Below are 227,745 nucleotides of genomic sequence, written 5' to 3'. Positions count from 1 at the left end.
CTGTCTCGAATCGCCGAGCCAGACCTCACTCGGCTGCACCCCGAATTGAAGGACTGGTTGATGCTGCGGGCTCAGCTCCCATGACTCACATGGCGGTACAGTCAGCCCAATGCGGCTGACCTGACAAACACTCGCAACCAAGCCTATGGGCAACGTGTCGAGGTAGGGCATTTGTCCACTGCCCAGCCTGACTGTTGACCTGCGCGCGCGGGGTGCAGGAGGCTTGAGAGCGACGTCACGTGCGCCCATGGACAACACCCAAACTGGAAAATCTACCCCAATCTCCGACACCATCGGCTGCATCACCGTGCTGGCCTTGGTTCTGGGGATTGGCTACCTCGTCTTCATGGGGGCCAAATCAGCCTGGGTATCGCATATCGCCAAGGAAGGGCCCACTCCAGAGGAGATACAGGCGAAGAAAGACTTGGACCTGCTGCGAAGCCGGATCGATGCGCTTGAGGCGGCGAACACTCTAATGCAGGCCGAGATGAGATTCGCAGAGCGCGCCGCCGAGAGTGCGAAAACCGCGTCCTTCACTCCTGGCTCTGCTGGATATCAACTTGTCCAGTCGAAGACTGGCACATTCCTCGTTTGGCTCGACAAGGTCGCTCCGTACGCGAATGGGCAGCGCTTGACATTCCGCGTCGCCAACACACAAAGCGTAACATATAAGAACCCCACTATCACCGTGACGTGGTCGACCGCTGCTCCAGAAGTCACGGGGTCCGAAGACTATGCGAAGGCATACGAAACATGGACCGCATCTCGACGAACGAAGACCGAGACTGTCTTCTTAGACCTTCGGCCCGGATGGTGGTCGACATTCAACATCGTGGTTTCTCCTGCCACTGCGTCTGACGTGGCCAACATCGAATTGGCGCTGACTGCGACCCTCGTGTCGATTCCCATTCGCTAGTTTAGCGATTTGCGTTGAGCAACGCCTCAGCCAGCGCACGCCCCTGCTGCTCACCAACATGCGCTCGAAGACGCCCAACCCGCGCGCCGTCGACAACACCGCCGCCCAGCTCGACCTCGCCAAGGTGCAGATGTTCTACTTCACCCTCATCGCGGCGGTGAGCTACTTCGTCAGCCTCGCCACCCTCCTCTCCTCCAGCAAGCCCGGCAGCGTGTCGAGCCTGCCCGCGCTCTCCCAGGGCTTCATCGCCCTGCTCGCCATCAGCCACGGCGGCTACCTGGTCAGCAAGACCACCGACCACTCCAACTCCAAGCCCGGCTGACGCACCGCCCACCGTATGCTCGTGCCCGCTCGTGACGCCGCGCGCCCGAGCCCGGAGGAGCCGTGCCCAGACCCCTGGTCGATGTGGACTCGGCGCCCGCGTCCGCCTTCTGCCTCACCGACGCCCTGTCCCCCTCCACCTCCCCGTGGCACACCCACCGTCGCCACCAGCTCCTCTACGCCGCCAGCGGCGCCCTCCACCTCGAGGTCGCCGAGGCCCAGTGGCTCCTGCCTCCCCAACGCGCCGCCTGGCTCGCCGCCGGCACCCGCCACCGCGTCCGCACCACCCAGCCCGCCACCCTCTGCACCGTCTACCTGAAGCCCTCGCGCGTCCCCGCCGCCCCCTCCGGCGACTGCCGCGTCTTCGTCCTGCCACCCCTCGCGCGCGAGATGCTCCTCCACTCCACCCGCTGGGGACCCGAGCGCTCACCTCGCGACCCCGTCGCCGAGAGCTTCTTCTCCACCCTCGCGCACCTGCTGTCCGAATGGAGCGCGGAGCCTCGCGACTGGCGCCTGCCCCGCGCCCGCACACCCGAGCTGGAGCGCGCCATGGCCTACACCCTGGCCCACCTCCCAGGCCCCGTCACCCTCGCGGGCGCGGCGAAGGCCGCGGGACTCTCCCAGCGCACCCTCGCCCGCCGCTTCGATGACGAGGCCGGCACCTCCTGGCGCCGCTTCCTCCACGACGCCCGCATGCTGCGCGCCATGGAGCTGCTCGCCGAGGACGGCGCCCGCGTCACGCAGACCGCCTACGCCGTGGGCTTCGAGAGCCTCGCCGCCTTCACCCACGCCTTCACCGCCTTCACCGGCGAGCGCCCCCGCGACTTCCGCCAACGCATCGCCGAGGGCACCACCGCGCTCCCCTCCCCTACCCGCCGCAGGCGACGCGGTTGACCAGGCCGTACACGCCGTAGCCCACCAGGTACGGCAGCTTCAGCTCCGGGAACGCCGCCACCGCGCGCTGCTCCAACTGCCCGTAGTGCGCCGACGCCTGCTCACCGCACAGCTCCGGCTTGCGCTCGCCCAGCTCCGCCGCGTACCCCTCCACCAGCGTCACCATCCCATCCAAATAGCGCCGCTGCGCTTCAATCACATCCATCACCGGCGCGCTGTCCCCTCGCCCGCCATGCACCGTGGCCCGAGGCCACGCGGACAGCTCCCCCAGAGCCGCCTTCCATGACGCCACGTCCGGCACCACCTTGCCCTCGCGCACCCCGCCCTCCAGCCACGCGTGCGCGCCGTGGTGCACCAAATCCCCGACGATGAGCGCCTCGCTTCCCGGCACGTACGCCACCGTCTGCGTCACCGTCACACCCGCGTGCTTCAGCTCCGTCAGCTCCACCTTCGCGCCCCCTTCGAGCGGCAGCGAGTAGCTCCCCGTGAAGGTGACATCCACCGTGGCCTCGGCGGGATAGGTCTCCTCCGTGAAGGCCTTCGCCACGTTCACCCAATAGAACTTCTTGTACGCGTGCACGGCGGGAATCGCCTCGGCGGTGGCCTTGCTCGCCACCACCTTCGCCCCCACGCGCTGGAACACCGCCGCACCGTTGAACTTGTCCGGGTTCGGATGCGTGATGACCACGTAGCGGATGGGATGCGCGGTGCGCGCGCGGATGTGCTCCAGCACCTTGTTCGCCTCCCCTTCCGTGAACTGCGCGTCGAACACCACCACCTCCGCGCCCGTGTCGTAGAAGAACGAGTGCGTGTCGAACCCGCTCGCGTCACTCGTGTAGCGCTCCAGCCGCGCCTCCCCCAGCCCCGCCTTCGTCCCCGCGCAGCCCATCCCCAACAGCGCGCCCAACATCCACACCACCGACTTCATCTCGAACCCACGCATCGTCTTCCACCTCGTGTCGAAAGGCCGGACCCACCCAAAAGCCCGGCGAACGAGGCGGAAGATGCGCCAGCGGCTCCTGGCCTGCTTGCGCGCATCGGCCATCGATTTGCTCCCACCCGCCATCCGGCCCGACGCCCCCCGCGGGCCCGAGTCGTGCGGGCGCCAACACACCGCCCCGCCAACGGCATCCACACCGGCCGGGGACGTGGAGTAGGTTCCCCCCACATCCCCGGGAGGACCCACCTCATGCCGAAGACGAAGTACGTGCTGGCCCTGGACCAGGGCACCACTGGCACCCACGTCTCCATCCTCGACTCGAAGCTCAAGGTGGTGGGCAAGTCCTACAAGGAGTTCACCCAGCACTTCCCCAAGCCGTCCTGGGTGGAGCACGACCTGGATGAAATCTGGGCCACCAGCGAGTGGTGCATCGCCCGGGCGCTCAAGAGCGCGGGGCTCACCGGCCGGGACATCTCCGCGGTGGGCATCACCAACCAGCGCGAGACGACGGGCCTGTGGACACGCGACACCGGCAAGCCCCTGCACCGCGCCATCGTCTGGCAGGACCGGCGCACCGCGGACCTGTGCCGCAAGCTCAAGGAGCGCGGCGTGGAGCCCCGCGTGCGCGAGACGACGGGCCTGGTGGTGGACCCGTACTTCTCCGGCACCAAGCTCACCTGGCTCTTCGAGCACGTGAAGGGCGCGCGCGCCAAGGCCGAGCGCGGCGACGTGTGCTTCGGCACCATCGACACGTGGCTCGTCTACAAGCTCACCGGCGGCACCACCCACGTCACCGACGTGTCCAACGCCAGCCGCACCCTGCTGATGGACCTGCGCACCCTGCAGTGGAGCGACGAGATGCGCTCGCTGCTCGACGTGCCCGGCGCGTGCCTGCCGCAGATTCGCGGCTCGGCCGAGGTCTACGGCACCACGCGCGGCATGCGCAGCCTGCCCGACGGCGTGCCCGTGGCGGGCATGGCCGGCGACCAGCAGGCCGCCCTCTTCGGCCAGGCCTGCTTCGAGCCCGGCGAATCCAAGTGCACCTACGGCACCGGCGCGTTCCTCCTGATGAACACCGGCACGGAGCCGGTGCGCTCGTCGGCGGGCCTGCTCACCACCGTGGCGTGGCGGCTGGGCGGCACCGGCTCCACCACGTACGCGCTGGAGGGCTCCAGCTTCATCGCCGGCGCCGCCGTGCAGTGGATGCGCGACGGCCTCAAGGCCATCAAGCGCGCCCCCGACATCGAGGCGCTCGCCGCCAGCGTGAAGGACTCCGGCGACGTCGTCTTCGTCCCCGCGCTCGCCGGCCTGGGCGCGCCGCACTGGCGCCCCGAGGCGCGCGGCCTGTTCGCCGGCATGGACCGCTCCACCACCGTGGCCCACATGGCGCGCGCGGTGCTCGAGGGCATCGCCCTGCAGATTCACGACCTGGCCGAGGCGATGCGCCGTGACAGCGGCCGCACCATCCCCGTCTTCAAGGCGGACGGCGGCGCCGCGGCCAACAACCTGCTCATGCAGTACCAGGCGGACCTGCTCGGCGTGCCCGTGGTGCGTCCGAAGAACCTGGAGACCACCAGCCTGGGCGCGGCCTTCCTGGGCGGCCTGGGCGCGGGCGTCTGGGACAGCCCGGAGGCCATCAAGCGCGCGTGGAAGGCGGACAAGACCTTCAAGCCGAGGATGAAGCCGCCCGAGCGCGAGCGTCACCTCGCCAAGTGGAAGCGCGCGGTGGAGCGCGCATGAAGTCCCGGCGGCTCCTCCTGCTCGCCCTGGCCTTGCTCACGGGCTGCCCGGACGCCCTGCCTCCCGAGGAGTGTTTCCTCACCGGCGCGGCGGAGCCCCCCACGCTCATCATCGCGCAAGGGGAGACGGTGAGCGTGCGCGTCCCCGCCACCAGCCCCCAGGTCTGCGACACGCCGGAGGACGCCCACACGCCCGAGTCCGTCACCGTGGAGGTCCACGGCCCCGACAACCTGCCCGTGCCCGCCACGGTGGAGTTGCAGCCGGGCACCTGGTTCGCCACCGTGCGCTTCACGCCGAAGTCCACGGGCCGCCACCACGTCATCGTCGCCTTCGCGCCCGTGGGCAGCCTGCGTCAGTTCGACGTCCACGTGGCCCAGGACGAGCGCTCGCTCCCCCCGGTGGCGACGCTCGACGCGCGCCCCACCTGTCTCTTCGTGGACCGCACGCGCAGCGGGACCTGGCTGTGCGACCACCTGGCCCTGCGCGAGCCGGGGACCCTGCCCCAGCCCGTGGGCCGTGAGAGCCAGCCGGCCACCGCCGTGGCCGGAGACGTGGTGTGGGCGATGACGGAAACCGAGGTGCGCCGCTACGTCGACCCGGGCACGGGGCCCCTCGTCCTCACCGGCGCCGCGCCCCTCCCGCCCGGCTCGTACGACACGGACCGCACGCCCCACTCGCGGCTCGCCACCGAGGACGAGTACCTGGTGGCGGACGCGACGACGCTGCACCGCTTCATCTTCCGCGAGGGTGAAGGGGTGCTCGCCTTCTCCAACACCCCCTGGAGCTCGCTGACCACGCCGCAGCTCACCTTCGGCACCGACAGCACCCGCGCCATCCTGGTGCGCGGCGGGGACACCGTGTGGCTGGTGAGCTCCGCGCAGGACTCCGTCACCTTCACCCCGCGCACCCAGGCCTGTCCCTTCCAGGTGGACGCGCGGGGCTTCTATCGCCCCAGCACCACCCGCGCGTGTGCGGTGCTCGCCGGAGAGCCCGTGGGCCATGGCGAGGGCGTGGTGTGGACCCGTGACACGGTGCAGACCTCGACCGGCTTCATCCCCGTGCTGCACCGTCATGAAGTGAGCGCCGCGCACGGCCTCCAGGAGGCGGGCGCGCTCTCGCTGGACAGCAGCATCACCAGCTTCGTGCAGGAGCTGCGGCCCGGGCCCTCCCATCCGCTGCTCAAGTCCTCGAGCGGAGTCGGAACCCTCGCCACGCCCCGATGGAACGCGGAGCGAACCGCGCTCGTGCTCGCGTTGCTACCCGACCCCGGACACGCGAATCACATTACGCACATCTCGGACCATTTCACCTGGACGGTGAACCGTCTCGGCGCGTCGGGGGTGCGCGTGCATCCGTGGACGTCCTCCCCCTGACGGGTGCTTTCCTCGGGCGGCCAAGCGGATATGAAGGAGGGCACCATGTCCCAGAAAGCCCCCCTGCTCGCGCCCGAGGCCCTCCAGTCCTTCCTCGCCCAGCATCCCGAGTGGAAGCACGAAGGCGGGATGATTCGCCGCACCTATGAGGCCCCGTCCTTCCTCGCGGGCATCGCCTTCGTGGAGCGCGTGGCGCACGCGGCCGAGAAGGCGGACCACCACCCGGACATCGACATCCGCTGGCGCAAGGTGACGCTGGCGCTCGTCACACACGACTCCAACGGCCTGACGTCCAAGGACACCGACCTCGCCCATGAGGCGGACCGGCTCTTCGACGAGGTGGTGCCCCAGAAGTGAGCACCTCGGCTGTGAGTGGCTTCGTCGTGATGACCTCCAGGACCCTCGCGGGGCTGCGCGCGCTCGTCGGGTGCGCGGTGGTGATGCTGTCGTCCGCCGCGCTCGCGCAGGACGAGCAGCCCACGGAGCCGCGTCCGGAGCGGCTGTACTTCAACCCCGGCTCGCTGTTGGGCTCGGCGCGCGTCGTCGCGCTGGGGGGTGCCTACGTGGGCATCGCCGAGGGCGCGGCGGGCTTCCCCAGCAACCTGGCGGCGCTGGCCCACCGGGGCCCCGCGCTGGAGAAGGACTGGGACCTGGGCGTCACCCTGTCCTGGCTGGACCTGCCGTTCACCAGCGGACGCGCGCGCGACGTGGACAACGACGGCCGCGCGGACGAGTCCCAGGACCGGCGGCAGCTGCTGGGCGGCCTGCTGCTGCAATACAAGCGCTTCGGCATCGGCTTCGCGCTGCGCAACAGCGCCGTCACCTACTGCGCCACGGTGGCGTGCGCGACGGACAGCGAGCGCATCCGCGTGTCCATGACGCAGTCGGTGCTGGCGGGCGCGGTGTCCTTCGGCCAGGACGACTTCATCCTCGCGCTGGGCATCTACGCGGCGCAGGCCACCTTCCGGCTGTCCTCCGGCGGTGAGGACTGGCGCTACGGCGACACGGGCGTGGCCGTGGACATGCTGTACCGGCCGCATGGTCGCGCCTGGCGGCTGGGCGTGACGGTGCGGCCCGAGGTGGTGGCGGACTGGCGCCGCAAGGACGGCCAGGCGCCGGTGCTGGCGGACCGCACGCTGTTCAGCGCGGTGGTGTCGCCCGCGGTGCTGTCTTTGGGCGCGAGCTGGCGGCTGGGCGAAGGCTCGGAGCGCTACAACCGCCTGTCCCCCGCGGCGCGGCGGCAGCTGCTCGTGGACGGGGACGCGCTCCCGGTGCCGGAGGAGGAGCCCCGGGACGCGCCCGCGGGACGGTGGCTCATCAGCGCGCAGGTGGACCTCTTGTCCGGCGTGGACAACGCGGTGCCGCTGCGCACCTTCGCGTCCACGGCCCAGGAGCAGCTCGTGGGCCACACCTCCGAGTTCGCGCCCCGGCTGGGCGTGGAGCACGACACCGTGCCGGGGATGATTCGCCTGCGCGCGGGCGTGTACGCGGAGCCCTCGCCCTTCGATGGCCGGCCGCCGCGGCCGCACATCACCGGCGGCTTCGAGGTGTTCGTCCTGCGCTACTGGGAGGACTGGTCCATCAACGCCTCCTTCGACCTGGCGAGCCGCTACACCAACGTCGGTCTGTCCATCGGCTTCTGGCGCTGAAGGCGCGGCGCGCGCCCGCACGTGGGTAGCGCGCGGGCCTCCGTGGCGACACCGGGTGCGCGACCAGGGCGCGCGGCCACTCCTCGTGGGAAACCTGGCGCGCGCGTCGAAGCGGGCGAGCGAGCAGACATCGCACACGGTATTGCTGGCACCTACCAGCATGGAGACCCTCCGAGTGCGGAGGGGGCTTCATGCATCAAGGGCGGCGGTGGTTGCGGACTGTCGCGTGCGCGACAGCGCTGGGTTGGGCGGGCTGGCTGACGGGCTGTGAGGACTCGGACCCGGAGGAGCCAACCGATTGTGTGAGCGAACCACGACGAGGGGGCTGTCCCGAACCCGCGCAGGAGCTCCCTCCTCCCGAGGAGGACGCGGGCACTCCACCTCAGGAGGGGGACGCGGGGACACCCGACGCGGGTCCACCGCCCCTGGAGCCTCCGCCTCCGCCGCCACCGGCGACGACGGGGAGCACGCTGTGGATGGCGCGCGAGGGCACCGCGCAGGATGACCTGGCGCTCGGCGCCGCGGTCGACTCCAACGGCGACATCCTCACGGCGGCGCAGTACGAGCTGGACGACCTCCAGGAACGTCAGCCCACGGACGACACCGTGCGGCTGGTGCTCACCCGCCGCGCGGAGACGGGCGACGTGCGGTGGACACGCGCCTATCCGGTGCGCGTGGCCCAGACGCCGGAGTCCCTGCGCGCGGAGGTGAATGCACGCGTCGCGCCGGCGCCGGAGGGGGGACTCTTCGTGGCCGTGGATGCCCGGGGCCTGGTGGACTTCGAGCCCCAGGAGCTGGGGGACGGCGCGTTCCTGGCGCGGTTGGATTCGGCGGGCAACCTGGTCTGGACGGCGCGTGTCCCCGGGGGCGACGCGACGGTGGCGGACCTGCTGCTCGACGCCCAGGGCCGGCCGATGGTCGCGTTCAACACCTCCGGCTCCACCGACTTCGGCGAGGGCGTGGTCGGCTCCGGCGCGGTGGTGGTGACGTACTCGGTGGACGGCAAGCCCGAGCAGGCGCTGAACGTCGGACGCGCGGAGGGCGAGGGCGCGCGCGTCCTCATCACCACGATGGCCCTGGGGCCGGACGGGCACGTGGTGGTGGGCGGGCGCTACACGGGCGCGGTCCGCTTCGGGACGCAGCGCTCGGAGGGCGCCTCCGAGGGCAGCGCGTTCGTCGCCGTGTACCTGCCGACGGGTGCCCTGGTCTGGGCGCGGCCGCTCGCGCAGGCGAAGGGCACGGTGAGCGACGTGGGGGTGGATGCGCGGGGCACGGTGGTGGCGCTCGGCTCCTTCCTGGGCACGGTGTCCTGGGGGACGGCGAAGCTCCAGGGCCACGCGTACCGGGCGAGCCCCTTCCTCGTGTCCGCGGACGCGGCGGGCAAGGAGCGCTGGAGCCGCAACCTGGGCGATGGACTGCGGGCCGGAGCGCTCGGGGTGAAGCCCTCGGGCGAGCTGGTGGTGGGCGGCTTCACGTACTCGCTCATCGTGGACGGCGCGGCGGGGCCGGATGGACTGGGCTCGGCGCAGCCCGTGGCCCTGCGCTACGGCGCGGACGGCGCGTCGCTCGGGCTGAAGCTGTACATCTCCGACCCGCCCCAACCGCGAGGCGAGCTGTACGGCGTGGAGGACCTCCGCTTCGTGGGCATGCTCCCGGACGGCGATGTCCTGCTGTTCGGCCACACGGACCGCAACTCGGACTTCGGCACGGGCCGGCGCGCGCCGGCGCGCAGTGATTTGTTCCTGCTGCGCATGAAGCAATAGGCGGCGCGAGGGCCTCGAGCATGACTCGGGGCCCTTCGCCTCCGCTCGGATGACACGGGCTTCTTGGCTCACGCCGCGACGAGCGGCGTCGAGCCTCGTGTCGGGTCCACCCTCGTGTGATGGGTGCGCGGCGCCGGGGCGGCTGAGCCCACCGGGCCTCGAGACAGACACATCCGCGGCGCGCGCGTGGCCTTCGCGCCGGAAGTCCCCGGTCAGCCGCCGCTCGGAAGGCACCTGCATCCCGAGGCGGTCGGCTCACCGGAGCGTGGGGACAGGGCGCCTAGCGGCGCGTGGTGCGACGCGAGGTCTTCCGGGCCGCGCCCTTGCGAGCCGCCCCCTTGCGCGCGGTGGTGCGGCCACGGGCCGGGCTCTTGCGAGCGGTGCGACCCGCCGTTCCGGTCCGACGCGCGGTCGTCTTGCGAGCACCGCCCCGCTTGCTCCGGGCCGGGGTCTTCTTGCGAGCAGTCTTTCCGCGCGTGGTCGTGCGCTTCGCCGCGGCCTTGCGGCGCGAGGTGGTCTTCTTCGCGCGAGCACCGGTGCGGCCCGACGCCTTCTTCGTGGCGCGACGGCGCCGCGAGGATGACTTGCGCGTCGAGGACGTCGAGGGAGCCAGGGCCATCTCCGAGGGGGCCAGGCTGTCGGTGATCTGCGAATTGACGGTCTCGTGAGTCATTCCATCTCCTCCGGTGAACGAGAACAACAGGCGATGCGAAACGCAGCGTACGCCTGTGCGCGCGCGATGAGAGCCCTCCCCCTCGCGAAGATGAACGACAGCGGACGAATGGCGCGTCGGGCTTCGCCCATCAGGGTGCGTAGCCGAGTTCGCGCTCCGCCTTCTCCACCTGTCCGAGCGCTTCCTTCAGTCCTCGTGAGGAAGCCACCGCGCGCGCGCGCCGCAGGCGCTCCTCGACGCGCGCCTTCTCCCCGAGCAGCGCGTGGGCCCGGCCCAGCTCCAGCAACGCATCGACGGCGGACCACCAGTCCTCGTGGGACTCCGCGTTGGTGAGGGCCTGCTCCAGATGGGGCAGCGCGGCGGGGATATCGCCCCGGCGCAGGTGGAGCCGGCCGAGGGAGGTATGGGCCTCGCGCTGGCCGGCGGGGTCCTTCACCCGACGAGCCAGGGCGAGGGCCTTCTCCGAGAGCGCCAGGGCCTGGTCGTCCTTGGGGTCCTTGCGCGAGCGCACGTTGGCGAGGGCAACCAGGGCGAACATCTGGCCGGTGTTGAAGCCGACCTGCTCGCGCAGCCGCAGGGACTGTTCATACAGGGTGATGGCGGAGTCGAGCCGGCCCTGGTCCTCGTCGAGGGAGGCGAGGTGGCGAAGGTGGTAGGACTCCATCAGGACGTCGTTCGAGGCGCGGGCGAGGGACAGGCCATGCGCGTAGGTCGACCTCGCGGCCTCGGCCTGGCCCTGGAACTGTTGGGTGAGGCCCAGATGGAACAGGGCCTCGATGTGCCCTCGCGTGTCACCGGAGGACGCGGCGAGGTCCCGGGCCTGCTCGAAGAGGGCGACGACGGGGGCCCACTCGCCCTGGCCGGTGAGGAGCACGATGAAGTAGTGGAACATGCCCTCGGCGTCGAGCGCGGCGACGCGGGCGCGGGCGTCGCCCGAGGCGTCGGCGAGGCGGCGCGCGCGGCGCAGCACGTCGAGCACCTGGGTGGTGTCCATCCCCGGCTGGTGACGGAGCATGCGGGACATGACGCGGCCCTGCTCGGCGAGGATGCGGGCTTCCCCTCCCGGGTCCTTCAGGGTCCGAGCGCGCTCACTGGCGAACTGACCCAGCGACACGGCGTCATCGAAGCGGCTCTCCAGGTCGTAGGCCTGCATCACGGTGACGGCGGCCTCGCTGAAGGGGCGCCCCTGCTCCGCGGCGGTGCCGACACTGGAGGCCTGCGAGGACCGGCTGGTCGCGCAAGCGGTGATGAGTGATGCCAGTCCCACACAGATGACCTGCCGCATGTCCGAGTCCTCCGGGAGAGGCGTCGTGCCCCTCCATCGCGGAGACGAGGCTAGGGAGTGAGTCGCGCCGTGGGGCGCTGATGGGATGAGACGCGGATGGGAGGGACGAGCCGCGGACGGGGAAGGATGAGTGTCCCGCTGTCGGGGGTGCCTCGGATGGGGTTACCCTCTGCGACATCATGACGGCCGAGGAACGACAGAAGCTCGTGGAGCAAGCGCGGGCGCTCCTGTTGGAGCAGGTGGTCCGCTGGGAGTCCCCCACGCGCAGGGACGAGGACGACCGCATGGGCTACGGGAAGCTCGCGGTGGCGGCGCGTCAGGCGCTCGCGGGGGACACGGGCGCGATTGCGACGCTGCGCCGGGTGTTCGACGAGTCGTTCTTCGCCAGGACCAGCTCGCACAACGAATACGGGCTGGCCTCGCTGGGGCTCGCGCTGCTCGGGGACCGCGAGTCGATGGAGCGCATCCGCGCGGTGTCGCCCATCAACCTGAACCGGACGACGAAGCCGCTCGCCCTCGCGCTGCTCGAAGAGGACTGACGGCTCACTCAGGGAACCACCATCCTGCACTTCCCATATGAGATGGTGCCTCGACCGTTGTCCTCGACAAAGGTCAGGCCCGAGAAGATCTGCAGGTTGTACTGGGACCGAAAGACATAGAGCTTCTTAATGCCCTGCGCGACATCAACCTCGACTTTGTCCACGAGGTAGCGGTCACATGTGACCTTCCCTTCCGTGGAGGCATAGGAGCACCGCGAGACGAACGTCTGCGTCTTGGTCTCCTCGACACGAGCCGAGAACTGGCCCTGTTTCAATTGCTCGGCCGTGTACATGCGCTCGGAATCAAACTTCCGTTCGACCGTGCACTCATGGTCAGCGGCCATGGCCGACGAAGCACTCACACAGGTCGAGACAAGGAGACCTCCCAGCAGCCCCCTTCCCCAGAGCCATCGATTCATGGATTTCCTCTCACAGCATCTCTCCGTCACAGCGGATGGCCGAGCACCTGTTCCAGCCGGGTCCGGTACGTGCGGCTCAGCGTCAGCTCCTGGCCGTCCTTCAGCACCAGTCGATGGTCCCCGGACAGCGTGGGGGTCAGGGAGACAATCCGGTCCACGTTCACGAGCGCCGAGCGATGCACCCGCGCGAACCGCCGCGCTCGAAGCCGCCCCTCCAGCTCCGCCATCGTCTCGCGCAACAGATGTGTCTGGGTGCCGACATGCAGCGTGACGTAGTTCCCCGCGGACTCCACCCAGTCCAGGTCCTCTACCGGCACGAGCAGCGTCCGCGTCGCCGACTTCACCACGAGCCGCTCCGTGGGCTCCGGCTTCAGCTCCTGGAACATCCGCTGGAGCTGCTGCCTCAAGTCTCCCGGAGGCGCCGTCAGCCGCTCCCGCACCCGCGTCAACGTACGTCGGAAGCGCTCCACCGTGAATGGCTTGAGCAGGTAGTCCACCGCGGCGGCATCGAACGCACGCAAGGCATGCTGCGGCCACGCCGTGACGAAGACGACCACGGGAGGCGCGGCCTGCCCCAGCTCCGCCAGCACGCCGAACCCGTCCCGCTCCGGCATCTCCACATCCAGGAACACCAGCGCCGGCCGCTCGCGCGCCAGAAGCTCCAGCGCCTCCTGCCCGTCCCCGCACTCTACGACGGGATGCAGGTCCGTCTCCGATGCCAGCAACGTCCGCAGTCGCTCGCGCGCCAGCGGCTCGTCATCGACGATGAGCGTGCGCACCGTCATGCCCGCGTCCTCCGATAGGGCAGCGAGAGCGAGAGCAGGAACCCACTCGGCGCACGCACCTTCCACGTCACCGACTGCTCGACACCGTGCAGTCGCTCCAGTCGCGCCCGCGTGGCCCCCAGCCCGATTCCCTCCTCCAGCTCCGTGCGCCCCGCCGGCGGCCCCACCCCGTCGTCCTCCACCTCCACCGCCAGCCGCGCACCATCACGCCGGACCCGGACCCAGACCTTCCCGGGTCCCCTGCGCGGCGCGATGCCGTGTCGGATGGCGTTCTCCACCAGCGGCTGGAGCAACAACGACGGCACCAGCGCATCCCTCGCGTCCTCCGCGACATCGACGTCCACCTGGAGCCGGTCCGAGAAGCGCGTGCGCTCGATGTCCAGGTAGGGCGAGAGCAGCTCCAGCTCCTCCGAGAGCGGGACCTCGTGTCGCCCGTCGCGCTCCAGGCTCGCGCGCAGCAGCTCGCTCAACTGCCCCACCATCCGGTCCGCGGACTCCACATCCCGGTGCATCAGCGCGGAGATGGCGTGCAACGTATTGAACAGGAAGTGGGGCTGGAGCTGACTTCGCAAGAGCTGCAGCTGGGCCTGCGCGAGCTGCGCCTCCAGCTGGGACGCGCGCACCGCCTCCTCGCGCATCCGCCGCGCGTACGCCACCGCAGCCTCCATGCCCACCAGGGAGAAGTAGATGAGCAGGTCGAAGTCCGTCGTCTTCGAGGCGATGAACAGGAAGTAGGTCCACGCCGCGGACGCGCCGCCGCTGACCTCCACCACCAGCCACTCGCGCAGCACCGCGAACAGCCCCAGCGCCAGCACCGCGAAGCCCACGCCGGGCACCAGGTGCAGCAGCAGTTGCACGAACCACGGCCGGCCCGTCGCGCGAATCCGGCGCGCCACCGCCAGCACGAACGGCGTGAGCGCTGCCCAGGCGTACCAGACACACGCGCCCGTCAGCAGGGCCTCGCCCAGACGCGGCGGCTCCCCGTGCGAGGCGCGGTACACGAAGAGCTGCGCCCCATAGAGCAGCGCGAGCACCGTGTACCCGGCCAGAATCACCGCGGGCCAGAACCACCGGGACGACAGTCCCCACCGGGCCCCGGTGGACGAGGACTCAGCGGCGGACACGGGACTCCATGACACGGTCGGGCTCGTCGACATGATGGACGGCGTGGACTCTAGTCCGTCCACGCGTCCCTTGCCGAAGCCCGTCCCTTCAGCCCTTGAGGAACGCCGCCAGCTTCTCGTACGCCACCGCGAGCGGAGCAATGGGCGCGCTCTCGTTGGCCTGGTGCGCCTGCGCCGTCTCGCCGGGCCCGTAGTTGATGGCGTCCACGCCCCACTCACCGAACCGGGCCACGTCCGTCCACGCCTGCTTCGACGCGGCGGGCAGTCCGGTGATGGCGAGCAGCTTCTGGAACAGCGGGTTGCCCGCCACCACGGGGCCGCTGGGCGAGGCATCCGTGATGATGACCTCCGCGCGTCCCGCGACGAGCGCGTGCACGTCCGCCTTCGCCTGCTCGATGCTCTTTCCCGGCGCGAAGCGGTAGTTGAGGTTCAGCTCGAACGACTCGGGGATGACGTTGCGCGCGCGGCCGCCCTTGGCGAGCGTGGCGTTGATGACCTCGTAGAAGCGGAAGCCCTGCACATCCACCTCCACCCGCTGACGCGCCAGCAGCTCCGTGAGGAACGGGCCCGCCTTGTGGATGGCGTTCTCCCCCTGCCACGGCCGCGCCGAGTGCGCGCTGCGTCCGCCGAAGCGCACCGTCACCTGCATGGAGCCGACGCAGCCCACCTGCACCTCGCTGTCCGTGGGCTCCATCGCGATGCCGAACTTCACCTTCGCCAGGTCCGGGCGCGCCGCGAACAACGGGATGAGGCCGCTCTCCGCATACGCGCCCTCCTCGCGCTCGTAGAAGAGGAAGGCCAGGTTGACCGGCAGCGTGTCGCGACGGAGGTCCTCCGCCAGCGCCATCATCACCGCGAGCCCGCCCTTCATGTCCGAGGCGCCCAGGCCGAAGACGCGCTCTCCCTCGATGCGAGGCTCACGCCCCTGGTCGCTCGGGTGCGCGGGCACCGTGTCCAGGTGACCGATGAGCGCCACCGTGGGGCGAGGGTCCTCCAGACGACCGAGCAACAACGTGTGCCCCACGCGGAAGACCTCCCCGGGTGGGAAGTGCTGGAGCGCCCAGCGCTCGACGAAGTCCGCGATGGGGCCTTCCTGCGTGATGGGACTGGAGATGCGGCACAGCTCGAGCGTCGTGCGGGCGAGCCTCGTGGCGAGGTCTTGAGAGGACATGCGGACACCACCATAACCCCACCCCCTCCCCCTTCGCTGGCCTCCCCGCTCTCCGACAACGAACCGGTCTCCCCAGGACTCCGGAGCCTCCGGATTGACGCCCGGTGATTCCGTCGTCTCACTCGAAGGCGGGGCGTGACACTGATCGCACGTTCACCGAAGCTGCCGCCGCCCCCAATCCTCCGAGGATGAAATGTCGTCGAACAGCGAAGCGACCCAGGCCCTGCTCTCCCTCTGCGGCGACAAGCGCCGATGGAAGGCGGAGCTCACCGTGGACGCGGTGAGGAAGCTGCTCGCCGAGGGCGCGGACGTGAACGCTCGGGACGTCCATGGCCAGAGCGCCCTGCACCACGCCGTCCAGGGGCAGTACCAGAAGGGGGATCCGCTCCCGGACGTCGCGGTGGTGCGCGCGCTCATCGAGGCGGGCGCGGATGTGAATGCGCGGGACAACCACCAGCAGACGCCGCTGACCCGCGCCTTCCCCTCGGAGAAGACCCCGGAGAACGAGGCGCTGGCGCTGGAGCTCATCGCCCTCTTGAAGGCCGCTGGTGGGAAGGTGCCCTCGGACGTGGTGGACGGGAACGGCGCGGCGTTCCGCTGGACGACCGCCAGGCTCCTCAAGGAGGTGCTCGACGCGGGGGCTCGCCTCGACGCGCGCAACGAGCGGGGCGGGACGCCGCTCCACAGCGCCGTGGTCTCCGGAGACCCCAACGTCATCCAGCTGATGCTGGAGCGCGGCGCCGAGGTGAACGCCATCGACGGCCAGGGCCGCACGGCGCTGGGCATCGCGCTGCGCACCAAGGAGGAGGTCTGGGTCGCGCACAACAAGCGGACGGCCGGGTTCAACGCCGTCATCCAGGTACTCGAGGCCGCGGGCGGCAAGGCCAGCGTCTCCATTCCCCTGAGCGATGACGTCTTCGCCCCCTACCCCATCGACGAGGCGGCGTTCCGCGGGGCCCTGGCGGAGAAGAAGCAGAAGCTCTCCTTCAAGCACGCCATCGCCTCCGCGCAGGAGGCCATCACGGGACTGCACGGCCATGGAGACCCCGCCGAGGCCCTCGGCAAGCTGGAGACGCTGCGGGACACGCTCACCACGCCGCCCAGGAAGGTCCACATCCGGGAGTCGCTGAGCATCCGGAGCGCCTTCTTCCACCACGGCGACCTGGAGGTGGACGGCAACCTGGACATCGGCCGGCCGTTCGCGGTGACGGGGGACGTCATCGTGCACGGCGTGGTGTGGGACTCGGGCAACGACTCGCTGGTGAACATCCTGGGCAAGCTGACGTGCCACGGGCTCTACTCGAGCGGCGAGTTCAGCGTCGCCCAGGACATCGAGGCGCGCGACGTGGTGCTCGGCTACTACAACGACCACCTGCTCTCGGCGAACACCATCCGGGCCCGCGTCGTCATCGAGGATGACCACGCCTTCGATGCCCGCACCGAGGCGCAGCACCACTTCGACATCGACACCTACGCGCAGGGCTACGGCGACGGCGTGGCGGAGGAGCTGAAGGCCCTCTTCGTCGACGAGGTCTTCGAGACCGCCGAGGAGACGGACGAAGAGGAGGACGGCGAGCCGGCCCGCCTCGACAAGGGCGAGCTCTTCCACCGCATCAGCAAGGGCCTGCCCGTCTTCCGCGAGTAGCCCCGCAGTCGAGCCGCACGTGGTGTTGGGCTCCGGCGCGCGCAGGTTATCCGACGACCTCTCGCGCCCATACGTCCATCCAGTATTGGAAGCCCCGCCGCTCCCAACACCACGCTTCAATCACCAGTCAACACGCCGACAACACTCACCACGAGATACCGAGAAACACGTTCGAGTGAGGGGCACCATCGTGCTGCCTTTCTCCTGACACCTCGAGTGGCAGAGGGCTCGTCTGGGCAATCAGCCCAGGCGATAGCAGCGTTACGCAAGAAGGACGCCCCATGTTCAAGAAGCTCTTTGGATTGCTGGCCATGACGTCACTGCTCATTCCGTTCTGGGGTTGCGGAGCCCCCACCTCCCAAGAGATGGATGAGGCCGCCATTCAGGAGCACCTGAGCAAGCATGAGCATTCCGTCTCCGCCTCTTTCGCCGACGCGAGAGACACCGGCGTCTGCTACTGCTCCGTCTGCGCGAAGCACCACGCACCCGAGTGTCTGTGATTCAGAGAAGGCCGGGTCCCCGCCCTGCCTGCCTCAGAACGTCCGGATGAAGTCGAGCTCCACGCCGGGGTTCTTCCCGGCGTCGGAGTCCGTCATCGCGGAGGCCGGATTCTCGGGCACAGCCAGGCTGCCCGCTGCCTGCCACGCGGACACGTGACGGAAGGAGTTCGCGTCGAAGCCCGACAGCATCAGCACGTTGGGCACCCGCGACGGCAGCGGCGAGGCGTCATAGGCCGCCAGGTTCCACAGCACCACGTCCACTGGCCCCAGCGCGCGGTGCCACGCCTGGAGCGCGGCCTGGAGCGGCGGCACGCTCGCGTCGAACGCGATGCCTCGCTCGCGCAGCCACGCCGCCCTCTGCGGCGACAGCGTCTGAACCTCCGGCGGATGGAACTGCATGTCGGAGAAGAAGTAGAGCGTGCGCGGCCTCGGTCGGGACGGCGTCTCCAGCAACTGGGAGACCAGGTTCACCACTGAGTTCGCCACCTGCGTACCGCCCCAGCCCTTCCCCGCCCGCAGCTTCGTCGCCAGGTCGAACACCCCCTGCTTCGACTGACGCTGCTCCAAGAAGACGTCGTCGGAGAACGTCGCCGCGTACCCCAGCTCACGCGCCATCACCGCCGACAGCACCACCGCCACGTCTCCGACCTTCGCGGTGCTCTTCGCGCCGCCCAGCGCCGCGTCGAACATGGAGCCGGAGATGTCCGCGAGCCCCAGGCTCAACCCCTGCGGCAGCAATCCCTCGCACACCCGCTCCAGGATGACCTCGAACACCGGCGCGAGCGCGGGCACCGCCTCCGCGTGGAACTTGAACGTGTCGCCCGAGTAGTTCGCGCGGGCGCTGCCATTCATCGCCGCCAGCCACCCCATGTACACCTGATGCGGCCACAGGCCCGCGAAGCGCCGCCGCCGCGCCTCCGCCAGGAGCACCTCCACCGGGATGCCCGCCAGGTGCATGGCCCGCAGGTAGCCCTTGAAGGCCAGGTCCGGCAGCAGCCCCGGCACGTCCAGCACGCGCCGCCACGTCTCCTCCGTCGACCCCATGAAGGACAGCGCCTGCTCCGTCGTCAGGCGCCCGTTCACGAAGTGCTCCACGCTCGCGTCGCCGCCGAAGAACGCGCGCCGCGCCTCCAGCAGCTCGAGCCCCGCCGCCAACGCCCCGCGCTCCCGCGTGGGCGCATGCAGGTACCGGTAGAGCTTCAGCGTGCGCTCATCCAGGTGCGCCTTCGCCACGCCCATCGCGTCCACCAGCCGCAGGCTCGCGCGCTGACCGTTCTTCCGACGCCGCGCCACCGGGAACTGTCGACGGGCGTACTTGAGCAATTGATACACATCCATCCCCGCCAGCGCCCGGGCCATGCCCTTGCGCGCCGCGGGCGGCACCTCGCCCAACCCCAGGTTCTCGAAGTGGGTCAGGAACAGCGCCACGTCATCCGCGCGATGCCGCAGACACCGGAACGTGTACTCCTCCGTGAAGGGCCCGTCCGGGTCCGCCGCCGCGAGGATGGCCGGCGCCACGCTCCCCTGGATGCGGTTGCCCTTCCCCTTCACCGGGTCTCGCATGTACGCGCCGAACTTCCAGCCAAAGCCGCGCTCGTGCCGCTCCGCCGCCAGCAGCGCCGCCGCGTACGAGCGGATCTCCCCCACCTGCGTCCGGTAGAAGGACTCCTCCAGCAGCGCCGCGCCCTTCGTGAAGGTCAGGTGCAGCAGCGGGTCGGTCTTCGACAGGTCGAAGGCGGCGGCCCCCTCGTGCGTCAGTGAACCCACGACGTCACGCAGCACCCGAGGCATGTCCCCTCCGACCGGAGAAAAGTCGGCGCCCCATCCCCGTCGGCAAGCCAACGGAGATTCATGGACGAAGTAGGGGCGCCAGATGACTGAAAGCCTAACCGACCTCAGCCGGCCGGTGCGAGCGCTTCCTCGAACTCCGTCGCGCCCTCCAGCAGCGACGCGCAAAGACACGCGGGGCCCTGCAACGCGATGAAGCCATGCGCGCTGCCCTCCAGCTTGTCGAGCGTCTCACCAGGCCATACCTCGTGCCCGCCGTCCTCGCGCAGCCCGCCCTCCAGCACCAGGTTCCACTCGCGCCCCAGGTGCGTGTGACGCGGATAGTGCACGCCCGGGTTGAGCCGCAGCACCGCGGCCATCATCCCCTCGCGCGCGGGGCCCGTCTCCACCGGGAACAGCTCCGAGCCCTCCACCGGCCCCGGCATCCACAGCGACGCATCCTCCAGCGACTCGAGCAGCGCGCTCGCCCGCTCCCGCGTCACATCGAAGAAGGCCGCCAGCTTCTCCGTGAAGCGCTCCAGCCGGCCAGGCCCCTCCATCCGCGCCATCAACGCGGTCAGCACCCCGGCCGGCGGCTCCACCGGCGACTCCAGCGCCAGCAGGCCCTCACGCACCGAGGACAGGCGGTCGGCCTCGACCCGGCAGCGCTCGCACGCCGCCAGGTGTCGCTCCAGCGCCTCCCGCGAGGAGGCGTCCAGCGTCCCCAGTGCCCACTCGGCCAGGATGTCGTCGAGGTGCTCCGTCATCGCGTCCCATCCCGTCCCATCACACGGGCACTACGGAAGCCGCCGCCCTGGTGGATTTCCCTGGGGGCTACACCGCCACCGCGAAGTCGCGGAGGGCCGAGTTGAGGCTCGTCTTCTTGTCCGTGGACTGTGTCCGCTGCCCGATGATGAGCGCGCACGGCACCATGTACTTGCCCGCGGGGAACTGCTTCTCGCGCATGCCCGGAATCACCACGCTGCGCGCCGGGACGCGGCCCTTGTAGACGCGCTCCTCGGGGCCGGTGACGTCGATGATTTGAGTGGACGCGGTGAGCACCACGTTGGCGCCCAGCACCGCCTCCTCCTCCACCACCACGCCCTCCACCACGATGCAGCGGCTGCCCAGGAACGCGCGGTCCTCGATGATGACGGGAGACGCCGTGGGCGGCTCGAGCACCCCGCCCAGCCCCACGCCACCCGACAGGTGCACGTCGCTGCCCACCTGCGCGCAGCTGCCCACCGTGGCCCACGTGTCCACCATGGTGCCCGCGCCCACGCGCGCGCCGATGTTCACGTAGCCGGGCATCACCACCGCGCCCTTCTCCACGAAGGCCCCGTAGCGCACCGTGCCCGGCGGGACGACCCGCACGCCCGCCTTGTCCAGGTTCTTCTTCAGGGGGACCTTGTCGTGGAACTCGAAGGGCCCCACCTCCATCACCTTCATCTCCGACACGGCGAAGAACAGGAGGATGGCCTCCTTGACCCAGGCGTGGACCTTCCAGCCGTCCGGGCCCTTCTCCGCCACGCGCAGCTCGCCCGCGTCCAGGCGCGCCACCGTCTCGCGCACGGCGGACACGAAGTCCGCATCCTTGAGCTTCGTCCGGTCCGCGAACGCGGCCGAGACCTTCTGGGACAGTTCTTCGATGGGCAACATGGCGCCACCTTGAAGCACACTTCGGCGCGCCGCGCCGCACCAACCTGCCCGCCCTCAGGGGTGGGACGCGTCCGGCTCCGACGCCTGGCTCGCGTCCGGCTCAATCAGGCCCGCGGGCTCCGCCAGGGGCAGCGTCTGCGTGGTGATCTCCCCATGCAACGTCCGGGGCGCCACCTCCGTGTGCCCGCGTCCCTCCAGCTCCACCGCGCCCCGTGAAACATGTCTCACCCGCGCCATGGGCACCTCGCCCCAGGTCCGGCTGAAGGGCCAGCGACGCACGTAGAGGTGCGTGTCGCTCAACAGCGCCACGTATCCCAGCAGCGCGCCGCCCTCGTCGCGCACGCGCATCCCTCGGGTGATGGAGCGCCGCTCATAGGGCGACGCCGTCTCGGGCCAGGCCATGCGTTCCACCTCCTGCCCCCAAGGTGCACCTCCTCCTGCCCACAGAGGAGCACCCCTCGCGCGCCCGCTTCCTCGCCTGCTTGAGGCAACTTGAGTCCCAAGGGCTCCGATAACTCTCTGTTTTGCCGCGTTGAGCAGTGTCCACAACTGGTCAATCGACCCCTGGTCGTGCCAGCATCGGGTCATCCCTCACCCCCTGGAGGGCACATGAGCGCTACCCCCTCGCGCCCGTGGAGCCTCGCCGTGGCAGTGCTCGCGTCGTTCGTCGCCGGATGCCTCGGCGAGGCGGCGCTCGACATGCAAGGTCTGCCGGGCCCCGGCAACCCCAACCCCCAGCCCCCGCCGGTGCAGCAGGACGGCACGCTCGACTGTGACCTGGACCGGGTGCCGGCGGGCGTGACGCTCGCGAGCATCGCCTCCGACTTCGAGCGCGAGGTGCACCCGGCCCTGGTGCGCGAGGTGTCCGGCTGCATCTCCTGCCACGCGACGACGAGCGGCCGGCTCTTCAAGGTGGGCCTCAACGGCGTGGAGAACTTCTACGCCATCCGCGCCGCCGGCTACCTCACGCCCGCGTCGGGCTCCATGCTGTCGCGCCTCGTCACGACGGACGAGAGCGCGCGCATGCCGCGCGGCGAGCCGGCGTGGAACGCGCGCGAAATCGCCGCGGTGGCCGCGCTCACCTGTCAGCTCAAGGCGGTGGAGACGCGCCAGCCCTCGTCGCGTCCGGACGAGGAGTTCCCCCCGGCGCTCCTGGAGCCCTACCGGGGCCCCTCCGTCGCCACGTATGACAATCCCTTCCTGGGCTTCGAGCAGCTCAAGGGCAAGGTGAAGGCCGTCTTCGACGACGACTGGGTGCGCGGCGGGGTGGACCGCTTCGCGCAGAACGTGGGCCTGCTGGGCGGCGTGGACTACAAGGACCACTTCGTCGAGGCGCGCGTCGCCACCGCCGACTTCTTCCTGGGCCTGGATGACCTGTCGCGCGACGTGTGCCTCACGGCCGCCACCCATAAGACGGGCCCCTTCTCGGGCCTGGACCTGGCACAGCCGCTGACGGACATCCCCGCGCCCACCACCAAGACGTACGAGATGGAGGCCGCCGCGCGCGACGGCACCACCCTCCCCGCGGGCACGCAGATTCTCGCGAGCACCGGCGGCAAGTCCGGCAGCACGGGCTGGAACCTCTACACCACCGGCACCCTCACCACGCTGCAGCCCTACGTCTTCCCCGCGTCCGCCACCTACCGCTTCACGGTGAAGGCCAAGGGGGACCTGTGCGGCCCGGACCTGCCGAACATGCAGCTCAAGGTGGACGGCGTGCTGGTGAAGGAGTGGAGCGTCGCCAACAACACGGCCTACGCGGACTTCGTGCACACGCAGGCCGTCGCCGGCGGGGACCACCTCCTCACGGTGGGCTTCACCAACGACTACGGCGAGACGGGTGTCTGCGACCGCAACCTGCACGTGGACGCGCTCGTGGTGTACGGCCCCACGGAGGCCGCCACCGGCACCCAGCGCGCGGACGCGGCGAAGGCCAAGGTGGACACGCTCTACCGGCGGATGCTGTACCGGGCCTCCTCCCCCGAGGAGCGCGCCAACGGCTACGCGCTGGTGACGGACCTGCTGGGCATCGAGGCCAACGCCACCAAGGCCTGGAGCGGCCTGTGCGAGGGCCTGATGCGCGCGCCCGACTTCCTCTTCACGCTGCCGCCCTCGTACGAGCGCTTCACCGGCAAGGAGCGCGAGCGGCTGCTCTTGGTGAAGCTGGCCATGGACCTGCTGGGCAGGCCGCCGTCCGCGCAGGACTTCACCGCGCTGGAGGACGGGCAGAAGTCGTGGGAGGCGATGGTGGACGGATACCTGGCCTCGGCGGACTTCCGGGCGAACTACTTCAAGCGCATGCGCGTGCGCACCGAGAGCGAGGGCACGCCCGACACGGACGAGCCCGCGCGGCTGTGGACCTTCCTGGTCGAGCAGGAGCGGCCCTTCGGGGAGCTGCTCACCGGCGACTACTCGGTGGACGGAAGCTTCCAGCAGGTGACGCGCCCCCCGCAGCACGGCAAGACGGGCGTGCTCACGATGAAGGGCTTCATCAAGAACAAGCCGGGCCTGCCGCACTACAACTACGCGGCGCGCGTGATGACGGACTTCATGGGCACCCTGTACGAGGTCCCCGCCGAGGTCTTCGACATGCGCGGCGCGGCCACCGCGTCCTCCACCGTGGACCCCAGCAGCATCTGCTACTCCTGCCACCAGACGCTCACCCCGCTGGCGCACCAGCGCCTGCGCTGGGACGACGAGGGCAACTACCGCACCCAGGACGAGCAGGGCGTCACGCTGGACGACACGGACAGGAACCTCGCCGCCACCTATGCCTTCAAGGGCCAGGGCATGGAGGCCTTCGCCACGCAGGCGGTGAAGAAGGAGGCCTTCGTGCGCCGCACGCTCAACGCCCAGTTCGCCCTGCTGTTCGGCCGCGAGATGCGCCACGAGCAGGACGAGCGCGCCATCTACAAGCGCCTGTGGGACGTCAGCCACGAGCACGACGGCAACCTCAAGGCCGTGCTCAAGACCCTCGCCACCTCTCCCGAATACCTGCGCCAGTAGCGCCGCCCAAAGGACCGCCGCCATGAACCGCCGCCGATTCCTCGCGGGCGCCGCCGCGGGCGCCGCCATCAGCACCCTGGACTGGCTCCGCTTCTTCCGCGCCTTCGGAGTGCCCGGGACGAAGAAGGAGCTGGGCTTCGCCGAGGCCGCCGCCGCCGAGGCCGACAACCCCCGCTTCCTCATCTACTGGTTCCAGGAGGGAGGCTGGGACGGGTACTCGATGTTCAACCCCGTCCACACGCCCAATGACTCCATCCGCGTCATCCCCGCGGGCGAACTGCGCCCCACCCCGTCGTGGACGAACCACCGCTACCGGCCCAAGGGCTACGGCGCCACGCCGTCGGACCCGCCGAAGACGCAGGGCAACATCCAGTACGGCTACCTGGCGCAGGACGGCCTGGACCTGTTCCCCGACCTGGCGGTGGTGTCCAGCCACAACGGCAACACCTTCCACTCGGGCGGACGGTGGGAGTACCACTACGGCAAGTACAGCGCGTCGCTGTCGGGCAAGCGGGGCGCGGACGAGCGCACGGTGATGCAGGCGTTCTGCGAGGCGTACGGCACGGGCTTCCTCTTGCCCCACGTCTCGTGGCACCGGTGGCTGTCCGACGGTGAGCTGTCCATCCCGTCCTATCCCGAGGGCACCGGCTACTACGAGAAGCTGGGCCCGGTGCACGCGCACACGCTCTACGGCAAGACGCCCGCGGCGATGCGCGAGCGGCTCGCGTCGCTGGGCAACGTGGCGCAGGGCCAGCGCGACGCGCGCATCCGCCAGTTCACCGACAACCTGCAGGCGAGCTTCCTGGCGGAGAAGAACAGCGAGTCGGTGCGCGCCTTCAACTCCGCGCTCCAGATTCACCGGGCGCTGACGGCCGGCGGCAGCATCAACCTGGACCCTCGCACGCTGTTCACCCACACCACGCTGCGCGCCGAGTTCGGCATCACCGCGGCGGACGAGGCCACGGACTCGTCGTCCATCAACGGCAACCCCGCGCGCACCAAGGAGACGCCCAACACCAACGTGCAGGCGTTGATGACGTACGAGATGATGACGAAGGGGCTGTCCATCGGCTTCTTCATCGAGAACCGCGGCCTGCGCCAGTTCGACACGCACCGCGACCGCCGCTCCATCATGAACAACAAGGGCCAGACGGAGCAGCGCGACATGATGCGCAAGAACCTCTGGAACCCGCTCAGGACGCTGGTGGCGAAGCTCAAGTCCACGCCCTACGGCACCACGGGCAAGAGCTACTACGACTTCACCACCATCGTCCTCGCCTCGGAGATGGGCCGCACGATTCAGGGCGACGTGGAGGGCATCCTCGCCAAGGCGGGCGTGACGGACGCGCAGAAGTACGAGGAGATCATGCTCCAGGACTGCTGCCAGCACTGGCGCGTCAACAGCGTGGCCTTCCTGGGTGGCACCGTGCGCGGCAACACGCAGTATGGCCGCGTGGGCAGCGCGTCCCTGGACGGCATCCCGATGATGCCCAACGGCACGCTGGACCCGGCGTACGACCCGGACACGGGCCTGCTGGTGCCGGGGCGGACCAAGAACGCCACCAGCTTCGTGTCCGACGCCGGCCACGTGTACGCCACGGCGCTCCACCTGTCCGGGTTGGACCCGGCGGCGCTCAAGGCCGCGGGCAAGGGCAAGAACGACCGCCCGCCCATGACGTTCATCAAGCGCTGAAGCGCCCGCATGATGCGGGGCCGCCACCGTCCCTCCGGAGGCGGCCCCCAAGGCTCAGGCGACTTCAGGCGTCGAGGACGCGCGCCACCGCGTCCACCACCTCCTGGTCCGTGGGGAAGGCCAGCGACGCCTTCCGGATGACCACCTTGCCGTCGACGGCGACCTCGTAGCTGCCCGACGGCCCGGGCTTCAGCTCCGCCTCCACATCCAGCTCGTCCTTCAACGCGGCCGCCGCACGGGCGGCCCTGGGCTTGTAGCCTCAGGAGTTGCAGTACGTAATCGTGACCTTCTTGTCGGCCATGGCGTGTCTCCTCGCGCGGGGCTCGACCCCGTCCCCGAAGAGATAATGCGTTCGCGGCCCGCGAGCCAGCCCACGCCTGGCGCCGGGGACAGGACGCGCGCCGTCCGCGGCGCTAGGTTCTTCTCCGCCATGACGGACTTTCGTGAGCGCATCGCCGCCGCCTATGACGTCGAGTCCTTCCGCCGCGAGGGCCAGCGGCTGGTGGACACGCTGGCGGACTACCTGGCCCAGGCCGAGCGCGGAGAGGGCCTGCCGGTACTGCCCTGGGCCGCGCCCGCGGTGAGTGTGGACCGCTTCCCCGCCGCCTTCCCCGAGGAGCCCACGGGCGACTTCGCGGAGCTGGTGGCGCGCGTGCTCTCCGGCTCCAACCACCTGCACCACCCGCGCTACGTGGGCCACCAGGTGACGGCCCCCGTGCCGCTGGCCGCGCTGTGCGACGCCGTCTCCTCGCTGCTCAACAACGGCATGGCCGTGTACGAGATGGGCCCCGTCTCCACCGCCATGGAGCGCAACGTGCTGCGCTGGATGGCCGCGCGCCTGGGCCTGCCGGAGTCCGCGGACGGCGTGCTCACCTCCGGCGGCTCCCTGGGCAACCTCACCGCCCTGCTCGCCGCCCGCCAGGCGAAGGCCGGCTACGACGCCTGGAACGAGGGCGCCCACGCGGGCCCGCCGCTCGCGGTGCTGGTGCCCGCCACCGCCCACTACAGCCTGTCGCGCGCCCTCCGCGTCATGGGCTGGGGCCAGGGCGGCGCCATCCCCGTCGCCGTGGACGAGCGCTTCCGCCTGCGCCCCGACGCGCTCGGCCCCGCGCTGGAGTCCGCCACGCGGCAGGGCCGCAAGGTCATCGCCGTCGTCGCCAGCGCGGGCTCCACCGCCACCGGCGCGTTCGACCCGCTGGAGCCCGTGGCGGACTTCTGCGAGCACCACGGCCTGTGGTTCCATGTGGACGCGGCGCACGGCGCCTCCGCCGCGCTCAGCGCCGCCCATCGCCACCAGGTGCGCGGAATCGCCCGCGCGGACTCCGTCGTCTGGGACGCGCACAAGGGCCTGCTCATGCCCGCGCTGGTGACGGCGGTGCTCTTCCGCGACGGCGCGCGCTCCTTCGAGTCCTTCGCCCAGGAGGCCAGCTACCTCTTCGGCGACACCGAGCGCCCGTGGAGCGACGTGGCCCTGCGCACGATGGAGTGCACCAAGGAGATGATGGCGCTCAAGCTGTACGCCTGCCTGAGCGTGCTGGGCACCCGCCTGTTCGCCGACGCGGTGACGGAGTCCTACGCCCTCACCCGCCGCTTCGCCGAGCGGCTCTCCCAGGCCGGCGACTTCCAGGTCCCCGTCCCGCCCGACTGCAACATCCTCTGCTTCCGCCACACCCCCGGACACGTGCCGCCCGAGGCGTGGGACGCGCTGCAGGCGCGCCTGCGCGAGCGGCTGGTGACGCGCGGAGACTTCTACCTGGTGCAGACGAAGCTGCCCCAGGGCGTGTTCCTGCGCGTCACCGTCATCAACCCGCTCACCACCGACGCGGACCTGGACGCGCTGATGGAGGCGCTCAGGACGGCAGCTCGACGGTGAACTCGCTGCCGACGCCGGGCTCGGACGCCACCGAGACGACGCCGCCCAGCACCGACACCATCTCCCGCACCAGTGTCAGCCCCAGCCCCACGCCCGGCTTGGACTTGTGGTCCAGGGGCTCCAGGTGTGAGAAGGGCTCGAAGATGTGGGCCTGCTCGGCGCGGGGGATGCCAGGCCCGGTGTCGCGCACCCGCAGGCGCCAGCCCTGGGGCCGCGCCTCCACCGCCACCGACACCCCGCCCTGCTCGGTGTACTTCACCGCGTTGGACACCAGGTTGAGCAGCACCATCTGCACGATGCGCGGATCCGTGCGCGCCACTGCCTGCCCCCGGGGCCGGTCCCACTCCAGCGCCAGCCCCTTGCGCCGCGCCTCCAGCCGCGCCTCCTCCACCACCTCGTCCACCACCGCGCCCAGGTCCACCGTCTCGCGCCGCACCACCAGCCTGCCCTCTTCCAGTTGGTTGTACTGGAGCACCATCTCCACCATGTCGCGCAGCCGCAGCGTGGAGCGGTGCATCCGGTCGAACATGTCCAGCGCCCGGGGCGGCAGCCCTCCCAGCTCCCGCTGCAGCGCGTGCTGGGTGAGCTGCAACACCGACAGCGGCGTGCGCAGCTCGTGTGACACCAGTTGCAGCAGCGTGCTGCGCGACGCGCTGGCGCGCTCGGTGGTCTCCAGCGCCACCTCCAGCTGCCGCTTGCGCATGCCCAATTCGCGCGCCATCGCCTCCAGGTCCACCGAGCGCGCGGCGAGCAGCCCCTGGAGCACCTCGCGCGTGCGCTTCATCACGGCCAGGTTCGTCACCCGCGCCACCAGCTCCTCGGACACGAAGGGCTTCACCACGTAGTCCTGCGCGCCGCCGCGCAGCAGGTCCACCCTCAGCGCGTCATCCGCGCGCGCGGTGAGCAGCAGGATGGGCGTGGACTCCAGCCCCGGGCGCGTGCGCACCGCGCGCACCAGCTGGTCTCCGCCCATGCGCGGCATCATCAAGTCGCTCACGATGACGTCCGGCAGCATCCGCTCCGCCTTCGCCAGCCCCTCCAGGCCGTCCTCGGCGGTGGCCACCTGGAAGTCCTTCGCCAGCGTGTCCACCACGTAGCGGCGCATCTCCTGGGTGTCCTCCACCACCAGCACGCGCGGCCGGCTCGAGTCATCCGCCCGCGTGGCCACCGCCACCTCGCGCTCGGGCGGCCGCAGCACGTCCAGCTCCGCGCGCGCCGCCTCGACATCCACCTCGTGCGCCGGGGCGTCCGCGCGCGCCGCGAGCTTCACCCCCGTGGGCGCGAGCAGCGGCAGCTCCACCACGAAGCGCGCGCCGCCACCCGGGCGCTCCTCCGCCCAGATGCGCCCCTCGTGCAGCGCCACGAAGTCCCGGGCGATGGCCAGCCCCAGCCCCGTGCCCCCGGTGTCGCGCGTGGTGGCCGCGTCCCCCTGGCGGAAGCGCTCGAAGATGCTCTCGCGATGCTCGGCGGGCACGCCCGGCCCGCTGTCCTCCACCACCAGCCGCCCCTGCCCCGCCTCCGCGCTCACCGCCACGCGGATGTGCCCGCCCTCGGGCGTGAACTTGGCCGCGTTGGACAGGAGGTTGAGCACCACGCGCTCCACCTTCTCCGGGTCCACCTGCGCCGGCAGCATCGCGGGCAAGTCCAGCGCGAAGTCCAGCTTGCGCTCGGCCACCAGCCCCTCGAAGTTCTCCGCGGCCAGCCGCACCAGCCGCGCCAGGTCCACCTCCTCGTACGACAGCCGCATCTGCCCCGCGTCCAGCTTGGCCACGTCGAGCAGCGCGTTGACGTGCCGGAGCAGCACCCGCGCGTTGCGGCGCACCACCTCCAAATCGCGGTGCGCCGCGTCCGGCAGCGTGCCCTGCTGGAGCAGCCGGTCCACCGGCCCCAGGATGAGCGTCAGCGGCGTGCGCAGCTCATGGCTGACGTTGGCGAAGAAGCCGGTGCGCTGCGCCTCGGAGGCCTTCAGCTTCGCGTACAGCGTCTCCAGCTCCCGCGAGCTCTTCTCCAACTGCACCCGGCGCTCCTCGGACAGCCGCGCCGCCTCCGTCACCTCCACCACCCGCCCGCGCAGCGGCACCAGGTACATGCCCGTGGCCACCGACGCCACCGCCGTCACCACCTTGATGCCGCCCCCCAGGTAGTAGGCCGAATACCAGACGTTCCACACCTCCATCAGGTGCGTCAGCCCACACGCGCCGATGAAGACACCGAACGACAGAATCATCCCGCCGAAGGGCAGCCGCGCCCGCCGCACCAGCGCGTACAGCGTCAGCGAGATGAAGAAGTACGCCGAGCCGATGAGGATGTCCGACAGGACGTGCATCGCCACCAGGTCCTGTTTCCACAGGTAGCAGTGCCCGTGTGGCATGTTCCAGGCACCGTAGAAGAAGTCCCGCAGGCCCTCTGTGAGCTGGGAGAACCGCTCCAGGGAAACCGCGCCGCGCACCGCATGTCCGAGCTGGTCGTTCATGGCGTTCCCTTCCACTGTCACGCATGGCGGGGGCCCCCACGGCTGTTCCCCCCGGAGGAAGTATTCCATGCAAAACAGGTGACTCTTGCCACCCCCCATCTCACACCGGGGCGAGGCGAAAGGGCAGGAGACGTGGGTACACGCGCCGGGTGCTGGACAGTCGCCCCCCGGGTCGAAATGCGATAGAGCCCGAGCCGCCATGCTCGTCTCCCTGGTCATCCCCGTCTACAACGAGATTCCCACCCTGGCGGAGCTGCTGCGCCGCTGCATCGCGGTCGACTTCCCCAAGGAGCTTGTCCTCGTGGACGATTGCTCCCGGGACGGAAGCCGGGAGCTGTTGCAGCAGCTCGCCGAGCAGGGCGTGGGCCTGCTGGGGGGCACGCCGAAGAACCGCAACGAAATCCGGGTGCTGTTCCAGGAGCAGAACCAGGGCAAGGGCGCCGCGCTGCGCAGGGGCTTCGCCGAGGCCACCGGGGACATCATCCTCGTGCAGGACGCGGACCTGGAGTACGACCCGCGCGACATCCCCCGGGTGATTCAGCCCATCCTGGACGGTGAGGCCGACGTCGTCTTCGGCAGCCGCTTCACGGGGACGCCCCGCCGGGTGCTGTACTTCTGGCACACGGTGATCAACAACCTGTTGACCACGCTCTCCAACATGACGAGCGGGCTGAACCTCACCGACATGGAGACCTGCTACAAGGCCTTCCGCGCCGAGGTGCTGCGCTCCGTCGAGGTCGAGGAGGACCGCTTCGGCTTCGAGCCCGAAATCACCGCCAAGGTGGCCCGCGGCAACTGGCGCATCTACGAGGTGCCCATCAGCTACCACGGGCGCACGTACGAGGAGGGCAAGAAGATTGGCTGGAAGGACGGCGTGCGCGCCCTCTACGCCATCGGCAAGTACGCGCTGAAGCGCTAGTCACGCGCGTCGTCCGGGAAGACCCCGTCCCCTCGCGGGACACGGTGACCTCCCGGGTCGTCCGGCGCGGGCCTCGCGTGCACGAGGTCCGCCCGGACACACGCCCCTTCACGACTAGCGCCGGGTGCCGCTGTCGCTGGTGCCCGAGGGGCCCGCGTTGGTGCCCGTGGTGCCGCCGGAGCCGCTGTTGTCGAGCCCCGCGCCCGAGCCGCCGGTGCCGCCCGTGGTGTTCGGGTTGCCCGTGCTGGTGCCGCTCGCGCCCGTGCCGCCGGTGCCTCCCGGGCTGGTGCCGCTGGTGGCCGGGTCGTTCGTGCTGCTCGTGCCCGACGTATCCGTGGTGTCCGTCCCGCTCGCGCCGCTGCCGCCGGAGCCCGTGCCGTTGAGGTCGGAGCCGGTAGTGCCCTGGCTGCCGGTGCCGCTGCCACCCGCCCCCGTGCCGTTGAGGTCGGAGCCGGTGCCGCTCGAGCCCGAGCCGCTGACATCCGAGCCGGTGCTGCTGCCCCCCGCGCCCGTGCCGTAGACACCGGAGCCGGTGCTGCCCGGCTGTGCGCCCGAGCCCTGGACATCGGAGCTGCTGCCGCTGCCTCCGATGCCGTCGTCGCTCGAGCCCGCACCGCCGTGGTCCTGCGTGGCGCCACTCGGGACGGCGTCCTGCGAGCCCCCCGTCATCTCCGTCGTGCGACCCGAGCCCCCTGTGCCCTGCTCGTTGCGTGAATCCGCGGACTGCCGGGACTCACAGGCCCAGCCCAGCGCCATCGCCGGCACCAGCGCGCCAATCAACCACCCTCTTCGGAAATCTTTCATGGTCGTGCTCCCCACCACTGTGGACCTCTCAATGTGAAAACGAGGCGCACGAAGGACAGGGGCACGGCGGCGGGTGTCGGGCCGTCGCTCGGAGAGCAGGACGCCCAGACACATCGCCCCTTCCGTGGACTGTGAGGCAAGGGAGCGTGCTCGCACGGGCGCGGGGGGGCCGCGTCGCGCGACGGGGGCGGTGAGGCTCACCGCCCCCCAGGCGGACAGGCTACCCGTGGGCGCGCGTCTCCTCCGTGGGAGAGGGCTCGGGCGGCGGCACCGAGGGCGGCGCGCCCAGGAGCAGCGCCTTCGCCGCGTCCACCGCCTCGCTCGTCCCCGTCAGCGCGAGCACGTCGCCCACCCGCAGCACCTCCTGCGCGGTGGGCACCGACAGGCTCTGCTCGCCACGCTGGATGGCCAGCACCGTCGCGCCCGTGAGGCCGCGCAGGTTCACCTGGGCCAGCGTCTTGCCCGCGCCGGGGCTGGACTCCTCCAGCCGCACGGAGGCCGGCGCGCCCAGGCCCGGCAACAGCCCCTGCACGTGGTCCAGCGCGTGCTCCTCCGCGCCCGGCTCCTTCGAGTGCGACTGCGCCGCCAGCGCCGCCACCAGCACCTGCGCGCCGGCGCGCACGTGGCCGTGCAGGTTCGTCGCCCCGCGCCAGAACGCGACGCCCAGCGCGCCCACCAGCACCAGCAACACCAGGGGGCCCGCCACGCCCTTCAAGAAGGGCTGCGTCACCACCACCACGGGGATGGCCACCAGCAGGACGATGCCCACCTGCAGCGTGACGAGCAGCACCCGCCGAGGCGCCGCGGCCAGGTCCAGCTTGCCGTCCTTGCGCGCCGGCAGCGCCGCCTCCGACAGAATCGAGCCCAGCCGCCGCGCCATGCCGATGACGCCCAGGATGAACGGCACCGCCAGCAGCACCGCGCCGCCCAGGATGAGGTTCTTCGACAGGTCCTCGTCCACGCCCGTCTGGACCTCGACGAAGTGGGCCATGCGGTCCGCCATCAGCGCCGTGCCGATGACCAGGACCACCAGCAGCACCGCGTCCAGCACCAACAGCCGGATGAGGCGCCGCACGCCCGCGCCCAACGTCTCCCGACGCGGCGCCTGCCGCAGCCGCTCCACCCACGTACCGTACAGCGTGACGAAGGTCTGCAGGGGCTTGGGCAGCTTGCGGTCCACCCACGACGCCACCGGCCCCGAGGCCTTGATGAGCAGGGGCGTGGTGAGCGTGGTGATGGCCGACACGGCCACCGCCACCGGGTAGATGAACGAGCCGGTGGCCTTCAGCGACAGGCCCAGCGCGGCGATGATGAAGGAGAACTCGCCAATCTGCGCCAGGCTCAGGCCCGCCTGCACGGAGGTGCGCGTGCTGTTGCCCGTCAGGAACGCGCCCAGCGCCACGCTGACCAGCTTGCCGACGATGACCACCACGGTGAGCACCAGGATGGCCGCCCAGTGCTCCATGATGAGCGCGGGGCTGATGAGCATGCCCACCGACACGAAGAAGATGGCCGCGAACATGTCGCGCACCGGCTGCACCAGGTGCTCGACCAGCTTCTCCTCACCCGACTCCGCCACCAGCGAGCCCGCCAGGAACGCGCCTAGCGCCACCGAGTAGCCGAACGACTGGGCCAGCAGCGCCACCGCGAAGCAGATGCCCACGCTCGTCACGAGCGTCGTCTCCGGCCGGTTCAGCTTGATGACCGCGCGCATGGCCCGGGGGATGATGAACAGGCCCACCGCCACCAGGCCCACCAGGAACGCCACCAGCTTGCCCGTGGTCAGCGTCAGGTCCTTCACCGACAGGCCCGCGCCCGTGGAGATGGCCGTCAGCGTGGCCATCAGCAGCACCGCGATGAGGTCCTCGACGATGAGCACGCCCACCACCAGCTCCCGCAGCTTCCCGCGGATGCCCTGCTCGTCGAACACCTTGGCGATGATGGTGGTGCTGGACACGGCGATGATGGCGCCGGTGAAGATGCTCTCCAGCGTCGTCCAGCCGAAGGCGCGCCCCACCACGAAGCCCAGCCACACCATGATGCTGCACTGGATGACGGCCGTGAGCCCGGCGGTGAACCCCACCGAGAACAGCTTGCGCAGGCTGAACTCCAGCCCGAGCGAGAACATCAGCAGGATGACGCCCAGCTCCGACAGCGTCGTCACCACCTCCTGGTTGGCGACCAGCGGAATCGGCAGGTAGGGGCCCACCACGAGGCCCGCGAGGATGTAGCCGAGCACCACGGGCTGGCGCAGCTTCTGGAAGACCACCGTCGTCACCGCGGCGACGCACAGGACAATGGCAATGGCCTGGAGGACCTCGTGGGCTCCGTGCATCAGGTCACCTCAATCTGGAAGACTCGGACGGGACGCGCCCCGCTTTTTTCCGAGGACTCGGAAAGACAAGGGCCATCCCTCGGGGATGAAAGGAAAAGACGACGTCACGCCGGGCTTCTCGCCCGGACCACCGCGGGACTCCACGCGCGACCCCGGCCCGGCAGAGGGCCCGCGTCGCGCACGGGTCAGCCGAACTCGGGCGGTCCGCGCAGCGTCCGACTGGCGATGGAGGGACGGTCCGCGACTTCCCCGCTCGACGTGGGCGCCGCCGGGGCACGACGTTCGCGCAAGGTGACGCGCGTGAAGGCGTGGTGACGCTCGCGGCCCCAGCGGTACAGGGCCAGCAGGTCCGGCTCCAGCCCCGTGCGGGTCCGCACCGAGGAGGCCGCGAAGACGACGGGCCCCGCGCCCACATGGAGCCCCAGGTCCCAGCCGCCCAGGTCCGTGATGTGGAACTGCGCGCCCCAGCGCCGCGAGGACTTCTTGGAGGACCCGGCGCCCTGGAGCACCGACGTCACGCCGGAGTCGGCGTAGAAGCCGCGCTCGGGGGTGCTTCGGGTGGGGCACTCGGCGTCCCCGGCGCGCAGGACGGTCGCCAGGACCAGCGCCATGCCCAGGGCCAGCAGCCCGGCACGGAGCAGCTCACTCCCGGAACCGGGCATTCGCGATGTCGGGCCGGGGGAGCGCATCGGCCGTTCAGGTACTACGCCGGACATGGCCCCGTAAAGCGCGGGTTGTCCCCCGCCCGCCAGTCCGCTCAAGCCCCACCGCGCGGACGAGGTGGCGAGCGCGCGGAGCGGCGGCGCGGCCATGCGCCCGTGGCTCCACGCGCCCTGACGCGAGGGGACGACACCCCGTTCCAGGCGGGTGCGTCACCGGGCTGTAGGCCCATGTCCTCCTCTCCACGAATGAGTCGACCGGGACGGGGCGCGAAGGCGCGCGTGGACGATGACAACGTCCGCCCGTGCACAGCGATGGCAGGCGTCGATGCGGCGCGTGCATGGGCGTGCCGCCGAGGGGGAGCATCCCTAGGTTGAGGATGTGCTTTCACGATTCCTGCTCTACGGGTGCACGGGTTGGGTGCTGGAGGTCCTCTTCACGGGGGCGAACGCGGCCCTGCGCCGGGACAGGAGCGCCACGGCACAGACCTATCTCTGGATGCACCCCATCTACGGGGGGACGGCGCTGGCGCTGGAGGAGGTCTCCGCCAGGCTCAAGCCCCTGCCCCGGCCGGTGAGGGCGCTGGCCTACACGGCCCTCATCTTCGGGGCGGAGTACGCCACGGGGTGGCTCTTGAAGAAGGTGCTCGGCCGCTGCCCGTGGGACTACACGCCGCACCGCTGGAGCGTGCACGGGCTCATCCGCCTGGACTACGCGCCCGCCTGGTACCTCACCGCGCTGCTGTTCGAGCCGGTCCGCGACGGGCTGCTCCACGTCACCAGCGAGGCTTTGCGGCACACGCCCGAGTACCGGGAGGCCGAGGAGGCCGGGGTGGTGCCCGCCGGGTGCCTTCCCGAGGGCGAGGCGGAGCAGGCGGGTGTGGTGGCCACGCGCTTCGAGCGGGCCCAGGTGGTGGAAGTCTCCCCCTGAGGCGGGGGTTCGTGGGGGGTGGCCCTTCCCCCGCCCGAGTCCGCTGGTCGACTGCTCCCCAGGCGGTTGTGAAAGGGCTTCCGGCTTTTCTTCCTCCGTGCCGCGTCGCGTAGTACCTTCGCGGCCGCATTCCCCCACGCGCCAGCGGGAAATTCCGCCGACTCTCCGAAAGTTTCCGCCCTCGTATGTTCGACTGGCTTCACACCCTCTTTTCGCGCGACCTCGCCATCGACCTCGGCACGGCGAACACGCTCATCTACATCCGCGGTCAGGGCATCGTGTCCAACGAGCCCTCGGTGGTGGCCGTCCAGCAGGACGCGCGCGGGGGCAAGAAGGTCCTCGCGGTGGGCAAGGAAGCCAAGGAGATGTTGGGCCGCACGCCGGGCAACATCGTCGCCATCCGGCCGATGAAGGACGGCGTCATCGCCGACTTCGAAATCACGGCGGCGATGCTGCGCTACTTCATCCAGAGCGCGCACAACCGCAAGACGCTGGTGAACCCGCGCATCATCATCGGCATCCCCTCTGGAATCACGGAGGTGGAGCGCCGCGCGGTGCGTGAGGCGGCGGCGAACGCGGGCGCGCGCGAGGTCTACCTGATTGAGCAGCCGATGGCGGCGGCCATCGGCGCGGGCCTGCCGGTGACGGAGCCCAGCGGCAACATGATTGTGGACATCGGCGGTGGCACGTCCGACGTCGCGGTCATCAGCCTGGCGGGCATCGTGTTCGCCAAGAGCGTGCGCATCGGCGGCGACAAGCTGGACGAGGCGATCATCCAGTACGTGAAGCGCAAGTACAACCTGCTCATCGGCGAGCGCACGGCGGAGCTCATCAAGATGGGCATCGGCACGGCGTATCCGACGGACGAGGTCATGACCATGGAGATCAAGGGTCGCGACCTGGTGGCGGGTGTGCCGCGCACGCTGACGGTGTCGAGCGACGAGGTGCGTGACGCGCTCGCCGAGCCGGTGAACGGCATCGTCGAGGCGGTGAAGCTGACGCTGGAGCGCACGCCCCCGGAGCTGGCCGGTGACATCGCCGACAGGGGCATCGTGCTGGCCGGTGGTGGCGCGCTGCTGAAGAACCTGGACACGCTGTTGCGTGAGGAGACGGGCCTGCCGGTGTTCCTGGCCGAGGACCCACTTTCCGCCGTGGTGATTGGCGCGGGCAAGGCGCTGGAGTCGCTCGACATCCTCCGCCAGGTCTGCCAGCCGGGCTGAGCCTCGGCCCTGTCGTGAGCACCGCGGCGCCGTGCCTCCTGGAGGCCGGCGCCGTTCGTGTTTCCAGAGGTCAGACCTCGGTGAACCTCACGCCGGTGACTTGAGCGCGCTCCAGTGCGAGCTTGAGGTCCTCGGAGACGATGAGGCCCAGGTCCCAGCCCCAGGTGCGGAACACCTGGGCGTCACCGACCTTCGACTTGTCGATGCGCATGCCGATGACGGACTTGTAGTCACCCACCCGGTCGGGCTGGCCGTGTTCAGGCTTCCAGTATCGGACCTCGTCGGAGGCTTGGTCGTCGATGCAGCGGATGAGCCGGGTAACGACCACGAGGAGGTACTGGTCCGGCATCCCTTGGATTTCGATGGGGAGGAGCTGCACCGTGTCAGGTGCCAGCTCCGCGAAGAGCTCCGCGACCCGGACATGGACGACGGGCGCCATGCCGAGGGCCGTGGTGCTGAACTCCAGGCTTCGCCCGGGCTCTTCGATGGGGATGCTCAAACGTCCTTGCGGTGGAAGCGCTCGCCCGGCACGGAAGACAAATGGGTCCTCCACCTCCTGCCCCGTCTCATCCGCGGGGTCCCCCAGGGTCCAGTTCCCAGACTCCATCACCTGCGCGAGCTTGAAGTAGCGCTTGGGCATATCTGGCTCTCTATCTCACTTCCTCTTCGTCACCAGTTCGTGGAGCTCTGTCCCCTTCGTCCTGACTTCGATGGCCACGGACCGGAGTTCGGCGGTCAGCGCCTTGCGACAGGTCTCCACGGTACGACAGCTCCTTACCGAGTCGTTGAGCCGAGCATAGACGGCTTCGTGATACCGCTGCGGGTGAGGACCCCTGTGGCCCCTCACCTCCACGATATTCTCCGGGTCTTTCAGCTCCATTCCTGCTCTCCGGAACAGCTTCCGGAACAATGGGGTCCAGGGCCCACCCCGGACAGTGGAGATGCTGTTCTTGTCCGTGGCGATGTGATGGCGATGCGGCTTGCTCGCACCGTTTTCCCGACCCGCCATCGCCAGCGCATTGGGTGCGAGCGCGATGGTGAGTCCCTCGCCCGACACCGCGACCGAACGCACCGCCCCCATGGCCGCGAACTGGAAACCCGCCTGAGATTCGACCGCCAGCGCCGCCTGTGCGGAGCCCGGCAGTTGCGCTGACTTCGCCGCCAACCCCGCCGTGTTGCCGATAGCGGCGGTGGCCAACATCACGAAGACACGCGCTGCGTTCTCCCCCAGCACCGCTCCAAATGCGGAGCCCGCTTCGTCGAGCTGCTCGAAAGTGGTGGCACGGTCCACATCCCTGACGAGCGCGCACCATCCACCGATGATGCCCAACACCGTGTCGACGCCCAGGTAGGCGATGGCCGTCACTGTCAGCAACGTCGCCAGTCCCTTCGACACGGGCTCGGGCAGAGACCACAGGAGCATGTACATCGTCACCGAGGCCATCACTACCGAGAGGACTTGCTTGGGGTCGGTCATGTCCTCCAGCGCCTCGGCCGACTCATCCCAGACCGAGCCCATGGCGATGGCCATCGCCAGCACGTACTTGCCATCACTGCCGAGCAGCGGGCCTTCTTCCAGCAGACTCAGGCAATCACCCGGCGTGCCCTTGTTCCGACACCATCGGCCATAGGCCTGGGTCATCTCCTCGTCCGCATACGTCTCCAGCAAGTGAGGCCCCTCACCAGGAGGCTCGCCCCTGGCCGAGAGACGGTGCGTCCGGTGCTCGTAGAGGTACAGCCCGCTGCGGGAGGGGAACCCGAACAGTTCACGGGCCTGCCTCATCGGGTTGTTCGAGGGAACGACATCACGCGACAGGGACTTCATCGCATCCTCGAACTCGTCATCTTCGAGTCGGGCCTCGGCCAGCTCCGCACCCTCTTCCTCATGGGGCGCCAGGGTCAAGACCTCGCGCCCCGTGTCGAGACGAACGACCCGGGCCGAGGAGCACCCAACTCCCGTCAACAGCATGAGCAGCGCGACGCACCAACGTGGCGACATGGGCCCTCCGTGTCAGGAGCCCGAACCATGCCTCGCGGCCCTGACACGTCCCCTCACCCGGGCCAGAAAGGGAGCACGAGCGGGTTTGACACCCACACAGGCCCTGGATTGTGGTGCGCCCATGAGCACATCCACGGTTCGTCACACGTTGTCGAAGGTCCTCGCCGCCACGCTGCTCGTGTCCTCGCCCGCGCTCGCGGACTGGGTCGGTGACCTGCGCGTGAAGAGCGCGCCCCCGCCCGGCCAGAAGGCCGCCCCGGAGACCAAGGGCAAGATGTACGGCCGCACGGGCATGCTGCGCATGGACCTGTCCCCCGCCGAGGTCCCCGGCGGCATGTCCATCCTCTTCAACTGGGAGAAGCGCACCGGCTCCACCCTCTTCCACGAGCGCAAGGCCGCCACCACGCGAAACCTCGACGACATGTCCGTGAAGATTCCCGGCGCCTGCTCCGGGAAGAACCAGGACTTCGACGCGTGCTTCAAGGAGCAGGGCTTCAAGAAGGTCGGCACCCAGAAGGTCAACGGCCACCCCACCGTCATCTATGAAGGTGTCCCTCCCGGTGCCGAAGGCGCCGTCGAGCGTCAGAAGGTCTGGCGTCCCACCGACCTCCCCGAGGTCGCCTACGTGCGCAGCCAGACCTTCGACACCAAGGGCAAGCTCCAGGCCGAAATCGACGTCACCAACATCAAGGTCGGCGAACAGCCCGCCTCCCTCTTCACCATCCCCGCTGACTACGAGGAGCTCGACGCCCCCGGCCCCAACGACTCCGTCATGGGCTCCTTCAAGCCCGAGGACTTCAAGGGCAAGTCGCCCGAGCAGATCCAGGAGATGATTCGTCAGCGCATGGCCGCACCCCAGGGCGCGCCGCCCGCGCCCCCGCCCGCGAAGACGAAGTAGCCCGCCTCAGCTCGCGCGAGCTACCACACCGCCGTCCCCCAACAACGCGGGGCGGCGGTGCTTCGCATACAGCGAGTCCCGCCACGCGAGCAGGTCCGGGAACGCCGCGGCCAGCGACTCGTGATGCCACACCTCACGTGTCCCCGGCCCCACCGGCAACCACGCGTCATCCACGGGCCGCACGAACTGGAGCATCAGCCCCGCCGTGATGTCCGCGTACGTGAAGCCGTCCATCAGATAGGGGCGCCCCTTCAGCTCCGCGCGAAGCCGCTCCAACGCGGGGACGGCCTTCTCATGCAGCGCCCGCTCGGGGTCCGCTACCGCGTGATGTTTGCGCGAGATGAACCGCACCCCCAGCCGAGCCACCGGCGTGGACACCCCACGAAGAAACCCAGGGATGTACGCGGGCAGGCTCTCCCGCTGCGCACGCGGATTCTCGAGCATCCGGCGCAGCACGTTCGCCCGGGCGACCCCCAGCACCGCGTCGCTCACCAGCTCCCAGCGCTCGATGGTCTCCATCGCACTCGCGGGAAACAGCGGCGCACCGCGCCCCTGTGCCTCCGCCCTGCGTGCAATCGAGAACGAGCCCGTCGTCGCTCCCTCCGGCTCCACGAGCAACGGCACCGTGGGACGCGTGCCCTTCGGCGTGCGCCAGCGCAGCGCCAGCTCACCCGTCAGCGGCGTGTGCTCGCGGTAGCGGTAGTCGACACCGTGGTGGTCCAACGCCCAGAGGGCCTTCTCCGTCCAGCCCGAGTACCGCAACCCATACAGAGTGCGCATAGGCCCCGGAACCTACGCCGGACCTGGGCGGGATGTATAACCCGGACATGACGCCTCCCCTCCGACTGCACCTGCGTGACCTCAGCCACTCCCTGGTGGAGGCCTGGCGCCAGGAGTTCGCGGGCCTCGACGGCGTCACCATCTCCCGAGGTGACATCTTCTCCGAGCGAGAGGGACAGGTGTCCCCCAAGGACCCCATCGACATCCGCGCCGACGCCATCATCAGCCCCGCCAACAGCTTCGGGTTCATGGATGGCGGCATCGACGCCGTCTACACGTACCAGCTCGGCCAGCAGGTACAGGACCGCCTGCGCGAGCTGCTCGAGAAGGACTGGGGCGGCGAGCTGCCCGTGGGCAGCGCGGTGCTCGTCCCCACCGGCCGCGAGGAGATTCCCTGGTGCATCAGCGCGCCCACCATGCGCGTGCCCACGGATGTCAGCGAGACGGTGAACGCCTACCTCGCCATGCGCGCCTCGCTGCGCTGCGTGCTCGCGTACAACAAGACGGCGAAGACACCCATCCGCACCATCCTCACCCCAGGCCTGGGCACCGCCGTCGGCCGCATGCCCGCCCTCCGCTGCGCGCGACAGATGAAGGACGCGTGGCTGCGCACCGTGGTGGGACCGGACTTCATCCCCGGCACCCTCCGCGCAGCCGCGACGGATGACGCCCGGCTGAAGCCGTAGCACCGCGGACCCGTGCTACAAGCCGGGCCCATGAGCCCTGCCCGCGAGCCCCGCTCCTCGACGAAGCAGTCCTCCCGCCCCGCGTCGAAGCGCGGGAAGACCACCGCCCCCGTGAAGGCCGCCCGGAACGCCCTCGCCGCGAAGTCCGTGGCACCGCAGACGCCTCCTCGCGGCGCCAGGGGCGGCAAGTCCTCCGCCCCGAAGCCCTCGGCCAGCGCGGCGACCGGCAAGTCCTCGGCCACGAAGCCCACCGCCAGCACCGCGCCGCGCAAGGCCGGCGCTCGAAAGACGCTCGCCAGCGCCGTGACCCACAAGTCCCCGGCCGCGAAGCCCACCACCAGCGCCGCTCGAAACCCGCCCATGCCATCCAAGTCCGCGCCCGCAGCGACGAAGACACCGTCCGCCCCCGCCCCCACGGACGGCCTGCCCATCGTCTTCTTCGAGACCCCCGCCGCCTTCGACCGCTGGATGGAGAAGCACCACACCTCGCGCGGCGCGTGGCTCAAGTTCACGAAGAAGGGCCACAGCCCCACCTCGGTCACCTACCAGGAGGCGCTGGAGGTCGCGCTGATCTGGGGTTGGATCGACGGCCAGAAGGGCCGCTTCGACGAGACCGCGTACCTGCTGCGCTTCACCCCACGCGGCCCGCGCAGCATCTGGTCGAAGATCAACCGCGAGAAGGTGCTCGCCCTCATCGACGCCGGGAAGATGCGCCCCACGGGGCTGGCCGAAGTCGAGAACGCGAAGAAGAACGGCCGCTGGGACGCCGCCTACGACTCCGCGCGCACATCCACCGTGCCGGAGGACCTCGCCCAGGCCCTGGCCGCCAACCCGCGCGCCCAGGCGTTCTTCGCGACACTCAACTCCGTCAACCGCTACGCCATCCTGTTCCGCGTCCAGAACGTCAAGAAGGCGGAGACCCGCGCCCGCAAGATCGCCGAGTACGTCGACATGCTCGCCCGGAACGAGAAGATCCACACCTGATGCCCGCCTCCAGCTCCTCCCCCGTGCTCGCCGTGCGCGAGCTGTGCAAGACCTACGCGGGCACCGTCGCCGTCGACGGCATCTCCTTCGAGGTGGGCCGCAACGAAATCGTCGGGCTGCTCGGCCCCAACGGCGCCGGCAAGACCACGACCATCAACATGGTGCTCGGCGTGCTCGAGCCCACCTCCGGCTCCATCCACATCCAGGGCGTGGACCTGGCGAAGCACCGCTCCCAGGCCCTGGAGCGCACCAACTTCGCCGCCGTCTACGCGCCCCTGCCCGGCAACCTCACCGTCGAGCAGAACCTGCGCTACTTCGGGCTCATCTACGGCGTGAAGCACGTCTCCCAGCGCATCGAGACCCTGCTGAAGGAATTCGACCTCGTGCGCTTCCGCGACACCAAGAGCGGCGTGCTGTCCTCGGGCGAGCAGACCCGCGTGGCGCTCGCCAAGGCCATGCTCAACCAGCCACAGCTGCTCTTGCTCGACGAGCCCACCGCGTCCCTGGACCCGGCCACCGCGAAGGACATCCGCGCCCGCATCCGCGACTTCGCGGCCCAGGGCACCGGCGGCGTGCTGTGGACGTCCCACAACATGTACGAGGTCGAGGAGGTCTGCGACCGCGTCCTCTTCATGTCGCGCGGCAAGGTGCTGCTCCAGGGAGACCCTCGCAAGCTGCCGCGGGAGCACGGCAAGGCCACGCTCGAGGAGCTGTTCATCACCGTCGCCCGCGAGCCGCTCGCGCTGGGAAATCACTGAAGCCATGCGACTGTCCCGCGCCGCCGCCGTCGTCCTGCGCCAGTTCTACCTGCTCAAGGGCAGCCCCTCGCGCGTCTTCCCCCTCTTCGCGTGGGTGGCCATCGACATCGTCCTGTGGGGCTTCATCACCCGCTATCTGGGCACCATCACCCACGAGCCCGGCATGGACCTGGTGCCCGCGCTGCTGGGCGCCGTCCTCCTCTGGGACTTCCTCACCCGCGTCATGCAGGGCGTGACGATGGCCTTCTTCGAGGACGTCTGGTCGCGCAACTTCCTCAACGTCTTCGCCACGCCCATGTCCATCAGCGAGTACGTGCTGGGGCTGGTGCTCTCCAGCATCGCGACCAGCTCGGTGGGCCTCGTCGTCATGCTCGTCGTCGCGGGCACGGTGTTCGGCCTGTCGATGCTCGTCTATGGCGCCATGCTGGTGCCGTTCCTGCTCGTGCTGTTCCTCTTCGGCATCGCGCTGGGCATCATCGGCACGGCGGTGGTGCTGCGGCTGGGGCCGTCCGCGGAGTGGTTCATCTGGCCCATCCCCGCGCTCCTGTCCCCGTTCGTCGGCGTCTTCTACCCGCTGTCCACGCTGCCCTCGTGGATGCAGGGCATCAGCCGCATGCTGCCACCCTCGTACGTGTTCGAGGGCATGCGAGCCATCGTCGCCGGTGGCTCGGTGTCCTGGTCCACGGTGGCGCTGGGAGGCGGCCTCGCCATCCTCTACATCCTGCTGGCCGCCTTCTTCTTCACCCGCGTCTTCCGCCACGCCGTGCGCACGGGCCTCATCGCCCGCTACAGCGCGGAGAGCGTCAGCTAGGGCGCCGCGGCGTCCATCAGCTGCTGCGACAGGTACACGTGGTGCAGCGCCCACCGGCGCGCGTTCAGCATCGGGTCGGAGTCGTTGCTGTGCCCGCCGTCCGTGTTCTCGTAATACAGATACGGCAGCCCCATGGACTCCAGCTTCGCGGCGAACTTGCGCGCGTGTCCCGGGTGGACGCGGTCGTCCTTCGTGTTCGTGGTGATGTACGGCTTGGGGTAGCGCACGCCCGGCTTCAGGTTCTGGTAGGCCGAGTACTTCGAGATGAACGCCGCGTCCTCGGGCACCGCCGGGTCGCCGTACTCGCCCACCCAGGACGCGCCCGCGGGCAGCTTCGGGTAGCGCATCATGTCGATGAGCGGGCTCTCGATGACCGCCGCGTTGAGCAGCTCCGGCCGCTGCGTCATCACCACGCTGGTGAGCACGCCACCATTCGAGCGCCCATAGATGCCGATGTGCTTCGGCGACGTCACCTTGCGGCGCACCAGGTCCTCCAGCACCGCGGCGAAGTCATCGAACGCGCGCTGGCGCTTCTCGCGCAGGGCGGCCTGGTGCCAGCTCGGACCGAACTCACCGCCACCCCGGATGTTGGCGACGACGTACGCGCCGCCCCGCTCCAGCCACAGCTTGCCCATCTCCGGCAGGTAGACGGGCGGCTTGGACACCTGGAAGCCGCCGTAGCCGTACACCACCGTCGGCGTGACGCCGGCCACCTTCGGCTTCACCGGGCGCACCAGGAAGTACGGCACCTTCGTCCCGTCCTTCGACTTCACCCAGAACTGCTCCACGCGGTGCTTGGAGGCATCGAAGCGCGCCGGCAGGGACTTGATGCGCTTCACCTTCCCCGCCGCCGCGTCGCCGAACCACAGCGACCCAGGCTCCAGGAAGCCCTCCGCGCCCGCGAACACCTGGTCGTGCGAGGAGGACGTGTCGACGATCTCCACCGACGCGTTCTTCGGCATCGCCAGCCGCTTGCGCGTCCAGCGCTTCTTGCCCGGCGTGTAGACGTCCAGCGCGCCCTTCACGTCCTCGTACACGTTGACGAGCAGCAGGTTGCGCGTGGCCGCCACGCGCTCGATGCCCTGGCGAGGACCGGGCTGGAGGATGAGCGTGGGCTTCGCCTTCGCCGGGTCCGCCTTCAGCGCCGCCAGCGGATAGGCCAGCAGCGCGCCCTGCTTGAAGCCGCCCCAGTCCTCCTCGATGGTGAAGACCACCTGGCCCTGGAGGAAGGCATGGAAGGACACCTTCCTCGGGAACGGCAGCCGCACGGGCGCCGCGTCTCCCAGGAGGTACAGCTCCGACTCGTAGAACGTCACCCCGCGGTTGACGAACACCGCCTGGAGCACGCCCTCCTCGTCCCGCAGGATGATGGGCGACGCGGACACGTCCGTGCGCTCGCCACGAAACACCTCCGTCGCCTGCTCCACCGGCGTGCCGCGCTTCCAGCGCTTGAGCACGAACGGGTAACCGGACTCGGTGAGCGTGTCCCCGCCCCAGTCACGGCCCACGAGCAGCGTGTCCGTGTCCAGCCAGTCCACGGACTGCTTGCCCTCGGTGAGCTTGAAGCCGTTCTCGACGAACTGCTTCGTGCCCGCGTCGAACTCGCGCGCCTCCACCGCGTCCTTGCCGCCGTTGGACAGGCGCACGATGCAGCGCTGGTCCGCGGGAGGCAGGCACTCCTTGCCCTTCCATATCCAGTTGGCGCCCTCCGCCTTCGACAGCGCGTCCACGTCCAGCACCGTCTGCCAGGGGATGGTGGGGCTCGCGTAGCCCTCGGTGGTGGTGTGTCGCCACTGGCCGCGAGGGTTCGTCGCGTCCTGCCAGAAGGTGTCCACGCCGCCCGCGCGGAACGAGGGCCCGGGGATGCGGTCCGTGGCGGTGAAGATGCGCAGCGCCTCGGCCTGGAAGGGCGCGAAGCGCGGGTCCTTCTCCAGCACGGCCTCCGTCTTCGCGTTCTGCGCGCGCACCCACTCCAGCGCGCGCTGTCCCTGCACCTCCTCCAGCCACAGGAAGGGGTCCTCCTCCGCCATCGCCGCCGAAGCGGTCAACAGCCCGGTCAGCAGCGGCGCGACAAACAACCTGCCCATGGTCCTCGTCTCCTGGTGGGGATGCGGCGGGCCTCCAACACGGCTCGGCCGCGCCCATTCCAGGCCACGGCCCCGCTTCCTCCCACACGGCAGGCAGCTTCCCTTGAAGCGCGGGGTCCCCACCACCCACGCCCCGTCACCCCGTCGGCTCAGGGGCCCTGGAAGCCCTTGGCGCGGAAGGTGAGCACCAGGGTGTCGCGGTGTCCTGAGGCCCCCAGCGGCTGGATGGGCGTGCTCTCGTGGATGACGCGCTCGTCGTCGAGCAGCAGCGCCGACCAGGGCTCCGTCAGCGTGAAGCGGATGCCGTTGGGGCCAGCGGCCTCGAACACGCGCGTCTCGCCGCCCTTGATGCCGTCGCGTCCGACGAGCAACACCACGACGAAGTCCACGCCGTCGCGGTGCGCGCCCTCGGGCGTCGGCCGGCCGATGCCGTCCGTGGTGTCGATGCGGAACTGGTGCGCCTCCACGTACCAGGGCTGCGCGCCCTTGAGCGCCGAGCCGCAGGCCGCCAGGCGGCTGAGCAGCCGGGGCCACTCGGGGCGCTCGATGACGGTGGACGTCATCGGCTCGAACCAGCGCTCCAGGCCGCCGTGCAGGGCGTTGTACTCGACGGGCTGCCAGTGCGCGCGGTGGGGCACCGGGGTGACGGTGTCCCCCTCCACGACGAAGCACGAGTGGCGGCGCGTGCGATACCGGCCACCGTCCCGCAGGTAGCCGTCCGTCGGCAGCGCGTCCCAGGTGGGCCGCCATGAATCCAGCTCCGCGGCGGGGATGCCCACCAGCTCGGACAGGCCCGCGCGGTCCAGCACGGCGTAGCCCCTGTCTCTCAGGGCGTTGACGGTTTCGGAGGGAGCGCTGATGGGGGGCGAGAAGCTCATGCGTCTTGCCGGCCAGACATCGTCCTTCCGGACACCGCCGTCAACCCTCGCGTGCGCCCCGGGCTCGTCGGTCCCCCAACCGACCACGGACTGTTCCGGTGGCCCGTCGCCGCGACTGTGCACCCGTGCCCCGCTTCAACGAGGCACGGGCCCACACGTGGACTACTTCTTCCCGTACTCCAGCTTCACGCCCTTGCGCTGCGCGTAGATGTAGGCCTCCATCGCGCGCATCCGAGGGTCTCCGTCCGCGAGCGGCTTGCCGCGCACCGGGTTCTCGATGCACCAGTTGATCATGTCCCGCAGCAGCGCCACGCGGCCCAGCTGCACCTGGTACTTCGGATACGTCTCCGGGTGGGTGTTCGATGCATCCGGGTGACACATGTCACAGGATACCGCGATGGTGCCGCCCACGGCCGCGGCGTCGTGGAACACGCGGTGGCCCTCCTCCACGAACTGCTGCGTGGACGCGGCCCACACCGCCTCGTCGCGAGGCGTGAAGGCGCCGTAGGAGTGGCCATCCTGGATGTTCGCGCCGGCCTCCTTGCGCACCTCGCGGCCGCCGCTCTCCGCCGTGACGCCGCCCTCGCGCACCACGCCGCCCGTCGAGGGCTGGTTGGTGCCCATGGGCGGGTTGGGCTGCGGCTGCTTCTGCGGCGGGGCCTGCGCCACCACGCGCCGCACGGGCGGCGGGTCCCACGTCGCGTCCGGGTTCTTCTGGTGCCACGCGGCCATCAGCTCGTCGGACACGCGCTGGGCCTGCTCGCGCGTGAGCGACTCGCCCTCCTTGACGCCCTTGACCTCCAGGGACGTCTGGCCGTCGCACATGCCCACCACCAGGTTGCCGTCCTTCGACACGGGCACCTGGTGACGCGGCAGCGGCTCTGTCTTCAGCGAGGACGCCTTGGGGCGCTCGGCGGGGCTGGTGGCCAGGGCCACGCCTCCCGCGAAGGACAGCAGCGCTCCGGTTCCCACCCACAGCTTCATCCGGAAGTTCATCGTGTCGCCTCGCGCTCAGTAGCTCGGAAGCTTCGTCCGGGGCGGCGCGTCCTGCTTCCCACCCGAGCCCAGGTAGCTGGCCCGGACGGTGATGGGGTTGCGCTCCCAGAGGTTGTACAGCTTGTCCACCAGACCCGACTCCAGCACGTCCATGCGTCCGTCTCCGCACCCGTCGAACTGGCTGAACGGGTCCGGCCGGTTCATCTGCACCGTGAGCTGCGGCAGGCCCTCGGGCGCGTACGGCCACGGCCACGCGGTGGACAGCATCCCGTGGAACTGGATGTTGCCGATGCGGTTCGACAACAGCTGGTGCGTGTGCCCGTGGATGACGGTGACCTTGTCGAAGGGCTTGAGCAGCGCCTGGACCTCGTCCGCGTCGTCCGTCCAGAAGTTCCAGGGGCGGTAGTACTTGTAGAGCGGCGAGTGGCTGAAGACGATGACCGGGGTCTTCTTGTCCACCTTCGCCAGGTCCTGCTTCATCCAGGCGCGCTGCGGCTCGCCCACCTCGAAGCGGGACTGGATGCCGTTGTCCAGGCCCGCGACAATCTGCATCCGCTCCTTCGGCGTGAGCTTGCGCTCCGTCCAGAAGTCCTTCTCCAGGATGGAGTTGAGCACCACGAAGTGCACGCCCTTGTGGTCGAACGAGTAGTTCGGCGCGCCGAACAGGTCCTTCCACATGTCCCCCATGTCGAGGAACCAGTCGTGCTCGCCCACCATCATCTTCACGGGCGCCTTGACGCTCTTGAGAATCTGGGCGCCCAGCTTCAGCTCGCCCGGCGCGCCCAGCTGGGCGAGGTCCCCGCCGAAGAGGACGAAGTCCGGCTGCGGGTCCAGCCCGTTGACGTCGTCCACCGCCTTCAGGATGGAGCGCACGAAGCGGTCATTGAGCTTCTGCTCGTACAGGTGCGTGTCGGAGATGTACGCGAAGGTGAAGCGCGGCTTGGTGCCTTGCGCCTCGGCCACGTTGACCAGCTGGAAGCTCTGCGGCGTGCGCAGGCCCATGCCGGCGACGATACCGGCGGACATGCCCGCCACGCGCAGGAAGGCCCGGCGGTCCAGGCGCTTGAGGCCCTCGAAGAAGGCGTCGCGCTCCTCGTGGTGCTTCGTCTCGATGCTGCGGAACTTGTTCCCCATGGACGGCGCCTCCTCAGGGCTGCTTCGTCGAAGCGGGTTTGGGCAGCGTCTCGGTGCCATACGCGCCGATGTCCGCCGGGTTCTTCACCGCCAGGTCCGGATTGGGCGCCAGGTCTCCCAGGTTCCCCTTCTTCCCCATCGCCACCGCGGTGTCGCGCTCCGGGCGCTTGTTCTTGCGCGCGCGCTGCTTCGCCAGCTCCTGGCCATTGAGCTTCGTGAAGCGCTCGTCGGTGAGCGTGAAGAGGAAGGCCACCAGGTCGTCGATTTCGGGCTCCGTCAGCCCCAGCCGCTGCATCCCCCCATCGAGGAACGGGTTGGCCACGCCGCCCTTGTTGTAGTGGTCCATGACGTCCCACAGCGTCGCGAGCGTGCCGTCGTGCATGTACGGGGCGGTGATGCCCACGTTGCGCAGCGTGGGCGTCTTGAAGGCCCCCACGTCGTTCTCCTGCTTGGTCACCAAGAAGCGGCCCAGCTCGGAGAAGCGCGTCTGGAGCGCCAGCTCGTCGATCTGCTTCTCGTCGCCCAGGCGGACGATTTTCAGGCCCTCGCGGGCCAGCTGCGGGAAGTCCTGGTTGTGGGCGGAGACGCCGATGTTGTGGAACTTCTGGTCACTGAACAGCGGCGACACGGCGTTGCCCGCGTGGCACGAGTTGCAGCGCGCCTTGCCGTTGAACAGCGCCCAGCCCCGGCGCTCGGACTCGTTGAGCGCCTTCGTCTCGCCGTGGATGAAGCGGTCGAAGCGGGCGCTGCCGGAGAACTGCGTGCGCTCGAAGGCGGCGATGGCCGCGGCCAGGTCGTCGTAGTTGATGTCGCGCTTGAAGACCTGCTGGAAGGCGGTGACGTACTCGGGGATGCCCTTGAGCTTGGCCACCACGGCCTCGGGGGACGGCATGGCCATCTCCACCGGGTTGAGGATGGGCAGCTTCGCCTGGTCCTCCAGCGTCGCCGCGCGCCCGTCCCAGAACTGCGAGGCGTTGAAGAGCGCGTTGAGCACCGTGGGGCTGTTGCGCATGCCGAACTGGCCCTTCACGCCCGCCGACACCGGCAGGTGGTCCGTGAAGCCCTTGGCCGGGTCATGGCACGTGGCGCACGACACGCTGTCATCCAGGGACAGACGCTTCTCGTTGTAGAGCTTCTCTCCCAACGCCACCCGCTCCGGCGTGGGCGCCGCGCTCTCCGGCACCGACAGCTTCCACAGCACGGCCGACACCCCGGGCGGCAACGGCGAGGGTGGCGGAGCCGAGCGCGGGGCTTCGGGCGCGGCGTGGCTCTCGTGGACCCACAGCAACACGGCGAGCGACAGGGCAACGCCCCACGGCGTTCGCATGGTCACCCCTCCCAACCGGCGACGGACGGCGCCGCGAGAAAGTCGCGGCGCCCGAAGCCGGAACAGCTCTTTCCGGAAAACACCATTCTCCCTGCCTTCGGGTCCAGGCGACTTTCGGAGGAGTGTCGACCTGTGGAAACCCGCGAGGGCGGGATGTCCGCCAGGGAATGAGCGCGGCGCGTCAGCGCGCGGGCAGGCGGAAGTCGCGAGCGCGCACGAGCAGGCCGGAGGCGGTGGCGGGCGCGAGGATGGCGGCGGTGATGACCAGCCAGTCGACGGGGCCGCGCGCGCGGGGCGCGTTGTAGACGGCGGCCTGGACGAAGGTGAGGCACGCGTCCGCGGCGGTGAGGCACACCAGGGCGGTGGCCAGCCCGTTGCGCCAGCGGCGCACCAGCGAGAAGAGGCCCGCGGCCAGCGCCACGTCGAACAGCACCCAGCTCCACTGCACGCGCAGGGACGGGAACCAGCGCGTGGTGGTGGGCAGCGCGAGCAGCGCCGTCCAGGGCACGAGCAGCACAGCGAGGGCGTGCACCAGCAGGCGGGGGCGCCTGAGCAGCGTGGCGACGCCGAAGCGCACCAGGCTGCCGCGCGCGAAGGCTCGCAGTGCGTCGTAGACGGCGAGCACGCCGGCCCGTGGCTCGGGATACGAGAGGTGAAGCGGCACCCAGGAGTCGGGGCGGAACTTCGCCTTGAAGGTGCGCAGGCCCTCGAAGTCGAACAGGGGCCGGCCACAGGCGCGCGCCAGGCGCAGCCACGGGCGCACCGGGCCGGAGAGGGGCGCGAGGCCCAGCGTCACGTAGCGGCGGTCCTCGGCGGCGGCGGTGCGCATGGCCGCGTCCACCAGGGCCTCCGCGGTGCCATTGGGGGACTCCGGATCTCTCACCAGGTCCTGGAGGAACCAGCCGTCGCGCGCGTAGACGGGGGACACGAGCAGGAAGCCCATGAGCTCGCCCTTCGACTCGGCGACGAAGGCGCGTCGCTCGCGCGCGAAGGAGTCCGGGCGCAGCTGGACCAGGAAGCCCATGGGGGCCATGCGCCGCGACGCGAGCCACCGCTTCTTGAGCCGCTCCAGCGCCTGCCGCGAGGGGTGCTCCGCGTCCTCGAGCGCCTGCGAGGGCAGCTCGCGCACCGCGACGCCATGAGCGCGCGCGCGGCGCAGCTGCTCACGCAGGCTCTTGCTGCCGCGCACCACGGTGTCCCAGCGGGAGGGATCCCACACCGGCTGCTCGCCGATGGAGAGCGACTCCATGGGGACGGCCTCGGTGAAGCGCGGCTCGGTGGCGAAGAAGCACACGCGCCGACCCTCGCGCCTCGCGGCTGCACGGAAGCCCTCCGCCGCGCGGGCCAGGGACGCCTCCGAGGCGATGGGCGCTCCGGCGGCGACCCACGCGCCGCCCGTGTCCACGTACGCGACGAAGGCGTCACCCGCAGGGTCGAACCAGTAGCGGAAGCCCGGCATCAGCACCTGGAAGGACGTGGCGTTCCAGCCGAACCGGCGCAGCAGCTCCAGCGCGCGCTCCCGCTCCTCCCCTGCGTGCTCTTGCTCGACGTCCACGGCTTCGATGCTCCTCATTCCTCGCGAGGGTAGCCCACAGGCGACAGCGTGCCCATCTGACTAGACCTCCTCGAACTCCGCGCCCGTGACGTTCGCGCGCTCCAGCACCGCCTTGATGTCCTGGGAGACGATGAGCACGCCAGACCATCCCCAGGGACGGAACACCTTGGCGTCACCCACTTGAGCGGGGTCGATCCGCATCCCGAAGACGCTTCGATACATGCCGAGCTTGTCCGGGCGCTCATCCTCCGGCTTCCAGTACAGCACCTCTTCAGAGGCTTCATCGTCGATACATCGGACGAGGCGCGTCGCGACGAGGATGAGGTATTCATCGGGGCAGCCCTTGATGCTCACGGGGATCAACTGCACGTCGCTCGGGGCCATTTCCGCGAAGAGGGTGGCCACCCTGACGTGCACGATGGGGGTCGCTCCAGCACCCGCGGTGCTGAAATCCAATCGCCTCCCGGGCTCGTCGATGGGAACCGTCAGGCGGTCGGAGACGTGAGCGGGCCGTCCCGATGAGAATTCCCTGAAGTCCTCCAGCTCGTGTCCCTGCTTCGTGAGCGGATCGCCCAGGTACCAGTTCCCTGCCTGGACGTTCTCCATGAGCCTGAAGTATCGCGATGGATTCGGCATGGTGGATTGCTCGAGGGTCCTACTTACCCTGAGTCACAAGCCTGTTGAGGACCGTTCCCGGAGTCTGCGCTTCTGTGGCGAGGTTGCGCAGCTCCCGCGTGAGGGCCGTGCGGCAAGCCTCCACCGTCCGGCACGGGCCCAATGCATCCTGGAGCCGCAAGAAGACCGCGTCATGGTACTTCTTCGGGTGAGGCCCTTTGTGACCAGAGACCCTGACGATGTTTTCAGGATCCTTGAGCTCCATGCCAGCCCTCGCGAACAGCTTCCTGAATCGCGGCGACCAGGGTCCACCTCTCGTGGATGAGACATCGTTCTTGTTCGTGGCGATGTGGTGTCGCTCACCACCACTCATGCCCTGGTTCGCCATGGCCATGGCGGTGGGAGCGAGCGCCAGGGTGAAGCCCTCCGCCGTCACGGCGACGGTCCGCACGCCTCCGACAGCGACAAAACGAATGCCCGCCTGAGACTCCACGGCGAGAGCCGCCTGGGCGGACCCCGGCAGCCCCACGGCCTTCGACGCCAGACCCGCGGTGCTACCCACCGCGGCCGTCGCCAGCATCACGAAGACGCGCGCCGCGTTCTCCCCCAACACTTCTCCATACGCTTCACTCGCCGCATGGAGCTGTGCGTAGGTCGTCGCCCGCTCCACTTCGCGCACCAACGTCAGCCAGCCGTCCAGCAAACGCCAGACCGTATCCACGCCCAGGTAGGCGATAGCGAGGGCTGTGAAGGTCGCCGCGACACCTTTCGAGAGCGGCTCCGGTAGCGCCCAGAGCATGAGATACATCGTCGCGCCGGCGGTGATGGTGGACATGACCGCGACGGGGTCCACCATGTCCTCCAAGGCTTCGGCGGTCTCCTCCCACACCGAATCCATCGCGATGGCGAAGGCCCAGGTGAACTTGCCGTCGCTGGCCAGCAAGGGGCCTTCCTCCAACAGGCGCAGGCAGTCGCCAGGCCGGTCCTTGCGCTCGCACCACAGGCCATAGGCACGCGTCAGCTCTTCGTCGGCGTAGGCCTCCAGCAGGCGAAGGCCGTCCGCATCTTCTCGAGACTGGAGTGTCAGCCGAGGCGGGTGGTCCTCATAGCCATACACGCCACCTCGGGGCGGAACGCCGAAGAGGTCTCTCGCTTGCCGCATGGGGTTGCGCTGCGGGCGAACGTCCCGCGCAAGCACCGTGAGAGCCGCTTCGAACTCTTCGTCATCCAATTCGACGGACGCCAGTTCCGCGTCGGGCTCCTCCCTTGGAGTGACAACGAAAGAATCCTGCCCGGTCTCCAGCCGCACGGTGCGGGTCGTCGCGCAGCCCGTGATGCACATCAGCAGGAGCAGCGGCACTGCCCAGCGAATTCGCATGCAATGTCCCCGACAAGCGTCCCTTGGACGAGCATGGCATACCGGACCATGGGTGCTGGCCACCCGACATCCGGTGTCAGCACTGCCTCCCCCCTTCGCGTGACGCCGGCCGTCGGTGGTTGGCGAGCAGATGACCCCAGTGCGAGGATGACGCACGTGAGGCGCACGCCGGACCCGCGTCGCCCACTTCAGGAGCACCCCATTTGAAACACTCCAGACGTTCTCGCGTGCGAGCCATTGGCACCGGAACCGCCGCCCTGTGCAGTCTCCTCGTCGCCTGGCTGTCTCCCCTGCCCGCCTCCGCGGAGCCCTCGGTGGGCGTGCGCACCAACACCGCGCGTCTGATGGGCTCGGACGCGGCGGAGGTCATCGACGCGCCCGTGCTCGGGCTGCAGCGCTCCGCGTTGCCGTTGTTCGCGGGGCTCGCGCTGGACACCTCCGTCTACGCGGACCTGCTGCTCGCACCCAACCTGGGCCTGCGCTGGGCGCTCGCGTCCGGCCCGCACCGCTTCGTCCTGGGCGCGCGCTACACGCACTTCGTCGGCGCCTCCGTCTACTCGGGCATCGTCGAGTCCCGGACGACCGGCCTGCAACGCTTCGAGCCCGAGCTCCAGGGCCCCTCGTTCTACGCCGTCTACGGCCTGTCGCTCGGCCGGCTGCTGGTGCAGGGCGAGGCCCGCTACGCGCGCTACACCACCGACTACCTGTCCTTCACCGGCGGCGCGGCCTTCAACTTCGTCGGGCACTGGTCCGTGGTCGCGGAGGCCGGCGTGCGGGTGAAGGGTGGCGCGAAGCTGCGCGCCGCCGCGGGCATCCGCTACGGCGGCGAGGGCTTCGGCCTGGGCCTGGGCGCCACGTATGTCGACCTGAGCGACCCGGCCGTCCCCGGCGAGACGCTCCCCGTCCTTCCCGTCTTCGATGTCTCCTGGTCCTTCCGATGATGCGCGCCCTCTTCGCCTGCAGTGTCCTGATGTTGTCCGGCTGCTCGGCGCGCATCGACATCGCGACCGAGCCCTTCGACGTGCGCGTGCCCGTCACCTCCGTGCTCCAGCCCGTCTACGCCGAGGTGGCGCTCGACCTGCCCGAGGAGTCGGTCAACACCGAGGACCTGGACATCGTCGTGGAGGAGGTCTCCTCCACATTCACCATCGTCAACCCGTCCCCGTCGCTGACGCTGCGCACGTCCATGCGGCTGTCCTTCACCGGGCAGGCCACACCGGACGAGCCCCTCGTCTACTCGGACCTGAACCGGCCCGCGTACTACGCGCAGGCGGCGGAGATCCTCCCCACGCGGGACTTCGACCCGGAGACCCGCACCCCCATCCGATTGGACCATCCCGCGCTGAAGGACGCCGTGGGCAAGCGGCGCGTCTGGTTCATCGTCAGCAACACCGTCGTGCGCAGCGGGCTGGGCACGCCCCGGTTCCCCGTCGAGATTGTCCTCGAGGACATCGTGTTCCAGGCCGTGCTGACCAAGCCCTTCCCGGGGTTGGGTGGCGCGCTGGAAGCGGGCGGGCTGTAGCGCCCCACTCCGGGCCCCCGTCTTCTTCCTCGGAGGAAGCGCCTTGCCCCTCGCCTCGTCCCTCGGGATGAGGCGAGGGTCGGGCTGCGCACGTCCGCGCGCGGCACCCTCGATGCACAGCCGGCCTCCTCGCGAGCACGTGGCGTGGGGGGGACGATGCACGGAAGCAGGAAGCGGGGATGGCGAGAGGCGGGGGCGATGGCGGTCCTGGCGTTGCTGCCGCACTGTGGCGGCCTCACGTCACCCGAAGCGGTGACGCCCCTGGACCAGCAGGGCGACTTCGCGACCGGAGGCGGCACCTTCGTCGCCGTCGCGGATGCCCACGTCGACTCCGTCAGGCCCGACAAGAACTTCGGCGCCGCGTCACAGCTCTACGTGGACGACGCCCCCGTCGAGTACCGCTCCTTCCTGCGCTTCGAGGTGTCGGGGCTGAAGGGACCGGTGAAGCGCGCGGTGTTGCGACTGTTCGTGACGAACGGCTCGGGCCATGGGCCTGTCGTCCGGCTGGTGGACTCCGACTGGAAGGAGGACAGCGTCACGTTCGACCGGCAGCCCGCCGCGGTGGGCCCCGCGTTGTCTGACGCGAAGGAGGTGCGCGCCGGCCGCTGGGTGGAGCTGGATGTGACGTCCGCGGTGACGGGGAACGGCACGCGGGACTTCGGACTCTTCTCGACGGACATCGACGGCGCGGACTTCGCCTCGCGCGAGGACGTGGACCCGGCGATGCGGCCGCGCCTCGTGGTGGAGACACGGGAGCCGACGGCGCCTCCTCGGACACCCGCACCGGATTGGAGCTGGCATCGAGGTGGAGCAGGAGACGAGCGCGTCACGGCGATGGCGAGCGCGGAGGATGGGCTCGACTTCCTCGTCGCGGGCACCTTCAAGGACAGCGGTGACTTCGGCGGCGAAATCTTCCAGGGCGAGCGAGGACTCGTCGTGGCGCGCTACGGCGCGGATGGCTCGCACCAGTGGTCGCGAGCCTACGCGGTGGGCGAGCGCGTGGAGGCCACGGGGCTCGCGGTGGCGACCTCGGGTGAGGTCTGGGTCGTGGGCGCGTATCAGGGTGACCCAGACCTGGGCACGGGCGCGCTGACGTACATCGAGGAGGCGTCGGTGGCGTCCGGCATCTTCCTGCTCAAGCTGTCCCCGGAAGGGACACCGCTGTGGTCCCGAGGCTTCCGCGCGGAGATCTCGGACACGCGCTCGGGGCTCGCGAGGGCACAGGCGGTGACGCTCGACTCGCGAGGGAGCGTCATCATCACGGGCCACTTCACGGGTGAGATGGGCCTGGGGCGCGGGAGGCTCTACGCGGACCCGGGGAACCGGACGCGGGATGACTCCGTGCCCGCCCTCTTCCTCGCGAAGTTCCATGCGAGCGGGGCGCACGAGTGGTCGCTCGCGTTTCCTGGTGGGGACGAGGGCTCGAGCGCGGAGGCACTCGCCACGGATGGAGCGGGCTTCATCTACATCGGCGGGCACACGGACTCGTGGCTGCTGAACGCGACGGGCGGAGAGACGCCGTTCCTCGGCAAGCTCTCCGCGAACGGCACGCCGCAGTGGTTCCGCGCGTTCAACGGAGCCAAGGGCAGCATCCGTGCGCTCACGCCCATGGCACGTGGGGACGTGGCCTTCGTCGGTGACGTCAGCGGCCGGTTCTCCTTCGACGGGAAGGAGGTCGAGGCGAGCGAGGACGTGCTGCTCGGTACGCTGCACGAGACGGCGGCGGATGGCTGGGCGCGCGTCATGGGCGGCGCGGGAGCCGCGCGCGGCCAGTCCCTGGGCCGCAGCTCGAAGGGCGAGCTGGTCGTCGCCGGCTGGACGCGGGACGCGAAGCTGGACCTCGGAGGCGGCGCGCTCGGGAGCACGGCGCTCTCACGGGGTGAAGTCCTCCACTTCGTCGCGCGCTACGACAGCACGGGGAAGCACCTCGACGCCCGGGAGCTGGGGAGCACCGCGCCGGACAGCGTGGCCCTCCAAGTCACGTATGGTGGCCAGGCCCGGCTCTGCGTTCCCTTCACGAAAGCCCTGGCGCCCGGAGACGCGTCGTACACCTCGCGAGGCGCGGGAGACCTGCTGTTCCTCCAGCTCACGCACTGAACGCACGACCACCGCTCAGCGGAGGCCACGAGCCGCCTTGGAGGCTCGTGAAGCAGGCTCCACGGAGCGACGGCGCGAAGAGGCACGGGCATCAACCAGGCGCACGATGGCACCTGGCGCTTCGCGAGCCATCGCGCAGGTCACGCGTCGTCGTCCGCGCCTTCGTCTCCATCGTCGCTCTTCCCCGCGGGCGTGCGCCCCAACAACCGGTCGATGTCTGCACGCGCATCCGTGGCCTGCGCCTCGGAGATGCGCCCCACGGACTCCATCCGGTCCACAATCCAGTGCGCACGCCGCCACAGCGCGCGCGAGCCGGAGGACGGACCACGCTTGCGCGGCGCGGGCAGCATCGCGGCGAGGATGGCCCCCTGGGCCACGGAGACCTGTGACGCGGACACCCCGAAGTGCTCCCGCGCTCCGGCGTCGATGCCATAGACGCCGTTCCCCCACTCGACGACGTTGAGGTACAGCGTGAGGATGCGCTTCTTGGAGAGCGCGTCCTCCAATCGCCGAGCGAGCACCAGCTCCTTCGCCTTGCGGAACAAGCTGCGGTCCGTCGACAGCCAGAGGTTCTTCGCGAGCTGCTGGGTGATGGTCGACGCCCCGCGCCCCAGCTGCCCCTTCGCCCACGCTTCCCCCAGCGCCTTGCGCATCTCCGTCGTGTCCACACCCTCGTGCAGATAGAAGCTCGCGTCCTCGGAGATGAGCACCGAGTCCACCGCGTGCTTCGGCACCGACGCGAGCGGCACCCAGTGCTGGCGCCGACGGACCTTCTTCCCCTCGGCCCGAGCCTCCTCGGCGCGCTGGTCCATCAGCGCGGTCGACTTCGGGTTCTCCTTCTCGAGTGACGCGGCCTTGGGGAGCGTGACGTACTCGTACAGCCCGAAGCCGAGGAGCAGCGCCACGGCCCCGAGCACCAGCTTGAATCGCCACGTCCTACGGCGACGAGGCGCGGGGGCCTGCGAGGACACAGCCGCCACCGAAGGCGTCCGGGCCGTGGCCTCGGGACCCTCCGGCGAGCCTTCCGGTCGTCCATCCGTGGTCGACATCAGCGCCGTGCATAGCGCCTCACGACCCGGACGTCACCTCCCCCTCAGCGCTGCGTCCGCGATGCGGTGACGGGCGCCTGCCAGCTGTCGTCCACGGAGGCGAAGCCGGCCACCAGCTCGCCCGCCAGGTAGGCCCGCTGGCGCTTCTCGCGGCGGCGCAGCCAGTCATTCACGACGCGCCCCTTCTCGTCCTTGTGCACGTCCGGGCGCGCCTGGTTGAAGCGGCCGCGCTTCACCCCACCGCCCGCGCGATGCACGAAGGTGACGGTGCCGTCCTTCCCCACCTTCTCGACGATGCCGATGTGCGTGAGCCCGTCGTTGCGACGTCCATCCTTGTTGCGGTCCAGCGTCTCGCGGAAGAACACCAGGTCCCCCGGCTTCGGCGTCTGGCGAAGCGCGCCCAGCGAGCCCGCCTTCCGGTAGATGGCCTTCACGCCGTTCTCCCCGGGCAGGGTGAGCGACGGCATCAGGCTGAGCCCGGGGCGGCGGTAGGCCAGCTGCGTCAGGCCCGAACAGTCATCGTTGACCGAGCTGCTCACCGTCTTCAGCGAGCCCAGTCCCACCCAGCCCTTCGCGCGCCACACGGCCCGGTCCGACAGGGACACGGCCGCGGCCCGCTTCGGAGGGCTCCGCCTCGCGGCCTCGGCCGTTCCACCCCACAGCCACAACCCCACCAACGCCCCCAACCACACGCCACGATGCATACCCGCACGCCACAGCAATGGACGTGCCCTGTCCCTCGACGCCTCCGACGTCCGCTCGCGAACATCTCCCCACCCCACGCGCGCCCCTCCCTTGAGCAATCCCTTTCCCACCCTGCCCCGGTGAGTCGTCCTCCTGGCACCTCGACGCATCACGCCGCACGGCGGTCGCCTAGAGTGCGCGGCCGCCCCGTGCCCTTCGCCTACTACGAGAACCTCGACCCCGAGCAGCAGCGCAGCTACCGCATGAGCGACGGGGTGAAGTCCCTGCGGGTGAGGGCCCCCGGGGCGCTGGCGCCGCTCGTCGACGCCGTGCGTGAGACGCTGGCCACCGGAGCCCGGGCTCCCCTGGAGCGCGCGAGCCGGGCCCTGACGGATGCCCTGTGCGAGCGGCTGGACGTGGCCACCGTCCGGGTCCAGGTGCTGGAGGTGCGCCCGTCCTCCGAGGAGGGCGAGCTGCACGGCCTGTACACCTGGGAGGCCGGGCGCCTCCCCCGCCTCCAGGTCTGGATGCGCACCGCGAAGCAGGCGCGCGTCGTGGCCTTCCGCACGTACCTGCGCACGCTGCTGCACGAGCTGTGTCACCACCTGGACTTCCAGCTCCTGGAGCTGCCCTACTCCTTCCACACCGAGGGCTTCTTCGAGCGCGAATCCAGCCTCTTCCACCAGCTGGTGCCCAAGCCCGTCCCGCGCGGCCCGAAGGGGGCTCGGGGATAGGCCCGCGGGAAGGGTGTGGCGGACGACACCCCACCCGGCCGGCGACAGGTTTCTTGCACCGGCGTGACAGAAGTGGGAACGCGCGCCCTGAGCGAGGCTAGATTCCGCCTCCCTATGGCGCATCCGACCGAAGACAAGAACTTCCGCCTTCCCCTCACCGTTCGCCCCCAGCGCTACGCGGCCACGCTGACCCTGGACCTGGAGGCGAAGACCTTCTCCGGTCAGCAGACCGTGGACGTGACGCTGGCGGAGCCCACGCGCGAAATCATCCTCCACGCCATCTCCCTGAAGCTGGGGGACGTGACGTTCCGCGCGAAGGGTGGCGCGTCGCACAAGCCCGCCTCCATCCAGGTCAACGCCGTGAGCGAGACGGTGCGGCTGACCTTCGACGCGCCGCTGCCCCAGGGCGAGGCGCAGCTGGACGTCGCCTGGACGGGCCCCTTCACGGACGGCCTGCGCGGCCTGTACGCGGCAGGCAAGGTGGCGGCCACGCAGTTCGAGGCCGCGGACGCCCGCCGCGTCTTCCCCTCGTTCGACGAGCCGGCCTTCAAGGCGAAGTGGTCGCTGAGCGTCCGCGTGCCCCAGGGCCTCGCGGTGCTGGGCAACGGCCCGGTGGTGAAGGAGGAGCAGGACGGCGCGCTGACGAAGGTGACGTTCCAGGAGACGGAGGTGCTCAGCAGCTACCTCATCGCGCTCGTGGTGGGCCCGCTGGTGGGCACGCCCGTGGAGCACGTGGGCACGGTGCCCGTGCGCACCTGGGCGCTGGAGGAGAAGAAGCACCTGACGCGCTTCGGCCAGGACGTGGCGCTCGCGGTGCTGCCGCGACTCCAAGAATACTTCGACCTGCCGTATGCCTTCACCAAGGTGGACCAGGTGGGCATCCCGGACTTCGAGGCGGGCGCGATGGAGAACGCCGGCCTGATTACCTACCGCGAGGTGGCGCTGCTGCTCGACCCGGCCACCGCGCCGCTGTCCGTGCAGAAGCGCGTGGCGGAGGTGGTGACGCACGAGCTGGCGCACCAGTGGTTCGGCAACTGGGTCACCATGGTGTGGTGGGACGACCTGTGGCTCAACGAGGCGTTCGCCACGTGGATTGCCTTCAAGATTGTCGACCAGTGGCGCCCCGAGTGGCGGATGTGGCTGGACTTCGACTCGCACCGCACCAGCGCGCTGTTCCTGGACGCGCTCAAGTCCACGCACCCCATCCACGGCGAGGTGAACAACGCGGGTGAGGCCGGCGAGAGCTTCGACGCGATTACGTACGAGAAGGGCGGCGCGGTGCTGCGCATGATTGAAGGGTTCCTCGGCGAGGGCCCCTTCCGCGACGGCATCCGGCTGTACATGCGCCGGCACGCGCGCGCCAACGCGGTGAAGGAGGATTTGTGGAGCGCGCTGGGTGAGGCGGCGAAGCAGCCGGTGGAGGAGCTGGCCACGGCGTGGGTGGGCCAGAGCGGCTTCCCCCTGGTGACGGCGCGCGTGGAGGGCCGCGAGGTGTCGCTGTCGCAGGAGCGCTTCTACTCGGAGCCCGGCGTGGCGAGCGACGAGAAGTGGCCGGTGCCCATGGTGCTCCGGTACGAGGACGCCAGCGGCGTGAAGGAGCAGCGGGTGCTGCTGCGCGACAAGCAGGCCACGGTGAAGCTGGAGGCGGGCTCGGGCGCGGTGAAGTGGCTGTGCGCCAACGCGGGCTCCACGGGCTTCTACCGGGTGGCCTACGACAAGGCGACGCTCGCGGGCCTGTCGGCGAACCTGCACGTGCTGGCGCCGTCGGAGCGCATCTCCCTGCTGGCGGACCAGTGGGCGCTGGTGCGCTCGGGGCGGGCGACGGTGGGAGACATGCTGGACCTGGCCGCGCTGTTCGGGAACGAGGAGGATGACTCGGTCCTGGACGAGCTGGTGGGGCGGCTGGCGTACGTGGAGAGCCGACTGGTGGAGGGCGAGGACCAGGCGCGGGTGCGCGCGTGGGTGGCGCGCCTGTTGGGCCCGGGGCTGGAGAAGCTCGGGTGGCAGGCGCTGGCCGGGGAGACGGACCGGGTGAAGCTGCGGCGCGCGGCGCTGGTGCGCGCGCTGGGCGGTCTGGCGCGGGAGCCGAAGGTGCTCGAGGAGGCGCGGCGGCGGGTGACGTCGATGCTGAAGGGCGAGCGTGACGCGCTGGAGCCCAACCTGCTCGACGCGGCGGTGTCCATGGCGGCCCGCGCGGGGGACTCGGAGCTGTTCGACACCTTCCTGCAGCGGATGCCGAAGGAGCCGGACCCGGCCACGCAGCGTCGGTACCTGATGGCGCTGACGGCGTTCGAGGAGCCCGCGCTGGCCGAGCGTGCGCGCGCATTGTTCTTCTCGGACACGGTCAAGACGCAGGACGTGGCGAGCTTCGCCACGGGCCTGCTCGCCAACCGCACGGGCCGCGAGTCGTGGTGGGCGCAGATGCGCAAGCAGTGGAAGGACGTGGTCGCCCGCACGGGCGGCGCGCCGATGCTGGTGCGCCGCATCGTGGAGTCGCTGGGCATGCTGCTCACGCGCGAGCACCTGGACGCGGTGAGGACGCTGCTCAAGGAGCAGCCGGTGAACGACGCGCAGCAGGCCACGGCGCAGACGCTGGAGCGGCTGTCGCAGGACGTGGAGCTGCGGGAGCGCTGCGGTCCGGAGGTCAGCGCCTGGCTGAAGCGCCAGCCGTAGCGTGAGCCGCCGTTCGAGAGGCACTCGATGAAGACCACCCTGACACCCAACAGCCTCTCCAGCGTGCGTGAGTCCCTCCGGCGAGCCAACGCCGGGTTCTCACGCACGTACCCGGGGGACTCCCCCCGTCGCCAGCCGGTGCACGTCGTGTACGGCGGCGCGCACCTCTTCCGCGCGGAGGCGGCGCGGAAGCTGGGGGACCTGGCCCTCGGTGCGTTGAAGGACTATGCGCCGGACTCGGCCGAGCTGGCGCACGGGCTGGGGTTGCCCCAGCGAGGGAGGTTCGCCCAGCGCGTGTACGAGCGCGTGGTGGACAAGCTCCAGCGCGAGCCGGTGGAGGACTACCGCATCGACTTCGAGGACGGCTACGGCCACCGCTCCGACGCGGAGGAGGATGGCCACGCCGTGTCCGCCGCGAAGGAGCTGGCGCGGGGGCTCGAGCAGGGGACGTTGCCGCCGTTCATCGGAATCCGGGTGAAGTCGTTCAGCGAGGAGCTGTTCGAGCGGGCGTCGCGCACGTTGGACTTGTTCGTCACGACGTTGTTGGAGCAGAGCGGCGGGAAGGTGCCGCCGTCGTTCGTCGTCACGCTGCCCAAGGTCGCGTTGCCCGAGCAGGTGGCCGCGCTCGCGCGCATCCTGGAGGTGCTGGAGACGGAGCACGGCCTGGAGAAGGGGGCGCTGGGGCTGGAGCTGATGGTGGAGACGCCGCAGGCCCTGTTCGACCGGGAGGGGAAGCTGCACCTGTCGGCGCTGGTGGCCGCGGGGGCGGGGCGATGCTCCAGCGTGCACCTGGGGCTGTATGACTACACGGCGGCGCTCAGTGTGAGCGCGCATGTGCAGAGCATGCTGCACCCGGCCTGCGACTTCCTGCGGGATTTGGTGCAGGTGTCGCTCGCGGGCACGGGCATCCAGATGGCGGACGGCGCGACGAACGTCATGCCGGTGCCTCCGCATCGCAAGCAGGGGGACACGGCGCTCCTGCCCACGCAGTTGCGGGAGAACGCGGAGGCGGTGCAGCGGGTGTGGCAGATGTCGTATCGCCACATCCGGCACTCGTTGGAGCGCGGCTGGTATCAGGGGTGGGACTTGCATCCGGCCCAGCTCCCGGTGCGCTACGCGGCCGTGTATGCGTTCTTCCTCGAAGGGCTGGACGCGGCCACGCGGCGGCTCAAGGCCTTCATGGAGAAGGCGGCGCAGGCGACGCTGGTGGGCGACGTGTTCGACGACGCGGCCACGGGCCAGGGCCTGCTCAACTTCTTCCTGCGCGGCTCGAGCTGTGGCGCGCTCAGTCAGGAAGAAGTGCTCGCCACGGGGCTCACGCTGGACGAACTGCGCAGCCGCTCGTTCAAGGCCATCGTCGAGTCACGCCGCACGGGCAGGTGAGACCCACGGGCTCGCCATGACAGCGAGCCCGTGTCTCAGGCGCTCGTCGGGCCGGAGCTCGATGAGTCGCCGCTCCCGGGCGGAGGCTCCTCCCGCGCGTTCGCCGCGCGATGCGCCTGGTACAGCGCGAAGTCGATGGCCAATGCCCCCGCGAGGAAGACCAGCGGCCCCAGTCGCAGGGACAGGCCCAGCAGCCCCCACACGGTGATGGCGCCCGCCAGGATGTAGGGCGTCTGGGATGGAATCGCCTCACGGAGCCGGGGCACGGCGGCCAGCATGGCGAGCGACATCAGCGCCATGACGACCAGCGGCGCCCCGGGCCGAGCACGCCCGGACGTCGCGAACGAGGTGAACGTGTTGGTGATGCCCGGCTGCCACCCGTAACGGGTTTCGATGTACGAGTGCCCCGTGGAGCGACCGGTGCTGTCCACCTCGTGCACGAGGCTGTTGTCGTAGCCGTAGCCACCCAGCGACGTCCACGTCCGCATCCCCGAGCCCCACGTGAGCAGCAGCGACACCGCGCACACGGCCGCGCCGCCGAGCACCCAGCGCTTCAACCGCGCGGCCCCCGGCGCGGGCCGCAGCTCCGGCATCGCGGCGGCCGACGCCTGGAACACGCGCCACTGCACATACCCGAGCACCACCGCGGCCGCGACCCAGACCAGCGGCACCAACCCGAGCCCGAGCGAGAGGAACGCGAAGGTGATGACCAGCGACGTGTAGAGCAACAGGAACGTGGCGGACGCGGCCATCCGCGCGAGCTGCTCCAGGAGCGGAGGAACCGGCCGCCCCGCCGCGCTCCACTCCCGAGCCCCCAGCAGGAGGCTCCCGCCCAGCATCACCACCGACCACGGGATGCCAATCGTCCCGCTGATGAAGGGAAGCCCCGGCAGCAGCACCGCCGCCGCGACGAGCCCCGAGCCGAGCAGCGGCAACGAGCCCCCAGGAAGCCGCTCACGCAGCCGAGGGTCCTCGAGCACCGTGCGCACCGCGCGCCCCGTGGCCTCCGCGGCCCGACGCGCCGACTCCGCGGCGTCGTCCGGCAACTCGGTCCCACGCGCGGACGCCCCCACGCTCTGCCCACAGGACGGGCACGCGAAGACGCGAGCATCGGAAAGCGGCTGACCGCAGTGCGGACACGACGACATGGGCTCACTCCGGACCAACGGCGTGGGCCTCCCAGCCTAGCGCCTCCGGCCCCGGGCTCCACGCACGATGCGAGCCCTGCTTCTTCACCAGAGCATGTCCTGGTCCTCGCTCACGCCGGGGAGGTGCGAGAGCTGGTGTGTCCGCCCCCCCACCGTCACCGTGCCGTCGAAGAAGCCCACCGGCTGGGCGAAGTGGCTGATGATGAGCCGCAGGTTGCGCTCCTCGCGGTGCACGTAGAACGGCGTGAAGCGCAGGTCCACCGCGCCATCCACCGTCGTCATCCGCCACGGCCCGAGCAAATCCTTCGTGTCGTACTCGAACCGCGCGCGCGCCAGCGGATACAGCCGGTCCCCCAGCCAGAAGGCGTTCTCGTTCGCCTCGGTCGCCGTCTCGTTGAAGCCCTCCACGAGGTTCAGCCCCACCGGCGTCCCATCGGCCAGTCGCCCCGCCGCGAACGCCCAGCGCCACGCCGTGTGCCGCGCCAGGTACCCCTGCGTGTAGTCGATACCGCCCACGCCCCCATCCAGCCGGAAGCGCTTGCCGCCCGCCTCGATGCCGCCGAAGGACAACAGCCCGTTGCGCTTCATCGTGACGTTGACGAGCCCGTCCCCCTGCACCGGCGCAATCACCGTCAGCGCGGGAGGCCCGCCCGCCACCAACATCTCCCCATTCCACTGGAACGTGTTGAGGCTGCCCGTGCGCACGCGGCTGACGTCCACCTCCACCTGGTAGCGCTCGTCCTCCTCGCCCCGACGGATGGCCAGCTTCCCACCCAACGTGCGGAACGACGCGTCGAGCCCCGCGCCGGGCTTGTCCCCCAAGGACACCATGGGCCAGGGAACGCCCAGGAAGCTCACGTCACACAGCGGCTTGCGCTCGCGCAAATCCAACGCCACCGCGAACGCGCTCGCCGAGTACCCCAGGTCCACCACCGCGAAGAGCGCGGCCACCTCCGGCGTCGCCGTGAAGGTGTAGTGCCACCGCTTGCGCTTGAGCAGCCGCGTGGTGCGCTCGGGCGCCCAGCGGCCCAGCAACCGGGGCAGGTCCACCTCGGGCAGCTCACCCTGGTACGTGCCGAATCGGGGCTCGCCCTGGGCGGTGGCCACGGAGGCCGGGGCGAGGGGCAGGAGGGCTTCTCTCTCGGGTGTCATCACACCCCATTGGAGGCCAACCTCCCGCCGATGTCACCCGGCGTCGGCCAGCCCGCATCCCCAACCGACGCCTCGACGACACTGCCCACACCCGCTCAGGCCCGGCCGAAGACGATTTTCTCCTTCGACAACAACCCCGTGGTCACACGCAGGGCCACCAGCGCCAGCAGAACGCTGGACGCCGCGGCGAGCAGGAAGGGCAGCGGCCCCAGCGCCTCGCCCCGCATCACCTCGGCCGCGAGCATCTGCTGGCCCGCCACCGGCACCGCGAACATCCACGTCTGCGTCTGCACCGGCGACATCGCCAGCAACATGCCCGGCAGCGTCGGCACCACCGTCAATAGGCTCAGGTACGTCTGCGCCTCCTTGAACGAGCGCGCATAGGTGGACACCCACAGCTGCACCGCCGAGGCCGCCAGCGTCAGCGGCAGCACCGCCAGCACCATCCCCAGGACGATGGGCAGGTCCATGCGCGCCTTGAGCCCCAGCTCCTCCAGCGGCACCGCGCGCACCACCAATACGAAGCCCACGAGCGACACCAGCACCGTGCTCGCCGCCATCGTCACCGTGGCCAGCCACTTGCCCGCCACCAGCGCCCCGCGCGGGGCCGGGTTGAGCAGCAGCGGCTCCAGCGAGCCACGCTCGCGCTCACCCGCCATGGTGTCGCTCGCCACCTGCAGGCCGCCCGTGAAGGTGGCCATCACCAGGAACAGCGGCAGCATGTTGAACAGCGTGGCCGCGGTGCGCTCGGGCGTGGACAGGTCCAGCTCCTCCACGTCCACCGGCATCGCCAGCTCCGGCGCCATGCCGCGCGCGTACAGCCGCTGGTCGCCCACCTGCCGCGAGTAGATCTCCACCATCATCCGCGCACGCTGCACCGACTTGCGCGCCGCCGTGCGCGAGCTGTCCATGATGAGGCTCACGTCCGCGGTGCGCCCGGTGGAGAAGTCCCGGCCGTAGCCCTCCGGCACCACCAGCACCACGTCCAGCACGCCCGTGCGCACGCGCGCCTCGTAGTCCGAGGGCGCCTCCTTCAGCGTCACGCCCTGCCGCTGCAGGAACGCCATCAGGCTGGGCGCGTGCTGCCGGCCCACCACGGGCAGCTCCAGCGGCTTGTCCCGCATCATGTTGGACATGAGCTGGAAGGTCGCCAGGAACACCAGCGGACCGAACACCGCCCACAGGAGCGAGGAGCTGAGCGTGCGTCGGTCCCGGACGTGGTCCGTCAGCTCCTTGCGCAGGACACTGCCCACCAGCCGCTTCATTGCATCAACCCCTGCTCACTGCCGATGGTCGCCACGAAGGCCTCTTCCAGGCTGTCCTTGCCGGTGGCCTGCCGCAGCGCCTCCGGCGTCCCTTCCGCCACCACCCGGCCATGCGCCACCACGACGACGCGCTCGCACAGCGCGGCGACCTCCTGCATGACGTGGCTGGAGAAGACGATGCACCGCCCCTCGTCCCGCAGGCGGCGCAGGAGCGTGCGCACCGCGCGCGTGCTCATCACATCCAGGCCGTTGGTGGGCTCATCCAGCAGCACGTTGCGAGGCCCGTGCACCAGCGCCCGCGCCAGCGCCACCTTCACCCGCTCGCCCTGGCTGAAGCCCTCCACCCGCCGGTCCACGATGTCCTTCATGTCCAGCAGGTCCACCAGCTCGTCCACGCGCTTGTCGAGCGCCGCGCCCGACAGCCCGTGCAGCTCCCCGAAGTAGCGCGCGTGCTCGCGCGCGGTGAGCCGCGGGTACAGGCCCCGCGTGTCCGGCAGCACGCCCAGCCCCCGGCGCGCATCCTCGGGACGCGCCACCACGTCCACGTCGTCCACCACCGCGGTGCCCTTGTCCGGGCGCACCAGCGTGTAGAGCATCCGCAGCGTCGTCGTCTTGCCCGCGCCGTTGGGGCCGAGCAGCCCGGTAATCATCCCGTCCTCGGCGGTGAAGGACACATCCTCCACCGCCGTCACGGCGCCAAACCGCTTGTGCAGATTCGTCGCTCGAATCATCCGCGTCGCGTCCTCAGGGTACCGGTCCGGCGAAGGACGTGAAGAAGGGCGGACGCGCGAGTCCCGCGCCGCACGAGGGCTTCAGCGTGTCCACCCGACCGTCCGCCACCAGGTCCACCATCAGCTTGCGCACACAGTCGACGCCCAGCGTGTTGTGCCCCACGCCCGGGACCTGCACGTGCAGGCTGTTCTTCAGCGTGCGCTTCGCCTCCTCCGCCCACGCCGGAGGCGTCACCGGGTCCAGCTCTCCGGAGAGCAGCAGCGTGGGCACGTCCGACACCACCGCGTCGCGGAAGCCCGCGGGCACCGTCGCCTTGGGCCAGCCCTCGCACGCCTTCATCATCTCCAGGCCCATGCTCGCGCCGAACCACGTCCCCTTCGCCTCGCGCTCCACCGCGGCCGTGTCGAGGAACGGGACATCCTCCGCGCAGACGACGGCCATCTGCAGGCCCCGGCTCATCACCTTCTCCATCCGCTCGCCGCGCCCCACGTTCAGCGCCACGAACGGCGCCCAGTCACCTTGGGTCACCCGGTCCAGCATCAGCGGCACCATCGACGAGTCCTCCGCGCTGTAGAGCAGCCCGAACAGCGCTCCGACGAAGGCCTGGCGCGTCAGCACGATGTCCTCCGGCACGCCCGTGCGCGGATGGGCCACCCGCACCCGCGCCGGCTCCTGGGAGAGCTTCTCCAGCAGGGCCTCCGTGCGCGTGCGCAGCCGAGGGAAGTTCTTCTCGCAGGCCGCGTCCTTCTCGCAGTGGGCCAGCAGCAGATCCAACGAGCGCTGCGCGTCGCGGGGCATGTACAGCGGCAGGTACAGGCTCATGGGCGCCACGCCGTCCAGGATGGCGGTGCGCACCCGCTCCGGATACTGGCGCATGTACACCAGCGCCGCGCGCGTGCCGTAGGAGCCGCCCCAGAGGTTGAGCTTCTCGTACCCCAGCGCCGCGCGCACCTCGTCCAGGTCCGCCATGGCGATGGGCGTGGTGTACTGCCGCACGTCCGCGTCCCAGCGCTCCCGGCACGCGCGGATGCGCGGCGCCAGGTCGTCGTCTTCGCTGAAGTAGTCGGCCAGCCCGGCGTCCTTCGGGAGGAACTCGCAGTCCAGCGGGCTCGAGTCCCCCGTGCCGCGCATGTCCACCAGCACGATGTCGCGCTGGCGGCGGATGTGCTCCACCGCGCGCAGCACGGCGCCCAGTCGGGTGGCCGCCTGCCCGGGCCCTCCCGCCAGGAACACCAGGGGGTCGGGCTGGGGCTGCGCCGCCAGCGCGGGCACCACCGCCACGCGCAGGGACAGCTTGCGGCCCGTCTTCGTCTCCCGGTTCTCGAAGACCTCCAGCGTGCCGCACTGCGCCTGGGGCGCCAGCCCCTCCAACTGGCAGGGCTCGAGCTTCAAGGTGCGCGCCTGGGGGGACGAACCGCCCCGCGAGCAGGCCGACAGCGCCACGAGCCCGAGGACCCAGGCCAGGCGGCGGAGGATGGAGCGGATGTGGGTGTGGGCCCCGGCCAAGTGTGTCTCCCTGTAGGGTGCGGGCGCACCGACCTTTAACACCTGCCGCCTCCTAGTACACCCGCCCCCGCAAGTGATTGCCTCGACACCGCCCGAGCGTGAATCCCACGCGGGCGCGGCCGTCTGGTGATACGCCCATGCCCACGATGAAACGCTTCGCCCTCGTCCTGTTCGCCCTCTGCTTCACCACCCTCGCCGGCTGCGCTGGCCTGCAGAGCGCGCTGAAGAAGGCCTTCAAGAAGCCCACCCTCACCTTCAAGACGGCGCGGCTGTCCAGCGCGTCGCTCTCCGACGCCACCGTCGACCTGGTCTACGAGGTCAACAACCCCAACGGCTTCGGTCTGGAGCTGGCCTCGGTGGACTACTCGTTCTTCGTCGAGGGCAAGCAGGTGGTGGCCGGCAAGCCTCGCAAGGGCCTGAACCTCAAGGCCAATGGCAGAAGCGAGCTGGTCTTCCCCGCCAACGTGCGCTTCGCGGACATCGTCCCCGTGGTGGAGACCTTCCTCAACAAGGACCGCGCCGCCTACAAGGCCCAGGGCAGCGTCGGCGTGCAGACGCCCATCGGCGTGCTCTCCTTCCCCCTCCAGAAGGAGGGCGCGTTCGACGTCCCCAAGATTCCCCAGGTCGCCTTCCAGCCCCCGCGCATCACCAACATCGGGCTGACCAGCGCCACCGTCGAGTTCCCCCTGGCCATCACCAACCGCAACAGCTTCCCCCTGCCCGTCGCCGGAATCACCGGCGCGCTCAAGGTCGCCGGCGCGGATGTGGGTACGCTGTCCACCGGCAACCTGGGCATGCTCGACGGCAGCGGGACGAAGCAGGTGACGCTGCCGCTCACCATCAACTTCGCCCGGGCCGCCTCCGCCGCCGTGGCCCTGCGCTCGGGGGGCAACGCCAAGCTGAGCCTGGACGGCAAGCTCACCTCGGACTCGCAGTCCGTGCCGCTCAACCTGAGCCAGCTGGTCAACATCGTGAAATGACGCCCGTCCGGGCGCCGGGCGGGCAGGAGCGCACCTGAAGGTTGTCCCAGGGCGTCACAGCCGTTACGGTTGGGCGCCCTTCGTGGGACACACGCCATGCGCCGCATCCTCTTCAAGTCCAAGATCCACCGCGCGACGGTGACCCAGGCCGACCTCGACTACGAGGGCTCGGTCACCATCGACCTGAACCTCCTGCGTGCGGCGGACATCATCGCCAACGAGAAGGTGGCCATCTGGAACGTCACCCAGGGCACGCGCCTGGAGACGTACGCCCTCGAGGGCGAGCCCGGCAGCGGCGTCATCTGCATCAACGGCGCCGCCGCGCACCTCAACAAGCCCGGCGACCTGGTCATCATCGCGACCTTCGCCGAGGTCGAGGACGCCGAGGCCCGCGACTGGAAGCCCAAGGTCGTCTTCGTCGACGCGGCCAACCGCATCGTCCCCGGACAGACGGAGGAGATTCCGGGGCCCGCTCGCCGCATTGCCTGAGGGCAGGCGTCCTCCCGCCGTCGGCTTTCGCCTCCGCGCGCCTTTTGCCATGCTCGCCCCACCTTTTAGAGGGGGGCCCATGGCCCCGGAGGCACCATCACGATGAGGCGGCTGTGGGCGGGAGTCAGCGTGTTCGCGCTGGGACTCTCCGGATGTTCCGGGGTGGGCTCGTTCCGGCCCAACCCCAACGACGAAGACCCTCTCTACGGGGCCATCCCCGTCATCAAGGCGCCGCCCCAGACGCGGTGCGCGGGCCACGGGAAGTCCTCGGTGCGCGGCCACTGCGACGAGGCGCTCTACCTGGCCACCGAGTACACGCGGCGCCTGTCGGTCGGTGACGAGGTCTGCCTGGAGGGCGGCTACGGCGAGGAGCCGGGCTATGCGTGCAAGGCGCGCGCGGCCGTCATCGACACGTCGCCCAACCAGGTGAAGCTGGAGGTGCGCGGGGCGAAGCCGGACTCGCGCTGGTTCAACGCGGAGATGCGCCACGCCTGGTACGAGGAAGGCGCGCTGGTGGACCTCTACCTCGCCGAGCGGGGTTATTAGAGGACCCGGGACAACCCGAGGCGGGAGACACACCTCATGGCCTTCTACGACAGCGTGGCCGAGCGGCTGGCCTTCATGAAGAAGCTGACCCCGGCGGAGCTCAAGAAGCTCGGCGCGGCGCGGCTGTCGGACATCGTCCTGCAGGAGACGAAGCGGGCCCGGGTGCGGGTGGCGGAGTTGGAGAAGCGCTACCCCCGCGCGGACACCCGGGAGCTGGCCCAACGTCTGGTGGACGACAAGAAGAACCTGGCCAGCATGGTGGGCGGCGTCAGCGGCGTCTTCGGCCTGGTGGCGCTGCCCGCGGACCTGCTGTTCATGTCCTATCTGCAGATCATCCTGCTCACGGACGTGGCCACGCTCTACAAGGTGAACCTCAAGAGCGAGCGCGCCCGGGGGGAGATGTTGGATTTGTTCGGCTACGCCAACGGCCTGGGCCCCGTCCAGCGCTCCAGCCCCAAGGTGATGGGGAAGCTGGCCGCGATGGTGCTGGAGAAGGGCGGGATGCACACGCTGGGACGGGCCATGCCGCTGGTCGCCGCCCCCATCACCGCGTACTTCAACAACCAGCACATCCAGCGCGTGGGTGAGCAGGCCGTGCGCTTCTACGAGGGCTTCGACAAGGCCCACGCCAAGGCCAAGGCCCAGCGCCCCCAGCAGGCGGGGTGAGGGTTTCCCCGCGGATCCGGAAATATTCCAACGGGTCCGATATGCCTCCTTCGCCGCCACGTTCACGTCCCCAAGCAGGGGGCGAAAGCCCTCCATTCATGGCGGACGACCGACGGACTCCCAAGGGCCGGTTCGGGGAGACGGTGTCCGCGAGGCGGAGGCACGAAGATGACCGAGCTTTCGGCGGAAGTGCGTGTTCAGGTGGCGCGGTTACGCAACCTGGTCATCGATGTGGCGCGGTGTGGCGCGCTCGCCAGTCCCCTGGGTGCCTTGCCTCACCATGAGCTGGACCCCATGGAGGTCCAGGCCATCTGGTGGCTGAAGGCCGAGAGCCTGCTGCCCGTCAACGTGCTCGCCGACCGCCTGGGCGGCATCGCCCTGCCCCGCCTGAGCCGGCTGCTGGACCGGCTGGAGGATGCCAAGCTCGTGCAGCGCGAGCGCTCGGTGCGGCATGACCGCCGGCGCGTGCGCGTGCGGCTCACCGAGCAGGGACGGGCGCTGGCGGAGAACGCGGACTCGGTGGTGCAGGAGCGCATGGCGCGCCTGTTGATGCCGCTGGGGGGCGAGCAGCGCAGCGCGCTGATGGACTTGCTCGAGGGCTGGGTGGAGGCGCTGGGTTGCTGGAACCGCGCCGAGGAGCAGGCCGCCGAAGAGGCCGAGGCCAACCACCGGGCCCAGGCGCATCGACCTCGACTCGCCGCTGTCGAGGACGTAGGCGTCACCGCCAGCGCGGCCTGAGTTCCTGAGTTTCGTGGGCGCCGGCCATCCTGGGTCCGGCGCCTTCCTGTCGTCCCCGAGCGCGAGGCTCGGTGAAGTCCTGGCTCCCTGACGCCCGTCGACCTGAGTGTTTTCTCGGCGACGGTGTGACGGGTGAGCGCTCCCAGCGGAACCGCACCTCGACTGGATGCCGCCCTCCGCTCACCAACATGGGCATCACGGGATGCGCGATGCTCACGCATCCCGAGATGACGTCTCTTCGCGCGCACGACGTGTGCCCTCCGGACGGACCAGCCCCTGCACTCGTGCAGCGTCGCGGCCAGGGCGACCCACGCGGCCTCCCGATGTGACGCCCTCGCTCCGCGAGCGCTGGACGGTTGCCACTCCAGAGGGAGCAGCCTCCCACATCCACATGAACATCGCCGCCGGGGCACGTGCGCCCTGCATCCCGAGGTGCCGCCCCTCCGCGAGCGTCCGACGGTGACCTCACCGTCCGGAACAAGTCACCGCGCATTCGCGCGAGCAGCGCGGGCACGTCGTGCGCGTGACGCGCGGCGCGGCGGGCCCCCGAGGCCGCGCAAGGCCACCGGCCGCGGGTGCGCACCGCCACCCATCACGGAGTTCGCGGCGCCTCCCAACACACCCCCGCAGCGGGTCCCGACTCGCCCACCCCTCGGACCAGGCCGGAGCCATGCCCAGTAAATGCAACTTGATTACTTTTAGATCTCAGTTGCATATTTGCGGGGTTCGCGGGGACTGACCGGCTGACGCCCTCGTCGGCCGCCGACACGGTCCTGGCGCGGGAGCAGAGCGATGAAGCGAATCATCTGGAGCGTGGGAGTGGCGGGGCTCGCGCTCGCGTGCGTCGCGTCCGCGCTGTTGCGGCTCCCCGACCGCCCGCCGCCGCCCGTGGAACCCCAGGACTTCCACGTCGAGCCCACGCGCAGGGAGGAGCCCGTCGCGGTTGCTCCCCAGCCCATGGCGCCCTCGCGCCCCCCGCCCTCCGCGCCCACCCAGCCTCCGCTCCCCGACGAGCCCGAGCCGCTGGAGTTCGAGTCGCCCGACCTCGAGCAGCTCCCACCCGCGCCCTCCGTCCGCGCACGCCGTCCCCTCTCCGAGTCACGCAAGCTGCTCGTCCAGTCCCTGCGCAAGGCCCCCGCCGACCCCAAGGCGCGCCGTGACGCCGTGCTCGCGGCCTTGGAGTCCACGGGCGCGAGCCAGGAGCCCTGGACCGCCGGGGCCCGAGAAGCGCTGGACACGTGGCGACAGCGGATGGCGACGAGCATCCAGCCCGTCGAGGCCGAGCCACCGCGCTGCTTCGCCGCGGGCTGCGTCACGCGCGTCACCTTCCCGGACGCGGCCACGCACGACGCGGCCTTCCGCCTCACGCCCGAGCTGCGTCTGCCGGGCAACGCCGCGCACCTGCAACTCCCCGCCGAACACCTCGCCTCGGGCCAGGTCCTGGCCACCTGGGTCGTGCTCCGCCCGGACACGCCCTGAACCACCGCCCTTCGCAGTCGACACACCCGCCGTACCCACAACAAGGAGAAGTCCCCAGATGAAGCCCCAGTCCCTGCTGCACAAGTCCCTGCTCGCCACCAGCGTCGCGCTCCTGCTCACCGGCTGCGGCACCACCGCCGAGGAGCCGGCCGTCCAGGCCGAGGCGCTGACCACCAGCGAGTCCGCGCTGCTCTTCGGCGCCCTGCCCTCCTGCGACGAGCCGGAGGAGCTCGACGAGGTCATCGAGCACGCGTGCATCCACGCGGAGATGGGACCCTTCGAGCCCGTCACCGCCGCGGCTCTCGGCGCCCCCGTGCTGGTGGACGTCAGCGCGCCCCACACCACGTTCAACATCAGCCTGCCGCGGAGCACGAACTCCTGGGGCTGGGCCGGCCGCGTCTCGTTCCTCCCGGATGAGTCCGGTGAGTTCGCCTTCATGCTGTCGCGCAACCGCGGCCTGCGCATCTACGAGGCGGCCACCGGCACCGAGGTGGCGCGTGAGTGCCGCTACGAAGTCCCCGCCGAGGTCTGCGGCGCGCTGAAGACCACCATCCTCGCGGACCTCGAGGCCGACACCGAGTACTACCTGGAGTTCCGCTCCGTGCTGCGCCGCAACGCCTCCTTCTCGCTCATCGTCGAGGAGGCCGGTCACCACCACGAGGAGTAACCCCTCACCGGCGGGTGCCTGGAACCGTTCCGGGCACTTCCGCCCCAGGCAGCGTCGTTCAAGACCTTCTTCCCAGCCCGCCTCTCAATGACATCCACCTCTCGAGCCTTCGTGGAGCGCTCCCCCATGCGTTGGAAACTCCGTGCCCTCCTGGCCACGCTCGCCCTGGCGACCTCCGCCTGCGGTGGCGACGCCCCTCCGCCCGAACCCAAGCCCGAGCCCTCGGCGGACCCGTGCGAGCCCCATGGCCACATCCACCGCGAGCCCGAGGGTGACTGGTGTCACTGCAACAAGGGCTACCTGGCCGCGCAGGACGGCCTCTCCTGCGTCGTGGACCCCGACTACGTCCCCAGCGAGGGCTTCGACTTCGGCGACGACGGAGAGCACGCCTGCTGGCACGTCGAAAGCGGTCCCTTCGTCACCGTCACCGCCTCCACCACCCGCGACCCTCGCGTCGACGACTTCCACACCTACTACACCGTGAAGCTGCGCGAGGTGGATGGCCAGTACACCGGCACGTTCAACTACAAGGCCTTCGCCTCCGGCAACTTTGTCGTCTACCTGAGCACCCCGGACGTCCCCGTCACCCTCGTGGAGACCGCCGTCCAGAAGACCGTGCCCCCCGCGGGCACCCGGCCCACCGGCGACTTCTGCTCGGGCTTGAAACACATGGTCGGCTACGAGCTGACCGACCGCGTCCAATACACGCTCACGCTCGGCCCCACCTCGCACACCGAGCTCGGCATGGTCATCGAACACCTCCAGTAACGCGATACGCGATGGCTCCTGGAAATCGTACGCGCCGTTATTGCAACTGAGTTACCATTAAGACATGAATACCGGCGCCGTGGCGTGTCTCGGGACGCCGCTCCGGTGCCCGCGCGTCGCGCCCGGCCTTGAAAGGAAATCCCACATGAAGATGCTGAAGCAGACCCTCTGCGGTGCGTTGCTCGGGCTGTCGCTCGCGGCCTGCGGACCGACGGAGGACGTGGAGCAGGAGTCGACCGGCCAGGCCGAGCAGCCGCTGGAGGCCGGGTGCGTGTCGGTGGACGACACCCTCATGACGACGCACGCGTGCACCCACGCGAGCAACAGCGGCGACAACGTGAACGTGACGGCCAGCGCCACGCGCGTGGACACGGCGCCGGACATCAGCACGCAGCACAAGCACTACACGCTCACCCTGCCGGCGGGCGCCGAGGGCTCGGTGACGTTCACCCCGACCAACGTGTCCGGGAGCGGCACCGTGGAGTCCGTCGCGTTCTACGTGAACAAGAACGTGGCCCTCACCGTGGTGAACGCCACCACCAGCGCGACGGTGTCGCCGCTCATCAACGAGTCCGTCGCGGAGACGGGCTGCTCGCTCATCAAGGCGCAGGTCTACGACCTCACGCCGGGCACCGAGTACATCGTCGTCTCGGCCACCGCGTCGGGCAACCAGGTGGGCATCGTCCCCGAGTACCTCTACAACAACCGCGACCGCTACTACCGGGACCAGGACGGTGACGGCTACGGCGTGAACACGCCCGTCTACCGCTTCGCCTGTGAGGTCAACAGCGGCTACTCGAAGACGCGCTTCGACTGCGACGACACCAACCCCGCCATCTTCAACTGCTGACAGTCGCTGATTCGTCACAAGGAGTCCGCGTGACTCCCGGCGGGGCACCCCAGACATCCGGGGTGCTCCGCCCTCGTCCTTTGACTCACCCTCGCGAGGTCACACCCGATGCGCTTCTCCAACGCGGCCACGTTGCTGGCCACCTGCACCCTGCTGGCCCTGACGGGCTGCGACAATGACGACCCCACGCCCACGCCTCCGGATGCAGGCTCGACGACGGACGCGGGCCCCGACGCGGGCGACACCGCGCCGCCCACGGTGACGGGCACCACGCCCGCGGCCGACGCGGTGGACGTGGCGCCCGGCAGCGCCATCACGGTGCGCTTCAGCGAGCCCGTCCAGCGGGACTCGGGCACGGTGCGCGCCGCGGATGGCGACGTCATCCTCTCGCTGGAGACGGGGCACTGGGAGGACGAGGGGCGCACGCTCATCGCGCACCCCACGCAACCCCTTCGCGCTGGCGCGAAGGTGGACGTCACGGTGGAGCGCTTCGAGGACCTCGCCGGCAACCGACAGGCGACGGCGTACAGCTTCTCGTTCCAGGTGGGCGCGGACGTCGCGCGGCCCCACGTCGTGACCTCGAATCCGGCGGAGGGCGCCACGGGTGTGCTGCCGGTGCAGACGTACAAGGTCGGCACGAGCACGACGCTGCGGCGGCTCGTCACCGTCACGTTCAACGAGAAGATGGACGTCACGGAGGGCCGCGTGACGCTGCGGGATGAGAGCGCGCCCGCCAACGCGCCGCGCTCGCTCACGGGCACCTGGTCCGAGGACGCGCTGACGCTCACCGTCTCGATTCCCCGGCCGGAGTCGGACCTGCCGCCGCTCGAAGAGGAGAGCCGTTACTCGGTGGACCTCACGCTCCTGCGCAACGAGGCGGGCCATGCGCTGGACACCACGCACGCGAACCTGGGAGACGGGCGGCTCGACTTCACCACGGGCAAGCGCGACGGCGTCACCGAGCACGCCTGTGGCCACGCCCTGCTGGAGGCCCCTGTCGCCGTCACGGCGGGCGCATCCCCCACTGCCATGTATCCCGCGACGGACGCGCCCCACGAGTTCTACGAGCTGACGCTCCCCGCGAACGGCGGCGCGTTCCTCGGCTACTCGGAGGTCGTCTCGGACGAGCGCGACCGGCCGGTCGTCCTGTACCTGAACCAGGACGTGCCCATCGTGGTGCACGACGTGACGGAGGCCGAGACGGTGGTCCCCTCCACCGTGACGCCCGCGCCGCAGGTCTGCCTGCCCGCCATCACCCACACGCTGAAGTTCACCGCGCCCGCCGGTGACCGCTTCCTGCGCCTCACCTACGGCCCGACGCCACTGGAGAAGTTCACCTTCGTCTTCGAGCGGTACTGAAGCGCGCCTCGAAGGACCGAGCGCACCGTGTGGGCCCTGGGTGCGGGCTTCACTCGGTGCGCTTGCGCCGTCTGGACATGATGCGGCTCAGGGCCACCTCGGTGATGCCCAGGTAGGCCGCCACGTCGCGCTGCGGGACGCGGCCGCGCAGGTGCGGGTGCTCCGCCCAGAAGGTGTCCAGCCGCTCCTCCGCGGACAGCTCCAGGAACTCCTGCTCGCGGCGCTCCTTCAACAGGAAGTGCCGCTCGGCGACGCGGCGCGCCACGCGCATCCAGCACGGGTGGCCCTCCTCCAGCGCCTGGAAGTCCTGCGTGCGGAACACCAGCACCCGTGCGGGCTCCAGCGCCTCGATGGACGTCATCGATGGCTGTCGCTGCAACATCTCCGCGTAGGCGCCCAGGAGTTCACCCTCGGCGCGGAACGCCTTCACCGACTCGCCGCCCCGCGCGGAGACGCGCACCAGGCGGAACACGCCCTGGAGCACCACGGCGAAGCGGTCCGCCGGGTCTCCGGGACGCAGGAAGTGGGCCTTGCGCTCCACCGCCTGCTCCCTCGCGAACGACTCGGCGCGCTCCCACTCACCCGGGGGAATGGGGCCGAGCGGGGCGAGCTGCTCGTAGAGCGTCGGGAATCTCACGGGTAGGTGGGACGAGGTTAACCCAGGTTAAGGCGCCCAGCGAGCCGGGCGCCGTACACCCGAGGGCATGTCCATCAACGTCTACGCCATCGCCACGCCCTTCGTCATCGCGCTGGCGCTGGGCGAGTTCATCTACTGCGTGGCGAAGCGCAACGGCTATTACAGCTTCCAGGACTCCATCGCGAGCGTGGGCACCGCGGTCCTCAACCAGTGCGTCAACGTGGCCGTGGCGCTGATGGTGCTGCCCCTGTTCACGCTGCTGGGCGAGCTGTCCCTGTGGCGCATCGACAGCACCTCGCCGTGGGCGCTCGTCGGGCTCTTCCTGGGCGTCGACTTCCTCTTCTACTGGTTCCACCGCTTCGGGCACCGCACCAACATCGGCTGGGCCGCGCACTCGCCCCACCACTCCACCGAGGAGCTCAACTACGCGGTGGCCCTGCGCGCCAGCGTCACCCAGCGGCTGTTCTCGTTCCTGTTCTACTGGCCGCTCGTCGTCATCGGCTTCTCGCCGGAGGCCGTGCTCGCCATGGTGGCCTTCCACCTGGTGCTCCAGTTCATCCCCCACACCCGCGTCATCCCCAAGCTGCCCCGGTGGATTGAGTCCTGGCTCAACACGCCGTCGCACCACCGCGTGCACCACGCGCGCAATGACGTCTACATCGACAAGAACTACGCGGGCTTCCTCATCATCTGGGACAAGCTGTTCGGCACGTACCGGGAGGAGACGGAGGAGTGCTCCTACGGCGTCACCACGCCGCCCAACACCTGGGACCCCACCGTCATCAACTTCCAGTTCTGGGCGAAGCTGTGCAGCGACGCGGTGAAGACGCGCAACTGGTGGGACAAGCTGCGGCTGTGGGTGATGCCCACCGGCTGGCGCCCCGCGGACCTGCCGGCCCGCGTGGAGACGAAGTGGAACCAGACGGGCGTCGAGGTGAAGTTCCAGTCCACCGAGCTGCCCAACATCCGCGGCTACCTCGTCTTCCAGATGATTGCGTCGATGCCCTTCATGCTACTGGTCAGCCACCACGCCTCGCCGCTGTCGGGCTGGCAGAAGCTGGTGCTCAGCGTCTTCTTCTGGGGCATGGCCACCGCGTGGGGCGGGATGATGGAGTCCAAGCGCTGGGGGCTGCCGCTGGAGATGGCGCGGGTGTTCGCCATGGGGGGCGCCGTGACGCTGTGGCTCGTCCAGGCGAACGCGCCCATGTCCTGGCGGGCGCTTACCATGGGCTGGCTCGCGGTGACGCTGGTGTGGCTGAGCATCTCGCGAGTGAGCGGCCGGAGCGCGTCGCCCGTGCCCGGTGGCGCGAGCACCTCATGACGTGAAGCCCGGCTCCCACGCTCCCGAGAAGGCGGTGAAGCGCCGCACGTTGACGGACAACGCGCGGTGCACCTGGGTCTCGGCCGTCACGTCCACCGGGAGCCCCTCGGTGGACGGAGGGAGCCGGTCGAAGTGCGCGCCCTGGAACCACTGATGGGGGCGGACCTCCACGACGAAGAGGCCGTCGTCGTCCAGGTCCGCCTCGATGGGCACGAAGTCCACGCGCTGGAGTTCCACGGGCGGAGGGAAGTCGAGCGCGACGCGGAAGGGGACGCGCTGCTCGCCCCGGAAGGCCGTGCCCTCCATCAGCACGGAGTGCCCCTGCAGCGCCGCGCCCTCGTCGCCGAGTGCCCGAGAGGGCGGCTGGAGCAGCAGGGAGAACGAGCGCGCACGGCCCGCGATGCCGGGAGAGCGCCCGAGCACCCGCGCATCACCCTGGGCGAGCAGGTCGAACACCACCTCGCGGTCCCACTCACCGAGCACCGTGCCTCCGGAGAAGAAGTCTCCGTCGTGCGCGTGGGCCGTGGGCACGAGCACGTCCATCAGCGAGCGGAGGACACCGCGCGCCTGTTGCTGGAGGGGGGACGCGTTCTCGAAGAGGTAGATGGGTCCCAGCACCATCCGCGCCGAGGTGAGCCGCACGCCCCAGCCCGTGTCCGTGGTGAACTCACCGACCTGCGTGGCCTCGGGCGCGAGCGCGGTGCGCAGGCCCATGTGGAACACGATGCCGCGACCACCGGTGCCGGAGAGTCCACAGGCTGAGCCACCCGCCGCGAGGGCCGCGCCCAGGCCCAGCGTGAAGGCACGGCGGGACATGCCGCGAGGAAACACGGGCGAGCTCATGGAGAGTCCTCCTCGAAGTCCAGGTACAGCGTGAGGGTGCCGCGGAAGGTGCGCGGAGGCCCGGCGGTGAAGTGCCGCGTGGCGAGCAGCGAGGCGGGCGCATCCGCGCCACGGAAGTTGGAGACGTAGTTGAGCTCCGTCTCGCGCCAGCGCGTATCGAGCGCGTTCTCCACGGACACGCCGAACTCCACCCAGCTCCAGCGCGCGCGCGTGGCCACATCGAAGAGGAAGACGGGCGCGCTGTAGCGGTCGAGAGGGAGCGGCCGAGGCCCCACCGCGCTGTGCCCCAACGCCACGTTCCAGCCCACGCGCTCACCCGCGAGCGTGACGTCGCCGCGCACCGACGCATCCAGTCGACCCAGCAGCGCCGGGATGTACGGCATCACCGCGCCATCCCACAGCTTCCACGCGGACGCGCCGGGCGTGGGCAGCGTGGCGCGCGCCCAGGCGATGGAGGCCTGCACGTCCATCCACTCGCTCCACACGAAGCGACCCGTGGCGAAGGCGCCCAGGCGCTGCGACGCGCCGATGGGTTGGTTGCGGCCCAGGCGCTCATCGAAGACGAAGTCCTGGGACACGCGCGTCGCGAAGACGGCACCGCGTGCCTCCAGGGTGTACGGATGCCCCTCGCCCTCCAGCCGCCAGCCGAGCCCCGTCTCTCCCGAGGCCACCCGCGCATATGGCGCCAGCTCCGCGTCGGACAGCGCGGCCGCGTCACTGGAGCGCGCGCCGAGCCCCGCGCTCGTCATCCACGTGAGCCGGGGCGACAGCTTCACCTCCGCGCTGGCCCTGGGGCTGGCGAAGAAGCCATAGGCATCCACGGACTCATCCGTGAGCCGGGGCCCGTCCCGGTCCACCGCGGGACGGTTCAGGTCCTCCACGCCGAACAGGAACGTGTCCAGCCGCAGGCCCGCGCGCAGCGTGAGCCAGGGACGGGGCGAGACGCGCAGGGACGCGTAGCCACCCAGGTTCGTGGTGCGCACCTGGTTGTCGTAGAGCGTGGCGTAGGGCGCGCCGCCGCTGTCCCGCAGTCGCCGTGAGCGCGTGCGCACGTCGTCGTAGCGGGCCACGTAGCCCAGCTCCAGCGGACGCGCTTCCCCCAGCAACGTGAGCCCCGGGATGTACCGACCGCGCAGGCCCAGCGTGTTGCCGCGATAGAAGCCCTCCGCCGTGTCGCCTCGCTGGGACTGACCAACGGGCGGGGTGTCCTGCATGAAGCCGGTGAAGTTGTCGCGGATGCGCGTCTGGCGCAGCACCACGTACCCCTGCTGCACCAGTCGGCCGCCGCGCTTCAGCCGAGACTGGAGCTCGGCGGAGACGATGTGGCGCTGGCTCGCGCCGCCCTGGTTCTCGTCGTAGAAGCAGAAGAACTGTGAGTCCGCGTCCGGCGCGCAGGGCAGCCGCGAGTCCACCACGTCCGTCTCGCGCACCACACCCGCGGAGGCGAAGCGCGCGCCATAGCTCGTGCCGAGCAACCGCAGCCGGGTGTCATCACCGAGGAGCAGCTCCACCTGCGCCATGGCGCTCGCGTTGGCGAACGAGCGATTCGGCCCGAAGCCGTCGCCCTGACGCAGGAGCAGTCCCACGAAGGTGGCCTCGCTGGACTCGGGCGGGCCCCACACCAGCGCGAGCCGACGCGAGGCGAAGCTGCCGTAGCTGACCGACGTGGTGAGCCCCCGGCGCTTCAGCCCGAGCTGGTACTCGACCGTGCCCGCCACGCCGAAGTCTCCCTGGGACGCGTCATAGGGACCTTCCGTCACTCGAAGCGCGTCCACCAGCTCCGGGATGATGAAGTACGTGTCCGCGTAGCCGTGGCCGTGCGCGTGGGAGACCTCGTTCAGGGGCACGCCGTTGAGGCGCATCTCCACGTCCTTGCCCTCGCCCGCGTCGAAGCCCCGGATGAACACCGTCTCCGCGTGTCCTTCGCCTCCGTGGTTCGCGAGCATCACGCCGGGCGCGAGCAACATCAGGTCGGAGGCGGAGTTGCGCGGCACGTCCGCGAGCTGCCCCACCTCGATGTGGAAGTCGCCCACCGCGACGGGCGGAGGCGCCGCGGCGACATCGCGGACGGTGGTGGAGAGGACCCGCTCGGAGGACTTCGTCTCCGTCGTGGCGCCCTGCTCCCGTAACGAATCCGAACTCTCTGCGTCGTCCGGGGTCGAAGCGCCCTGCGCGGAGCCTGCTTGCGTCGATGACGCGGGGCTCGTCGCCTCGCCTGACGATGCGCCACCAGCCGCCAAGCCCAGGGCGGAAGCTCCCCGTGCCGGGCGTGACGCCGTCGCGGAACCGGGCGCTTCGCCTGGCAACGCAGCGCCAGCCGCCGAGCCTTGGGCCGAAGCCTTCCGCAACGAGCCGGACTCCGCCGCAGAACCGGGCGCATCGCTCGACGATTCTGAGCCAGCCGCCGCGCCTCGCGCCGAAGCATCCCGCGAAGAGCGGGACTCCATCGCGGAACCGGGCGCTTCGCTCGGCGCTTCTGCGCCAGCCGCCGAACCATCCGACGTGGACCGGGCGCCCGTCGATTCGCTCCCTCGCGCCGGCACCGCCGTGGCGGCCATCGCCTCACCATGATGGTGCGCCCCCACGCCACCCGCCGCCTCCGGGACGAAGTGCACCGGCACATCCACCCGCACCTCGAGCGGCGCCTCACCCCGTCGCGCCGGCTGGAAGCGCCACCGCACCGCCGCCTCCATCGCCGCCCGGTCGAACACCCGCCCCGCCGAGGCCTGCACCTCCGCGCGCGACACCTCCCCCGCCTCGTCGATGGTCAGCCGCAACACCACCGTCGCCGGCCGCTCCAACACCGGCGCATCCACCGGCATCGACGGCGGCGCCGCCTCCACCGGAACCGGCGGTGTGATGGGCACCTCCTCCAGCGCCCCCATCGCACACATCACCAGCATCGCAATCCACACGGCGAGGCCCTCACTCCTGGAACCGGCGGCACCCGCCACCGCGAACGTCGACCGCTCGCAGATACAACGAGCCCGCTTGAATCGCAACTTGGTTGCATATACATCCCAGGAACATGAAAACGAACCCGAGAGGTCTCCTGCTCTGCGTGCTCGCCCCCCTGCTGTTCGCGGGCTGCGACAACGTGGCCACCGGAGACGTGCGCGTGACGATGAGCGGTGGGGACGGCACCCAGCGCGGCCTGCCGGACACCCTCTTCCAGGATGGCTGGTCCGTGCAGTTCACCAAGTACCTGGTGTCCCTGGGCGAGGTGCGCCTGACGTCCGCGTCCGGCGAGGTGCGCGAAAGCCCGCGCCACGTGCTGGTGGACGTGCAGAAGGGAGACATCCCGCTCACGGAGCTTTCGGGCCTGCCCGCGGGCCGCTGGGACGTGGGCTTCCGGGTCAGCCCTCCCCACGACGGCACCGAGCTGGCCGACGGACAGGTCTCCGCCGACGACCTGCGGAGGATGCGCGAGCGCGGCTTCAGCTACTGGGTGGAGGGGCGCGCGGTGAAGTCCGGTGTGGGTGTGTTCGAATTCCGGATGGGCTTCCCCGTCGACGCGCGCATGGTGGACTGCATCAACGGGGTGGACGGCACCCAGGGCATCATCGTCCCCGAGGGCTCACGCGCGGACGTGGAGGTCACCATCCACGCCGAACACATGTTCTACGACAGGCTCGGGACCCACCGGGGCGTGCAGCTGCGCTTCGACGCCATCGCCGCGACGGCGACCGAGGGCAACCTCATCACTCCGGAGGGACTCGCCTCCCAGCTGCTCACCGACCTGCGAGGTCGGGACGGAGGCGAGCTGCGCGACGCGGCGGGTCAACCCGTGGTGTATCTGCCCGGCGCCCACGATGTGCGCACGCTGCAGCAATTCGTCACCCAGAGCATCGTCGACCAGGCCCACCTCAACGGCGGAGGGGTTTGCACGGTCGCCAAATGACGGAGCGACCCGCGGACGAGCCCGCCCCCCTGGACTTGGCCCACCGGGCGCCGCTAGGAAAGTGACATGGACTCTCCCGCGCACCTGCAAGCCCGCATGGCTCTCTGCCGTCCCGAACACCTGGTGCTCGACCTGTTCGTCCACTGTCTCAGGGAGAGCATCGCCAGGAGGATGGGCCAGTCGCTCGCCATCGCCGCCCAAGCGCCCATCCCCGCCGTCCCCGCGCGCGGCGCGCCCACCCACCGGCCCGCCAGCGACTACCTGGCGCTGCTGCACGAGGGCGCCCTGTCCGTGGGAGAGAAGCTGGGTGAGGACTACGCGGCCGCGGTGGAGCAGCTGTCCTTCACCGCCGCCTCCCACGTCTTCTCCGCCCCCGTGGGCGAGATGGTCATGGCCATCACCGGCGAGGACCCGCACCGCGGCCTGTCCGTGGGCTCGGGCCTGGCGGGCGCCACCAGCACCTTCGGCGAGCGCGAGTACGAGCGCGTCTCCGACACCACCGCGCGCCTGAGCTTCAAGGACGAGTTCTTCGGCCCCGCGTGGTGCAGCGGCCTGGTGCGCAGCGGCCTCTTGCAGACCAACCCCGAGCGCCGCTTCCGCGTCGAGCTGGAGTCGGGCGAGCCGCCCTACAAGGACTTCTCCCTGCTCATCCACTGGTGAGCCGCCCCACCTCACGCGAGCGGACGGACCTCCATCCGCTCGCGCGAAGCCAAGCCGCTCAGGCCTTGGGCGCTTCCTTGCCCCGGCGCTCCTCGATTTCCTTCTTCACCTGCGCCATGTCCAAGCCCCTCACCTGACGGACCAGGTCCTCCAGCGCGGCGGCCGGCAGCGCGCCCGCCTGCTCGAACAGGAGGATGCCGTCACGGAACACCATGAGGGTGGGAATGGAGCGGATTTCAAAGGCCCCGGAGAGCTCCGGCTGAGCCTCGGTGTCTATCTTCCCGAAGACGATGTCCGGGTGCTTGCCGGACGACGTCTCGAAGGTGGGCGCGAAGAGGCGGCACGGGCCGCACCACGACGCCCACCAGTCCAGGATGACGATACCGTCCTTGCCGACGGTTTCCTTGAAGTTGTCCTTGGTGATTTCCACCGTCGCCATGACGGCCCTCGTTTCTCCCCGCCGTCAGCGGGGCATGACTTCAGCGGACGTCCAGCAGCTCCACCTCGAACACCAGGGTGGCGTTGGGCGGGATGACGCCGCCCGCGCCGCGCGAGCCGTAGCCCAGCTCCGGGGGGATGGTGAGCTTGCGCACGCCGCCCACCTTCATGCCCGCAACGCCCTGGTCCCAACCCTGGATGACCTGACCCGCGCCGAGACGGAACGTGAAGCCCTGGCCCCGGTCCCGGCTGCTGTCGAACTTCTTGCCGTCCGTCAGCGTCCCCACGTAGTGCACGGTGACCGACTTGCCGGCGGTGGCCTCCGTCCCGGTGCCCACCTTCGAATCCTCGACCTTCAGGCTCATTCCCTCTCCTGTTGCAGTGGAAGGTTTCACCTTAACCCGCGGGTGCCCCGCGCGCCGCACCTGAAAACACAGCGGCGCGGGCCCGTTGGCTACCGGGCACCGCGCCACTGACCACGCCCTGTGTGAAGGCGTCAGGACCGCCACTCAGAAGGTACCACCCACGCTGACGGTGCCCTGGTAGCTGCCGCCCCCGTCGAAGTCACCGCCGCCGGAGTCGATGCCCGGAGCGAAGTCCTTGTCGAAGAGGAAGTTGTAGTTGGCGCGCGCGTCCACGGTGAAGTTGCCCACGTGGCCCCGCAGACCCACGCCCGCGGGCACGTTGCCCACGGTGTCATCCTTGTAGCCCAGCGACTGGCCGCCCCGGAAGTTGTAGTCGCTGATGCCGATGCCGCCCAGCACGTACGGCTGCCACGGCGTGGGCGTCAGCCCGAGCGTCGCCACCGCCTGACCGCCGTTGCGCACCAGGTCCGGACCGTCCGTGTCCACCTCGCCGCGCTTGGAGTCGATGTTGTTGAGCGCGCCGGTGTAGCCCAGCTCGATGCCGAACACCTTCGAGGGCCGGATGGCGGCCGTCACACCCGCCGTGGGGCCCGGGTTGAGCTGCGGAGCCAGCGCGCCGGTGTAGCCCTCCACACCGCCGTTGAGCAGCAGGCTCAGCCCTTTCATGTCGTGCTTGTCCTTCTTCTTCACCTCGAGCGGCTCGATGGGCTCGGCCGATTCCGCCGAGGGCCGATAGTCCGCCGGAGGAGGCGCCGCGACGCCGCTCCCACCGAAGGCGTCCTGCTCGGGCGCCGGATAGGACTCCGACTGCGGCTCCACCGGAGCCCCCGCCTCGGGACGAGGCTGCGGCGCGGACGGAGCGGGGGCCGGAGCTGGCACGCTCTGGATGCCCTGCTGCTGGCTGTCGAAGCCGCTGCCACCCGTGCCCTGCTGCTGCGAGTCCGCGGGCTCACAACGCAGCGGCATGTTGATGCGCAGCTCGCCCTGTGCGGGCGGGAGGGCCTGGCTGCTCCCACTGGAGGAGTCATCCTGCCCGCTCGTTCCACTGCCACCGATGCCCGAGTCGTCGTCCACGCCCATGGAGTCGGGCACCGGCTCGGTCTCGATGATGATGTCTTCCTCCTGCAGCACGTCCGAGCTGCCCGAAGAGGTGTCCTGCGACTGGGCCAACAACACGCCTTGCCCCTGGCGCTCCGCGCTCGCCTGGGGCGGCGGGCAATCGCCATCCGAAGCCAAGGCCGAGGTGCCGTACATGAGCGCCCCGATGGCGCCAGCCAGAATCTTCGCTTTCATCCAACCCTCCGTCGTCGAGTGGCTGACATGAAGGTTGTTTCCGGGGCGACATCCGGCAAGGAGCACAAGGGTGGAGATCACCCCAGCGCGCCCCCACGCCCAGCAAGCGGGCGGGCGTGGGGCACGGGCAACACGGTGGCGCGTTCAGTGGCTCACTTCGCGCGCAGCCACTCGGAGCCGGTGACGACGGGCAGTTGCAGCGCGCGCTCGCGGTCCAGGTCCAGGTTGCCGATGTGCAGCGACAGCGGGGACTGGACCCACTTGTAGATGGACTGGTTGAACAGCCGCACGAACTTGTCCACGTGGCCCGCAAGCCGCGTCGCGTCCACCTCCGGGAACATGGCCGTGAGCGCCTGGAGCATCTCCGCGGGCGTGAGCTTCTCCGCGGCGAACAGGTAGAAGCACGCGTCCAGGATGGGGAAGGGCATCAGCTCCTCCTCGCCCACCTGGTTGTGCGCCAGCTCCGGACCGGCGGGCTTGGCGAGCACCTTGCGGATGCCCTCGTGGCCGGTGGTCTCCTGGAGGTAGTCCAGCAGGTACATCACCACCGTCTTGGGCACGTTGGAGATGACGGCGAGCGCGCCCATCAGGTCTCCGCCGATGGTGGTGTAGCCCACGGACTTCTCGCTCATGTTGCCCGTCTGCAGGAACAGGCCGCCGCAGGAGTTGCTCCAGTTCCACATGCGCTGGGCGCGCAGGCGGGCCTGGATGTTCTGCTCGGTGATGGCGGTGACGGGGGCGCCGCCCAGCATCGTCTCCGCCACGGCGCGCTCGCGCTCGAAGGCCTCGTCGATGGAGACGACCTGGAAGGCCACGCCCAGCTCGCGCGCAATCGTCTCCGCCGCCTCGCGCGTGGAGTCGCTGGAGAAGCGGCTGGGCATGTAGAACGCCTGGATGAGCGAGCCGGGGTTGTCCGGCCGCGCGCGCTTCGCGTAGCGGTGGGCGATGAGCAGCGTGAGCAGCGAATCGCGTCCGCCTGACAGCGCGATGCCCAGCACCTTGAAGGCGCGCGTCTTCTCGAAGTAGTCGCCCACGCCCAGCGCGAGCGCGTCCAGGATGTCCTCGCACAAGGCCTCGCGCGCGGGTCGGCGCTTGTCGGGGGCGGGCAGGAAGAAGCTCCTGTGCGGCGGCACCGGATACGTGAGCGCCTCGCGCCGCGTGGCCACCGTCTTGGTGCAGTCGAGCACCGGCACGCTCTTGCCACCGGAGGACAGCCACGACTCGCGGTCCACGCGCCAGGTGGTGGCCTCGCCCCTCAGGCGCAGGGTGCGGTCCAGGTCGACGACGGCCGCCGCGTAGCCCTCCTGGAAGCGCGGCGTCTCCATGACGTGGCGACCGTTCTGGTTGAGGAAGCCGCCGCCGTCGAAGATGAGCCCGTCGTTGCTGCCCACCGCGTTGCAGTAGGCGATGGTGCACTGGTGGTCCGCGGCGCGCGTGGCGATGAGCTCGCGGCGCGTCTCCACGAAGCCCAGCCGGAACGGGGACGCGGACAGGTTGATGACCAGCTCCGCGCCCGAGTACGTGCGCCGGCGCATGGGGCCATCCGCGCTCCAGATGTCCTCGCAGACCTCCGGCGCGATGAGGCCGAAGTCGAACTGGAACAGGTAGTCGCCCAGGGGCACGCCCCGGTACACCTCCGCCATGCCCGGCTGGCCGCGGCCGAACGTGCGCGCCTCATAGAAGACGCTGTACGTGGGCAGCTTCTCCTTGGGCACCAGGCCCAGCACCCGCCCTCCGGCCACCACCGCGGCGCAGTTGAGCCGCTGGCCCTGCAGCGCCACGCCCACGCCCACCAGGAACACCGTGGGCAGCGACGCCGTCTGGTTCGCGAAGCGCTCCAGCTCCGGCCACTGCCGGTCGATGAAGCCCTGCCACTGCACCATGTCCTCGGCCGGGTAGCCGGCGATGAGCTGCTCCTGGAAGACGCCCACGGTGACGCCGTCCTCGGCCATCCGCTTCGCCAGTGCCAGGGCCCGGTCCGTGTTGCGGACGAAGGCTCCGACGACGGTGTTGACGCTGGCGATGCCGACTTTCACGAGCCGCATGGTTCCCCACTCCCCTTTCGTTCCCGACGAGGGGCCCAGCAATGCCTGGAGCGACGCGCAAGGCAAGCCCCGCGACGGGGGGCCCGGGGTGCTTCAGTTCAGTGGGCCGGAGGGCCGCATGGGCTGGAGCCGGGCGATGAGCTCACCCACGTCCGCGAGCACCGCCTCCAGCCGGCGCTTCACGTCCAGCTCCACGAGCAGCTGCTGGCGCCGCTCGGCCTCCGGGATGATGGCCGAGGCCACCACGTCCGCGAGCATCCCTCCGCCCGCGCGCGCCGCCACCGGCAGCAGGCTCTCCGCGAAGGTGGGCGGCACGCGCCCGGCCAGCTCGAAGACGGCCTGTCGCAGCCGCTCCTCCTCGGGCCCCTGGTAGGGGTGGTCCGCGAGCACCTGCGCGCGCACCTCGCGGTAGGACTTGTCGCCCGACAGCTCGGAGATCATCCGGATGCGGCTGACGCCCTGCAGGAGGATGTTGTAGCGGCCCTCCTCCACCTGCTCGTCCCAGGCGATGACGCCCGCGCACATGATGGGCTGCATGGGGGGACGCCCCTCGTAGTTGCCCTCCCAGCCCGTCTCCAGCTGGGCCAGCGCCACCACGCGGTCCCCCGCGAGCGCGTCACGCACCATGTCCCGGTAGCGCGGCTCGAAGATGTGCAGGGGGATGAGGGTGTGGGGGAAGAGCACCGCCGACGGCAGCGGAAACACCTTCAGCGCGCGGGCGGCGGCGGTCTCGACGCGTTCTTGGGCGGTCATGTCGGGCATCCTTACCCGTGTTGATAAGCTTCCCGGACGCCCGTCGCACCGCAAACCCGCGCGGCATGGGGGAGGTGGGACAAGGAGCGGCGCAACCGGCCGGATTCGCAGGGACTTTCCGGCCCGGGAGGGCGGTGTTCCCCCGGGTCAGCGCGCGCGAGGCCGGCTGGCCGGAGGGCTCCAGGCCCGCATCGCCACCTCCACCAGCCCGAGCAATTCCGCCTCGCTCGCGCCGTCCTGGGCCTGCACGGACATGCCCTGGATGATGGCGCCGTGGTAGCGGGCCATGGCCTCCGCGTCCGTGCCCGCGGGCAGCTCCCCCTTGGCGATGGCGCGCTGGATGTGCTCGCGGAACACGCCCACCGCGCGGGTGCGCAGGCTCGCGACGAAGTCCGCCACCGGCTGGTGCTCCTCCGCGCAGCGCAGGAGCGCCGTGGAAATCATGCAGCCGGGAGGCTGCTTGCGGCGCGTGAAGTGATGGGCCGTCTCGCGCAGCAGTCGCTCGACGGCGGCCCTCACGGTGGGCTCCTCGGTGAACACGTTCCAGGTGTAGGCGCCCGGGCCCTGCTGGTAGCGCTCCAGCACCCGCCGGTACAGGCCCTCCTTGGAGCCGAACGCGGCGTAGAGGCTGGGCGCGGTGAGCCCCATGGCCTGGGTGAGCTGCGCCACGGACGCGCCCTCGTAGCCCAGCCGCCAGAACACCTCCAGCGCCCGGTCCACGGCCTTCGTCTCGTCGAACTCCCGGGGCCGACCTCGGGGTCGGGGCTGGAGGGCCAGGTCCTTTTTCATAACGCTCACTATTGAAATCCCCAAAGGTGGGTCCTATTTAAATAACACCCGCTACATAAAAAGGAGTCCCGACCCATGAATCCTGCCATCGCCAGCCTGCTGGTGGCTGCCAGCCTCGGTGTGTCCTCCGCTGCTCCCACGTCCCCTCCCAAGTCCACCGCGGCCCCGACGGCCACCGGCCCGGCCGCGGTGGCCCGCAACCTGGATGCGGTCATCGACCAGGCCCTGGCCGAGCAGCGCATCGTCGGCACGGTGGTCACCGTGCTCCGCGATGGAAAGGTCGTCTACCGCCGCGCCGCGGGCTTCGCCGACCGGGAGGCGAAGCACCCCATGCGCGAGGACAGTGTGTTCCGGCTGGCGTCCATGACGAAGCCGCTCGTCTCGGTGGCGGCGCTGGCGCTGGTGGACCAGGGGAAGCTGTCGCTGGAGGACCCCGTCACGAAGTGGCTGCCTGACTTCCGGCCGAAGCTCTCGGATGGCCGCGAGCCGGTCATCACGGTGAAGCACCTGCTGACGCACACCTCGGGGCTGACGTACGGCTTCCAGCCGCAGAACGAGGCCGCCCATGAGAAGGCGGGCGTCTCCGACGGGCTGGACGAGGTGGCTGGGCTCACGTTGGAGGAGAACCTGCGCAGGCTCGCGACGGTGCCGCTGTCTTCCGAGCCGGGGCAGCGCTGGAACTACTCGCTGTCGACGGACGTGCTCGGCGCCGTGGTCTCTCGCGCCGCGGGGGCGCCGCTGCCGGAGGCCGTGGCGAAGCTCGTCACGAGGCCCCTGGGCTTGAAGGACACGTCCTTCCGGGCGGGCGATGCCTCGCGGCTGGTGGCGGCGTACGCGGACGGCAAGCCCACGCCGACGCGCATGGGCAGGACGCAGGACGTGCCGCTCTGGGGCGGAAAGGTCCGCTTCTCACCGGGACGGGCGCTGAGCGCGGAGGCGTACGCCTCGGGCGGCGCGGGCATGGTGGGGACGGCGGCGGACTACGTGAAGTTCCTGGAGGCGCTGCGCAAGGGCGGCGCGCCGGTGCTGAAGAAGGCCAGCGTGGACAAGCTCGGCGCGGTGCACGTGGGGGCGGAGTCGCAGACGCAGGGACCGGGCTGGGGCTGGGGGCTCATCTCCGCGGTGCTGGCGGACGCGGAGCTGGCGCAGGGTGAGCAGGCGCAGGGCACGTGGCAGTGGGGCGGCGCGTACGGACACAACTGGTTCGTGGACCCGCGCAGCGGCGTCACCGTGGTGACGCTGACCAACACCGCGTTCGAGGGCATGTCGGGCGCGTTCCCCGGCGCCGTGCGTGACGCCGTCTACGCGGGGCTGAAGCCGTAGTCCGGCGCCTCGGAGGGCCTCATCCGCATCGCCTGGGCCGGGTGACTGCTATCGACATCCACATGTTTCTGTATCGATGAAACTTCAGCATCCAGCCTCCCCGTGTACTTGGAGTGCACTCCTGGACTAGAACTTGTTTTGCTGTTCTGTCCGGGAGATTCAACCTTGAACAAGTCCTTCATCCTGCTGGGGAGCTGTGTCGGCGCCCTGGCGCTGAGCGGTTGCGACCCGACGCCCCAGGCGCCCATCGAGGAGCCCTCGCGGTCGGCGTCACTGGAGGCGCTGGTCAACGTCACGTTGAACAAGCCGGCGACGGCGTCGCAATACCAGACGGACCCCTACGTCTTCCTCCCGCAGTACGCGGTGGACGGGAACATCACCTCGGATGACTCGCGCTGGTGCACCGGTGAGTACTTCACCTCGCAGCGGTATCTCGACGTGGACCTGCAGGGGACGTTCGACCTCCACCGGATGGAGGTCTACACGGGCTACCAGGGCGACAGGGCCATCTCGAGCTTCGCGCTCCAGTACCACGACGGGACGAGCTGGCAGCCCATCCCTGGCTCGACGGTGACGGGCAACCCGGCCACGGGCGTCGCCGTGTCCCGGACCTTCACGCAGGTGGTGCGGGGCCAGAAGGTCCGCTTCCTGTGCAACGAGCCCGCGGGCTCGAACTGCCGCGTGAAGGAGCTCTGGGTGTTCGGCGCGCCCGCCACGCCCGGGGCCAACCAGCCGCCCGTGGCCAACGCTGGCGCGGACCAGGGTGTGGTGCTGCCCACGTCGAGCCTCACGCTCACGGGCTCCGCCACGGACGCGGACGGCACCATCGCCCTGTACTCGTGGACGAAGGTCAGCGGCCCCGCGGTCACCCTCACGGGGGCCAACACCGCCACGCTCTCCCTCAGCGGCCTCGTGGCCGGCACGTACGTCTTCCGGCTCACCGTGACGGATGACGATGGCGCCACGCACTCGGACGACGTCACCGTGACGGTGAGCAACCCCACCACCACGCTGACGAACGTGGCGAAGAACAAGCCCGCCACCGCCCTGTCCACCGACGGAGCGAACGTCCCCGCTCGCGTCACCGATGACAACCTGTCCACCTTCTGGAAGTCCGGCTGGACCACCAAGCGGGGCACGCACCTCGACATCGACCTCCAGGGCAGCTTCCTCATCCATGGCGTGGAGCTGCACTCGTCCTTCTACGTCGACTCCCCGGAGGCCCTCGTCAACTTCGACCTGCTGGCGTGGGACGGCGGCTGCTGGAAGCCCATCCCCGGCGGCTCCGTGCGCAACAACCCCAAGACGACGACCGTGAAGACGGTGACCTTCACCATGCCCGTGGTCGCCTCCAAGGTCCGCCTCCTGTGGCTCGAATACAGAGACCCGGCCACCGGCCTGGGCCCCAGCAACGCCCACGTGCGCGAGCTGCGCGTGATGGGCCATCCCACCACGCCCACCACCGGTCCGCTGTCGTGCACGGCCGGTGAGCAGATCGCCGTGCAGGACGCCCGCTACTCCTACGCGCTCTTCCTCCCCGCCGGATATAACGCGGACCGCAACGCCCGCTGGCCCATCGTCTTCTCGCTGCCCGGAACCGGCGGTGTGATGCTGACCAACGACCACCAGGCGGTGAACACCAACGCGGAAGGGCTCGCCTGGAACCTGCGCGACGCCACCTACCGCGCGGGCTTCGGTGCCATCGCCGTGTCCATGCACTATTGGACCAACGGCCGTGTCAGTGGAGAGAACGCCTACTTCAACGTCAGCAGCCTGATGGCGCTGCTTGGCGAGCTGAAGCGCGACCTCCTGGTCGACGCGGACCGCGTCTACTTCGCGGGCTTCAGCGGCGGCGCCAACGTCCTCTACGAGTCCACCGGGCTCGCCAGCTACATGGACCGCGTCTCGGCCTTCGTCCCCCTCGCCGTCACCAATTATCCTGTCTCCGCCAACACGACCAACCTCTGCAACCTGCGCACGCTGCCCATCTGGCCGTTCCATGGCGGCTCGGACACCATGGGCGCCGCGTCCCAATCCACCGCGCTCAAGACGAAGCTGGAGACGCAGTGCGGAGGCACCACCAGCGCCATGCACGCCATCACCACCTACCCGGGCGTGGGGCACTCCAACACCGTGTGGCAGAACGCCTTCGCGGACCCGGCGCTCTGGACCTGGCTCTTCCAGCAGCGCATCAGCACCCGTCAGCCGTGACACACTCCGCCGGGTGGCGCCGTCCTCAGTGACGAGCGCCGCCCGCGCGGGCCACCACCGGCTCGCGCTCGTCCTCGTCTCGCGAGTCGAGCGCGGCCAGCGCGGCGTCCACCGACGCCATCAGCACCTCGGGCCGGACGGGCTTCTCCAGCACCAGGTTCTGCACCGTCTCGATGAAGCCGCGCGTCTCCGCGGTGTAGGCCCCGCCGGAGATGAACACCACGCGCTCAATCAACTCCGGCGCCATCACCCCCAGGCGCCGGAAGAGCGCCGCGCCGTCGATCTCCGGCATCTGCAAATCACACAGGATGACGTCGAAGCGGTTCCCCGCCGCCACCAGCGCGAGCGCATCCTGGCCGCGCGTCGCCGTGACGACGTCGTGGTAGGGCTCCAGCAGCAGCCGCATCGACTGCGCCAGCCGGGGCTCGTCGTCCACCACCAGCACCCGTCCCCGCCTTCCCGTCGAGGGCATGGGCACCTTGCTCCGGGGCACCGGGCGCGGCGGCACCTCCACCTGCACCGGCGCCGCCGGCAGGTACATGGTGAAGACGCTGCCCTTGCCCTCCTCGCTGCGCACCTCCAGGTCGCCCCCGTGCGTGCGGACGATCTGCTGGCAGATGGCGAGCCCCAGCCCGGTCCCCTCTCCGGAGGGCTTGGTGGTGAAGAAGGGCTCGAAGATGCGCGACATCACCTGCGGGGCGATGCCCACGCCCGTGTCCACCACGTCCACGCGGGCCCGGCCCGTCACGTCCGTGCTGGTGCGCACGCGCACCTCGTGGAGGCTCGGGTTGCCCTCGGGCACCGCCTGCATCGCGTTGACCAGCAGGTTGAGCAGCACCTGTCCCAGTCGCGCCTCGCTGCCCAGCACCTTGGGCACCGGGCCGAACTCCTCCACCAGCCGCGCGCGGTGGCGCAGCGCATGGCTGATGATGCGCACCGCCGGAGGCACCAGCGCGTTGAGGTCCACCAGCGAGCGCTCCTGGTCCCCCTGCCGGCTGAACACCTGGAGGTCGCGGACGATGAGGCGGATGCGCTCGGCGCCCTCCAGCGCGCCGCGCACGCTGGCCTGCACGTCCCGCATCGCCATCATCCCGTTCTCCGACAGCGCGCGAGAGGCGGACTCCAGGTTCAGCACCAGGTAGGCCAGCGGGTTGTTGATTTCATGCCCCACGCCCGCCGCGAGCGTCCCCACCGCGGCCACGCGCTCGGCCGCCACCAGCCGCGCCTGCAGCTCCTTGGTCGCGGTGATGTCGCGATGGGTGGCCACGAAGTGGGACACGTCCCCGCCCGTCGCGCGCACCGGCGACAGCAGCACCTCCGTGGACACGATGCGGCCATCCCTGCGCGGCACCGTCACCTCGACGCAGAGGGACTCGCCCGCCTGGAGCGCCGAGTGCACGCGCTGCGTGAGCCGGGGGTCCTGGTCGCCGTAGAGCAGGCACGGGTCCTGGTCCACCATCTCCTCGGGAGGCCGGCCCAGGAGCATGCTCAGCGCCTCGTTGGCGAAGACGGTGCGCAGCCGGCCGGCCCCCACCACCTCCGCGATGAAGACGCCCTCGTGCACGCCGCGCACCGTGGTGGCGAGCAGTTGCAGCCGCTCCACCGCGCGCCGCCGCTCCTCGCTCGCCGCCGCCAGGAGCTGGCCCGTCACCGCGTTGATGACGATGAAGAGCTGGAGCACGAGCAGGTCCTGCGCCACGTTGCCCGAGGAGAACGGCCCCTGTCCGCGCACCGTGCCGACGATGGCCACCGCCGAGATGGCCAGCGTCGCCAGCGCCGCGCCGCGCGGTCCGAAGCGCAGCGCCGCCAGCGCGGAGATGGGGAACAGCAGGAAGCTGGCCGCGTGCGCGAGCCCCGGCTGCGAGTTCCGGAAGAGGAAGATGCCCACGCCCAGCACCGTCGTGAGCCCGGAGAGCGCCAGCGCCTCGCCCAGGCGGGCGGGCCATGCGGGGCGGCTGAGCACGAGCAGCGGCGGCGCCACCACGAGCACGCCCATCATGTCCCCCACCCACCACACCCAGACGGCGTGGCCCATCTTCTCCCACGGCAGCACGCCGCCCCAGAACAGGCACAGCGGCCCGACGAGCGAGCTGACCCCGGTGCACACCGCGCCCGCGCCCACACACAGGACGACCACGTCGCGGATGCGTGACAGGTCCGCGTCCATGCGCAGCCGCCGCGTCAGGAGCGCGCCGAGCACCATCGCCAGCGTGTTGCCCGTGGCCACGCCCAGCACCACCGCCGGGGGCGCTCCCGTCGACAGGGTCGCCAGACATGCGCCCAGGAAGACGCCCGGCCACAGCACGGGTCCACGCAGCACCAGTGCGGCCAGCGCGACACCGGTGGGGGGCCACACGGGGCTGACATTTCCACCCACGGTGGCCAGGGAGAGGCCCAGCCGAGCGACGGCGAGGTACACGCCGGCCAGGACCAGCATCTCGACGAGATGCCGCCCGCGAAGCGCGCGCGCGCTGGCTCGAAGCAGCCCGACGATGACCATCCCCCCGGAAAGCCCGTCCGCCGACCCGACGGGTTCACAAAGTGGGACCATGGTAGCGGGCTGGGAACGGTATTGCACCTTCCCCTCGCCGCGCAGGGCAGCCAAGCGTCCAGGAGCCGATAGGTGGGATGCCCCTCCGGATGCAATGGCTCCGGCCGGCGCGCGTAGGGAAGAACAAGGAGGTACCAAGACGATGTCGCGTCCCGGAATCGCAGCCCTGTTGTCCTTCCTCATCCCAGGCGTCGGGCAGATCTACAACGGGGACATCCTGCGCGGTGTCTTCTGGCTCATCATCACCCCCGGCTTCTGGATTGGCACCGGCGGATGTCTCGGCTGGGTGTGCCACATCATCGCCGCGGCCACGGCCTACAACCGCGCGGAGGACAAGGAGAAGTACCGCGTCACCGTCGTCTGAACGGCGTGAGATGCGGGCTCGCGCGGGTCGGTCCAGGGGGAGGGCCGACCCGCGTTTCTTTTCGTCAGGACAGCAGCAGCAGGATGAACAGCGGAATCGCGCCGACGAGCAGCCCCACGCCGAGCGCCAGAACCTGCTGCACGAGGAACAGGTCCTCCAGCCGCTCCACGAGCGCGACCTGCAGCCGCTCGATGGCCAGCGACTCCAGCTCCCGCACCGCCGTGGCGCCATCCGGCGAGGCGACCACCGCGCGCACGGCGATGGCGCCCAGCACCCGGTAGGACTGCTCCATGAAGAAGCGCTCCAGCCCACCCAGTCGCGAGGCGACGGTGGACGGCGCCGAGGGCCCGCTCGCGCGCTCGGCCACCGACTCCTTGACGGCTCGGAGCAGCTCCTTGCGGCTGAGCGTGCCCTTGCTCTGCAGGCGCCCGGCGAGCTGCCGCGCCGCGGGCTTGATGACCGCGTAGAGGTAGCCCAGCCAGCCGCGCTTCTCCGCCTCCTCGCCGAGCCGGGAGGCGCCGCCGCGGAGCATCATCGCGTAGCCGCCCGTCACCGCGAGCGACAGGGGCATGAGCACCAGGCTCAGCATGTCCAGCCAGGGAGGCCCTCGCGCGCTCCCGAGCCAGAGCGGCGCCAGCACGAAGGCGAGGGCCAGCGCGAGGCCGACGCAACCGAAGATGAAGAACCCCTTGAGCGCGCCCCACAGCCCCGAGCCGAGGAGCGAGAACGTCACGCGCAGCACGGGCCACAGGTTCGAGAGGGCCGCGCTCACCGCGCTTCGACGTGGGCTCTTGGGAGCCGTCGCTGTCGGAGCGTCGCCGGGCGGCGCTTGCGCGGCGACCAGCTCGTTCAATGGCGCCGCCACTTCGCCGGAGGGAGCGGCGCTCTGTTCGGCGGCCTCGGCTCGCGCGCCCTCCGTCTTCGTCGCGGTGCTCACGTCACCCCCTCCCGGAGATGACGGCTCGTGCACGGCGGCTTCGCGGCGCATCGGACCCTCGCGAGCACGCCTCGTCCAACGGTCCACGCGGACCTGCGTCCGAGACGATGCTCCGCCAGCCCCCTCACCCCAGGCACGTGGCCCTGCTCCATCAAGCGATGCACCTCACGGCCCCATCGTAAAGGGTGGGGAGGGGCCGCGAAAGCCACCCGCCGTGAGGCGCCCCCTGCGACTCAGGTGCGATGGACGCGGCGGCGCGCGTGCATCTCCTGCGTGAGCCGATAGGTGGCACCGCCATCGTCCGACATGAAGCCCCGCCAGAGGAACGCGTCGTCGGTGACGGCGGTGAACATCCAGCGCAGCGGCTTGCCGTCCATATCCTTCCCCTCGATGTGGATTTCATCGCCGACGGGGCGACCAACGAGCGAGACGAGGTACCCCGCGGTGGCGCCCATCCACACGACACGCCAGGTGCCCTGCTCCGGGATGAAGTGCCGCAGCGATGTGCCGATGCGCCTCGCTCCCGCGGACGCATCGAGCCCCTCGGGGTTCGGATAGATGAGCACGTCCTGGATGACGCGTCCGTCCAGGACCCACGAGAAGGACCACTCGCCGGGCTGGCGGTAGGTCTGCCTCCCGGCGGCGTCGAAGAACGCGACGTCCACGTCCCAGGCGCCGATGAAGCGGCCGAACAAGGCGAGGGAATCCGCCAGCGCGGGCAAGGGTCCGTCCGCGCGCAGCAGCTCCAGCGCACGCTGCGAGAGCGGTGACTCGGGCTTCGACATCATGATGCACGTCTCCCATCAGGCACCGAAGTCGCTCGGCGCCCCTGTGAATGGCACTGCGTTGTCCGGGATGGACTCAGCGCGAAGCGGAGGACACGCGCACCCACGCGGGCGGATAGCGCGTCACCAGTCCGAGCTCATCCGTCTCCACCTCCGAGGTGAAGCGGCCACCGCCGCTCTCGTAGCGATAGCGCGTGGGGGACAGGCGCGTGTAGCGCTGCGGCAGCTTCTCGAGCGACAGGTCCGGCATGCGCACCCACGCCGCCGTCACGTCGCTGCCCTGCCCCACCTCCAGCGACAGCCTGCGGATGGGCAGCGTGTTCGTCGACGGAGAGAAGGCCAGGTCCACATCCGTGCAGCCCGCGAACTGGACCACCTCCTCGCGACCTCGCCACCAGCGCAGCCCCTCATCCACGCGCAGGTCCAGCGTCCGCGAGACACCCGCCCCTCGCAGCGCGACGTGGACCTGTCGCGTCCGCCACCGTGAGTCGCTCTCCACGGAGTACTCCGCGAGGAAGGGCGTCCCCTCCCGTGAGAGCACCACCGAGCCCGCCAGGGCCCAGCCATCAGCGAGCTCGTGCAGCTCCGCGTATTCGCCGCAGGGCTCGTCTTCGCGCGTCCATTGCCAGGCACGGACGCAGCGGCGCGAGGACTTCGAGAGAAGGTCCAGGTAGGTCATGGGGTAGCCCGTGGAAGAGAGACCACCCTAGGGAACAGCGGCGGCGCCGTCTTACACATCCTTGCTCCCACTGTTCGCGAGCACACGCGCACCGGACCGCTTGCCCGCGCCTCGGGCGACGCGCCATGTTCACGACATGCCGCGCATGCACGCCTCGCTCCTGTACAGCGCGCCGGACCTCCAGCTCGCCCGCGTCACCTGCGACGGACACGACAGCCCCAGGCCCCGGGAGGAAGGCGTGGACAGCGAGCGGCTCGTCCTCGCGCTGCACGGGCGCTTCCAGTACCGCGATTCGCGGACGCGGGCCGTGGTGTCCCCTGGCGTCGGACTGAGGCTCGGTCCCCAGCGGCCCTGTGAAATCCGCCATCCCCATGGCGGCGGCGACGCCTGCCTGTCCGTGAGAGGAGCGTGGCTGCGTCGCTGGTCGCACCCGGACGCGTCGACGCTCGCCGTGAGCGCCGAGGCCTATGTGCGCCTCCAGTCCCTCCTCCGCGAGGACCCCGTGGAGCGCGTCCAGGTGGAGGAGGCCCTGGGCCTCATCCTCACGCCCGGCGAGCGAGGCTCCACCACCGTGAGCCCGCGCGAGCGCGACATCGCTCACGCCATCGCACACGAGGCCGCGCTTCACTTCGACACGCGGGTCTCCGTCGAGACCCTGGCCGCGAGCGCGGGCGTCTCCCCGTTCCACGCCTGCCGCGTCTTCCGCAAGGTGACGGGGACCGGCATCCACCAGCACCTCCAGGAGGTGCGGCTGCGACACGCGCTCGCCCTCCTGCTGGACACCCGGCTGCCGCTCGCGGACGTGGCGCTGGAGGCGGGCTTCGCCAACCAGGGCCACCTGGGCAACGCCTTCCGCCGTCGCTACGGACAGTCACCGGGCGCCGCGAGGAGGACCCGGTCCGTCTGAACGCGTGACGTCAGCCCCGGGCCGAGCGAAGCGCCGCGAGCAGCTCCTCCGCCGTGGTCGCCACCGCGCGCGCGCCATTGCCGTGCAGCTCCGCCACGTCGCGGAAGCCCCACGTGACGCCCACGCCGTACATCCCCGCCGCGCGCGCCGTCAGCATGTCCACCGCCGTGTCCCCCACGAAGCCGCACACGCCCGCCTCGACCCCCAGCTCCGTCGCCATCCCCAGCACCGCCGTCGGGTCCGGCTTGCGCGGGATGCCGGGCCGCTCGCCATACACCCGGGCGAAGGGGAGCCCCGGCAACAGCCGCTCCACCAGCCGCTTCACGAAGCTGTCCGACTTGTTGCTCAGCACGCCCATCACCACGCCGTCCCGCGCGAGCGCGTCCAGCATCCCGGGGATGCCCGGGTAGGCCGCGGTCCGGTCGAAGAGGTGCTCGTCGTAGTACGCCCGATACGTCTCCAGCACCGGCGCCGCCTGGTCCTCGCGGCCCGCGGGCACCGCCCGGCGCGCCAGCTCCCTCACCCCCTCGCCGACGAAGCGGCGGTAGTCGGCCTCCGGATGCGTGGGCAGGCCATGGTGCGCGAGCGCATGGTTCATCGCGTCGGCGATGTCGCCCAGCGAGTCCACCAGGGTCCCATCGAGGTCGAAGAAGACGGCACGAAGCTGCATGGGATGAGGTCTCCAGACAAAACGAAAACGCCCCGGCCGCGGTGGGCCAGGGCGTTCGAGCAGACCGCTCGAGGATGCGCGTCGCTAGTGCGTGGCCGCCGCGGTGGCACCACCGTCCGAGGGCGCCACCGTCATCACCGCGAAGTTGATGTTGTTGTAGCCCGCCGTGGCGCAGCTGAACATCACCCGCTTGATGATGGCGTACTCCACATCCTTGTGCGCCTGGATGTTGATGTCGCCCTTGAACGTGTTGGCGTCGTCGTTCGCCATCGCGTGCAGGTCCTCGAACTGCTTCTTCATGTCCCGCAGCTTCTCCTCCAGCGCGGGGATGTTGAGGTACTCGTCCTTGGAGAAGTCCTCCACGCGTCCGACGATGGTGCCGGAGACGCTGACCTGGTCGCCGGAGACCATGACGACGGGGTGCATCTCCACCTCGGCGACGTTGACCGCCTCGGGCAGCTGGATGTCCTTGGTCATCATCAGCACCTCGCCCGTCGCGGAGAAGTTCGCGATGAGGAAGAGCACGATGATGACGAACATGTCGACCAGCGGCGTGATGAGGAGGTCGGCGTAGCCGCTGCGCTTGCCGTGCGCGCCGCCGTGTCCGAACACCTTGGAGTGCTGGAGGCGCTTGCCGTACCGCTTGCCTGGAACCTTGATGGCCATGACTGGGTGTGGCTCCGTGCTCGGCTAGCCCATCGCCGCGGACACCGACACCTGGGGCAACCCAGAGCCGATGCACTCGTCGATGATGCGGACCAGGTCCTCGTAGCGGACCTTGTCCTCGGGCTGAAGGGTGATGGCCGTCTGGTCCGGCAGCTGCGCCTTCAACTCCTTGAAGCGCGCCACCAGCTTGGACAGGTCCGTCTTCCCCTTGCCGTCCTTGGTGAGGGGGATGGGGTCGAACGTGCTCTGGTCCGCCGACAGCCGAAGCTCCGTCGGGGTGATGAGCAGCGTCAACTGAACCGTCTTGGTCTCCGTCGGGGGCGGCTCCTCCTCCGTGGAGGGACCTCCCGCCTGGGACACCTGGAGACGACCGATCTGGGTCCAGACGGCCGTCATGATGAGGAAGCTGATGGTCACTGCCATCAGATCGATGAAAGCGGTCAGGTTGATGGCGGTATCGAGCGGCTTCTTGCCGCCCTTGCCACCTTGACCTGTGTCCATTCCGCCGGCCATGGCGTTCTCCTCCTAAGGCCCCGCGCGGTGAGGCGCGGCAAGAGACTGAAAGGGGCGCGCCGCACGTCCCCACTCATGGGGACAGGACAGCGCGCCCGGGTCGCGGGTTCCCGAGCGGGAGGCCCGACTCAGTCGTCGTGGTGGTCCCGAGCGGCGGGGACGTTCAGGTTCTTGAACTTGTCCTTGTTCGCCACGATGAGGTTGAGCACGGAGACGCTGGTCTCGTTGATGTCGTTGACCAGCGACTGGGTGCGACCCATCAGCACGGAGAAGGCGATGAGGCAGGGAATCGCCGTCACCAGCCCGAAGCCCGTGCAGTTCATGGCCTCGGAGATGCCGTTGGCGAGAATGGTCGCCTTGTCGGCCGGGTTCACGTTGGCCACGGCCTCGAAGCAGGAGATGAGACCCGACACGGTGCCGAGCAGACCGGCGAGCATCGCCGCGTTGCCGAGCATCGCGAGGTAGCCGGAGCGGGCCTCCAGGCGGGGCGTCTCGCGCAGGGTGGCCTCGTCGAGCGCCGCCTGCACTTCGTCCTGGCCCTTCGGGACGTTCATCAGACCGGCCTTGATGACGCTGGTCAGCGGCGTGGACTTCTGCCCCGCCACGTAGTTGATGGCCTTGTCCAGGTCACCCGCGTAGATGTGCTTCTTGAGGCCGCGCAGGAAGGCTTCCTTGTTGATGGAGGCCTTGCCGAACAGCACGATGGTGCGCTCGACCATGATGGACAGCGCCACCACGAGACACGCGGCGATGGGGTACATACCCCACTGACCGGCCTCCCAGCGCTTGGCAATCTCTTCGAAGAAGCCCCGCTCGGGGCCCCCCGCGTTGGCGAGCACGGCCAGATTCGTCAAAAACCCCAGGTTCATCGCGTCTTGCCTCCACGGCGGCTCGGCCCGGCGCTCCGGACCTTCCAGAACCTGTCGCCCCCCCGGGCGTGCGCCCCAGTGATTGGGCGGCAGGAATGGATGTTGAAAACGGTGGTGCCGACTTTAGGAATGGCTGTCTGGGGTGTCAAGGCAGGGGGCCCGGCGTTAAGTGCTGAAATCTCACAGGAATTTTGCGCTGGAGTACCCCTTGCCAGCATGGACTCCAGGCAGCAATGCGGGCCATTTCCGGGGGCTTCCCAAGAACGAGCGGTTGTGTCTGCGGGCGCTTGGGCGCCTGGGGGCCGCGTGGTAATGCCGGCGCCATGGCGAGGAAGCGCATTGGCGAGCTGCTCCTGGAGCAGCGGGCGATCAGCGTCGCGCAGCTCGAGGCGGGGCTTTCGGCCCATCGGAAATCGGGCCAGCGGTTGGGAGCCACACTCATCGCGCAGGGGGCGATCACCGAGGCGACGCTCGCGGGGGCGCTGAGCCAGGCCCTGGGGATGCCGCAGGTGGACCTGGCGGCGGTGACTCCGGAGTGGGCGGCGGTGCACATGCTGCGCGCCAGGTTCTGCGAGCAGCACGACCTGTTCCCCATCGCGTTGGAGAGCGTGGGCGGGCGCCGTCAGCTCGTGGTCGCGATGAGTGATCCACTCAACGTGCCGGCGGTGGAGGAGATTGAGTTCACCACGGGACTGAAGGTCAGCGTGCGCGTGGCGGCGCTGTCGGCCGTGCGTGGCGCCATCCTGCGCTACTACCACAAGGTGCCGGTGGCGACCGCGAGCGGCACGGCGGCGGCGGCCCCGCCCCGGCCCGCCCCCGCGGCGCGTCCGCGTCCGGCGGTGCCCGCGAAGCCCGCGCCGGTCACGCCCGAGGAGGATGACGAGGAGGTCATCGTCGGCGAGGAGCTTCCTCCGGGTGAGACGACCCAGCGCACGTCGCTGGCCGAGTTGATCCGCACGCGGGAGGAGCAGCGCAAGCAGAAGCGCGAGCAGTCCGCGGCGAAGCCCAAGCCCGCCTCGGGCGGCGGCGTGCTCGATGATCTGGACTATCTGTTCGGCCAGGCGCGCGAGGACCCGGACCGCGTCGAGGAGCTGGAGCGGAAGTTCTGGGCGCTGATGCGCATCATGGCGCGCAAGGGCCTGCTCACGAACGAGGAGTTCAGCCGCGAGCTGGACGACGAGGACAAGCCGCAGGAAGGCTGAGCCTCGTCGTCGTTCCGGGGTGCTGGCGCGGGCGTCGCGACAGCGCTCATCCGCGCCTCGCGGGACTGCCCTCGAGACGCCGACATCCCGCATCGAGGGCGACGTGCGTGTCGGGGAGCGCGGCGGGCTCGAAACGACCGCGGTATCACGTGAGCCTCGAAGCGCGGCGCCACGGCCGGTCCTCCCTCGACTCCTGCAGGATTGGCGACGTGTCTTTCGCGGGCATGCGTGGCGCGGCGGGCTCGGTCGTCCGCCGGCTATCCGGGGCGCCCGCGACACAAGTGTCACCGCGGCTGAAACCGACTTCGGGGCCCGCGCGTAAGAGAACAGAACCCCCGCGCGTCGCGGCGTCACCGGAAGAGGTCTGCGCCATGTCGTCCACCTTCGTCGTCACCTCGCGTCGCGCTTCAGCAAGCGCCTCGCGGAGCCTGTGGTTATGCATGGCGTTCGCGGTGTTCGCGGCGTGCACCCAGGCGAGCGGCGCGGCCTCGGGAGGCGGCGCGCTCGAGTCGGGGACGCTCGCGGTGGCGAAGGACACCCGCCGCTACGAGAAGCCCTCGGACGCGGAGCTGCGCCGCACGCTCTCCCCTGTCGCGTACCAGGTGACGCAGGAGTCGGCGACCGAGCCACCGTTCCGCAACGCGTACTGGAACCACCACGAAGAGGGGCTCTACGTCGACGTCGTCACCGGAGAGCCGCTGTTCTCCTCGCGCGACAAGTTCGACTCGGGCACGGGCTGGCCCAGCTTCACCAAGCCCGTGGACACCGCCCGCGTCGTCGAGAAGCGCGACGAGAGCCTGGGCATGGTGCGCGTCGAGGTCCGCTCGAAGGCCGGCGACTCGCACCTGGGACACCTGTTCGATGACGGCCCGCGCCCCTCGGGGCAGCGCTACTGCATCAACTCCGCGTCGCTGCGCTTCGTGTCCGTGAACGATTTGGAGAAGCAGGGGTACGGCGAGTGGCTCGCGCTGTTCGGTCGCAAGCCCACGAGCGCCGCGGCGCCGAAGGTCGACGTGGGCAAGGCGCTGGCCGCGTCCGGTGTCACCGAGACGGCGCTGCTCGCGGGTGGCTGCTTCTGGGGGATGGAGGACCTGCTGCGCAAGATTCCGGGCGTGCTCCAGACGGACGTCGGCTACACGGGGGGCTCGCTGGAGCGGCCCACGTATCAAGACGTGAGCACGGGCAGGACGGGACACGCCGAGTCGGTGCGCGTGGTGTTCGACCCCAAGGTGCTCAGCTACGAGACGCTGCTGGAGCAGTGGTTCTTCCGCATGCACGACCCGACGACGCTCAACCGCCAGGGCAATGACGTGGGCACGCAGTACCGCTCCGCCCTCTTCGTGCTCTCCGACAGGCAGTGGCAGGTGGCCGAGGCCGTGAAGGCCCGCGTCGATGCCTCCGGGAAGTGGAAGCGCCCCGTCGTCACGCAAATCGTCCGCGCCGGTGAGTTCACCCCCGCCGAGGCCTACCACCAGGACTACCTGGTGAAGAATCCAGGCGGATACACCTGCCATTACATGAGGGACTGAGAAACCCCGCGCCCTCGAGGCCGCTCGTACGCCCCAGAGATGGGGAAAGCGTGAGAGCACTTCGCGACTCAGGCTGGATGTTTCATGACCCGCCGAGCAGGCGCAGCGAGGTGGGTGTGAGTGCGGCTATGCTGGGTGGATGATCTGCCCAGTCTGCGCGCGACTTCGCGACGGGGCATCGGGGGAGTCATGCCAGGAATGTGGCAACGCCCTCGTGCCCGTCACCGAGCCGCACTTCGAGGCCCTCGTCAAGACGACGCTGTGGCGACACATCGCGTCCTGGCGCGACGGCGCGCTCATCGATGAGTCGACCGCGCTGCGGCTCGAAGGAACGCTGACGCCGGTCATCGCCGAGCCCGCGGTCGTCACCGCGCCGGAAGTCGTCCCCGTCGAGCCCGTCGCGCCGCCGCTGGACCCCGCCGCGCGCGTGGAGGCCTGGGCGGACGGTGTCGCCGCGTCGGTGCGAGGCGCGGAGGGTTGGACGTGGGGATGGGCCGGAGCGCTCGCGCGCTCGTTGGACAACGCGGCGAAGGAGGAGCGTGAGCAGGCCGCTCGCCGCAAGCACGGGGACCGCGACGCGAGCGAGGACGACCTGGGCTCCGCGCTGGGCTCGGGACAGTCGCTCTTCGCGCGGGAGGCCTCTGGAGCGCTGGGCGGCGGGCTGGAGGCGATGGTCGCGCTGGATGCGGAGCCCGCGAGCTCGGCCCGGCTCAATGATTTCATCTGGTGGTTCCTCGGCGCCGTGCTGGTGCTGGGCGGCTCGCTCATGGGCGTGCGCGAGGCCTGGCAGGCGTTGGGCGGCGTGCCCCGGCAGCTCCTCGTGACGGGCGCGCTGTGGGGCTACCACGCGGCCTTCATCGGGCTGGGGGTGTTCCTGTCACGCCGCTCGTTGCCCGTGGGCCGCGTGCTGTCGGGCATCGGGCTCGCGCTGCTGCCCGTGGCCTTCATCGCGATGTCCTCGCTCGTGGGCCTGTCGCTGACGGTGGGCATTCCGGTGGCGCTCGGAGTCACGGCCATTGGACTGGTGCCGCTGCGCTCCGCGGGCCGGTTGCTGTACGGGACGTCCGCGTCGGCGCTCGCGCTGGCCCTGTTCCCGTCGCTGCTCGCGGGACTGCCGTTGATGGGGCTCGACGATGCGCCGTGGGCGCGTGTGCTCTGCGCGTCGGTGGGCGTGGTGGCCCTGGGCGCCACGCTGTGGCGAGGGCGGGCCGCGAAGGACGCGAGCACGGTGCTGGTGTCCGCCTGCGCCGCGCTCCATGGCGCGCTCTGGCTGGCGGTGTTCGCCGTGGCGAGCGCGCCCTCGGGCTTCGACGCGATGGAGCCGGGCGGCGCGCTGTTCGCGGGCATGACGCTCTGGACGCAGGGGCTCGCCACGGTGCTCGCGCTGGCCGCGACCACGGAGTTCGCGCGCGGGACGCATCCGCGACTGAGCGCGGTGGTCGAGACGGTGGCACACGCGGTGCTGTCCGCCGGGGCGCTCGCGGGCGCGCTGGGTGCGTTCACCCTGGGCGCCGGAGATGATGTTCAGGTCGCCGCCGCATCGGCGCTCGCGCCCGTGGTGGCCGCGGGAGTCTTCTTCCTGCTCGAGTCGCGACGTCGGGCCCTGGTCCATCCCGCGGTCATGGCCACGCTGCTGGCGGGTGTGCTGGTGGCGCGTGTCGTGGCGCCCACGGATGCGGGCTGGTGGGTGTTCGGCGGCGCCGTGGCCGCGTCCGGGTTGATGTTCGCTTCACGCAGGTTCGCGGCGGCGATGCTGAGCATCAAGCTGCTGACGTGGAGCCTCGTCGCCACGGTGGCGTCGATGCCGCTGGTGGCGCGCTTCGAGGGAGAGAGCACGCCGTGGCCGCGCGTCCTGACGGGGCTGTGCATCGCCCTGGTCGCGCATGTCACGGGCGGCTGGCGCTGGCGCGCGCTGCATTACCTGGGAGGCCTGGCCGCGCTCTTCGGCGCGCTGGCCTTCGTGGATGGAACCCCGGAGCTGACGGGAGAGTGGAGCCGCCTGGCGGTCTTCGCGCTGCTGGCCACGCTTTACGGCGTCGTGGGGCACGTGCAGCTCGCGTGGGCGAAGCCGGCGGCTCCGCGCGACGCGTTGTTGCCACTGGATGACCTCTCGATGGTGCTGGCCTCGGCGGGCGTGGTGCTGTCCGTCGCCGTCTCGCCGGTGGTCCCCGAGCTGCTCTCGGGACTGCCCGGCACGGCGTGGCTCGCGCTGCCCACGGCGTGGGCGTCCGCGTGGTTGCTCCTGCGAGCGCGGCGGGATGAAACCCGGCTGGTCACCCTCCTGGCGGCGCTGGGTGTCTCGCTCGTCGTGTCGCAGGTGCTGGGGACCACGTGGGACTTCCAGTCGGCGCGGGCGGCGCTCGTCGCCGCGTCCGTGGCGTTCGGCTTCGCCGTCTTCGCGGCCCTGCGTCCTCGCGTGCCCGTGGTGACCGACGGGACGCCGCCCGTGCGCGGCTTCTGGGGACGGAAGGTGTTCGACCTGGTCCCCCTCCCCCTGGGAGCGCGAGGGCTGTCGCTCTACACGGACGGCTTCGCGACGGTGGCGCTGGCCCAGGCCATCATCGCGACCCTCACGTTGGCCCACTGGCTGACGCTGCCCTCCGACGCGGAGCGCGCGCTGTGCCTGCTCGCGGGAGGGATGCTCGCCGCGGTGGCGCTGCTGGCCTTCGTGTCGCGTGGGTTCGTGGACTGGCAGCTGCGCGGCACGGTGGTGGCGCTGGCGGCGATGGGTGGCTTCATCGCGCTGACGGCCATCATCAACCGCGCGGGTCGTCCGTTGCCTCCGGACATCGTGGCGATGCGCCATCCGCTCGTCGGAATCGCGCTGTGGGGTATTGCGCTGGCGACGCGGCGCTTCGGGCCGTGGGTGGCGGCGCGACTGGAGAAGCCCTCTCACGGGCCGCACTACCATCTGGTGCCCCACGCGGGCGTGCTGGCGCTGGTGTTCGTCCTGCTCAAGGGCGCGGTGCTCGTCGGCCTGCCGGACCCGTCTCGCGCGCTGGGCATCATCCCGCCGCTGATGGTGCTGGGCGCGGCGATGCTGATGTTGTTGCTCGCGCGCTCGTTCCGCTCGGTGCCGCTGGCGAACGTGGGGCTGTACCTGGGGATTCCAGGGGCTGCGCTCTGGGCGGCACGGCAGTCGCTGCTGGGGCCGTCGCTCGTGTCGCTGGCGCCACCGGATGGACAGTGGGTGCGAGCGGGCGCGGAGGGCTACCACTGGCTCCAGGAAGGCGCGTGGCTTTCGCCCGGGGACACGCTGTTCCTGCTGTGGCAGCGCGCGTTCGTGGGTATCGCGGCCGTGGGGCTCGTCTACGCCGCGGCCTCGATTCGTGGGCTGCCCGAGTCCTTCCGGCACCTGCTGCACCGTCGCGCGGTCACCACGGTGGTGCTCGTCAGTCTGGCGGCGCTCTTCCAGCCCGGGCTGACGGCGGCGGGGCTGGTCTTCGCCACGGGCGTGGTGCTGTTCGTCGGCGGGGCACGGACGAAGGGGCGCGGCGTCCTGGGAGTGAGCGTCCTCTTGCTGGTGCACGCCGCGGCGCATCGCGTGCCCATCGTCGAGGCGTGGCCGGGTCCGGTGCTCGCGCTGGTGGGGCTGCTCGTGGTGACGGTGGGGCCCTGGGTGGTGGCGCGGCGTGGGATGCCCGAGGGACCGGCACGAGTCCGCATCCAGCAGGCCATGATGGTCTACCTGGCGGCCGGTGGGCTGTACGCGCTGGCGGTGAACGGTGACACGTCGCCGACGTTCGCGGCGCTCAACCTCCTGGGAGAGGTGCTCATCGGCCTGGGGGGGACGTGGATGGTGTCACCGGCCTTCGCGGTGACGCTGGCGCTGTCCTCGGCGGCGGTGATGGTGGCGGCGCTCCGCTGGAAGGGTTCGTTCGCGTCACTCGTCGCGGCGATGGCGACGGGGATGATGGGGGCCACGGTGGTGGCCTCGGTGATGACGTTCTTCACCATCCGCGCGAGCCTGTCGGGCCCCTGGCTTCGCTATGACGACCTGTTCTCGGTGCATGGCGCGGCGCTGGCGCTCGCGGCCGCGGGAGCGGTGGCGGCGATGCAGGCGGCGCAGCGGTGGGCGCGGACGCGGCGGCTGGACATCGCGGGCGGGATGACGTGGGGGCGCGACGGGTGGCTGGTGACGAGCGGGCTGATGCTCACGCTCTTCGCCGTGGTGGGGCAGCCGTCCGACGAGGCGCTGAGGCTGGCCATCGCGGCCATCGGCCTGTCGGTGCTGGTGGCGCTGCACTGCGCCTGGGTGGAGCACACGGGGCGGCACGTTTACTTCGTGCAGCTCGCGGTGGTGGGCGTGTACGCGATGGTGCGGGCGCTGTACGCCTCCGGACTTCGGGCCGAGCACGACGCGCTCTTCGCGCTGGCGCTGGGCTTCGTGTTGGTGGGCGTGACGGTGATGGCGCGGCGCGCGGGGGTGAAGCCGGTGGAGGCGGCGACGCGCAGGTTCGCGGCGCTCTTGCCCATCGGCATGGCGATGGTGTTGCCGGGAGAGGCGACGCGGGAGGCGGCGCTGCTCGCGGGAGGCTCGGGCCTGTTGTACGCGGCGCTGGGGGCGGTGGAGCGCAGTCGGATGTTCGGTGCCTTCGCGGCGGCGGCGTGCAACCTGGCGCTGCTCATCGCGGCGCTGGCCTTCGGACTGGAGGGGCTGGAGATCTACCTGGCGCCGCTGGGGTTGTTGCTGCTGATGCTGGGGCAGCTCTTCACGGAGAGCCTGCCGCACGCGGCGCGCAACACGGTGCGCATCCTGGGCGGGATGCTCCTGTACGTGCCGGCCGCGTCGAAGCTGGCGATGAGCGTGGGCCAGTCGCCGGACGGGACGTATGCGCTCGTCTTCGGAGGCGTGTGCCTGTTGGGCGTCGTGGTGGGCATGGCGCTGCAGATTCGCGCGTACCTGGCGCTGGGCACGCTGTTCCTCACGCTGGACGTGGTGGCGAACCTGCTCGACGCGGGCCTGAGGGACCATCGCATCGGCTTCCTGGTGATGACACTCGCGGGCCTCACGCTCATCGGCGGTCGCATCCTGACGACGATGAAGCGTCAGGAGTGGGAGCTGCTGGTGCGCAAGGTCCGCGTGGAGCTGCGCGGCTGGGACTGAGCAAAGGCGGCCGCTGTCACTCCACGGGCAGCGGCAGTCGCACCGAGAACGTCGTGCCCGCGCCCACGGTGCTCTCCACCGTGAGCCGGCCACCGTGGTTCTCCACGATGCCCTGGCAGATGGACAACCCCAGCCCCGTGCCCTTCCCTTCCGGCTTCGTCGTGAAGAAGGGCTCGAAGATGCGCTGCAGGTGCTTCGGGTCGATGCCCGTGCCCGTGTCGCGCACCGACACCACCGCCTCCTGACCTTCGCGCCGCGTCGAGAGCATCACCGAGCCGCCCGGCGGCATCGCGTGACACGCGTTGGTGATGAGGTTGACGAACACCTGCACCAGGTTCGCCCGCACCGCCGACAGCGGCGGCAGCTCCGAGTACTCCCGGTGCACGCTCACCCGCGCCTGCCCCACCACGTGCTCACAGAAGCCCACCGCCATGTCCACCACGGCGTTGAGCTGCACCCGCTCCGGCCGGTCCTGCGCCGGCCGCGCATAGCTGACCAAATCGCGCGTGAAGCGCAGGATGCGATGGCTGCTCTCCAAAATCTTCCGCAGCTTCTCCTGGTCCGCCGGGTTCGCACCCGGCGTCGTCCGCGAGCGCTGCAACAGCGCGTCCGCGTACGTGGCCACCGCCGTCATCGGGTTGTTGATTTCATGCACCACGCTGGCCGCGAGCTGCCCAATCGACGCGAGCTTCTCCGCGTGGATGATGCGCTTCTCCAGCTCCTTCACCACCGTGATGTCCTGCCCGATGGCGATGACCCCCTCCACCTCGCCGTGGTGCGCCAGCATCGACGACGTGGCGAAGGACACCCGCACCTCGTGGCCCTCGCGTGACAACAGCCGCGTCTCGAAGCTGTTCACCGACTCGCCGCGAATCGCCGCCGCGATGACCTGCGACAGCCGCAGGTGCTCGCTCTCCGGCACCAGCCAGAAGATGTCCTTGCCCAGCACGTCTTCCTTCCGGAAGCCCGTGAGCGCGCTCAGCGCCTGGTTGAACACCACCACCTGCTTGTCCCGGTTGGCGACGAGGATGAGCGCGTTCGCCTTCTCCAGCAGGTCCTCCAGGTACTTGCGCACGAACGTCAGCTCGTCGATGAGCTTCGCGTTCTTCACCGCCACCGCCACCTGGCTGGCCAACTGCAACAGCACGCGCTCGTCGTGCTGCACGTCCGCGTCCAGGCCCTCCGGGTACTCCATGTTGATGGCGCCGAAGAGCTGCCCGCTCGCCACCAGCGGCGCGCTCACGCCATGCGTGCTCCCGACGAAGAGCAGCGGCACCTCGCCCAGCACCGTCACCCGCCCCGGCGGCAGCGCCGCGCGCCCCAGGTTCAGCTTCTCCACCGCGCGCTGCAGCAACACCAGCGGCTCGTGCGCGCCCTCCTTCAGCCGGCCCTCCGCGTAGAGCGACGTCAGCCCGCCCGTGCGCGAGTCGGTGATTCGGATGCAGAACGAGCGCCCGGGGAACAGCTCCTTCACCCCGCGCGCCACCGCGGCCACCAGCTCCTCCTCGCCTCCCGCCTCCGCCACGCTGCGGCCCAGGTCCAGCAGCACGCCCTCCGTGCGCGCCTGCTCGAGCAGCGCCCGCTCCGCCACCACCAGCCGGTTGCGCGCCAGCTCCGGGTCGTTCCTCGCCCGCACGGCGACCACGTCCCCCCGCCTGGACAGCGTCACCACCGCGCCCGGCTTCCCGGCGAACGGCAGCTCCACGTCGCAGCTCGAGTTGTCCACCGGCACGCCCACCGACGACAGCGTGCGCGCGACGTCCTCCACCGTGACCTGGTGGTCCGCGCAGAAGCGGTGGAAGGCCTCGTTGACCGCCAACAGCCGCAACGTGGGGTCACACAGCGCCACGGGCGCGTCGAGCGCCTCGAAGAACGCCTGGAAGGACTCGGGCCCTGGGCCGCTGGGGATGCGCATGGCGCGGGTCTCAGTCTTCATGGGAGGTCGCCTTGTCCAGGTCGAGAATCTGCTGCTCCCCCATGTAGGCCTTGGTCTCGTAGCGGGTGATCTTCCCAATCTTCCGGACGATCTCCGCCATGCGCTCCGCCTCGCGGTAGATGATGTCCACCGGCTTCCAGGCGAAGTCTTCTTCCTTCAGCTTGCGCTTGAGCAGCTCCGCGTACCCCATGACCGAGGTCAGCGGCTGATTGAGCTCGTGCGCCGCGGTGCCGGCGAGCGCGACGATGACGGCGCTCTTCTCGCTCTCCTCCAGCCGCGTCTCCGCGTCGGACAGCTTGCGCTCCAGCTTCATCCGGTCGCGCATGTCCGTGAAGATGCCGACGCTGAACGCCTCGCGCCCGCCCTCGTACACGATGGACGCCGTCATGTTCACCGGCACCCGCTCACCGGTGCGGTGCACCAGGTCCTCGCGCGTCAGCGACATGCGGCCCTTGCCGCCGTGCTCCGCCCCCCTGAGCGTGGCCATGATTCGCCGCGCCACGCCGGGCGGATAGAGCTGCTCCACGGTGAGGTTCGCCATCGCCTCCTGCGCGGTGTAGCCGCACAGCGCCTCCGCGCCCTTGTTGAAGAGGATGATGCGCCCCTTCAGGTCCGCGGCGATGATGGCGTCCACCGACGAGTCGATGAGCCGCTCCAGGAAGTCCTTCGTCTGGCGCAGCTCGTCCTCCAGCCGCCGCGCGTCGGTGACGTCGCGGAACGACAGGATGGTGGCCGCGTCCTCGTCTCGCAGCGGCGCCGCCGACATCGACAGCGTCAGCTTGCGCCCCGTGGCCGTGCACACCTCCACGTCCACGCCCGAGCGCGCCTCGCCGCGCGACGCCGCCGTCACCAGCTCCATCAGCACGCCGTCGTCCACCGGCTGCGTCACCTGGTGCAGGTGCCGCCCCCGGGCCTCGGGCGCCGGATAGTCCAGCATCGCCGCGCCGGAGGGGTTGAGCGACAGCACGCTCGCCTTGTCGTCGAGGATGGCCACACCCTCGCTGACGTGCGCGAAGAAGAGCTGGTAGGGCTTGAAGGACGCCGCCTGCTCCTCGGCCGCCAGGCGCGCCGTCTTCTCCGCCTCCGTCTGCCCGCGCACCAGCTGGAGCACCGACGCGTTGCGCAGTGCCACCGCCGTGGCGTGCGCCACCGTGGTGAGGAAGTCGATTTCGCGAGGCGTGAACGTCCGCCGCCGTCCCGCCGCGCGCAGCAGCAGCACGCCCCGCACCTCGCCTCGGATGGGCAGCGGCAGCGCGGCGATGGCGTGGATGCCCCGGGCCGCCACCGCGCGCCGCTCCACGTCGCCGAGCAGCGGATGCGTGGGCGCCTCCTCCATCACCACCGGGCGACCGGTGCGCACCACCTCGCGAATCTCCGGGTAGCGCGACAGCTCGATGCGCAAATCCTTGAGCGCCGGGTCATCGCTCGCCGCGACGATGACGCCCTCGTCCGCGTTGCGGCCGAGCATCACCAGCGTGGCGCGCGCGATGTCCAGCTTCTCCGCCAGACGCCGGGTGACGCCGTGCAGGAGCGCCTCCACGTCCGACGTCTCGGCGTAGTCGGCCGTCAGCTCCAACAGGAGCGACAAGTCCTCCTGACCGCGCTCCTGGGCCTCGCGCTCCAGGTGTCGTCCGGCGGCGCGCTGGAGGCGGAAGATGAGCTCGTGCGCGGCCACCGGCACCGTGAGCACGTCCGCGGGGCGCAGCGGCTCGGCGGCGGCGAAGCCCCGCTCGGTGGGCTCCACCAGGGCCACCAGGGTGACGTGCGAGGCGCGCGGTGAGTCGAGCAGGGCCTGGAGGTCCGGGCCACCGCCCAGCGCGGTGAGGTCCACCAGCACCAGGGCGGCGCCCTCCATGCCATCCACCACGCGCAGGCCGGCGCGCGCGGCGGACGCGGCCAGGAGCTCCCGCGCGGGCGAGGCCGGAGGCACCAGCGTGATGCCAAGAGCGAATTCCAACGGAGACGGCACGTGGAGGGTCGGGGCGGTAGGGGGGACGGTGCCCACTCTACACGCCCCGATGCCTCAGGGGCAGTCCGACTCGAATGCCCCCAGGTCGGGGGCCGTGCCACAGAAGGTCAATCCCAACCCCAGACCCGCGTTGCGACCCGCCGAGTTCGCTCCCAGACGGAAGTCCCCGGTGTCGATGTTGACGAAGGCCGGGGTCTTCTCCAACGAGCGCTTGTCCAGCCCCGTGCGAGAGCGCCAGTCCGCAAGCCCCGTGTCCGAGCCATCCACGTTGAACACGGCCGCCCCCGACGTGCGGAAGAAGAGGTTGCCGTCCATCACCGCGCCCGAGCGCCCCGAGCCCGCGCGCACATTCACCGCGCAGCCCGCGAACACGTTGTTGCGCACGTCCAGGCTGGCGCTCGGCCCGGTGTCGCCGTGGCCGAAGGTGAGGCACGGCCCCGGCATGTTCCACACCGTGTTGTGCTGCACCTTGACGTCGTGGGTGGTGTCCACACGGATGCCGCCGCCGTCCTCGCCGCCGCCCAGGCCGTCGCGGATGAGGTTGCGGCGGATGACGATGCGCGCGGGCGGCCCGTTCACCCGGTTGCCGCCGACGTTGATGGCGCGCCCGTTGCCGTAGAGCACGTTGTCCTCCACCGTCACGTCGGACGCGGACAGGTGGATGACGATGCCCTCGCCGCGCGAGGACGACGTGGCCTTGTGGCCCCAGATGATGTTGTTGCGCAGGGTGACGCGGGTGCACGTCTTCACGTCCACGCCGTTCTCCCGGTTCTCGTGCAGCTCGTTGTCCTCCACGAGCAGGTTGTCGAACGGGGTGCCGGACACGGTGGCGCCGCCCTCGGGGCCGATGCACTGCACGGCGTCGCCCGAGTTGTGGTGGATGTCGTTGCCGCGCACCACGACGTTCTTGGACGTCGTCTGGACGATGACGCCGTGGCTGTCGCTGCTGCCGCGGCTGAAGTTGGAGATGGTGTTGCCCTCGATGAGGATGTCGTGGGCCTTCTCCGACACGTTGAGCCCCGCGCCCGCGGTGCCGTTCTTCGCCACGCAGTCGCGCAGCACGCCGTGGTGCGCGGCGCTGCCCCGCCACAGCACGGCGAAGGTGGAGCTGCCCGCCGCGTCCAGCGTGAGCCCCTCCACGTTCCAGTACGCGCCGCGCACGTCCACCAGCGCGGACTCACCGCTGGGCTTCACCACGGGCGCGTGGCCCGGCGCCGCCTTCACGGTGAGCCGCTTCGCCTCCGAGCCTCCTCGCTCCTCCAGCTTGAGGCGCTCGGCGTAGTTGCCCGTCTTCAGATAGATGGCCTCGCCCGGCGCGATGAGCGTCAGGGCGCGCGTCACGGTGCGCAGGGGCGCGTTCTCGGTGCCGGAGGCGCTGTCGCTGCCGGAGGGCGCCACCCAGAGGATGCGCGTGTAGCTGGGCTTCGGCGGCTCGGGGGGCGGCTGCGGCTCTGGCTCCGGCGTGGGCTCTTGGGGGGTGGGGGTGGGTTCGGAGGGCTCCTCGGGGTCGGGCGAGGAGGGTTCGGGGGTGGGGTTCGTCGGCGTCGTGGGAGTGGTGGGCGCGGGTGGGTTCCCGGTGCCCGTCGAGGGTGTGCCGTCCGGAGACGGCCTCGAGCCCGTGTTCTGCGTCAGCTCGCTCTTGCCGTTGCAGGCGAGGAGGGCAAGCAGGGCCACGGAGCAGCAAGCCGTCATCAGCGGTAAGCGTTGGCGCATCCGGTCGGACTCCTTGTGTGGGTCGCGGCGTGTGGGGCGCTCGCGGGGACGGCCGCCAATCGGGGCTCGCGCCTTGTTCATTCCCCGATGCAACGGCAAGCCAGGCTCGCCAGGCCGGAGGGGAAGAAGGCGAGAAACGCGATTCCAGGCGGTTGCGTGGAGCACGAAGAAGCCGTGCTGATGTTCGGACGGCCTCGGATTCGCCTCGCTATTTCGGGAGGTGTGCGGATGAAGGCGGATTCATTCCCGGGGCGGGAGCGCAGGCTTCACTCTGGGAGAAGCCCGCTCCGGACGGGAGCGTGCGAGCGGGGGCGCGTCGTGAAGCCGGCCCTGACGAGCCGTGGAGTGGGGCCTTTCCCCGTGCGCGGGCCGGTGGGCCGTGCCATCTAGCGCGCGGGCAACACATCCGAAGGAGACGTCATGAACGTGCTGGTTACGGGAGCCACGGCCGGGTTCGGCCTGGCCATCGCGCGACGCTTCATCCAGGAGGGCGCGCGGGTCATCGCCACCGGACGCCGCACGGAGCTGTTGGAGAAGGTGCGCGCGGAGCTGGGGGAACGGCTGTTGCCGGTGACGCTCGACGTGACGGACCGCGAGGCGGTGAAGCGGGTGGTCGACGGGCTGCCCGCCGGGTTCGCCGAGGTGGACGTGTTGGTGAACAACGCGGGGCTGGCGTTGGGGTTGGAGCCCGCGCAGTCGGCGAAGCTCGAGGACTGGGAGGTGATGGTCGACACGAACGTGAAGGGGCTCATGTACTGCACGCACGCGGTGCTGCCCGGGATGGTGGCGCGCAACCGGGGGCACATCGTGAACATGGGCTCGGTGGCCGCGGACTATCCGTATCCGGGTGGCAACATCTACGGGGCCACCAAGGCGTTCGTGCAGCAGTTCAGCCTGAACCTGCGCGCGGACCTGCTGGGCACGGCGGTGCGAGTGACGGACATCGAGCCGGGGCTCGTGGGAGGCACGGAGTTCTCCAACGTCCGCTTCCGCGGTGACGACGCCCGCGCCGCGTCGGTGTACGCCAACACGCAGCCGCTGACGCCCGAGGACATCGCGGACACGGTGCACTGGGTGGCGACGCGGCCCGCCCACGTGAACATCAACGTCATGTCGCTGATGCCCGTGGCGCAGGCCTTCGGGCCGCTCGCGGTGAAGCGTCAGGGCTGAGCGGACTGGGGCCAGCCCGGAGTTTTCGTGCTCTCCGGGTCTCATACCCAATGAGTCCTCAGGTTGATTGAGGATGTCAGAGGTATGATTCATGCTGAACGGATGAACGAGGACATCCAGCACGAGGTCAGGGGTCGGGTTGCACGGGTGGTGGTGGAGTCTCATCCTGGGGGCGACATGAGTGACGAGTCACCCATCGACAGGAGCCTCTACCGAGTGCTCGAAGAGCTTCCCGAGCATGTAGTGGGAGAGATCATCGACGGTGAGCTGCACGTCAGTCCGCGTCCGCTGCCTCCCCATGGACGTGCGGCAATCCGGCTGGCAATCGTGCTGAGTCCGTTCGAGCAGGGGCTCCGCAGGCGAGGCCCCGGGGGCTGGGTCTTCCTGCCCGAGCCCGAGCTGCATCTGGGGCCGAACGTGCTCGTGCCGGACCTGGCCGCGTGGCGACACGAGCGCATGCCCGAGCTCCCGCTGGTCGTGGGGATGACGACCGCTCCCGATTGGGTGTGTGAGGTCCTCTCCCCTTCCACCGCCTCCCGGGACCGGGGCGCGAAGATGAACCTGTATGCCCGCGCGGGCGTGAAGCACCTGTGGCTGTTGGACCCACGCCAGCAGCAACTGGAGGTCTACCGGCTGGAGGCCGGGCGTTGGACGCCCTGCGCCACGCACACCGGCGCCGTGAACATCCGGGCCGAGCCCTTCATCGCCCAAAACATGAATCTCGGTTCACTTTTCGAGCGCTGACCCCTGCGCTCCCGCGCACCCTTGGGCTAGCCTCAAGGCCATGAGCGACTCGGAACGTCCGCCTCCTCCTCGGGGACTCCTCGCCCGGAGCCTGAAGCTCCTGGGCCACCTCACCCATCCGGAGACGCGCACGGGCAAGGTGTTCACCCGCGCCGAACAGGGCCTCACCCGCGCCCTCTCTCGCGTCGCCGAGAGCCCCGCCTATCTGCGCGCCAGCGGCACCGTGATGCGCCAGGGCCTCAACGCCCGCATCCGCCGCAACAGCTTCGTCGAAGGCGCGCTGCGCACCCTGCGCCTGCCCACCACGTCCGAGGTCGAGAACCTCCGCGACCAGCTCCGCCGCGTGAACGACCAGGTCGAGGCCCTCGGCTCCCAGCTCGAGGTCGTCGTGGACCTGCTCCACAAACAAGAGGCCGCCTCCGACACCGCGAAGAAGCCCGGTGACGCGCCATGACCGCCTCCTCGCCCCAGCGCCTGCGCTCCTTCGTCACGGGCCAGTTCCAGCTCACCCGCGCCGTCGCCCACGCGCTCAAGGCCCGCCCCTTCAACCCGTACCCGTACCTCAAGCCCTTCATCGAGCGCGCGTCCGGCGTCCGTGAGCCGCCCGTCAGCGCCACGCCCCACACCGTGGTGTACACGCGCGGCAGCATGCGGCTGCTCCGCTACGCCGCGCCCCGCCGACGCCACCGCACGCCCATCCTCTTCGTCTATTCGCTCATCAACCGCTGGTACATCCTCGACTTCCTGCCGGGCCGCAGCCTCATCGAGCACCTCACGAACGAGGGCTTCGACGTCTACGCCATCGACTGGGGCGTGCCCGGCCAGGAAGAGGAGCACCTCACCTGGTCCGACCTGCTCGGCGGGCTCATCCAGACCGCCGTGCGCTGGACGCTCCGGGTCAGCAAGAGCCGGGATTTGACGCTCTACGGCTACTGCATGGGCGGCACGCTCGCGCTCGCGTACACGTCGCTGTATCCCGAGGGCATCCGCAACCTGGTGGCGCAGGCCACGCCCGTGGACTTCAGCAAGGGCGGCGTCTACACACTGTGGACCTCCGCCAACCACTTCGACGTGGACTCGCTGGTGGACGCCTACGGCAACGTGCCCACGCCCGTGCTGGAGAGCGGCTTCCTCATGGTGGCGCCCGTGCAGCGCGTCACCCGCTGGCTGGAGGTGTGCCGCCGCATCGACGACCCGGACTTCGTCACCACGTTCCTCGCGATGGAGCGCTGGGGCGCCGACCCCGTGCCCTTCCCCGGCGAGGTCTATCGCCAGTACATCAAGGACTGCTACCAGCAGAACCTCTTCCACCAGGGACGCATGAAGGTCGGCGGAGAGAACATCGACCTGGGACGCATCCAGGCCTCCGTGCTCAACGTCATCGCCGAGCAGGACACCATCGCCTTCCCCGCCATGAGCGAGCCCCTGGTGAAGCTGGTGGGCACGAAGGACGCCGAGACGCGGCGCTACCCCGTCGGCCACATCGGCCTGTCCGCATCCAGCAAGGGCTCCACCCACGTGTGGCCCTCCATCGCCGAATGGATTGGCGCTCGCTCGAAAGCGATGGAGTCATGAACACCGCGTTCTCGAACAGGACCTCCGGCGTGCAGGTGCGCGAAGGCTCCCTGCGACTCAAGGACGGGCGACGGCTCGCCTACGTGGAGTCGGGCGACCTGGACGGCGTCCCCGTCTTCTTCATCCACGGCAATCCGGGCTCGCGCTACATGCGCCACCCGGATGACCGCATCACCCACGGGCTCGGCGTGCGCCTCATCACGCCGGACCGCCCCGGCTACGGCCTGTCCGACCATCAACCCGGCCGCACGCTGCTCGACTTCCCGAGCGACCTGGAGCAGCTCGCCAACGCGCTGGGCATCGGGCGCTTCTCCCTCTTCGGCGTATCCGCGGGTGGCCCCTACGCCGCGGTCTCCACGTGGCACCTGGACGACCGCATCCTCCGCGCGGCCATCGTCTCCGGCGCCTCGCCGCTCAAGCGCCCCGGGGGCATGGAGGGCGTCAATCGCGACTACCGCAACGCCTACGCCATGGCCGCCTGGCCCGAGTGGGTGCTGCACCCGCTGCTCGCGATGCATGACCGACAGGTGCGCGCGAACCCCGACCGCGCGCTCGCCGCGGTGATGGCCCACGCCTCTCCGGATGACCGTCGCGTGCTGTCCGACCCGCTCATCGCCGCGCAGGTGCAGGGCTGGCGACGCGAGGCCACGCGCAAAGGTGTCGCGGGCATCCGCCGTGAGGCCCACATCCTCGCGTCGCCGTGGGACTTCCCGCTCGAGGAGATTCGCCGCGACGTGGACCTCTGGTACTGGGACGGCGACAGCATCGTGCCGCCACAGATGGGGCGCTATCTCGCCTCGCGCATCCCCACCGCCGTGCCCCACTTCCTGCCGGGCGGAGGGCACTTCTCCCTCTATTCGCACTGGCGCGACATCCTCACGCCGCTCGCGCGCGCGGGAGGCTGAGGCACCGCATGCACGGACTGACGCGGGCCTTCATCGAGGAGGAGTCGCACGGGCGGATGGAGCCGGAGATGCGCCTGCTGCTCGAGGGCCTGCGCGCGCTGGGCATCCCCACGGAGTGCTTCACCGCCAAGCGCCTGGAGCGGCGACAGCTCCCACTGACCCCGGACACGCTCGTCGCGGGCTATGTGCCCACGGTCCTGGGCGCCTTGAAGCAGCTCGGAATCGAGCCGCCCCCCACCCGGGACTATCCCTCCTGCCTCACGCCCTTCCTCCACCGCCGGTTGTGGAGCAGCACGGTGGGCGAGCTCACCGCGAGGGTGCTCGATGTCTCCAGTCCCCCTGTGTTCGCCAAGCCCCAGGGGCGCAGGAAGCGCTTCACGGGGCATGTCTTCCAGAGCGCCGATGATTTGCTCTTCCTCGAGAGGGCGTCTCGGGCCACGCCGCTCCTCTGCTCGGACGTGGTGCAGTGGCGCACCGAGTACCGCGTCTTCGTGGCGCAGGGCACATCCGTGGGCATCCGTCACTACGCGGGGGACCCCACCGTCGCGCTCGACGAGGAGCGCGTGCGCGAGGCCCTTCGTCTGCTGGAGACCTCCGGGGAGGCCACCGCGGGCTACGCCGTGGACTTCGGCGTGCTCTCCTCGGGGGAGACCGCCCTCGTGGAGTGGAATGACGGCTTCTCGCTGGGCGCCTATGGCCTGGAGAGCGGGCCCTACACGGCGCTGACCCTCGCGCGCTGGCGCGAGCTGACCCGCTCGCGCGCCTCCCTGCCCTGACTTCGTTCAGTCCCCAACGCCCACCTTGCCTCCGGGAGCATCGGGCCCCAGCTTGGCCACCGGCCGGAGGACGAGCGGATTCACGGGGAATGAACATGGGACGGTGGCGGGCAAGCACGGCGGGGCTGATGCTGGGCATGTGGACCGTGCTCGGCTGTGGTGGGAGCGACGCCCCCATCGAGCCTCCTCCGCGCGAGGAGGAACCTCCTCCGCAGCCTCCCGAGCCTCCGAAGCTCGAGCCCGGTGACGCGCGGTGGACCGTCCACTCGCGGCTCCCTGGACAGCAGGAGGTCGTGGCCCTGGCCTCGGATGGGCTCGGCGGCCTGGTGCTCCTGGGCACCTCGCGGGCCACGGGCACCTCCGGTCCCACATCGGTGGAGGCGAACGGCACGTCGCTCGTGCTGTCGCATCACGATGGCGCGGGGCAGGTGCTCTGGACGCGGACCTTCACGGCCGAGCCCTCCTCGGAGGGAGGCCCCGCCATCGCGCACGCGCAGCTGTTGGGCATCGCCTCCACGGCGGAGCTCTTCATCGCCGGCAAGGTGGAGGGACGGCTGCGACTGGGCGAGACGCTCATCGCCGACAGCCACTTCGTGGCGAAGCTGGCCGCGGACGGCTCGCCGCAGTGGGCCCGCTCGACGGGCACGCTCAAGGCGCTGACGCCGGACATCGAGGGTGAAGTGGTGGTGGCGCACGGACGGCTGGTCACGCGCTACGACGCGCGAGGCACCGTCCGGTGGTCCCAGGAGCTCCCCGCGATGTCCTCGGCGTCCGCCGTGGCGTTGGACCCGGATGGCGGCGCGGTGCTCGTGGGCCAGCGGCCCCTGGCGCCCTTCGAGAGCATCGGCTTCATCGCCCGGCTGTCACCCGTCGGCGAGGTGTACTGGGAGCTGGAGGTGGGCCCCGACGCACCGAACTTCACGCACGTCGCCTTCGCCGCGGACGGCGGGCTGCGCTTCACCGGCGACTTCGCGGGCACCCTTCACTGGGGTGGCTCCGTGCTCTCGCCCTCCTGTGACGCGCGGGGCTGTCCGCGCGCCGCGTTCGTCCTCGCGGCGGATGCGGCGGGACGCCCCCTGTGGGGACACGCGCTGACGGGCACGGCGTCGGCGGAGGCCAGCGGCGCGCGGCTCACGTCGGATGTGAACGGCGGCACAGCGGTGCTCTTCCGCCATGGCTGCGGCTCGGAGCTGGCGCGACTCAGCGCCCGGGGAGCGCTGTCGTGGAGAGCCCCCTATGCCACCGAGCCCTGCGCGCCGGGGCTCCAGCTGCGGGACATCACCTTCCTGCCAGGAGGCGACCTCGCGAGCGCGGGCTCGTTCACCGGCACGCGGGCCTTCGGCGCCCAGGAGCCCTTCACCGCCGACGACACCGACACCTTCCTCCAGCGCCTGGTGCCGTGAGCCCCCGCCTCAGGCGGCGCGCGACTGCGCGGGGGCTGCGAGGTCCGCGGCAGGCTCGGGCTCACCGTCCGCGCCCAACACCAGGGGCTTGATGCCCAGCTTGCGCTCCACCAGCGAGTGGCCCAGGTAGATGAACGGCGTCAGGCCCACCGCCACGAGCACCTTCACGACGTAGGACGAGAGCACGATGCCCACGATGACCTTCGTGGGCAGCACGCCCGTCCACGCGACGAACTGCATCACCACGGTGTCGATGAGCTGCGACACCAGCGTGGAGCCCGTGGCGCGCAGCCACAGGAGCCGGTTCTTCGTGACGCGCTTGAGCAGGTTGAACAGGGCGATGTCCGTGAACTGGCCCACCAGATAGGCCGCCATCGACGCGACGAGGATGCGCTGCGAGCCGTCGAAGACGTTGTTGAACGCGCTCTCCACCGTGCCCTGGTAGTCCGGCGCGCGCGTCAGCGGCGCGATGGGCACCTGCACCGCGATGGCAATCACCGCGAAGGCGAAGATGGCCATGAAGAAGCCCACCCACGTGACGAAGCGGGCCGTCCTCTTGCCGTAGAACTCGTTGAGGATGTCCGTCAGCAGGAACGTCACCGGGAAGGGCAGGATGCCGATGGACATCACCGCCACCACGCCGCCCAGGTGCACCTCGAACAGCTTCACGGCGATGAGGTCTCCCACCACCAGCGCCGTGACGAACACCGCCGCCAGCACCACGAAGAGCTGCATCCGTCTGTCGAGCTGCATGGTGTCGCGTCGTCCTCAGGGCAGCGTGTCGGCGGCCAGGCCCGGCGCCGCGGGCTCGTCGAGAGGGTAATAGGAAGTCCCGCCGAGGGCCTCGTGCACCCGGGGCGCCTCGGACGTCACGACGCGGGGCCGAGACACCCGCAGCACCGTCTGCTCCTGCGTCGAGGGGTTGTCGTAACGACGCGCCAGGGACGGGGCATCATGGAACGCCATGCCTCGCGCCACGGGGTGGCCCTGCATCAGGAGCTCCGGCCCCAGCACCAGGTCGCTCGCCTCCACCGCCGCCTCCTCGCTCGCCGGGAGACTGCCACCAGGCTTCACGCGAAGACGGTGCACGCCGTAACCCGCTCCCTCGTGGATGACGTCCAGGTGACCGAAGGAGCGCTCCTCGGAGGCGTAGCTCATCTGCTCGGCCGTGCGGTGCACCTGGAGCGATGGCAGCGCGCGCCCACCGAGCGCCAGGGGCTTGATGACTCGCACCGTGGCCGCCTGCACCTGCGCGCGCGGCACATCCTGGGTGGGCGGCACGAGCAGGTAGCGGCTCACCGCCTCCACGGCGGATTCCAGCAGCTCGAACCGACACGCCTCCAACAGGAAGCGCAGCTCGCCCGCCAGTCGCCCGTAGTTGACGGTGTGCGCGAGCCGTCCGCCCGTGGCGGCGTTGCGCGTGTCCAGGAACAGGGCCACGTCCAACCGCAGCGGCTGGGCCAGCACGCGCTCGCGGTTGTACACGCCCACGATGCAGTCCACCGTGAGGCCGCGCAGCTCGATGACATCCAGCGAGCGCCCCTGGCTGTCGCGCACCACGGGAGGATGGAAGGCCAGCTCGGCGCTCACAGCATCACGCTCCTGCCACCGTCGACGGCGATGACCTGCCCGGTGATGTAGGGGGCGTCCTTCGCGAGGAAGACGACGGCGCGCGCCACGTCCTCCACGCTGCCCTCGCGCCCCATGGGGATGCGGCGCAGAATCTGCTCGCGAGCGACGGCGTCGAAGCTCTCCGGGAAGGCGGCCACGCCGGGCGACACCGCGTTGACCCGCACGCGCGGGGCCAGCTCCACCGCCAGCGCGCGCGTCAACATCAGCAGGCCCGCCTTGCTCACCGAGTAGTGCGCGAAGTGGCTCTCCGGCCGCTCGCCCGCGATGTCGCAGATGTGGACCACCACGGGGTCCTTCCCCGCGAGCAGCGAGGGCAACAGCGCCTGCGTGAGGAAGAAGGGCGCGTCCAGGTTGACGCCGAGCATGGTGCGGTACTGCTCGCGCGAGATGTCCTCGAAGGGCACACGCTCGTAGAGGCCCGCGTTGTGGACGACGACGTCGAGCGCGGGCCAGGCCTCGCGCACGCTCGCGCCCAGGGCATCCACCGCCTCGGGGCGGCTGAGGTCGGCGGCGTGCACGGTGACCCGGCGGCCCAGGGCGCGCAGCTCGTCCGCCAGCGAGCTCAGCGGCTCCAGCGAGCGGTTCGCGTGCAGCGCGACGTCATATCCGGCATGGGCCAGCGCCCTCGCCACCGCTTGACCGATGCGGATTCCTGCTCCGGTGATGAAGGCCGTCCCCATGCGGCGCACTGACTAACAGGCCCCGCTGAAAAGTCGAAGGGCGATGCCGGATACCCCCGTATCCCGGCACCGCCCCTCGTCCCCTTGGAGGTCTTTCAGCGAGTGCTACCGGACGTAGCTGGCCGGGTGCACGCGGTTGGAGCGCCAGTCACCGCCACGGTCGTAGGACACCCACACCCACTCCGTGGTCTGCACGTAACGGCCCGGCACCCACTGGTTCTCGTAGTAGCCACCGGTGCAGCGGGTGACGCGGTGACGGCGGTTGCCGCGCTCCTGGCAGACTTCCGGCACCCACACCTTGTCGTAGCGACCCTCGACCCAGCGGCTCACCGTCTGCATCTCGTAGCGGCCCTGCGAGCGCGGCGGCGGACGCGGCGCCGGAGCGTGGTGGCAGTGGCCGTTGTGGACGTGGGCCTCGTAGCGGTCGGGACGGGGACCGCGGTCGTCATGGCGGTCGTCGTGGCGGCGGTCATCGTTGCGGCGGGCCTGCTGCGTGGCCCAGTCGCGCATGCTGCTGTCGGCCGCGAGGGCCGTCGAGGAACCGAAGAACAGGGTGCCGAGAGCCAGGGTCGCGAGAGCAGTCTTGAAAGCCATGTCGTCCATCCTCCGTCGTGTTGCACCTTCTGACGGGGCACCCCCAGGAACATTCAAACACCAGGAGTTCCGCCCCCTTCGGACATAGGGGGCCGATGTAGGACATGAACTCCACGGAGGCGTCAGCGAGGAGCGACCTCGGCACAGGTGAGGCCCTCCTCGGGCGCGCAGTTGCGGCCCACGAGGCAGCCCCCCGCGCCCTGGTGGTCCACACAGCGGATGGGGCGACAGTCGGCGTCACTGCCACACGCGCGACGGCTCACCGTGCACGTGCCCTGGCTGCACGCGTCCTGCACGCAGTCGGTGTCCTGCTGGCAGGTGCAGAAGCCCTCCACGTCGCCCTCCGCGATGGAGCAGCGCCCGGCGCAGGCACCCTCTTCCTGGCCCTGGGTCTTCATGCACTGACCGCCGCGGCCGCAGTGTGAATCCTCGCGGCACGGCAGCGACGGCGAGGGCGCGCACTCCGCATCCGAGCGGCAGCGCGCACGGCTGGCGACGACCACCACGTCCGCGCACTGGTAGCCGTGGGGACAGCCCTGTCCCTCCGAGCAGTCCGCGCCGCAGAAGGCGGTGCCGGGGCTCGCGGTCTCCCGCAGACAGAAGTTGGCGCCACGGCCACAGACCTGGAGACCGCCGCCGTACGTGCAGCTCGCGCAGTAGGGACGGCGCACGGGGTCGAAGTCGCTGAAGCATGTCGCGGCACCGCAGCGCTCGCCGAAGGCACAGTCGCTCGCGTCCGCGCAGAAGCCCGCGTCGCAGACACCGAGCGCACAGGCCGCGCGGCCCTCGGGCGTGGTGGCGTCACAGAGGCATGGCGCGTCCTGGCAGCGACAGGCGGTGCCTGGACAGTCTCCGGAGGAGCGGCAGCCCGTGACACAGGTGGTCCGCGACACGTCGCAGACTTCGCCCAACGGGCAGTGCACATCCGTGGAGCAGCGCCCTCGCGTCAGACAGGTGCCGGTGCTCGTGTCGCAGAAGAGCGACTCGTCGGCGCAGTCGGCATTCGACTCGCAGCCGGCGCGGTCCTGGCAGAAGCCCGCGGGGTTGCACGCCTCCGCGGGCGAGCCACAGTCCTCGTCCACCCGACAGCCTTCCGAGTCCACGGAGGAGTCACTCGGACACGCGGCGAGGAGGAGCAACAGGGGCACGGCGAGCCACGTCCAACGGCGCATCACGGGTCGAAGACCTCCGAGCGCCCGAGGACATACGCCGTCCAGGTCGCCGTGGACAACGCGTCATGGGTCCATTGCGAGTACTCGAAGCGGGGGACTCGCGCGAGGGAGAGGTCGGCTCGCAGTCGCGCGCCTTCGGGCAGTTCTGCGCGGAGTGCCGCGAGCGCGGGTCCGGGGAGCGTCACCTGCGTCTGCCCTCCCGGGAGCACGGCCGTCCAGCGGACGCCGCCCTCCGTTCCGGGCGCGAGCAGGGTGAGCAACTGCACCTCGGGCGTGGCGGTGGAGGCCGTGGGCGTCCAAGACACCGTGCCCTCGAAGCGAGCACCCGGCTGGGTGAAGACAGGCAGTGGCAACATCGGCGCGAGTGTCACGCCTCCGTTCAGGGCTCCCGGCTGACGGTGGTACAGCAGGCTCTGGGGATACGCGGTGGCTCCTCGCAGCAGGTCGAGGAAGAGCAGGTTCGCGCCGTCCACGTGGGGAAGTTGTGGGAAAGCGAGGCGCGGTCCGGGTCCTTCGATGCTCGTGTAGAGGCGCGTGCCCGTGCCCCAGTTGTGGGGATGGGGCACGAGGCCCTCCGCGCCCAGGTCCAACCAGGCGTAGACCTGATGCCGTGCCTCGCCTCCCGCGATGACGAGTGGGCCCTCCACGGTGAGCGGTGCGGTGACATCCAGGTGCATGTCGAAGATGACATCCTGGTTCTCCGCCGCCCGCGTCCCCGAGGCCGCGACACCTCGGCGGATGCCGAGCAGATAGGGCTCGAAGTCCACGCCGTCCCTGAGCACCCCCAGCACCGCGTACACGGCGCGCAGCCCGGGCTGGGCCAGGACGAGGAAGGAGCCTCCGTCCTCGCGGATTCGCCAGGTCTCCGCGCGACGGTCGCCCGTTCCCGTGAACGGTGGACCCGACGCGGGGCTGGATTGGGCCACGAAGACTCGCGCCTCGAGCACCTCATTGGCGCCAAGAGGTCGCGGGGGCTTGAAGCCTCGCACGCGGCCGGAGACGCGCGCGGTCGCGGGCACGGGCGGATTGCCGGGGTTGCCCTCACGGTCGAGACGGCGCAGGTACACCGTCAGGTTCTCCGAGCGGATGCCCGCCACCGTCACCGCGTCGTGGCCCGGCTTGAAGACCGTGATGACCTGCGCGCCCGCGATGCGTGGGTCCGAGAGCGTGAGCTGTCCTCGCGCGTCCGTGCCGCCATGGAGGAGGGGCGTGGGGTCCGGGCCCAGCAGCACCGTGGCTCCCGAGACGGGTTGGCCATAGCTCCCCGATGACGTGTCGAGCACCGTGACGTTCAACGTGCCCGTCAGGGGCTCGCCGGAGAGACCTCCGGGGCCTCGTGGGTCGAAGTAGTGGAAGGACTCGGGGAGCGCCGAGCGCTGTGAGCCATGGACGACGGCGACCTCCACGGGTCCCTGGATTCGTGAGGCCGGGATGCGACAGGTCAGCGTGTGCGCGTCGTGGATGAGCACGTCGGTGGCGGGTTCTCCTCCGAACGTGACGGACGTTCCGTCGACGAAGCCCGCGCCTCTCACCGTGACCCGGGCGCCCCCAGCGACGGCACCACGGGAGGTCTCGACCTGGGACAGGGTGAGCGCGGCTTCGTAGGTGAAGGACGCTGGAAGCAGCGCTTCGTTCTCCGGGTCGCTCGCGGAGGAGACATGGAGCGAGTGCGGCCCCGCGCCTCCTGGTGGTGTGAGGAAGCGCAGCTCCGTCTCGCTCGACTCCGTGACTTGTGGCGCGGAGAGTGCGCCGACGTGCACCACGGCGTCAGGAGGCAGTGCGGTTCCTGTGAGTCGAGCCTGGGTTCCGCCTGTCGCGGGCCCATGGTCCGGCGTCACCTGGTCGAGCGCGAGACGGAAGGTGTAGCCCTGGGTGAGGCTCGCGCTCATGGCGCCGGATTGGACACTCACGGAGACCGTGCGCGGGAGCGTCTCCCGGGGAGGGACCCGGACCGTGGCGGTCGTCGCGGTGGCACTCACGAGCTGCGCCTGGACGGCATCGAAGGTGACGGACAGGTCGGGCGCATCGAGCGAGGTCCCCATCAGCGTCACGGTGCCATCGTCCCGGGCTCCGACTCTCGGGAAGACTCCATGCAGGGCGAGCGGTGCACTCGGGGAGTCGTCCACGTAGGCGAAGCCCTGGCGCACGGTCCAGGTGCCTCTCGGCGTGACGATGCGGATGGGCACGACTCCGATGGACGGTGCGGGTGGAGTGGTCACCACGATTCGCGTGGAGGACTCCACCCGTAGCGCGGTGGCGGGTGTGTCTCCGAGGAGGACTTGAGTCGCTCCCTCGAAGCCCTGGCCCGTGATGACGGTGACAGTGCCTCCCTCTCTTGGGCCCGTGAGCGGTGAGACCTGGGTGACGCGCGTGTCCTCGAGGTAGCGATACGCGCGTCGGAGCACGTCACCGACACCGTGGCCCTGGACTCGCACGTCCACGGAGCCAGCCACGCGCACCCTGGGGACGAGGACACGGAGCTCCGACGAGGAGACCCGCGTGACCGAGGGGCTCGCCATGTCACCGAAGAGGACCTGGAGCCCTGGCCCCTCGGGGAAGCCCTCGCCGAGCAGCGACACGGTCTCTCCTCCGGAGAGCGCCCCCGTGTCCTCCGAGAGCGCGCGGACGTCGAAGCTCTCGACGTAGGTGAAGCAGGACTCACAGACTGCCGTGCCGTTCGGGTTCTGGAGCATGAGGTCCACTGTGCCTGCCACTCCAGGAGGCGTGCGCAGGTCGAGGGTGGCGTCGTCGATGAGCTGGAAGTCACGGACGGGATTCGAGCCGACTCGCAGCGTCGTGCGCGCTGCTGCTTCGGGTGTGGTACGGGCCACGCCCTCGACGAAGCCTCGGCCCTTCAGCGTCACCCAGGTCCCGCCTCCCCGCTCACCTCGCGCGGGCCGCGCGGACTGAATCACCGGCGTGCTCGGTGCGCCCGCATCGGCGTGGGTCCCCGCGTCTTGCGCTCCCGCATCAGGAACACTCCCTGCGTCTGGCGGAATCCCAGGGGGGCGTGGGGAGCCACCACATGCCGCGAGCAACGTGGCGAGGAGGATGAACACCCGCGATGACGTGGTCCTCATGGGAGCCACTCCACCTGGAGCGTGTAGCCGTTCGTCGTGCGCGCATCATCACCAGTGACCCTGGCCGTGAGCGACTGGCCCTGCACCGCCGACGCGGGCAGCTCCACCGTGGAACCCGTCGTGTCGATTGAGCACCCCAGCTCGGTGCCACCCTTCAGGACACACAGGCGCAGCAGCCCGCGGTCCGCCGCGTACCCCGACAGTGACACCCGTGCGCCACGTGAGGGCGGCACCGAGAACCGCAGGTGGTCCGCGTCCCCGGGACAGAGCATCCCGTCCAGCCTCAGGTCCTCCGGCAACGCCGTGGCCGTCTCGACCGTGTCGTTCGGCTCGTGGTCGTCATCGTCGCAAGGTGTTCCCCGCGAGAGGAAGAAGCCCACGTCGTAGGCTCTCGGCGCCGCGTCCCGGGAGGCGATGCGAACCGTGTACAGGCCTCGCTCCGCGACGACATGCGACAACCGGAAGCGCCCCGTCGCCAGCACCCTTCCACTCGCATCCTGGAGGGACGAGGAGAACACCGGCTCCGCGAACACCTCCGCCTCCACATTCACACCGAGCTGGTCACCCCGCTCCAACGTGAGCGAATAGTGGTCCACGTCACCTGGGCACAGGGTGAGCCGCACATGGCGACTCGCGCTCACGGGATGGGCCGTGGCCACGGTGTCATTGGGCTCCAGCACGTCCGGCTGGCAGCTCCTGGGAATGCAGGCCCTGCTTCCGAGGTCACAGCGTCGGTCTGACTCACAGTCGTCGTCCGAGGAGCAGGGCGGCAGGCTCGGCAGGCACTGCCCACTCGCCAGGTGACACACGTGGGGCACCGTGCAGTCTCGGTCCGAGTAGCACCTCGGCGTCACCGTGCAGCGGCCCGCGGCGTCACAGGTGAAGCCCACCGCGCAGTCCGAGTCCTCCTCGCACCGCACACAGCGCTCGTTTGAGCAGTGCTCCCCTTCCGCGCAGACCGCCGACGCGGTGGCCTCGGTGCAGCGTGGCACACAGGCATGCAGGCCCGGATTGCAGCGCTCCTCGGCGCCGCAGTCCGAGTCCTCGATGCACCCGAGGTCCTCCTCGCACACGAGCGTGCCCGCGTTGCACCGCTCACCTGTCGGACATTCCTCACGTGTACCCATCGGGCACAGCACCACGTCGGCCCTCGCCCGGCACAGTCCCTGGCGACACCACTGTCCCAAGCCGCAGTCCGCGTGCGCCACGCACGCCTCGCCCCAGCCCTCGCGCGCGACACAGGCTCCGGCCTCGCAGCGCTCACGGAGCCGACACTGACCGCTCGACTCACAGGCGCCACACACTTCGGCGAGCGTGCAGACCTGCCCTCCATCACAGTCCTCGCGCCGTGCACAGGTCTTCGGGTCGGGGTCCACCTCCGGCCCCGGTGGCATCTTCTCCGTGGAGGAACAGGCGAAGAGCCAGCACAACCCCAACAGCCACCACCCCGTCCTCACGGCGCCTCCGTGACGACACCCGAGGGCCACTGCACGTCCGCCACCGTCCACACCTCGCCCTGGCGCGACAGGGTGCGACGGAACTCGCCCTTCAGCACGCCCCGGTCATACACCCGCACCGTGGCCTCACTGCGCGGGTCCACGGCGCCATTCTCGCGCGAGAGCACCACCGCGACCCGGTACGTGCCTGACACGGGGCGCTCGTAGCCGAAGACCTCCGGACCGAAGCCCGTCAGCCGATCCCTCAACAGCTCCGGGTCCTCAGCGAATCCGGGTGCGCCCCAGTCGGGACGCGGGTTCGCGTAGTGACAGTCATCGACGGACCCCAGCACCGCGTCCACGCCTCGCAGCACGTGCAGGTCCAGGTCCGTCTCAGCGTGGCTCCACGTCACGTCCACCCACAGTTGTTGGGCGGGAACCGCCACGACTCGCGCACGCGTGGGTTGCAGGCTGCGCGCGCCCGCCGCATCCGTCACCGTGAGCGCCACCTCGTACTCACCCGACACCACCGGGTCCAAGCGCAACACGCTGCTGGACGCCCCTGGGGACAACACCTGCGCACGCGCGCCCACGGGCAGCGAGACCAGATCCCAGGCGTACGTGAGCGGACCGTCTCCATCCGGGTCCATCGAGGCCGTGCCCTCCAGCACCACTTCGCCTCCCGGCACGCTCTCGCCCGGAGCGCTCACCACGGGCACCGGCGCGAGATTCACGCTGCCTCGCAGCTGCATTCGCGCCTCGCGCTGGTCCGGGTCCGTGGTCCGCAGCACCAGGGCTCCACTCACGTCCTCGGCGGCGACACCGGACGGCACCGCGTATTGCACCGACACCTCGACCTCACTCGCGAGGTCCAGCACCGCGGGCGTCCGCGTGGAGCCCACGAGCTGGAACACAGGAGACGCAGGCGATTCGAGCGTCAGTGACTCCAGCACGAGCGGCGCGCTCCCTCGCGAGCGAAGCCTCACCGGCCGCACCACGACATGTCCCTCGGCGACCCGCCCGAAGTCGAGCAACGCGGGCTCCAACTCCAGCGCCGCGGCCATGCGCCCCTCTCCTCGCAGCGACACCTCGACGTCCTCTTGAATGGGGTCGTCCGTGCGCAGCACCAGCGTCGCCGTGTAGCTCGACTCACGCGGCGGCACGAAGGCCAGCACCAGTGAGGTCTCTGCCTGCGCGGGCACCTCCTCGGGAACGGAGATGATTCGGAACGGGCTGCCGTCCTCCTTCACCACCGCGCTCACCACTCGCAGCGACGCGCGTCCCACGTTCACCAACGGCAGGGACACCTTGCGTTCGTTCAGCGCGGGCACGGCACCGAAATCCAGTGTGGACGCGGGCGCCACCCAGCGCGGCACCACCGAGGACGGCGGCGCGTCCCTCCCACAGGCCGCCACCAACAGCCAGCACACGAGCCACCCGCGCCTCACGACCCCTCCTCCACGTACTCCAACTCCACCCGCGACCCCAGCCCCGGCACCGAGTCCCCCGCGAAGAACACCGTCCCACGCTCGGGTTGGTACACCCACCCGTGCTCGCCTCCCGCCTCGGGGACGCACACCACCTCGAGCGCCTCCGCCGACCGCCCCTCGCAAGCCGCGCGGTCCACCGACACACAGACCCTCAGAGAGGACTCCGGCGTCCCACAGGCGTGGCGAACACGGACCCTCAGCGAGTCCTCCCGAGGCACACGCGCGAGCGCGAACGAGCGCCTCAGCCCCACCGCGCTCGTCGCCAGCGTGCGCAGCGTCTCGGCGAAGTCCTCGTCGCAGATGCTCCCCAGCGCTCCGCCCATCCAGGACACGAGCTCCGCGTACCGCGTCCCCGGCTCCGCGCCACAGCCATTCGAGGGCACATCCCCGATGATGGCCGACGCCACCACCGTCCCGTCATTGCCCAGCCCCTTGGCTCGCGAGAACTCCCGCCAGTACATGCGCACGTCGTGCGGCGAGCGGTCGTCCTCGTCCGTCACGAACGCCAGATACAGCCACGCGTCCGGACGCAGGAACTCCACCGCATGTGTCGCGCGACACGCCTCCCGACACGCATCCGTGGCGCAGCTCGACACGCAGGCCGCTCGCGCCTCCAGCACCGGCGCGTTCTCGCGCGCCAGCCGCTCCAGCACCTGACGCGCGGCCTCCAGCCCCGTCTCGTACGCGCTCCCTCCCGTCCCCACTCGCACGCTGTCCGCGAAGGCCTGCTCCAGCCCCGGCGTGTCCGGACGCAGAACCCGCGGCGTGCCCACCAGCTCCCCGGGACGCGCGAAGGTGTCCGTGGTCGCCACGCCCATGCGGTAGTCGATGCGCCCTTCGCGAAAGAGCGAGATGAACGCCTGGAAGTTGCGCGCGAGCGACTCCTGGCGAGGCGCCATGGAGGCCGAATCATCCACCACCCACAACACATCCACCGCCGACGCCGAGCGCTGCGCGTACGTATCGACGTGGAAGCCCGGCGGGAGCGACGGCACCAATCGCTCATCCCGACAGTCGACGAAGAGGAGCGCCAGGAAGGCGACGACGGCGACACGGCGCATCCGCCCAGCCTACCCCGAGCGTTCATGGTGCACATCTCCGCCGAGAACCCGCCCTGACCGGGCCCCGGGTGCGCTACATCCCCGGGCACCATGTTCCACCGTCAGGGGCCCACCCTCCTCGAGCTGGCCGAGCAGGCCCTCTCCTCCGTCGAGCAAGGCTACGACCTGCTCGCCCCCAAGTTCGACTACACGCCCTTCCGCACACCGGACCCCGTGCTCCGCGCCGCCATCGAAGCCCTGGGCCCCTCGGGCTCCGTCGGCACCGCGCTGGACGTGTGCTGTGGAACCGGCGCCGCCATGCGCCACCTGCGCCCGCTGGCCCGCGAGCGGGTCACCGGCATCGACGTGAGCCAGGGCATGCTCGAGGAAGCGGACCGCAGGCTCTCCGGCGCACCGGGCACCGCCGCCCTCGAGTTCATCCGGGGTGACGCGCTGGAGATGACCTTCGACGCCGCGTTCGACGTGGCCACGTGCTTCGGCGCCTTCGGCCACATCCTCGAAGCCGATGAGCCCCGGCTGATTCAGCGCATCCACCAGGCCCTGCGTCCCGGGGGGCGGTTCCTCTTCGTCACCGGCCATCCACCGTCGAAGCTGCGCCCCGGTTACTGGGTGGCCCGGAGCTTCAACGCCGCCATGCGCGTGCGCAACGCCCTGTGGAAGCCGCCCTTCGTCATGTACTACCTGACGTTCCTGGTGCCTCGCGCCCGCGCGCTGCTGGAGGCGCAGGGCTTCAGCGTCGAGGTCCGCGACGGCATCCTCCCCGAGCCCTTCACGCCCCTGGCCACCGTCATCGCGACGAAGCGCTGACGCCGCGCCTCAATGTGGCGCGTACTCCACGGACACCACGGTGTACTCCACTGCCCCGCGAGGCCGCTCCACCACCACGGCCTCTCCCACCTCCTTGCCGAGCAGTGCCCGCGCCAGCGGAGACTCCACGCTGAGCCGGCCCGACTTCACGTCCGCTTCGTCCAGGCCGACGATGCGATAGCGCGTGCGCTCGCCGTCCTCGTCCTCCAGCTCCACCCACGCGCCGAAGAAGACACGGCCCTCCCGCGCCGCCTCCGGCTCCACCACGCGCACCTCCTCCAGCGTGGCGGCGAGGTGACGCGCGCGGCGCTCACGCTCCTGGCGCCGGACTCCCGCCTCCAGCGGCGTCAGCCCCTCGGCCCCGGAGTCCGGCCCCTGCGTGGCCGCCAACTCCTCCTGCAGGGCGCGATAGCCCTCCGGCGTGATGTAGCGCTTGTCGCCCGAGGAGGACTTCGGCCGCGGCGGCACCAGCACCTCGTCCCCGCCCGAGTCCTCCTTCGTGAACGCCTTCGACATTCCGACCTCCGACACAGTCCACTTCGGACCCGGGCACCTCGCGCCCGTGAGACTAAGCTACGCCGCCTCGTCCATCACTCAAGGGGTGCACGCATGGCAGGGCAGGCAAGGCTGACGGGCAAGCAGGGCCAGGAACTGGCGGGCTATCTGAGTGAAGCCACTCCAGCGAAGGGCGCGGTGGTCCTCGTCCACGAGTGGTGGGGCCTCAACGAGCACATCCGAGGCATCGCCGACCGGCTCGCGAAGGAGGGCTTCACCGTCTTCGCCGCCGATTTGTACGGCGGCCGCACGACGAAGGACGCGCAGGAGGCCGACAAGCTCCTGTCCCAGATGGACTGGGGCAAGGCCAGCCAGGCCCTCAAGGACGCCACGGAGGCGCTGCGCCAGCGTGGCGGCGCCGGCACGAAGGTCGCCGTCCTGGGCTTCTGCATGGGCGGCGCGCTGACGCTGCTGGCGGGAGCGAACGACGCGGGGCTCGACGCCGTGGTGCCCTTCTACGGGATTCCGCCGGACAGCGTGGACGTCACCCGCATCCGCGCGCCCATCCTCGGGCACTTCGCGACGCAGGATGACTGGTGCACGCCGGACCGGGTGGACGCGCTGGAGGCGAAGCTGAAGAAGGCGAACGTGCCGGCGGAGCTCCACCGCTACGACGCGAACCACGCCTTCTTCAACGACACCCGTCCGGAGGTCTACTCGCCGGACAATGCACGGCGGGCGTGGACCCGGACGGTGGACTTCCTCCGCGCGAAGCTCGGCTGAGCCTCGCGCGAAGGGGGCTCACGACTCCCGGCTCAGGTGCCGGGGGTCGCCGGCGTGGCGGGAGCCTGGGGCGCGGTCTCCGGCGAGGCGGGCGTCGTCGGCTGGGCCTCCGGGGCCTCGGTGCCGGGCGCCTGCTCCGGGGCGGCGGGGGCCTGGGGCGCGAGCTCCGCGGGGGACTGACCCGAGGGAACGAGCTGCAGGCGGTACTGCGACACGCCCTTGGGGAGCACCACCTCCACCAGCGGGTTCTCCTTCAGCAGGTCGGCGTTCGTCTCCAGCGTCACCAGGCCGTCCGCGTCGCTGACCAGGTTCATGCGCGTGCGGCGCTCGCCCGCGCGCACCTTGGCGCCCTGCACGGGCTTGCCGGCGCCGTCCACCACGCGCAGCGCCACCGTCTGGCCCGCGGTGACTTCGGCGGCGTTCGGCGCCACCAGCTCCCGGTAGGTCGGGCGCAGGGCACAGGCGGACAGGAGGGCGGTGGAGGAGAGGACGACGGTCAGCAGGGCTCGACGAAGGCTCATGGGAATTCCGTACGGACGTGAGGGGACTACCGGGCGCGGCAGCATAGCCGCAGACGGCGGGCCGCCAAGCCCCACCACGTCCGCCCCTCGGGGCACGGAAGCGGTTTTCCCGGGTTTGTTCCCCGGAAGGAGCCTGGGGCCACCCAGCCGGCCCGCCCTCCGGTGGAGTCAGCGGCCCTTCCCGATGCCCGCCGCCAGCCCCACCTGAACGGGAGCCGGGTGCACCGCGCCCGCCGCGAAAGGCTCGTACCCCATGGAGATGGTCCGCACCGACAAGGACACCTCGCCTCCGCCCTATGTGCACGACGTACACCGGGAGTTCTCCTACGCGGAGCTGCCGCCGGGCATCGGGATGAAGCCCGATGGCATCCACCTCAAGCACAACCGCTTCGACGTGAGCGTGGTGACGATGGTCCTCACCAGCCTCGTCGTCTTCTTCGTGCCGCTCTTCAACGGGCTCATCGGTGGCGTGTTCGGCGGCTTCCATGCGCGCACCTTGAAGCGCGCGCTGGCCGCGGCGGTGGTGAGCTCCATCGCCGTGCCCGCCATCCTCGCGGGGCTGTCGTTCTTCGCCGGCAACAACTCGCTGCGCATCTTCTCCGGGCTGGGCTTCGGAGGCTGGATAGCGCTGCATGTCATCGGCACGTTCATCGGCGCCGTGACGGGCGCGGCCAGCCGCCCCCTGTTCACCGAGGACCTCAGCGCAGCTCCAACCCGACCAGCAGCCGACGGTCCGACATACCGGACCACCACGTCGACGGTGCGGGTGAATCCCGACGTGACGGTGGAGCGAGTGAGCCCTCCCACCGGGCCTGTGCGCGAGGAGTGAGCAGCACGCCGAAGGGCCCCGCGCGCCCCAGCCACAGCTCCACCTGGAGCCATGCGCCCGCCTCGTGCGTGAGGCGCGCGTCGCCCAGGCGCCAGGTGGGTGCGTAGGCGGCCTCCAGGCGCACCGCGTTGGCGCCGGAGCCCGGCAGCCCCGTGCGGTGGGTCAGCGAGAAGCGAGGTCCCGCCGCGGGCGCGAGGGAGGTCTGGCTCCAGTGCATCCGCGCGAGCCCGCCCACGCCCACCGCCGTGAAGCGCGAGAAGCGCGCGGCCTCGTCGATGACCACCAGCGCCTCCGCCTGCACGGTGGCGCGGTAGGGCTCCGCGTGCGCCGTGTCCGTGGCGACGCGCGCCTCCGCGCCCCAGCCCAGCGAGTCCCACGCGGAGCCACGCAGCGCGAGCGGCTCTCGTTGCAAGGTGCGGTAGCCCACCAGCGTCATGTCCGTGGACACCACGCGCGGCGGTCCCCAGCGCGGCTCCAGCGAGAGCTCGCCGTCGAGGACGCGCAGCTCGCTGCTCGCCTGGAAGCCGTGCTGGCGCGCATCGCCCAGCGCCTCCGCGAGGCCCGCGGTGCGCACGCTGACCAGGGGGCGCACGGCGCCCGTGTCGGGGAAGCCCACGCCCACGCTCACCACCGTGCGCGCCGCGCCCGACTCGCGCAGCGCCGAGGCCGCCCAGCGCGTCTCGTCCGCCACCTTGCGGCGGCGGTCCTCACCGAGGAAGGCGACCGCGTCCACGTCCGCGAACACGCCGTCGTTGAGTGCGCCCTGTGCGTCGGTGGCGAGGATGAAGGTGGCCTCGGTGCGCTCGGCGCGGACCAGGACCTTCAGCTCCTCGGGCGTCGGTGGACGACGGGGCGCGGTGGCCAGGGCCTGCTGGAGCAGCGCCGTGCGGTCCAGCACCGCGAGCTTGCGCTGGAGCGCGTCCTCTCGCTCGAAGACCCGCTGGCGCTCGCGAATCCCCGCCTCGGCCGAGCCGGCCACGGGCGTCCTCAGGGCCAGCAATCGCTGACGTTCGATTCGCAGCCGCTCGCCGTCCATGCGGTCCACCGCCGCGCGCTCGACCCGCACCGCGTGGGCCACGTAGGCGTGGAGCGTCTGGCGCACGGTGGCGCGCGCGGAGGGGGTCGCGGTGTCGAGCACCGCCGTCACGACTCTCGGAAGCGCGGCGTAGGCTTCGCCTCGGACCTCGGGCTCGCGGGATTGCAGTTGCGCGTGGAGGGACAGGAGGCGTGACAAGGGTCGCGCGTCCACGTGTCCGGAGAGCGACTCCAGGGCCTCGCGGCGCGTCTTGTCCGCTCGCGCGGCGCGCTCTCCCGTGGACTCGAAGGCGTCCGGGACGAGCTCCAGCAGCGGGCCCGCGGGCCCTGCCTTGCCGAGCACCTCCAGCCTCGCGAGCACATCCAGCGTCGCCGAGGGCAGGACCCACATGAGTCCGGGCGGGCGCACCTGACGGTCATTCTCCAGGACGCCGTTGAGCAGGAAGAGCAGCGCGCTCGCGCAGTTGTCGGTGAAGAAGTAGTAGCCCATGTACCCGCGCCGCTCGAGTTCCCAGATGCGCTCGAGCATCCGCGTCTCCTCACCGTGCGTCAGGCGCAGGCGGAAGCGGCGGATGGTGCGCTGCTCGAGCTCGAGCGACTCGTGCGCGAGGTCGCCCAGCGTGCCGGTGAGGAAGACGGTGTCGTAACTCCCCGTCATCCCCTTCACCACGTAGCCCAGGCCCTTGGGCTCCATGCCCGTGAGGGCCACGAGCTGCACCACACGCTCGAAGGAGGGGCCGCGCACCTGGGCGCCCTCGCGCCACACCGGGCGCAGGAGGAGATGTCCGAAGAGGGACTCGGGCTGTCGTCCCGTGGCGGCGACCATGAGCACCTCGAGGTGGGAGAGCAGGTCGCGCTCGGCCCAGGCATCGAAGGCGGGACAGGGTGCGCGCACGGGCCAGGCGCCCAGGCCCGAGGACTCCAGCAACTCCGTCAGCGCGCGCGTCTTGGAGAACTCCTGGCAGCGCACCTGCTCGTCCACGGACAGCGCGTCCTCGCGCAGGGACTCCACCGGGACGAACAGCTCCTCGGCGAACGTCACCAGGTCCAGGGCCGCGCTGTGCTGACCTCGCTCGCGACTGAAGGCGCCCGCGTAGTGCAGGCGTGCTTGCTCCTTCCAGACCAGGGGACGCTCGAAGGGCTTCATCCAGCCGGACAACCGGCGCCACCGTGTCTCTCGACTCCAGGCGAAGACGTCCTCCCACCGCTGCGTCACCGCGTGCACCACCGCGCGACGTCGCCACAGCCGCTCGGCGTCCTCGTCCGTCAGCCGGGAGAGGCGCAGCGTGGCGCGACGGTCCTGGGAGGGTGCGTACCGGTAGAGATGGAAGCGCGCGTGGCCTTCGGACCAGTCGGGGCGAGTCTGCGTTCCGTCTCCCAGGCCCAACGGCGAGGACTCGGCGTGGAGCACCAGCTCCAGCGGGCCGCCCGGGAAGCGCCTCATCGCGGGGGGCAGGGACTGGAGTCCCTGCTCCACCTCACGCACGAGCACGGCGTCGCGTGCCGCGGCGTCTCGCAGCACCAGTCCCGCGCGGGACAGGGCGTGGACACGGGCCGCCAGCGAGTCCTCGTTCGGGGAGGCCCCCGGCTCCGAGTCCCCCTCGCGCACCACCCCCGCCGCTCGCGCCCACACGGGCAGCGCGAGGAGCACCACGAGCCACACCACGCCGCGGCTCACCGCGCCACCTCCGCGGCCACCTCCTCCCCATGCACCGCGAGGAACGCGCGTCGGTCCTCATCGAGCCTCGGGTCCGTTCGCGCCAGCTCCCCCACCCGCGCCAGCCACGCCAGCGCGCGCTCGGCCGTGAGCGTCCGCGTGTCCGCCATCGCCAGCAGCTCACGACGGTTCGCGCGCAGGAGCCGGCCGAACGTCGGCAGGTTCTCCCGACGGATGCTCGCCGCCGCCGCCAGGTCCTCCACCGTGGGCCCCGCGCCCAGCGCCAGGTCCTCGCGCAGCTGGTGCGTCCTCGACTGCAGATACACCTGCGCCGCGCGCCCCACCTCCTCGGGAGGAGGCCCCTTGCGTCGCTCCGCCGCCGCCACGACGCGCCAGATGACCACGCCCAGCCCAATCACCGTGGCCGCCACCGTCGTCGCCGACACCACGCGCCCATCCTTGTTGTCACTGTTGCTCGTCTCCGAGCGCGACTCCTTCCCCTCCCCGCCGCTCTCCGATTCGCTCGTCCCCGTCTCGCTGCGGTCGCTGGAGCGCGACTCGCTGGAGCCGCCCTCCTCCGAGCTGTGCGAGGTCCGCTCGCTCGAGTCCCCCGACTCGTTCGACGAGTCCCCAGACCCGTTCGACGAGTCGCCCGAACCATTCGACGAGTCACCGGACCCGTTCGACGAGTCCCCCGAGCCCGAGCCGGAGCCCGAGCCATCCGACGAGCCCTCCGACGCGCTCATCCCGCCATGGCCCATCGCCCCGGGTGTCCTGCACCCCGTCACCGCCAACAACACCGCCATTCCCAACGCACGCGCCGAGCTCCTGGTCGTCATTCCAGACACCCTCCCTGGTGAATGAGCATTCGTTCGACGTGAAAGCATGACGAGACACCGTGCAATTTCACGGAAGGAATTCATTTCCATGAATCAATTAGCCAGTGACGTGCCGAGCCTGGAACACATGATGTTTCGCGGCCTTGGGAGGCCAGGACAGGCTCCAGGCGCGAAGCAGGCATCCCAGGAGGTGCGTCGGGCGCTACGCGGCGGGGAGGTGCGGGGTTCAAGGGCAACGCGCCGGGCATCGACTTTCGACCCCGGCGCGCGCTCACATGAAACCTACCGCGAAAGGCCCTCCCCCCCGGTGGGCCTGCCCCTCATTGTCTCTTCGAGCGCAATGGGAATACCATCCGGGGAACCCCTGATGTCGGATTCCACCCGGACATCTCAGACTCCAGGGCATGTCGCAGCTCAATGCTCAACAGCTCACAACTTCCACGTCCGGGTGGGATAGTGGGAGCCACTCATTGGCATCGTATACTCAGGATACCTTGATTCGTTTGAATTCCGAGGAACAGCGTATCCTGGCGGACCTGGAGGCCCTGCTCGTCGAGGCGGAGCCGGGGTCTGAGTCCCTGCCCATGGTCCTGGAGGCATTGCGCGACACGCTCAAGGCGGAGCGCGCGGTGGCCTACGGCGTGGATGTGGGACCTGACCGCTACCACGTCAGCTACTCCCACAGCTCGGGTTTCCCGCAGCCGACGGAGGCGGTCTTCGACGCGCTGGAGACCTTCCTGTCGGACCGGGAGAGTCTTTGGGGCTGGTACGACCCCGCACGTCCCGCGCCCGCCCAGCGCAACCGGGCGCTGCACTTCCGCTCGCTCCAGGAGTCCGAGGCGCGGCAGATGCCCTTGCATGACCTGCCCGCGTATGAGGTGGGGCGGCGTCTGGGATTGAGCGAGGCGGAGCTGGAGGCGCAGAGGGACCGAGTCAACGTGCGCTCCGGGGCGGTGTATCGCCAGCTCGGGATGGAGCGCATGGCCTTTTTGCGCACGCTGGTGTGCGAGGGCCCCGCGCTGCTGGGCTGGATGGGATTGATGCGCGAGGAGCCCTTCACCGAGCGCGAGCAGCGGGTGCTCCAGGCGCTGACGCCCGCGCTGCAGCGGCGGCTGACGATGGAGACGCGGCTGCGCGAGTCGGGGCTGATGTCCACCGCGCTGGAGGTGGCGATGGAGGCCCTGGGGCGCGCCGCCTGGGTGGTCAGCCGCAGCGGCCGCGTGGTGCACGCCAACAGCGCGGGCCGCGTGTGGTTGGACCGAGGAGAGCCGGAGCTGATGGAGCAGCTGCGCCGGGGCGCGCAGGGGGTGCCCTGTTCGGGCCCGCTGACGCTCACGCCGCTGCGTACTCCCGGGCTGCCTCCGCACTACCTGGCCATCGACACGGGCACGGCCTCGAGCGCCGCGGCGCGGGTGCAGGCCCTGGCCGCGCGCTGGTCGCTCACCGCGCGCGAGTCGGAGGTGCTCACGCACATCGTCCAGGGCGAGACGAACAAGTCCATCGCCGGCCGGCTGGGCTGCGCCGAGCGCACCGTCGAGGTCCACGTCACGCACCTGCTCGCCAAGGCCCACGTGGAGAGCCGCTCGGCCCTCATCGCGCGCTTCTTCCAGACGTCCTGATGACGCGCGCGCCCGCGGGGCCCGCGCGTCTACAATGGGCGGAGTGAACGACTCCGCAGCCCTCCGCCTCCGGGCCGCCCGCGCCCGCGCCCGACACGCGCTGGACTCGGGCCCCTTCTCCGCCCCGCCCGAGGGCGTCCCCCGGCGTCGCCGCCTCGTGATGGGGGACCCGCAGGCGGACTTCGACAAGGTGCTGGGCATCCTCGACCACCACGGGCTGTTGAGCGCGGAGGGCTGGCTCCTGCCCGACGTCCAGCTCGTCTCCGTGGGGGACCACTTCGACTGGGGTCCGCCCGAGGAGCGTCAGCGCGCCGCGGACAGCGCGCTGGCCCTGGTGGCGTGGCTCTCCGCGCACCCGGCGGACCAGGTCACCCTGCTGCTCGGCAATCATGACCTGGGCCGCGTGGGCGAGCTCGCGGGCTTCGACGCGGCGAGCTTCGCCACCGCGCAGGCGGAGGCGGACCGCGTCTACCAGAAGGGCCACACGGACGAGGCGGGTGAGCAGGCCTTCTTGAAGCGCTGGCCCCAGGTGCCCACCGCGGAGCTGGTGGCGCGCGACTTCGGCAACTTCCGTGAGCCGCAGCGCACGTGGGTGGAGTTCCTCCTGCGCGCGCGGCGCTTCCGGACCGCCCACGCCGCGGGCCCCGGGCTCGTCGTGCTCCACGCGGGCGTGACGCGGGAGGACCTGGACCTGGTGGGGCTCGCCCCCGAGCAGCACGCGGACGCGGACGCGGTGGCGCGCGCGCTCAACGGCGCGGTGGATGACGCGGTGGCGCGGTGGAAGGGCGGACCGCTGGAGGTGCCCCACCTGCACCAGCCGGGCGACGCCGCGCGGGGCGAGGGCACGGGCATCTTCTACCAGCGCCCCAGCCTGAAGCCCGACGACGCCGAGCGCACCCGACAGACGCCGCGCCGGCGCTTCGACCCGAGGCGACTGCCCAGGGGGCTCACCCAGGTGGTGGGCCACACGCGCGACAAGCGGGTGCTGGAGCTGATGGGCGTCACGAACCTGACGCCGCGCGACGGCGTGGTGCGAAACCTGGTGACGGACGGGACCCGGGTGGACTGCGCCCACGGCGCGCCGCCGCCACCGCGAGACACCCAGGCGGCGCTGGTCTTCGTCGACGGAGGCATGAGCCACTGCCCCGTCGAGTCCTACGAGCTGTTCGACTTGGACACGCGCGCCGCCGCCGCTCGGACGACGGCGCGCTGAGCCCCGCGGGCTACTTGGGCGCGGGCTGGGCCTCGGCCTGGAGACCGGCGAGCTTCTTCTCCAGGTTCTTCACCATGCGCGGCGACGTCTGCACGGCGGGCAGCGTCTTGGCGAAGGCGAGGGCCTCCTCCAGCGTCTTCACCGCGGAGGCGCTGTCCTTGCGCGCGATGAGGATGTCGACCCGGCCGGACATCACGCTGAGCCGACGCGAGCCCTGCACCCGGGCCAGCGCGCGGTCACTCGCGGCGAGCGCGTCGTCCAGCCGTCCCACGGTCCGGTACAGCGTGGCCAGGCGCGCGGGCGGGTTGTAGTCCTGGGGCAGGTCCTTCTCGCTCTGCTCCAGCGCGGGGATGGCGCGCTCGGGCGTGCCCAGCTTCATGGCCGCGCCCATGCGGTGCGCGTCGAAGACGGCGCGGGCCTCGGGGTTGGGGGCCTTGGCGGCCTCGGCCTCCAGGAAGGCCAGCCACTCCTCGGCGAGGACCTTCTTGCCGGCCTCGTCCTTGGCCACCTCGCGCGCCATGAGGCGCGCCTCGTACAGCCCCGAGCGGTCATCACCGGACATCTCGATGACGGGAGCCCCCATGGCGTCCACCACCTTGGCCTCCAGCGCGCTTCGCAGCTCCTTCACCCCGGCCGCGTCCTCGGGCATGGACACCGCGCACATCAAGCCGAACATCGCGGCGTTGGCCCACGACAGCGAGCGGGGCGTGCCCGGAAGCAGTTCGAGCGCCTTCTTCGCGCACGGCTCCACCTGCATCGCGCCGTACATGGCCGTCATGAGCGACTCCAGGGCGCGCCCCCGGCGGGACCAGTCGGCGGGCGCCTCGGCCAGGGCCTCCGTCAGGGTCTCTATCGCTTCGGCGGAGCGGCCCTCGGCATGGAGCGCGTCACCGCGCGCCAGCAGCGCCTCCGCGCCGGTGACGCCGCCCTTGTAGGCGCGCTCGCCGTCCTCGAAGAGCTTCTCCAGCTGCGACACGGTGGCGCTGCCCGCGAAGCGCAGGAGCGGCTTCTCCGCGCGCGGGTCGATGACGTACAGCGTGGGCCAGAACTCGATGGGGAACTTCTCCTGGAACGCCGCGTTCTGGGTCAGGTCGGTGTTCACCTCCAGCCAGACGAAGCGGTCGGCGTGGCGCGCCAGCGACTTGTCCGACAGGACGTACGCCTTCATGGAGCGACAGGTGTGGCACCACGGCGCCCAGACGTCGACGAAGAGGGGAACCCCCTTCGCCTTCGCTTCCGCGAGGGCTCGGGCGTAGTCATCCTCGATGAACGGCAGGGGAGCTCCGGCGTGCGCCGCTTCCGTGGACACGGGCGTGTTCGTGTTCGCGGCGGTGCAGCCGACGAGCCCCCAGAGCAGCAGGCTGGCGACAAGGGTGCGCATGGCGCGAACCCTACACCCGGGATGGCGCCGCTCGCGCCTGCTCCGAAACTGACATCCACCGCGCAAGCATCTGGGCACCTGCCCGTTCGCATGCTCTGGTGTGCGCGGACCTCCGATGACGCGAGACCCCTACACCCTGCGTGACGCGCTCGCGTCCGCCCTGGACGCCCTCCCTGCCGCCGAGCGGTTCCCGGACCCCTCCGACGCGGACCTGGCCCGCCGGCTGGCGGAGCGGCTGCGGCGGGATTTGCTGCCCCGCCTCGGCTCGGCGGACGCGCCCCTGCTGCTGGTGGCCATCGCCGGACCCAACAATGTCGGCAAGTCCACGCTGTTCAACGCGTTGGTGGGCGCGTCGCTGTCGCCCGCGAGGCCCGAGGGAGGCCTGACGAAGCAGTGTCTGGCGGCGGCCCACCCGGAGACCTGGACGGGCGCGCTGAAGGACTTCCTCACCCGCCGCTACGACACGGTGCCGGTCGCGTCGGGCGAGTCGGCGCCGGTGGACCAGCCGGGGCCCTCCGGGCGGCTGTATCTGGTGCTGGCCGAGGACGTGCCGCGCGGGCTGCTCGTCATGGACACGCCGGACTTCGACAGCGTGTACCGGGAGAACCGCGAGCGCGCCGAGGCGCTGCTCGTCACGGTGGACGTGCTCGTGTTCGTGGTGAGCCGGCAGACGTACCAGAACGCCGCGCTGGTGGACTTCCTGCGCGCCGCGGTCGGCCATGGGCGGCCATACCTGCTCGTCTACAACGAGGCCTCTCGCGAGGAGGTGGCGCGCGGGCACCTGGACAAGCTGGCCTCGGATGTCGGCCATCCGCCGCTCGCGCGCTACCTGGCGCCGCACCAGCCGGAGGTGGAGGCGGGCCTGCGGCCCCTGGCGACGGTGCCGCTGGATGGGAAGCCCGCGCTGGGCTCCCTGCTGGGAGAGGCCGAGCACGCGCGCGAGCTGAAGGCCCGGGCGCTGGAGGCCTCGCTCGCCGATGCGCGCGCGGAGATGGGGGCGGTGGCGCTCGCGGCGGGGCGCGCGGCGAGCGAGCCGGAGCGGCTGCGGCAACGGCTGCGTCACGAGCTCGAGGGCGTGGGCGCCGCGGCGGCCCTGAAGGCAGTGCCCGCGGACGTGCTCATCGATGCGTTCCGCGACGAGCTGGATGCGCGCAGTCAGTTCCACAAGTGGGTGCGGCTGCCGTTCCGGGGGCTGGCCACGGCGCTGACGTACGTGAGCCGCAAGGTGCGGCAGTCCTTCACGGGGCCGGAGCCCGAGGGGGCCGAGACGCCGACGCGCACGGTGGACGCGACGTTGACGGATGGAGTGCGGCGGCTGGTGGATGCCTTCGCGCCGGAGGTCGCCGCGTGGCGCGGGGACCCGGCGACGCGAGCGCTGCTGGCGGAGGCCTTCGGGCCGGTGACGCTGGCGAAGCTGGAGGAGCCGCTGGGCTTCGAGGCCTTGCATGCCCACGCGGCGGACCGCGCCACGCTGTATGCGTACTGCCGCGACCTGGTGGCGGCCGAGCTGCAGGGAGGCATGCGCGAGGAGCTGCTCCAGGCGATGACGACGCTGGTGTACTCGGTGCCGTCGGGCGCGGCAGCGGTGGTGACGGTGGCCACCGGGGGCTTCGGGCATGACGCGGTGGTGTGGGCGGGGACGCTCCTGTCCACGCCGCTGATGGAGCGCTTCGTGGACCTCCTGGGCGCGCAGGTGCGTGCCCGCGTCACCCGCAAGTGGGCGGACGCGCACGGCGCCACGCTGGCTCGGGCGCTGGAGGCGCGGTTCTTCTCGGGCGTGCTCGGGCACCTCGACGGGCTGGCGGAGGCGTGGCACCACACCGCGACGCGCCTGGAGGCGACCCGGGCCGAGCTGGCGTGAGACCGAGCCGTCGTCCTCTTCGTCTGGGAGAAACCGAGACGCTGAGGAAGGGGCGGGACGGACGGACAGGACGGGCGATATTCCGCCCGTGCGTGTGCGGCGACAATGCGTCATGCTGCGCGCGTCATGAATGGCTCGGACCCCGACGCACCGGGCTCCCCACCTCCGGTCCTCTCCTTCCGCCACCTGCTGACCGACGCCGTCGGCACGTTCCTGGACGAAGCCGGGATGACGTGCGCGCAGACGGCGGACTCCATCGGCGAGCTCATCGTCACGCTCTCGCGCTACCGCGAGGAGGGCGCCCCGCTGTTCCCCATGGCCTTCGTGGGGGATGACCTGGCGCGGATGCTCACGCTCCTGGGCGGGCATGACCCCCTCGCCATCGGCATCGGGCCGCGCACGCGCGCCACCATCCAGCGGGCGCTGAAGCAGTGCGCGCAGCTGGGACAGGGACGGTGGTGGGCGCTGTACCTGCTGCGGGTGCCGGAGGGGTTCGCGTACGGCGTGTTCCGCACGGACCCGTTCCCGCTCGCGGAGTCACCGCTGGAGCGGCTGCGCCGCGTCGAAGAGGCGCAGGCGGGGGTCGTCGGCGTGCTCCAGCTGGCGGACAACATGCTGGAGCTGCGCGCCGGCGGTGGGCTGTGCCGGCACGTGTACCTGTCCGGAGCGCGTGTGGAGTCGGCGTCGCCGCCGGTGATTCTCGACGAGCTGGCGGACGCCATCACCCAGGGCGTGGCGAGCGCCAGTCGCGAGCGAGCGCGGGGGTTCTTCCGACGGGTGTTGTTCGAGGTGATGCAGACGTCCCATGGGACGCTGGTGGCGGTGCTGCCTCGCGAGCGCGCGGGCTCCACGCTGTTCGTGGATGGCATCATCCTGCCTCGGCCGCTGGACGTGGTGGCGTTGCTGGACCGCTACCACGTGGACGCCACGTTCTCGGCGGCGACGGCGGTGCGTGCCACGGGGCAGTTGCTGCGCGGGATGATGGCCACGGATGGAATCACGGTGCTGCGCGCCGATGGTTGCATCGTGGGGTACAACATCTTCGTGCGACACCCGGAGTCGCTCGCACATGAGCCCTCCGTGGTGGGGGGCGCGCGGCGACGCACCTATGAGGTCCTGGGCGCGGCCGTGGGCACCGAGCTGACCGCCGCGTTCATCCGCTCGCAGGATGGGGATGTGGCCTGCCGTCGGGCGTGACGTCTCCGGCACGGAACGGGGAGGTCCGCGCCGCGTAGGATTCGTGCGCACACGCGAGGAGGCGGGACTTTCCAACTCTTCCGGTTATCTGACACATCCGCGCCGGAGTTGAGGCTCAGGTCATCTTGGGAACACCTGACCTGCCACGTCACATCTTCGCTTGATGGCCCGTGTGTCCGGGGATTTGAGTTTGTCAGAGGGTTCCAGCATGCTGGCCCCCGCCTTGAAATCCCCCTTGTTCAGTATCGAGCGGCTCGCGCTCGCCGTCCTATCGGTGTGCCTCCTGGCTTTCCCTGCCTGGGGCCAGAAGCTACCTGACGTCGTCGTCTCCGGGCCGCCCATCGTCCCCGCACTGAACGAGAACGGACAGGGCCTGTGTGTCGCGTCCAATGTGTGGACGAGGGCCGTCAATGAGTTCCCCCAGAGTCGGGGCACATACATCGACGTCATCAACGGGTTCTTCGAGGAGCCGGCGAGCAGGCAGAGTCGAGTCACCACCGTACTCCGTACGCCGTTCGATCTATCCAACAACCTCAACGACGGCCGAACGCTGAGCTACGGCGATTTCGAGGGGCAAGCCACATTACCGGGATGCTCGGTTGGCGGATGCAGCTTCAACGTCATCAACGATGAAGATGACACCACGCCCTTCGTCTCGCGGTTTCGCGGGTACCTGAATATCCCTTCAAGCCTCGCTGGCCAGGTACTGCATTTCGGCTTCTACGCTGACGATGCCATCAGTCTCGTCATCTACGACCGAACGCAATCCTATACGGTCATCAATCGCCCCCCGCAGCTTGGTCTCCCGACATGGCGAACCACGAACTCGGTCACCTTCACCGTGCCGGGGCTCTACGCCGTGGAGATCATCTACGCCCAGGTCAGCGAGCACGCTGCGCTTGAGCTGTCCATGCGTACGGGAGCGTTCACTGACTTCGAGCGTGCCGCGAATCAAGCGCCCATCATCAATCTCTACAACTCGGGCTTCCAGTTGCTCCAGCCCGCGCAGTTCTTCCAGACGGAGAACGGCCTTCCTTCCTACGCCGGTTCGCCCAATCGCTGCGAACAATGCAACCGCGCGGATGTGAACTCCCAGGGCAACAGCACCTGCGGCACCTCCTACTACTGCAACAGCGCTGCGCTCTGCGCACCCTGCGACTCCGCCCTCTTCTGCGGCGCGTCCTGCACCCGCTGTGGCCCCTCCTCCCCCTACTGCGCCAACCTCAACGGCGTCACCCAGTGTGTGGCTTGCACGGAGGACTCACAGTGCCCGAACGGCCGCTGTGACCTGACCGACAACACGTGCCGCGGATGCAACGGCGACGAGGACTGCCCGAACACCGGCCGCTGTGACCTCGCGACCAACCAGTGCTCCGGCTGCAACGATGACAGCGACTGCCCGGGGAGCACCGTCTGCGACGAGCCCACCGCCACCTGCGTGCCCTGCACCGAGGACGCCCACTGCCCCAACGGTCAGGTCTGCGCGACCGACATCCACGAGTGCCGCGAGTGCAACAATGACTCGCAGTGCCCTCGCGGAGAGGTCTGCGGCAATCACCAGTGCGGCCCCTGCGCCACCAACGACGCCTGCGCCGGCAACTCCTGCAACTGCTGCCCCAACGGCACCCAGTGCGCGGCCCTGACGCCCGGCGCCTCGCCCTCGTGCGTGGAGTGCACCACCGACGACCAGTGCGCCGAGGGCCAGAAGTGCGACCCGCTCAACGGCACCTGCGTCGCCGCCATCCCCGAGTGCAACACCGCCGAGGCCTGCGGCCCCGCCTGCGCCAAGTGCCCCGGCGAGCGCCCCTTCTGTCTCGACGGCCAGGTCTGCGTCCAGTGCCGCACCGACCTCGAGTGCGGCGACGGCCTGTTCTGCCTCAGCGGTGAATGCAGCTCCTGCACGACCGACCGACACTGCGGCTCGCGCTGCGAGGCCTGCGACGTGGACGCACCCTTCTGTCTCTCCGACGGCTCGGTCCAGAACAGCGCCTGCGTGGGCTGCCGCAACAATGACGACTGCGGCAGCGGCCAGTGCAACCCCACCACCCGCACCTGCGAGAACGCCGGCGCCTGCGCGGTGACGTGCGACGCGGGCCTCGTCTGCGACGGCGCCGCCTGCGTGGAGTGCTTCGCCGACGCCCACTGCCCCTGCGGCGGGACGTGCGACACCGCGAACAAGACCTGCTCCGAGTCCTGCGAAGACAGCAACGACTGCCTCGGCGTCCAGCACTGCTCCGCGAAGACCCAGCAGTGCGAGCGCGGCCGTCGCAAGCCCGGCACCGACCCTCAGGGCGGCGCCTTCTGCTGCGGCACCACCGAGGACGCCACCCCGGCCGGCAGCGCCACCATCCTCTTCCTGCTCGCCGCGGGCCTGCTGCTCCTGCGCTCCCACCGCCGCGTCCGATGAAACCCTTCCATCTGCCCCTCCTCCTCCTGGCGCTGGGAGGGGCCAGCATCGCCTCCGCCCAGCCGGACGCCCGCTTCGACGTCCAACTGTTCCGCCCGTCCGCCGCGCCCCAGGACCTGGTCGTCGTCACCCAGTCCCGTCCGCTGTCGCACCTGTCCGTGGCCGCGGGGCCCTACTTCAGCTACTCGCTCAACCCCCTCACCCTCGTCCCCGAGGGCGGAGACCTCGAGAAGATCAGCCTCGTCGGCAACCGCCTCCAACTGGACGTCATGGCCATGGTGGGCCTGTTCGACTGGGGCGAGTTCGGCGTGGACCTGCCGCTCATCCTCGCGCAGGGCGGACAGAACCTGGAGGTCATCGGCACCGAGGGCAGCGTGGAGAGCTTCGTGCTCGGCGACCTGCGCCTCACCGGCAAGGTGGCCATCCCCGGCATGCGCCGCCCCGCCGAGGGCAAGGGCTGGGGCGCCGCGATGACGCTCAACGTGAGCTTCCCCACGGGCGCGCAGGACGCGTTCGCGGGGGATGGCGAGCTGACGTGGGCACCGGGCCTCGTGCTCGACTACCGCTTCGGCAACGGCATCCTCCTGGCGCTCAACGGCGGCTTCTGGAAGCGGCCGGACCGCGTCTTCGACGGCGTGGCGCTCGGGGACATGGCGCCCTTCGGCCTGGGCGCCGAGGTCCCCATCCTGCGCGGCAGCGGAATCACCGCGCTCGGCGCCGTGAACGGCGCGGTGGCCCTGAAGAAGGCCCCCGGCGCGGAGCGGCAGATTCCCGCGGAGCTGCTCATCGGCCTGCGCTGGTACAGCTCCACCGGCGTGACGTTCACCTTCGGCGGTGGCGCGGGCTGCGGGTGCTCGCTGGCCTCGCCCACGCTGAGCTTCTTCACGTCCATCATCTGGATTCCGGCGAAGACGCGCGAGTGGGAGGCGCTGGAGCGCTTCAAGGAGCCGCCCGAGCCGCCCCCCCCGCCCCCGCCCCCGGTCGACCCGGATGGGGACTCCGTGATTGGGGCGGGAGACAAGTGCCCGGACGTGCCCGGCCCGGTGGAGAACGCCGGCTGCCCGGACACGGACCGCGACAGCGACGGCGTGGTGGACCGACTCGACCGGTGCCCGGACGAGCCCGCGGGTGGCCGCGGCCGCCACGGGTGCCCCCTGGCCCGCCGGGAGAAGAACAAGATCGTCATCCTGGAGCAGGTGAACTTCGCCACCGACCAGGACGTCATCCTCTCGGAGTCGTTCCCCATCCTCGAGGAGGTCGCCCGGGTGATGAACGAGAACCCGGAGATGGACCGCGTGCTGGTGGAAGGCCACACGGATGCTCGCGCGAGCGACGCGTACAACCTGGACCTGTCACGTCGTCGCGCGGCCAGCGTGATGCGCTTCCTCGTGGAGACGGGCGTGGCGGCCGAGCGCGTGTGCTCGCAGGGCTTCGGGCGCAGCCGCCCGCTGTCCGACAACGCGACCGAGGAGGGCATGGCGCTCAACCGCCGCGTCGAGTTCACCATCCAGCCGCCGAGCGACGGCCCCCGTCCGCCCTGCCCGGATGACCTGGACAAGAAGGGCAAGCGCCCCCGGCAGAAGCAGCCGGGCCCCAAGCCTCCCGCGCCGAAGCGGTAGGCCGCTGAGTCGTCGCCGCTCGCGGGCACGTGGGAGTCCGCTCCCCGTGCCCGCCCGCGACAGTCTCAGGGGACGACGAACTCCGCGGCGGAGCGGCGACGACCGGCGACCACCGAGACGACGGCGCGCCCAGGGCCCACGGCCGTCACGCGGCCATCCTTGGACACCGACACCACGGACGCATCCGAGGTGAACCACTCCAGCGGCACGCTGTCGAGCACCACGCCGTTGCGGTTGAAGGCCCGCGCGAGCAGCAACACCGACTGCCCGCGCCGCTGGAACTGGTGATGCGTCAGGTTCAGCCCGAGCCTCGCGAAGTCCGCCGGCACCACCTGCACCGCGATGTGCCGCGCCAGGTGTCCCAGGCTCGCGCTCACCGTGGCCGAGCCGGGCTTCACCGCGACGACCTGCCCGTCCTCCACCCTCGCCACCGACTCGTCGGACGAGCGGAACTCCGGCGTGACGTTCTGGAGCGACGCGCCCTGCTCGTTGCGAGCCACCACGCGCAGCTTGATGGTGCGCCCCACCTCCAGGAAGTCCGCGCCCGGGGCGCGCACGTCGAGCGAGTTGAGGATGACCAGGTCCAGGTTGAGGGCCTCGCGCACCTTGCCGCCCGTCACGCCGATGACCGTCTTGCCGGACTTGCGCACCGTCATCACGCCGTCCTGGACCAGGGCCACGTCCGTCGCGGAGCTGGTCCAGCGCAGCTTCGGCTCGCGCATGCGTTCGCCCTCCGTGTCGAGGACGACGTAGTCCAGCTTCACGCTCTGCCCGGGCGTGCGCAGGAACTGGGACTCCAGCGGCTGGAAGGTCAGGGACCCGGGCGTCGGACCGCAAGCACTCAGGAGCCCGAGGAGCACAACGAGGAGGACGGAACGAAAAGGAATGCGCGGCGTCTTCACGGCGGCGTCGACAACGGTAGCGAGGGCGGGAGCAGCGCCCATCTTAACCACGCTCGCCGGCTCCGGTGATACCCACGAACAGCTTCCGGCCCCCGTCGCGCGGGAGCGTCCGTCCAGACAGGCGGTATCCTCCCGCCCCCAGCGGCTCCGCGGCCCTCAGGCGAAGAGGAAGTGCGGGACGTTGAAGTCACTCTCGGTGGAGTCCAGGGACGCGACGATGTTCAGCCGCTGGCCGGGCTCCGCGAGGTCGACCACGTAGTCCGCCTTCGTGCGGCCCGCGCCCTGAATGACCCGCACGCGGGGCCTGGCCGCCTGGGCCGCGTCCGAGGGGACATCCATCACCACGCCGAGCTGCCCGCCCGAGAGGCGCACCAGCGTCCCCACCGGATAGAAGCCCGCCACCGAGGTGAACAGGCGCACCACGCGCGCATCGAACCGCGTCCCGGCCCGGTGGGTGATGAGCCGCAGGGCGGTGTCCGGCGCCAGCCCTGGATGCGGAGGCGCCGGGAAGGTCAGCAGGTCGAAGGCACACGGCACCGCCAACAGCCGCCCCGCCAGTCCCACCGGGCGCTGCACCGGGCCGCTCCACGCCGGCTGGAGGCAGTCGTGCGCGGCCACCACGCGCTCCAGCCGGCCCGCGTCCAGCGGGCGCTGCAACAACCGCAGCGCCGTCTTCAGCGGCCCGCGCCGCGCCAGCAGCTCGTGCGAGGCCCGGTCGAACTCCTGCTCGGGAGGCAGCGTCGACGCGCCCCGCCCCAGGTCATGGAACAGGCCGCTCAGGGCCAGGTCGAGCTGCTGCGCGCGCGACATCCCCATCCGCCGCGCCATCAACAGCGAGAGCACCGCCACCGCCGCGCCGTGCTGACCCCCGTCCACGTCCGTGCGCCGGAAGCGCGTCAGGCCCACCAGGAGCGCCTCGTGGCCCACCGAGGCCTCGGCCAGCCGCAACAGCACGCGCCGGAAGCGCTCCACGCGCACCGGCGACTGGCTGGTGATGACGTGCTTGAGGAGGACGACCAGCCGCGCGTAGTAGCGCAGCATCACCTCGCGCGGCGTGAGCACGTTGTGGGAGGACAGCACCTCGCGCAGGCGGATGGGGCCCAGCTTCTCGTTGAGGATGGCCTGGGGCTTCTGGGCGCGCCGGTGCTTCTGGAACGCGAGCAGGAAGGCGCGCAGGTGCTCACGGCGCAGCCCCGCGCCGAAGGAGATCTCCTGCACTTGAAGGTGCTCCAGGTAGCGCCGCAGCGAGACGGCCATCTCGAGGTGCTCCTCGCCCAGCTTCATCCGCGCGCCGTTGAGGAAGGGGATGCCGCCCACGCACTGCAGCTCCACCGACTTCTGCCCTCGCAGCTCCGCGTCCAGCAGCGCGCCCAGCTCCTCGAGCCCCTCCTTCACACCCGCGTTGTCCACGTCGTGCAGGGACACCGTGTTCAGGCAGCGCACCACCAACCCCATCAACCTGGGGCCCACCCGCGCCGCGTCGTCCCGATTCGACTCCGTCTCCATGGTTCCCCACCTGGCGCCCCAGGCGCCTCAGCCCACCGGAGCCAGCTGCGCCAGCGCCTCACGACAGGCCTGCTTGAGGACGCGCGGCGCGAAGAGCTTGCTCGCCACGGCATCCAGGAGCGGCCGGGCCCTGGGGTCTCCGAGCACGCCGATGCACCGCGCGCAGTGGGCCTTGAGCTCCACGTCCTGCTCCCGCTCGAAGGCCGTGCGCAGCGCCGCGCCCGCCAGGGGCCCGCCCAGGTCCGCGAGCGCGCGCAGCACCGCCATCCGCTCACGCGCCTCCAGCTTCACCTCCAGGCGCGACACCAGCGGCCCCACCGCCGCCTCCACCCCGTGCCGCACCAGCAACACGAGCGCCGCGCCGCGAACCTCCGCCTCCGGGTCCGCCAGCAGCCGCAGGAGCGCCGAGCGCTGCGGCTCGATATCCCGGGGATTGAGCCGCGACAGCAGCGCCGCGCGCACCCGGGGCCTGGGGTGCGAGAGCAAGGCCGCCGTCAGCGGCTGGGCCTCGGGGCCCGCCTCGCGCAGGAACTGCAGCCAGTCCAGGTCCCGCTCCCCCAGCGACGCGGCGCGCGTCACCAGCACGCCCAGCGACACACCCCGGCGCACGAGCAGCTTCGCCAGCGCGCCGCGCGCCTCCGGAGACGGCAGCTCGAACAAGAGGTCCGTGGCGCCCTGGAGCGCGTCGCGAGGCAGCGCGCTCAACAGCTCCAGCACGCGCAGCAGCACCCCTGGCTGGGCCGTGGCCTGGGCGAGCGCGAAGCGAGGCGCCTCCAGGAAGAAAAGCCGCGTGACGGCGTACAGGTCCGGCGCGCGGGCCCCGGACGCGCGCGCATCCCGCGTCATGCCCTGCACCACCTGCGACAGCTCCGCCCACCGGCCATGGGAGACGAACCCCGACAGGAGCTCCTCCATCCAGCCCAGCAGCGCCGCGCGCTCCTCCTCGCGGCACACCGCGAGCAGGCCCCACACCATCCACACGCTCCGCTCATGCACGCCCACGCCGCCGCGCTCGCGCTCCAGCAGGGCGCGCAGCTCCGCCACCTCCGCGTCGCTGGCGCCCTCGAACGCCGGCGCCCCCGAGCGCACCAGGTCCTGCGCGCTGACGGGGGCCAGCACCTCCGCCTCCAGGCGCGCGAGCCACTCGTCGTGCCCCACCGGGCGACGCCGGCCCGAACCCGAGGACTGGCGCCGCGTGAGGTCCGCGAACAGCTGCTCCTCACGCTCGGCGAGCTGCGCCTCCGTCTGCGCCGACTCGCCCGTCTCGGCCGAGGCGGGCACCTCCGCGACGACGAGCTCGATGTCCTCGAACCCCCGCTCCCAGAACCACGTGTAGAAGTCGTACTCCGGCGGCAGCGTGCGCTGCAGCGCGCGGTGCCACATGGCCAGGAACGCCCCCAGCTCCTCCGCCTCCACACCCGGCTGCCACAGCACCTCCTGCACGCCCTCCAGGAAGAGCGGCCGCGTCACGGAGTCCTTCGCCGACGCCGACTCCACCAGCACCACGTCCCCCAACAGCAACGCCGAGGAGCGGATGTGCAGCACCACCGCCTCCCCCGTCACCGCGTGGTAGCGGCTCACACACTCGACCAGCCGCTGCTGGACCTCCGCCAGCGCGGCGTGGCCCTCCGCATAGAAGCGGTACGCGCCCAGCACCTTGTTCAGCGCGTGCCCCACCTCCGTCGCGGCTTCCTCCGCGGTGAGCACGGGCGCGCCACCGGGCGTCGGGACGGCCATCGGACTTCGAGAGGCGGGCATGGGCATGGTCTAGCAATTCATTGAATTCAATGAACCGCACCAAAGCCAGAAACCTGCCAGGGATTGTGGGGTGGACCGTTCAGGGTCGGGGAGCGAGAGCGCCCAGGGCCTGCGTGGCCAGGGCCTCCCCCTCGCGCCAGCCCGCGATTCGGGAGCGCTCCCGAGCGCGCTCCAATCGCTCCCGAGCCTCGGCGAGCTGGCCGCCCGCGCCCAGCAACCGGCCCGCGTTGTAGTGGATTCGGGCCGCCTCCTGTGAATCCCCCGCCTGCTCCGCGAGGGAGAGGGCGCGCTCCAGTTCCGTGAGGGCCGCCGCATGTTCTCCGGCGAGGACCCGCAGACCCGCGAGGTTGGAGAGCGCACGCGCCTGCCCCACGAGGCTGCCCGTGGCGCGCGCCTGCTCGGCGGCGTGGGTGAAGCTGACACGGGCCTTCTCCGCCTGCTGGAGGCGCAGCTGCAGGCGCCCCAGCAGGTTGAGGTGCTCCCAGTAGAAGTCCGGCGCCCGGGCGGGCTTGCCGCCCATCCGCTGGAAGGCCCGGGTGACGAGCTCCACCGCGCCCGTGATGTCCCCCCGCGCCTCGCGGGCCCGGGAGTGCTCGCCCAGGACCCACGCCTCCACCTCCGGCTCGGTGGCGGCGGCCTCGCGAATCGCCAGCAGTCGGGCCTCCGCGGCGGCCACCTGCCCCAGCTTCAGCTCCGCGGCGGCGATGCGGCGCACCAGCTCCGCGCGGGCGGCGGGCGCCTCGGTGTCGGGCAGCCTCCCCAGCCACGGCTCCGCGATGGACGCCACGGAGGCGGGGTCCACCTGCGTCAGACAGGTGCACGCGCGCGTCAGCATGCCCCACTGCCAGAGCCGCGCGGCGGGCGTGGCGCCAGGGGAGTCGCCCATGGCGCGTCGGAAGTAGTCGAAGGCCGCCCGCCACTCCCCTCGCGCGGAGAGCCGCTCCCCCGCGCGCTCACAGGCCGCGGAGGCTCCGGGTGCGCCCGCGGCGAGCAGGTGGTCGGCCACGCGGACCTCGCGCGCGGGCTCGGCGGCGAAGGCGTCCTTGCCCAGCGCCTCCGCCAGCGCCTGGTGCGCGCGGCGCAGCGCGCTCACGGGCAGCCGCTCCAGCAAGGCCTGGCGGGCCAGCTCCTGCGTGAAGCGCAGACAGCCGGGCCGCTCCTTCACCTCCGTGAGCCACCCATCCACCACCAGCAGCTCGGGCACGTCCGCTTCCACGACTTCGTCCGACAGCGAGGCGCGCACGAGCGCGGCGGAGAAGACGGCCCCCTCGACGGCCGCGCGGGACAGGAAGCGTTGCAGCGGCGGCGGCAGCAGGTCCAGACGCGCGCCCAGCGCGAGCCCGAGGCTGTCGGGCAACACCGCCTCGCCCAGCGGCTGGGTGGCCTGCAGGGCGCCGCCCAGCCGCTGCACGGCGCCGCGCTCGACGAGGGCCCGCATCAGCTCCAGCGCGAAGGAGGGGTTGCCACTCGAACGCTCGAAGACGAGCGTCTCCAACTCGGCGCTCGGGGGCGCGCCGAAGGCCGAGGCGAGCAGGGTCCGCAGCTCCGGCCTGGGCATGCCTCCCAGCACCGAGAGGGGAAGCGACGTGATGGCGACGGGCAACGCCTCCTGCGCCGTCGTGGCCATCAAGGCGACGCGGGAGCCGGGCGCGCTCACCAGCGCCACCAACAGCTCCAGCGAGGCCACGTCCGCGTGGTGCACGTCATCCACGAGCAGCAACAGCCCGCCGACACGTGCCGCGCGCAGCAGCGTCTCCGTCAGCGCGGCATCGGCGGCCTGGAGCTGGCCCGAGGGTCCGCCCTGGGACAACCGTCGCCAGAGCGCGGCGACCTCCTGCGAGGACAACCCCAACAGGCCGAGCGGCTGGAGCGGCGCCCCCTCGGGCACGGGGCCCAGCATGCGCGCGAGGCCGGTGAGCACCGAGCGCATCAACCCCATCGCCCCCGCGCCGCGCAGGTCCTCCGCGCTGGTCCTCACCACCCGCGGCCCCGGCTCGCGTGCGGCCTGCTCCGCCACGGCCTCCAGCAGCCGGCTCTTGCCCATGCCCGCCGCCCCCGAGAAGAGCCGGGCGCTCCCCTGCCCCGCCTTCAGCGCGTCCACCACCCGTCGCGCGGCGACCAGCGCGTCCTCACGGCCCACGAAGGGGGTGCCACGCATCACGCCGCCCAGGCCCTCCACGCGACAGGCGCTCCCCGAGGCCAGGCTCCGCTCCGGTCCGAAGCGGACGCCCTCCTCCAGCAAGCCCTTCGCGGCGGAGCCCACCAGCACCTCTCCCGGGGCCGCCGCCTGCGCGAGCGCGGCGGAGTGCTCCAGTCCCACGCCCGTCACGCGCCACGGCGCGCGGCCACCGCCTCCGCTCACCAGCACGGCGTCGAACTCCAGGCCCGCGCGCAGCGTCGGCGCGGGAGACACGCCAGAGGCCTCCACCGCGCGCAGCAGCTCCAGCACGCAGCGGACCGCGCGCGCCGGGTCATCCCGACGCGCCACGGGCAGGCCGAACGCCAGGCTCCAGCGCGACTCGGTGAGCTGCACCACCTCCGCCTCGTGTCGCTCGGCGATGGCCGCGGCCAGGTCCATCAGCTGGCCCACGGCCTCCATCCCCTCCTCGGGCCCCAGCGCCTTGCGCAGCGCCTCGGCGCCCTCCAGCGCCACCGTGACGATGACCAGCTTGCGCTTGAGGGAGCCGGCCTCGCGCCCCCGCATCCTCACCGTCGCCGCGGGGCCGTCCTCCGCCAGCGGCACGGACGCGGCCGTCGTCACCGTGGCAGGGCCGTGAAGCTCCGTCGGCGGCGCCTCCAGGTCGATGAGCTGTCCGTCGGAGACCACCGAGACGTCCTGCGAGCGCGCGCCTTCGGGACGAAGGCTTCTCGTCCGCGTCGCGCCCGCGGCATCTCCCCCGGGAGCGGGCGGCTCGGCCGTGGCGAGCGGTGCCTTCGCCTCCGGTGAGCCGGACACGCCCCCGGAGATGGCCGCCATGGCGCTGCCACAGTGCGGACAGAAGCGACTGCTGCCCCGCGTGGACTGTCCACATCGAGGGCACGTCACGCTGGACTCGGAGACGCGCGGCAGCAGGCTTCCCAGGCCCACGCTGGACTCGCGCATCCGCGCGCGGACCATCTCGCCCACCAGCCGCTCGGCCGTCTGGGCGACGTCGTCCTCGGGTCCGCGCGGCGTCTCATCCAGGTACTGCTGGAGCGCCCGGGCCACGTCGCCGCAGCGCTCGAAGCGCTGCTCACGCGGCTTGGCCAGCATGCGCAGGATGATGCTGTCGAGCAGCGGGGAGACACCGTCGACGAGCATCGACGGCTTGAGCGCGGGCGTCAGCGCGATGCGCCGCATCGCCTCGGGAGCGTTGTCCGTCTCCACCAGCGGACGGTGCGTCACCAGCTCCCACAGCACGACGCCCAGCGCGTACTGGTCGCTGCGCCCGTCGAGCGGATGGTTGCGCACCTGCTCGGGTGACATGTACCGCAGCTTGCCCTTGAGGATGCCGGTGCGCGTGCGCGTGGAGCGATTGCTCGCCTTGGCCACGCCGAAGTCCACCACCTTCGTCACGCCGTCCAGTCGCACCATGATGTTCTGCGGACTGATGTCACGGTGGACCAGGTCCAGTGACACGCCCTGGGCATCCACGGCCTGGTGCGCATGGTCCAACCCGAGCGCGGCGTCGCGGATGATGCGCGCACAGACGCCCGGGCTCAGCGCCGCCCCGGAGCGCGAGGCCGCGCGGGCCAGCCGTCCGAGGTTCTCGCCCTCGATGTACTCCATGGCGATGTAGAAGGTGCCCTCCCACTCGCCGACCTCGAACACGTGGACGACGTTGGGATGGTTGAGGCGCCCGGCCACCCGCGCCTCGTCGAGGAACATCTCCAGCGAGCCCTCCTGCTCCAGCAGGTCCGGCAGCAGGCTCTTCAAGATGACGGGGCGCTCGAAGCCGCTGACGCCCACCTGTCGCGCCAGGAAGATTTCGCCCATGCCGCCCACCGCGAGCCGGTTGAGCACCGCGTACCGGCCGAAGACGAGAGGGACAGGGCTGCTCGAGGTGGACATCGCCAGGACACGCTAGCCACCCCGCGCGGAAGCCCGCCAGTTCCTATCCTCGGCCGCTGGGGCATCTGTTACCCAGTGGCGTTCACTCGCCCGGCGCCAACCAGCGCAGGCGAGGGCCCCCCCCCAGCGAGGGACCTCCTGGCGCGAGGGCCAGCGGTTGGAGGTACAGCCCCCGCCGCTCACGCGTCCACCACGCACCCGTGCGCCGACGCTCCTCCACGTCCGTCATGCGGTAGTCGTACAGCACCGCGCGCACCTGGCGGGGCGGCGCGTCCGGGAAGGGGTTGCGCGCGAGCAGGGACAACACCTCGGGCGAGCCCTCCAGCAGTCGCGCCAGGAACATGATGAACCAACTGGGCGGCGCGCTCAGCGCGGCGAACCACATCTGCCAGTCGAGCCGGGGTTGATGCGGCGCCACCTGCACGGGCGGCCGGGTGACGTCGTCCACTTTGTAGCGGAAGCCATAAGGCTCCCAGTGCTCGCCGTCGCGAGAGCCCTCGACGAGGATTTCAGGCCGCTCCACCGTCATCACGCTGAAGAGCCCATAGCGATTCACCGAGCGCAGCGGACGCGCGCACCCGTGCAGCCATGACAGCGAACGCTGGACCCGCTCTGGCAGACGCGCGCTCCGCTCGAACCGCAGGAGGATGTCCGCCGCGCCGAGCACCAGCAACGGACCGAAGAGCCCCGCGCTCAGGACCTTGCCCCAGCCCGCGCCGCGCCTCGACGGGGGCGGAGGCTCGCGCAGGAAGGGGAGCATCCGCCTCAGGCTCACGTCGTCCAGGAGCCACAGGCCGAGCACCAGCGATTGCACGTTGAAGAAGCCGTAGTTGCCCGTGGCCATGATGGCGAGCTGGAGCGCGGAGAACGCGCCGAACGCGAGCTGCCTCGGCCGACGCGGCGCGAACACGAGCGGCGGCAGCGCCACCTCCAGCGCGAGCACCGCCCCCGTCGACGCACGCTGCAGGCTCACGGGCAGATGATGCGCGGACCATCCACCCCGCGTGGGCAGGGGCGCGGTCTCGTAGTAGTGCCGACACGCCGTCAGCTCACGCCAGGTCCTGTCCCCGGACTGCCACTTGCTCAGCCCCGAGCCGAAGTAGAGCCGGAACACGAGCAGCCGGAAGAGGAACACCTCCAGCGACGTGGGCGAGGCGCGCCCCAGCCCCGGCCTCAACCCCGAGGGCGCGGTGAGCGCGGACAGCAGGCCCATCTCCAGCAGCAGGACATCCCACTGGAACGAGAGGAACTCACGCCCCACCGCCGCGTACGAGAGATACAGGCCCCACAGCAGCGCGAGCGCGCTCCGAGGCGCGACATTGAAGATGACGGCCAGCGAGAGCAGCTGCCCCACCCGGCAGCCTCGCAGCAACGCGGCGTCGGAGGCGTCGAACCAGAACACGGTGGGAAGCCGCCTCCAGCGCTCGAGCGCCGGTTGCTCGCGCAGGTCCGACTCGACGAGGTCCTTCACGGGACGGATGCCGCGAGCCCCGAACAGCCCCAGCACCTGCGGCCGCAGCGAGGTGAACGCGATGAGGAACACGCCTCCCGCCAGTCGCAGGAAGAGCCAGCGCACCTGGCGTCCGTCCCGGGGAACCACCGTGCGCCCGAAGAGCCAGCGGTCCACCCGCGAGGCCGCGCGGCGATTGCGCGCGATGACGCCGTACACGGCCTGGGACACGCCCAGCACGCCGGGCAGCAACCCCAGCTTCGCCATGCCGCGTGTCAGCCAGCGCGGCGAGCGGGCGAGCGCGCGGAAGACCGCCTCCGCACCCTGCGTCACCCGTCCCGAGGGCTCCACCAGCTGCGTGGCGCGGCGCATGTTCCGCCGGGGAATGCCGAGCAGCAGGAGCAGCCAGCTCCGCCCCGGCAGGAAACGGACGCCCCCGTCGCTGCGCTGCTTCCACCGCGCCACCCAACGGCGGCAGAAGCCACAGTCCGCGTCGTACAGGAGCAGCGAGGGACCCTGCTCGAGCGTGTGTGAACCCACCATGAACGAAGCATGGGCGCGGCCAGGGAGTGAGGCCCGTCACCCGGGTTCCGACGGTGGTCGCTCCAGGGCCGGGGTGGCGGGCGGGCGAGCGGGAAGACCTGGTGCCCCCTGGACATCGCCGGGGGGTGCCTAGCTTCACCGAATGAGTGAGCCGAAGGGGAAGGCGAAGCGACTGGTCGAGCTGGTGCCGGGCATCCACCACTGGACCGTGACCGACAACCGCATCGGCGGCACGCGCAGCGATGCCTACGCCGTGGTGGACGTGGATGGCTCCGTCATCCTCATCGACCCGCTGCCCATCGACGAGGCGAAGCTGCGCGAGCTCGGCGATGTCACCGCCATCATCCTGACGGCGGGGAACCATCAGCGCTCCGCGTGGCGATTCCGGAAGGCGTTCGGCGCGCCGGTGTGGGCCCCGGAGAACGCGTACGGGCTGGAGGACAAGCCCGACTTCATCTACGTGGCCGGAGACACGCTGCCGGGCGGACTGCTCCCCTTCCACACGCCTGGACCCGCCGTGGCCATGTTCACGCTGTGGATGCAGAAGCATCCTCGCGGTGTCGCCTTCATCTCGGATTTGCTGACCCACGACAGCCAGGGCACGCCCGAGTTCGTCCCCAGCGAATATCAGGATGAACCCCTGCGCACACGGCAGAGCGTCCAGCGCATCCTCGACCACCTCACCGTGGACGTCCTCTGCTTCGCGCACGGCGAGCCCATCCTGAAGGACGGCGCGAGCGCGCTCCGTCGAGCACTCCAGGAGGACATGGACGCCCCCGCCGCGCCCTCACCGTGAGCACGGCGGAGTCACTCAGGTCACGTCCTCGCTCACCAGGACATGGCCGTCTTGAACCCCCGGAGGCACCAGGTAGAGCTGCTCGCCCGCCTCGGCGCGGTCGAGCAGCTCACTCAGCTCCGCCAGGTCCGTGACGGCGATTCGACGCGAGTGCGGCAGCGACAGCCGACGCGCCATCGCCTCCGCCACGCGCGCGCCGTCGGACAGGTCCGTCTCGTAGACGAACGTCCGCTCCCCGTACTCGTGTCCTCCGGGGACCCGGCCCACCAGCCGCAACGGCCCCAGTCGTGAGTGGACGCGGACGCTCGGGTTGTCCCACTGGGCCACGCCGCGCAGCCGCTTCGCGCGCAACATGCTCAACGTCAGCGTCTTCACCCACGCGCCCGCGCCCGTCCCCGGCAGGAAGCTCAACAGCGACACGCCGATGAACAGCCCCGGCGTCACCGAGGGCGCCGCGTAGTACGCCGCGCCGATGGCCGGGTCCTCGTCCTCCAGCCCCAGATGCGCGCGCGCCTCCAGCTTCAGCATCCTCGCCGGACAGCGCAGCAGTCCAATCGCTCCCGGCATCAGGTACAGGTCCGACAGCACCCAGCGCGGCACGCCGATGCCCCCAAACGCGAACTGATTCAGCGCGAGGTACTGCGCCGCCAGCGACAGGTTGCGCTCCGCTGGCAGGTACGTCGCCGGCAATCCCAACGGAGACAGGTCCATCGACTCGGCGTGCTCACCCGCGCCCAGCGCCAGGAGCGATACGCCCGGGTGCGCGGAGAAGAAGGCCTCCGCCTGTCGCGTCAAGGCCTCGGTGTCACGCATCGGCTTCGATGTCCCTCGCCACGGCCGCCAGGCGGGCCTCGTCCGGAATGCTCACCGCCCCATCCTCCACCACCGCTCGCGACACGAGACAGCGCGAGGAGCCACCGCCCTTCTCGCAGAGCTCCCCCATGTCGAGCGACACCACCCGCATCCCCAGCGCCTCCAGTCGGGCACGCACCGACCCGGGCACCACCGAGGGCGCGAGCAGCTCCCGCCCCAGCGGCAGTCCATTCGTGGCGTAGCGACGAATCTCGTCCTCCGTCACCACGAGCAGCCGCGCGTCACCGAAGCGCTCACGCAATCGGGCGAAGGACTCGGGCGCGATGACCTCCGGGCACACCAGCATCCGGTCCACCGCGGGCAGCGGCAGCAACGCCATGTTGCCGTGGAACGCGGGCTCGCGGACCTGCACGCGCACCACCTCCCCTGGGAACCAGCGCGCCGCGGCCTCCAGCCCTTCGAGCGTCGTGCGTCCGCCCCAGAACAGGAGCGTGACACCGTCGAAGTGCGCCACATCTCCGTGCGCCTCCCAGATGCCCACGCCCGGGTCCACCACCTCGAAGCCCATGCGCCTGGCCAGCGAGGCCCAGTGCTCACGCTCCGCGCGCCGGTGCTCGCTCATCATCCGGGGCAACACGAACCAGGGTGCACGTCCCTCGCGCGCCACCACCTGTCCACACTCCGCCGCGTAGGGCATGCCCGTGAGCAGCTCCGACGGCGAGGTCAGCGCCACCACCGTGCCGCCGCGGGCCTCGATGGCTCGCGCCAGGGCCAGCCACTCGCGGCGGGCCTTGCGCGCGTCCACCTGCGGCGCCTCGCGGCTGCGGAAGTTGTTGCGTCCTCGCAGTGCCCAGCCACGTCCCGGCGGCGACATGAGGAAGAGTTCCATGCCCCCTGGTTCTACCCGAGAGCGCCCGGCTCCTGCACCGCCACGCACAAGGCCACCGGCGCACACCGAACGCAGGCGCAGGCCCGGCGACATTCGTGCTGGTCTCGGGAAGCGGCCAGGGCGGACCCTCCCTCCGAGAGAGCGCCCCGCTCCGGCACCGCCGTGCACAAGGCCACCGGCGCGCACTGAACGCTGGCGCACGTCCGACGACATTCGCGCTGGCCCCCGGGACACGGGCAGGACAGGCTGTCCCTCCCCGTGGACGAGACGAGCCTGCCCGAGCCCGAAGCCCTCCGGTCCCTCTTGCGGACCGCCCTGGAACTGCCAGCCCTCCAGCCGCATGCGGCGCGCTTGGAGCGGCTCGTGGACGACTACGCGCGCGGCGTGGCGAACCGGGACGCCCCGCTCGCCGTGGCGCTCGTGGGCGCCACCGGCGCCGGCAAGTCCACCCTCCTCAACGCGCTCGCGGGCCAGCCCCTCTCGCGCGAGGGCGTGGACCGCCCCACCAGCACCGTCGCCACCGTGTTCGCCCCCGAGGGCGCCGCGGCCGACTCGCTGGCCCAGTCCGGCGCCCGCGTCACCCGCTACCTGCCCGGCCCCCAGGCGCTCTGGGGCGGACAGGTGTTCATCGACACACCCGACCTCAACAGCGTGGCCACCACGCATCGCGACGTCGCAAGCGCGGCGCTGGAGCGCGCGGACGTGGCGCTGGTGGTGATGCACCGGGGCAGCGTGGCGGAGGCCACCCAGGTCCAGTTCCTCACCGAGTTCGCCCGCCGCCGCGCGCTCGTGTTCATCCTCAACTTCGCCGACGAGCTGTCCGCCGAGTCGCGCGAGACGCTCAAGGCCCAGGTGCGCCGCGTCGCCTCGGAGCAGTACGGCCTTTCGCCCCAGGACGTCCCCGTGTTCGCCATCAGCGCGCAGGCGGCGAAGGACGGCCGCGACGTGTCCGGCGAGTTCGGCCCGCTCCTCTTCCACCTCCGGGGACTCGCCACCCAGGCCATCGCCGCGCGCGTGCGACGCGGCAACGCGATGGGCGCGCTGGAGGAGGTGTCCTCGCGCGTGAAGGCCGCGCTCGAGGAGACGGAAACCCTGCTCGGACGCACGCGCACGGCCCTGGGCTCCGGGATGGAGAAGGCCTCCGAGGGCCTGCGCGAGGACTTCGACTCACGCCTCAAGCTCGCGCATGGCCACCTGGCCGCGGAGGTGCGACGACAGGCCGGTGGACGCTTCTGGGGGCCCGCGGCGTGGGGCCTCCGGCTGTCCCTGTGGGGCGCGAGCGGACTGGGCGCGGCGGCGCTGGTGGGACGCGCGAGCCTGCCCGCGGGGCTCGCGGTGGCGGCGGCCTCCACCGTGGTGGACGCGGTGCGAGGCCACACGCGCGCACGCGCCGCGGAGAGCACCGTGGTGGAGCCCTTCGAGGACGACTTCGGCGTGGAGTCCGCGGCGCGCACCGCGCTGGCGGAGGCGCGCAGCATCGCGCGGGCCGGAGGCCTGGAGCCCTCGGTGCTCGGCGTACCGGAGCTGGACGTGCTGCTCGACGAGGTGCGCGCGGCGCGGGCGTCCGCGTGGCGCTACACCGTCACCACGGGCGTGGGGGAGGCGGTGGCGGGATGGTGGCGCACCGCGCGGTGGCTGGTGCTGCCACTCATCAACCTGCCCTTGCTGGTGCTGCTCGGACACGTGGGCTACCGCGTGGTGCGGGCCTACGTGGAGGGCCCCCTGTTGCCGTTGGACTACTTCGTCAACGCGGGAGCCCTCTTCGCGCTGCTCGCCGGAGCGGGCGCGCTGCTGGCCTCAGCGAGTCTCGCTGGGGCCGCTCGCCGTGCGGGCTCGGGCGGGCGCGCGCGCTTCGTCGAGACCCTGGCCACCCTGGGCCGGCGGCTGGGAGAGGCCGTCGATGATGGCCTTCGCCCCGGGCGGGAGGCCGCGCGGCGAATCCTCGCGCTCCGGTGACATGGACACCACGGGCTGGCCCGGCGTGTGCGTGCCGTCCGTCGTGGCCATGAGCGTGTCGCGACCGGACTCGCGGCAGATGGGCGCGGCCACGCGCGTGTCGCGCACCGGGTCCCCGTAGCCAGCGATGCGCGCGGGCACGGACGGGTTGTTCCAACCCTTGCCCACCTCGCGCGCCACCTTGAAGTGCAGGTGCGCGCCGCACGCCCAGCCGGTGGAGCCGGAGAAGCCGATGAGCTGCCCCTCCTTCACGCTCTCGCCGGGCTTCACCACCACCGCGCTGAAGTGGAGGTACTGCGTCTCCAGCCCGTCACCGTGCGAGATGACGACGTAGTTGGCGTAGGGCGCGAACTTCTCGTCGCAGCCACCCTTCGTGCTGTCACCGCGGGCCAGCCGCACGACCCCGTCACGCGCCGCGACGATGGGCGTGCCGTCCGGCATGCGGAAGTCCCAGGCGAACGTGTCGTTGTGCTGGTGACTGCCCGTGTCGTGTCCCTGGCTCACCGTGTGGATGCGGCCACAGGCAAACGGGACGCCCACTTCCGGCAGGTCTGCCGCCGGAGAGGCCATCGAGTTGGAAGCCGCTGGCGCGGACGCCAGGAGGGAGCCGACAAGGAGAGCGGAGGAAAGGTTCATATCGGGCCGGCGGACAACGGAGACAAGTGCCTGGGGTATTTCCCAGACGAATTATCTCGAACCCGCGAGGACTATCACCAGGGCCTCTCGGGCTCGCCTGCCCGGCCGCTGGGCCATGACCCACTTCCTACGAGGACGAATCGCGCCATGGCGGACGTGCACCTGTCTGCTCGCCCGCCCGAGGTCCCGCCGCGAAAAGCCCCGAGCAGGGCACGCTTGCGACGAAGGTCGGCGCATGTCTCACCGTCTCGGCGGGAGTGGCCGCGTGGATCACCCTCTCGCACGCGCCCGCCCAGGGCTCATGAACTTAGTGACTGGTCACTCATTAAGTCCGGCGTTATGCTTGGCGTGACGATGGCCCCCAAGCCCCCCACCCCGGATCGCAAGGCGGCGCGCCCCGTGCGGCGCACGCAGCAGGAGCGGCGCGAGACGACGCGGCGCAAGCTGCTGGACGCGACCATCGAGACGTTGGTGGAGCTGGGTCACGCCCGGCTGACGACGGTGGAGGTGGCGAAGCGAGCGGGCGTCTCCCAGGGCGCCCTCTTCACGCACTTCGACACGAAGGAGGAGCTGCTCGCCGCGGCGGTGGAGCACCTCTTCCCCCGACTCATCCAGGACTACCTCGCCGGCGTGGGCGCGCGGCCCCCGGGCAAGGACCGCATCGCCTCGGCGGTGGACATGTTGTGGGCGGCGTACCAGCGACCGGAGCTGCAGGCGGCCATCGAGCTGTACGTAGCGGCGCGCACGGACGCGGAGCTGCGCGTGGCGCTCGCCGCCGTGGACGGTCCCCACCGCGAGAACATGCACCGGGTGGCGCGCGAGCTGTTCCCCGACGTGGCGTCCTCGTCTCCGGAGTTCCACGCGGTGGTGGAGCTGGCGCTGGACGCCGTGCAGGGCGCGGCCGTGGGCGGCAGTGCCCGTCCGAACGACCCGGCCCACCGCGGCATGCTGGATGCCCTCACCCGCTTCATGCGCAGCGCCTTCTCTCCTCCGACACCGCAACGAGCGCGCCCACGCCCCAGGTCCTGAGCTTCATTGAAGGAGGTGTCCCATGGACGCCACGCACATCCCCGACCTCATCGCACCCGCCATTCCCGTGTTCATCCTGACGGTGGTGGCCGAGTTCTTCTGGGTGAAGAAGCTGCGCGAGGAGAACGCCGCCCTGGTGGGGCACACGTGGAAGGACTCGCTCGCCAGCCTCTCCATGGGGCTGGGCAACGTGTTCATCAACGTGGTGTGGAAGGGCGTGGCCTTCGCGGGCTACCTGGCGCTGTACCAGCTGACGCCGCTGCGCATGGGCACGGGCGTGCTCGCGTGGGTGCTCCTCTTCTTCGCGGACGACCTCTGCTACTACTGGTTCCACCGCGTCCACCACGAGAGCCGCTTCTTCTGGGCATCACACGTGGTGCACCACTCCAGCCAGCACTACAACCTGACGACGGCGCTGCGGCAGACGTGGACGCCTCCGACGAGCTGGGTGTTCTGGGCGCCGCTGGCGCTGCTGGGCTTCTCGCCGGTGATGATTGTCGTCCAGCAGTCAGTGAGCCTGCTGTACCAGTACTGGATTCACACGGAGGCCATCGGCCGGCTGCCGCGGCCGCTCGAGTGGGTGCTCAACACGCCGTCGCACCACCGCGTGCACCACGCGGCCAACCCGCGCTACCTCGACAAGAACTACGCGGGCATCCTCATCATCTGGGACCGGCTGTTCGGCACCTTCGAGCCGGAGGGTGAGAAGCCCGTCTACGGCCTCACCAAGAACCTGAAGACGTTCAACCCGGTGCGCATCGCGTTCCACGAGTTCGCCTCCATCGCGAAGGACGCGGCGAAGCGGGGCTCGCTGCGGCAGCGGCTGAGCTACATCTTCCGCAACCCCGCATGGAAGCCAGCGGACTCCTCCACGCCGCGACAAGGTCCGCCGAGTTCGGAACCGGAGACAGTGAGCCCCTCGGCCTGAGGCCGGGGCCCATTCGGCTTCCCACGGCCGCTCGGAGGCGCTAAGCCACCTGGCACTTTTTCTTCGCGCGAGCCCCCAGGAGGAGCCATGACCGAGCGTGAGCTGTGGGAGCGGTACCAGCGTTATCTGAGCGTCGTCCCGTCGCTGGGGTTCTCCCTCGACGTCTCGCGCATGGGGTTCGCGGCGGACTTCCTGGAGCGGATGCGGCCTCGGCTGGAGGAGGCCTTCAGCCAGATGGAGGCGCTGGAGAAGGGCGCCATCGCGAACCCGGACGAGAACCGCCGCGTGGGGCACTACTGGCTGCGCGCGCCGGAGCTGGCCCCGGAGCCCGCGCTGTCGAAGGACATCACCGACACGGTGGCCGCGGTGCACGCCTTCGCCCGGGACGTGCACGAGGGGAAGCTCAAGCCGCAGAAGGCGGCGCGCTTCACGCACCTGCTGCTGGTGGGCATCGGCGGCTCGGCGCTCGGGCCGCAGCTGGTGGCGGACGCGCTGACGTCGCGGGACGACAAGATGCAGGTGTCGTTCTTCGACAACACGGACCCGGACGGGATGGACCGGGTGCTGGGGCAGCTGGGCAGCAAGCTCGCCGAGACGCTGACGGTGGTCATCAGCAAGTCGGGCGGCACCAAGGAGACGCGCAACGGCATGCTGGAGGCCGAGCGTGGCTATCAGGCGCAGGGGCTCGACTTCAGCAAGCACGCGGTGGCCGTCACGGGCGCGGGCAGTGAGCTGGACCAGCACGCGAGGAAGCAGGGCTGGCTGCGCATGTTCCCGATGTGGGACTGGGTTGGCGGGCGCACGTCGGTGATGTCGGCGGTGGGCCTGTTACCGGCGCGGCTGCAGGGGTTGGACATCGACGGGATGCTCGCGGGCGCGCGGGAGATGGACGTGGCGACGCGGCAGCGCGACGCGCTGAAGAACCCGGCGGCGCTGCTCGCGCTGATGTGGTTCCACGCGGGCGACGGGCGCGGCGTGAAGGACATGGTCATCCTGCCGTACAAGGACCGCCTGCTCCTGATGTCGCGCTACCTCCAGCAGCTGGTGATGGAGTCGCTGGGCAAGGAGAAGGACCTGGACGGCAAGGTGGTGAACCAGGGCATCGCCGTCTACGGGAACAAGGGCTCCACGGACCAGCATGCGTACGTGCAGCAGCTGCGCGAGGGGGTGCCGAACTTCTTCGCCACGTTCATCGAGGTCCTCAAGGACCGGGACGGTGAGTCGATGGAGGTGGAGGGCGGCATCACCAGCGGCGACTACCTGCTGGGCTTCTTCCTGGGCACGCGCCGCGCGCTGTACGAGAAGGGCCGCGAGTCCATCACCCTGACGGTGCCGGACGTGAGCGCGCGCACGGTGGGGGCGCTCATCGCGCTCTACGAGCGCGCGGTGGGCCTGTACGCGAGCCTGGTGCACATCAACGCGTACCACCAGCCGGGCGTCGAGGCGGGCAAGAAGGCCGCGACCAGCGTGCTGGACATCCAGAAGAAGCTCACGGCGCGGCTGAAGGAGGCCAAGGCGGAGGCGCGCTCGGCGGAGCAGCTCGCGGCGGACATCGGCCAGCCGGACGAGGTGGAGACGGTGTTCAAGGTGCTCCAGCACCTGGCCGCGAACCCCGGGCGCGGCGTGCAGCGCTCGGGCGGCGCGAGCCCCTCGGAGGCCCGCTTCCACGTGAAGTGAGCCTCACGGTGGGGCAGGCCCGGTGCCCTCGAGCACCGGGCCCTCCCACGGTGCGGTGTTCCTCGATGGATGCTCCCAGAGACTCCGACGTCTCCTCACGAAACCCTTGGCGGAGACCCATGTCGTTTCTCTGGTTCACCCTCAAGGCGTACCTGTTCGACGTCCTCTACTCCTATGCGGTGGGGCTGTGCTTCGTCGCCTTCGCGCTGGCGGCCTCGGCTCGTTCGCGGAAGGCCGCGCGCGGGCATGACGGTGACGCCGCCACCTCCGAGGCCGCGAGGCGGACGGAGAATGTCGTCATCACCAGCGTGTTGTTCATCCTCTGCTCGGTCCAAGGGTTGATTCTCGCGGGAGCCGTCAAGGCATCGCTGGAGACTCGCCCCGAGGCGTGGTGGCTGTTGTGGTACGTCGTCGGCTTCGGCGCAGCGCTCCCGGCCGGGCTCAGCGCCGTTCAGCGCGACAAGGACAACGCGACCTCGCAGAGCCTCTGCTACCTGGGCGCCGCGGGGAGCTATCTCGCGGCATGCATGTGGACTGACCTCATCCCCGCCATGCTGCTGAAGGTCTCACGGCTCCTCGCGGTCTAGGCAGGCTCGTCAGCCGACCCCCACAGTCGTCGAGCCTCCTCGACGAAGAGGTCCGGTGAGTCAGCGCTCGACCGCGAGCAGAGGGTGTCACCTGCTCCCAGCGGATGCATGGGGGCACCCTGCCATTCGCCGTGCCCACAAGTGGCGCGAACGAGGACTCGATACCGCGCCCTCGGGACGGGGCCGCTCGCTCGCGCACTGAGCCTCCGCACATCACTGTCCCTCGCGAGTGGAGCTCCGCTACATGCCCTGGCAGCGTGCGCTCCGCGTCTCATGACTCGGCGCGTCCGCACGATGATGCTCCGAACAAGCCACGCTCCTGACCTCGTCGCTCAGCGCCCGCGCGACTCCGTGCCGGACAGGCCCGCCTTCTCGCGCCGGCACACCTCCGCCACCCAGTCCGCCGTGGCCCGCACGCGCAGGCTCCGCTGCAAATCCTTGTGGAACGTCAGCCACAACGGCCGCTTGGCCAGCACCTCCGCGCCCACGCGCGTCAGCCGCACATCACGCCCGCCCGTGAGACACGGCAGCAACGCCACGCCCAGCCCCGCCGCCGCGGCCTCGCGCAGCGCCGACGTGCTGTTGCTCTGCAGCAACCGACGCCCTCCCGCCGTCACCCGCTTGAGCTCCTCGGACTCCTCGCCCGACGTCAGCCCCGTCCGGTACACGAGCACCGTGTGTCCCTTGAAGTCCCCGGGCCGGGGCGCGCCGTGTCGCCGCAGGTAGCCTCGAGACGCGTACATCGAGAACGCCATCTCGCCCACCTTGCGCACCACCAGCGCGTCCCCTCGCGGCGGCACCAACCGCAGCGCCATGTCCGCGTCCCCCCGCTGGAGGTCCACCAGCTCCGTCCCCACCAACAGCTCCACGTTCAACCCCGGATGACGCGCATGCAGCACGCCCAGGTGCGCGGCGAACAACGCCTGCGCCAGGTGCTCCGTCGCCGCGATGCGCACCGTCCCCTCCACCCTCGCCTCCGCCGACACGGCGTCATGCAGCGAGCGCAGCGAGTCCTCCATCTCCCTCGCACGCGCCACCACCGCCTCGGCGTCCTCGGTCAGCCCCAGCGTGCGCGAGCCCCGCAGCACCAGCCGCGTCCCGAGCGCCTTCTCCAGCGCCGTCAACCTGCGCCCCACCGTGGTCGCATCGACGCGCAGCTCCCGCGCCGCCCCGGCGAGCGAGCCCTGGCGCGCCACGGAGAGCAGGTAGCGCAGGTCGTCCCATCGCATATCCATGCCTGCAATGGTGCAGCAAAGCCCTGCATTCCCGCAGCACTTCCAGCGCTATCTCGGACAGGACGAATCAGCGGACGCCCAGGCAGGCGCCGCATGAAACACAGGAGAACATCATGTCCATGGCTCATGCGCCGGTGCTGGAACAGGACGCGGGCCCCGCGGTGCGCGGCCTCCCCCAGGAGGAGCGACTGACGGTGGCGGACACCGGCCCGAGCACCGGAGTCCCCTTCCGCCTCCAGGCCCTGGACGGCTACCCGCTGTCCGCCGCCCTCTTCCCCCACGAGGGCGCGGAGGTGGGCGCGGTGGTGCTCATCAGCAGCGCGACCGGCGCCCGCCAGCGCTACTACGCGCGCTTCGCCGCCTTCCTCGCCCGGCGCGGCTTCCCCACCATCACCTTCGACTACCGCGGCATCGGCGGCTCCCGCCCCGAGAAGCTCGAGGGCTTCGAGGCCACCCTGGAGGACTGGGGACGCCAGGACCTCGCGGGCGCCATCGCCGCCGTGCGCGAGCGCTTCCCCGGCCGCAGGCTCCTGCTCGTCGGCCACAGCGTGGGAGGCCAGCTGCTCGGCCTCGCCGAGAACGCTCGCGAGGTCTCCGCGCTGCTCACCATCGCCGCCGGCTCCGGCTACTACAAGCTCTTCCCCCAGCGGCTGCGCATGGCCCTCAACTGGCGCGTGCTGACGCCCGCCCTCACCCGCGCCTTCGGCAGGCTGCCCGGCTGGGCCGGCACCGTGGAGGACCTGCCCGCGGGCGTGGCCCGCCAGTGGGCCCGCTGGTGCCTGGACCCCAACTACCTCCTGAGCGAGGGCGGCGAGCCCCGCCGCGAGTCCTACGCGTCGCTCTACCTGCCCGTGCGGGCCTACAGCTTCTCCGACGACCCCATCGCCTCGAAGGATGCCGTGGAGCACCTGCTGGGCTTCTACGCGGACGCGCTCGTCGACCACCGCCGGGTGACGCCCAAGCAGGCGGGCCACCCCATCGGCCACTTCGGCTTCTTCCGCGAGGGCTCCCGCGCCTCTCTCTGGGAGGAGGCCGTGGAGTGGCTCGCCATCCAGGCCCTCACACCCCGGCCGGTGAACCCCCGGTAACCGGACCCGGCCGTCGAATGTCGGGCAACCCCCACACTCCGTCCCATTCCCCCCATGTGCCCTGAAGTAGAACGCGGGCCCATGAACCTGGAGCTCAAAGGCAAGGCGGCCCTCGTGACGGGGAGCAGCCGGGGAATCGGTCGAGCCATCGCGGCGACGCTCGCCAAGGAGGGCGCTCGGGTGTGCCTGAGCGCTCGCGGCGCGGACGCCCTGGAGGCCACCGCGAAGGAGCTGCGCTCCTCGGGCGCGAGCATCACCACCGTCGTCGCGGACGTGGCCACGAAGGAGGGCGCGAAGGCGGCGGTGGACGCGGCGGTGGAGGCGTTCGGCTCGCTGGACATCCTGGTCAACAACGTGGGCGGCAGCGGCGGCGCGGGCGCGTTCGACATGGCCACCGCCGAGCAGTGGTCCACCGTGCTCCACGGCAACCTCCTGTCCGCGGTGTGGTGCAGCCAGGCCGCCGTGGAGGTCATGCGCGCCAACAGCGGCGGCTGCATCATCCACATCAACTCCATCTACGGCCGCGAGTACGCCACCAGCGCCCCCTACACCACGGCCAAGGCGGGCCTGACGGCGCTCACCAAGGAGATGGCCGTGGACCTGGCGCGCCACCACATCCGCGTCAACGGCGTGGCCCCCGGCTCCATCCTCTTCCCGGGCGGAAGCTGGGACAAACGCCAGAAGGCGGACCCGGAGAAGGTCGCACGGATGGTGCGCAACGAGCTGCCCTGGGGCCGCTTCGGTACCCCCGAGGAGGTGGCGGACGTGGTCGTCTTCCTCTGCTCGGAGCGCGCCCGGTGGGTGACGGGCGCCACGCTTCCGGTGGACGGCGGACAGGGCCGCGCCTTCTGAACGCGGCGGACCCCCAGCGTCATGCTATGCAGGGCCCTCCCCTGGGGTCTTACATTGCTGAAGCTTTACAAGAAGGAAGGCGACCGCCTCCGTTACTGGGAGGCGTGGGTCCATGAGGGCGTGCTCACCACGCACTGGGGCTTCGTCGGCGAGGTGGGCGAGCAGAAGGACGCGCCGCTGCCTCCGGAAGAGGACCCCGACTTCGCCATCGCCGACGTGGCCGGCCCGCTCATCGAGGAGGGCTACGACGAGGTGGAGCCCGACAGCCTGTCCACGCTCATCGTCCAGTACCCCATCGAGGGCAAGGGCACCGGCCACGACGTGGAGAAGCGCGTCGCGGTGGAGGAGCTGCTCACCGACGCGCTCGGCTGGACGGGCAACGGCGAGGTGGAGGGCGGCGAGCTGCGCGAAGGCCACCTGCGCGTGTACTGCCTGGTGATGGACGAGAAGGCCGGCGTGTACACCGTGCTGGAGGCCCTCGACTCGGAGGACCTCGCGGACGACGTGAGCGTGCTGGTGGCCAAGGGCGACGAGGAGCCCCGCGTCGCCTGGCCCCAGACGCCCTGAGCGACGTCAGGCCCCGGCAGCCCGCACCTGCGCCACCGACTCCACGCCGGCACCCGACGACACGCGGTGCCAGAGCTGGTGCGAGGTGATGAGCAGCACGAACATGGCGACGGGAACGGCGGACTTGCCCGCCGGGTCCCCCATGGCCGTGTGAGACACCGCCGCCGCCACGAAGTCGATGGCGAAGCCGGCGTAGGCCCACTCCCGCAGCGTGCGCGGCAGCGGAGCCCACAGCGCCAGCACGCCCAGCACCTTGGCGATGCCGAGCATGGTCCGGAAGTAGGCCGGGTAGCCCAGGTGCTCGAAGGCGGCCACCATCGGCGGCGCGTCGGTGAGGTACATGAAGGCGGAGCCCGCGGCGGACAGCGAGACCAGCGCGGTGACGACCCAGTACGCGACTTTCAGCTTCATGCACACGCCTCCAAGGAGCACATGGGCTGACTCGCAGCCCCCCGCGCGCGACGATACGGGTTACAAATCCGCGGTCGCAACCGGGCCAACCTGACCCGCCCCCTCGGCCTCCACGAGGTGCCGGCCGTCGTACGGCCGGTCCGGCCTGCGCCCCCGGTCCAGCTCGTCCCGGTCGAGCATCCCATCCTCGTCCTGGTCCACGCCGATGCGCCGCTCGGAGCCCGCGGGCACCACGGTGTAGGTCAGCTCCGCGCCGGGGCGGATTCCCGCCAGCAGCAGATACGCGCCCACCTTCTCGGAGGCGCGGTCCGACTGGAAGACGCCGTTGCCCTCGTAGGTGAAGCCGCGCGGCTCACCCTGGCGCACGCCCTTGGCCACCAGCCCCACCTTGCCCTGCTCGGCCAGGGACATGAACTGGAGCACGCGCACGAACTGGGCGGGCGTCGCCGAGGACAGCGTCACCTGCTGCCCCACCGCCGCGTGGGAGTCCTTGGAGTCGGGCCCCGGCGGCAGGAACATGTCCGTGGCCGAGCCGCGCGGCAGCTCCGAGCCCGCGAAGGACAACAGGAGCGCGGTGAGGTCCGCCACCTCCTGGTCGCTCTCCGGGTTGAAGGTCGGCTCGGTGATGAAGCGCGACAGCGAGTCCACGCTGCCGTCGTGGATGAAGGCGAAGCCGGCCAGGCTCTCCTTCTGCGTCAGCTCCATGCCGACCTTCTCATAGAGGTTGCGCAGCTGCGGCACCTTGAGCGTGACGTTGGTGCTGCCGTCGGTGGACACGAGCGCGTGGTGGGACTCGCCCATCGCGCCCTTCGGCAGCGGCATCCACATGGCGCCGTTCCACTGCATGCTCACCGCGAGCCCCGACGGGAAGGTGTGGCAGGTGTTGCACGCGAAGAGCCCCTGGGCCAGGAGGCGCGGCGGACGGAACAGCGCCAGCCCCCGCGTCGCGTCTCCGTTGGGCAGCGGCGTGCCCACGGGCGCGAAGCGGCCCGTCGTGTAGTGGCCCGGCAGCGGCAAGTCACGCGGCAGCGAGTTGTCCAGGTTGCGGAACGGGTTGGGCGGGAAGGTGAGCGTGGCGAGGAAGGAGCGCAGCTCGCTCATCTCGCGCGGGGTGAGCTGGGTGTCGTCGCCCTGCAGTCCCTCGAAGGCGGGGTTGAACTCCTCCAGGCTCGCGCGGTCTCCGCGCCAGTGCAGCGGCTCCTTGCCGATGATGTCCTGGAGCGTCTGCGTCGTCATGGGGCCCTTCATCGGGTGCCACGCCTCGAAGGGCGGCAGCGGCAGGCCCATGCCCAGGTTCTGCCCGTCCAGCGCCTTCACCGTCCCGCTCGGGTCGCCCAAATCCCACGCGAGCCGGTCCATGCGTCCGTCCACGTGGCACGACGCGCAGGACACGTGCCCCAGGCCCGACGTCTTGTGCGTGTCGTAGAGGTGCTTGCGGCCCACCTTGATGGCCTTCGGCGACGGGTCGAAGAAGGCCACGCGCGACAGCTCCTCCAGCCGGTCCGCGTTGAGCACGGAGATGCTCGCGCCGAAGTGGTTGAGCACGTAGAGCCGCTCGCGCTCCGCGTCGAGGACGATGCCCGTGGGGCCCTCGCCCACCTCCACCTGGCCCAGCCGAGAGCCGCCCTGCCCCACCGCCACCACGTTGTTGGAGCCCAGCCCCGTCACGAAGGCCCGCGTGCCGCGCGCGTTCCACACCACGCCGCGCGGGTCTCCGATGGAGAGGTCGCGCACCGACTGAGGCACCGTGGGCGTGGCGTAGTCGAGGTGCGGGTTGAGGTCCTTCACCGTGGAGGAGGACGGCCGGCGCGGGTCCACCGTCGCCATCAGCACGCGCAGGAAGCGGCCGTTGACGTTCGGCTCGAAGCGCACCTCGTTGCGCGCGTCCGTGCCCACCACGGTGACGGTGCCGGACGGGTGCACCGCCAGCGCCATGTTCAGGTTCATCAGCCGCGTGGCGTAGGTGACGTCGAGCGACGCCGTGTCGATGATGGCCAGGTCGCGGTCCGGCAGGTCCCAGCCCTGGAGGCGGCCGGACGCGGAGGCATTCACGCCGCTCACCAGGTCCGTCCAGTCACCCCGGTTGTCGTCGAACCACTGGCCGCGCCCGTTCTTGCGCACGATGAGGCCCACGGGCGGAGGCGGCGGGTTGGAGGGGTTTCGCGCGGGGACGAACGAGGTGCCCGCGTTGGGCGGAGGATTCACGCCACCGTAGGGGCCGCGCGCGTCGCTCACCGCGTTGGGCGGGTACGCGTCCGGAATCAGCGAGCCGCCGCCGAGGATGGTGGTGCCGTTGCCGGACTCGAAGATGGCGGCGTAGACGAAGCGGCCGTCGGGGCTCACCGCGAGCGCGCGCGGGTCCTCGCCCTTCAGGGTGAGGCGGTGGGGCGTCGCGTCGGGGCGGCGCGGGTCCACCACCAGCACCCGGTTCACCTGGGAGCAGGTGATGAAGGCGCGCTCGGGGCGGCCGGCGAAGACGACGTCCGCGGGCTCGTCATCGGTGTGCACGGTGGCCGTCACGGTGGCGCGTCGCAGGTCGACGATGCTGACGCTGTCCGAGACGTGGTTCACCACCCAGGCCTCGGTGTTGCTCCTGGCCCGCACCGACACCGGGTCCAATCCCACGGGGATGGACGCCAACAGCGCCAATCCCTTGCGCGACGTCGTGTCGAACACCAGCAGCCGGTTGTCCGCCGTGTTCACCGCCAACAGCAATCTACCGTCAGGAGTCAAATCCAGCGGGTGCACATGGGGGGTCTCCCAATTCACGAAGGACTCACTCGCGTGAGACCTCCCCGGGAGCAGGAGCGCGACGAAGCACAGCGACACGACCGCGCGACGGACGACACCCATATCGGCGACCTCCACGTCAGGAAGAAGCGGTGCTTCTTTCTGTCATGCATTCATCAACGCCGCGGTTGCAACTCCTTGCGTGAGAAAACACAAAAACCACATCCGCCCTCACGAGATGTTTCACCTCGGGAGCCAAAGATTCGAGCGGCCTGGAAAAGGATGCGGGGCGTCATTCACGCCGAGCAAAGACAGACACCCGGCGCGGACCTCCCACTCGGACACTCCAACGAGACGGGATTTTTCTGTCTCACCCCTGGAGGTGTGGAGCGGACATGCCCTCGGGTCGGGGGCGGAAGACCCGGAAGAGGAGGACGACGGAGGGGATGACGATGAGCGCGCCCACGCCGATGGCGACGAGCAGCAGCTTCAAGGTGCCAGGGCTCGCCGCCGCGGCCCGCAGGGTGATGTCCGGCACCACCAGGTAGGGATACTGGGACGCGGCCCAGCCCAGGACGATGAGCCCCGCCTGGAGCGCCGCCGCCAGCCGTGCCCACGCGAAGCGCCGCGTCCACAGGAGCGCGAAGGCGGCCGCCGCCGACACGCCCGTGGCCGCGTGCAGCGCCAGCGCGAAGGGTGAGCGGGACAGCCCCTCCCAGACCCGGGGCGCACCGTCGCGCGCCAGCACCAGCACCAGCACCGCCGCCACGAAGACGGCCACGCCCGCGCCGAGCGCGCGCGCACGGAAGTCCTCGCGCAGCCCTGGCGTGGAGGACTCGTGCGTCAGGTACACCGCCGCCAGGAAGGCGAAGAGGGACAGGGCGAGCACGCCCACCGCCCACGCGAAGGGCGACAGCCACGAGGCGAAGAAGCCGCTCACCACCACGCGCCCCTCCACGCGGATGGCGCCGCTCACCACCGCGCCCACGCACATGCCGAGCAGCAGCGGCGCCACGACGCTCGCCCCGCTGAAGACGAGCCCCCACCTGCGCTGGGCCGCGTCCCCTCGCGTGTCATAGGTGCGGAAGGTGAACGCCGCGCCCCGGAACACGATGCCGAGCAACAGCAGCGTCAGCGGGACATGCAGCGCCACGCTCAGCGCGGCGAAGGCGCGCGGGAAGCCCGCGAACAGCAGCACCAGCCCGACGATGAGCCAGACGTGGTTCACCTCCCACACCGGGCCCATCGCCCGGGCGATGAGCGCGCGCTGCTCCGCCTTGCGCGGCCCGAAGGCCAGCAAGTCCCACACACCGCCGCCGAAGTCCGCGCCGCCGAAGAGCGCGTAGAGGACGAAGGTCCCCGCCATCAGGAAGCCGAGCAGGACGTCAGTGGACATGGGCCTCGCCTCCCTCGTCGTGCTTCTCCTCGCGCCCCGGCAGCGTGCCCGCCACCTGGCTCAGGAGCAGCGACACCACCACCACGCCGAGGAACAGGTACACCGCGGTGAAGGTCCAGAACGGCGCGGCCAGATGCGGCACGGGGGTCACCGCCTCCGCGGTGCGCATGACCCCGCGGACAATCCAGGGCTGCCGTCCCCACTCGGTGACGAGCCACCCCGCCTCCAGCGCCACCAACCCCAGCGGCCCCGACACGAGCCACGCCCGCATCATCTTCCGCCCCGAGGGCCACGCCTTCTTTCGCCACCGGTGCACGAGCGTCACCAGCGCGAGCAGCGCCATCAGCGAGCCCGTGCCCACCATCACCTGGAAGGCCCCGTGCACCTTGGCCACCGGGGGCCACGTGTCCTTCGGGAACTCGTTGAGCCCCTTCACCTCCGCGTGTGGATCTCCAAAGGCCAGGATGGACAGGGCCTTGGGGACCTCCACGCCGCCCAGGCGCAGCGGCGCGCCGCGCTCCGTCTCGAAGTGCCCCTCCATCGCCGCGAGCTTCACCGGCTGCGCCTTCGCGACGTGCTTGGCGGACAGGTCCCCCACCAGCGGCTGGAGCAGCGCGGTGACACACGCGAGCGGCAGCGCCACCGACAGCGCCTTGCGATGGAACGCCGCGCCTGGATGGCGCAGCAGCACGAACGCGTGGATGCCCGCCATGGCGAACGCGCTCGCCTGATAGCAGGACAGCAGCACGTGCGCCGTCTGGTACGGCCAGCCCGGACTGAACATCGCCACCAGCGGCTGGATGTTCGTGGGACCGTCGGGCGTGGCCACGAAGCCCGACGGGTCGTTCATGAAGACGTTGACCAGCGTGACGAAGAACGCGCTCGCCGCGCCGCTCAAGGCCACCATGACGCCGGAGAACAGGTGGAGGTTCGGCGACACCCGCTGGCGGCCGTACAGGTAGATGCCCAGGAAGATGGCCTCGGTGAAGAAGGCCACGCCCTCCAGGCTGAAGGGCAGGCCAATCACCTCGCCGTAGCGGCCCATGAACTCCGGCCACAGCAGGCCCAATTCGAAGGACAACATCGTCCCGCTCACCGCGCCCACCGCGAAGAGGATGGCCGTCCCCTTCGCCAGCTTCTGGCTCAGCTTCACGTAGTCCGCGTCACCGGTGCGCCGCGCCTTCCAGTCGCTCAACACCATGAGCACCGGCAACGCCACGCCCGCCGCCGCGAAGACGATGTGAAAGCCGAGCGACAGCCCCATCTGCGCCCGCGCATAGAGCAGGTCCGTCATGCACATCAGAATGCGTTATATGTATTTCCGGCGCATTTAGAGATTCTACTCAGGCAACGAAGCGGGGCTCGGAGGCTGGCGAGCAGGCACGAGCGTCTGCACGGAGTTCTTGGCGACGGCGGTGGCCAGCGCGGTGGCGAAGATGAGGACCAGCTTGCGTCCCAGCTCCACGCCGATGGGGCGCTCCTTCGCGCTGGAGGCGACCTGGTCCGGGTTCTCCCAGGCGCGCTGCAGGGCCTTGCGGCGCTTCTTGCGCAGGATTTCGTCGCGGCGGCGCGCGCGGTAGATGGCCAGGCCCACGCCCGAGCCCACCAGCACCATGGCCACGGCGCCCGCGGCGACGAGCGCGCTGGAGTGCTGCTGCACCTGGTAGCGCACGTCGAGCATCCGCCCTCGGCGCCGGTCCAGCTCCTCGAGCGTCAGCAGGAGCTCGTCGCGGATGCGGTCCGCGGTCTGCTCCACCTGCTTGCGGTCATCCATGCCACGGGTGATGCGATGGTCGACGTGCTGCTGACGCTCCGCCAGCTCGTTGCCGCTCCGGCCGTTGTCGTTCATTGCAGCGTCTCCCGCGTGAGCTGGTAGTCGAGCTTCAGGCGCTCCTGGGTGTGCGCCAGCGGCTTCTTCGGCAGGCGCCTGGTGCCCATGAAGAGCATCCCGCCGGCGACGACGAGCAGCACCACGCCCACCAGCAGCACGCCCAGCGCCGCGCCCAGGGGCAGCGCCAGCCCCAGCGCCACGAAGAGCACCGCCAGCGACGTGAGCGCCAGCACGGCGCCCGCGCCCATCAGGATGCCCGCGGTGCGCGCGGCCTTCAGCTCGTCGCGCAGCTCCTTCTTGGCGTGCAGCACCTCGGCGCGCACCAGCAGGCGCGTCTCCGCCAGAGCGTGCCGGATGAGCTCGGCCGTGGAGAGTGACTCCAGCTGGCTGCGCTCCAGGCGTTCGGATTCGAGGTCCACGACGTCCTTCTCCCGCGCTCGCGGAGGGGGACTCCCGGGTGCTCGCTCGTTCGCTCGGCCGCACCTGACCCCACTCCTCCGGACAAGGTGGGCAGGGCGGACGAGCGCGAGAAGCCCGTCCGGGAGTGGGGCGTGGAGCCCGCCTGCCCGCTCGCCTTGGGGGCCCCCCTCAGCGCCGACGCTGGTGGGCCAGCGCCGTGGCCAGCGTCTCGCGCACCTGATGGGCACGGAACAGTCGGTCCGCGGTGTCCACCAGGTTGTCCACGTACAGCACGGCCTTGCGCAGGCGCGCGGGGATGGCGCGGGTGCCCAGGTGGGCGCCCACCAGCGCGCCCGTCAGCGCCGCCGCCACGTCCGCCTCGCCGCCACAACGCAGCACCAGCGCCACCGCCTCGCGGAAGTCGTGGGGCACGCGCAGGGTGGCGTACAGCGCCGTCAAGAGCACCGGCACCACGTGCGCGGGCAGCCCGTCCACGCCCTTGAGCTCGCTGGGGGGCACGCCCACCTTGCGAAGCTGCGACAGGGCGCGCGTGGTGTCCCACGTGAGCAGGCGGGGCAGGTGGCGCACCTCCTCGGCCAGGCCCTTGTCGTGCACGGCCGCCGCCAGCGACAGCTGCTCGCAGAAGGCGGTGGGCGTCAGCGGCTCCTCCTCCATGCCCAGCGCGGCGGCCTGCGCGAAGGCGGCGGCGGCGGCGGCACAGACGGGGTCCTTGTGGGTGATGACGGTGAGCACGCCCGCGTCATGCGGCAGCTTCGCGCGCTGGCCGCTCTCGAAGAGCCCCACCACCAGCGCGCGGCTGAGCACCGACGGGCACAGCGTGCCCAGGGGCGCGCCCGCGCTCATCCACGGCACGCCGCTGGAGAGCCGCTGGAGCGACTCGGCCAAGCTGCGCGGCGGCTGGAGGATGATGCCCTCCTGCCACAGCCACGCCAGGTGCGCCGCCGCGCTGCGGCCGTCCACGCGGCCCTCGCGGATGACGCTCTCCGCGGAGGCGAGCAAGAGCTGCGTGTCGTCGCTGAACTGGCCCTTGGCGAACTTGCCGCGAGGCCTGGGCGCGAAGTCCTCCGCCAGCCCGGGCAGCCGCGCGAGGCTCGCGGGCGGGATGCCGCGCAGCGGGAAGCCGAGCGCATCTCCGATGGCGAGCCCCACGAACGCCGCATGGAACCTGTCCTGGCGCTCGGAGGGAGTCAGCGGCATGGAGTCGAGGAGATTAACCGAGGCTCAGGGCTGGACGGACAGCGAGAAGCGCGCGAAACGCGCGAAGCTCGTGGTGGATTGACGTGCGTGGGGGCTTGACTCGCGCGGGAGGAGCACACTCGCGTTCGCCACACGAGCGATTCCGACGTCACACTCCAGGCCGCACGCCATCATCACCGTCCACCCTTCCTGGTTCGAGCCCATCCGCCGACGCGTGCGCGGGGTGGGCTGACTACCGCAACCAGCACGCGCGCGGCAAGTCCGAGCACCCGGGCGCCCAGGCACACCTGTACACGTGTCCAACTCCCGAAGCTTGAGCGCGGCGACTCGCACGGAGCGCATGGCGCACGAGGAGTGGGGAGGTGGCAGCGGCGCGCGCAAGTCGGCACACGCGCCGTCACGCGTCACGCGTCGTCGCGGCCCAGGTTGACGACGGCCTGGAGCCGGGCCACCACGGCCTCGGCGCCCTGGTGCAGCTGCTTGCCGTCCCAGAGCGCGGGCGTGGCGTGGCCGCCGTGCAGCGTCCAGTCCAGCTCCGCCTCGGCGTACACGAGGTTGCGGAAGATGACGCGGTCCTCCAGCGCGTGGTCGACGATGTAGCGGCGCGCCACGGCGGAGGGCGGGTCGGCGATGCGGTGGAACAACTCGAGGGGAGCGGAGGTCATGGCGCCATCACCGGGAGGAACAGGTCGGCCAGGTCCTTGCGGGAGCGGCCCACCAAGTCCGCCAGTGTGTACCGGTCCAGCACCGCGAGGAAGGCCTCACGTGCCTCCGCGAGCACGCCCTTCAGTCCACAAGCGGGGGCGATGGGGCAGGTGTTGCGCTCGCGGTTGAAGCACTCCACCAGTTCGAAGTCCGGCTCGGCCGCGCGCAGCACGCGGCCCACGCGGATGTCCTTCGTCGCCTTCGCCAGCGTCACGCCGCCCGAGCGCCCCGCCTTGACCTCCACGAAGCCCTCGCCCGCGAGCGTCTGCACCACGCGCACCAGGTGGTGCTTGGAGATGCCGTACGCGTCCGCCAGCTCCTGCGTGGAGGCGAGCCTTCCGGGGCGGGCGGCGAGGTAGAGCAGGACGCGCAGCGAGTAGTCGGCGTGGAGGGTGAGGTGCACGGTCAGCGGGCTCCGACGGCCTTACGCCCTGGGTGTGCTCGGCAGGAAGACGTCCGCGTGGAGGTCCTTGAGCGCAAGCCCGGAGAGGAAGAGCTTCTTGCGCAGGGATAACACCAAATCGGCGTCGCCGCAGAGCCACGCGCGGAAGCCCACCGGCTTGGGGCACTCGGCGCGGATGACGGCGTCGAGCGCTCCCTCGGCCACGTCCCGGGAGCCGCCCGTCAGCACGCTCGGTCGATAGTGGAAACCCGCGTGTTGCTCGGCCAGCTCGCGCAGCTCGCGCGTCAGGTAGAGGCCCTCGGGGGTGCGCGCGCCGTGGAACAGCCAGATGGGGCCCTGGTGTCCCGCCTCCAGCGCGTCGCGCGCGATGCCGTACAGCGGCGCGAGCCCCGTCCCCGCGCCCGCGAGAATCAGCGACTGCTCGGGGCGGCCGTCGACGTAGAAGCAGCTGCCCGCGGGGCCCTGCACGGCCACGGCGTCACCGACGCGCGCCTCGCGAGCGAGCCAGCCGCTCATCTCGCCGCCCGCCACCAGGCGGACGTGCAATTCCAGCAGGCCCTCGCGAGGGAGGCTCGCCAGCGAGTAGCTGCGGGCCAGGCCGTCCGCCCGCAGCAGCGACACGTACTGGCCCGCGCGGTAGTCCAGCGGAGCGTCCGTGGACAGCCGTACGCGCAGGACGCTTTGGGACAACAGGTCCAATGAGGCGATGCGCGCGGGGACTCGCAGCGCGTCCGCGCCGGAGACCTCCAGCGCGGTGTCCGCCGAGGGGCGGCACATGCAGGCGAGGAAGTAGCCCTGCGCGCGCAGCGTGTCCTTCAGGCCCACGCGCGCGGCCTCCGGGACGTCGCCCGCCGTCGCGCGCATGAGGCAGGACTGACAGGCGCCGGCCCGACACGCATGGGGCACGGCGACGCCCTGTCGCAGGAGCCCGTCCAGCACGCTCTCCTCGGGCTCCAGCGGATACCACCGCGACTCGTGCTTCACCGTGGCCATGGCGAGCCTCTCATTCCCGTCAGCGGTTGAGCACGTCGGCGCGAGCGCCGCCCGCGATGGCCAGCACGCGCGCCACCAGCGGCTCGGGCACGCCCAGCTCCCGGAGCGTCGCGCTCAGGTGCTCCACCACCGCGTCGAAGTGCACGTCGTTCAGCCCGCGCTTCACCAGGTGCGCGTGGCCCGCGCGCATGTCCTTGCCCGAGTAGGTCGACGGGCCTCCCGTCACCATCGTCAGGAAGGCCTTCTGCCTGGCCGACTGGCGCTCCATGTCCACGTCCTCGAAGAAGTGGCTGATGCGGTCGTCCGCCAGCACCTTCCGGTAGAACACGTCCACCGCCGCCGCCATCGCCGGCTCTCCGCCAATCTGCTCGTAAACGCTCTTCTCCTGCGCCGCCGTGCTCATCGCGTCTGCTCCTTCCGCCCGACCGGGCTTAAAGATGCATTTCAAATGCATCGATTCAAGTCAGGCGTCAATTCGGAAAGACAAGACAAGCGAATCGAGGGAATCCGCCGATGCCGCGGCGCAACGTTTGCGCGCGCGTCACGTCTCCGCGCGAAAATTGCGCCCGAGGCCGGGCCCGGTGCCCACGTAGTGACGGAAGACATAGAGCAGCGGTTGCCACTGCGTGACATCGACGTGGTGGGTGTCGGGCACGGTGACGTGCTCGTGCGCGTGGACGCGGGTGACGCGCAGCTCGGCGATGACGAAGTCGGAGGAGGACTCCGGCGTGGGGGTGGAGATGTGCGCCGCCAACAAGACGGCCTCCAGTTGCAGCGGACACTCGGCCACGCGTGGGGGTGAGACGGTGTCCGAGGGGAGTGGCGTGAGGCCCGCGCGCTCGAACTTGCGAGGCTCGTGTTGGTAGCCCATCGCGCGCTTGGTGTCGGGCACGGGGAAGCGGCCCGTGGTGGGCGCGAGGCGCTCGACCTGGGGCCACAGTGAGGCCGAGGGCAGGTTCACCACCGCCTCACCCGTGCGGCGCAGGTTCTCCAGCCCCTGGCCCAGCATCCCCAGGCCGAGCACCAGCCTGTCGTCGAGGGCCCACGCGGAGGACAGCGGCGTGAGGTTGGGCGAGCCGTCCTCCTGGAGCGTGCTCAAGAGGGCCACGGGGGTGCCGAAGTAGAGGATGCGAGGCGCAATCACACGGTGTCGCGGCGTGTCGGTCATGCCCGCGTGAGTAGTGCGCGCGGACGTGCCGATGCTTCGGTGCGCGCCGAACCGTGTGCAACGTGGGATGCAGCAGCTCTCTCAAGCCCAGTCGATGCCCCGAGGTGGCTCGCCAGCTCGACAAACGCATACCGAACGAGTTGCTTCGCTTCTGCATTCATCCGCCAACCGAGATACTTCGGTGCACGCCGAAACGTCCTCGCGTCCGCACAGCACAGACTCCCGCCATGCCCCACCCGCTCGACCTCGCCCTCACCGCCTCGCTCATCGGAGACCCGGCCCGCGCGGGCATGCTGTCGCGCCTGCTCGAAGGGCCCGCGCGCACCGCCGGAGAGCTCGCGCAGGAGGCCCGCGTCTCGCCGCAAACCGCGAGCGGCCACCTCGCGAAGCTGCTCGAAGGCGGCCTCGTCCGCGTCGAGGTTCAAGGCCGTCACCGCTACTACCGGCTCGCCACGCCCGACGTCGCCCGCGCACTCGAAGCCCTCAGCCTGCTGGTCCCCACACGCCAGGGCACCGTGCGAGTCCCCGAACCCCTGCGCTTCGCGCGGACCTGCTACGACCACCTGGCGGGCACGCTCGGCGTCGCACTGGCGGACGGCCTGGAGCGCCGCGGCCTCCTGGAGACAGGCGACGACAGCTACGCGCTGACACCCGAGGGCGCGCGCTTCATCACCAGGTGGGGCGTGGACGTGGACGCGCTGTCACAAGGCAGGCGCGCCTTCGCGCGGCGCTGTCTGGACTGGAGCGAGCGACGCGCTCACATCGGCGGAGCGCTGGGCGCCGCGCTGGCGGAGCGCCTGTTCGCGCGGCGCTGGATTGCGCGCCGGCCCGAGGGCCGCGGAGTGCGGCTCACCGTCGAGGGCCGGCGGGGATTCGACCGGGAGCTGGGGTTGTCCTGGCCCTGAAGCGGCCAGGACACCGACTCAGGCGCGAGCGCCCGCGGCGCCGATGCGGGCCGCCTCGCGGCGCACCGTGGCCTGCTCCAGCTCGTAGCGGGCGTCCTCGGAGGACAGGCCCTTCAGCCGGTCCTGCGCCTCACCCAGGCGCTTGCGCGCGCCCTCCACGTCGATGCCGGACACGTGCTCGGCGGCGTCGGCCAGCACGAGCACCTTGTCGTTGGCGACCTCCACGAAGCCGCCCGCGACGAAGTACGCGTCGCGCTTGCCGCCATCCACCAGCGTCAGCGCGCCCGGCTCCATCAGCGACAGGAAGGGGGTGTGCCCCGGCCGCACGCCAAACAGGCCCTTGCCTCCGGGCACGATGGCCTCGTCGGCCTGCACCGACAGGATGCGCTTCTCGGGGGTGACAATCTCCACAGTCAGCTTGGCCATGACGCTCCTCGCACTACCCACTTCAGAAATTGAGCTGCCGGGTGGTCCCACCCACCGGCTCGAACTCGACCACCCCGGCGTCCGTCAGCCGAGGCCCCTTGCCAGGGATGCCGAGCGTGCCCTCCAGCCACTTCAGGTGGTGCGTCATGTGCCGCACCTCGGAGAGCTGCTTCGCGGGGACCAGGTCCGTCAGTCGCCGCTCCAGGATGCGCTGTCCGTCGCGGCCGTACTGCCCCGCCACCAGCACCTCCGTGGCCCAGTCCGGCGGCCCCTTGGGCTTCTTGCCCTTCTTCGTCTTCGGCGCGGGCCGGGCCTTCCCCTTCTCCACCAGGGGCCACAGCACCCAGACCCGCTCGCCGTCGTTGGAGACGAAGTAGAAGTCGTCCACCGTCCCCAGGCACTGCTCCAGCTGCCAGACGGGTCCGCTCTCCTTCGTCACCTCCAGCCGGCACCTGCCCGGCCCCACGTCCACCATGCGCACGCTGTACAGCCCGTTGGCGCTCACCCGGGCGCGTCCCTTGCGCTCCTCCGCCAGGGCGGGGAGCGACAGGACACAGAGGAACAGGGCGAGCGCCGCGTGACGCATGGTCACCTCGGTGGAGGGTGGGACAGCGAGTCTACGCCGCCAGCTTGCGCGCGTTCTCGACGACCTCGTTGATGGCGCCCGCCATGTAGAAGGCGCTCTCGGGGATGTCGTCGTGCTTGCCCTCGGCGATCTCCTTGAAGCCCTGGATGGTGTCCTGGAGCTTCACGTAGCGGCCTTCCTTGCCGGTGAAGACCTGGGCCACGAAGAAGGGCTGCGACAGGAAGCGCTGAATCTTGCGGGCACGCGCCACGACCAGCTTGTCGTCCTCGGAGAGCTCGTCCATGCCGAGGATGGCGATGATGTCCTGGAGTTCCTTGTAACGCTGCAGGATGCCCTGGACCTTGCGGGCCACCGCGTAGTGCTCCTGGCCGATGATGCCCGGGTCCAGGATGCGGCTGGTGGAGTCGAGCGGGTCCACGGCGGGGAAGATGGCGAGCTCGGCGATGGAGCGGTTGAGCACCGTGGTCGCGTCCAGGTGGGCGAACGCGGTGGCGGGGGCCGGGTCCGTGAGGTCGTCGGCGGGCACGTAGATGGCCTGCACGGAGGTGATCGAGCCCTTGGTGGTGGAGGTGATGCGCTCCTGCAGGCCGCCCATCTCCGTGGCGAGCGTGGGCTGGTAACCCACGGCGCTGGGGATGCGGCCCAGGAGGGCGGACACTTCCGAGCCGGCCTGGGTGAAGCGGAAGATGTTGTCCACGAAGAGGAGCACGTCACGGCCCTCCACGTCGCGGAAGTACTCGGCCATGGTCAGCGCGGAGAGCGCGACGCGGGCGCGGGCACCAGGCGGCTCGTTCATCTGGCCGTACACGAGGACGGCCTGGCTGGCCTCCAGGTTGTCGGTCTTGATGACGCCCGTGTCCTGCATCTCGTGGTACAGGTCGTTGCCCTCGCGGGTGCGCTCACCGACGCCGGCGAACACGGAGAAGCCGCCGCGCTCGATGGCCACGTTGCGGATGAGCTCCTGCAGGAGCACCGTCTTGCCGACGCCGGCGCCGCCGAACAGGCCGATCTTGCCGCCGCGGGTGTAGGGGGCGAGCAGGTCGATGACCTTGATGCCCGTCTCGAACATCTGCACGCGCACGTCCTGCTCCGTGAACGGAGGGGGCGCGCGGTGGATGGGCCAGTACTCCTGCGACTTCACGGGGCCCATCTCGTCCACCGGGTCGCCGGTGACGTTCAGGATGCGACCCAGGGTGGCCTTGCCGACCGGCACCTGGATGGGGGCGCCCGTGTTCTTCACGGGGGTGCCGCGGGCCAGACCCTCGGTGGAGTCCATGGCGATGGTGCGGACGGTGTTCTCACCGAGGTGCTGGGCGACCTCGAGGACCAGGTTGTCCGCCTCGTTGCTGAGGTTCGCGTTCGTCACCTTCAGGGCGACGTAGACTTCCGGGAGGCCGCCGGGCGGGAACTCGACGTCGACCACGGGGCCGAGAACCTGGATGATTTTGCCTGCCGTAGGAACTTGAGCGCTCATGGGTGTCGTCTGCCTCGTGCGGGGGGCGACCGGCGCCGTGCCCGTCATCAAAATTCCGCCCGGATATGAGGGCGGTGCCCCTTTACCGGGGGCCTCCCGCAGAATCAAGCCTCCCGGGGTCCTGACCGGTAAGTCCCGCTTAGCGGATCCACACCCCGGACGCCAACCGGGCTATTTCCCGTCCACCTGGTAGACCAGCGGCAGGTTGCCCCTCGAGCCGCCGCCCACGACCACCACCTTGGCGTTGGGGCTCTGGGCCAGCTTCTCGGTGGCCTCGATGCCCTTGAAGCGCAGGTACTCCTCGGTGAGGCCCTGGCGGACGATGGTCTGGTACCTGGCGATGCCCTCGGCTTCGATCTGCCGGCGCTCGGCCTCCTGGCGCTCCTTGTCCAGGGTGAAGCGCATCTTCTGGCTGCGCTGCTCCTCGGCCAGCTTGTCGGCGATGGCCTCGCGGATGGACGCGGGCAGGGACACGTCGCGCACCAGGATGGCCTCCACGACGACGTGCTTGCCCGCGAGGGCGCGCGTCACCTCGTCGTAGATCTCCTTTTCGATCTGCTCGCGCTTGGTCGAGTAGATCTCCTCGGGCGCGTAGCGGCCGAACACCTTGCGCGCCTCCGAGCGGACGATGGGGGCGATGAGGATGTCCGCGTAGCGGGGGCCCGTCTGCGTGTGCAGCTCGAACAGCTTCAGCGGGTCCACGCGGTAGCGCACGCTGGAGTCCACCTTCAGGTCCAGGCCGTTGTTGGACAGCACGTTGAGCTCGTCCTTCATCTCCTGGACGCGCAGGTCATACGTGATGAGCGACTTGCCCGGCCGCATCACGTGCAGGCCTTCACCGTAAGGCTCGCGCTGGGTGCCGCTGCCGAACGAGTCGAAGCCGATGCCCCCGTGGCCGCTGGCCACCGTGTCGAAGCCACAGCCACCCAAGAACAGCGCTCCCAGCACCACCCACAGTCGCTTCACGCAGGGACCCCTCCCGAGGGCCCTGGACGGGCCCGAAGCGGCCCTTAAACGCGAAGGGCCCGCTCCCAAAAGTGGGGGCGGGCCCGGGGTGCGACGGGGTGGCGCTCGGGACTACTTGAGCGCCTCGGCGCCGGAGACGATCTCCATGAGCTCCTTGGTGATGACCGCCTGACGGGTGCGGTTGTAGGTGAGCGTCAGGCTGGAAATCATGTCGGAGGCGTTGGAGGTGGCGTTCTCCATGGCGCTCATGCGGGCGCCGTGCTCGCTGGCCACGCTCTCCAGGAGCGCGCGGTAGAGCTTGATGTTGACGGCCTGGGGCACCAGGCGGTCCAGCACGGCCTGACGGTCCGGCTCGTACTTGAAGTCCACCATGGCCGCGGCGCCCTCGGAGGGCGCGGCGCCGGCGCCGAGCGTCTGCAGGGGCAAGAGCTGGGTGACGACGACCTTCTGGTTAATGGCGCTGATGAACTCGTTGTAGACGATGTGCACCGCGTCCACTTCGCCGTTGAGGAAGCTGGCGACCAGCTCCTCGGCCACGTCCGCGGCGGCGCGGTAGTTCAGCCGCTGGTACAGGCCACCGAAGTCCTTGCGGATGTTCTGGTTGCGATTGCGGAAGAAGTCGTTGCCCTTGCGGCCCACCGTGGAGAGCTGGATGCGCTCCAGGCCCGCGTTCTCGTAGAGGAACCGGTTGGCGCGGCGGGTGACGTTGGAGTTGAAGCCGCCGGCGAGGCCGCGGTCCGACGTGAGCGTCACCAGCTCCACGCGCTTGACGGGCCGGGCGGCCAGCAGCGGGTGGCTGAGGTCGTTGTCCCCGGAGCGCGCGGCCAGGTCGGAGATGATCTGGTCCAGCATCGACGCGTACGGACGCGCGGCGAGGATGGCGTCCTGTGCCTTGCGCAGCTTCGCGGCGGAGACCATCTTCATGGCCTTGGTGATCTGCCGCGTGTTCTTCACCGAGCGGATGCGCTTGCGGATGTCGCGAAGGGACGCCATGGGACGGGGAACTCCTGTGGGACGTTCTGCCGGGTGCGCCGGGGTGGGAGCAGGGCAGTCTGACGGCGGGGCCCCCTATATAAGCGGGGCGGGAGCCGGTCAACGGCAGTCCTCCCGGGGCTTTCCGGACACGGGAGCCAGGGCCTCCCAGGGGCCTCCCACGAGGGGCGACCGGGCGACCTGCGCCCCCGAGGACTCGCGGGTGTGCCCCCAGGCCCTACCTTCCTGTCATGGGGCCTGCCGACACCGGACCGCTGCTCATCGTGGAGGATGACCTGGACATCCGTGAGGCGCTCCAGGGGTACCTGGAGCTCCAGGGGTACCGGGTGCTGGTGGCGGACCACGGGAGGGAGGCGCTCGCGCTCCTGTCGGGCACGCCCCGGCCCTCGCTCATCCTGTTGGACATGGGGTTGCCGGTGATGGACGGGCACCGGGTGCTGACGGCGCGCAGGAGCGACGCGGCGCTCGCGAAGGTGCCCGTGGTCATCCTGTCGGCGGAGACGGCGGAGATGAGTCCCCGGGACAGGGCGGTGTACGCGGCCAGCCAGGGGGTTTCCGCCATCCTGTCGAAGCCGGTGGACCCGCGGCAGTTGCTGGAGACGCTCCAGCGGTTGTTGCCGGGGCAGGCTGCTCCCCAGGCGGACGCGCCCGCGTGACGCGCCGGGCCCACACAGGGCTTTTCGAGGGCGGCGGGCCGTAACACAATGGCGCCGGGTGCGGTGTCACCCCTGGGTCCATGAAGCCAACCCGAGCGAGCGGTGTCTGGGCGCGCAGGGCCCTCTTCCTCCTGCTCGTGGGCGCGGTGAGCCTGCTCGTCCTCTCGCACTGGGTGCGCGTGAGTTACGAGGAGCGCATCGTGAGCCTGGCGGACGCGCCCGACGCGCCCGTGGCGCTGGTGTTCGGCGCGGGGCTGGCGCCGGGGGCGGTGCCGTCGCCGGTGCTCGCGCAGCGGCTGGACATGGCGATGGCGCTGTGGCGCGAGGGCAAGGTGGGCTCGGTGCTGGTGAGCGGCGACGAGGTGAAGCCGTTCCATCATGAGACGCGGGCCATGCGCCGCTACCTGCTGGAGCGCGGCATGCCGGCGGAGCTGGTGCTGGGGGACGAGGCGGGGTTGTCCACGTACGACAGCTGCCTGCGGGCGCGGGGCGTGTTCGGCGCGAAGCAGGCGCTGCTCGTCACGCAGCGCTTCCATCTGCCCCGGGCGCTGTTCATCGCGAACTCGGTGGGCATCGATGCGTGGGGTGTGCCCGCGGACGAGGGGCGCTCGACGCCCTGGCGCTACACGGTGCGCGAGACGCTGTCGCGGGTGCTGGCGCTGGGGATGGTGCTGCTCGAGGTGGAGCCCGTCTACCCCTCGGGCCGCGCGGCGGTCCCCAAGGGCTAGGCGGACGAGCCCGGCAGGCGGCCGGCCGGCGCGAATTGCGGTGGGGCGCGTGGGTTCTCATTGTTGAGACACGGCGGCCGGCCCACCCCGCTTTCGCGAGGAGACACCATGCGATTCAAGAAGCTCGGCTCGGAGGACGTGGGCGAGGCCACCTCGCGACGTCATGTGAACCAGGACACCGGCGAGGAGGAGATCAACATCTCCGACCAGGACCTGGCGGCGACCCCTCCGCTGGAGGAGGAGCCTGACTTCCGCGACATCCTGCCGGACCAGATTCACGAGTTCCGGCGCGGTGACGAGGAGCCGGAGGAGGTGGAGCTGACGGCGCAGCCCGAGGAGCGTCTGCGCCCGGCGCGCAGGGACCAGCTCCCGGAGGGCTAGGTTCGCGCCCGCGCGGTTGCCGACGTCGGATGCGCGGATGCATCCGTGCGCTGACGCGGTCCCGGCGCGCGGGGCCCGCTTCTCGGAGGTGGGGCTCGCGGCTGCGCGAGGCGTGGTCCCGACGGACGATGGATGCGCGAGTACGTCCGTGCTCGAACGCGGTCCCATCTCGGGGGATGGGACCGCGCTGATGCGAACGGGGTCAGCGCTTCGACTTCGGCTTCTTCACGGCGCCCTTCGCCGAGGACTTCCTGGCGGCTGCCTTCGAGGGTGCCGACTTCCTGGCGGGCTTCGTGCGCGTGGGCTTCTTCGCGGCGGACGACTTCGAGGCAGCGGACTTCGCCCCCGCGGACTTCTTCGCGGGCTTGGAAGCCGCGACCTTCTTGCTCGCGAGCTTCCCAGCGGACTTCTTGGCCGCGGGCTGTTTACCGACGGGCTTCGCCCCCGCGGACTTCTTCGCCGCAGCCTGCTTCGTGGTGGACTTCGCCGTCGTAGCGGACTTCTTCGCCGCAGCCTGCTTCGTGGTGGACTTGGCCACCGCGGGCTTCGTTGCGGCAGACTTCGCCGGCGCGGGTGTCTTCGCTACGGACGGCTGAGTCGCTGACTTCACCGTCCCAGGCTTCGCCGTCGCGAGACTCTTCGTCGCGGACTTCGCGGTGGGACTCTTCGTCGCGGGAAGCACCGCGGACGTCTCCGTCACGGGCTGGGCGGCGGGCTTCGCCTTGGGCTGCGTCACCTCCACAGCCTTCGCGACGGTCTTCGTCGTCGCCGTGGCGGCCGCGTCGACAAGCTTCGTGACAGCGGTCTTCGTCGCCTTCGTAGGCTTCGAGACCGCGTCCTTCACCGCCTCCGCGACCTGCGCCACGGGCTTCGCGACCGCGTCCTTCACCGTCTCGGCAATCGTCGCCACGGGCTTGCTGGCCTTGGACTTCACCGCGGGCTTCTTGGCCGTCTCGGGCCCCAGTTCCTTGCGCAGCGCCTCCTGCATCGTCGGTCGCACGAACAGCTCGGCCTGCGTCACCGAGGACCTCGAGGCCGGCTTCTTCCCGCCCCCGGACTTCGCCCCGAAACGGCCGAAGCCTCCGGACTCGTCCTGCGCCCCACCCCTGCGGCCCCGCGACACATCCTCGTCGTACTCGTACGCGAGCTCGCGCTGCGCGCCCGTGTCCTCTTCCTCCTCGGTGGACGATTCCTCGGCCTGCTCCTCCTCGGACTCCTCCTCGCCAGACATGCCCGAGAGCGCCTCCTGCAGCACGGCGTTCATCGCCCGCGCGAAGGTGCGCTCACCGAAGCTCTCGACCTCCGCGGGAGGCACCAGCACGTCGAGCATGTCCTTGAGCGAGCGGTACAGCCGCATCTCCCGCTTCTCGCTGTCCCAGGTGCCGTAGAGCCAATCCTCCGCACCCAGCGCGTCCACCCAGCCCGGCAGCGGCCCGCCCCCGTCCCCCTGCTCCACCATCGCCGACTTGCGCGCGGAGAACAGGTGCCGGTGCGGCCCCTTCATCCCGATGCGCCACACGCCCGCGGCCGGCAAGCCCACCAGCTTCAGCCGCGTCTTCTCCAACACGCTCACGGAGCCCTCGGGCCCATGCAGCGGGAAGAGACTCACGTCGCCGTGGAGCTCGCCTCCGTCGAAGGTCAGGTACAGATGGCCGAGGTCCTCGGGAAAGGGGACGCCACACTCCGTCTCCGCCCGCCGGACCTCATCCGCGGACACACCCGATGACGCGGCCTTCGCTGACTTCCGCAGTGCCTCCAACCACTCGTGCATGACCCCTCCACGACACGTCCGATGCCGCCACCTTACGGCGGCTGTACCCCTCAGCGCAGTGCGCACCTGAAGCTTTTGACGCCCCGCACACGAATGCTCCAGCCCCCCGGCTGACGCCCGGCAGGCCCATCCCGGGACCTATCACGACAACCGCCAACCCGGGCTGCCTCCTTCCACTCCCTCGCAAGCCGGCCCCTCCACCAGCCCGGGACCCTCGCCTCCCCCAGTGCTTCCGCGGCCCCTGGGACGCCCTCCCTCCCCCGGGAAGCCATCCCCTCGGGGCCCCACCCGGCTTGAAGGCCGACGGGCGGACCGTTACCCATGGGGCATGGCACATCCGGTCAGCTACGAGGGAACGGCGGAGAACTTCGACCAGCTCGTCATGCAACCCCAGGGCGAGCTCGTCGTCGTGGACTTCTGGGGCGACGGCTGCCCGAACTGTGAAATCTACGCGGCCGCCGAGCCTGAGCTCCTCTCCGAACTGGAGGGCGCGAGGATGCGCGTGGTGAAGGTGAACGCCTATCAGCACGAGTCCCTGGCCCACCGCTTCGGACTCTACGGCATCCCCACGTTCCTCCTGTTCCGCGACGGGAAGCTCATCGGGAAGATGAGCCAATACTACGGAAAGGCGTACTGGCTCGGCGTCGTCCGCGAGCACCTGCCCACCGCGTGACGAGGCCCCCACCCTTTCACGGTGCCACCCGGGGGAATCGCATAGGGTGGCGCCATGAAGAAGACGCCCAGGAAGCCTCGTCACGCGCCCCAGGTCCACCCGCTCCCGCCTCCCTCCGTGGAGCTGGCGGAGCTGCTCGGACGACTCGCGACAGGTGACGCCGATGCGCGCTGGGAGGCCTCCATGGCGTTGATGAAGGTCGGCGACGACGTCGCGGCCGAGCATGTGGCCCGGCTGCTGCGGACCGCCGACGACGTCCGGGCGCGCGAGGTCTCCGCGTGGCTGTTGTGCAGCCTCGGCGATGGCAAGCCCTCCATCATCGACGCGCTGCTCCAGTCCGTCGAGGACACCTCCGAGAGCATGGACGTGCGAGGCCAGGCCATCGAGGCCCTCGGCTCCCAGCGCACGATGGCGCCGACCCTGCGTGAGCGCGTGCTGGGCATCCTCGTCGAGCTGCTGGAGCACCCCGCCGCGGAGCTGCGCTTCTGGGCCTGCTTCGCGCTCGGCGCCTTCCGCCACCGCCCCGCCCTCCCCGCGCTGCGCAAGGTGGCCCAGGAGGATGAGCGCGTGAATCCCGGCTGGTGGTACGTCAGCGAGGAAGCGCTCGACGCGATTGCCCAGATCGAGTCACGGGAGTACCCAGACCGTATCCCCGTGCACCAACGTGGCCGCGCTGCGTCCTGACGCACCGTCTCCCCGTACGAGGCGTCGCCACCTCCCGAACGCCTCCACCGACAGCGGGACGGCCTGACGCCTCGCCGCGCCTCTCGCAGCCTCCGGCCCACGTCCTCCACCGAGTGGACCCGTGCCAGGGAACATGGAGCACGGGAGGTTCCCACCCTTCGGGGCAGCGTGGTTGATGCGACGCGCGCCCGTTACGAACATGGAACCTCGCGGTTGGCGGTCCAATCAGGGGGGCAGTGCGCAATGACGAAGCATCGACTGGGGCAAAGGCTCACGCATATCGCTTGTCTGCTGTCGCTGTGGGCGGGGGCCATGGCCTGCGGAGAGGGACACCTGGAGGCGCCGGAAGCAGCCGCGCCGGTGGACGGGCTGGAGACCCGGACCGCGAGGCAGTCCCCGGCGTTCACGGAGGCCCTCTTCTACGACAACTGCCCGGCCGCGTCGGTCGCGCAGGGCCCAACGCTCTATGTGTCGAAGAGCGGCCCGAGGGACCCGTCCAAGCCGCTCGGCTCCGACCTGAACCCCTACAGCACCATCATGGCCGCGGTGAAGGCGGCCCGCCCGGGCAACATCATCCTGGTGCGACAGGGCGACTACAACGAACAGGTCGCCATCACCGCGGCGAAGGGAGCGCGCCCCGGCACCGCCACCGCGCCCATCGTCCTGCGCGGGGAGCAGTCGGGCCAGCCCCGCATCCTCCCGGCCGCCACGAACGTGGGCAGCCTGGTCCAGGTCAGTCAGCCCTACTGGGTCGTCCAGTTCTTCGAGGTGGACGTGCAGGAGCGCCCCTCGTTCGCCGTGCTCTTCGAGAACAACACCCGGTGCTCACAGGTCCTCGACTCCAAGCTGCACGGGGGCCGCGCCGGCGGCGGTGTCATCACCAGCTACGCGGACTTCGTGCTCATCGACGACAATGAAATCTACGACTTCTCCAAGCAGAACACCGACTCGCACGGCGTGGCGATTCGCGGCGTGACGCGGAACGTGTTCATCGTGGAGAACGACATCCACGACGTCTCCGGGGACGCGGTGCAGTGTCAGCCCAACGGCGGCAGGCCCGCCGTCATCCTCGTCGAGCGCAATCGCTTGCATGACACCGGAGAGAACGGGGTCGACGTCAAGGCGTGCGACGACCTGCTCCTTCACGAGAACAAGATCTACAACTTCCCCAACCTCGCGAAGTACCCCTGGCAGGCGAACACCTCCGCCGCGGAGGGTGTGTTGGTGCACGAGGACGCGACGAACGTCCAAATCCTCTACAACGAAATCTGGAACGCGGGCCGGGGCATCTCCATCGGCGGCAACAACGTCATCGACATGCCCGTGAACGTGCAGATTGAAGGCAACCACGTGCACGACATCTATGACTATGCGAAGCGCAACAACGGCCAGGGCATCCGCATCGTCAAGGCGAGGGGCGTGACGCTGCTGGGGAACATCGTCGAGCGGACGTTCGACGCCGGGCTGCGCCTGGCCGCCGACCCGCCCAACGCCGTGCCGGGGCTGCTGGTCTACAAGAACACCCTGCGGGACATGCGGCTGTTCGTGCGTCTGGGCGCCAGGGCGTACCGGCCCGGCCTGGGCATGGACCTCAATCGCTACGAGGGCGCCTCGGGCGTCTTCACCATCACCGACGAGCTCTGGGAAGGAAGCCACGCCCGCTGGCGCGCGGTGCTCGCGCCGCTCTACCTGGACCAGTTTTCGGAGCGCATCATCCCCGGCTCCCGTCCCAAGGGGCTGACGGACGACGAGGGCGTCACGTCGACCTCGGGTGAGTAGTCAGCCCAGGCCGCGCTGATGGAGAGGGCCCACGCCCGCCGCGGGCCTTGCGTGGCGGGAGGCTTCAGCTTCCCGTCCGCTTTGCCTAGTCTCGGGTGCTCCTCCAACCCGGAGCACGCTGGTGGCGCGCATCGCATTCGTGGTGATTCCCCCTTTCGCGGACTGGGAGCCGGCGCTGCTGGCCGCGGGGGCGCGGGATGACTTCCGTGACCAGGTCTCCTGGTGGTCCCCGGGAGGCCGTCCCGTGCCGTCCATCGGGGGAATGACCATCCAGGTGGATGGCGCGGTCGAGGACTTCTCCCCGGAGAAGGCGGACGCGCTGGTGCTGATTGGCTCCAGCACCTGGATGACGCCTCAGAGTCCGGACCTGACGCCCCTGCTGCGCCGCGCGGTGGAGGCGGGGCTCGTCGTCGCGGGCATCTGCGGCGCAACGCTGGCGCTGGCTCGCGCGGGGCTGCTCGAGGGGCGCGCGCACACGAGCAACGACCTGGAGTTCCTCCAGAAGCATGCCCCGGGCTACCAGGGCGCCGCGCACTATCGCGACGTGCCGCAGGCGGTGAGGGACGGGCGCATCATCACGGCGTCCGGAGCGGCGCCCACCACGTTCGCCACCGAGGTGCTCGGCGCGCTGCACCCCGACGCGAGCCAGGCGATGGTGGACTTCCGCGCGTTCTTCGCTCGCGAGCACCAGGCCCCTTGAGGAGCACTCCGCCATGACCATCATCGAGCCCTTGCTGCTCGCCACCGGCGCCCTGGGCGGCCTCACGGGCGCCATCCTGGGCGTGCGCGCCGAGCCCTGGTGGGGCGTCGACGGAGTCCTCGGCGGCGTCATGCGGGGCTTCGGCGGCTTCGTGGGCGGCGCGCTCGCGTTGCCCCTGGTCTCGGGCGTGATTCTCTATGGACTGGGCCTGGTGCTGATGCGCCGCGAGGCGAGGAACAAGCAGAGGTCCTAGGCACCTCGCCCGCGCGTCTCAGTCCTGATAGCCCCGCGCCTGCAGGCGGAACAGGTGCGCGTAGCGGCCGTCCTTCGCCATCAGCTCGTCGTGGCTGCCCAGCTCGTCCACGCCGCCGTTGTGCAGCACCGCGATCTGGTCCGCCATCCGCACCGTGGAGAACCGGTGCGAAATCACGATGGCGATGCGGTCCGCCGCCAACGCCTGGAACCGCTCGAACAACGCGTGCTCCGCCTCCGCGTCGATGCTCGCCGTCGGCTCGTCCAGAATCAGCACCTCCGCGTCGTCCCGCATGAACGCCCGCGCCACCGCCAGCTTCTGCCACTGCCCCGCCGACAGCTCCTGCCCCTTCTCGAACCACCCGCCCAGCATCGTGTCGTACTGCCCCGGCAACGCCTCGATGACCCCGCTCGCCCCACCCAATTGCGCCGCCTTCACGATGCGCTCCCGGTCCTCCAACGCCGGCACGTGCCCCAACCCGATGTTCTCCGCCACGTTGAACTGGTAGCGCACGAAGTCCTGGAACACCGCCCCGAAGCGCGAGCGCAAATCCCCCACGTCCATGTCCCGGAGGTCCACGCCCCCATACAGAATGGCTCCCTCCGTCGGCTCGTACAGCCTGAGCAGCAGCTTCACCAACGTGCTCTTCCCCGCGCCGTTCTCCCCCACCAGCGCCAGCTTCTGCCCCGGCCGCAACGTCAACGACACGTGCCTCAACGCCCACGCCTCCTTCCCCGGATAGCGGAAGGACACGTCGCGCAGCTCGATGTCGTTGGTGCGCCCCCGGGGCGGTGACCTGGGCGGCGACACCCGCGCCACCTCGCTGCCCGTCGGTATCTCCAGGTACATGAAGAGGTTGCTCATGAAGAGCGCGTCCTCGTACATGGAGCCCACGCTCGTCAGGATGCCCTGGAACGCCGCCTGCCCCTGACGGAACACCCCCAGGTACAACACCATGTCACCCACGCTGATGGCCCCGTCCGCCGCCCGCCCCGCGACGAACAGGTAGCAGCCGTAGAACGCCGCCAGCGACAACAACCCCAACCCCAACCCCCACCCCATCCGCTTGAAGGCCAGCGCCCGGTCCTCCGCGAAGAACTTGCGGAACAAGTCCCGGTAGCGCCCCAACACCAGGTCCCCCAACCCGAAGAGCTTCACCTCCTTCACGTGGCTGTCCCGCGTGAGGATCCACTCCAGGTAGTTGAGCTTGCGCCCCTCCGGCGCGCGCCACGAGTACAGCCGGAAGCCCGCCATCGCCAGCCGCGCCTCCGCGATGAACGCCGGAATCGACGCCGCCACCAGCACCACCACGCTCCACGGCGACAGCGCAATCAACAGCGCCGCGAACGTGGAGAGCGTTATCGCGTTGCGGACGATGGAGAACGCCTGCATCACCAGCGACAGCGGACGGCTGCTCGCCTCGCGCCGGGCGTTCTGCATCTTGTCGTACGTCTCCGAGTCCTCGAAGTGCCGCAGCTCCAGCTCCAGCGCCTTCTGGAGGATGCGCTCGTTGAGCAGGTTGCCCAGGTTGGCGCGCAGGAGCTCCCGCGTCAGCGTCAGCCCGCGCTCCACCACCCCGGAGCCCAGCATCAGCGCGAACTCCAACCCCACCAGCCCGTAGACGCGCGAGTGCGCCTCGGCCGAGCCCTGCGCCGCCGCCACCACCGCGTCCACGATGAGCTTGCCCACCCAGGCGATGGCCGCCGGCAACACCGCCGCCACCAGCGTCAACAGCCCGAGCACGACGGCGCCCCGGGGGCTGGCCTGCCAGAAGATGCGGAACGTCCCGGGGAGCTGACGGAACAGGCTTCCGGCGCTCTTCAGCCGCTCCTTGAGGGAGCTCTTCGCGGGGAGGGTGGACTCGAGTGGACGGGGAGACACGTCCCCCGTTCATAACGTGCTCGCCCGACATCCGCTCGAAAGAGCCGCCCCTCACCCCACCGCGGGCTGCTCGTGCCGGGACACCAGCACGTCGCACGAGGATTGCGCCAGCACCCGCTCCACCAGCGACGCCTCGTCCCCGGCCCCTCGCGGGCCCGCCACCACCAGCAGGTCCGAGCCCAGCTCGAGCGCGTGCGCCAGGAGCGCCTCGCCCGGCTCCCCGGAGCGCAGCCGGGCCTCCAGCTCGCACCCCGTCTCCCGGTACGGCGCCAGGAAGCGGGCGAGCTCCAGGCGCGCGTCGAGCTCGCGCTCATGGCGCAGCATCACGAAGCGCTCCGGCGGCGCGCCCTGGGCCCGCAGCGCCGCCTCCTCCTCGCGCGTGTCCACCACGTGCAGCACCGCCACCGGCGTCAGGGGACACAGCCGCATCGTCAGCTCCAGCGCCCGCCGGGACTCACGCGTGAAGTCCACCGCGACCAGGGGGCTCTCGTACGGCCTCGCCGGATGGGGCCGCACCGCCAGCATCGACGTGTCCAGTTGGCGCAGCGCGCGCCGCACCATCGAGCCCTCTCCCAGCGACCTGCCCGGCGTCAGCACCCGCTCGCCGCCGAGCACCACCAGCTGGGCGCCCTGCTCGCGCGCCACCGCCGCGACCGCGTCCAGCGTGTCGCCCTGGCGCAGCTCCTCGCGCACCGTCACGTCCGGACGGTGGCGCAGCCTCCGACATGCCGCGTGCACGGCCTTGCGCAGACAGCCGCCCCCCAGCACCACGCCTCCGGGCGAGCCCTCCAACACCGGCCCCGCGTGCAGCAGCGTGAAGGTGGCGCCCAGGCCCAGGGGCAACCGCAGCGCCCGGGCCAGGGCGAGCTCGGAGCGCAGCGAGAAGTCCGTCGCCACCACCAGGCGCGTCAGCCCCCTGGGACCCCGGAAGGTCCCCGGCTGCAGCAACGGGATATCCAAACGGGTCAGCACATGCTGCCTCATCACGAGACCCTCCTTTCAATGGCCTTGCTGCTCCAGCGTCGGCGCCGTGGGGGCATGATTCGCCATCCCATGCGCCCGACAGGGACCTGTCCGCGAGCCGTTGCCCGCCGGTCCGCCGCGCCTCGCGGCCCAGGCCCCGTGAGGCCCTCACCTCGAAGATTCAGGCGGCCGCGCCGGGATGCCACCCTCGCCCCGGGGACGCCGTGTGCACGAGCGGGCGGAGGAGCCCTTCGGTCCTCGCGTGTGGCGGCCCACGTCACACGACTGGCGGCCAGCGCCACACGACTCGTCCTCGAGTGAGGGTGGAGCACGACTCCCGTCCCGCGGGGCCGTGCGGAGTGGGGGCGGACGGCCGCCTCACACCGTGGGGTGTCCCCCTGAAAAAACTCCAGGCGCGCCGCATCCGTATCCCTCACGGGAGTTCCACGCGCGCATTCCTGCCTGGAGATTGGCGCGCTTGGCACGTTCGCGGAGCAACAGAGCGTCTTCAGCGGGCCGCGCGGGGAGCGGCCGGAGCTTTGCAGAAGGGCTCCGACGACAGCGCGGTGGGTGGTGGCGGGACGGACGGGAAGCTGAAGAAGGGGGAGGACCAATGCGCGGCGTCATCACCGGAAGAGAGGTGGTCACCAATCTGGGTCTCATCTACCGAGAGTTCGGCGCGGGCTGTGTGCTGCGCTGCTTGTGGGTGATGCTCAGCGGGAAGACCACGACGTTCCTCGAGGTGGCGTGTCCGCCCGAGGTGAAGCGCTAGCCACGGCGACGGGCCGCGAGGAGAGCCTCCCCGCGACCCGGCCGTGTGCTGGTTTGCTCGTCGCCGAGAATCAGAACTCGTCGCGGCGGGGCTTGTCGTCGTCCACCGCGTCCCGGACGGCGCGCTTGGCGTCCTCCAGCTTCTCCTTGGCGTGGCCCTTGGCCGTGTCGACCTTGCCCTCCGCTTCCAGCGAACGGTCGCCGGTGGCCGCGCCCACGGTCTCCTTGATCTTGCCCTTGGCCTTGTCGATCAACTCACCCATGTCACTCTCCTGTGGCTGTGAGCTCGTGAGAGCCGTTGTGGAGTGAGTGTGGGCATGGCCCTGGAGTCGTGCAGGAGGGCCAGGCCGCTCGCCTGCTCGGGTGGCGGGGGCCGGCCCCTTCCAGAAGCAGTCCCGCAATTCAAGGAAAATACCCAGACATTCAGGCGAGCGAAGCGCGGCCACGGACTTGCGGAGGTCCGGTGGCCCCAGTGGAATGGGGGGAGCCCGAGACGCTCCCTGGTTGGAATCCTTCCCCCCTGCTGAAACGGGACATTGACGCAAGGCGCGCTGCCCCGCACGCTGAAGTCACTGCCACCCCGGAGTCACTGCTTCCCGATGTCCACTCCTCCGCTTCCGACCCCTGGCGCGCTGTTCCGGCGGATGTACCTGTTGCGCTCCCTCATCACGACGGTGGCCTTCTGCCCGGCCCTGTACGTGGACATGCAATTGCTGTCACTGGAGGGGCCGAAGGCGACGCGCATCCTGCTGGGAGTCATCACGCCGCTGGTGCTGGGGCTGTGCGCGGTGGCGCAGCCGATGGTGGTGTTGCCGTGGCTCCTGAAGCGGGCCATGGCGACGCAAGGGCGGCTGCGGGTGGAGCGGTTGATCCGCATCCCGTCGCAGCTGGCGTTCGGCGAGTCGATGGTGTCGTGGTTCATCGGCGGGGTGCTGTTCAACGGGGGCGTGGCGTTCCTGTTGGACCGGCCGATGTCGGTGGTGCCGGTGGGCGTGGCGGTGTCGATGAGCGCGGGGCTGTTCAGCAGCCCGCTCCTGTACATGCTCTATGAGCAGGTGCTGATGCCCACGGTGCTGGACGCCTACCAGAAGGCGCCCAGCGCGCGGCCCGCCGGAGAGGGCTTCGCGCCCCGACAGCTGTGGCTGCTGCCCGCCACCGTCGTCTCCGCGCTGCTCGTCACCTGTCTGACGAGCGTCGTGACGCTGAACCTGCGCATCGAGCGGGAGCTGGGGGCGCTGGCGAAGGACATCGAGTCGAAGGGCCAGGCCGCGTCGGCGGCGCAGGTGCGCGCCACGGTGGCGCCGCTGCAGAAGGACCTGGTGCTGCCGGTCGTCATGTTCGGCGGCTACGCGGCGCTGGGCTCCATCCTCACGGCGGCGTGGGCGGCGCGGCGGCTGGCCAAGGGCTCGCGCGCGGTGGGCGCGTCGCTGGAGGCGCTGGTGGAGGGCCGCGCGGCGCCGCCGCGGTGGGTGTCCACGGACGAGCTGGGCGACCTGGCCGCGACCACATGGCAGCTGTACCAGCGGCTGCAGGAGCTGCCGCGCTCGCTGCGCACGTCTGCGGGGGACCTGGCGCAGGCGGGCACGCGGCTGTCGGAGGCGAGCAACCAGCAGAACCAGACGCTGTCGCGGCAGGCGGCGGCGCTGCACCAGGCGCGCGCCACGGCGCAGGAGATCCAGCAGGCGTCGCACGTGGCGGCCTCTCGCGCCACCAGCATCCTCCAGGTGGCCGAGCGCGCCGCCGCGGTGGGCCGGCTGGGCGAGGAGTCGCTGCAGGGCACCGAGAAGGGCCTCGCGTCCATCCGCGACATCGCCGACGGGCTGCACGGGCAGATGCAGGACCTGGAGCAGCGCGCGCGGGAGGTCGGCCGCGTGTCGGAGGTGGTGAAGGCGCTGGCGGACCAGTCGCACATGCTGGCCATCAACGCGGCCATCGAGGCCACGCGCGCGGGTGAGCACGGCAAGGGCTTCGGCGTGGTGGCGCGGCAGATGCGCGAGCTGGCGGACCAGTCCGTCCAGGCGACCAACCAGGTGCGCGGGCTGCTGGAGACGATGGCCTCGGCGGCCACCCAGGCCACGGAGATGACGGACCGGAGCGCGGCGGGGGTGGAGACGGCGCTGGCGCCGCTTCGCACCAGCGGCGAGCGGCTGCGCGAACTGGCCACGCTGTCGCGCGAGTCCGCGTCCGCGGTGCGGCAGATCGCCGAGGCCGTGGCCCAGCAGCACCAGGGCGTGGACCAGCTGTTCGCCGCGGTGCGCGAGCTGGATGAGCTGACCACGGACACGCTGCGCCACCTGGACACCACGCAGCAGGCGGCCGTCGCCGTCACCCACGCCACCGGACAGGTGTCGCAGCTGGCCCAGCGCTACGTCTGAGCGAGCGCGGCCTCCTCGGGGGACACGGGCGGCTCGGGTTCGAGTCGCCCGTCGGGCCCCAGCACCGGGGCGCGGAGCAGCACCACCAGCCGGCCCACGAGCAGGCCCAGGCGGCCGAGGCGCTCGCGGGGCTCGGGGCCGTCCTGCTCGAAGCTCGCCGCGTCCAGGTACGCAAGCTGGACCTCGGCCCTCGACTGGAGCGCGCCCACGCGGGTCTCCAGCGAGGTGAGCCTTCCGAGCAGGGCGTCGAGGAACTCCGTGGCCTGTCGGAGCGTCGCCGCGCAGGCGTCCAGCTGACGCACGCGGGCCTCGTCGGTGTCCTCCACGGTGCTCGCCGAGGCCCATGGCGCCGCGGCCTCGAACAGGGAGACCCCATCGACGACCACCGGGGCCGCGTCCTCCTGCAGCCAGCCTCGCTCCATCCACGTGAGCACGGGCTCCCAGCCGGGGGGCACGGGCGCGCCCGCGCCCAAGAGGGGCCACGCCCGGCGCGCGGCGCGGGAGACGGGCTCGGAGGGCAGCGCCTCCAGGGCCGCGAGGGCCTCGGGCGGGAGCACGTCCTCCCGCTTCGCGTGCTCCCAGCGCTCCAGTCGCGCGAGCAGTCCTCGCAGGGGCTCGACGACCTCCGCTCGGGCACGGGCCTGACGCTCGCCGTAGGAGGCGAGGCCCGTGCGCACGCGCAGCCGGGCGGACTTGAGCGCGCCGAGCGCGGCGGCGTGTCGCTCACGGGCCTGGGCGAGCGCGGGGGACTCGACGACGCGGCCCTGGTCCCAGACCTTCTTCGCACCGAGCCCCAGCGCCGTCAGCACCAGGCCTCCCACCGCGAATGGGATGAAGAACGGCATGGGAGACAGCTTCGCATCCGTGGGGCCTCGTTGCGAGCCGGTCTCCCTTGGCCTGCATGGCTGGAGAGGAGGCGCGGCCGGAGTGACGCGGCGCAGTGCCGCGTCAGCCTGCGCGCGCCTGGGGCGCCGACCGCGCCTCATCCTCCAGCGGCGGCACGTACGGCCAGCCCGGCAGCGGCCCCTTGCCCGCCTCGCGCGTCAGGTAGTCCGCCGCGATGTTCGCGCTCTCCATGATGGTGAGCAGTCCGCTGCCCGGGTGCGTGCCTCCGCCCACCCAATACAACCCCTCCACGTCCGGACTCTTCACCCGCGGCCGCAGCGGGCCCAATTGCATCCACGTGTGCGAGAGATTGAAGACCGCGCCCCGGAACACGTTGAACTCGTCCCGCCACGTCTGGGCCGTGAAGTAGCGCTCCGCGCGGATGTGCTGACGCACGCCCTTGAGCCCCACCTTCTCCAGCATCGCCGGGATGCGCTCGCGCAGCGTCGCCTCCGTCTTCGCCCAGTCCACCGGCCGCGCCGTGTTCGGCGTGGGCACCAGCACGTAGAGCGTCGAGTGTCCCTCCGGCGCCCCCTTCGGGTCCGTCACCGACGCGTTGCACACGTAGAAGGGCGGGTCGTCCACGTCCAGCTCCCGGTCCTCCAGCGCGTCCCGGTCCGTGCGCCGCGCCGACTCCGAGAGGTAGATGAGGTGGTGCGGCAAATCGTCGTAGCGCGTGTCCAGGCCGTAGTACGCCATGAACGTGCTGCACGAATACTTCGCCTTCTCCAGCGCCGCGTCCGTCAGCCGCGAGCCCTCACGCGCCTCGGCCGACAAGAGCTTCGTCGCCGCGTAGGGCAGATCCGCGTTCAGCACCACCGCGTCCGCCTCCAGCACCTCGCCGCCCTCCAGCTCCACGCCCGCCACGCGCCCTGCCTCCACGCGCACGCGCTTGACGGGCGCGCCCATCCGGAACGTGGCGCCCAGGTCCTGCGCGCACCGCATCATCCCGCGCGCCAGCTCCCGGAAGCCGCCGTCCACGTGCCACACCCCGAAGGCCAGCTCGATGAAGGGAATCACGCTGAACACCGACGAGCACGTCGTCGGGTGCAGGCCCAGGTACTTCGACGGGTACGCCAGCGCGTACGTCAGCCGGTCGTCGTGGAAGAACGAGTCCAGGTGCTTGTAGAGCGTCTGCCAGGGCTTGAAGCGCAGCGTGGAGGCCAGCCGCCAGGGGGCGTAGTAGGCGAGGCTGCCCGCGTGCGTGCAGATGAACTTCTCGTACGCGATGCCGTACTTGTCCTTCCCCTCGGCGAGCCAGCGCCTGAGGCCCTCCACCTGCTGGGGACCGAAGCGCGCCACCTCCGCCTCCATCCGCGCGGGGTCCCGGCTGGTGTCCAGCTGGGAGCCATCCCAGAAGTGCAGCCGCGTGTTGACGTCCAGCGGGACCAGCTTCACGTAGTCCGCCAGCCGACGTCCGGAGCGCTCGAAGATGCGCTCCAGCACCCCCGGGAGTTGGAGGATGGAGGGCCCCGTGTCGAGTGTGTACTCGCCTTGGGCTCCGAGCGTCAGCCCCTTCATCCGCCCTCCGGGCACCGGGTCCTTCTCCACCACGGTGACGCGAAAGCCCTGCCCGGCCAGGTTGATGGCGGCGGACAGCCCGCCCGGTCCTGCTCCCACGACGATGACGTGACGCACCATGGCTCCTAGAATGCCCCGAGCGAGCAGCCGTTGCAGTGTCGCTCACGCGGACGGATGGACGGGGATTGTGTTTCAGGCCCGGGCGTTTCTCCTGGAGGACACTCGTGTCGACCTCCCTCGCCTCCCACGTGCGCCGCAACGCGGCCGCCCTCCTCGCCCTGCTGATGGGGCTGCTCGTCACGGCGGGGGCGACCACGTACATCCGGCGGGGGGTGAGCCTGCGCAGGCAGCAGCTCTTCGATGACGCCACCGCGGACGGCTCCGTGGCCCTCCAGCAGCGCCTGGACGTCTACCAGGCCATGCTCCTGGGCACGCGCGGCGTCTTCACCGGCAGCGAGGCGGTGGAGCGGCGCGAGTTCCGCGCGTACACGGAGAGCCTGGAGGTGCGCCAGCGCTACCCCGGCATCCAGGCCGTCGGCCTGGCGCGGTGGCTGAGCCGGGACGAGCTGGCGCGGCACGAGGCCCGGATGCGCCAGGAGGGCTTCCCCCAGTACCGGGTGTGGCCCGAGGACGCGCGCGAGCACCACGCCGTCGTCGACCTGGTGGAGCCGTTCGACGTGAACAACCTCCGGGTGCTCGGGTTCGACATCATGTCCGAGCCGGCGCGCAGGGCGGCGCTGGAGCGCGCGATGCGAAGCGGCCTGCCCGCGGCCACCGGCAAGGTGCAGCTGGTCTCCGAGCCCGTGGACCAGGTGGCCCAGGCGGGCTTCGTCATCTACGTCCCGCTCTACGCGGGGATGGTGGAGCCCACCACGCCCCAGGCCCGCGGCGAGCGGCTGGAGGGGTTCGTCTTCGGCGCCTTCCGCATGAAGGACTTCGTGGAGGGCCTGCGCTTCCAGGGCTTCCAGTCCACCATCGACCTGACCATCTACGACGGCGCCACCGTGAGCGAGCCGGCGCGGCTCTACACCTCGCACCCCGGCGCGCCGGACGCGGGGGGGCTCCGGCAGCAGCTCACCGTGCAGGTGGCCGGGGTGCCGTGGACGTTGGTGTTCACCACCCGCGAGGCCTTCATGAGGGGCACGCGCTCCAGCCATCCCTTCACGGTGGCGGGCGGCGGCCTGCTGATGTCGCTGCTGCTCTTCCTCGTCACCCGCGCGCAGGTGAACGCGCGCGCCCTGGCGGAGCAGGCCAGCGCCGAGCATCGACGGCTGGCCGATGAGGCCCAGGCCGCGGTGCGCGTGCGCGACGAGTTCCTCAGCGTGGCCGCGCACGAGCTGCGCACGCCGCTCACCTCGCTCAAGCTCCAGCTGCAGCTGCTCTTCCGACAGCTGAGGCAGCCGGGGCCGCTGGACGCGGAGCGGCTGGAGCGCGGAGTCGAGACGTGCGAGCGGCAGACCACCCGGCTCACCAAGCTGGTGGACAGCCTGCTGGACGTGGCGCGCCTGTCGAGCGGGCGGATGGAGCTGCAGCTGGAGGACGTGGAGCTGGGGGAGCTGGTGCGGGAGCTGGCGCGTCGCTTCGAGGCGGAGGCCCAGGCCGCGGGCGTGCGGCTGGAGGTGGACGCGCCCGAGCCGATGACGGGCCGGTGGGACCGGCTGCGCCTGGAGCAGGTCCTCACCAACCTGATGTCCAACGCGCTCAAGTACGGACACGGCGCGCCGGTGGACGTGCGCGTGAGGGGCGACGCGGAGCGGGCGCGCGTGGAGGTGCAAGACAGGGGCATCGGCATCGCCCCCGAGGACGCCGCGCGCGTCTTCGACCGCTTCGAGCGCGCGGTGTCCAGCCGGCACTACGGCGGGCTGGGGTTGGGCTTGTTCATCACCCGCCAGCTCGTGGAGGCCCATGGGGGCCGCATCCTCCTGGAGAGCCGCCCGGGCGAGGGCTCCACCTTCATCGTCCACCTTCCTCGCGCCGGGCCTGGCCCTCATGGACACCCCTTGAGGTCAGCTCACTCGTAGGTCGGCAGGCACTTGTTCTGCCAGACGCAGTGCCGGGCTCCCGACGAGGCTTGGTTGCACGTCGCCTGCGTCTTGTACTGCGCGCAGAAACACTCCCAGGCATTGCCAGTACAGAGCCCCTGCTCCGTCTGTGAGGGGGACTCGGGCTGCGGCTCGGCTTCGACTCCTCCACCGCACGCGGACAGCCCCAGCAGCGAAACCAACACGACAAAGCGACGCATGGTGTGTACTCCGGCGCAAGGAGGGTGGCCCACCCTCGGAGGGGAACTCGACCTTGCCCCACGGTTGTCTGGACTGTCTAGTTCGACTCCAGGACACACGTGGGCGCCGGGTGGCGCATGAATCGTGAGCGCCAGTCCCACGCCTTCGCGCCGTATGCAGTCAGCGGATTTGGATACCCAGACACGAGGAGGCAAACCATGGGTGCATTGGATGGACGAATCGCGGTCATCACGGGCGGGGCCACGGGCATCGGGCTGGCCATCGCCGAGCGCTTCGCGAGCGAGGGCGCGGAGGTGGTCATCGCCGGCCGGCGTCAGGGGCGGCTGGACGAGGCGGTGGCGCGGATTGGCCATGGCGCGCGCGGCGTGGTGACGGATGTGGGAGACGAGGCCCAGGTGGTGCGGCTGATGGAGTCGGTGCCCCGGGTGGACCTGCTGGTGACGTGCGCGGGCGGCGCGGTGTTCGGGCCGGTGGAGACGGTGCCGATGAGCGCCTGGGAGGCGCTGTTCAAGGACCGCTTCTTCGGACAGCTCTCCGCGGTGCGTCACGCGGTGCCGAAGATGCGGGAAGGGGGCGCCATCCTGTTGTGCTCGGGCATCGCCGGGCACGCGGCGCTGGCGAACTACGCGGGCGGGGCGGGGCTGTGTGGCGGCATCAACGCCATGGGGCGCTCGCTCGCGGTGGAGCTGGCGCCCCGGGGCCTCCGGGTGAACGTGCTGTCACCCGGGCTCACGAAGGACACGGCCATCGACTGGGGCGTGCCGGTGACGCAGGTGGGGGCGTTCCTGGACACGCTCGCCGCCCACGTCCCGATGAAGCGCGCGGGCGCTCCCCGGGACATGGCCGACGCGGCGTTCTTCCTGGCGACGTGTGCCTATGCCACCGGCATGGTGCTGGACGTCGACGGTGGCTGGACGGCGGTGTGAGGCATTACCAGGCGTAGTCCTCGGGCGCGGGTTTGTGGCCCGGGAAGATTTCGTCCAGCCGGGCCAGCGTCTTCTCATCGAGCTTCACGTCGAGCGCGCGCAGGGCGGCGTCGAGCTGGCCCGCCACGCGCGGTCCGATGATGGGCGCGGTGACGGCGGGCTGGTGCAAAAGCCACGCGAGCGCGACGTCTCCGGGCTCGTGGCCCAGCTCGGCGGCGAGGGCTTCGTAGCGTTCGATCTTCTCCTGGTTCTTCTGGAGGGCCTCTCGCGCGCGGCCCTCCAGGCGGCGCTTGCCCTCGCGCTCCTTCTTGAGCACGCCGCCGAGGAGGCCGCCGTGGAGGGGGGACCAGGGCAGCACGCCCAGGCCGTAGTGACGGGCGGCGGGGAGCACTTCGAGTTCCACGGTGCGCGCCAGCAGGTTGTAGAGGGATTGCTCGCTGATGAGGCCCAGGAAGTCGCGCCGTGTGGCGGCGGCCTGGGCCTGGGCGATGTGCCAGCCGGCGAAGTTGCTGCTGCCGACGTAGAGCACCTTGCCCTGGGTGACGGCGACCTCGAGGGCCTGCCAGATCTCCTCCCACGGGGTGGCGCGGTCGACGTGGTGGAACTGGTAGAGGTCGATGTAGTCGGTGCGCAGGCGCTTGAGGCTGGCGTCGAGGGCGCGGCGGATGTTGAGGGCGGACAGCTTGCCCTCGTTGGGCCAGTCGCCCATGGGGCCGTAGACCTTGGTGGCGAGCACGGTGCGCTCGCGGCGCCGTCCGCCCTGGGCGAACCAGTTGCCGATGACCTGCTCGGTGCGGCCCTTGTTGTCGCCGAAGCCGTAGACGTTGGCGGTGTCGAAGAAGTTGATGCCGCGCTCCAGCGCGGTGTCCATGATGGCGTGGGACTCGGGCTCCTCGGTGTTCCAGCCGAAGTTCATCGTGCCCAGACACAGCCGACTGACGGAGAGCCCCGAGCGACCCAGGTTCGTGTACTGCATGGCGACTCCTTCGCGGCCGAGGGACTCCAGCGCGCCACGGCGGTCCGGCCCAGGCCGCCAGGCGCCGCGTACAGTGACGAGTCACCGGGGCCGAGTCGAGCGTCCTGGACGGACTTCGGGGGGTTGTCGTGCGCAGGCGACACAAGTCAGCGCGCCCCTCCTCTTCGTTTCACCGCGACGTGGGGAACCGAAGGCGGTCAAGCAGGCGGAGGCACGCAGCGCCTCCAGGAGTCCTCGTGAGGGGTGGCCAGGGAGTCAGGCGCCCGCGGACGATGGCGACCTCTTCGTCGGTACTTATCGTTGGTCCGTCGTTGGAGCGCGCTTCGAGCCACTTCATTCCGGGAGCCACCCCATGAAAGCCGTCGTGCTGAAGGCCTATGGAGATGCGGACAACCTCGTCGTGACGGAGATGCCCGAGCCGAAGGTGGGCCCGGGAGACGTGAAGGTGCGCGTCATCGCCGCGAGCATCAACCCGGTCGACTGGAAGATTCGTCGAGGCGACATGAAGGAAGTGATGCCGGTGACGTTCCCCGCCATCCTCGGACGGGACGTCTCGGGAGAGGTCGTCGAGGTGGGGCAGGGCGTGAAGGGCTTCAAGAAGGGCGACCGGGTGATGGGCGTGGTGTCCTCGGGCTATGCGGAGACGGTGGTCGCCCCCGAGGAGGTCTGGGCCCGGGTGCCGGACTCGCTGGAGCTGAAGGACGCGGCCGCGCTGCCGTTGGTGACCCTGACGGGCGTGCAGTTGATCGAGGAGCAGATGAAGCCGGCCCCGGGGGACACGGTGCTCGTCACCGGCGCGGTGGGGGCGGTGGGACGCGCGGCCCTGTTCGCGGCGAAGGCGCGGGGGGCGAAGGTCTGGGCGGGCGTACGGGCCACGCAGGTGGAGGAGGCCCGGAAGCTCGGCGTGGACGGGGTGGTCGCGCTGGAGGATGCGAGCGACATCGCGAAGCTGCCGACGCTGGACGCCGTGGCGGACACGGTGGGCGGCAAGGCCGTGGCGGCGGTGTTGGACAAGGTGAAGCGCGGCGGGCGGGTGTGCAGCGTGGTGGGGGAGCCGAAGGGGGCGAAGGAGAAGGGCCTCCAGGTGAGCAGCTTCTTCTCGCACCCGGATGGACGCCGGCTCGCGCAGCTGGGAGAGAGCGTGGCCAAGGGCGAGTTGACCATCCCGATTGGCAAGACGTTCAAGCTGGATGAGGCGAAGGACGCCCAGAAGCACGCGGAGAAGGGCGGCACTGGCAAGGTGCTGCTCGTCAACTGAGCTCTCGGCTCGGTCGCGGAGGAGTCCCCGGACGTGAGCCCGGGGACTCCTCGTCGAGCCCCTTGGATGCGTCGCTTCAGAGCAGGTCCACGTCCGTCAGCGCGGAGACGATTCGCAGACAGGCGCGCAGGGAGGGGCCCGGTGGCGTGGGGCCTCTCGCGATGGCGAGCTCCACGTGTCGTGCGTGTCCGGCGATGGAGCGATAGACGGCGCCCTCGCGCGTGAAGGTGCGCACGGACTCCGGCAACAAGGCGCAGCCGAGCCCCGCGGCGACCAGGCTGACGATGGTGAACCACTCCCCCGCCTCCGCCACGAAGGTCGGCGCGAAGCCCGCCTCCAGGCACATCCCCGTCACCGCGTCATGCAGCGAGGGCGCCGTGTCACGCGGAAAGCCGATGAACGGTTCGTCGGCGAGCTGCTCCAGGGGCACTCGCGTCTTGCGTGCCAGTCGATGCCCCGAGGGCAGCACGACGACGAGCGGCTCGCGACGGAGCGTGTCGATGCGCACTCCCGACGCCGTCACGGGGCCTCGCACGAAGGCCACGTCGAGCCCTCCCAGTCGCACCTCCTCCAACAACGTCGTGCTGTCCGCCTCACGCAACATCAGGTGGACCTCCGGGTGCTCGGCGCGCAGTCGACGGAGCACCTCGGGCACGAGCGAGAACGAGGCCGGACTCAGGAAGCCGACGCGCAGCAACGTCTGCTGCCCCGCCGCCGTGCGCTGCGCGGCCTCCGTCGCATGGGAGAGGTGCACGAGCGCGCGCCGCCCCGCGTCCAACAGGGCCTGTCCCGCGGGGGTCAGCTCCACGCGCCGTCGGTCCCGGCGCAGCAACTGGCAGCCGAGCTCCTCCTCCAGCCGGCGAATCTGCTGACTGAGCGCCGGCTGCGCGAGGTGGAGCCGCTCGGCGGCCTTGCGGAAGTGCAGCGTCTCCGCGACCGCGATGAAACAACTGAGGCGACGGGTGTCGAGGGGCGGTGATTTCACTGCGTTATCACAGGGTGGTTTTTCCGTATTGGACGCCGCTTCGAACGCCGGGTCTAGAGTCCCCCATGTCCTCGCGCTTCTTCGTCCTCGTGACGGGGCTGTTCCTCGGATTCACCGCCCATGCCTCGGCCCCGGAGGCCGTCCCCCGCTTCGAGCCGACGCCCTGCCCCGCCACCGTCGCGTCCGACGAGGCCATCGACTGCGGCCTGCTCGTCGTCCCGGAGAACCGACAGAAGGCGGACAGCCGCCTCATCAAGCTCCCGGCGATGCGCCTGCGCAGCCGCGCCCAGAAGCCGGCCCCGGATCCCCTGCTCTTCATGCCCGGCGGGCCCGGTGTCAGCGCCGTCTCCAACGTGCGTTCCGGCAAGCGCAACCCGCTGCTCGATGAGCGCGACTTCCTGGTCCTGGAGCCTCGTGGCGGGAAGCTGGCGCAGCCCGCGCTCGAGTGCCCGGGCATCAACGCGCTCAAGGGGGAGATTGCCGCGGGCCGGCTGCGGGGCCAGAAGGCGCAGGACGCGCTGACGAAGGAGGCCGGGCGCTGCCGCGCGAAGTGGGCCTCCGAGGGCGTGGACCTGGATGGCTACACGACGGCCGCCACGGCGGATGACATCGACGCGCTCCGGCAGGTGCTCGGGTACAAGACGCTGAACCTGCAGGGCCTCTCGTACGGCACGCGGCTGATGCTCACGGTGGCGCGCCGGCACCCGGGGACGGTGCGCTCGCTCATCCTCGATTCGGTGCTGCCGCCCGAGGTGAACTTCGACGAGGTGTCCGCCGCGAACTTCCAGCGCGTGCTCAACGGGGTGTTCGATGGCTGCGCCCTCGACCGGGAGTGTGGCGCCGCCCACCCGGAGCTGCGCAAGCGCTTCGCCCAGCTCGTCGCGGCGGCGGACCGGAAGCCGCTGGTGCTGGTGCTGAATCCATCGAAGACAGAGGGCAAGCCGGTGGAGGTCCGGGGCGCGGAGGTCGTCCGGGCCATCGACGCGGCACTGCACGACCCGAAGCGCATCCCGCTGGTGCCTCGCATCATCTCGCGAGCGGCGGCGGGGGATTACTCGGAGCTGACGCCGCTGGTGGAGGACAGCCTGGGGCCCTCGACGATGACGTGGGGCTTGAGGCTGTCGGTCTGGTGCTCGGAGGAGCTTCCTTTCGAGGACACCCAGCGCATCGCCGCGCAGCGGGCGCCCTCAGTGGGGCTCGGGGGTGTGGACCAGGGCACGGCGTCGGTGGAGACCTGCCGCGCCTGGAACGTGGCGCGCGCTCCAGCCGAGGAGAACACGCCGGTGACGAGCGACGTCCCCACGCTGGTGTTCGCCGGCGAGTTCGACCCGGACACGCCTCCGGATTGGGGGCGACAGCTGCTCGAGTCGATGCCTCACGCGCGCTACGTCGAGATGCCGGGACAGAGCCACGGCGCGTCCTTCAATCGCTGCGGCGGAGAAATCACGCTCGCCTTCTTGCGTGCCCCCGAAGCGCCCCTGCCCCTGGACTGCGTGACGAAGCTGCGCGGCGCGGACTTCGGCCAGAGCGCCGCTGTCGCGCCCCCCTGAGCGCGGGGGCCTACGTCGACAGGCCCGCCCTGGGCCGCATCAGCCGCGCGCCCAGGGACACCACGGCCCACCACACCAGGCCCCAGAAGAGCGCGAGCAACAGCCACCCCTCCAACGACGGCGGCGCCCAGCCTCCCGACTCGCCAGGTCCGTACACGCGCAACCCCAGGCCGCTCAACAGCATCAACGGCAGATAGACCGAGCCCGCCACCACCGGCCCCAAGGCCTCGACCGGGAACACCGTCACGAGGAGCTGCGCCCCCAGGAGCGCGCCCCAGACCACCCATCGCAGTCGCATGGCCTCCCAGCCTCCGGTGACACGTCTCCTGGGTCAAGGCGCGCCCGCCACGTGCACGCACCGCGTCGTGGACCGCCTCGTCCGCGTGCATTTCACCTCCCGCTCGCGCTCCGTTTCGGGTGGAATCCGCGCCCCATCCCGGAGGCCGCACCATGTCGTCGACCGCATCGCCCCTCGCCGCGCCCGAAGCCTGGAACCTCGTCGCCCCCGAGTACGTGCGCGAGCTGCTCCCGGTGTTCGAGCACTTCGCGAAGGACGCGCTGACCCGCGTGGCCGCCCCCTCCGGCGCCCACGTCCTGGATGTCGCCGCCGGGCCCGGCACCCTCGCCCTGCTCGCCGCCCGTCAGGGCCTGCGCGTCACCGCCATCGACTTCGCCCCCAAGATGCTCGCCGCCCTGCGTGAGCGCGCCACCTCCGCCGGGCTCGACATCGACGCGCAGGTCGGCGACGGCATGGCCCTGGAGCTGTCCGAGCAGACCTTCGACGCCGCCTTCTCCCTCTTCGGCCTCATGTTCTTCCCCGACCGCCCCCGGGGCTTCCGCGAGCTGTACCGCGTGCTGCGCCCCGGCGGCCGCGCCGTCGTCTCCAGCTGGCGCCCCATGGAGCACTCCCCCGCCATGAACCTGGTCTACCAGCGCTTCGCCGAACAGCTGCCCGGCCAGGGCGCTCCCCGCGGCGGCGTCATGCCCCTGTCCGACCCCGACACCTGCCAGCAGGAGATGGGCGCCGCCGGCTTCGACGACGTCCACGTCCACCAGGTCTCCGTCCCCGCCCACTACCCCTCCACCGCCGCCATGGTCGACGCCATGATGCGCGCCGCCGCCCCCGTCGCCCTCGCCCGCCGCGCCCTGGGCGCGCAATGGCCAGACATCGAGAAGACTGTCGTGGACAAGGTCACCCAGGACCTGGGGCCCGGCGCACAGGTCGTCCAGTTCAATGCCTACCTCACCGTCGGCATCCGTCAACCGACCCCGTCTTCCAATATCAGACACCCCTCCACTCCCAAGGGTTGAGCAGCCGACAGTCCGACAGCTTTTCGGCGGGGGCCTCCGTACGTCTACCGGATTCTGGCTTTTCCTCTCTTCGGAACACTTGCACTGCCATTGCAACTTCCGGAGACAGCGTGGGGACCTACCGGATCGTCAAGAAGCTCGCCGCGGGAGGCATGGCCGAGGTCTATCTCGGCAAGGTGGTGGGCGCGGAGGGCTTCGAGAAGCCTGTCGCCGTCAAGCGCATCCTGCCGTCGTTCGTGCAGGACACGTCCTTCGTGGAGCTGTTCCTGCGCGAGGCCAAGCTGGCCGTCACGCTGCAGCACGGCAATGTCTTGCAGGTGCTGGACCTGGGCACGAGCGCGGGCCAGTACTACATGGTGATGGAGTTCGTGGACGGGGAGAACCTGAGCGCGCTCATCAAGGCGGCGCGCAAGCGACAGGTGCCCCTGGGCCTTCGTGAAATCTGCTTCATCGCCCAGCAGGTCGCCGACGGGCTCGCGTATGCCCATGGGCGCACGGACCCGTCCGGCGCGCCGCTCGACATCGTCCACCGCGACATCAACCCCGCCAACGTCATGGTGGCCAGCAACGGCGGCGTGAAGCTGGCCGACTTCGGCATCGCCAAGGTGGCCGACGAGGAGCGGCAGGAGACGCAGGCCGGCATCCTCAAGGGGAAGATCAACTACCTCTCCCCCGAGCAGGTGCACGGGCGCCCCGTGAACCAGCGCAGCGACATCTTCCTGTTGGGTCTGCTGCTCTACGAGATGCTCGCGGGCAAGCGGCTCTTCGAGGGCAGCACGCCGCAAATCATCCACACGCTGGGCAGCTTCGACGAGCGCACCCTGGAGCCGCTGCCGGGCGTGCCCGCGCCGCTGTGGGATTTGCTCCTGCGCGCGCTGGCGGCCAACCCGGACGCGCGCTGCCCCGCCGCCCGCGAGTTCTCCGAGGGCATCCAGAGCTTCCTCTTCGACCACCGGCTGCGCGTGGGCGCCGCCGACATCGCCAGCCTCTTCGCCCGCGCGCTCCCCGAGTGGCGCTCGCCGCTGGCGGACCTGGCCGGCGCGCCGGGCGAGGAGATCCGCCTGGTGGACGAGGACCTCGCGCGCATGCGGACGCCCGCGCCTTTGCCGCCCCGGGAGGCGCGCCGCCCCGGGGCCGCCACGCTCGCGCCGCCCACGCTGCGTCCGGTGACGCCGCCACCCTCGGGCCCCCAGGCCACGTCCGTGGTCCGGCAGCCCGTGCAGGGCGCCGAGCCGGCCACGCGCCTGGGCTCGCCTCCGCTGCTCGGCACCCGCGTCGTGCGGGCGCGACAGCAATTGGGCGCCATCCTGCTGACGCGCGGCATGGTGACGCCGCACATCCTGAACGAGGCGCTCACGATTCAGAGGAAGCGCGGCGGCAGGCTGGGCCAGGTGCTCGTCCACGAGCGCTGGCTGGAGCCCGACAACCTGGTGCTCGCGCTGTCCGAGCAGTTCGGGCTGCCGCACATCACCGAGCAGCAGCTGATGACGATGCCGGTGCCGGAGGAGCTCTTGCGCCTGGTGCCGCGCGAGCTGTGCGACCGGCTGTGCGCCCTGCCCGTCGGGCTCAAGGGCCGCGAGCTGCTCTGCGCGGTGCTGGACCCGCGCGACGTGGAGGTCACCAACAACCTGAAGTTCAAGGCGGGCGTCGTGTCGGTGCAGGGGCTGTTCGCCTCCGAGCAGGCCATCCGCAAGGCCATCCTCCGCTTCTATGACAACGAGATGCCGAAGGTGCGGGACCGCTCGCCCATCGAGCTGGAGGAGCCGGCCGAGGCGAAGGAGCGCGACACCCGCGTGCTCCAGTTCGCGGAGCAGTTCACCGGACGCCGGGTGCTCGACGGACAGACGCTGGAGGGCCCCAAGCCCGCGCCCGTAGAGCCCGTCAGCCGCGCCACGCCCGTGAAGAGCGACGTGCGCGCGCGCATGGTGCTGGTGGTGGCCGAGCCCTCCGAGCCGCGCGAGGCCGCGGTGAAGCTGCTCCTGTCCCAGGGGCTCGCGGCGGCCACCAGCCCGGCGGCGGACGCGGCTCGCGCGCTGGCGCTCGGGGGCTATGACCTGGTGCTGGTGCTCGAGGACACAGTCGCGGAGCCGGGAGCCCTGGCGCAGAAGCTGCGCGCCGCGCACCCCAAGGTCGAGGTGCGGCTGTTGCCCTCGTACAGCGCGGCGCTGACAGGCGAGGGCGGCCCGCTGGCGAAGCTGGGCGAGGTCCAGTCCCGACTGCTCGACGGCGTGCTGTCGATGCTGGGGGGCAGCGGGACGCTGGCGCCCGCCCTGACGAAGCTGGCGCGGCGGCTGGCGACGCGGATGGGCGCGGGGCGCGTGGAGGAGGTCCTGGTCACCACCGCGGCCAGCGCGCTGGCCCTGGCCGCGCGGCTGGAGGAGCCGCGTCGCTTCGCCCTGCCCTCGCGCGCCCGGGCGCTCGCGCTCGTGGGCAGCACCACGCCCGAGGTGAACGAGCTGCTCGTCTCCGTCCTGCCGGAGGGCGAGGACCGCACGCCGCCCGCGAGCCGCACCGCCGGCGCCCTGCTGTGCGCGGCGCGCTTCGTCCAGGAGGTCCAGAGCCCCCAGGCTCCGCCGGCGCGCGCGGCCCAGGCGCTCCAGGCGCTGCGTCAGGACCCACGGCTCCCCGCGCCCGCGCTGGAGGCGCTCACCGCGGAGCTGGAGTCCACCGCGCAGACGGACAAGGCGGCGTTCCGCGTCGTGGTGGCGGAGACGGACGGCACCAACGCGCTGACGCTCCAGATCCGCCTGATGGCGGAGGGCATGGCCGCGGTGCGCGCGCGGACCCGGGCGGAGGTGGAGAAGGCGCTGGGCGCCGGAGCACACGCGGCGGTGCTCGCGGACCCGCTGCCGGACGGAGACCTCCACTCGCTGCTCCAGGCGCTGCGCAAGGCGCCCGCCACCGAGGACCTGCCCGTCTTCCTCATCGTCGACAAGGACGACCCCGTCGTCTTCACCGCGGGCCTGGAGGCCGGCGCCGACGACGTCATCGTGCGCTCGGCCAGCCCCGAGGTGCTCATCGCCAAGCTGCGCCGGAGCATCCAGCAGCGTCAGGGCTCGAGGCGCGGAGCGAAGAGCGCGCCGTGAGCGCGGGGGCGGAACGGACCCGTCGAGCGCTGTTCAACACAACACAGGCATGCGCGGTGACGCATGCGGGCAATGCGGGAGTCCTCGGCATCATGCCCTCGAGTCCTTCCACAAGGAGCCGCGCATGATGCTGAAGCCCGCCTCGGGGTTCGTGTTGGCGTTGACCGTCGCCGTGGGAATGGTCGTCACCACCCTCTCGCAGGAGGAGCGACCTGGGGACGAACGGCCACCGGCCTCCACCGCATGTGAGGCCGCGCGCCAGCAGCGGCTCATGTCGGGCGCCCAGGACGTGGAGCCGTCGCTCCTGGTCCAGGAGCCCTCGGGTGCGCTCGGCTACTGTTCGTGGGATTGCTCGTCCTGCGCCACCACCGCGGAGTGCAGGGCCCGCAACGCGGGCAGTTGCTACAACATCTGTCCGTGAGCGACGAGGACCGCCCGGCGCTCCATCGTGAGCACCGGGCGGACACCTCCCGCACGAAGACGGCTCAGCCGCAGGTGCTGGAGTACTCGGTCACCGCGAACGACGTGCGGCGGCCACCGATGTACGCCGTCTCGTAGCAGGAGCAGCTCATGTAGCCGACCCACTTCGTCAGCGTCGCGTCGGAGTAGTAATCAATCCAGTAGGACTGGTTTCCGCAGAAGGGCAGCGCGTCCTCGCGCGTGTCGAGCTCCGCCTGCGTCTCCTCCAGCGGCTCCGCGCCGCCACAGCCCACCATGAAGCCCGCCGCCATCAGCAACGCACCCAGGATGTTCCTGCTCCGCACGTGTGTATCCTCCACCGGGTCTGTCTTCCGCCCCGGTGGCGATACCCTAACACCACCCAGCAAAACGAGACATCATCGACAAACTGAGTCATCCAGGACTCTTGTGCGCGAGTGTCTCACGGAGCCCTGAGACACCGCGGCCGCGTTCAGCCGGCTGCGCGGCGCAGGGCGTCCAGGTCCAGCTTCTTCATCTTGAACAGGGCCTGTGTCACCCGGGCGCCCTTCTCGGGGGACGAGCTGGCCAGCAGTTGGGGCAGCTCGGTTGGCACCACCTGCCACGACACGCCGAAGCGGTCCTTGAGCCAACCACACTGCTGGGCCTTCTCGTCGCCGCCCTCGGACAGGCGGGACCAGTAGTGGTCCACCTCCGCCTGGGTCTCGCAGTTGACGATGAGCGACATCGCCTCGGTGAACGTGTAGTGGGGCCCGCCGTTGAGCGCGAGCAGCTCCTGGCCGTCGAGCGAGAAGAGGAGGGTCATCACCGCGCCGGGCGGCTGACCGCTCGGTCCCGCGCTCTGCTCGGTGTACTTCGTGCGCGTGATGACGCGGGAGTTGGGGAAGACGGACGTGTAGAGCGCGACGGCGGCCTCCGTCTGCTCGTGGCTCTGGAACCAGAGGCACTGGGTGATGCGCTGGAGCTTCTGGGACATGGCGGGTTCCCTCCGTGGGGTGTGTGAAGGCAAAGCTGCACAGACTCGAAGCGGGCGGCCCGGCGGTGCGACCCGGGGGCCCTCGCGCGGACGACGGGTCGCCCGTCCGCACGGGCGGGAGGAGAGCCTGGGGCCGCGGCGCCCCTCCCGTGAGACAGGCTAGGGGACGACGTTCACCGTGGCCATCGCCGTGCCCACGGTGCCCACCTCGTCCTGGAACAACTCCAGGCCCACGGTGTGAGTCCCTCGGGCGCTCGACGGGATGTGCTTCGTCATCGTGAAGGTGAAGTCACCGCCCGGCGGGAGGTTCACTCCCCAGTCGGAGAACTCCGTGTCCCAGCCCGTGGTGTCGTTGTTCCAGAAGTCGTACCAGACCCAATGGCACGACGCCGCGTCGTGGTTCGCCACGTGGACGGTCCACGTCACCTGCGAGCCGGGCGCCGCCGTCACTGTCGTCGGCGAGAGCGTCAGCGTGGGCGCGGCCGTCACGCAGGGCGCGAGGACGTCGAGGGTGGCGGTGCCGCGCACGGTGTGGCCGGAGCGGGTGACGTCCACGCCCGTGGTGTACGTTCCCGGCGCCATCGAATACGGCGTGTAGAGCTGCAGCGTCAGGGAGACGGAGCCGGACGCGGCGATGGTGCGCTGCGGGGAGAGCGGGTCCGCGCTCCAGCCCGTGGGGATGATGGACGCGAGCTGGAAGGTGCTGGGGCCACAGGCCGGGCTGTCGCGGTTGACGATGAACAGCTCCACCTCCGGGCGCGCGCCCGGGTAGACGGTCGGCTCGAACGGCGTCACCTCGATCTCAGGCGCCGCGCGGACACAGGAGCCCTGACGGTACTGGACCTCCACGGTGAGCCCGGCGGGGGTCGCGGACACCACGCGCAGCGACAGGTTGCTGTACGGGTCCTCCCAGGTGATGCCCGGCAGCAGCGCCGGGTCGCTCCAGGACGCCGTCCCCGGCGTGAAGTCCAGCAGGTGCGTCCCATCGCGCGTGTCCCCGTCCTGATAGTGGACCAGCGCGCCGCCGAACACCTGCGCGGGCAGCGTCGGCTCGTAGCCACCCGTCGGCTGGCGGTACTCCAGCCACAGCCACGCGTCGTTGCCCTGTCCCCGGCGCACCTTGAGGGCCTTCACCCCGGTGGAGGACACCACCGGCGCGAGCGTGAAGGTGCCGCCCACGCCGTCCACCTGCGTCACCGAGGTCGAGGCCAACCAGCCGATGCGCGCCTTGTGCGGCGCCGCGTAGTGCCCCAGGTTCCAGCGGCCCATGGTCGAGAACAAGTCCCCGTACTCGTCCAGCGTGCCCAGCGTGTTCAACAGTCCCAGCGGCTCCGCGCCGAAGTCGCGCGACTGCGAGTGGTTGAGCGACAGGTTGTGCCCGGCCTCGTGGGTGATGAGGTGCACGGCGCGGTCATAGGTGTCCATGGACTCCGCGACCAGCCACGCGGTGGACGCCGTCACGGTGCCCGACGGCGTCGGCACCTGTCCACACGACAGCGTGGCGAGCCCTCCGTAGAAACAGCCCGCGAGCGGACGCGGGTGGATGACGAAGATGCGGTCATACGCGGTGAAGTCCACGTCGTCGCCCACCGCGGCAATCGCCGCGTCCCGCATCTCGTTCGTCTCCGAGCACGAGTACGCGCGGTCCAGGGTGTACCAACCCACCACGGCGCCCGTCGTCGTGGTGCGCCCCTCGGAGACCTCGCTCCAGTAGCCCGCGAGCGAGCGGCGCGTGGTGGAGAAGAACGCATCTTCCACCCTGGACAACGGAAGCGACGGCGTGGGTTGCCCCGGGAACTCCGCGAGGATGACCAGGGTGCGCTGCACACCCGTGACCCCACAGGCCGGGGTGACGCTCGCGGAGCGGTGCTCCGGGTCCAGCTCCACCGCGTGCGCCACGAGGGCGCCGTCCGAGTCACGGCCTCGCAGCCTCACCCGCTGCCCGCTCACCAGCCCCTGGGGCGCGGTGTCCGCGAACACCACCGGGCGACGCTCGCGGCCGGCCACGAGGAAGTACTCCTGATACGCGTGCTCGAGCGAGGGCGAGTCCACCACCCGGACCTCCAGCTCGCCCTCCCATGCCTGCTCGCGGGACACCGGCTCCGGCGCCTCCGGGACGGGCTCCTGCGTGCCACAGGCCATGAAACCCACGGCCGCCACCATGCTCCACCACGTACGGGACATCTGCCCTCCGACGAGCGGCGCCTCCGGACGGCCATCGCCCGAGGAGCGTCGCCACGCGCCTTGTGCCCGCGCCCGCACGCCCTGGCAACCACCGAGACATCGCGGCGGCGTGAGTCACGGCCGACCGGGCAGTCCTGCTCGGGCGGAGCCTCGTGAAACATCCCTTCGCCACGGACATGTCACGTCGTCCCTGGGATGCACTAGCATCCGGGTTTCCCTTTCAAAGGAGTCACCGATGAAGTCGCATCTGCTGGTTCTCGTGGCGGGAGTGTCGCTGGGGTTCTTCGCCGCGTGTGGCACCACCGAGGCCGCCCCGGAGACGACGGAGACGACCGTGTCCGCGATGGGCGACCCGTGTCCGTGCGGCTCCGCCGGAGGCGGCGCGTGTCTGCCGTGCACCTATCTCTGCGGCGACAACTCCTGCGACAGCGCCAACGGCGAGAGCGCCTCCAACTGCCCCGAGGACTGCGTCGCGGCTCCGGTGTGCGGCGACGGCATCTGCAACGGGAGCGAGACGTGGGTGACGTGCCCGCAGGACTGCACCGCCCCGAGCACCTGGTGCGGCGATGGCATCTGCAACGGCGGTGAGTGGGCGGGGAGCTGCCCGGCCGACTGCGCCGCGTCGTGCGGTGACGGCTTGTGCCAGGGCAACGAGGCCACGTGGTGCTACGTGGACTGCGTGCCCGGCTGCCAGCAGGACCCGTCCACCTGCCCGCAGGTCCCGGAAGGGTGAGCTGAGGTGAAGGCCCCACCGCGCCCGTCCAGCCGTGTCGGGCGCGGTGGCGTCGTCTCTTCCGGGCCTACTTCTTCTTGAGCGTCCCGTGCGGGTCGATGACGAACTTTCGCGCCACGCCCGCGTCGAACTCCTGGTAGCCCCGGGGCGCGTCATCCAGCGAGATGACGGTGGCGTTGACCACCTTCGCGATGTTCAGCCGGCCGTGGAGGATGGCCTGCATGAGCTGGCGGTTGTAGCGCAGCACCGGCGTCTGCCCCGTGTAGAAGCGGTGGGACTTGGCCCAGCCCAGGCCGAAGCGCATGCGCAGGTTGCCCTGGCGCGCCGACTCGTCCTTGGAGCCCGGGTCCTCGGTGACGTAGAGGCCGGGGATGCCGATGGCCCCCGCCGCGCGGGTGATGGCCATCAGTGAGTTGAGCACCGTGGCGGGCGCCTCGGAGGAGGCCTGCGCGCCATGGCCGTGCGCCTCGAAGCCCACCGCGTCGATGGACGCGTCCACCTCCGGCTCCTTGATGACGGCGGCGATGAGGTCCTCCAGCTTGTCGCTCTTCTTCAGGTCGATGGGCACGAAGCCCACCGACTTCGCGTGCGCGAGCCGGTCCGCGTTCATGTCGCCCACCATCACCACCGCCGCGCCCAGCACCTGCGCCGAGGCCGCCGCCGCGAGCCCCACCGGCCCCGCGCCCGCGACGTACACCGTGGAGCCCACGCCGACGCCCGCCGTGACGGCGCCGTGGAAGCCCGTGGGCAGGATGTCCGAGAGCATCGTCAAATCGAGGACCTTCTCCAGCGCCTGCGCCTTGTCGGGGAACCGGATGAGGTTGAAGTCCGCGTAGGGGACCATGACGTACTCGGCCTGTCCGCCCACCCAGCCGCCCATGTCCACGTAGCCGTAGGCGCCGCCAGCGCGCCCCTTGTTCACGTTGAGGCACACGCCCGTCTGCTGCTCGCGGCACGTGCGGCAGCGGCCACAGGCGACGTTGAAGGGCACCGTGACGAGGTCGCCCACGGAGAGGTACTCGACGTCCTTGCCCTTCTCGACGATCTCCCCGGTGATTTCATGCCCGAGCACCAGCCCCTTGGGCGCCGTGGTGCGCCCGCGCACCATGTGCTGGTCCGAGCCGCAGATGTTGGTGGTGACCACCTTGAGGATGACGCCGTGCTCGATGGACTTCCCTTCCGGGTTGACCATCTTGGGATAGTCAATGGAGCGGACTTCCACTTTGCCGGGACCGAGATAGACGACGCCGCGATTGCTGGCCATGAGCGGACTCCTCCGAGGCGGCCCGGCCATCCGCCGCGCCGCGTGCAGGTCCGGGTAACGCTGGGGACGCGCGCCCCCGCACGCACGGCGGAGGCGGCCTGGCGGAAGAGGCCCTCGCCGTCTCGGCCGCTGCCAGCCTTTGAGAAGTTCGCAAAGACAGACGCATCCGCCGTCACGACAATGAAACGCTCCCGTTGCACTCCCGAGAGAGAAACTCCCTTCTTCTCATCCTGTGAAGAAGGTGAGTCATCGCTCATCCCGCCATGTCTTATCTCGCGGATAAAACATCTTACCGAGTCAACGATGACATCCGTGGAAGTGCCAACAAGACGACAGTACAAGCCCTGGCACTCAACGAGGGGTGAGCATGTCCAAGGCGCGTCAGAAGCAACCATTCCAGCTGCCTGAGTTCTACGTGCCGTGGCCGGCGCGGCTGAACCCGAGCCTGGAAGCCGCCCGCGTGCACACCAAGGCGTGGTCCTACCAGATGGGCATCCTGGGGCCGCCGAGGGACGGGACGG

At 70.6% G+C, this 227,745-nt stretch carries 200 protein-coding genes and 1 pseudogene (1 of these 201 only partly in view); 93 read left to right on the top strand and 108 right to left on the bottom strand.

Annotation, left to right across the window (positions count from 1 at the left end; genetic code table 11):
• From K8640_RS26975 to K8640_RS26960, 4 genes are all read left to right on the top strand, one after another.
• Positions 1-84: the 3' portion of a hypothetical protein gene (locus K8640_RS26975; RefSeq protein WP_141330520.1), read on the top strand. Its footprint begins 462 nt before the window's first position; 84 of the gene's 546 nt are visible here — the last part of the coding sequence; its start codon lies off the left edge, out of view; the stop codon is at positions 82-84.
• Between the two features lie 163 nt (positions 85-247).
• On the top strand, positions 248-916 hold the full coding sequence (locus K8640_RS26970; protein WP_223749690.1) for a DUF3251 domain-containing protein: 669 nt from the start codon (positions 248-250) through the stop codon (positions 914-916).
• 58 nt (positions 917-974) lie between these two features.
• Positions 975-1,238, top strand: coding sequence for a hypothetical protein (locus tag K8640_RS26965; RefSeq protein ID WP_141330524.1), 264 nt, complete (start codon positions 975-977; stop codon positions 1,236-1,238).
• A gap of 62 nt (positions 1,239-1,300) precedes the next feature.
• Positions 1,301-2,131 carry a helix-turn-helix domain-containing protein gene (locus tag K8640_RS26960; RefSeq protein ID WP_223749689.1) on the top strand — a complete coding sequence of 277 codons (831 nt, stop codon included), beginning with the start codon at positions 1,301-1,303 and terminating at the stop codon, positions 2,129-2,131.
• Here the strand turns inward: K8640_RS26960 and K8640_RS26955 are convergent.
• The gene (locus K8640_RS26955) at positions 2,106-3,074 is read right to left on the bottom strand and encodes an MBL fold metallo-hydrolase (RefSeq protein WP_223749688.1); all 969 of its coding nucleotides are present in this window, start codon (positions 3,072-3,074) and stop codon (positions 2,106-2,108) included. The two genes, K8640_RS26960 and K8640_RS26955, sit on opposite strands and share 26 nt — an antisense overlap.
• A gap of 246 nt (positions 3,075-3,320) precedes the next feature.
• Here K8640_RS26955 and glpK point away from each other — a divergent pair, with 246 nt between their 5' ends.
• From glpK to K8640_RS26930, 5 genes are all read left to right on the top strand, one after another.
• Entirely contained in the window at positions 3,321-4,811 is a 1,491-nt protein-coding gene (glpK, locus tag K8640_RS26950; protein WP_223749687.1) for a glycerol kinase GlpK, read from the top strand.
• A complete protein-coding gene (locus K8640_RS26945) occupies positions 4,808-6,184 on the top strand; it encodes a hypothetical protein (protein WP_223749686.1) in 1,377 nt (458 codons plus the stop codon). Before glpK ends, K8640_RS26945 begins: the two co-directional genes overlap by 4 nt.
• A 45-nt stretch (positions 6,185-6,229) precedes the next feature.
• On the top strand, positions 6,230-6,541 hold the full coding sequence (locus K8640_RS26940; protein WP_223749685.1) for a 4a-hydroxytetrahydrobiopterin dehydratase: 312 nt from the start codon (positions 6,230-6,232) through the stop codon (positions 6,539-6,541).
• A 29-nt stretch (positions 6,542-6,570) separates the two neighbouring features.
• The gene (locus K8640_RS26935) at positions 6,571-7,833 is read left to right on the top strand and encodes a hypothetical protein (protein ID WP_223749714.1); all 1,263 of its coding nucleotides are present in this window, start codon (positions 6,571-6,573) and stop codon (positions 7,831-7,833) included.
• 302 nt (positions 7,834-8,135) lie between these two features.
• Positions 8,136-9,596 (top strand): hypothetical protein, encoded by a 1,461-nt coding sequence (locus K8640_RS26930; protein ID WP_223749684.1) that lies wholly within the window; start codon positions 8,136-8,138, stop codon positions 9,594-9,596.
• Between the two features lie 280 nt (positions 9,597-9,876).
• On the opposite strand, the gene K8640_RS26925 is transcribed toward K8640_RS26930, so the two are convergent.
• Positions 9,877-10,269, bottom strand: a complete 393-nt coding sequence (locus tag K8640_RS26925; RefSeq protein WP_046716582.1) for a hypothetical protein — start codon at positions 10,267-10,269, stop codon at positions 9,877-9,879.
• Between the two features lie 130 nt (positions 10,270-10,399).
• Positions 10,400-11,554 carry a lipopolysaccharide assembly protein LapB gene (locus K8640_RS26920; RefSeq protein ID WP_223749683.1) on the bottom strand — a complete coding sequence of 385 codons (1,155 nt, stop codon included), beginning with the start codon at positions 11,552-11,554 and terminating at the stop codon, positions 10,400-10,402.
• Between the two features lie 179 nt (positions 11,555-11,733).
• Here K8640_RS26920 and K8640_RS26915 point away from each other — a divergent pair, with 179 nt between their 5' ends.
• Positions 11,734-12,093 (top strand): hypothetical protein, encoded by a 360-nt coding sequence (locus tag K8640_RS26915; protein ID WP_223749682.1) that lies wholly within the window; start codon positions 11,734-11,736, stop codon positions 12,091-12,093.
• 8 nt (positions 12,094-12,101) lie between these two features.
• On the opposite strand, the gene K8640_RS26910 is transcribed toward K8640_RS26915, so the two are convergent.
• The 4 genes from K8640_RS26910 to dapE form a co-directional block, all read right to left on the bottom strand.
• Complete coding sequence (locus tag K8640_RS26910) at positions 12,102-12,512, bottom strand: hypothetical protein (protein ID WP_223749681.1); 411 nt, start codon at positions 12,510-12,512, stop codon at positions 12,102-12,104.
• A 26-nt stretch (positions 12,513-12,538) separates the two neighbouring features.
• Positions 12,539-13,297, bottom strand: coding sequence for a LytTR family DNA-binding domain-containing protein (locus K8640_RS26905; RefSeq protein WP_223749680.1), 759 nt, complete (start codon positions 13,295-13,297; stop codon positions 12,539-12,541).
• Positions 13,294-14,421 carry a histidine kinase gene (locus tag K8640_RS43255; protein ID WP_223749679.1) on the bottom strand — a complete coding sequence of 376 codons (1,128 nt, stop codon included), beginning with the start codon at positions 14,419-14,421 and terminating at the stop codon, positions 13,294-13,296. The genes K8640_RS26905 and K8640_RS43255 overlap by 4 nt, the downstream gene beginning before the upstream one ends.
• Positions 14,422-14,509: 88 nt before the next feature.
• Positions 14,510-15,592, bottom strand: a complete 1,083-nt coding sequence (gene dapE, locus K8640_RS26895; protein ID WP_046716586.1) for a succinyl-diaminopimelate desuccinylase — start codon at positions 15,590-15,592, stop codon at positions 14,510-14,512.
• A 193-nt stretch (positions 15,593-15,785) separates the two neighbouring features.
• On the opposite strand from dapE, the gene K8640_RS26890 reads away from it, so the two are divergent.
• Both K8640_RS26890 and K8640_RS26885 read left to right on the top strand, forming a co-directional pair.
• Positions 15,786-17,237, top strand: a complete 1,452-nt coding sequence (locus tag K8640_RS26890; RefSeq protein ID WP_223749678.1) for an ankyrin repeat domain-containing protein — start codon at positions 15,786-15,788, stop codon at positions 17,235-17,237.
• A 281-nt stretch (positions 17,238-17,518) separates the two neighbouring features.
• Positions 17,519-17,737 carry a hypothetical protein gene (locus K8640_RS26885; protein WP_223749677.1) on the top strand — a complete coding sequence of 73 codons (219 nt, stop codon included), beginning with the start codon at positions 17,519-17,521 and terminating at the stop codon, positions 17,735-17,737.
• 33 nt (positions 17,738-17,770) lie between these two features.
• Here K8640_RS26885 and K8640_RS26880 read toward each other — a convergent pair whose 3' ends face one another.
• From K8640_RS26880 to K8640_RS26865, 4 genes are all read right to left on the bottom strand, one after another.
• Positions 17,771-19,528: a hypothetical protein gene (locus K8640_RS26880; protein WP_223749676.1), complete on the bottom strand. Its 1,758-nt coding sequence runs from the start codon at positions 19,526-19,528 to the stop codon at positions 17,771-17,773.
• A 104-nt stretch (positions 19,529-19,632) separates the two neighbouring features.
• Entirely contained in the window at positions 19,633-20,271 is a 639-nt protein-coding gene (locus tag K8640_RS26875; protein ID WP_223749675.1) for a cupin domain-containing protein, read from the bottom strand.
• A gap of 67 nt (positions 20,272-20,338) precedes the next feature.
• A complete protein-coding gene (locus K8640_RS26870) occupies positions 20,339-21,163 on the bottom strand; it encodes a 2,3,4,5-tetrahydropyridine-2,6-dicarboxylate N-succinyltransferase (protein WP_223749674.1) in 825 nt (274 codons plus the stop codon).
• Positions 21,164-21,217: 54 nt separating this feature from the next.
• On the bottom strand, positions 21,218-21,565 hold the full coding sequence (locus K8640_RS26865; protein WP_223749673.1) for a hypothetical protein: 348 nt from the start codon (positions 21,563-21,565) through the stop codon (positions 21,218-21,220).
• A 207-nt stretch (positions 21,566-21,772) separates the two neighbouring features.
• Here K8640_RS26865 and K8640_RS26860 point away from each other — a divergent pair, with 207 nt between their 5' ends.
• Entirely contained in the window at positions 21,773-24,169 is a 2,397-nt protein-coding gene (locus K8640_RS26860; RefSeq protein WP_223749672.1) for a carbohydrate-binding domain-containing protein, read from the top strand.
• A 22-nt stretch (positions 24,170-24,191) separates the two neighbouring features.
• Positions 24,192-25,862: a DUF1501 domain-containing protein gene (locus K8640_RS26855; protein WP_223749671.1), complete on the top strand. Its 1,671-nt coding sequence runs from the start codon at positions 24,192-24,194 to the stop codon at positions 25,860-25,862.
• A gap of 64 nt (positions 25,863-25,926) precedes the next feature.
• On the opposite strand, the gene K8640_RS26850 is transcribed toward K8640_RS26855, so the two are convergent.
• The gene (locus K8640_RS26850) at positions 25,927-26,163 is read right to left on the bottom strand and encodes a SelT/SelW/SelH family protein (protein WP_255653472.1); all 237 of its coding nucleotides are present in this window, start codon (positions 26,161-26,163) and stop codon (positions 25,927-25,929) included.
• A gap of 129 nt (positions 26,164-26,292) precedes the next feature.
• On the opposite strand from K8640_RS26850, the gene K8640_RS26845 reads away from it, so the two are divergent.
• Positions 26,293-27,735 carry an aminotransferase class I/II-fold pyridoxal phosphate-dependent enzyme gene (locus tag K8640_RS26845; RefSeq protein WP_223749670.1) on the top strand — a complete coding sequence of 481 codons (1,443 nt, stop codon included), beginning with the start codon at positions 26,293-26,295 and terminating at the stop codon, positions 27,733-27,735.
• Here K8640_RS26845 and K8640_RS26840 read toward each other — a convergent pair.
• Complete coding sequence (locus K8640_RS26840; RefSeq protein WP_223749669.1) at positions 27,713-30,208, bottom strand: ATP-binding protein; 2,496 nt, start codon at positions 30,206-30,208, stop codon at positions 27,713-27,715. The genes K8640_RS26845 and K8640_RS26840 overlap by 23 nt on opposite strands.
• Before the next feature lie 199 nt (positions 30,209-30,407).
• On the opposite strand from K8640_RS26840, the gene K8640_RS26835 reads away from it, so the two are divergent.
• Positions 30,408-31,127, top strand: a complete 720-nt coding sequence (locus tag K8640_RS26835) for a glycosyltransferase family 2 protein (RefSeq protein ID WP_223749668.1) — start codon at positions 30,408-30,410, stop codon at positions 31,125-31,127.
• Positions 31,128-31,241: 114 nt separating this feature from the next.
• On the opposite strand, the gene K8640_RS26830 is transcribed toward K8640_RS26835, so the two are convergent.
• The 3 genes from K8640_RS26830 to K8640_RS26820 all read right to left on the bottom strand — a co-directional run bounded on the left by K8640_RS26830 (position 31,242) and on the right by K8640_RS26820 (position 34,928).
• Positions 31,242-31,931, bottom strand: coding sequence for a hypothetical protein (locus K8640_RS26830; protein ID WP_223749667.1), 690 nt, complete (start codon positions 31,929-31,931; stop codon positions 31,242-31,244).
• A gap of 220 nt (positions 31,932-32,151) precedes the next feature.
• Positions 32,152-34,266 (bottom strand): cation:proton antiporter, encoded by a 2,115-nt coding sequence (locus K8640_RS26825; protein WP_223749666.1) that lies wholly within the window; start codon positions 34,264-34,266, stop codon positions 32,152-32,154.
• Between the two features lie 185 nt (positions 34,267-34,451).
• Positions 34,452-34,928 carry a hypothetical protein gene (locus K8640_RS26820; RefSeq protein WP_223749665.1) on the bottom strand — a complete coding sequence of 159 codons (477 nt, stop codon included), beginning with the start codon at positions 34,926-34,928 and terminating at the stop codon, positions 34,452-34,454.
• Between the two features lie 379 nt (positions 34,929-35,307).
• Here K8640_RS26820 and K8640_RS26815 point away from each other — a divergent pair, with 379 nt between their 5' ends.
• Both K8640_RS26815 and K8640_RS26810 read left to right on the top strand, forming a co-directional pair.
• Positions 35,308-35,856 (top strand): putative ABC transporter permease, encoded by a 549-nt coding sequence (locus K8640_RS26815; protein ID WP_141325547.1) that lies wholly within the window; start codon positions 35,308-35,310, stop codon positions 35,854-35,856.
• A 185-nt stretch (positions 35,857-36,041) separates the two neighbouring features.
• The gene (locus K8640_RS26810; RefSeq protein ID WP_011556714.1) at positions 36,042-37,076 is read left to right on the top strand and encodes a rod shape-determining protein; all 1,035 of its coding nucleotides are present in this window, start codon (positions 36,042-36,044) and stop codon (positions 37,074-37,076) included.
• A 70-nt stretch (positions 37,077-37,146) separates the two neighbouring features.
• Here the strand turns inward: K8640_RS26810 and K8640_RS26805 are convergent, their stop codons facing one another.
• Together K8640_RS26805 and K8640_RS26800 are read right to left on the bottom strand one after the other, a co-directional pair.
• Entirely contained in the window at positions 37,147-37,716 is a 570-nt protein-coding gene (locus K8640_RS26805; RefSeq protein ID WP_223749664.1) for an imm11 family protein, read from the bottom strand.
• Between the two features lie 15 nt (positions 37,717-37,731).
• Positions 37,732-39,075, bottom strand: coding sequence for an AHH domain-containing protein (locus K8640_RS26800; RefSeq protein WP_223749663.1), 1,344 nt, complete (start codon positions 39,073-39,075; stop codon positions 37,732-37,734).
• Positions 39,076-39,196: 121 nt separating this feature from the next.
• Here K8640_RS26800 and K8640_RS26795 point away from each other — a divergent pair, with 121 nt between their 5' ends.
• The gene (locus K8640_RS26795; protein ID WP_223749662.1) at positions 39,197-39,973 is read left to right on the top strand and encodes a hypothetical protein; all 777 of its coding nucleotides are present in this window, start codon (positions 39,197-39,199) and stop codon (positions 39,971-39,973) included.
• Positions 39,974-39,979: 6 nt separating this feature from the next.
• On the opposite strand, the gene K8640_RS26790 is transcribed toward K8640_RS26795, so the two are convergent.
• Positions 39,980-40,753 (bottom strand): glutathione S-transferase family protein, encoded by a 774-nt coding sequence (locus K8640_RS26790; RefSeq protein ID WP_223749661.1) that lies wholly within the window; start codon positions 40,751-40,753, stop codon positions 39,980-39,982.
• A gap of 47 nt (positions 40,754-40,800) precedes the next feature.
• On the opposite strand from K8640_RS26790, the gene K8640_RS26785 reads away from it, so the two are divergent.
• The 4 genes from K8640_RS26785 to K8640_RS26770 are packed head-to-tail and all read left to right on the top strand — an operon-like array spanning position 40,801 to position 43,992.
• Positions 40,801-41,439 (top strand): macro domain-containing protein, encoded by a 639-nt coding sequence (locus K8640_RS26785; protein WP_223749660.1) that lies wholly within the window; start codon positions 40,801-40,803, stop codon positions 41,437-41,439.
• A 30-nt stretch (positions 41,440-41,469) separates the two neighbouring features.
• The gene (locus tag K8640_RS43250; protein ID WP_370640396.1) at positions 41,470-42,423 is read left to right on the top strand and encodes a YdeI/OmpD-associated family protein; all 954 of its coding nucleotides are present in this window, start codon (positions 41,470-41,472) and stop codon (positions 42,421-42,423) included.
• Positions 42,423-43,181: an ABC transporter ATP-binding protein gene (locus tag K8640_RS26775; RefSeq protein WP_223749659.1), complete on the top strand. Its 759-nt coding sequence runs from the start codon at positions 42,423-42,425 to the stop codon at positions 43,179-43,181. Before K8640_RS43250 ends, K8640_RS26775 begins: the two co-directional genes overlap by 1 nt.
• Positions 43,182-43,185: 4 nt before the next feature.
• Positions 43,186-43,992: an ABC transporter permease gene (locus K8640_RS26770; protein ID WP_046716604.1), complete on the top strand. Its 807-nt coding sequence runs from the start codon at positions 43,186-43,188 to the stop codon at positions 43,990-43,992.
• Here the strand turns inward: K8640_RS26770 and K8640_RS26765 are convergent.
• The 8 genes from K8640_RS26765 to K8640_RS26730 all read right to left on the bottom strand — a co-directional run bounded on the left by K8640_RS26765 (position 43,989) and on the right by K8640_RS26730 (position 53,962).
• Complete coding sequence (locus K8640_RS26765) at positions 43,989-46,079, bottom strand: prolyl oligopeptidase family protein (protein WP_223749658.1); 2,091 nt, start codon at positions 46,077-46,079, stop codon at positions 43,989-43,991. The genes K8640_RS26770 and K8640_RS26765 overlap by 4 nt on opposite strands.
• Positions 46,080-46,228: 149 nt before the next feature.
• Positions 46,229-46,957, bottom strand: coding sequence for a 2OG-Fe dioxygenase family protein (locus K8640_RS26760; protein ID WP_223749657.1), 729 nt, complete (start codon positions 46,955-46,957; stop codon positions 46,229-46,231).
• 162 nt (positions 46,958-47,119) lie between these two features.
• Positions 47,120-47,953 carry a c-type cytochrome gene (locus tag K8640_RS26755; RefSeq protein WP_223749656.1) on the bottom strand — a complete coding sequence of 278 codons (834 nt, stop codon included), beginning with the start codon at positions 47,951-47,953 and terminating at the stop codon, positions 47,120-47,122.
• A gap of 15 nt (positions 47,954-47,968) precedes the next feature.
• Complete coding sequence (locus tag K8640_RS26750; RefSeq protein WP_141325564.1) at positions 47,969-49,087, bottom strand: metallophosphoesterase; 1,119 nt, start codon at positions 49,085-49,087, stop codon at positions 47,969-47,971.
• Positions 49,088-49,100: 13 nt separating this feature from the next.
• Positions 49,101-50,414 (bottom strand): cytochrome-c peroxidase, encoded by a 1,314-nt coding sequence (locus K8640_RS26745; RefSeq protein ID WP_223749655.1) that lies wholly within the window; start codon positions 50,412-50,414, stop codon positions 49,101-49,103.
• A 181-nt stretch (positions 50,415-50,595) separates the two neighbouring features.
• Positions 50,596-51,969, bottom strand: a complete 1,374-nt coding sequence (locus K8640_RS26740) for a DUF2156 domain-containing protein (RefSeq protein ID WP_223749654.1) — start codon at positions 51,967-51,969, stop codon at positions 50,596-50,598.
• A gap of 60 nt (positions 51,970-52,029) precedes the next feature.
• Entirely contained in the window at positions 52,030-52,605 is a 576-nt protein-coding gene (locus K8640_RS26735) for an imm11 family protein (RefSeq protein WP_223749653.1), read from the bottom strand.
• Between the two features lie 19 nt (positions 52,606-52,624).
• Positions 52,625-53,962: an AHH domain-containing protein gene (locus tag K8640_RS26730; protein ID WP_223749652.1), complete on the bottom strand. Its 1,338-nt coding sequence runs from the start codon at positions 53,960-53,962 to the stop codon at positions 52,625-52,627.
• 227 nt (positions 53,963-54,189) lie between these two features.
• Between K8640_RS26730 and K8640_RS26725 the strand changes: the two genes are divergently transcribed.
• The 3 genes from K8640_RS26725 to K8640_RS26715 all read left to right on the top strand — a co-directional run bounded on the left by K8640_RS26725 (position 54,190) and on the right by K8640_RS26715 (position 57,581).
• Positions 54,190-54,903 carry a hypothetical protein gene (locus K8640_RS26725; RefSeq protein ID WP_223749651.1) on the top strand — a complete coding sequence of 238 codons (714 nt, stop codon included), beginning with the start codon at positions 54,190-54,192 and terminating at the stop codon, positions 54,901-54,903.
• Positions 54,900-55,484 carry a hypothetical protein gene (locus K8640_RS26720; protein ID WP_223749650.1) on the top strand — a complete coding sequence of 195 codons (585 nt, stop codon included), beginning with the start codon at positions 54,900-54,902 and terminating at the stop codon, positions 55,482-55,484. Before K8640_RS26725 ends, K8640_RS26720 begins: the two co-directional genes overlap by 4 nt.
• A gap of 198 nt (positions 55,485-55,682) precedes the next feature.
• Entirely contained in the window at positions 55,683-57,581 is a 1,899-nt protein-coding gene (locus K8640_RS26715; protein WP_223749649.1) for a DNRLRE domain-containing protein, read from the top strand.
• Between the two features lie 140 nt (positions 57,582-57,721).
• Here K8640_RS26715 and K8640_RS26710 read toward each other — a convergent pair whose 3' ends face one another.
• Positions 57,722-58,486, bottom strand: a complete 765-nt coding sequence (locus K8640_RS26710; RefSeq protein ID WP_370640395.1) for a transglycosylase domain-containing protein — start codon at positions 58,484-58,486, stop codon at positions 57,722-57,724.
• A 188-nt stretch (positions 58,487-58,674) separates the two neighbouring features.
• Entirely contained in the window at positions 58,675-59,334 is a 660-nt protein-coding gene (locus K8640_RS26705; protein ID WP_223749647.1) for a CHAP domain-containing protein, read from the bottom strand.
• Positions 59,335-59,523: 189 nt separating this feature from the next.
• Between K8640_RS26705 and K8640_RS26700 the strand changes: the two genes are divergently transcribed.
• The 3 genes from K8640_RS26700 to K8640_RS26690 all read left to right on the top strand — a co-directional run bounded on the left by K8640_RS26700 (position 59,524) and on the right by K8640_RS26690 (position 64,104).
• Positions 59,524-60,048 (top strand): hypothetical protein, encoded by a 525-nt coding sequence (locus K8640_RS26700; protein ID WP_223749646.1) that lies wholly within the window; start codon positions 59,524-59,526, stop codon positions 60,046-60,048.
• Positions 60,049-60,162: 114 nt separating this feature from the next.
• The gene (locus K8640_RS26695; protein WP_223749645.1) at positions 60,163-62,721 is read left to right on the top strand and encodes a M1 family metallopeptidase; all 2,559 of its coding nucleotides are present in this window, start codon (positions 60,163-60,165) and stop codon (positions 62,719-62,721) included.
• A 27-nt stretch (positions 62,722-62,748) separates the two neighbouring features.
• A complete protein-coding gene (locus K8640_RS26690; protein ID WP_223749644.1) occupies positions 62,749-64,104 on the top strand; it encodes a DUF6986 family protein in 1,356 nt (451 codons plus the stop codon).
• Positions 64,105-64,139: 35 nt separating this feature from the next.
• Here the strand turns inward: K8640_RS26690 and K8640_RS26685 are convergent, their stop codons facing one another.
• From K8640_RS26685 to K8640_RS26665, 5 genes are all read right to left on the bottom strand, one after another.
• The gene (locus K8640_RS26685; protein ID WP_223749643.1) at positions 64,140-65,252 is read right to left on the bottom strand and encodes a zinc ribbon domain-containing protein; all 1,113 of its coding nucleotides are present in this window, start codon (positions 65,250-65,252) and stop codon (positions 64,140-64,142) included.
• An 84-nt stretch (positions 65,253-65,336) separates the two neighbouring features.
• A complete protein-coding gene (locus K8640_RS26680) occupies positions 65,337-66,404 on the bottom strand; it encodes a DUF2804 domain-containing protein (protein ID WP_223749642.1) in 1,068 nt (355 codons plus the stop codon).
• 95 nt (positions 66,405-66,499) lie between these two features.
• Complete coding sequence (locus K8640_RS26675) at positions 66,500-67,669, bottom strand: ABC transporter permease (RefSeq protein ID WP_223749641.1); 1,170 nt, start codon at positions 67,667-67,669, stop codon at positions 66,500-66,502.
• Positions 67,666-68,400, bottom strand: coding sequence for an ATP-binding cassette domain-containing protein (locus tag K8640_RS26670; RefSeq protein ID WP_223749640.1), 735 nt, complete (start codon positions 68,398-68,400; stop codon positions 67,666-67,668). The genes K8640_RS26675 and K8640_RS26670 overlap by 4 nt, the downstream gene beginning before the upstream one ends.
• 13 nt (positions 68,401-68,413) lie before the next feature.
• Entirely contained in the window at positions 68,414-69,907 is a 1,494-nt protein-coding gene (locus K8640_RS26665) for an alpha/beta hydrolase (RefSeq protein WP_223749639.1), read from the bottom strand.
• A 137-nt stretch (positions 69,908-70,044) separates the two neighbouring features.
• Between K8640_RS26665 and K8640_RS26660 the strand changes: the two genes are divergently transcribed.
• From K8640_RS26660 to K8640_RS26615, 10 genes are all read left to right on the top strand, one after another.
• Positions 70,045-70,887 (top strand): LEA type 2 family protein, encoded by an 843-nt coding sequence (locus K8640_RS26660; RefSeq protein WP_223749638.1) that lies wholly within the window; start codon positions 70,045-70,047, stop codon positions 70,885-70,887.
• Between the two features lie 96 nt (positions 70,888-70,983).
• Positions 70,984-71,376 (top strand): aspartate 1-decarboxylase, encoded by a 393-nt coding sequence (gene panD / locus K8640_RS26655; RefSeq protein ID WP_141329993.1) that lies wholly within the window; start codon positions 70,984-70,986, stop codon positions 71,374-71,376.
• Positions 71,377-71,478: 102 nt separating this feature from the next.
• Positions 71,479-71,922: a hypothetical protein gene (locus K8640_RS26650; RefSeq protein ID WP_223749637.1), complete on the top strand. Its 444-nt coding sequence runs from the start codon at positions 71,479-71,481 to the stop codon at positions 71,920-71,922.
• A 36-nt stretch (positions 71,923-71,958) separates the two neighbouring features.
• On the top strand, positions 71,959-72,588 hold the full coding sequence (locus K8640_RS26645; protein ID WP_223749636.1) for an EcsC family protein: 630 nt from the start codon (positions 71,959-71,961) through the stop codon (positions 72,586-72,588).
• A gap of 168 nt (positions 72,589-72,756) precedes the next feature.
• Entirely contained in the window at positions 72,757-73,326 is a 570-nt protein-coding gene (locus K8640_RS26640) for a MarR family winged helix-turn-helix transcriptional regulator (protein ID WP_223749635.1), read from the top strand.
• Between the two features lie 792 nt (positions 73,327-74,118).
• Positions 74,119-74,805, top strand: a complete 687-nt coding sequence (locus tag K8640_RS26635) for a hypothetical protein (RefSeq protein ID WP_223749634.1) — start codon at positions 74,119-74,121, stop codon at positions 74,803-74,805.
• Between the two features lie 58 nt (positions 74,806-74,863).
• Positions 74,864-75,472, top strand: a complete 609-nt coding sequence (locus K8640_RS26630; RefSeq protein WP_223749633.1) for a hypothetical protein — start codon at positions 74,864-74,866, stop codon at positions 75,470-75,472.
• Between the two features lie 126 nt (positions 75,473-75,598).
• Positions 75,599-76,240, top strand: coding sequence for a hypothetical protein (locus K8640_RS26625; RefSeq protein WP_223749632.1), 642 nt, complete (start codon positions 75,599-75,601; stop codon positions 76,238-76,240).
• Between the two features lie 145 nt (positions 76,241-76,385).
• Positions 76,386-77,090 (top strand): DUF859 domain-containing protein, encoded by a 705-nt coding sequence (locus tag K8640_RS26620; RefSeq protein ID WP_223749631.1) that lies wholly within the window; start codon positions 76,386-76,388, stop codon positions 77,088-77,090.
• Between the two features lie 108 nt (positions 77,091-77,198).
• The gene (locus tag K8640_RS26615; protein WP_223749630.1) at positions 77,199-78,449 is read left to right on the top strand and encodes an Ig-like domain-containing protein; all 1,251 of its coding nucleotides are present in this window, start codon (positions 77,199-77,201) and stop codon (positions 78,447-78,449) included.
• Between the two features lie 49 nt (positions 78,450-78,498).
• On the opposite strand, the gene K8640_RS26610 is transcribed toward K8640_RS26615, so the two are convergent.
• On the bottom strand, positions 78,499-79,086 hold the full coding sequence (locus K8640_RS26610; protein WP_223749629.1) for a Crp/Fnr family transcriptional regulator: 588 nt from the start codon (positions 79,084-79,086) through the stop codon (positions 78,499-78,501).
• A gap of 67 nt (positions 79,087-79,153) precedes the next feature.
• Between K8640_RS26610 and K8640_RS26605 the strand changes: the two genes are divergently transcribed.
• The gene (locus K8640_RS26605) at positions 79,154-80,407 is read left to right on the top strand and encodes a sterol desaturase family protein (RefSeq protein WP_223749628.1); all 1,254 of its coding nucleotides are present in this window, start codon (positions 79,154-79,156) and stop codon (positions 80,405-80,407) included.
• On the opposite strand, the gene K8640_RS26600 is transcribed toward K8640_RS26605, so the two are convergent.
• Both K8640_RS26600 and K8640_RS26595 read right to left on the bottom strand, forming a co-directional pair.
• Positions 80,402-81,250, bottom strand: coding sequence for a hypothetical protein (locus tag K8640_RS26600; protein WP_223749627.1), 849 nt, complete (start codon positions 81,248-81,250; stop codon positions 80,402-80,404). The two genes, K8640_RS26605 and K8640_RS26600, sit on opposite strands and share 6 nt — an antisense overlap.
• Entirely contained in the window at positions 81,247-84,165 is a 2,919-nt protein-coding gene (locus K8640_RS26595) for a TonB family protein (RefSeq protein WP_370640394.1), read from the bottom strand. The genes K8640_RS26600 and K8640_RS26595 overlap by 4 nt, the downstream gene beginning before the upstream one ends.
• Before the next feature lie 113 nt (positions 84,166-84,278).
• Here K8640_RS26595 and K8640_RS26590 point away from each other — a divergent pair, with 113 nt between their 5' ends.
• The gene (locus K8640_RS26590; RefSeq protein ID WP_223749626.1) at positions 84,279-85,151 is read left to right on the top strand and encodes a hypothetical protein; all 873 of its coding nucleotides are present in this window, start codon (positions 84,279-84,281) and stop codon (positions 85,149-85,151) included.
• 66 nt (positions 85,152-85,217) lie between these two features.
• The gene (locus K8640_RS26585) at positions 85,218-85,811 is read left to right on the top strand and encodes a DUF2378 family protein (protein ID WP_223749625.1); all 594 of its coding nucleotides are present in this window, start codon (positions 85,218-85,220) and stop codon (positions 85,809-85,811) included.
• 58 nt (positions 85,812-85,869) lie between these two features.
• Here K8640_RS26585 and trxA read toward each other — a convergent pair whose 3' ends face one another.
• The 6 genes from trxA to K8640_RS26555 form a co-directional block, all read right to left on the bottom strand.
• A complete protein-coding gene (gene trxA / locus K8640_RS26580) occupies positions 85,870-86,250 on the bottom strand; it encodes a thioredoxin (protein ID WP_141326991.1) in 381 nt (126 codons plus the stop codon).
• A gap of 40 nt (positions 86,251-86,290) precedes the next feature.
• Positions 86,291-86,614 (bottom strand): FKBP-type peptidyl-prolyl cis-trans isomerase, encoded by a 324-nt coding sequence (locus tag K8640_RS26575; protein ID WP_046716635.1) that lies wholly within the window; start codon positions 86,612-86,614, stop codon positions 86,291-86,293.
• Between the two features lie 144 nt (positions 86,615-86,758).
• Entirely contained in the window at positions 86,759-87,907 is a 1,149-nt protein-coding gene (locus tag K8640_RS26570; RefSeq protein ID WP_223749624.1) for an outer membrane protein, read from the bottom strand.
• 152 nt (positions 87,908-88,059) lie between these two features.
• Positions 88,060-89,952 carry an NAD(+) synthase gene (gene nadE / locus K8640_RS26565; RefSeq protein WP_223749623.1) on the bottom strand — a complete coding sequence of 631 codons (1,893 nt, stop codon included), beginning with the start codon at positions 89,950-89,952 and terminating at the stop codon, positions 88,060-88,062.
• 93 nt (positions 89,953-90,045) lie between these two features.
• Positions 90,046-90,705, bottom strand: a complete 660-nt coding sequence (locus tag K8640_RS26560) for an LON peptidase substrate-binding domain-containing protein (RefSeq protein WP_223749622.1) — start codon at positions 90,703-90,705, stop codon at positions 90,046-90,048.
• Positions 90,706-90,852: 147 nt separating this feature from the next.
• Positions 90,853-91,494, bottom strand: coding sequence for a TetR/AcrR family transcriptional regulator (locus K8640_RS26555; protein WP_223749711.1), 642 nt, complete (start codon positions 91,492-91,494; stop codon positions 90,853-90,855).
• 75 nt (positions 91,495-91,569) lie between these two features.
• Here K8640_RS26555 and K8640_RS26550 point away from each other — a divergent pair, with 75 nt between their 5' ends.
• The gene (locus tag K8640_RS26550; RefSeq protein WP_223749621.1) at positions 91,570-92,817 is read left to right on the top strand and encodes a serine hydrolase; all 1,248 of its coding nucleotides are present in this window, start codon (positions 91,570-91,572) and stop codon (positions 92,815-92,817) included.
• A gap of 165 nt (positions 92,818-92,982) precedes the next feature.
• Entirely contained in the window at positions 92,983-95,028 is a 2,046-nt protein-coding gene (locus K8640_RS26545) for a PKD domain-containing protein (RefSeq protein ID WP_223749620.1), read from the top strand.
• A gap of 25 nt (positions 95,029-95,053) precedes the next feature.
• Here the strand turns inward: K8640_RS26545 and K8640_RS26540 are convergent, their stop codons facing one another.
• The gene (locus K8640_RS26540) at positions 95,054-97,528 is read right to left on the bottom strand and encodes an MASE1 domain-containing protein (protein WP_223749619.1); all 2,475 of its coding nucleotides are present in this window, start codon (positions 97,526-97,528) and stop codon (positions 95,054-95,056) included.
• Positions 97,529-97,721: 193 nt separating this feature from the next.
• Here K8640_RS26540 and K8640_RS26535 point away from each other — a divergent pair, with 193 nt between their 5' ends.
• Complete coding sequence (locus K8640_RS26535) at positions 97,722-97,943, top strand: DUF5683 domain-containing protein (RefSeq protein ID WP_046716643.1); 222 nt, start codon at positions 97,722-97,724, stop codon at positions 97,941-97,943.
• Positions 97,944-98,007: 64 nt separating this feature from the next.
• Here the strand turns inward: K8640_RS26535 and K8640_RS26530 are convergent, their stop codons facing one another.
• From K8640_RS26530 to K8640_RS26520, 3 genes are all read right to left on the bottom strand, one after another.
• Positions 98,008-98,880, bottom strand: coding sequence for a hypothetical protein (locus K8640_RS26530; RefSeq protein WP_223749618.1), 873 nt, complete (start codon positions 98,878-98,880; stop codon positions 98,008-98,010).
• A gap of 233 nt (positions 98,881-99,113) precedes the next feature.
• Positions 99,114-99,668, bottom strand: coding sequence for a hypothetical protein (locus tag K8640_RS26525; RefSeq protein WP_223749617.1), 555 nt, complete (start codon positions 99,666-99,668; stop codon positions 99,114-99,116).
• Positions 99,669-99,741: 73 nt separating this feature from the next.
• Positions 99,742-100,344 (bottom strand): putative glycolipid-binding domain-containing protein, encoded by a 603-nt coding sequence (locus K8640_RS26520; protein WP_223749616.1) that lies wholly within the window; start codon positions 100,342-100,344, stop codon positions 99,742-99,744.
• 145 nt (positions 100,345-100,489) lie between these two features.
• On the opposite strand from K8640_RS26520, the gene K8640_RS26515 reads away from it, so the two are divergent.
• The gene (locus tag K8640_RS26515) at positions 100,490-101,251 is read left to right on the top strand and encodes a helix-turn-helix transcriptional regulator (RefSeq protein WP_223749615.1); all 762 of its coding nucleotides are present in this window, start codon (positions 100,490-100,492) and stop codon (positions 101,249-101,251) included.
• Between the two features lie 10 nt (positions 101,252-101,261).
• Here K8640_RS26515 and K8640_RS26510 read toward each other — a convergent pair whose 3' ends face one another.
• The 4 genes from K8640_RS26510 to K8640_RS26495 form a co-directional block, all read right to left on the bottom strand.
• Positions 101,262-101,921 carry an HAD family hydrolase gene (locus K8640_RS26510; RefSeq protein WP_223749614.1) on the bottom strand — a complete coding sequence of 220 codons (660 nt, stop codon included), beginning with the start codon at positions 101,919-101,921 and terminating at the stop codon, positions 101,262-101,264.
• 84 nt (positions 101,922-102,005) lie between these two features.
• Positions 102,006-102,587, bottom strand: a complete 582-nt coding sequence (locus K8640_RS26505; protein WP_046716647.1) for a biopolymer transporter ExbD — start codon at positions 102,585-102,587, stop codon at positions 102,006-102,008.
• A gap of 24 nt (positions 102,588-102,611) precedes the next feature.
• Entirely contained in the window at positions 102,612-103,100 is a 489-nt protein-coding gene (locus K8640_RS26500; protein ID WP_046716648.1) for a biopolymer transporter ExbD, read from the bottom strand.
• Positions 103,101-103,228: 128 nt separating this feature from the next.
• The gene (locus K8640_RS26495) at positions 103,229-103,969 is read right to left on the bottom strand and encodes a MotA/TolQ/ExbB proton channel family protein (protein WP_046716649.1); all 741 of its coding nucleotides are present in this window, start codon (positions 103,967-103,969) and stop codon (positions 103,229-103,231) included.
• Between the two features lie 323 nt (positions 103,970-104,292).
• On the opposite strand from K8640_RS26495, the gene K8640_RS26490 reads away from it, so the two are divergent.
• From K8640_RS26490 to K8640_RS26480, 3 genes are all read left to right on the top strand, one after another.
• Entirely contained in the window at positions 104,293-105,171 is an 879-nt protein-coding gene (locus K8640_RS26490; RefSeq protein WP_223749613.1) for a general secretion pathway protein GspE, read from the top strand.
• Between the two features lie 224 nt (positions 105,172-105,395).
• Positions 105,396-106,700, top strand: a complete 1,305-nt coding sequence (locus K8640_RS26485; protein ID WP_370640398.1) for a bifunctional methionine sulfoxide reductase B/A protein — start codon at positions 105,396-105,398, stop codon at positions 106,698-106,700.
• Between the two features lie 214 nt (positions 106,701-106,914).
• The gene (locus K8640_RS26480; protein ID WP_223749612.1) at positions 106,915-111,807 is read left to right on the top strand and encodes a hypothetical protein; all 4,893 of its coding nucleotides are present in this window, start codon (positions 106,915-106,917) and stop codon (positions 111,805-111,807) included.
• Positions 111,808-111,823: 16 nt separating this feature from the next.
• On the opposite strand, the gene K8640_RS26475 is transcribed toward K8640_RS26480, so the two are convergent.
• From K8640_RS26475 to K8640_RS26465, 3 genes are all read right to left on the bottom strand, one after another.
• A complete protein-coding gene (locus K8640_RS26475; protein ID WP_223749710.1) occupies positions 111,824-113,722 on the bottom strand; it encodes an ATP-binding protein in 1,899 nt (632 codons plus the stop codon).
• Between the two features lie 10 nt (positions 113,723-113,732).
• A complete protein-coding gene (locus tag K8640_RS26470; protein ID WP_255653490.1) occupies positions 113,733-115,598 on the bottom strand; it encodes a PAS domain S-box protein in 1,866 nt (621 codons plus the stop codon).
• Positions 115,599-115,766: 168 nt separating this feature from the next.
• Positions 115,767-117,425 carry a nitrous oxide reductase family maturation protein NosD gene (locus K8640_RS26465; RefSeq protein ID WP_223749610.1) on the bottom strand — a complete coding sequence of 553 codons (1,659 nt, stop codon included), beginning with the start codon at positions 117,423-117,425 and terminating at the stop codon, positions 115,767-115,769.
• 420 nt (positions 117,426-117,845) lie between these two features.
• Here K8640_RS26465 and K8640_RS26460 point away from each other — a divergent pair, with 420 nt between their 5' ends.
• From K8640_RS26460 to K8640_RS26430, 7 genes are all read left to right on the top strand, one after another.
• On the top strand, positions 117,846-118,595 hold the full coding sequence (locus K8640_RS26460; protein WP_223749609.1) for an SDR family oxidoreductase: 750 nt from the start codon (positions 117,846-117,848) through the stop codon (positions 118,593-118,595).
• A 177-nt stretch (positions 118,596-118,772) separates the two neighbouring features.
• A complete protein-coding gene (locus tag K8640_RS26455; protein WP_223749608.1) occupies positions 118,773-119,339 on the top strand; it encodes a Uma2 family endonuclease in 567 nt (188 codons plus the stop codon).
• A gap of 40 nt (positions 119,340-119,379) precedes the next feature.
• Positions 119,380-119,793: a hypothetical protein gene (locus tag K8640_RS26450; RefSeq protein WP_223749607.1), complete on the top strand. Its 414-nt coding sequence runs from the start codon at positions 119,380-119,382 to the stop codon at positions 119,791-119,793.
• The gene (locus K8640_RS26445) at positions 119,790-120,914 is read left to right on the top strand and encodes an alpha/beta fold hydrolase (protein ID WP_223749606.1); all 1,125 of its coding nucleotides are present in this window, start codon (positions 119,790-119,792) and stop codon (positions 120,912-120,914) included. Before K8640_RS26450 ends, K8640_RS26445 begins: the two co-directional genes overlap by 4 nt.
• Complete coding sequence (locus K8640_RS26440; protein ID WP_223749605.1) at positions 120,911-121,819, top strand: alpha/beta fold hydrolase; 909 nt, start codon at positions 120,911-120,913, stop codon at positions 121,817-121,819. The genes K8640_RS26445 and K8640_RS26440 overlap by 4 nt, the downstream gene beginning before the upstream one ends.
• Before the next feature lie 8 nt (positions 121,820-121,827).
• Positions 121,828-122,595 (top strand): ATP-grasp domain-containing protein, encoded by a 768-nt coding sequence (locus K8640_RS26435; RefSeq protein WP_223749604.1) that lies wholly within the window; start codon positions 121,828-121,830, stop codon positions 122,593-122,595.
• Positions 122,596-122,684: 89 nt separating this feature from the next.
• Positions 122,685-123,998 carry a PQQ-binding-like beta-propeller repeat protein gene (locus tag K8640_RS26430; RefSeq protein WP_223749603.1) on the top strand — a complete coding sequence of 438 codons (1,314 nt, stop codon included), beginning with the start codon at positions 122,685-122,687 and terminating at the stop codon, positions 123,996-123,998.
• 9 nt (positions 123,999-124,007) lie between these two features.
• Here the strand turns inward: K8640_RS26430 and K8640_RS26425 are convergent, their stop codons facing one another.
• From K8640_RS26425 to K8640_RS26385, 9 genes are all read right to left on the bottom strand, one after another.
• Positions 124,008-124,751 (bottom strand): queuosine precursor transporter, encoded by a 744-nt coding sequence (locus K8640_RS26425; RefSeq protein WP_223749602.1) that lies wholly within the window; start codon positions 124,749-124,751, stop codon positions 124,008-124,010.
• A 15-nt stretch (positions 124,752-124,766) separates the two neighbouring features.
• Positions 124,767-125,588: a dihydroneopterin aldolase gene (locus K8640_RS26420; protein ID WP_223749601.1), complete on the bottom strand. Its 822-nt coding sequence runs from the start codon at positions 125,586-125,588 to the stop codon at positions 124,767-124,769.
• The gene (locus tag K8640_RS26415; RefSeq protein ID WP_223749600.1) at positions 125,585-126,310 is read right to left on the bottom strand and encodes an SDR family NAD(P)-dependent oxidoreductase; all 726 of its coding nucleotides are present in this window, start codon (positions 126,308-126,310) and stop codon (positions 125,585-125,587) included. The genes K8640_RS26420 and K8640_RS26415 overlap by 4 nt, the downstream gene beginning before the upstream one ends.
• Before the next feature lie 105 nt (positions 126,311-126,415).
• Positions 126,416-126,904, bottom strand: a complete 489-nt coding sequence (locus K8640_RS26410; protein WP_194869388.1) for a hypothetical protein — start codon at positions 126,902-126,904, stop codon at positions 126,416-126,418.
• Between the two features lie 122 nt (positions 126,905-127,026).
• Positions 127,027-128,079, bottom strand: coding sequence for a hypothetical protein (locus tag K8640_RS26405; RefSeq protein ID WP_223749599.1), 1,053 nt, complete (start codon positions 128,077-128,079; stop codon positions 127,027-127,029).
• Positions 128,076-131,156: an IPT/TIG domain-containing protein gene (locus K8640_RS26400; RefSeq protein ID WP_223749598.1), complete on the bottom strand. Its 3,081-nt coding sequence runs from the start codon at positions 131,154-131,156 to the stop codon at positions 128,076-128,078. The genes K8640_RS26405 and K8640_RS26400 overlap by 4 nt, the downstream gene beginning before the upstream one ends.
• Positions 131,153-132,613: a hypothetical protein gene (locus tag K8640_RS26395; protein WP_223749597.1), complete on the bottom strand. Its 1,461-nt coding sequence runs from the start codon at positions 132,611-132,613 to the stop codon at positions 131,153-131,155. Before K8640_RS26395 ends, K8640_RS26400 begins: the two co-directional genes overlap by 4 nt.
• Complete coding sequence (locus K8640_RS26390) at positions 132,610-134,040, bottom strand: choice-of-anchor D domain-containing protein (protein WP_223749596.1); 1,431 nt, start codon at positions 134,038-134,040, stop codon at positions 132,610-132,612. The genes K8640_RS26395 and K8640_RS26390 overlap by 4 nt, the downstream gene beginning before the upstream one ends.
• Positions 134,037-135,143, bottom strand: a complete 1,107-nt coding sequence (locus K8640_RS26385; RefSeq protein WP_223749595.1) for a vWA domain-containing protein — start codon at positions 135,141-135,143, stop codon at positions 134,037-134,039. The genes K8640_RS26390 and K8640_RS26385 overlap by 4 nt, the downstream gene beginning before the upstream one ends.
• 90 nt (positions 135,144-135,233) lie before the next feature.
• Here K8640_RS26385 and K8640_RS26380 point away from each other — a divergent pair, with 90 nt between their 5' ends.
• On the top strand, positions 135,234-135,950 hold the full coding sequence (locus K8640_RS26380; protein WP_223749594.1) for a class I SAM-dependent methyltransferase: 717 nt from the start codon (positions 135,234-135,236) through the stop codon (positions 135,948-135,950).
• A gap of 9 nt (positions 135,951-135,959) precedes the next feature.
• On the opposite strand, the gene K8640_RS26375 is transcribed toward K8640_RS26380, so the two are convergent.
• Complete coding sequence (locus K8640_RS26375; RefSeq protein ID WP_223749593.1) at positions 135,960-136,466, bottom strand: GreA/GreB family elongation factor; 507 nt, start codon at positions 136,464-136,466, stop codon at positions 135,960-135,962.
• Between the two features lie 93 nt (positions 136,467-136,559).
• Here K8640_RS26375 and K8640_RS26370 point away from each other — a divergent pair, with 93 nt between their 5' ends.
• A complete protein-coding gene (locus K8640_RS26370; RefSeq protein ID WP_223749592.1) occupies positions 136,560-137,228 on the top strand; it encodes a dienelactone hydrolase family protein in 669 nt (222 codons plus the stop codon).
• Positions 137,229-137,260: 32 nt separating this feature from the next.
• On the opposite strand, the gene K8640_RS26365 is transcribed toward K8640_RS26370, so the two are convergent.
• The 3 genes from K8640_RS26365 to K8640_RS26355 form a co-directional block, all read right to left on the bottom strand.
• Entirely contained in the window at positions 137,261-137,749 is a 489-nt protein-coding gene (locus tag K8640_RS26365; protein ID WP_223749591.1) for a hypothetical protein, read from the bottom strand.
• 698 nt (positions 137,750-138,447) lie between these two features.
• The gene (locus K8640_RS26360; RefSeq protein ID WP_223749590.1) at positions 138,448-141,291 is read right to left on the bottom strand and encodes a DUF4105 domain-containing protein; all 2,844 of its coding nucleotides are present in this window, start codon (positions 141,289-141,291) and stop codon (positions 138,448-138,450) included.
• Positions 141,288-141,719: a hypothetical protein gene (locus K8640_RS26355; protein ID WP_223749589.1), complete on the bottom strand. Its 432-nt coding sequence runs from the start codon at positions 141,717-141,719 to the stop codon at positions 141,288-141,290. The genes K8640_RS26360 and K8640_RS26355 overlap by 4 nt, the downstream gene beginning before the upstream one ends.
• Before the next feature lie 10 nt (positions 141,720-141,729).
• Between K8640_RS26355 and K8640_RS26350 the strand changes: the two genes are divergently transcribed.
• From K8640_RS26350 to K8640_RS26340, 3 genes are all read left to right on the top strand, one after another.
• Entirely contained in the window at positions 141,730-142,134 is a 405-nt protein-coding gene (locus K8640_RS26350) for a hypothetical protein (RefSeq protein WP_223749588.1), read from the top strand.
• A 469-nt stretch (positions 142,135-142,603) separates the two neighbouring features.
• A complete protein-coding gene (locus K8640_RS26345) occupies positions 142,604-143,728 on the top strand; it encodes a helix-turn-helix transcriptional regulator (RefSeq protein WP_046716674.1) in 1,125 nt (374 codons plus the stop codon).
• A gap of 34 nt (positions 143,729-143,762) precedes the next feature.
• Complete coding sequence (locus K8640_RS26340) at positions 143,763-144,941, top strand: metallophosphoesterase (RefSeq protein ID WP_370640393.1); 1,179 nt, start codon at positions 143,763-143,765, stop codon at positions 144,939-144,941.
• Positions 144,942-144,951: 10 nt separating this feature from the next.
• Here K8640_RS26340 and K8640_RS26335 read toward each other — a convergent pair whose 3' ends face one another.
• Positions 144,952-146,322, bottom strand: coding sequence for a co-chaperone YbbN (locus tag K8640_RS26335; RefSeq protein ID WP_223749586.1), 1,371 nt, complete (start codon positions 146,320-146,322; stop codon positions 144,952-144,954).
• A gap of 115 nt (positions 146,323-146,437) precedes the next feature.
• On the opposite strand from K8640_RS26335, the gene K8640_RS26330 reads away from it, so the two are divergent.
• From K8640_RS26330 to traB, 4 genes are all read left to right on the top strand, one after another.
• Positions 146,438-148,183 carry a GTPase gene (locus tag K8640_RS26330; RefSeq protein ID WP_223749585.1) on the top strand — a complete coding sequence of 582 codons (1,746 nt, stop codon included), beginning with the start codon at positions 146,438-146,440 and terminating at the stop codon, positions 148,181-148,183.
• A 126-nt stretch (positions 148,184-148,309) separates the two neighbouring features.
• The gene (locus K8640_RS26325; RefSeq protein ID WP_223749584.1) at positions 148,310-149,380 is read left to right on the top strand and encodes a hypothetical protein; all 1,071 of its coding nucleotides are present in this window, start codon (positions 148,310-148,312) and stop codon (positions 149,378-149,380) included.
• Positions 149,381-149,543: 163 nt separating this feature from the next.
• Complete coding sequence (traA, locus tag K8640_RS26320) at positions 149,544-151,787, top strand: outer membrane exchange protein TraA family protein (RefSeq protein WP_370640392.1); 2,244 nt, start codon at positions 149,544-149,546, stop codon at positions 151,785-151,787.
• On the top strand, positions 151,784-153,406 hold the full coding sequence (traB, locus tag K8640_RS26315) for an outer membrane exchange protein TraB (RefSeq protein WP_223749582.1): 1,623 nt from the start codon (positions 151,784-151,786) through the stop codon (positions 153,404-153,406). Before traA ends, traB begins: the two co-directional genes overlap by 4 nt.
• A gap of 65 nt (positions 153,407-153,471) precedes the next feature.
• Here traB and K8640_RS26310 read toward each other — a convergent pair whose 3' ends face one another.
• The 5 genes from K8640_RS26310 to K8640_RS26290 form a co-directional block, all read right to left on the bottom strand.
• Positions 153,472-154,308, bottom strand: coding sequence for an Ig-like domain-containing protein (locus tag K8640_RS26310; RefSeq protein ID WP_141325697.1), 837 nt, complete (start codon positions 154,306-154,308; stop codon positions 153,472-153,474).
• 156 nt (positions 154,309-154,464) lie between these two features.
• Positions 154,465-155,814 carry an HD-GYP domain-containing protein gene (locus K8640_RS26305; RefSeq protein WP_223749581.1) on the bottom strand — a complete coding sequence of 450 codons (1,350 nt, stop codon included), beginning with the start codon at positions 155,812-155,814 and terminating at the stop codon, positions 154,465-154,467.
• A 27-nt stretch (positions 155,815-155,841) separates the two neighbouring features.
• The gene (locus K8640_RS26300) at positions 155,842-157,551 is read right to left on the bottom strand and encodes a HEAT repeat domain-containing protein (protein WP_223749580.1); all 1,710 of its coding nucleotides are present in this window, start codon (positions 157,549-157,551) and stop codon (positions 155,842-155,844) included.
• A gap of 100 nt (positions 157,552-157,651) precedes the next feature.
• Positions 157,652-161,623: a serine/threonine-protein kinase gene (locus tag K8640_RS26295; protein WP_223749579.1), complete on the bottom strand. Its 3,972-nt coding sequence runs from the start codon at positions 161,621-161,623 to the stop codon at positions 157,652-157,654.
• Between the two features lie 82 nt (positions 161,624-161,705).
• Positions 161,706-163,616 (bottom strand): lipase maturation factor family protein, encoded by a 1,911-nt coding sequence (locus K8640_RS26290; protein WP_223749578.1) that lies wholly within the window; start codon positions 163,614-163,616, stop codon positions 161,706-161,708.
• Positions 163,617-163,758: 142 nt separating this feature from the next.
• Here K8640_RS26290 and K8640_RS26285 point away from each other — a divergent pair, with 142 nt between their 5' ends.
• Complete coding sequence (locus K8640_RS26285; RefSeq protein WP_141325702.1) at positions 163,759-164,412, top strand: MBL fold metallo-hydrolase; 654 nt, start codon at positions 163,759-163,761, stop codon at positions 164,410-164,412.
• A gap of 15 nt (positions 164,413-164,427) precedes the next feature.
• On the opposite strand, the gene K8640_RS26280 is transcribed toward K8640_RS26285, so the two are convergent.
• Positions 164,428-165,225, bottom strand: a complete 798-nt coding sequence (locus tag K8640_RS26280; RefSeq protein WP_223749577.1) for a hypothetical protein — start codon at positions 165,223-165,225, stop codon at positions 164,428-164,430.
• Positions 165,218-166,114: a dimethylarginine dimethylaminohydrolase family protein gene (locus tag K8640_RS26275; RefSeq protein ID WP_223749576.1), complete on the bottom strand. Its 897-nt coding sequence runs from the start codon at positions 166,112-166,114 to the stop codon at positions 165,218-165,220. The genes K8640_RS26280 and K8640_RS26275 overlap by 8 nt, the downstream gene beginning before the upstream one ends.
• 258 nt (positions 166,115-166,372) lie before the next feature.
• Here K8640_RS26275 and K8640_RS26270 point away from each other — a divergent pair, with 258 nt between their 5' ends.
• Positions 166,373-168,070, top strand: a complete 1,698-nt coding sequence (locus K8640_RS26270) for a GTPase (RefSeq protein WP_223749575.1) — start codon at positions 166,373-166,375, stop codon at positions 168,068-168,070.
• 183 nt (positions 168,071-168,253) lie between these two features.
• Here K8640_RS26270 and K8640_RS26265 read toward each other — a convergent pair.
• Positions 168,254-168,511 (bottom strand): annotated as a pseudogene (locus K8640_RS26265) (M23 family metallopeptidase); the annotation flags it as partial.
• A 549-nt stretch (positions 168,512-169,060) separates the two neighbouring features.
• Between K8640_RS26265 and K8640_RS26260 the strand changes: the two are divergent.
• The 4 genes from K8640_RS26260 to K8640_RS26245 all read left to right on the top strand — a co-directional run bounded on the left by K8640_RS26260 (position 169,061) and on the right by K8640_RS26245 (position 172,927).
• Positions 169,061-169,735, top strand: coding sequence for a TetR/AcrR family transcriptional regulator (locus tag K8640_RS26260; RefSeq protein ID WP_223749574.1), 675 nt, complete (start codon positions 169,061-169,063; stop codon positions 169,733-169,735).
• Positions 169,736-169,757: 22 nt separating this feature from the next.
• A complete protein-coding gene (locus K8640_RS26255) occupies positions 169,758-170,663 on the top strand; it encodes a sterol desaturase family protein (protein ID WP_223749573.1) in 906 nt (301 codons plus the stop codon).
• Positions 170,664-170,750: 87 nt separating this feature from the next.
• The gene (locus tag K8640_RS26250) at positions 170,751-172,340 is read left to right on the top strand and encodes a glucose-6-phosphate isomerase (RefSeq protein ID WP_223749572.1); all 1,590 of its coding nucleotides are present in this window, start codon (positions 170,751-170,753) and stop codon (positions 172,338-172,340) included.
• Positions 172,341-172,459: 119 nt separating this feature from the next.
• On the top strand, positions 172,460-172,927 hold the full coding sequence (locus tag K8640_RS26245; protein ID WP_141325709.1) for a hypothetical protein: 468 nt from the start codon (positions 172,460-172,462) through the stop codon (positions 172,925-172,927).
• A 332-nt stretch (positions 172,928-173,259) separates the two neighbouring features.
• Here K8640_RS26245 and K8640_RS26240 read toward each other — a convergent pair whose 3' ends face one another.
• On the bottom strand, positions 173,260-174,162 hold the full coding sequence (locus K8640_RS26240) for a LysR family transcriptional regulator (RefSeq protein WP_223749571.1): 903 nt from the start codon (positions 174,160-174,162) through the stop codon (positions 173,260-173,262).
• 113 nt (positions 174,163-174,275) lie between these two features.
• Here K8640_RS26240 and K8640_RS26235 point away from each other — a divergent pair, with 113 nt between their 5' ends.
• From K8640_RS26235 to K8640_RS26225, 3 genes are all read left to right on the top strand, one after another.
• On the top strand, positions 174,276-175,250 hold the full coding sequence (locus K8640_RS26235) for an alpha/beta fold hydrolase (RefSeq protein ID WP_223749570.1): 975 nt from the start codon (positions 174,276-174,278) through the stop codon (positions 175,248-175,250).
• A gap of 81 nt (positions 175,251-175,331) precedes the next feature.
• Positions 175,332-176,102, top strand: a complete 771-nt coding sequence (locus K8640_RS26230; RefSeq protein ID WP_223749569.1) for an SDR family NAD(P)-dependent oxidoreductase — start codon at positions 175,332-175,334, stop codon at positions 176,100-176,102.
• A gap of 54 nt (positions 176,103-176,156) precedes the next feature.
• Complete coding sequence (locus tag K8640_RS26225) at positions 176,157-176,669, top strand: hypothetical protein (RefSeq protein ID WP_223749568.1); 513 nt, start codon at positions 176,157-176,159, stop codon at positions 176,667-176,669.
• Between the two features lie 6 nt (positions 176,670-176,675).
• Here the strand turns inward: K8640_RS26225 and K8640_RS26220 are convergent, their stop codons facing one another.
• The 12 genes from K8640_RS26220 to K8640_RS26165 all read right to left on the bottom strand — a co-directional run bounded on the left by K8640_RS26220 (position 176,676) and on the right by K8640_RS26165 (position 187,899).
• On the bottom strand, positions 176,676-177,080 hold the full coding sequence (locus K8640_RS26220; RefSeq protein WP_223749567.1) for a DoxX family protein: 405 nt from the start codon (positions 177,078-177,080) through the stop codon (positions 176,676-176,678).
• A 60-nt stretch (positions 177,081-177,140) separates the two neighbouring features.
• Entirely contained in the window at positions 177,141-179,933 is a 2,793-nt protein-coding gene (locus tag K8640_RS26215) for a hypothetical protein (RefSeq protein ID WP_223749566.1), read from the bottom strand.
• A 247-nt stretch (positions 179,934-180,180) separates the two neighbouring features.
• Entirely contained in the window at positions 180,181-181,206 is a 1,026-nt protein-coding gene (locus tag K8640_RS26210) for a cytochrome d ubiquinol oxidase subunit II (RefSeq protein WP_223749565.1), read from the bottom strand.
• Positions 181,196-182,500, bottom strand: coding sequence for a cytochrome ubiquinol oxidase subunit I (locus tag K8640_RS26205; RefSeq protein ID WP_223749564.1), 1,305 nt, complete (start codon positions 182,498-182,500; stop codon positions 181,196-181,198). Before K8640_RS26205 ends, K8640_RS26210 begins: the two co-directional genes overlap by 11 nt.
• Positions 182,501-182,545: 45 nt before the next feature.
• Positions 182,546-183,055: a hypothetical protein gene (locus K8640_RS26200; protein ID WP_223749563.1), complete on the bottom strand. Its 510-nt coding sequence runs from the start codon at positions 183,053-183,055 to the stop codon at positions 182,546-182,548.
• The gene (locus tag K8640_RS26195) at positions 183,052-183,456 is read right to left on the bottom strand and encodes a phage holin family protein (protein ID WP_223749562.1); all 405 of its coding nucleotides are present in this window, start codon (positions 183,454-183,456) and stop codon (positions 183,052-183,054) included. The genes K8640_RS26200 and K8640_RS26195 overlap by 4 nt, the downstream gene beginning before the upstream one ends.
• A 169-nt stretch (positions 183,457-183,625) precedes the next feature.
• On the bottom strand, positions 183,626-184,654 hold the full coding sequence (locus K8640_RS26190; RefSeq protein ID WP_223749561.1) for an ADP-ribosylglycohydrolase family protein: 1,029 nt from the start codon (positions 184,652-184,654) through the stop codon (positions 183,626-183,628).
• A gap of 404 nt (positions 184,655-185,058) precedes the next feature.
• Positions 185,059-185,319: a hypothetical protein gene (locus K8640_RS26185; RefSeq protein WP_046716700.1), complete on the bottom strand. Its 261-nt coding sequence runs from the start codon at positions 185,317-185,319 to the stop codon at positions 185,059-185,061.
• Entirely contained in the window at positions 185,316-185,762 is a 447-nt protein-coding gene (locus K8640_RS26180) for an Rrf2 family transcriptional regulator (protein ID WP_223749560.1), read from the bottom strand. Before K8640_RS26180 ends, K8640_RS26185 begins: the two co-directional genes overlap by 4 nt.
• A 21-nt stretch (positions 185,763-185,783) precedes the next feature.
• The gene (locus K8640_RS26175; protein WP_223749559.1) at positions 185,784-186,755 is read right to left on the bottom strand and encodes a 2Fe-2S iron-sulfur cluster-binding protein; all 972 of its coding nucleotides are present in this window, start codon (positions 186,753-186,755) and stop codon (positions 185,784-185,786) included.
• 19 nt (positions 186,756-186,774) lie between these two features.
• Positions 186,775-187,158: a group 1 truncated hemoglobin gene (locus tag K8640_RS26170; protein ID WP_223749558.1), complete on the bottom strand. Its 384-nt coding sequence runs from the start codon at positions 187,156-187,158 to the stop codon at positions 186,775-186,777.
• Positions 187,159-187,296: 138 nt separating this feature from the next.
• Positions 187,297-187,899: a flavin reductase family protein gene (locus tag K8640_RS26165; RefSeq protein WP_223749557.1), complete on the bottom strand. Its 603-nt coding sequence runs from the start codon at positions 187,897-187,899 to the stop codon at positions 187,297-187,299.
• A gap of 251 nt (positions 187,900-188,150) precedes the next feature.
• On the opposite strand from K8640_RS26165, the gene K8640_RS26160 reads away from it, so the two are divergent.
• Complete coding sequence (locus tag K8640_RS26160; protein ID WP_223749556.1) at positions 188,151-188,828, top strand: helix-turn-helix transcriptional regulator; 678 nt, start codon at positions 188,151-188,153, stop codon at positions 188,826-188,828.
• Between the two features lie 18 nt (positions 188,829-188,846).
• Here K8640_RS26160 and K8640_RS26155 read toward each other — a convergent pair whose 3' ends face one another.
• From K8640_RS26155 to atpG, 5 genes are all read right to left on the bottom strand, one after another.
• Positions 188,847-189,254: a F0F1 ATP synthase subunit epsilon gene (locus K8640_RS26155; protein WP_141330323.1), complete on the bottom strand. Its 408-nt coding sequence runs from the start codon at positions 189,252-189,254 to the stop codon at positions 188,847-188,849.
• Between the two features lie 22 nt (positions 189,255-189,276).
• Entirely contained in the window at positions 189,277-189,840 is a 564-nt protein-coding gene (locus K8640_RS26150) for a hypothetical protein (RefSeq protein WP_141330325.1), read from the bottom strand.
• Between the two features lie 31 nt (positions 189,841-189,871).
• Positions 189,872-191,314, bottom strand: a complete 1,443-nt coding sequence (gene atpD, locus K8640_RS26145; RefSeq protein ID WP_046716707.1) for a F0F1 ATP synthase subunit beta — start codon at positions 191,312-191,314, stop codon at positions 189,872-189,874.
• A 171-nt stretch (positions 191,315-191,485) separates the two neighbouring features.
• Positions 191,486-192,280 (bottom strand): prohibitin family protein, encoded by a 795-nt coding sequence (locus K8640_RS26140; protein ID WP_223749555.1) that lies wholly within the window; start codon positions 192,278-192,280, stop codon positions 191,486-191,488.
• 111 nt (positions 192,281-192,391) lie between these two features.
• Positions 192,392-193,273, bottom strand: a complete 882-nt coding sequence (gene atpG / locus K8640_RS26135; protein WP_141330331.1) for an ATP synthase F1 subunit gamma — start codon at positions 193,271-193,273, stop codon at positions 192,392-192,394.
• A gap of 230 nt (positions 193,274-193,503) precedes the next feature.
• On the opposite strand from atpG, the gene K8640_RS26130 reads away from it, so the two are divergent.
• The 3 genes from K8640_RS26130 to K8640_RS26120 all read left to right on the top strand — a co-directional run bounded on the left by K8640_RS26130 (position 193,504) and on the right by K8640_RS26120 (position 195,038).
• Positions 193,504-193,929, top strand: coding sequence for a response regulator (locus tag K8640_RS26130; protein ID WP_141330333.1), 426 nt, complete (start codon positions 193,504-193,506; stop codon positions 193,927-193,929).
• Positions 193,930-194,009: 80 nt separating this feature from the next.
• Positions 194,010-194,657, top strand: a complete 648-nt coding sequence (locus K8640_RS26125; protein WP_046716711.1) for a vancomycin high temperature exclusion protein — start codon at positions 194,010-194,012, stop codon at positions 194,655-194,657.
• A 108-nt stretch (positions 194,658-194,765) separates the two neighbouring features.
• Positions 194,766-195,038, top strand: a complete 273-nt coding sequence (locus K8640_RS26120; RefSeq protein ID WP_141330335.1) for a hypothetical protein — start codon at positions 194,766-194,768, stop codon at positions 195,036-195,038.
• Positions 195,039-195,240: 202 nt separating this feature from the next.
• On the opposite strand, the gene K8640_RS26115 is transcribed toward K8640_RS26120, so the two are convergent.
• A complete protein-coding gene (locus tag K8640_RS26115; RefSeq protein ID WP_223749554.1) occupies positions 195,241-196,809 on the bottom strand; it encodes an SMI1/KNR4 family protein in 1,569 nt (522 codons plus the stop codon).
• Between the two features lie 328 nt (positions 196,810-197,137).
• On the opposite strand from K8640_RS26115, the gene K8640_RS26110 reads away from it, so the two are divergent.
• The 5 genes from K8640_RS26110 to K8640_RS26090 all read left to right on the top strand — a co-directional run bounded on the left by K8640_RS26110 (position 197,138) and on the right by K8640_RS26090 (position 200,898).
• Positions 197,138-197,482, top strand: a complete 345-nt coding sequence (locus K8640_RS26110; protein ID WP_223749553.1) for a co-chaperone YbbN — start codon at positions 197,138-197,140, stop codon at positions 197,480-197,482.
• Positions 197,483-197,536: 54 nt separating this feature from the next.
• Positions 197,537-198,166, top strand: a complete 630-nt coding sequence (locus tag K8640_RS26105) for a HEAT repeat domain-containing protein (RefSeq protein ID WP_223749552.1) — start codon at positions 197,537-197,539, stop codon at positions 198,164-198,166.
• Between the two features lie 243 nt (positions 198,167-198,409).
• Positions 198,410-199,945, top strand: a complete 1,536-nt coding sequence (locus tag K8640_RS26100) for a right-handed parallel beta-helix repeat-containing protein (RefSeq protein ID WP_223749551.1) — start codon at positions 198,410-198,412, stop codon at positions 199,943-199,945.
• A gap of 121 nt (positions 199,946-200,066) precedes the next feature.
• On the top strand, positions 200,067-200,645 hold the full coding sequence (locus K8640_RS26095) for a type 1 glutamine amidotransferase family protein (RefSeq protein WP_223749550.1): 579 nt from the start codon (positions 200,067-200,069) through the stop codon (positions 200,643-200,645).
• A 13-nt stretch (positions 200,646-200,658) separates the two neighbouring features.
• Positions 200,659-200,898: a hypothetical protein gene (locus K8640_RS26090; RefSeq protein WP_223749549.1), complete on the top strand. Its 240-nt coding sequence runs from the start codon at positions 200,659-200,661 to the stop codon at positions 200,896-200,898.
• A gap of 18 nt (positions 200,899-200,916) precedes the next feature.
• Here K8640_RS26090 and K8640_RS26085 read toward each other — a convergent pair whose 3' ends face one another.
• Positions 200,917-202,779, bottom strand: a complete 1,863-nt coding sequence (locus K8640_RS26085; protein WP_223749548.1) for an ABC transporter ATP-binding protein — start codon at positions 202,777-202,779, stop codon at positions 200,917-200,919.
• A gap of 51 nt (positions 202,780-202,830) precedes the next feature.
• The gene (locus K8640_RS26080; protein ID WP_223749547.1) at positions 202,831-203,763 is read right to left on the bottom strand and encodes a universal stress protein; all 933 of its coding nucleotides are present in this window, start codon (positions 203,761-203,763) and stop codon (positions 202,831-202,833) included.
• A 592-nt stretch (positions 203,764-204,355) separates the two neighbouring features.
• Here K8640_RS26080 and K8640_RS26075 point away from each other — a divergent pair.
• The gene (locus K8640_RS26075) at positions 204,356-204,514 is read left to right on the top strand and encodes a hypothetical protein (protein WP_015353070.1); all 159 of its coding nucleotides are present in this window, start codon (positions 204,356-204,358) and stop codon (positions 204,512-204,514) included.
• 70 nt (positions 204,515-204,584) lie between these two features.
• Here the strand turns inward: K8640_RS26075 and K8640_RS26070 are convergent, their stop codons facing one another.
• Positions 204,585-204,776, bottom strand: coding sequence for a CsbD family protein (locus K8640_RS26070; protein WP_223749546.1), 192 nt, complete (start codon positions 204,774-204,776; stop codon positions 204,585-204,587).
• 336 nt (positions 204,777-205,112) lie between these two features.
• Here K8640_RS26070 and K8640_RS26065 point away from each other — a divergent pair, with 336 nt between their 5' ends.
• On the top strand, positions 205,113-206,888 hold the full coding sequence (locus tag K8640_RS26065; protein ID WP_223749545.1) for a methyl-accepting chemotaxis protein: 1,776 nt from the start codon (positions 205,113-205,115) through the stop codon (positions 206,886-206,888).
• Here K8640_RS26065 and K8640_RS26060 read toward each other — a convergent pair.
• Both K8640_RS26060 and K8640_RS26055 read right to left on the bottom strand, forming a co-directional pair.
• Positions 206,879-207,733, bottom strand: a complete 855-nt coding sequence (locus tag K8640_RS26060; RefSeq protein WP_223749544.1) for a hypothetical protein — start codon at positions 207,731-207,733, stop codon at positions 206,879-206,881. The genes K8640_RS26065 and K8640_RS26060 overlap by 10 nt on opposite strands.
• A 103-nt stretch (positions 207,734-207,836) precedes the next feature.
• Positions 207,837-209,414 carry an NAD(P)/FAD-dependent oxidoreductase gene (locus K8640_RS26055; RefSeq protein WP_223749543.1) on the bottom strand — a complete coding sequence of 526 codons (1,578 nt, stop codon included), beginning with the start codon at positions 209,412-209,414 and terminating at the stop codon, positions 207,837-207,839.
• Positions 209,415-209,518: 104 nt separating this feature from the next.
• On the opposite strand from K8640_RS26055, the gene K8640_RS26050 reads away from it, so the two are divergent.
• A complete protein-coding gene (locus K8640_RS26050; protein ID WP_223749542.1) occupies positions 209,519-211,315 on the top strand; it encodes a CHASE domain-containing protein in 1,797 nt (598 codons plus the stop codon).
• Here K8640_RS26050 and K8640_RS26045 read toward each other — a convergent pair.
• Complete coding sequence (locus tag K8640_RS26045; protein ID WP_223749541.1) at positions 211,306-211,536, bottom strand: hypothetical protein; 231 nt, start codon at positions 211,534-211,536, stop codon at positions 211,306-211,308. The two genes, K8640_RS26050 and K8640_RS26045, sit on opposite strands and share 10 nt — an antisense overlap.
• 198 nt (positions 211,537-211,734) lie before the next feature.
• Between K8640_RS26045 and K8640_RS26040 the strand changes: the two genes are divergently transcribed.
• Positions 211,735-212,463, top strand: a complete 729-nt coding sequence (locus tag K8640_RS26040; RefSeq protein WP_223749540.1) for an SDR family NAD(P)-dependent oxidoreductase — start codon at positions 211,735-211,737, stop codon at positions 212,461-212,463.
• A 4-nt stretch (positions 212,464-212,467) separates the two neighbouring features.
• Here K8640_RS26040 and K8640_RS26035 read toward each other — a convergent pair whose 3' ends face one another.
• Positions 212,468-213,439, bottom strand: a complete 972-nt coding sequence (locus K8640_RS26035) for an aldo/keto reductase (RefSeq protein WP_223749539.1) — start codon at positions 213,437-213,439, stop codon at positions 212,468-212,470.
• Positions 213,440-213,791: 352 nt separating this feature from the next.
• On the opposite strand from K8640_RS26035, the gene K8640_RS26030 reads away from it, so the two are divergent.
• Positions 213,792-214,697, top strand: a complete 906-nt coding sequence (locus K8640_RS26030) for an NADP-dependent oxidoreductase (RefSeq protein ID WP_223749538.1) — start codon at positions 213,792-213,794, stop codon at positions 214,695-214,697.
• Positions 214,698-214,773: 76 nt separating this feature from the next.
• Here K8640_RS26030 and K8640_RS26025 read toward each other — a convergent pair whose 3' ends face one another.
• The gene (locus K8640_RS26025; protein ID WP_223749537.1) at positions 214,774-215,682 is read right to left on the bottom strand and encodes a LysR family transcriptional regulator; all 909 of its coding nucleotides are present in this window, start codon (positions 215,680-215,682) and stop codon (positions 214,774-214,776) included.
• A 65-nt stretch (positions 215,683-215,747) separates the two neighbouring features.
• Between K8640_RS26025 and K8640_RS26020 the strand changes: the two genes are divergently transcribed.
• Positions 215,748-217,232, top strand: a complete 1,485-nt coding sequence (locus K8640_RS26020) for an alpha/beta fold hydrolase (RefSeq protein ID WP_223749536.1) — start codon at positions 215,748-215,750, stop codon at positions 217,230-217,232.
• A 10-nt stretch (positions 217,233-217,242) separates the two neighbouring features.
• On the opposite strand, the gene K8640_RS26015 is transcribed toward K8640_RS26020, so the two are convergent.
• Positions 217,243-217,530, bottom strand: a complete 288-nt coding sequence (locus tag K8640_RS26015; protein ID WP_223749535.1) for a hypothetical protein — start codon at positions 217,528-217,530, stop codon at positions 217,243-217,245.
• Positions 217,531-217,682: 152 nt separating this feature from the next.
• On the opposite strand from K8640_RS26015, the gene K8640_RS26010 reads away from it, so the two are divergent.
• The 3 genes from K8640_RS26010 to K8640_RS26000 all read left to right on the top strand — a co-directional run bounded on the left by K8640_RS26010 (position 217,683) and on the right by K8640_RS26000 (position 222,050).
• A complete protein-coding gene (locus tag K8640_RS26010; RefSeq protein ID WP_223749534.1) occupies positions 217,683-218,543 on the top strand; it encodes a class I SAM-dependent methyltransferase in 861 nt (286 codons plus the stop codon).
• Positions 218,544-218,653: 110 nt separating this feature from the next.
• Positions 218,654-221,629, top strand: coding sequence for a protein kinase domain-containing protein (locus tag K8640_RS26005; RefSeq protein ID WP_223749533.1), 2,976 nt, complete (start codon positions 218,654-218,656; stop codon positions 221,627-221,629).
• A 124-nt stretch (positions 221,630-221,753) separates the two neighbouring features.
• Positions 221,754-222,050 (top strand): hypothetical protein, encoded by a 297-nt coding sequence (locus K8640_RS26000; protein WP_223749532.1) that lies wholly within the window; start codon positions 221,754-221,756, stop codon positions 222,048-222,050.
• Between the two features lie 64 nt (positions 222,051-222,114).
• Here the strand turns inward: K8640_RS26000 and K8640_RS25995 are convergent, their stop codons facing one another.
• The 3 genes from K8640_RS25995 to K8640_RS25985 form a co-directional block, all read right to left on the bottom strand.
• The gene (locus tag K8640_RS25995) at positions 222,115-222,393 is read right to left on the bottom strand and encodes a hypothetical protein (protein WP_223749531.1); all 279 of its coding nucleotides are present in this window, start codon (positions 222,391-222,393) and stop codon (positions 222,115-222,117) included.
• 146 nt (positions 222,394-222,539) lie between these two features.
• Positions 222,540-223,043 (bottom strand): VOC family protein, encoded by a 504-nt coding sequence (locus K8640_RS25990; RefSeq protein WP_223749530.1) that lies wholly within the window; start codon positions 223,041-223,043, stop codon positions 222,540-222,542.
• Positions 223,044-223,202: 159 nt separating this feature from the next.
• Positions 223,203-225,227: a hypothetical protein gene (locus K8640_RS25985; RefSeq protein ID WP_223749529.1), complete on the bottom strand. Its 2,025-nt coding sequence runs from the start codon at positions 225,225-225,227 to the stop codon at positions 223,203-223,205.
• Between the two features lie 235 nt (positions 225,228-225,462).
• Here K8640_RS25985 and K8640_RS25980 point away from each other — a divergent pair, with 235 nt between their 5' ends.
• A complete protein-coding gene (locus K8640_RS25980; RefSeq protein ID WP_223749528.1) occupies positions 225,463-225,960 on the top strand; it encodes a tenascin-X in 498 nt (165 codons plus the stop codon).
• Between the two features lie 67 nt (positions 225,961-226,027).
• Here K8640_RS25980 and fdhA read toward each other — a convergent pair whose 3' ends face one another.
• Positions 226,028-227,224, bottom strand: a complete 1,197-nt coding sequence (gene fdhA / locus K8640_RS25975; protein WP_223749527.1) for a formaldehyde dehydrogenase, glutathione-independent — start codon at positions 227,222-227,224, stop codon at positions 226,028-226,030.
• Positions 227,225-227,745: the final 521 nt, after the last annotated feature.

The organism is Myxococcus sp. XM-1-1-1 (assembly GCF_020037095.1).
Lineage (GTDB): Bacteria > Myxococcota > Myxococcia > Myxococcales > Myxococcaceae > Myxococcus > Myxococcus fulvus.
Note: the sequence above shows the minus strand (reverse complement) of the source record. Positions and strands in the feature narration are given on the sequence as shown.

Excerpts from the sequence above, each read along its gene's own strand:
- K8640_RS26970 (WP_223749690.1), top strand. The coding sequence starts at position 248 with ATGGACAACACCCAAACTGGAAAATCTACCCCAATCTCCGACACCATC.
- K8640_RS26520 (WP_223749616.1), bottom strand. The coding sequence starts at position 100,344 with ATGACCTACCTGGACCTTCTCTCGAAGTCCTCGCGCCGCTGCGTCCGT.
- K8640_RS26935 (WP_223749714.1), top strand. The coding sequence starts at position 6,571 with ATGACCTCCAGGACCCTCGCGGGGCTGCGCGCGCTCGTCGGGTGCGCG.
- K8640_RS26715 (WP_223749649.1), top strand. The coding sequence starts at position 55,683 with ATGGCGGTCCTGGCGTTGCTGCCGCACTGTGGCGGCCTCACGTCACCC.
- K8640_RS43250 (WP_370640396.1), top strand. The coding sequence starts at position 41,470 with ATGAGCCCTGCCCGCGAGCCCCGCTCCTCGACGAAGCAGTCCTCCCGC.
- fdhA (WP_223749527.1), bottom strand. The coding sequence starts at position 227,224 with ATGGCCAGCAATCGCGGCGTCGTCTATCTCGGTCCCGGCAAAGTGGAA.
- K8640_RS26445 (WP_223749606.1), top strand. The coding sequence starts at position 119,790 with ATGACCGCCTCCTCGCCCCAGCGCCTGCGCTCCTTCGTCACGGGCCAG.
- K8640_RS26385 (WP_223749595.1), bottom strand. The coding sequence starts at position 135,143 with ATGCGCCGTGTCGCCGTCGTCGCCTTCCTGGCGCTCCTCTTCGTCGAC.
- K8640_RS26340 (WP_370640393.1), top strand. The coding sequence starts at position 143,763 with ATGGGCGGAGTGAACGACTCCGCAGCCCTCCGCCTCCGGGCCGCCCGC.
- K8640_RS26275 (WP_223749576.1), bottom strand. The coding sequence starts at position 166,114 with ATGGAACTCTTCCTCATGTCGCCGCCGGGACGTGGCTGGGCACTGCGA.
- K8640_RS26645 (WP_223749636.1), top strand. The coding sequence starts at position 71,959 with ATGGCCTTCTACGACAGCGTGGCCGAGCGGCTGGCCTTCATGAAGAAG.
- K8640_RS26435 (WP_223749604.1), top strand. The coding sequence starts at position 121,828 with ATGCACGGACTGACGCGGGCCTTCATCGAGGAGGAGTCGCACGGGCGG.
- K8640_RS26840 (WP_223749669.1), bottom strand. The coding sequence starts at position 30,208 with ATGAACGACCAGCTCGGACATGCGGTGCGCGGCGCGGTTTCCCTGGAG.
- K8640_RS26730 (WP_223749652.1), bottom strand. The coding sequence starts at position 53,962 with ATGCGAATTCGCTGGGCAGTGCCGCTGCTCCTGCTGATGTGCATCACG.
- K8640_RS26890 (WP_223749678.1), top strand. The coding sequence starts at position 15,786 with ATGTCGTCGAACAGCGAAGCGACCCAGGCCCTGCTCTCCCTCTGCGGC.
- K8640_RS26525 (WP_223749617.1), bottom strand. The coding sequence starts at position 99,668 with ATGATGTCGAAGCCCGAGTCACCGCTCTCGCAGCGTGCGCTGGAGCTG.
- K8640_RS26675 (WP_223749641.1), bottom strand. The coding sequence starts at position 67,669 with ATGAAGCGGCTGGTGGGCAGTGTCCTGCGCAAGGAGCTGACGGACCAC.
- K8640_RS26660 (WP_223749638.1), top strand. The coding sequence starts at position 70,045 with ATGCCCACGATGAAACGCTTCGCCCTCGTCCTGTTCGCCCTCTGCTTC.
- trxA (WP_141326991.1), bottom strand. The coding sequence starts at position 86,250 with ATGGCGACGGTGGAAATCACCAAGGACAACTTCAAGGAAACCGTCGGC.
- K8640_RS26795 (WP_223749662.1), top strand. The coding sequence starts at position 39,197 with ATGAGCACATCCACGGTTCGTCACACGTTGTCGAAGGTCCTCGCCGCC.
- K8640_RS26835 (WP_223749668.1), top strand. The coding sequence starts at position 30,408 with ATGCTCGTCTCCCTGGTCATCCCCGTCTACAACGAGATTCCCACCCTG.
- K8640_RS26720 (WP_223749650.1), top strand. The coding sequence starts at position 54,900 with ATGATGCGCGCCCTCTTCGCCTGCAGTGTCCTGATGTTGTCCGGCTGC.
- K8640_RS26575 (WP_046716635.1), bottom strand. The coding sequence starts at position 86,614 with ATGAGCCTGAAGGTCGAGGATTCGAAGGTGGGCACCGGGACGGAGGCC.
- K8640_RS26955 (WP_223749688.1), bottom strand. The coding sequence starts at position 3,074 with ATGCGTGGGTTCGAGATGAAGTCGGTGGTGTGGATGTTGGGCGCGCTG.
- K8640_RS26860 (WP_223749672.1), top strand. The coding sequence starts at position 21,773 with ATGAGCGCTACCCCCTCGCGCCCGTGGAGCCTCGCCGTGGCAGTGCTC.
- K8640_RS26830 (WP_223749667.1), bottom strand. The coding sequence starts at position 31,931 with ATGAAAGATTTCCGAAGAGGGTGGTTGATTGGCGCGCTGGTGCCGGCG.
- K8640_RS26150 (WP_141330325.1), bottom strand. The coding sequence starts at position 189,840 with ATGCGTCACGCGGCGCTCGCCCTGTTCCTCTGTGTCCTGTCGCTCCCC.
- K8640_RS26560 (WP_223749622.1), bottom strand. The coding sequence starts at position 90,705 with ATGACCGCCCAAGAACGCGTCGAGACCGCCGCCGCCCGCGCGCTGAAG.
- K8640_RS26160 (WP_223749556.1), top strand. The coding sequence starts at position 188,151 with ATGCCCCACCCGCTCGACCTCGCCCTCACCGCCTCGCTCATCGGAGAC.
- K8640_RS26260 (WP_223749574.1), top strand. The coding sequence starts at position 169,061 with ATGGCCCCCAAGCCCCCCACCCCGGATCGCAAGGCGGCGCGCCCCGTG.
- atpG (WP_141330331.1), bottom strand. The coding sequence starts at position 193,273 with ATGGCGTCCCTTCGCGACATCCGCAAGCGCATCCGCTCGGTGAAGAAC.
- K8640_RS26880 (WP_223749676.1), bottom strand. The coding sequence starts at position 19,528 with ATGCCTCGGGTGCTGCGTGACGTCGTGGGTTCACTGACGCACGAGGGG.
- K8640_RS26375 (WP_223749593.1), bottom strand. The coding sequence starts at position 136,466 with ATGTCGAAGGCGTTCACGAAGGAGGACTCGGGCGGGGACGAGGTGCTG.
- K8640_RS26030 (WP_223749538.1), top strand. The coding sequence starts at position 213,792 with ATGAAAGCCGTCGTGCTGAAGGCCTATGGAGATGCGGACAACCTCGTC.
- K8640_RS26425 (WP_223749602.1), bottom strand. The coding sequence starts at position 124,751 with ATGCAGCTCGACAGACGGATGCAGCTCTTCGTGGTGCTGGCGGCGGTG.
- K8640_RS26485 (WP_370640398.1), top strand. The coding sequence starts at position 105,396 with ATGCGTGGCGCGGCGGGCTCGGTCGTCCGCCGGCTATCCGGGGCGCCC.
- K8640_RS26175 (WP_223749559.1), bottom strand. The coding sequence starts at position 186,755 with ATGGCCACGGTGAAGCACGAGTCGCGGTGGTATCCGCTGGAGCCCGAG.
- K8640_RS26765 (WP_223749658.1), bottom strand. The coding sequence starts at position 46,079 with ATGGGCAGGTTGTTTGTCGCGCCGCTGCTGACCGGGCTGTTGACCGCT.
- K8640_RS26570 (WP_223749624.1), bottom strand. The coding sequence starts at position 87,907 with ATGAAAGCGAAGATTCTGGCTGGCGCCATCGGGGCGCTCATGTACGGC.
- K8640_RS26905 (WP_223749680.1), bottom strand. The coding sequence starts at position 13,297 with ATGACGGTGCGCACGCTCATCGTCGATGACGAGCCGCTGGCGCGCGAG.
- K8640_RS26495 (WP_046716649.1), bottom strand. The coding sequence starts at position 103,969 with ATGAACCTGGGGTTTTTGACGAATCTGGCCGTGCTCGCCAACGCGGGG.
- K8640_RS26735 (WP_223749653.1), bottom strand. The coding sequence starts at position 52,605 with ATGCCGAATCCATCGCGATACTTCAGGCTCATGGAGAACGTCCAGGCA.
- K8640_RS26785 (WP_223749660.1), top strand. The coding sequence starts at position 40,801 with ATGACGCCTCCCCTCCGACTGCACCTGCGTGACCTCAGCCACTCCCTG.
- K8640_RS26410 (WP_194869388.1), bottom strand. The coding sequence starts at position 126,904 with ATGGCTTTCAAGACTGCTCTCGCGACCCTGGCTCTCGGCACCCTGTTC.
- K8640_RS26190 (WP_223749561.1), bottom strand. The coding sequence starts at position 184,654 with ATGCCGCTGACTCCCTCCGAGCGCCAGGACAGGTTCCATGCGGCGTTC.
- K8640_RS26155 (WP_141330323.1), bottom strand. The coding sequence starts at position 189,254 with ATGGCCAAGCTGACTGTGGAGATTGTCACCCCCGAGAAGCGCATCCTG.
- K8640_RS26100 (WP_223749551.1), top strand. The coding sequence starts at position 198,410 with ATGACGAAGCATCGACTGGGGCAAAGGCTCACGCATATCGCTTGTCTG.
- K8640_RS26220 (WP_223749567.1), bottom strand. The coding sequence starts at position 177,080 with ATGAAGCTGAAAGTCGCGTACTGGGTCGTCACCGCGCTGGTCTCGCTG.
- K8640_RS26800 (WP_223749663.1), bottom strand. The coding sequence starts at position 39,075 with ATGTCGCCACGTTGGTGCGTCGCGCTGCTCATGCTGTTGACGGGAGTT.
- K8640_RS26695 (WP_223749645.1), top strand. The coding sequence starts at position 60,163 with ATGGCGCATCCGACCGAAGACAAGAACTTCCGCCTTCCCCTCACCGTT.
- K8640_RS26185 (WP_046716700.1), bottom strand. The coding sequence starts at position 185,319 with ATGACCTCCGCTCCCCTCGAGTTGTTCCACCGCATCGCCGACCCGCCC.
- K8640_RS26415 (WP_223749600.1), bottom strand. The coding sequence starts at position 126,310 with ATGGGGACGGCCTTCATCACCGGAGCAGGAATCCGCATCGGTCAAGCG.
- K8640_RS26650 (WP_223749637.1), top strand. The coding sequence starts at position 71,479 with ATGAGGCGGCTGTGGGCGGGAGTCAGCGTGTTCGCGCTGGGACTCTCC.
- K8640_RS26055 (WP_223749543.1), bottom strand. The coding sequence starts at position 209,414 with ATGGTGCGTCACGTCATCGTCGTGGGAGCAGGACCGGGCGGGCTGTCC.
- K8640_RS26125 (WP_046716711.1), top strand. The coding sequence starts at position 194,010 with ATGAAGCCAACCCGAGCGAGCGGTGTCTGGGCGCGCAGGGCCCTCTTC.
- K8640_RS26370 (WP_223749592.1), top strand. The coding sequence starts at position 136,560 with ATGGCAGGGCAGGCAAGGCTGACGGGCAAGCAGGGCCAGGAACTGGCG.
- K8640_RS26080 (WP_223749547.1), bottom strand. The coding sequence starts at position 203,763 with ATGAGGCAGCATGTGCTGACCCGTTTGGATATCCCGTTGCTGCAGCCG.
- K8640_RS25985 (WP_223749529.1), bottom strand. The coding sequence starts at position 225,227 with ATGTCCCGTACGTGGTGGAGCATGGTGGCGGCCGTGGGTTTCATGGCC.
- K8640_RS26235 (WP_223749570.1), top strand. The coding sequence starts at position 174,276 with ATGTCCATGGCTCATGCGCCGGTGCTGGAACAGGACGCGGGCCCCGCG.
- K8640_RS26430 (WP_223749603.1), top strand. The coding sequence starts at position 122,685 with ATGAACATGGGACGGTGGCGGGCAAGCACGGCGGGGCTGATGCTGGGC.
- K8640_RS25980 (WP_223749528.1), top strand. The coding sequence starts at position 225,463 with ATGAAGTCGCATCTGCTGGTTCTCGTGGCGGGAGTGTCGCTGGGGTTC.
- K8640_RS26205 (WP_223749564.1), bottom strand. The coding sequence starts at position 182,500 with ATGACGGACCTGCTCTATGCGCGGGCGCAGATGGGGCTGTCGCTCGGC.
- K8640_RS26065 (WP_223749545.1), top strand. The coding sequence starts at position 205,113 with ATGTCCACTCCTCCGCTTCCGACCCCTGGCGCGCTGTTCCGGCGGATG.
- K8640_RS26010 (WP_223749534.1), top strand. The coding sequence starts at position 217,683 with ATGTCGTCGACCGCATCGCCCCTCGCCGCGCCCGAAGCCTGGAACCTC.
- K8640_RS26705 (WP_223749647.1), bottom strand. The coding sequence starts at position 59,334 with ATGCATCGTGGCGTGTGGTTGGGGGCGTTGGTGGGGTTGTGGCTGTGG.
- K8640_RS26325 (WP_223749584.1), top strand. The coding sequence starts at position 148,310 with ATGAATGGCTCGGACCCCGACGCACCGGGCTCCCCACCTCCGGTCCTC.
- K8640_RS26290 (WP_223749578.1), bottom strand. The coding sequence starts at position 163,616 with ATGGTGGGTTCACACACGCTCGAGCAGGGTCCCTCGCTGCTCCTGTAC.
- K8640_RS26490 (WP_223749613.1), top strand. The coding sequence starts at position 104,293 with ATGGCGAGGAAGCGCATTGGCGAGCTGCTCCTGGAGCAGCGGGCGATC.
- K8640_RS26475 (WP_223749710.1), bottom strand. The coding sequence starts at position 113,722 with ATGCGCATCCCCAGCGGCCCAGGGCCCGAGTCCTTCCAGGCGTTCTTC.
- K8640_RS26110 (WP_223749553.1), top strand. The coding sequence starts at position 197,138 with ATGGCACATCCGGTCAGCTACGAGGGAACGGCGGAGAACTTCGACCAG.
- K8640_RS26865 (WP_223749673.1), bottom strand. The coding sequence starts at position 21,565 with ATGGCCTGGCCCGAGACGGCGTCGCCCTATGAGCGGCGCTCCATCACC.
- dapE (WP_046716586.1), bottom strand. The coding sequence starts at position 15,592 with ATGTCCTCTCAAGACCTCGCCACGAGGCTCGCCCGCACGACGCTCGAG.
- K8640_RS26285 (WP_141325702.1), top strand. The coding sequence starts at position 163,759 with ATGAGTGAGCCGAAGGGGAAGGCGAAGCGACTGGTCGAGCTGGTGCCG.
- K8640_RS26330 (WP_223749585.1), top strand. The coding sequence starts at position 146,438 with ATGACGCGAGACCCCTACACCCTGCGTGACGCGCTCGCGTCCGCCCTG.
- K8640_RS26760 (WP_223749657.1), bottom strand. The coding sequence starts at position 46,957 with ATGAGCTTCTCGCCCCCCATCAGCGCTCCCTCCGAAACCGTCAACGCC.
- K8640_RS26630 (WP_223749633.1), top strand. The coding sequence starts at position 74,864 with ATGAAGCCCCAGTCCCTGCTGCACAAGTCCCTGCTCGCCACCAGCGTC.
- traB (WP_223749582.1), top strand. The coding sequence starts at position 151,784 with ATGAAACCCTTCCATCTGCCCCTCCTCCTCCTGGCGCTGGGAGGGGCC.
- K8640_RS26300 (WP_223749580.1), bottom strand. The coding sequence starts at position 157,551 with ATGGCCGTCCCGACGCCCGGTGGCGCGCCCGTGCTCACCGCGGAGGAA.
- K8640_RS26465 (WP_223749610.1), bottom strand. The coding sequence starts at position 117,425 with ATGCGCCAACGCTTACCGCTGATGACGGCTTGCTGCTCCGTGGCCCTG.
- K8640_RS26685 (WP_223749643.1), bottom strand. The coding sequence starts at position 65,252 with ATGTCGTCGTGTCCGCACTGCGGTCAGCCGCTTTCCGATGCTCGCGTC.
- K8640_RS26470 (WP_255653490.1), bottom strand. The coding sequence starts at position 115,598 with ATGGAGGGCGCCGCCCTGGTGCTGGTGGACCTCACCGCGCTGGGCGGT.
- K8640_RS26105 (WP_223749552.1), top strand. The coding sequence starts at position 197,537 with ATGAAGAAGACGCCCAGGAAGCCTCGTCACGCGCCCCAGGTCCACCCG.
- K8640_RS26770 (WP_046716604.1), top strand. The coding sequence starts at position 43,186 with ATGCGACTGTCCCGCGCCGCCGCCGTCGTCCTGCGCCAGTTCTACCTG.
- K8640_RS26040 (WP_223749540.1), top strand. The coding sequence starts at position 211,735 with ATGGGTGCATTGGATGGACGAATCGCGGTCATCACGGGCGGGGCCACG.
- K8640_RS26045 (WP_223749541.1), bottom strand. The coding sequence starts at position 211,536 with ATGCGTCGCTTTGTCGTGTTGGTTTCGCTGCTGGGGCTGTCCGCGTGC.
- K8640_RS26870 (WP_223749674.1), bottom strand. The coding sequence starts at position 21,163 with ATGTTGCCCATCGAAGAACTGTCCCAGAAGGTCTCGGCCGCGTTCGCG.
- K8640_RS26450 (WP_223749607.1), top strand. The coding sequence starts at position 119,380 with ATGAGCGACTCGGAACGTCCGCCTCCTCCTCGGGGACTCCTCGCCCGG.
- K8640_RS26585 (WP_223749625.1), top strand. The coding sequence starts at position 85,218 with ATGGACTCTCCCGCGCACCTGCAAGCCCGCATGGCTCTCTGCCGTCCC.
- K8640_RS26020 (WP_223749536.1), top strand. The coding sequence starts at position 215,748 with ATGTCCTCGCGCTTCTTCGTCCTCGTGACGGGGCTGTTCCTCGGATTC.
- K8640_RS26820 (WP_223749665.1), bottom strand. The coding sequence starts at position 34,928 with ATGCCCGGTTCCGGGAGTGAGCTGCTCCGTGCCGGGCTGCTGGCCCTG.
- K8640_RS26240 (WP_223749571.1), bottom strand. The coding sequence starts at position 174,162 with ATGGATATGCGATGGGACGACCTGCGCTACCTGCTCTCCGTGGCGCGC.
- K8640_RS26400 (WP_223749598.1), bottom strand. The coding sequence starts at position 131,156 with ATGAGGACCACGTCATCGCGGGTGTTCATCCTCCTCGCCACGTTGCTC.
- K8640_RS26210 (WP_223749565.1), bottom strand. The coding sequence starts at position 181,206 with ATGTCCACTGACGTCCTGCTCGGCTTCCTGATGGCGGGGACCTTCGTC.
- atpD (WP_046716707.1), bottom strand. The coding sequence starts at position 191,314 with ATGAGCGCTCAAGTTCCTACGGCAGGCAAAATCATCCAGGTTCTCGGC.
- K8640_RS26810 (WP_011556714.1), top strand. The coding sequence starts at position 36,042 with ATGTTCGACTGGCTTCACACCCTCTTTTCGCGCGACCTCGCCATCGAC.
- K8640_RS26945 (WP_223749686.1), top strand. The coding sequence starts at position 4,808 with ATGAAGTCCCGGCGGCTCCTCCTGCTCGCCCTGGCCTTGCTCACGGGC.
- K8640_RS26510 (WP_223749614.1), bottom strand. The coding sequence starts at position 101,921 with ATGCAGCTTCGTGCCGTCTTCTTCGACCTCGATGGGACCCTGGTGGAC.
- K8640_RS26605 (WP_223749628.1), top strand. The coding sequence starts at position 79,154 with ATGTCCATCAACGTCTACGCCATCGCCACGCCCTTCGTCATCGCGCTG.
- K8640_RS26920 (WP_223749683.1), bottom strand. The coding sequence starts at position 11,554 with ATGCGGCAGGTCATCTGTGTGGGACTGGCATCACTCATCACCGCTTGC.
- K8640_RS26805 (WP_223749664.1), bottom strand. The coding sequence starts at position 37,716 with ATGCCCAAGCGCTACTTCAAGCTCGCGCAGGTGATGGAGTCTGGGAAC.
- nadE (WP_223749623.1), bottom strand. The coding sequence starts at position 89,952 with ATGCGGCTCGTGAAAGTCGGCATCGCCAGCGTCAACACCGTCGTCGGA.
- K8640_RS26825 (WP_223749666.1), bottom strand. The coding sequence starts at position 34,266 with ATGCACGGAGCCCACGAGGTCCTCCAGGCCATTGCCATTGTCCTGTGC.
- K8640_RS26035 (WP_223749539.1), bottom strand. The coding sequence starts at position 213,439 with ATGCAGTACACGAACCTGGGTCGCTCGGGGCTCTCCGTCAGTCGGCTG.
- K8640_RS26635 (WP_223749634.1), top strand. The coding sequence starts at position 74,119 with ATGAAGCGAATCATCTGGAGCGTGGGAGTGGCGGGGCTCGCGCTCGCG.
- K8640_RS26925 (WP_046716582.1), bottom strand. The coding sequence starts at position 10,269 with ATGACTCACGAGACCGTCAATTCGCAGATCACCGACAGCCTGGCCCCC.
- K8640_RS26600 (WP_223749627.1), bottom strand. The coding sequence starts at position 81,250 with ATGAGCTCGCCCGTGTTTCCTCGCGGCATGTCCCGCCGTGCCTTCACG.
- K8640_RS26625 (WP_223749632.1), top strand. The coding sequence starts at position 75,599 with ATGCGTTGGAAACTCCGTGCCCTCCTGGCCACGCTCGCCCTGGCGACC.
- K8640_RS26915 (WP_223749682.1), top strand. The coding sequence starts at position 11,734 with ATGACGGCCGAGGAACGACAGAAGCTCGTGGAGCAAGCGCGGGCGCTC.
- K8640_RS26555 (WP_223749711.1), bottom strand. The coding sequence starts at position 91,494 with ATGAAAAAGGACCTGGCCCTCCAGCCCCGACCCCGAGGTCGGCCCCGG.
- K8640_RS26460 (WP_223749609.1), top strand. The coding sequence starts at position 117,846 with ATGAACGTGCTGGTTACGGGAGCCACGGCCGGGTTCGGCCTGGCCATC.
- K8640_RS26120 (WP_141330335.1), top strand. The coding sequence starts at position 194,766 with ATGCGATTCAAGAAGCTCGGCTCGGAGGACGTGGGCGAGGCCACCTCG.
- K8640_RS26115 (WP_223749554.1), bottom strand. The coding sequence starts at position 196,809 with ATGCACGAGTGGTTGGAGGCACTGCGGAAGTCAGCGAAGGCCGCGTCA.
- K8640_RS26440 (WP_223749605.1), top strand. The coding sequence starts at position 120,911 with ATGAACACCGCGTTCTCGAACAGGACCTCCGGCGTGCAGGTGCGCGAA.
- K8640_RS26060 (WP_223749544.1), bottom strand. The coding sequence starts at position 207,733 with ATGCCGTTCTTCATCCCATTCGCGGTGGGAGGCCTGGTGCTGACGGCG.
- K8640_RS26200 (WP_223749563.1), bottom strand. The coding sequence starts at position 183,055 with ATGAACGACAACGGCCGGAGCGGCAACGAGCTGGCGGAGCGTCAGCAG.
- K8640_RS26875 (WP_223749675.1), bottom strand. The coding sequence starts at position 20,271 with ATGACGGAGCACCTCGACGACATCCTGGCCGAGTGGGCACTGGGGACG.
- K8640_RS26540 (WP_223749619.1), bottom strand. The coding sequence starts at position 97,528 with ATGGTCATCGTCGGGCTGCTTCGAGCCAGCGCGCGCGCGCTTCGCGGG.
- K8640_RS26690 (WP_223749644.1), top strand. The coding sequence starts at position 62,749 with ATGAAGACCACCCTGACACCCAACAGCCTCTCCAGCGTGCGTGAGTCC.
- K8640_RS26940 (WP_223749685.1), top strand. The coding sequence starts at position 6,230 with ATGTCCCAGAAAGCCCCCCTGCTCGCGCCCGAGGCCCTCCAGTCCTTC.
- K8640_RS25990 (WP_223749530.1), bottom strand. The coding sequence starts at position 223,043 with ATGTCCCAGAAGCTCCAGCGCATCACCCAGTGCCTCTGGTTCCAGAGC.
- K8640_RS26455 (WP_223749608.1), top strand. The coding sequence starts at position 118,773 with ATGAGTGACGAGTCACCCATCGACAGGAGCCTCTACCGAGTGCTCGAA.
- K8640_RS26550 (WP_223749621.1), top strand. The coding sequence starts at position 91,570 with ATGAATCCTGCCATCGCCAGCCTGCTGGTGGCTGCCAGCCTCGGTGTG.
- K8640_RS26230 (WP_223749569.1), top strand. The coding sequence starts at position 175,332 with ATGAACCTGGAGCTCAAAGGCAAGGCGGCCCTCGTGACGGGGAGCAGC.
- K8640_RS26790 (WP_223749661.1), bottom strand. The coding sequence starts at position 40,753 with ATGCGCACTCTGTATGGGTTGCGGTACTCGGGCTGGACGGAGAAGGCC.
- traA (WP_370640392.1), top strand. The coding sequence starts at position 149,544 with ATGGCCCGTGTGTCCGGGGATTTGAGTTTGTCAGAGGGTTCCAGCATG.
- K8640_RS26070 (WP_223749546.1), bottom strand. The coding sequence starts at position 204,776 with ATGGGTGAGTTGATCGACAAGGCCAAGGGCAAGATCAAGGAGACCGTG.
- K8640_RS26000 (WP_223749532.1), top strand. The coding sequence starts at position 221,754 with ATGATGCTGAAGCCCGCCTCGGGGTTCGTGTTGGCGTTGACCGTCGCC.
- panD (WP_141329993.1), top strand. The coding sequence starts at position 70,984 with ATGCGCCGCATCCTCTTCAAGTCCAAGATCCACCGCGCGACGGTGACC.
- glpK (WP_223749687.1), top strand. The coding sequence starts at position 3,321 with ATGCCGAAGACGAAGTACGTGCTGGCCCTGGACCAGGGCACCACTGGC.
- K8640_RS26670 (WP_223749640.1), bottom strand. The coding sequence starts at position 68,400 with ATGATTCGAGCGACGAATCTGCACAAGCGGTTTGGCGCCGTGACGGCG.
- K8640_RS26305 (WP_223749581.1), bottom strand. The coding sequence starts at position 155,814 with ATGGAGACGGAGTCGAATCGGGACGACGCGGCGCGGGTGGGCCCCAGG.
- K8640_RS26245 (WP_141325709.1), top strand. The coding sequence starts at position 172,460 with ATGTCGTTTCTCTGGTTCACCCTCAAGGCGTACCTGTTCGACGTCCTC.
- K8640_RS26755 (WP_223749656.1), bottom strand. The coding sequence starts at position 47,953 with ATGAACTTCCGGATGAAGCTGTGGGTGGGAACCGGAGCGCTGCTGTCC.
- K8640_RS26255 (WP_223749573.1), top strand. The coding sequence starts at position 169,758 with ATGGACGCCACGCACATCCCCGACCTCATCGCACCCGCCATTCCCGTG.
- K8640_RS26885 (WP_223749677.1), top strand. The coding sequence starts at position 17,519 with ATGTTCAAGAAGCTCTTTGGATTGCTGGCCATGACGTCACTGCTCATT.
- K8640_RS26380 (WP_223749594.1), top strand. The coding sequence starts at position 135,234 with ATGTTCCACCGTCAGGGGCCCACCCTCCTCGAGCTGGCCGAGCAGGCC.
- K8640_RS26620 (WP_223749631.1), top strand. The coding sequence starts at position 76,386 with ATGAAGATGCTGAAGCAGACCCTCTGCGGTGCGTTGCTCGGGCTGTCG.
- K8640_RS26640 (WP_223749635.1), top strand. The coding sequence starts at position 72,757 with ATGACCGAGCTTTCGGCGGAAGTGCGTGTTCAGGTGGCGCGGTTACGC.
- K8640_RS26855 (WP_223749671.1), top strand. The coding sequence starts at position 24,192 with ATGAACCGCCGCCGATTCCTCGCGGGCGCCGCCGCGGGCGCCGCCATC.
- K8640_RS26590 (WP_223749626.1), top strand. The coding sequence starts at position 84,279 with ATGAAAACGAACCCGAGAGGTCTCCTGCTCTGCGTGCTCGCCCCCCTG.
- K8640_RS26215 (WP_223749566.1), bottom strand. The coding sequence starts at position 179,933 with ATGGGTGTCGTCCGTCGCGCGGTCGTGTCGCTGTGCTTCGTCGCGCTC.
- K8640_RS26680 (WP_223749642.1), bottom strand. The coding sequence starts at position 66,404 with ATGACACCCGAGAGAGAAGCCCTCCTGCCCCTCGCCCCGGCCTCCGTG.
- K8640_RS26090 (WP_223749549.1), top strand. The coding sequence starts at position 200,659 with ATGACCATCATCGAGCCCTTGCTGCTCGCCACCGGCGCCCTGGGCGGC.
- K8640_RS26130 (WP_141330333.1), top strand. The coding sequence starts at position 193,504 with ATGGGGCCTGCCGACACCGGACCGCTGCTCATCGTGGAGGATGACCTG.
- K8640_RS26075 (WP_015353070.1), top strand. The coding sequence starts at position 204,356 with ATGCGCGGCGTCATCACCGGAAGAGAGGTGGTCACCAATCTGGGTCTC.
- K8640_RS26015 (WP_223749535.1), bottom strand. The coding sequence starts at position 217,530 with ATGCGACTGCGATGGGTGGTCTGGGGCGCGCTCCTGGGGGCGCAGCTC.
- K8640_RS26250 (WP_223749572.1), top strand. The coding sequence starts at position 170,751 with ATGACCGAGCGTGAGCTGTGGGAGCGGTACCAGCGTTATCTGAGCGTC.
- K8640_RS26845 (WP_223749670.1), top strand. The coding sequence starts at position 26,293 with ATGACGGACTTTCGTGAGCGCATCGCCGCCGCCTATGACGTCGAGTCC.
- K8640_RS26750 (WP_141325564.1), bottom strand. The coding sequence starts at position 49,087 with ATGGGGAACAAGTTCCGCAGCATCGAGACGAAGCACCACGAGGAGCGC.
- K8640_RS26505 (WP_046716647.1), bottom strand. The coding sequence starts at position 102,587 with ATGGCCATCAAGGTTCCAGGCAAGCGGTACGGCAAGCGCCTCCAGCAC.
- K8640_RS26515 (WP_223749615.1), top strand. The coding sequence starts at position 100,490 with ATGCACGCCTCGCTCCTGTACAGCGCGCCGGACCTCCAGCTCGCCCGC.
- K8640_RS26335 (WP_223749586.1), bottom strand. The coding sequence starts at position 146,322 with ATGCGCACCCTTGTCGCCAGCCTGCTGCTCTGGGGGCTCGTCGGCTGC.
- K8640_RS26295 (WP_223749579.1), bottom strand. The coding sequence starts at position 161,623 with ATGTCCACCTCGAGCAGCCCTGTCCCTCTCGTCTTCGGCCGGTACGCG.
- K8640_RS26170 (WP_223749558.1), bottom strand. The coding sequence starts at position 187,158 with ATGAGCACGGCGGCGCAGGAGAAGAGCGTTTACGAGCAGATTGGCGGA.
- K8640_RS26500 (WP_046716648.1), bottom strand. The coding sequence starts at position 103,100 with ATGGCCGGCGGAATGGACACAGGTCAAGGTGGCAAGGGCGGCAAGAAG.
- K8640_RS26910 (WP_223749681.1), bottom strand. The coding sequence starts at position 12,512 with ATGAATCGATGGCTCTGGGGAAGGGGGCTGCTGGGAGGTCTCCTTGTC.
- K8640_RS26775 (WP_223749659.1), top strand. The coding sequence starts at position 42,423 with ATGCCCGCCTCCAGCTCCTCCCCCGTGCTCGCCGTGCGCGAGCTGTGC.
- K8640_RS26965 (WP_141330524.1), top strand. The coding sequence starts at position 975 with ATGCGCTCGAAGACGCCCAACCCGCGCGCCGTCGACAACACCGCCGCC.
- K8640_RS26535 (WP_046716643.1), top strand. The coding sequence starts at position 97,722 with ATGTCGCGTCCCGGAATCGCAGCCCTGTTGTCCTTCCTCATCCCAGGC.
- K8640_RS26280 (WP_223749577.1), bottom strand. The coding sequence starts at position 165,225 with ATGCGTGACACCGAGGCCTTGACGCGACAGGCGGAGGCCTTCTTCTCC.
- K8640_RS26365 (WP_223749591.1), bottom strand. The coding sequence starts at position 137,749 with ATGAGCCTTCGTCGAGCCCTGCTGACCGTCGTCCTCTCCTCCACCGCC.
- K8640_RS26745 (WP_223749655.1), bottom strand. The coding sequence starts at position 50,414 with ATGCGAACGCCGTGGGGCGTTGCCCTGTCGCTCGCCGTGTTGCTGTGG.
- K8640_RS26615 (WP_223749630.1), top strand. The coding sequence starts at position 77,199 with ATGCGCTTCTCCAACGCGGCCACGTTGCTGGCCACCTGCACCCTGCTG.